The organism is Sorangium sp. So ce321 (genome assembly GCF_051530195.1).
In the GTDB taxonomy this organism is placed as follows: domain Bacteria; phylum Myxococcota_A; class Polyangia; order Polyangiales; family Polyangiaceae; genus Sorangium.
In genome coordinates this window covers 11,584,320-11,815,005 of sequence record NZ_CP150329.1, presented here as the reverse complement: position 1 = coordinate 11,815,005, position 230,686 = coordinate 11,584,320, and the positions used below count along the sequence as shown (strand labels likewise).

The 230,686-nt window shown below is 71.2% G+C and carries 147 protein-coding genes and 5 pseudogenes (2 of these 152 only partly in view); 87 read left to right on the top strand and 65 right to left on the bottom strand.

Going from position 1 to position 230,686, the window contains the following annotated elements; all coding sequences use genetic code 11:
- A protein-coding gene (locus WME89_RS43780) for a serine/threonine-protein kinase (protein WP_438005518.1) crosses the window boundary here: on the top strand, positions 1-290 show its 3' portion. It extends 793 nt beyond the left edge of the window; the window shows 290 of its 1,083 coding nt (coding positions 794-1,083); its start codon lies off the left edge, out of view; its stop codon occupies positions 288-290.
- A gap of 57 nt (positions 291-347) precedes the next feature.
- Here WME89_RS43780 and WME89_RS43775 read toward each other — a convergent pair whose 3' ends face one another.
- Complete coding sequence (locus tag WME89_RS43775; protein WP_438005517.1) at positions 348-2,213, bottom strand: permease; 1,866 nt, start codon at positions 2,211-2,213, stop codon at positions 348-350.
- A gap of 121 nt (positions 2,214-2,334) precedes the next feature.
- The gene (locus WME89_RS43770) at positions 2,335-2,787 is read right to left on the bottom strand and encodes a Fur family transcriptional regulator (RefSeq protein ID WP_438005516.1); all 453 of its coding nucleotides are present in this window, start codon (positions 2,785-2,787) and stop codon (positions 2,335-2,337) included.
- A gap of 759 nt (positions 2,788-3,546) precedes the next feature.
- Here WME89_RS43770 and WME89_RS43765 point away from each other — a divergent pair.
- Positions 3,547-4,461 (top strand): zinc metalloprotease, encoded by a 915-nt coding sequence (locus WME89_RS43765; RefSeq protein ID WP_438005515.1) that lies wholly within the window; start codon positions 3,547-3,549, stop codon positions 4,459-4,461.
- Positions 4,462-4,550: 89 nt separating this feature from the next.
- On the opposite strand, the gene WME89_RS43760 is transcribed toward WME89_RS43765, so the two are convergent.
- The 6 genes from WME89_RS43760 to WME89_RS43735 form a co-directional block, all read right to left on the bottom strand.
- Entirely contained in the window at positions 4,551-5,351 is an 801-nt protein-coding gene (locus WME89_RS43760; protein ID WP_438005514.1) for a hypothetical protein, read from the bottom strand.
- 392 nt (positions 5,352-5,743) lie between these two features.
- Positions 5,744-6,565, bottom strand: a complete 822-nt coding sequence (locus WME89_RS43755) for a CPBP family glutamic-type intramembrane protease (protein ID WP_438005513.1) — start codon at positions 6,563-6,565, stop codon at positions 5,744-5,746.
- Between the two features lie 19 nt (positions 6,566-6,584).
- Positions 6,585-7,736 carry a peptidase MA family metallohydrolase gene (locus tag WME89_RS43750; RefSeq protein ID WP_438005512.1) on the bottom strand — a complete coding sequence of 384 codons (1,152 nt, stop codon included), beginning with the start codon at positions 7,734-7,736 and terminating at the stop codon, positions 6,585-6,587.
- Positions 7,733-8,647, bottom strand: a complete 915-nt coding sequence (locus tag WME89_RS43745; RefSeq protein WP_438005511.1) for a hypothetical protein — start codon at positions 8,645-8,647, stop codon at positions 7,733-7,735. The genes WME89_RS43750 and WME89_RS43745 overlap by 4 nt, the downstream gene beginning before the upstream one ends.
- Positions 8,648-8,705: 58 nt before the next feature.
- Positions 8,706-9,704 (bottom strand): NAD-dependent epimerase/dehydratase family protein, encoded by a 999-nt coding sequence (locus WME89_RS43740; protein WP_438005510.1) that lies wholly within the window; start codon positions 9,702-9,704, stop codon positions 8,706-8,708.
- Positions 9,705-9,765: 61 nt separating this feature from the next.
- Complete coding sequence (locus WME89_RS43735; RefSeq protein WP_438012047.1) at positions 9,766-10,902, bottom strand: hypothetical protein; 1,137 nt, start codon at positions 10,900-10,902, stop codon at positions 9,766-9,768.
- Between the two features lie 170 nt (positions 10,903-11,072).
- Here WME89_RS43735 and WME89_RS43730 point away from each other — a divergent pair, with 170 nt between their 5' ends.
- Complete coding sequence (locus WME89_RS43730) at positions 11,073-13,316, top strand: cyclic nucleotide-binding domain-containing protein (protein WP_438005509.1); 2,244 nt, start codon at positions 11,073-11,075, stop codon at positions 13,314-13,316.
- Between the two features lie 97 nt (positions 13,317-13,413).
- Here the strand turns inward: WME89_RS43730 and WME89_RS43725 are convergent, their stop codons facing one another.
- A complete protein-coding gene (locus tag WME89_RS43725) occupies positions 13,414-15,066 on the bottom strand; it encodes a serine/threonine-protein kinase (protein ID WP_438005508.1) in 1,653 nt (550 codons plus the stop codon).
- A gap of 86 nt (positions 15,067-15,152) precedes the next feature.
- A complete protein-coding gene (locus WME89_RS43720; protein WP_438005507.1) occupies positions 15,153-16,190 on the bottom strand; it encodes a serine/threonine-protein kinase in 1,038 nt (345 codons plus the stop codon).
- Positions 16,191-16,557: 367 nt separating this feature from the next.
- On the opposite strand from WME89_RS43720, the gene WME89_RS43715 reads away from it, so the two are divergent.
- From WME89_RS43715 to WME89_RS43705, 3 genes are all read left to right on the top strand, one after another.
- On the top strand, positions 16,558-17,274 hold the full coding sequence (locus WME89_RS43715) for a helix-turn-helix domain-containing protein (RefSeq protein WP_438005506.1): 717 nt from the start codon (positions 16,558-16,560) through the stop codon (positions 17,272-17,274).
- Between the two features lie 124 nt (positions 17,275-17,398).
- On the top strand, positions 17,399-18,055 hold the full coding sequence (locus WME89_RS43710; protein ID WP_438005505.1) for a hypothetical protein: 657 nt from the start codon (positions 17,399-17,401) through the stop codon (positions 18,053-18,055).
- Positions 18,056-18,530: 475 nt separating this feature from the next.
- Positions 18,531-20,045 carry a hypothetical protein gene (locus WME89_RS43705; protein WP_438005504.1) on the top strand — a complete coding sequence of 505 codons (1,515 nt, stop codon included), beginning with the start codon at positions 18,531-18,533 and terminating at the stop codon, positions 20,043-20,045.
- Between the two features lie 22 nt (positions 20,046-20,067).
- On the opposite strand, the gene WME89_RS43700 is transcribed toward WME89_RS43705, so the two are convergent.
- A complete protein-coding gene (locus tag WME89_RS43700) occupies positions 20,068-21,879 on the bottom strand; it encodes a PE-PGRS family protein (RefSeq protein ID WP_438005503.1) in 1,812 nt (603 codons plus the stop codon).
- A gap of 243 nt (positions 21,880-22,122) precedes the next feature.
- On the opposite strand from WME89_RS43700, the gene WME89_RS43695 reads away from it, so the two are divergent.
- The 9 genes from WME89_RS43695 to WME89_RS43655 all read left to right on the top strand — a co-directional run bounded on the left by WME89_RS43695 (position 22,123) and on the right by WME89_RS43655 (position 35,123).
- Positions 22,123-23,259 (top strand): vWA domain-containing protein, encoded by a 1,137-nt coding sequence (locus tag WME89_RS43695; protein WP_438005502.1) that lies wholly within the window; start codon positions 22,123-22,125, stop codon positions 23,257-23,259.
- A gap of 310 nt (positions 23,260-23,569) precedes the next feature.
- Positions 23,570-25,786 carry a hypothetical protein gene (locus WME89_RS43690; RefSeq protein ID WP_438005501.1) on the top strand — a complete coding sequence of 739 codons (2,217 nt, stop codon included), beginning with the start codon at positions 23,570-23,572 and terminating at the stop codon, positions 25,784-25,786.
- Between the two features lie 686 nt (positions 25,787-26,472).
- A complete protein-coding gene (locus WME89_RS43685) occupies positions 26,473-30,606 on the top strand; it encodes a hypothetical protein (protein WP_438005500.1) in 4,134 nt (1,377 codons plus the stop codon).
- A 92-nt stretch (positions 30,607-30,698) separates the two neighbouring features.
- Entirely contained in the window at positions 30,699-31,439 is a 741-nt protein-coding gene (locus tag WME89_RS43680) for a Crp/Fnr family transcriptional regulator (protein WP_438005499.1), read from the top strand.
- A gap of 251 nt (positions 31,440-31,690) precedes the next feature.
- On the top strand, positions 31,691-31,999 hold the full coding sequence (locus tag WME89_RS43675; protein WP_436620695.1) for a hypothetical protein: 309 nt from the start codon (positions 31,691-31,693) through the stop codon (positions 31,997-31,999).
- A gap of 119 nt (positions 32,000-32,118) precedes the next feature.
- A complete protein-coding gene (locus WME89_RS43670; protein ID WP_438005498.1) occupies positions 32,119-32,499 on the top strand; it encodes a dihydroneopterin aldolase in 381 nt (126 codons plus the stop codon).
- 136 nt (positions 32,500-32,635) lie between these two features.
- The gene (locus WME89_RS43665) at positions 32,636-33,031 is read left to right on the top strand and encodes a YidH family protein (protein WP_438005497.1); all 396 of its coding nucleotides are present in this window, start codon (positions 32,636-32,638) and stop codon (positions 33,029-33,031) included.
- A 273-nt stretch (positions 33,032-33,304) separates the two neighbouring features.
- Positions 33,305-34,576 carry an AAA family ATPase gene (locus tag WME89_RS43660; RefSeq protein ID WP_438005496.1) on the top strand — a complete coding sequence of 424 codons (1,272 nt, stop codon included), beginning with the start codon at positions 33,305-33,307 and terminating at the stop codon, positions 34,574-34,576.
- 1 nt (position 34,577) lies between these two features.
- Positions 34,578-35,123 carry a hypothetical protein gene (locus WME89_RS43655; RefSeq protein ID WP_438005495.1) on the top strand — a complete coding sequence of 182 codons (546 nt, stop codon included), beginning with the start codon at positions 34,578-34,580 and terminating at the stop codon, positions 35,121-35,123.
- A 101-nt stretch (positions 35,124-35,224) separates the two neighbouring features.
- Here WME89_RS43655 and WME89_RS43650 read toward each other — a convergent pair whose 3' ends face one another.
- From WME89_RS43650 to WME89_RS43630, 5 genes are all read right to left on the bottom strand, one after another.
- On the bottom strand, positions 35,225-39,049 hold the full coding sequence (locus tag WME89_RS43650; RefSeq protein ID WP_438005494.1) for an AAA family ATPase: 3,825 nt from the start codon (positions 39,047-39,049) through the stop codon (positions 35,225-35,227).
- A gap of 175 nt (positions 39,050-39,224) precedes the next feature.
- Complete coding sequence (locus WME89_RS43645; protein WP_438005493.1) at positions 39,225-40,244, bottom strand: MvdD family ATP-grasp ribosomal peptide maturase; 1,020 nt, start codon at positions 40,242-40,244, stop codon at positions 39,225-39,227.
- On the bottom strand, positions 40,241-41,239 hold the full coding sequence (locus WME89_RS43640; RefSeq protein WP_438005492.1) for an MvdC family ATP-grasp ribosomal peptide maturase: 999 nt from the start codon (positions 41,237-41,239) through the stop codon (positions 40,241-40,243). Before WME89_RS43640 ends, WME89_RS43645 begins: the two co-directional genes overlap by 4 nt.
- A 45-nt stretch (positions 41,240-41,284) precedes the next feature.
- Positions 41,285-41,521 carry a microviridin/marinostatin family tricyclic proteinase inhibitor gene (locus WME89_RS43635; protein ID WP_438005491.1) on the bottom strand — a complete coding sequence of 79 codons (237 nt, stop codon included), beginning with the start codon at positions 41,519-41,521 and terminating at the stop codon, positions 41,285-41,287.
- A gap of 308 nt (positions 41,522-41,829) precedes the next feature.
- Positions 41,830-42,036 carry a microviridin/marinostatin family tricyclic proteinase inhibitor gene (locus WME89_RS43630; protein ID WP_438005490.1) on the bottom strand — a complete coding sequence of 69 codons (207 nt, stop codon included), beginning with the start codon at positions 42,034-42,036 and terminating at the stop codon, positions 41,830-41,832.
- A 167-nt stretch (positions 42,037-42,203) separates the two neighbouring features.
- On the opposite strand from WME89_RS43630, the gene WME89_RS43625 reads away from it, so the two are divergent.
- From WME89_RS43625 to WME89_RS43605, 5 genes are all read left to right on the top strand, one after another.
- Positions 42,204-43,370: an HlyD family secretion protein gene (locus tag WME89_RS43625; protein WP_438005489.1), complete on the top strand. Its 1,167-nt coding sequence runs from the start codon at positions 42,204-42,206 to the stop codon at positions 43,368-43,370.
- A gap of 110 nt (positions 43,371-43,480) precedes the next feature.
- Positions 43,481-46,177 carry an ATP-binding cassette domain-containing protein gene (locus WME89_RS43620; protein ID WP_438005488.1) on the top strand — a complete coding sequence of 899 codons (2,697 nt, stop codon included), beginning with the start codon at positions 43,481-43,483 and terminating at the stop codon, positions 46,175-46,177.
- Positions 46,174-48,393: an ATP-binding cassette domain-containing protein gene (locus tag WME89_RS43615; RefSeq protein ID WP_438005487.1), complete on the top strand. Its 2,220-nt coding sequence runs from the start codon at positions 46,174-46,176 to the stop codon at positions 48,391-48,393. The genes WME89_RS43620 and WME89_RS43615 overlap by 4 nt, the downstream gene beginning before the upstream one ends.
- 364 nt (positions 48,394-48,757) lie before the next feature.
- On the top strand, positions 48,758-50,710 hold the full coding sequence (gene treZ, locus WME89_RS43610; protein WP_438005486.1) for a malto-oligosyltrehalose trehalohydrolase: 1,953 nt from the start codon (positions 48,758-48,760) through the stop codon (positions 50,708-50,710).
- Positions 50,700-52,772, top strand: coding sequence for an amylo-alpha-1,6-glucosidase (locus WME89_RS43605; protein WP_438005485.1), 2,073 nt, complete (start codon positions 50,700-50,702; stop codon positions 52,770-52,772). The genes treZ and WME89_RS43605 overlap by 11 nt, the downstream gene beginning before the upstream one ends.
- A 119-nt stretch (positions 52,773-52,891) precedes the next feature.
- Here WME89_RS43605 and WME89_RS43600 read toward each other — a convergent pair whose 3' ends face one another.
- Positions 52,892-54,151, bottom strand: coding sequence for a metallophosphoesterase family protein (locus WME89_RS43600; protein ID WP_438005484.1), 1,260 nt, complete (start codon positions 54,149-54,151; stop codon positions 52,892-52,894).
- Between the two features lie 334 nt (positions 54,152-54,485).
- Here WME89_RS43600 and WME89_RS43595 point away from each other — a divergent pair, with 334 nt between their 5' ends.
- Complete coding sequence (locus tag WME89_RS43595) at positions 54,486-55,778, top strand: NTP/NDP exchange transporter (protein WP_438005483.1); 1,293 nt, start codon at positions 54,486-54,488, stop codon at positions 55,776-55,778.
- A gap of 75 nt (positions 55,779-55,853) precedes the next feature.
- Positions 55,854-57,017: a matrixin family metalloprotease gene (locus tag WME89_RS43590; protein ID WP_438005482.1), complete on the top strand. Its 1,164-nt coding sequence runs from the start codon at positions 55,854-55,856 to the stop codon at positions 57,015-57,017.
- Between the two features lie 180 nt (positions 57,018-57,197).
- Here WME89_RS43590 and WME89_RS43585 read toward each other — a convergent pair whose 3' ends face one another.
- Positions 57,198-85,355, bottom strand: coding sequence for a hypothetical protein (locus tag WME89_RS43585; protein ID WP_438005481.1), 28,158 nt, complete (start codon positions 85,353-85,355; stop codon positions 57,198-57,200).
- 1,312 nt (positions 85,356-86,667) lie between these two features.
- Here WME89_RS43585 and WME89_RS43580 point away from each other — a divergent pair.
- Together WME89_RS43580 and WME89_RS43575 are read left to right on the top strand one after the other, a co-directional pair.
- Complete coding sequence (locus WME89_RS43580; protein WP_438005480.1) at positions 86,668-86,997, top strand: hypothetical protein; 330 nt, start codon at positions 86,668-86,670, stop codon at positions 86,995-86,997.
- A 475-nt stretch (positions 86,998-87,472) separates the two neighbouring features.
- The gene (locus tag WME89_RS43575) at positions 87,473-88,594 is read left to right on the top strand and encodes a DUF4419 domain-containing protein (protein WP_438005479.1); all 1,122 of its coding nucleotides are present in this window, start codon (positions 87,473-87,475) and stop codon (positions 88,592-88,594) included.
- Positions 88,595-88,662: 68 nt separating this feature from the next.
- Here WME89_RS43575 and WME89_RS43570 read toward each other — a convergent pair whose 3' ends face one another.
- Positions 88,663-91,065, bottom strand: a complete 2,403-nt coding sequence (locus WME89_RS43570) for an AAA family ATPase (RefSeq protein WP_438005478.1) — start codon at positions 91,063-91,065, stop codon at positions 88,663-88,665.
- A gap of 398 nt (positions 91,066-91,463) precedes the next feature.
- On the opposite strand from WME89_RS43570, the gene WME89_RS43565 reads away from it, so the two are divergent.
- Positions 91,464-93,161, top strand: coding sequence for a hypothetical protein (locus WME89_RS43565; RefSeq protein ID WP_438005477.1), 1,698 nt, complete (start codon positions 91,464-91,466; stop codon positions 93,159-93,161).
- A gap of 74 nt (positions 93,162-93,235) precedes the next feature.
- Here the strand turns inward: WME89_RS43565 and WME89_RS43560 are convergent, their stop codons facing one another.
- Positions 93,236-93,796, bottom strand: coding sequence for a hypothetical protein (locus tag WME89_RS43560; RefSeq protein ID WP_437658383.1), 561 nt, complete (start codon positions 93,794-93,796; stop codon positions 93,236-93,238).
- 248 nt (positions 93,797-94,044) lie between these two features.
- Here WME89_RS43560 and WME89_RS43555 point away from each other — a divergent pair, with 248 nt between their 5' ends.
- Positions 94,045-96,555, top strand: a complete 2,511-nt coding sequence (locus tag WME89_RS43555) for a PAS domain-containing protein (protein ID WP_438005476.1) — start codon at positions 94,045-94,047, stop codon at positions 96,553-96,555.
- 12 nt (positions 96,556-96,567) lie between these two features.
- On the opposite strand, the gene WME89_RS43550 is transcribed toward WME89_RS43555, so the two are convergent.
- A complete protein-coding gene (locus tag WME89_RS43550) occupies positions 96,568-97,782 on the bottom strand; it encodes a BON domain-containing protein (protein WP_438005475.1) in 1,215 nt (404 codons plus the stop codon).
- A gap of 601 nt (positions 97,783-98,383) precedes the next feature.
- Between WME89_RS43550 and WME89_RS43545 the strand changes: the two genes are divergently transcribed.
- Positions 98,384-99,187 (top strand): SRPBCC family protein, encoded by an 804-nt coding sequence (locus tag WME89_RS43545; RefSeq protein ID WP_438005474.1) that lies wholly within the window; start codon positions 98,384-98,386, stop codon positions 99,185-99,187.
- 118 nt (positions 99,188-99,305) lie between these two features.
- Here WME89_RS43545 and argF read toward each other — a convergent pair whose 3' ends face one another.
- The 5 genes from argF to WME89_RS43520 all read right to left on the bottom strand — a co-directional run bounded on the left by argF (position 99,306) and on the right by WME89_RS43520 (position 107,373).
- A complete protein-coding gene (gene argF / locus WME89_RS43540; protein ID WP_438005473.1) occupies positions 99,306-100,241 on the bottom strand; it encodes an ornithine carbamoyltransferase in 936 nt (311 codons plus the stop codon).
- 245 nt (positions 100,242-100,486) lie between these two features.
- On the bottom strand, positions 100,487-102,559 hold the full coding sequence (locus WME89_RS43535; RefSeq protein ID WP_438005472.1) for a right-handed parallel beta-helix repeat-containing protein: 2,073 nt from the start codon (positions 102,557-102,559) through the stop codon (positions 100,487-100,489).
- Between the two features lie 136 nt (positions 102,560-102,695).
- A complete protein-coding gene (locus WME89_RS43530) occupies positions 102,696-104,774 on the bottom strand; it encodes a right-handed parallel beta-helix repeat-containing protein (protein ID WP_438005471.1) in 2,079 nt (692 codons plus the stop codon).
- Between the two features lie 303 nt (positions 104,775-105,077).
- The gene (rtcA, locus tag WME89_RS43525) at positions 105,078-106,097 is read right to left on the bottom strand and encodes an RNA 3'-terminal phosphate cyclase (protein WP_438005470.1); all 1,020 of its coding nucleotides are present in this window, start codon (positions 106,095-106,097) and stop codon (positions 105,078-105,080) included.
- A 49-nt stretch (positions 106,098-106,146) separates the two neighbouring features.
- Complete coding sequence (locus WME89_RS43520; protein ID WP_438005469.1) at positions 106,147-107,373, bottom strand: RtcB family protein; 1,227 nt, start codon at positions 107,371-107,373, stop codon at positions 106,147-106,149.
- Between the two features lie 247 nt (positions 107,374-107,620).
- Here WME89_RS43520 and rtcR point away from each other — a divergent pair, with 247 nt between their 5' ends.
- The 3 genes from rtcR to WME89_RS43505 all read left to right on the top strand — a co-directional run bounded on the left by rtcR (position 107,621) and on the right by WME89_RS43505 (position 114,226).
- Positions 107,621-109,288 carry an RNA repair transcriptional activator RtcR gene (gene rtcR, locus WME89_RS43515; RefSeq protein ID WP_438005468.1) on the top strand — a complete coding sequence of 556 codons (1,668 nt, stop codon included), beginning with the start codon at positions 107,621-107,623 and terminating at the stop codon, positions 109,286-109,288.
- A 2,265-nt stretch (positions 109,289-111,553) separates the two neighbouring features.
- Positions 111,554-111,835, top strand: coding sequence for a hypothetical protein (locus WME89_RS43510; RefSeq protein ID WP_159397614.1), 282 nt, complete (start codon positions 111,554-111,556; stop codon positions 111,833-111,835).
- Positions 111,836-112,636: 801 nt separating this feature from the next.
- Positions 112,637-114,226 carry a tannase/feruloyl esterase family alpha/beta hydrolase gene (locus WME89_RS43505; protein WP_438005467.1) on the top strand — a complete coding sequence of 530 codons (1,590 nt, stop codon included), beginning with the start codon at positions 112,637-112,639 and terminating at the stop codon, positions 114,224-114,226.
- Here WME89_RS43505 and WME89_RS43500 read toward each other — a convergent pair.
- On the bottom strand, positions 114,205-114,456 hold the full coding sequence (locus WME89_RS43500; RefSeq protein WP_438005466.1) for a hypothetical protein: 252 nt from the start codon (positions 114,454-114,456) through the stop codon (positions 114,205-114,207). The two genes, WME89_RS43505 and WME89_RS43500, sit on opposite strands and share 22 nt — an antisense overlap.
- 204 nt (positions 114,457-114,660) lie before the next feature.
- Positions 114,661-114,891, bottom strand: a complete 231-nt coding sequence (gene tnpA / locus WME89_RS43495; protein WP_438005465.1) for an IS66 family insertion sequence element accessory protein TnpA — start codon at positions 114,889-114,891, stop codon at positions 114,661-114,663.
- Between the two features lie 859 nt (positions 114,892-115,750).
- On the opposite strand from tnpA (WME89_RS43495), the pseudogene WME89_RS43490 reads away from it, so the two are divergent.
- The 4 genes and pseudogenes from WME89_RS43490 to WME89_RS43475 form a co-directional block, all read left to right on the top strand.
- A pseudogene (locus tag WME89_RS43490) lies at positions 115,751-116,843 on the top strand (sigma 54-interacting transcriptional regulator); the annotation flags it as partial.
- A 507-nt stretch (positions 116,844-117,350) separates the two neighbouring features.
- Positions 117,351-117,632 carry a hypothetical protein gene (locus WME89_RS43485; RefSeq protein WP_438005464.1) on the top strand — a complete coding sequence of 94 codons (282 nt, stop codon included), beginning with the start codon at positions 117,351-117,353 and terminating at the stop codon, positions 117,630-117,632.
- 187 nt (positions 117,633-117,819) lie between these two features.
- Positions 117,820-118,089 (top strand): hypothetical protein, encoded by a 270-nt coding sequence (locus tag WME89_RS43480; protein ID WP_438005463.1) that lies wholly within the window; start codon positions 117,820-117,822, stop codon positions 118,087-118,089.
- An 11-nt stretch (positions 118,090-118,100) separates the two neighbouring features.
- The gene (locus WME89_RS43475; protein WP_438005462.1) at positions 118,101-118,382 is read left to right on the top strand and encodes a sigma factor-like helix-turn-helix DNA-binding protein; all 282 of its coding nucleotides are present in this window, start codon (positions 118,101-118,103) and stop codon (positions 118,380-118,382) included.
- Between the two features lie 185 nt (positions 118,383-118,567).
- Here the strand turns inward: WME89_RS43475 and WME89_RS43470 are convergent, their stop codons facing one another.
- The 4 genes and pseudogenes from WME89_RS43470 to WME89_RS43455 form a co-directional block, all read right to left on the bottom strand.
- Entirely contained in the window at positions 118,568-119,473 is a 906-nt protein-coding gene (locus tag WME89_RS43470; RefSeq protein ID WP_438005461.1) for a hypothetical protein, read from the bottom strand.
- Positions 119,474-119,871: 398 nt separating this feature from the next.
- A complete protein-coding gene (locus WME89_RS43465) occupies positions 119,872-120,054 on the bottom strand; it encodes a hypothetical protein (RefSeq protein ID WP_438005460.1) in 183 nt (60 codons plus the stop codon).
- A 175-nt stretch (positions 120,055-120,229) separates the two neighbouring features.
- Positions 120,230-120,523 (bottom strand): hypothetical protein, encoded by a 294-nt coding sequence (locus tag WME89_RS43460; protein ID WP_438012095.1) that lies wholly within the window; start codon positions 120,521-120,523, stop codon positions 120,230-120,232.
- Between the two features lie 52 nt (positions 120,524-120,575).
- A pseudogene (locus tag WME89_RS43455) lies at positions 120,576-120,740 on the bottom strand (hypothetical protein); the annotation flags it as partial.
- Positions 120,741-121,107: 367 nt separating this feature from the next.
- On the opposite strand from WME89_RS43455, the gene tnpA (WME89_RS43450) reads away from it, so the two are divergent.
- The 7 genes and pseudogenes from tnpA (WME89_RS43450) to WME89_RS43420 all read left to right on the top strand — a co-directional run bounded on the left by tnpA (WME89_RS43450) (position 121,108) and on the right by WME89_RS43420 (position 129,182).
- Complete coding sequence (gene tnpA, locus WME89_RS43450; protein ID WP_437923758.1) at positions 121,108-121,446, top strand: IS66 family insertion sequence element accessory protein TnpA; 339 nt, start codon at positions 121,108-121,110, stop codon at positions 121,444-121,446.
- Entirely contained in the window at positions 121,440-121,862 is a 423-nt protein-coding gene (tnpB, locus tag WME89_RS43445) for an IS66 family insertion sequence element accessory protein TnpB (protein ID WP_438005459.1), read from the top strand. Before tnpA (WME89_RS43450) ends, tnpB begins: the two co-directional genes overlap by 7 nt.
- The gene (gene tnpC, locus WME89_RS43440) at positions 121,859-123,532 is read left to right on the top strand and encodes an IS66 family transposase (protein ID WP_438005458.1); all 1,674 of its coding nucleotides are present in this window, start codon (positions 121,859-121,861) and stop codon (positions 123,530-123,532) included. The genes tnpB and tnpC overlap by 4 nt, the downstream gene beginning before the upstream one ends.
- Positions 123,533-124,774: 1,242 nt before the next feature.
- Entirely contained in the window at positions 124,775-125,455 is a 681-nt protein-coding gene (locus WME89_RS43435) for a sigma-70 family RNA polymerase sigma factor (protein WP_438005457.1), read from the top strand.
- Between the two features lie 177 nt (positions 125,456-125,632).
- Positions 125,633-126,595, top strand: a pseudogene (locus WME89_RS43430) (hypothetical protein); the annotation flags it as partial.
- Positions 126,596-127,054: 459 nt separating this feature from the next.
- Positions 127,055-128,365, top strand: a complete 1,311-nt coding sequence (locus tag WME89_RS43425; protein ID WP_438005456.1) for a GDSL-type esterase/lipase family protein — start codon at positions 127,055-127,057, stop codon at positions 128,363-128,365.
- A gap of 223 nt (positions 128,366-128,588) precedes the next feature.
- A complete protein-coding gene (locus WME89_RS43420) occupies positions 128,589-129,182 on the top strand; it encodes a TIGR00725 family protein (protein ID WP_438005455.1) in 594 nt (197 codons plus the stop codon).
- A 106-nt stretch (positions 129,183-129,288) separates the two neighbouring features.
- On the opposite strand, the gene WME89_RS43415 is transcribed toward WME89_RS43420, so the two are convergent.
- Positions 129,289-130,566 carry a hypothetical protein gene (locus WME89_RS43415; protein WP_438005454.1) on the bottom strand — a complete coding sequence of 426 codons (1,278 nt, stop codon included), beginning with the start codon at positions 130,564-130,566 and terminating at the stop codon, positions 129,289-129,291.
- Positions 130,567-130,914: 348 nt separating this feature from the next.
- Here WME89_RS43415 and WME89_RS43410 point away from each other — a divergent pair, with 348 nt between their 5' ends.
- Positions 130,915-132,687, top strand: coding sequence for a serine/threonine protein kinase (locus WME89_RS43410; RefSeq protein ID WP_438005453.1), 1,773 nt, complete (start codon positions 130,915-130,917; stop codon positions 132,685-132,687).
- 155 nt (positions 132,688-132,842) lie between these two features.
- On the opposite strand, the gene WME89_RS43405 is transcribed toward WME89_RS43410, so the two are convergent.
- Both WME89_RS43405 and WME89_RS43400 read right to left on the bottom strand, forming a co-directional pair.
- The gene (locus tag WME89_RS43405) at positions 132,843-133,622 is read right to left on the bottom strand and encodes a nucleotidyltransferase domain-containing protein (protein WP_438005452.1); all 780 of its coding nucleotides are present in this window, start codon (positions 133,620-133,622) and stop codon (positions 132,843-132,845) included.
- Positions 133,619-134,947 carry a DNA polymerase beta superfamily protein gene (locus WME89_RS43400; RefSeq protein ID WP_438005451.1) on the bottom strand — a complete coding sequence of 443 codons (1,329 nt, stop codon included), beginning with the start codon at positions 134,945-134,947 and terminating at the stop codon, positions 133,619-133,621. Before WME89_RS43400 ends, WME89_RS43405 begins: the two co-directional genes overlap by 4 nt.
- 185 nt (positions 134,948-135,132) lie before the next feature.
- Between WME89_RS43400 and WME89_RS43395 the strand changes: the two genes are divergently transcribed.
- Positions 135,133-136,290 (top strand): AAA family ATPase, encoded by a 1,158-nt coding sequence (locus WME89_RS43395; RefSeq protein WP_438005450.1) that lies wholly within the window; start codon positions 135,133-135,135, stop codon positions 136,288-136,290.
- A 74-nt stretch (positions 136,291-136,364) separates the two neighbouring features.
- On the top strand, positions 136,365-136,928 hold the full coding sequence (locus WME89_RS43390; protein ID WP_438005449.1) for a hypothetical protein: 564 nt from the start codon (positions 136,365-136,367) through the stop codon (positions 136,926-136,928).
- 13 nt (positions 136,929-136,941) lie between these two features.
- Here the strand turns inward: WME89_RS43390 and WME89_RS43385 are convergent, their stop codons facing one another.
- A complete protein-coding gene (locus tag WME89_RS43385) occupies positions 136,942-137,835 on the bottom strand; it encodes an SDR family oxidoreductase (protein ID WP_438005448.1) in 894 nt (297 codons plus the stop codon).
- Positions 137,836-137,928: 93 nt separating this feature from the next.
- Between WME89_RS43385 and WME89_RS43380 the strand changes: the two genes are divergently transcribed.
- The 7 genes from WME89_RS43380 (at position 137,929) to WME89_RS43350 (ending at position 145,214) form a co-directional block, all read left to right on the top strand.
- Entirely contained in the window at positions 137,929-138,849 is a 921-nt protein-coding gene (locus WME89_RS43380; protein ID WP_438005447.1) for a LysR substrate-binding domain-containing protein, read from the top strand.
- A gap of 240 nt (positions 138,850-139,089) precedes the next feature.
- Positions 139,090-140,229 (top strand): PAS domain-containing protein, encoded by a 1,140-nt coding sequence (locus tag WME89_RS43375; protein WP_438005446.1) that lies wholly within the window; start codon positions 139,090-139,092, stop codon positions 140,227-140,229.
- A 347-nt stretch (positions 140,230-140,576) separates the two neighbouring features.
- A complete protein-coding gene (locus WME89_RS43370) occupies positions 140,577-141,287 on the top strand; it encodes a hypothetical protein (protein WP_438005445.1) in 711 nt (236 codons plus the stop codon).
- 19 nt (positions 141,288-141,306) lie between these two features.
- Positions 141,307-141,816, top strand: a complete 510-nt coding sequence (locus tag WME89_RS43365; protein ID WP_437964465.1) for an RNA polymerase sigma factor — start codon at positions 141,307-141,309, stop codon at positions 141,814-141,816.
- Positions 141,813-142,580, top strand: a complete 768-nt coding sequence (locus WME89_RS43360; RefSeq protein WP_438005444.1) for a DUF4384 domain-containing protein — start codon at positions 141,813-141,815, stop codon at positions 142,578-142,580. The genes WME89_RS43365 and WME89_RS43360 overlap by 4 nt, the downstream gene beginning before the upstream one ends.
- Complete coding sequence (locus tag WME89_RS43355; RefSeq protein WP_438005443.1) at positions 142,577-144,163, top strand: caspase family protein; 1,587 nt, start codon at positions 142,577-142,579, stop codon at positions 144,161-144,163. The genes WME89_RS43360 and WME89_RS43355 overlap by 4 nt, the downstream gene beginning before the upstream one ends.
- Before the next feature lie 349 nt (positions 144,164-144,512).
- Positions 144,513-145,214 carry a phytanoyl-CoA dioxygenase family protein gene (locus WME89_RS43350; RefSeq protein WP_438005442.1) on the top strand — a complete coding sequence of 234 codons (702 nt, stop codon included), beginning with the start codon at positions 144,513-144,515 and terminating at the stop codon, positions 145,212-145,214.
- A gap of 64 nt (positions 145,215-145,278) precedes the next feature.
- Here the strand turns inward: WME89_RS43350 and WME89_RS43345 are convergent.
- A pseudogene (locus tag WME89_RS43345) lies at positions 145,279-145,887 on the bottom strand (pectate lyase); the annotation flags it as partial.
- A 1,462-nt stretch (positions 145,888-147,349) separates the two neighbouring features.
- Here WME89_RS43345 and WME89_RS43340 point away from each other — a divergent pair.
- The 5 genes from WME89_RS43340 to WME89_RS43320 all read left to right on the top strand — a co-directional run bounded on the left by WME89_RS43340 (position 147,350) and on the right by WME89_RS43320 (position 154,639).
- Positions 147,350-148,582, top strand: coding sequence for a pectinesterase family protein (locus WME89_RS43340; RefSeq protein ID WP_438005441.1), 1,233 nt, complete (start codon positions 147,350-147,352; stop codon positions 148,580-148,582).
- 186 nt (positions 148,583-148,768) lie between these two features.
- On the top strand, positions 148,769-149,656 hold the full coding sequence (locus WME89_RS43335) for a UbiA family prenyltransferase (protein ID WP_438005440.1): 888 nt from the start codon (positions 148,769-148,771) through the stop codon (positions 149,654-149,656).
- On the top strand, positions 149,653-150,651 hold the full coding sequence (locus tag WME89_RS43330; RefSeq protein WP_438005439.1) for an alpha/beta hydrolase family protein: 999 nt from the start codon (positions 149,653-149,655) through the stop codon (positions 150,649-150,651). Before WME89_RS43335 ends, WME89_RS43330 begins: the two co-directional genes overlap by 4 nt.
- A gap of 251 nt (positions 150,652-150,902) precedes the next feature.
- Entirely contained in the window at positions 150,903-153,587 is a 2,685-nt protein-coding gene (locus tag WME89_RS43325; protein ID WP_438005438.1) for a hypothetical protein, read from the top strand.
- Between the two features lie 191 nt (positions 153,588-153,778).
- Positions 153,779-154,639, top strand: a complete 861-nt coding sequence (locus tag WME89_RS43320; RefSeq protein WP_438005437.1) for a DNA-formamidopyrimidine glycosylase family protein — start codon at positions 153,779-153,781, stop codon at positions 154,637-154,639.
- A gap of 491 nt (positions 154,640-155,130) precedes the next feature.
- Here WME89_RS43320 and WME89_RS43315 read toward each other — a convergent pair whose 3' ends face one another.
- Complete coding sequence (locus tag WME89_RS43315; RefSeq protein ID WP_438005436.1) at positions 155,131-157,146, bottom strand: hypothetical protein; 2,016 nt, start codon at positions 157,144-157,146, stop codon at positions 155,131-155,133.
- A 968-nt stretch (positions 157,147-158,114) separates the two neighbouring features.
- Between WME89_RS43315 and WME89_RS43310 the strand changes: the two genes are divergently transcribed.
- Positions 158,115-158,528 carry a DUF2147 domain-containing protein gene (locus WME89_RS43310; protein ID WP_438005435.1) on the top strand — a complete coding sequence of 138 codons (414 nt, stop codon included), beginning with the start codon at positions 158,115-158,117 and terminating at the stop codon, positions 158,526-158,528.
- Between the two features lie 679 nt (positions 158,529-159,207).
- Here the strand turns inward: WME89_RS43310 and WME89_RS43305 are convergent.
- The 3 genes from WME89_RS43305 to WME89_RS43295 form a co-directional block, all read right to left on the bottom strand.
- Positions 159,208-159,984 (bottom strand): hypothetical protein, encoded by a 777-nt coding sequence (locus WME89_RS43305; RefSeq protein ID WP_438005434.1) that lies wholly within the window; start codon positions 159,982-159,984, stop codon positions 159,208-159,210.
- 306 nt (positions 159,985-160,290) lie between these two features.
- Positions 160,291-161,043, bottom strand: a complete 753-nt coding sequence (locus WME89_RS43300) for a hypothetical protein (RefSeq protein WP_438005433.1) — start codon at positions 161,041-161,043, stop codon at positions 160,291-160,293.
- Entirely contained in the window at positions 161,040-161,723 is a 684-nt protein-coding gene (locus WME89_RS43295) for a hypothetical protein (RefSeq protein ID WP_438005432.1), read from the bottom strand. Before WME89_RS43295 ends, WME89_RS43300 begins: the two co-directional genes overlap by 4 nt.
- A gap of 586 nt (positions 161,724-162,309) precedes the next feature.
- On the opposite strand from WME89_RS43295, the gene WME89_RS43290 reads away from it, so the two are divergent.
- The 5 genes from WME89_RS43290 (at position 162,310) to WME89_RS43270 (ending at position 169,598) form a co-directional block, all read left to right on the top strand.
- The gene (locus WME89_RS43290) at positions 162,310-163,086 is read left to right on the top strand and encodes a cyanophycinase (RefSeq protein ID WP_438005431.1); all 777 of its coding nucleotides are present in this window, start codon (positions 162,310-162,312) and stop codon (positions 163,084-163,086) included.
- Positions 163,087-163,110: 24 nt separating this feature from the next.
- Positions 163,111-165,795 (top strand): cyanophycin synthetase, encoded by a 2,685-nt coding sequence (cphA, locus tag WME89_RS43285; RefSeq protein WP_438005430.1) that lies wholly within the window; start codon positions 163,111-163,113, stop codon positions 165,793-165,795.
- Positions 165,795-166,949 carry a beta-aspartyl-peptidase gene (gene iadA, locus WME89_RS43280; protein WP_438005429.1) on the top strand — a complete coding sequence of 385 codons (1,155 nt, stop codon included), beginning with the start codon at positions 165,795-165,797 and terminating at the stop codon, positions 166,947-166,949. Before cphA ends, iadA begins: the two co-directional genes overlap by 1 nt.
- Entirely contained in the window at positions 166,924-167,793 is an 870-nt protein-coding gene (locus WME89_RS43275; protein WP_438005428.1) for a cyanophycinase, read from the top strand. The genes iadA and WME89_RS43275 overlap by 26 nt, the downstream gene beginning before the upstream one ends.
- Positions 167,794-168,101: 308 nt before the next feature.
- Complete coding sequence (locus WME89_RS43270) at positions 168,102-169,598, top strand: hypothetical protein (protein ID WP_438005427.1); 1,497 nt, start codon at positions 168,102-168,104, stop codon at positions 169,596-169,598.
- 60 nt (positions 169,599-169,658) lie between these two features.
- Here WME89_RS43270 and WME89_RS43265 read toward each other — a convergent pair whose 3' ends face one another.
- Positions 169,659-172,316 (bottom strand): CHASE domain-containing protein, encoded by a 2,658-nt coding sequence (locus tag WME89_RS43265; protein WP_438005426.1) that lies wholly within the window; start codon positions 172,314-172,316, stop codon positions 169,659-169,661.
- Positions 172,317-172,507: 191 nt separating this feature from the next.
- The gene (locus WME89_RS43260) at positions 172,508-173,779 is read right to left on the bottom strand and encodes an SPRY domain-containing protein (RefSeq protein WP_438005425.1); all 1,272 of its coding nucleotides are present in this window, start codon (positions 173,777-173,779) and stop codon (positions 172,508-172,510) included.
- Between the two features lie 975 nt (positions 173,780-174,754).
- On the opposite strand from WME89_RS43260, the pseudogene WME89_RS43255 reads away from it, so the two are divergent.
- Positions 174,755-175,162 (top strand): annotated as a pseudogene (locus WME89_RS43255) (ATP-binding protein); the annotation flags it as partial.
- Here the strand turns inward: WME89_RS43255 and WME89_RS43250 are convergent.
- From WME89_RS43250 to WME89_RS43225, 6 genes are all read right to left on the bottom strand, one after another.
- Positions 175,076-176,317 carry a hypothetical protein gene (locus WME89_RS43250; protein ID WP_438005424.1) on the bottom strand — a complete coding sequence of 414 codons (1,242 nt, stop codon included), beginning with the start codon at positions 176,315-176,317 and terminating at the stop codon, positions 175,076-175,078. The pseudogene WME89_RS43255 and the gene WME89_RS43250 overlap by 87 nt on opposite strands.
- A gap of 326 nt (positions 176,318-176,643) precedes the next feature.
- A complete protein-coding gene (locus WME89_RS43245; RefSeq protein ID WP_438005423.1) occupies positions 176,644-177,078 on the bottom strand; it encodes an STAS/SEC14 domain-containing protein in 435 nt (144 codons plus the stop codon).
- A gap of 150 nt (positions 177,079-177,228) precedes the next feature.
- The gene (locus WME89_RS43240; RefSeq protein WP_438005422.1) at positions 177,229-177,831 is read right to left on the bottom strand and encodes a hypothetical protein; all 603 of its coding nucleotides are present in this window, start codon (positions 177,829-177,831) and stop codon (positions 177,229-177,231) included.
- A 13-nt stretch (positions 177,832-177,844) separates the two neighbouring features.
- Positions 177,845-179,392, bottom strand: a complete 1,548-nt coding sequence (locus WME89_RS43235) for a hypothetical protein (RefSeq protein ID WP_438005421.1) — start codon at positions 179,390-179,392, stop codon at positions 177,845-177,847.
- The gene (locus WME89_RS43230) at positions 179,389-180,669 is read right to left on the bottom strand and encodes a peptidoglycan-binding protein (protein ID WP_438005420.1); all 1,281 of its coding nucleotides are present in this window, start codon (positions 180,667-180,669) and stop codon (positions 179,389-179,391) included. The genes WME89_RS43235 and WME89_RS43230 overlap by 4 nt, the downstream gene beginning before the upstream one ends.
- 140 nt (positions 180,670-180,809) lie before the next feature.
- On the bottom strand, positions 180,810-181,418 hold the full coding sequence (locus WME89_RS43225; protein ID WP_438005419.1) for an ABC transporter permease: 609 nt from the start codon (positions 181,416-181,418) through the stop codon (positions 180,810-180,812).
- A gap of 214 nt (positions 181,419-181,632) precedes the next feature.
- On the opposite strand from WME89_RS43225, the gene WME89_RS43220 reads away from it, so the two are divergent.
- The 3 genes from WME89_RS43220 to WME89_RS43210 all read left to right on the top strand — a co-directional run bounded on the left by WME89_RS43220 (position 181,633) and on the right by WME89_RS43210 (position 186,707).
- A complete protein-coding gene (locus tag WME89_RS43220) occupies positions 181,633-182,286 on the top strand; it encodes a TetR/AcrR family transcriptional regulator (RefSeq protein ID WP_438005418.1) in 654 nt (217 codons plus the stop codon).
- 121 nt (positions 182,287-182,407) lie between these two features.
- The gene (locus WME89_RS43215) at positions 182,408-185,344 is read left to right on the top strand and encodes a Kelch repeat-containing protein (protein ID WP_438005417.1); all 2,937 of its coding nucleotides are present in this window, start codon (positions 182,408-182,410) and stop codon (positions 185,342-185,344) included.
- Between the two features lie 499 nt (positions 185,345-185,843).
- Entirely contained in the window at positions 185,844-186,707 is an 864-nt protein-coding gene (locus tag WME89_RS43210) for a LamG domain-containing protein (protein WP_438005416.1), read from the top strand.
- Positions 186,708-186,944: 237 nt separating this feature from the next.
- Here the strand turns inward: WME89_RS43210 and WME89_RS43205 are convergent, their stop codons facing one another.
- Positions 186,945-187,346, bottom strand: a complete 402-nt coding sequence (locus tag WME89_RS43205; protein WP_438005415.1) for a hypothetical protein — start codon at positions 187,344-187,346, stop codon at positions 186,945-186,947.
- A 705-nt stretch (positions 187,347-188,051) separates the two neighbouring features.
- On the opposite strand from WME89_RS43205, the gene WME89_RS43200 reads away from it, so the two are divergent.
- The 4 genes from WME89_RS43200 (at position 188,052) to WME89_RS43185 (ending at position 194,919) form a co-directional block, all read left to right on the top strand.
- A complete protein-coding gene (locus WME89_RS43200; protein ID WP_438005414.1) occupies positions 188,052-192,056 on the top strand; it encodes a serine/threonine-protein kinase in 4,005 nt (1,334 codons plus the stop codon).
- Positions 192,057-192,226: 170 nt separating this feature from the next.
- Positions 192,227-193,066, top strand: coding sequence for a hypothetical protein (locus WME89_RS43195; RefSeq protein ID WP_438005413.1), 840 nt, complete (start codon positions 192,227-192,229; stop codon positions 193,064-193,066).
- Positions 193,067-193,578: 512 nt separating this feature from the next.
- Positions 193,579-194,325: a hypothetical protein gene (locus WME89_RS43190; protein ID WP_438005412.1), complete on the top strand. Its 747-nt coding sequence runs from the start codon at positions 193,579-193,581 to the stop codon at positions 194,323-194,325.
- A 75-nt stretch (positions 194,326-194,400) separates the two neighbouring features.
- Positions 194,401-194,919 carry a DUF2127 domain-containing protein gene (locus tag WME89_RS43185; RefSeq protein WP_438005411.1) on the top strand — a complete coding sequence of 173 codons (519 nt, stop codon included), beginning with the start codon at positions 194,401-194,403 and terminating at the stop codon, positions 194,917-194,919.
- A 288-nt stretch (positions 194,920-195,207) separates the two neighbouring features.
- Here the strand turns inward: WME89_RS43185 and WME89_RS43180 are convergent, their stop codons facing one another.
- The 5 genes from WME89_RS43180 to WME89_RS43160 form a co-directional block, all read right to left on the bottom strand.
- Entirely contained in the window at positions 195,208-196,101 is an 894-nt protein-coding gene (locus WME89_RS43180) for a hypothetical protein (RefSeq protein WP_438005410.1), read from the bottom strand.
- 174 nt (positions 196,102-196,275) lie between these two features.
- A complete protein-coding gene (locus WME89_RS43175) occupies positions 196,276-196,455 on the bottom strand; it encodes a DUF1810 family protein (protein WP_438005409.1) in 180 nt (59 codons plus the stop codon).
- 90 nt (positions 196,456-196,545) lie between these two features.
- The gene (locus WME89_RS43170) at positions 196,546-198,198 is read right to left on the bottom strand and encodes an FG-GAP repeat protein (protein WP_438005408.1); all 1,653 of its coding nucleotides are present in this window, start codon (positions 198,196-198,198) and stop codon (positions 196,546-196,548) included.
- Between the two features lie 268 nt (positions 198,199-198,466).
- Complete coding sequence (locus tag WME89_RS43165) at positions 198,467-199,342, bottom strand: MBL fold metallo-hydrolase (protein ID WP_438005407.1); 876 nt, start codon at positions 199,340-199,342, stop codon at positions 198,467-198,469.
- Positions 199,339-200,523 (bottom strand): thiolase family protein, encoded by a 1,185-nt coding sequence (locus tag WME89_RS43160; protein ID WP_438005406.1) that lies wholly within the window; start codon positions 200,521-200,523, stop codon positions 199,339-199,341. The genes WME89_RS43165 and WME89_RS43160 overlap by 4 nt, the downstream gene beginning before the upstream one ends.
- Positions 200,524-200,850: 327 nt before the next feature.
- Here WME89_RS43160 and WME89_RS43155 point away from each other — a divergent pair, with 327 nt between their 5' ends.
- The 4 genes from WME89_RS43155 to WME89_RS43140 all read left to right on the top strand — a co-directional run bounded on the left by WME89_RS43155 (position 200,851) and on the right by WME89_RS43140 (position 205,799).
- A complete protein-coding gene (locus WME89_RS43155; protein ID WP_438005405.1) occupies positions 200,851-201,714 on the top strand; it encodes a DUF2515 family protein in 864 nt (287 codons plus the stop codon).
- 182 nt (positions 201,715-201,896) lie between these two features.
- Positions 201,897-202,514 carry a peroxiredoxin gene (locus tag WME89_RS43150; RefSeq protein WP_438005404.1) on the top strand — a complete coding sequence of 206 codons (618 nt, stop codon included), beginning with the start codon at positions 201,897-201,899 and terminating at the stop codon, positions 202,512-202,514.
- Positions 202,515-202,812: 298 nt separating this feature from the next.
- The gene (locus tag WME89_RS43145; protein WP_438005403.1) at positions 202,813-204,918 is read left to right on the top strand and encodes a glycosyl hydrolase; all 2,106 of its coding nucleotides are present in this window, start codon (positions 202,813-202,815) and stop codon (positions 204,916-204,918) included.
- 494 nt (positions 204,919-205,412) lie between these two features.
- A complete protein-coding gene (locus tag WME89_RS43140; protein ID WP_438005402.1) occupies positions 205,413-205,799 on the top strand; it encodes a glycosyl hydrolase in 387 nt (128 codons plus the stop codon).
- On the opposite strand, the gene WME89_RS43135 is transcribed toward WME89_RS43140, so the two are convergent.
- From WME89_RS43135 to WME89_RS43115, 5 genes are all read right to left on the bottom strand, one after another.
- On the bottom strand, positions 205,706-207,451 hold the full coding sequence (locus tag WME89_RS43135; RefSeq protein WP_438005401.1) for a class II glutamine amidotransferase: 1,746 nt from the start codon (positions 207,449-207,451) through the stop codon (positions 205,706-205,708). The two genes, WME89_RS43140 and WME89_RS43135, sit on opposite strands and share 94 nt — an antisense overlap.
- A 21-nt stretch (positions 207,452-207,472) precedes the next feature.
- Complete coding sequence (locus tag WME89_RS43130; RefSeq protein ID WP_438005400.1) at positions 207,473-208,549, bottom strand: alpha-E domain-containing protein; 1,077 nt, start codon at positions 208,547-208,549, stop codon at positions 207,473-207,475.
- On the bottom strand, positions 208,546-210,129 hold the full coding sequence (locus tag WME89_RS43125) for a circularly permuted type 2 ATP-grasp protein (protein ID WP_438005399.1): 1,584 nt from the start codon (positions 210,127-210,129) through the stop codon (positions 208,546-208,548). The genes WME89_RS43130 and WME89_RS43125 overlap by 4 nt, the downstream gene beginning before the upstream one ends.
- A 97-nt stretch (positions 210,130-210,226) precedes the next feature.
- Positions 210,227-210,694 carry a response regulator gene (locus WME89_RS43120; protein WP_437304736.1) on the bottom strand — a complete coding sequence of 156 codons (468 nt, stop codon included), beginning with the start codon at positions 210,692-210,694 and terminating at the stop codon, positions 210,227-210,229.
- Positions 210,695-211,060: 366 nt separating this feature from the next.
- A complete protein-coding gene (locus WME89_RS43115) occupies positions 211,061-212,908 on the bottom strand; it encodes a chloride channel protein (RefSeq protein ID WP_438005398.1) in 1,848 nt (615 codons plus the stop codon).
- 287 nt (positions 212,909-213,195) lie between these two features.
- Between WME89_RS43115 and WME89_RS43110 the strand changes: the two genes are divergently transcribed.
- Positions 213,196-213,564 carry a hypothetical protein gene (locus WME89_RS43110; RefSeq protein ID WP_438005397.1) on the top strand — a complete coding sequence of 123 codons (369 nt, stop codon included), beginning with the start codon at positions 213,196-213,198 and terminating at the stop codon, positions 213,562-213,564.
- Positions 213,565-213,677: 113 nt separating this feature from the next.
- Positions 213,678-214,064: a hypothetical protein gene (locus tag WME89_RS43105; protein WP_437658573.1), complete on the top strand. Its 387-nt coding sequence runs from the start codon at positions 213,678-213,680 to the stop codon at positions 214,062-214,064.
- A 166-nt stretch (positions 214,065-214,230) separates the two neighbouring features.
- On the opposite strand, the gene WME89_RS43100 is transcribed toward WME89_RS43105, so the two are convergent.
- Complete coding sequence (locus tag WME89_RS43100) at positions 214,231-214,935, bottom strand: hypothetical protein (RefSeq protein WP_438005396.1); 705 nt, start codon at positions 214,933-214,935, stop codon at positions 214,231-214,233.
- A gap of 498 nt (positions 214,936-215,433) precedes the next feature.
- Between WME89_RS43100 and glgC the strand changes: the two genes are divergently transcribed.
- From glgC to WME89_RS43075, 5 genes are all read left to right on the top strand, one after another.
- Entirely contained in the window at positions 215,434-216,702 is a 1,269-nt protein-coding gene (gene glgC, locus WME89_RS43095; RefSeq protein WP_437304731.1) for a glucose-1-phosphate adenylyltransferase, read from the top strand.
- A 263-nt stretch (positions 216,703-216,965) separates the two neighbouring features.
- Positions 216,966-217,661 (top strand): metallophosphoesterase, encoded by a 696-nt coding sequence (locus WME89_RS43090; RefSeq protein ID WP_438005395.1) that lies wholly within the window; start codon positions 216,966-216,968, stop codon positions 217,659-217,661.
- A 123-nt stretch (positions 217,662-217,784) separates the two neighbouring features.
- Positions 217,785-218,750 (top strand): 50S ribosomal protein L11 methyltransferase, encoded by a 966-nt coding sequence (locus WME89_RS43085; RefSeq protein ID WP_438005394.1) that lies wholly within the window; start codon positions 217,785-217,787, stop codon positions 218,748-218,750.
- Positions 218,747-219,505: an RsmE family RNA methyltransferase gene (locus WME89_RS43080; protein ID WP_438005393.1), complete on the top strand. Its 759-nt coding sequence runs from the start codon at positions 218,747-218,749 to the stop codon at positions 219,503-219,505. Before WME89_RS43085 ends, WME89_RS43080 begins: the two co-directional genes overlap by 4 nt.
- Positions 219,506-219,579: 74 nt before the next feature.
- Entirely contained in the window at positions 219,580-220,476 is an 897-nt protein-coding gene (locus WME89_RS43075; protein WP_438005392.1) for a hypothetical protein, read from the top strand.
- Between the two features lie 343 nt (positions 220,477-220,819).
- On the opposite strand, the gene WME89_RS43070 is transcribed toward WME89_RS43075, so the two are convergent.
- The 4 genes from WME89_RS43070 to WME89_RS43055 form a co-directional block, all read right to left on the bottom strand.
- Complete coding sequence (locus WME89_RS43070) at positions 220,820-221,755, bottom strand: hypothetical protein (RefSeq protein ID WP_438005391.1); 936 nt, start codon at positions 221,753-221,755, stop codon at positions 220,820-220,822.
- A 140-nt stretch (positions 221,756-221,895) separates the two neighbouring features.
- Positions 221,896-222,411 carry a hypothetical protein gene (locus tag WME89_RS43065; protein WP_438005390.1) on the bottom strand — a complete coding sequence of 172 codons (516 nt, stop codon included), beginning with the start codon at positions 222,409-222,411 and terminating at the stop codon, positions 221,896-221,898.
- Positions 222,408-223,181, bottom strand: coding sequence for a hypothetical protein (locus WME89_RS43060; protein WP_438005389.1), 774 nt, complete (start codon positions 223,179-223,181; stop codon positions 222,408-222,410). Before WME89_RS43060 ends, WME89_RS43065 begins: the two co-directional genes overlap by 4 nt.
- Positions 223,178-225,904 carry a TonB family protein gene (locus WME89_RS43055; RefSeq protein WP_438005388.1) on the bottom strand — a complete coding sequence of 909 codons (2,727 nt, stop codon included), beginning with the start codon at positions 225,902-225,904 and terminating at the stop codon, positions 223,178-223,180. Before WME89_RS43055 ends, WME89_RS43060 begins: the two co-directional genes overlap by 4 nt.
- A 157-nt stretch (positions 225,905-226,061) precedes the next feature.
- Here WME89_RS43055 and WME89_RS43050 point away from each other — a divergent pair, with 157 nt between their 5' ends.
- The 6 genes from WME89_RS43050 to WME89_RS43025 form a co-directional block, all read left to right on the top strand.
- Complete coding sequence (locus tag WME89_RS43050; RefSeq protein WP_437658592.1) at positions 226,062-226,478, top strand: hypothetical protein; 417 nt, start codon at positions 226,062-226,064, stop codon at positions 226,476-226,478.
- A gap of 65 nt (positions 226,479-226,543) precedes the next feature.
- The gene (locus tag WME89_RS43045) at positions 226,544-227,353 is read left to right on the top strand and encodes a ParA family protein (protein ID WP_438005387.1); all 810 of its coding nucleotides are present in this window, start codon (positions 226,544-226,546) and stop codon (positions 227,351-227,353) included.
- The gene (locus tag WME89_RS43040) at positions 227,328-228,176 is read left to right on the top strand and encodes a hypothetical protein (protein WP_438005386.1); all 849 of its coding nucleotides are present in this window, start codon (positions 227,328-227,330) and stop codon (positions 228,174-228,176) included. Before WME89_RS43045 ends, WME89_RS43040 begins: the two co-directional genes overlap by 26 nt.
- Positions 228,173-229,090: a hypothetical protein gene (locus WME89_RS43035; protein ID WP_438005385.1), complete on the top strand. Its 918-nt coding sequence runs from the start codon at positions 228,173-228,175 to the stop codon at positions 229,088-229,090. The genes WME89_RS43040 and WME89_RS43035 overlap by 4 nt, the downstream gene beginning before the upstream one ends.
- Positions 229,087-230,394 (top strand): hypothetical protein, encoded by a 1,308-nt coding sequence (locus tag WME89_RS43030; RefSeq protein ID WP_438005384.1) that lies wholly within the window; start codon positions 229,087-229,089, stop codon positions 230,392-230,394. Before WME89_RS43035 ends, WME89_RS43030 begins: the two co-directional genes overlap by 4 nt.
- A gap of 270 nt (positions 230,395-230,664) precedes the next feature.
- On the top strand, positions 230,665-230,686 hold the 5' end (the start) of the coding sequence (locus tag WME89_RS43025) for an SDR family NAD(P)-dependent oxidoreductase (protein WP_438005383.1). It continues 761 nt past the right edge of the window; only the first 22 of its 783 coding nucleotides appear in the window; the start codon lies at positions 230,665-230,667; the stop codon falls past the right edge of the window.

The following is a 230,686-nucleotide window of genomic DNA, read 5'->3' as shown; positions in this document are numbered from 1 at the left end:
GGATCTCCTCGGCGGGCATCCTCGCCCGGGAGCTCGAGGCCGTGCTCCGCGAGCTGCGCGCCGCGCGCTTCCGGGGGCAGAAGGGACGGCGCGCCTCGGACATCGGCTTCGGCGACAGGCTGCGCCTCGCGCCGGAGAGCGGCCTCCTGCGCGGCGGCTCCGCCGGAACGCTCGGCCGGCTCATGCAGCACGGCAGGCGGCTGCCGCTGGCCACGCTCGTCGCGGCGGGGGTCGGCGTGGTGTTCTGGGCGATGGTGCTCGTGCTCCTCGGCACGTACTGGATCCGCTGAGCGGCGGGCCGGCGGGCGAGCGACGCCCGCCGCGACGACGTTCCGGGGTCTCCGAGCTCAGACGGGCGGCGCGCCGGCGCGCGCGTGCGCGTGCTCCACGCGAGCGCCCGGCGCGTCGGGCGCGTCGCCGGAGCGCGCGTGCGCGTCGCAGGCGTGCGGCGCCGCCGGGCCGGGCGAGGGCTCGTCGCTCGCGCCGGCCATGCTGCCGAGCCACGCGCGCGGCCCGAGCCTCGCGAAGCCCGAGAGCAGGAGCGCGCCGAGCGCCGCCGCGCAGACCCACTCGACGGGCGCGCGCTCGCGCGCCGCGAGGGCGTGGAGCTCCGGGACCGCGGCGCCGGGGATGAGGACGTTCGCGGCGAGGCCGGCCGCGACGGCGAGCCCGACGCTGGAGAGCGCGATGGCGGCGGCGACGCGCGCGCCGAGCGAGCGCCTCAGCGCGGCGAGCACCGCGAGGTTGGTCGCGGGCCCCGCCATGAGGAACGCGAGCGCCGCGCCGGCCGACAACCCCTTGTGGATCATCACCGCGGCGACCGCCGTGGCGCCCTGCGCGCACACGTGGAGGGGCAGCGCGACGAGCGCGCTCACCACGACGTCGGCCGGCGCGCCGAGCGCGCGCGCCGCGGCCGGCGCGAGCGTCGCCTCGAGGACGGCGGCGACGACGAGGCCCACGAGGTACCAGGCGGCCACCCGATCGAGCGCCGGACCAACGGCCTCCGCGACGGCGGCGCGGAGCCGCGCGCCCGGCGCCGCGCCGGAGCCGGGCGGCTCGCTGCCGCGCGGCGCTGCGCCGGAGCCGGGCGCGCCGGCCGCCCGGGCGACGAGGAGCGCGACCAGCACGGCGAGGAGCGCGCCGCCGGCGACGCGCGCCGCGGTGAGCGGCAGGCCGAGCAGCCGCAGCGAGAGCAGGGCGCTGCCGACGCCGAGCTCCGGCGCGCCGGGGCCGACGGCGACGACCGCGGCGACCGGCGCGCCCGCGAGCAGGAGCCGCCGCAGGAGCGGCGCGACGCCGCGGGAGCCGGCGGGCATCGGCGACGCGAGCACCCCGCGGGCGGCCCGGAGCGGCGCGGCGCCGCCGCGCAGCGTTCCGGCGGCGCGGCGCGGGACCAGCGCGCGCAGGAGCCCCGCCGCGGCGAGCCCGGCGAGCATGGCGGGCGCCGTCGCGACGAACAGCGGGCCGAGCGACTCGGCGATCGTCAGCTCGGGCGGGTGGGCGCGCGTGAAGAAGCTCTCCGGGCTCGGCAGCGCGAGCGCGACGCAGAGGCCCGAGGCGAAGGCGATGGCGCTCGCCGTCCGCGCGGCCCGGCTCCGCGGCGGGGGCTCGTGCGTGTGGACGACGAGCCGCAGGAGGACGCCGAGGCCGAACGTGATGAACACCTCGAGCGACTCGTGGGGCAGGCCCTCCATGAAGCGCTGGCCGAGCAGGGCGCCGAGCAGCGTGAGCAGCGCGAGGAGCCCGAGGCGCGCGGCGAGCTGCCGCCACCCCCAGGCGGGCAGGAAGCGCGCCGCGAGCGACAGCCCCTCCGGCAGGCGGTGCGCGAGGACGGCGACCGCGAAGATCGCCCCGTCCGCGCGCCGGTCGGCCGAGGCCGCGGCCGCGGCCAGCGCGAGCCCGGCGCCGTCGAGCAGGCCGTGCACGGCGAGCGCCGAGAACGCGATCTCCCGCCCCAGCACCTCGCCGGTGCCGCGCCGCCGGTGCTCGGTGAGCCAGAGCGCCGCGTACCCGAGCGCCGCCCAGAGGACCGCCTGCGCCCCGATCTCCTCGACCGCGTGCGGCAGGTGGCGCGAGAGGACCAGGGCGGGGACGAGGCCGAGCGTCAGCCCGTCGAGCGCGGACGTCGGCAGCGCCCGGCGCCGGCCGAGCGCCACGAGGAGCGGCCCCGCGGCGAGGCCAGCGATCGACACGGCGACGACGAGCGCGAGCATGGGCGCCGTGGCCTATGCCCGAGCCACGGACCCCAATCAACATCAAATTGATGTTGCAATCGAGATGCAGGAAACCGCCGCGGCCGCGCCTTCCTGCTGAGCGGCGCCCCTCCCGCGCGGCTCAGGCCTGGACGCACCGGTCGCAGCGGCCCTTGATCTGGATCTGGAGGCCCTTGCGGCGCAGCGCGCGCGGCGCGCCCCGCGCTGCCTTGATCTCGATGCTCTCGTCGGGGAGGCAGAGCACGTCTCCGCACGTGTCGCACATGAAGTGAGGGTGCTCGTCGGCCGCGTGCTCGCCGGTGCCCTGGCGCAGCTCGAACCGCCAGAGGTGGTCGCCCATGTCGGTGCGGCGCACGAGCCCCACGTTGGTGAGGTCGATGAGGTTCCGGTAGATGGTGGCGCGATCCCACCCCTTGGGAGCGAGCTCGGCCGCGAGCTCGGCGTGGCTGACGGGCGTCCGCGAGCGGCCGAGGCTCTGCAGCACGGCGATCCGCGGCGAGGTGGCCCGCAGGCCGGTCGCCCGGATCTGCTCGCGGAGCTGATCCGCGGACTGACCTGCTCTGGAACGCGCCATGCGAGACATCTACCGTCGCCCGGACGGTACTGCAATCAGGATGCACGGAGCTCGCCGGGCGCGCAGCGCCCGGGCCGCCGGCGCGCCGGCGTGAGTGAGATCGCTCGACGGCGGCCGAGATCGCCGCGCTGCCCCGCGCGCGGCGCGATCACCGGCGCCGCGAGCTCGCCGGGCGAGGGCGACGTCATCTCGCTCGGGCCGCGAGCCCCGAAGCGCAGCGCGACGCCGGGCAGGAGACGAGCGGCGGCCCAGGACCGAAGCTGAGAACGTGGCAGATGGCGAGTTGGGCAACCTCGTGCGCCGGTATTCAAGCGCGGCTTGAACTGCACAAGCCAGGCGGATGAGCCGCGATGCGGACTCATCAGGAATACTCCTGGAAACCTGCAGGAGATCCCCGGCGACCCGCGGGGATAGAACGCTGAAACATGGACAGTGGAGCGGCCAACACCGGGTCGCGTACTGATCTCGAGTCGTGCGCCACTCGGTCCGATCGGACGGTCGCCGTGTGCTCCATAATGGAGCGATCGATCCAGGTTGGAGCAGCCGGCGTGTCCGCTCGGCGCACGTCGTTGCGCCGCGTCATGGCGCCGTGCGCGTATCGAGAGTCCAGCCGTCGTTCCATCGAATGGCGTGAGACGACCAAGACGTGGAATCTCACCTTGTCGTCTTGAGCGGATCGGTCTTTTCGAATTGAACTGATTGTCACGTTGGATATATATTCCTGCTTCCTTTGCGGGGCCTGAACCAAGGAGAATGTCCATGCGAGCTCGGACGTGTGCGGGGGTACTTGCTTTATTCGTGACCGCTGCCTTGAGCGCCGCCGCGTGCAGCGTCGACACGTCGATCCCGGAGGAGGAGACTCCGGGCGCCGCGGAGGTCGAGCCCGAGGAGGTGGAGGCGGCCCCGGCCCCCCTCCGGCGCAACTGCGGGACCGTCGATCTGAGCGCGGCGGAGCGGGAGGTGGTCGATCTGGCCGTCCGCAGCCGGCTGGAGGCCGGGTTCACCGCGGGCACGCCGGTCACGATCCCCGTGCACTTCCACGTCATCAACAAGGGCGCGGGCATCTCGAACGGCGACGTGACCGACGCGATGATCACGGAGCAGATCGCGGTGCTCAACGCCGCTTACGCGAGCACCCGCTTCCGCTTCGAGCTGGTCTCGACCGACCGGACGACGAACGCGACCTGGTACACCATGGGGGCGGGCAGCACCGCCGAGCAGAACGCCAAGAGAGCGCTTCGCGTCGGTGAGTCCGATCACCTCAACCTCTACACGGCCAACCTGAGCGGCGGTCTACTCGGCTGGGCCACGTTCCCCTCGGAATACACGGCGCGTCCGCAGAGCGACGGGGTCGTCGTGCTTTTCAGCTCGTTGCCCGGTGGTTCCGCGTCGCCGTACAACCTGGGAGATACGGCGACACACGAGGTGGGACACTGGCTTGGCCTCTACCACACGTTCCAGGGCGGCTGCAGCAAGGACGGGGACGAAATCGCTGACACGGCGGCGGAGAAGAGTGCCGCGTATGGCTGCCCGACCGGCCGGGACAGCTGCAGAAACGTACGTGGTGTCGACCCGATCAGGAACTTCATGGATTACACCGACGACGCCTGCATGGACGCGTTCACTGCGGGGCAGGCCGATCGCATGTCGACGTTCTGGGATATGTATCGTTGACCGGCGGTTGAGGGGAGATCGCAGCTGGCCGGCGGGCGGAGGACGACTGCGTCTTCCGCCCGCCGGACGGCGCGCCGGTCAGGGCTCGCTCACGTCGACTTGACCTGCGCCCGGCGCTCGAAGCTCCGGCTCTCGCCGAGGATGCGGGAGACGGGCCTCGGCTGCGGCGGGGCCGCGCTCGAGTCGCCGTCGCCCTGCGCGAGGCGCTGCTGGCGGCGGGTGCCCGCCTGGACGCCGAAGTACACGCCGAGGAACGTCACGAGCCCCCAGCCGAGCAGACCGAGGGCGACGAGGCCGGTCTGGCGCGAGGCGTCGCTCCCGAGCTGGCTCATCTCCTCCATCGGCGCCGACAGCTTGCTCACCTCCCGCATCGGCTCGCGCAGCGTCGCGACCTGCTCCATCGGCTGCTTCAGCCCGGCGACGTCGCGCATCGGGGCGTTCAGGGCGGCGACGTCGCGCATCGGGGCGTTCAGGGCGGCGACGTCCGTGAGCGGACCCCGGATGCCGGCGAGGCTCTCGTTCATCGCCGCGATCGTGGCCTTCATCTCGCTCAGCCGATCCATCGACTGCTCGAGGCTCGCGGTCTCCCGCAGGCTCTGCTGCATCGCGTCCATCGACCCCTTGAGCTCGGCGAGCCGCTCCATCGCCTCCTGCATCTCGGCGACCTTCTCCATCGGCTGGCGCAGCTCGGCCAGCCCATCGAGGCTCTCCTGCGAGTCCCGCAGCGCCTGAGTCGAACCCTCGATCACCGCGCGCGTGCGCCGCATCTCGTCCGTGGTCGCCTGGATCGAGCGCGTGTTCGTGTCGACCATCGTCGCCATGCCGCACCCCGTCGACGCGAGGACAAGCAGCGCAACCGGCGCGATCCGACCGATCCTTTCCCAGTACATACCCGATCGTTGATTCCTCGAAGGCGTCGCGTCAACGTGGATTTGACGCGGTGCGCTGAAATATGACATAGCCGTGTCCGGGGGGTGCGGCGCTGTGGGACGTTGCGCGTGAGGCCCGCGATCCGCGCCGTGCGGCCCTTACTCGCACGGCGCTGTGAAATGCCGGTGTCGATCCGGCGGACGCTCGTGTGTCGAACGCCGGAATCGAGGGATCGATTGCGCAGCTTCGATGAGAACGGCAGTTCCAGCGTCGCTGTCCGGACCGTCAGCGCGACGCGGCTGCGCCGCGCGAGGCGGCGAGCTTCACCGGAGGCCGGCGCGACGGGCGCGGAGCGCGGGGCGGGGAGCGCGACGGGCGCGGCGCGCGGTGGGGAGCGCGACGGGCGCGGCGCTCACGGCGCAGGCCGGCCGGGGCGGGGCGCGCCGGCGCGGAGGACGAGCGCGGCGAGGAGCGCAAGCACGGCCGCGGCGACCCAGGCAGGCGGGCCGAAGGCGCGCGTCCCCGCGGCGAGCGCGCCGTCGGCCCACGTGACGTCGAGCAGCGAGCCGCGCAGGCCCGCGCCCGCGAGCGCGGTGAAGCTGGCGTGGGCGGCGATCGCGGCGAACGCGCCGCGACCGCGGCGGAAGAGCGCCGCGGCGAGCGCGCCGAGCGCGGCGGCGAGGACGAAGCTCGAGGCGGTCGCGCCCGGCGCGAGGCCGAGGGCGGCGCCGTGCGCGAGGGCGGAGAAGGCGACCGCGTAGCGGCTCGAGAGGCCGGCGCGCGCCGCCGTGGCGAACGGGATGCCCGAGAGCAGGAGCTCGTCGCGGACGGCGAGGGCGATCGCGCGCGCCACGGCGAAGGCGAAGCCCACCGAGGGCTCGCCGGCCTCGGCGGTCGCCCAGCCGAGGGCGAGGGAGATGCCCAGCGTGAGCAGCACGGCGAGCGCGCCGAGCGCCGCGCCGACGCCGACGAGGCGGGCCACGCGCGCGCGGTGGCCAGGGGCCTCCCGCTCCACCGGGTCGGTCCATTGCACGCCGGCCCGCACCGCGCCGAGGTCGGCGACGACAGCGCCGGCGAGGGCGGCCGCGAGCGGGCTCGACGAGAGGAGCACGGAGAGGATCTGCAGGGCCGCGCCGAGGCCGACGAGCCAGGCCGCGCCGAGCGCGAGATCGAGCAGGCGGCGTTGCTGCCGCGCGCGATCGGAGCGAGGTGCGCCGCTCTCTGTCGCGCTCATCCGCCGCCCTCCGCCCTGCTCAGTGCAGCGTGTGCCACTGGCCGTTGTGCTCCACCTTCGGGACGCCCGCGTCGCCGTCCGAGTCGCTGCGGTGACGCGCGCCCAGCGTGGCCACGAGCTGGGCCGTGGAAGCGCGCGCGGGCCGGTGGCGCGCCTCCGGCGCCGCGCGCAGCCGCCGGTGCGGCGCAGGAGGCGCCGGCGACCTCCGGCCGCGGAGCCGCTGCACGCCGAGGGCGCCCGCGACGAGCAGCCCGAGCACCAGCAGCGAGCCCAGGAGCACCGGGACGAAGCCGTAGCGGCGCGCGACGTCGGTGCGCCAGGCGAGCTCGAGCTCGTGGCCTGTCGAGGCATAGGCGGCCTCGAGCGCGCTCGCGAGCGGCGCGCCGGCGCGCACCGCGTCGAGGGCGCGCGTGAAGCCCTGGCGCCGCTCCCCCTCGACGAGGAAACGGAGGACGTCGGCCGACTGCGCGTAGGCCACCGACCCGGGCGCATCGCCGGCGCCCGGCAGGCTCGCCTCGAGCGCGTCGAGCGGGAGGAGGCGCCCGCGGAGCGCGGCGACGGAGAGCCGCTGCGCGCGGCCCGCGGCGTGATCGCCCGCGACGTAGGCGGCGAAGCCCTCGTGGAACCAGCGCGGGAGCGGCGCGCCGCCCGTGGCCTCGTCGAGCGCGAGGTGCGCGAGCTCGTGACGGAAGGCGCTCTCCAGATCGGGCGCGGCGAGGCCGTTCCGGGGAGAAGCGCTCAGCACGGCGAGCCGCAGCGCGCCGAACGAGGCGGCTGTCGCGGTGCTCTCGAGCCCGCCGGGGACGAGGTTGTCGAGCTCCGCGGGGACGGCGGCGATCCGGACCTTCACGGGGGCGACCAGCGCCTCGCGGCCGAGCAGGGCGCTGAGCTCGGCGCGGATCGCGCCGGCGTGGACGATCAACGGGCGGACGCGGTCGCGCGTCGACGGGCGGTAGGCGAACTCGATCCAGCCGAGGTCCTCGGTGTGGTACTCCGGCGGCGGCGGCGGAATGGCCGGAGCGGACTTGCCGTCGAGCGGCGCTGCCGCCGCGTCGTAGATCCGGGGCGCGGCGGCGGCGAGCCCGGGCGCGGAGGCGAGGGCGAGGCACACGAGCGCCGCGAGCCTCAGGCCCAACGCGGCAGCCGGGCTGCGCCGAGAGGAGCACGTCATGGCGCGATCCGACCGCGGAGGTGCACCATGTCGCCGTCACCGCCGGTCTGGGAGAGCACCAGCACCGCGATGCCCGCCGCGGCGACGCCCGCGAGCGGCCCCCAGAACCAGGGCGAGCTCCACACCGAGCGCCGCCCGTCCGGAGCCTTCGACGTCAGGTCGACGCCCGCGCGCGCGTCGGCGCTCAGCGGCCCGCTCCGCGACGGCGCGCGCGCGGGCCCGGGCGGCGTCGCCGGGCCCGGAGGTCGTTCCTCTCCGGCGAGCAGCGCGCGGACGGCCGCGGCCGCGCCCGGCCAGTCGAAGGTCGCCGCGGCGGGGGCGGTCGCGCCCTCCGCGGTCCGCTGGACCGTCGCGCCGAGCTCGATGGGCGCGTAGCTCGCGCCGGCGACCCGGAGCACGCGCGCCACCGGGTGAGCCTGCGGCGTGGTCACCGCCACGACGAGCGCAGCGCCCGCGCCCGCGCCCAGCGACGCGAGCAGGCCGCGCGCGACCGGCTCGGACTCGGCGCGCCCGGCCGAGCGGCGCACCTCCGCGAGCTCCTTCACGGCGGCCGGCGCGTCCGGCCGCGGGGGCTCGCCGGCGAGCGCTTGCGCCGCCGCCTCGTCGATGGGCGGGCGAAGCGCGGGGTCGCGGTAGATCGCGCGCGCGAGCGCTCGCGCCGCGTCGGCGCTCGCGTCGTCCACCGCCACCACGACGGCGCCGCGCAGGGCTGAGCGGGGCGCGGCGGCCGCCGGGGCGGCGCGAGGAGCCGCCGCCGCGCCGTCGCTCGCCCGCGGGGCCTCCGCCGGGGCGGCGCGCGGAGCCTCCGCCGCCTCCGCGCCGCGAGCCGGCCCGTCGGCCTGCACGGGTGCGGCCGTCAGGCCGAGCGCCACCGCGATGAGGGCCGGGGCTGCCGACGTGCTGCGCGACATGCGATCACGGTACGGAGGCCGCGGCCGAGCGTCAAACGGCGCACGGCGCGGCGCCACGTCACAGCCAGCCGTGCTCGCGGTACCAGGCGACGGCGCGGCGCGTCCCCTCGGCCCAGCTCACCTGGGGCTCCCACCCGAGCTCCCTGCGGGCCTCGGCCGAGTCGCATACCCAGTGCGACGCGGCGAGCTCGTTCAGCTTGTCGCGCGTCAGCATCACGGGCTTGCCGGTGAGGCGGCTCATCCCCTCGCTCGCGAGCGCGGCGCCGCGCACGAGCGGGAACGGCACGCCGACCCGGACGAACGCCCGCGCGCCGATCGCCGCCTCCACGTCCGCCAGCATGTCGCGCCACACGTAGACGCGGCCATCGTCGATGAAGTAAGCCCGGCCGCTCGGCACGTCGCTCTCGAGCGCCCGGATGCACGCGGCGGCCGCGTCGGCGGCATAGATGACGCTCAGCGTGTTCTTGCCGTCGCCGAGCATCGGGAGGAAGCGGCGCGCGACGCTCTGGAAGAACGCGAACGACTCCTGATCGCGCGGGCCGTAGATCATCGGGGGGCGCAGGACGACCACGGGCAGCGCGTCCTTCTCGGCGAGGACCAGCCGCTCCGCCTCGAGCTTCGAGCGCCCGTAGCGCGTCACCGGAGCCGGGCGCGCGTCGGCCGCGACGGGGCGACCGTCGTGGCTCGGGCCGACCGCGGCGAGGCTCGAGACGAAGACGAAGCGCTTCATCGTCGTCGGGCGCGCCGCCTTCGCGGCGTCGAGCATGTTCCGCGTGCCGCCGACGTTGACCCGGAAGAACTCCGCCTCGTCGCGCGCCTTGACCAGCCCGGCCGAGTGCACGATCGCGTCGACGCCCGGCGCGTCGACCACCGCGCGGCGGACGCTCTCCGCGTCCTCGATGGCGCCGTACGCGAGCTCGACGCCGCGCAGCGACGAAAGGAACTTCGTGCTCGACGAGCGCCGCACCAGGGCGACGACGCTGTGCCCCTTCTGCACGAGCTGCTCGGTGACATGCGAGCCGAGGAACCCGCTCGCGCCCGTGACCAGCACCCTCATCGATCCGCTCCTTCTCTCCCGCTCCCGCCGCCTCCGCCCGAGGCGCTCTCGACCGCGCAGCTCAGAGCGCCCGCTCGAAGACGCGGTACTTCTTGTGGACCCGGCCGCCCATCAGCCGGATGCCCGCGTTGATGGCGGCGTTGTCCTCCAGCGTCCACCCGAGCTCGCCGCCCGTCATGCCGAGCAGCTGCGCCGCGCGGTTCATCTCGACGTAGAGGAACGCGCTGAGCCCGGCATAGCGCCGCACGTGCCGCCACTTCTTGCGGATGCCGAGCACGACGAGGCGCCCGCGCTTCGGGCCGCGCACGCGCAGCCGCCACAGCAGCTTGAAGACCCCGGTCGGGAGGAGCTTGCCGTGGAAGTCCTTGATCAGCTGGTTGAGGTCGGGCAGCCCGAGCGCCACGGCGGCCGGCTCGCCGTCGATGAACGTGATCTTCGTGAGCTCGGTCAGCAGGATGAGCCGCACGTCCTTCGACCACTTGAGGAGCTCCTTCTCGGTCATCGGGACGAAGCCCCAGTTGTCGCTCCAGGCGTCGTTGTAGACGTCCATGAGGATGCGGATGTCGCGGTTCAGGTTCTTCGGATCGCCGCAGCGCGTGTGCACCTCCGGCATCGCCAGGACCTCGGCGTGGGCCCTCAGCGCCCGGGGGGGGACGTCGCCGACCGTGTAGCCCCACGCATAGAGGTCCTTCACCTTCTCGAGCCCGGCCTCCTCGGCGAGCCGGCGCTGGTGCGGCCGGTGGTAGGGCATCATCATCACCGGCGGGAGCTCGAAGCCCTCGATGAGGCAGCCGATCTCCTCGTTCGTCGAGAGCGAGTAGGGGCCCCGCATGCGCTTCATCCCGCGCGCGCGCAGCCAGCCTGCGGCCTCGGCGAGCAGCGCCTGCGCTGTCTCCGCGTCGTCGATCGTGTCGAAGAAGCCGAACGAGCCTGTCTCGTCCTGGTGGACTCTCAGGTGCTCGTGATCGACCTGCGCGGTGATCCGGCCCGCCGGCCGCCCGTCCTTGTACGCCACCCAGGCCGTTCCCTCGGCGTGCTCGAAGAACGGGTTCTTCTTCTTGTCGAGCCGATCGGAGATGTCCAGGTCGAGCGGGCGGATATAGTTGGGCTCACCCTCGTAGATCGTGTCGACCACGTTCAGGAAGTCTTTGAGGACCTTCCTGTCGCCCTTCCGAAGCTCGCGGAGCTCGATAGCCATAGGGGGCAAGCCCGTACCTTCCGAGACGCGGCGCCGCAAGGGGCTCGCGCGGCCGCGCTGCGGGCGTTGAGCGCGTCGAGCGCGCTGATCGGGAAACGCGGCGCCCGCGGAGCCGGTAAGCTCTCGCGGAGGGCGGCTGTCTGGCCCCCGTCAACTCAGGTGGACGCAGCATGATGACCCCGAAGGAGTTCCAGAGGCAGTTCAAGCGGCTGCTGATGAGCCGCGTCGAAGGCATGGACTGGGAGGACAAGCTAGCCCGGGTCCGCCAGTACCTGCGCCAGCTCGAGGCGCGACAGAGCCCGGAGGAGGAGTCCGCCGAGCTCTCGCCGGCGCTGGAGCTGATCCCGTTCGAGCCCGGCAAGCGGCCCGTCGACGAGGCGCTCTATCCGGGGCACGGGTGCAGCGAGCGCGTCGGCTGCATCAACACCTCGGGCGACCCGGCGGAGCTCGGCGACGAGGTGTGGCTGCTGTACCGGCTGCGCAACCTGTACGCGTTCGTCGCCCCCTTCGAGCGGCCGTTCGAGGTCACCATGTCCGCGTGGTTCCTCCCGGCGAGCCCCGGCGACGGCGAGCCGTGCCCGGTGCCCGGCATCATGGACCTGCCGCTCAGCCCGCAGATCGTCTCGACGTCGTCGTACCCCGTCCCGATGCTCGAGCCCGCCCCGTGGAACTCGTTCCATCAGACGGTCTACGTCGCGACGATCGCGCCGGCGCGGCAGCTCGTGCCGCACCCCCCGGGCGAGGAGACCGGCGGCGGCTACCACTGGGTCGACCTGCCGGCGTCGTTCCGGGAGCGCATCCCGGACGGCGCCGACCCGTTCACGTTCGCGAGCCTGTTCCGGCAGCAGCTCCGGGTCGAGATCCGGCTCAGCGAGGCGGGCAGGACGGTCTGCTCCGAGTCGACGGACATCGAGATCTTCGACACCGGCCGCTTCGGCTCGCTCTACACGCGCCTGCTCGACCGGCTCGTCAAGGCGGACACGGAGATCCAGCAGCGGGCGCTCGGGATCGACGAGCTCCACGTCGGCTATCACCCGTGGTTCCCCGTGCTGACCATCGGCATGGACAAGGCCCTTCTGTACCTCCGGGCCATCCACCAGGACCTCGAGCAGCACCGGCGCAACCTGCCCGATCCCCGCTGGCTGCTCCGGGTGGGGCTCTACCTGGAGCTCCTCACGTGCCTCGGCATCTTCGAGGCCGTGAAGGACGAGTACCCGGACATGCTCTCGCCGGAGGAGCGCGAGGCGTTCGAGAAGAGCCCGGCGTTCGCGCCCGTCCGGGCGGCGATCGACGTGGCGGCGTGGCGGCAGGTCTGGGACATGCGGCACATCGCGCCGCGCGCGGCCGGCTTCTTCGCGGCGGGGCCCGTGAGCCTGACGAACCTGATGCGCAAGCAGAAGGCCACGCTCGCCTTCCTGCACACCCACCACGCGGACCTGCAGAAGGCCATCGAGCTCGCCGGGACCAACCTGTGGAACGCGCAGGAGACGTGGCACCGGGTGTTCCGCGACGCCGAGCGCGCGGTGCTCAAGAACAGCGCGCTCGCGTTCCCGGAGCTCACGCACCTCGACCCGCGCTGGCGCGATTTCGCGCTCTGGCACCAGCGCGGCGACGTGCGGCTGTTCGGGCTCAGCTTCATGCCCGAGGCGCTGACGGCGCTCTTCGGCGACCAGGACGGCATCTTCCCCGCGGCGTGCCGGCAGTACCGGAGGTCGATGAACGACGTCGCGAAGTGGGCCGCCGAGCGGCACCTCATGGACTACACGGGCGACGAGTGCATCCCGCGCAACGCGAGCCTGCTCGAGGCGTACATGGAGAAGAACTCGTCCCTGCTCGCCGCGCTGCAGCGGCGCGACGGCTACGGGGCCGCGCAGCAGGTCGAGCTCGACGAGCCGAGCAACACCCCGCACGAGGCGAGCGCCGAGGACCTCGTGACGCTGCTCCGGCGGACGCCGGTCTTCAAGCCGCTGCTCGATCGCGAGCTCCGCAAGCTCGCGACGAGAGCGCGCCGGGTCGAGTACGGCCCGCTCGACCGGATCGTGCTGCAGGGGCAGCGGGACTCGTCGATGTTCCTGGTCGCCTCCGGCGCGGTCGAGGTCCTGGTGCGGCACCCCGACGGGCAGGACTCGACCGTCGCCGCGCTCGAGAAGGGCGCCGTGTTCGGCGAGTTCGCGCTGCTCACGGGCGAGGAGCGCACCGCGACGGTGCGCGCCGTCGACGAGGTGGTGCTCTACGAGATCACGAAGGAGGCCCTGCAGCCGATCATCGAGGCGCGCCCGCAGCTCGTGATCGAGCTCAGCCTGCTCATGGCCTCGCGCCAGGCCCACCTGCGCGACGCGGCCGAGCGCTACAACGAGGCCGAGGAGAAGGTGCGGAGCCTCGCCGGGCGCATCCGCCGGTTCGTGCTCGGCTGAGCGCGCGTGGCCCTCCTTCTGGTGGCGGCGCGGCCGGGCGGTGCCGCCGGCTCACGTCCGGCTGGGCGCGCTCGGCTCTCGTGCTCGGTCGTCGTGCTCAGCCCTTGAGGAGCCACGCAAGGGCGTCGGCCTCCGAGGTGAAGAACGAGTACTCGGGCAGCCCCATGGCGGCCGACAGGCGGGAGATCTGCATCTTGGAGAGCGCGCTGTTCACGAGGTTCGCCGCCCTGCGCATGCCGTGCTCGACGGCGTAGGCCATGGTCTGCTCGACGTAGGGGCTCACGTCGGGCTTCTGCGGCGGGAAATCCGCGATGTCCGCGAGCACGTACCAGGGCTTGCCCAGGTGGAGCAGCGTCGAGGCCTTCTGGCGGAAATCGTCGAGGTACGCTCTGCCCTCGTCGACGTCCCAGAACCCCCAGACCTTCACGTGGAGCACCCCTGTCGCGGTGTCGGGCCGCACCTGGAACCGGCGCTGCGGGACGCGGTCGCGCCGCGACGTCGGATCGGTCCTCCGCGACGGCTCGCCCCCGGAGGCGCTCGTCCGGCTCGGCGCTTCGAGCGAGGGCGGCAGCGGCGAGGGCATCGACGACGGGATCGACGACGGCCGGGGTCGCGTCTCCGGGGCCTTCACGGTGGGCGGCGCGGGGCTCGGGCCCCGGTACGACGAGGGCGTCCTGGCCAGCTCGGGCACGGTGACGGTCGGCACATCGGCGAAGCCCATCGCCACGCCGGGCCGCGAGGGCTGCGTCGGGTCGGTCGGGCTCGGGGTCGGGCTCGGGGTCGGGGTCGGGGTCGGGATGGCGCCGGGCGGCGGCGGATCCGGCAGGAGCACGGCGCGCGGCGTCCGCGGGAGCGCGACGTTGAGCGCGGCGGCGAGCGCGGTCACCGCCACGGACGCGCGCTCGAAGCGGTCTTCCGCCTTGACCGCCGTCGCCTTGAGGAACCAGCCGTCGAACTCGGCAGGCAACGCCGAGGAGCGCCGGCGCGCTGCGCGGGTGCTGGGCGGCTCCGTCGCGCCGCGCAGGAGCTCTGACGCGAGCAGGTACGGAGACGGGATCACCTCGGCCTCCTGGGCCCAGTACGACTCGCCGACGAGGATCGCGTACGCGACGTGCCCGAGGGCGTAGATGTCGACGCGCGGCCCGATGTTGCGCTCGGCCCGGATCTGCTCCGGCGCCATGTACACGGGCGTGCCGAGCATCTGCCGCGTCAGCGTGGAGGCGTGGTGCTGCTCGATGACCTTGGCGATGCCGAAGTCGAGGATCTTCACGCACGGGGAGCCGTCGTCGCGGACCGTGACGAACAGGTTGTCCGGCTTGAGGTCGCGGTGGACGATGTTCGCGGCGTGCGTCTTGTCGAGCGCGAGCGCGGCCTGGAACAGGTAGAGCGCGACGTCCTCGGCGGGGAGGGGGCCGCGCTTCTTGACGAGGCTGCCGAGCTCCTCGCCGCGCAGCAGCTCCATGACGATGAACGGCGTGCCGGTCTCGTCGTCGACGCCGGCGTCCGAGGTCCTGACGATGTGGTCGCTCTCGATGATGCCGGTGATGCGCGCCTCGAGGGCGAAGCGGGCGCGCAGCTCCTCGCTGTCGAGGAGGCTGGGCAGCATCACCTTGAGCGCGCGGCGCGTCGCGGTGACGTCGTCCATCACCTCGTAGACGGCGCCCATGCCGCCCGCCTTGATGACGCGCAAGACCTGATAGCGGTTGCGGAACCGCGTATTCGGCTGCAAGAGGCCGGGCGAGGAGCTCATCCAGCGGCCCTCGATTCAGACATGGTCTGGAACACGCTATCAGCGCGGCTTCCTGCGTCGCAAGGCGCTCGGGTGGGGGGACATGCTCAGGGACGGGCTGCGACGCCCTCGGCCTGCGCGGCGCGCTCGAGGAGCGGCCCGAGCGCGCTCCAGAGCGCGCGGACGTCCTGGAAGCGCTCCTCGGGGGCGACGGCGAGCGCCCGGGCGACCCAGGCGTCCACCTCGGGCGGTAGGTCGGGCCGTACAGCGTACAGGCTCGGCCGTGGGCCACGGGCGGCGGCGAGCAGGATATCGACCCGGCTGGCGCCGGAGAACGGCACGCGGCCCGCCAGCACGCGGAAGAGCACCGCCCCGAGCGAGTAGATGTCGATGCGGTGGTCGATCTCCTGGGGCCGTCCCTTCCAGACCTCGGGCGCGATGTAGCTGGGCGAGCCCGGGATCGCTCCCTCGCGGGTGAGGGGATCGGCCTGCATGACCTTGACAAGGCCGAAATCGAGCAGGCGCACGCCCCCGCGCGCCGCGGCGGCGGCGCTGCCCTGCGCGCCGCCGCCCGGGGACTGCCCCGGGCCGGCCGCGGGGTGGGCGAGATCGCCGCCGATGTGAGCTGAATCACCTGAAGCGTCTAGCGAGGGCGGCGAGGAAGAAGAAGAGGAAGGACTCGCCGCGTCGCTCTCGAGGACGAAGATGTTCGCGGGCTTCAGGTCGCGGTGGACGATGCCGCGCGCGTGCGCGGCGTCGAGGGTGTCGACGATCGGACGGAAGAACTCCTGGAGCTGGGCCAGCGGGAGCCGCTGGTGCTGTGCCTCCAGCTGGCGCAGCGTCGTCTCGAGATCGCTGCCCTTCAGGAACTCCATGATGATGCAGAGCGTGCCGTCGGGCGCCTCGGTGAAGGCGAAGACGTGCGTGGCGCTGGTGCCGGACAGCGCCCCCATGGCGCTGGCCTCGCGCCGCATGCGGGCTTTCAACGCGGGATCGCTGGCGAATTCCGGGTGGAGGCACTTGACAGCGACGTGCGTGCCGGTTTGCTGGTCCAGGGCGCGGTAGACGACGCCGTGACCTCCCTGACCGACCACCTCGAGCAGCTTGTACCGGCCGTCGATCACGTCGTCGATGTCGTGGTCCATCGTCAGGTCCTCGGTGTCCCGCGCGCACTGCGCTGGCATGCTCGGGCGAGACGGGCCCTCGTTGTAGCCGCTCCAGCGCCCTGGCGGTAGGGACGGTGGAGGGCGACCTGGGCGGCGGCGGTCGAGCACGAGGAAAGGCGAGCGCGGGAGGCCGCGGGGAGAAGGGGGAGCCCTGCCGGGGCGGCGCGTGCGGGAGAGGCGGTGCGGGAGAGGGGAATGCTACAGGAGACGTCGCATGCCGGGCTCGGGCGTAATCCTAGGAGTCCACGTAAAACCCTGACGATTGCTTGCATTCGTTACATTGCGGTGACGAAGCTGGCTGTGTTGCCGGCCCGATGATCCAGTGTAGAGTGCCGCTCACCCGGATATGAGATCGGTCCGACAGAACTCCGACCTTCCCGCGGCGAACGGTGCGTCGCCGATCGCCGTCAACGCGCAGCAGGCCGCGCCCGGCGCGCACGAGCTGGACGAGGACGAGGACGAGGCGTGGACCTACGAGGTCGCTCCTCCGGACGCGCCGTCAGAGCTCACGGCTGTGGTCGGGGAGAACCTCCGGCGGCTCCGGACGCGCCGCGGTCTCTCCCTGGAGCGGCTCTCGAAGGCCTCCGGCGTCAGCCGCGCCATGCTCGGGCAGATCGAGCTCGGCCGTAGCGCGCCCACCATCAACATCGTGTGGAAGATCGCCCGGGCGCTCGGCGTGCCGTTCTCGGCGCTCATCAGCAACCGTTCGGCCGGCGGGCCGATGCTGCTGCGCGGCGACCGCGCGAAGCGGCTGACCTCTCATGACGGCAAGTTCACGTCCCGCGCGCTCTTCCCGTTCGATACGCCGAGAACGGTGGAGTTCTATGAGCTGCACCTGGCCCCGCTCGGTATCGAGAACGCCGACCCCCATCCGCCCGGCACCACCGAGAACATCGTGGTGAGCCAGGGGACGGTCGAGATCAGCGTCGATGGACAGCGGTTCCTGCTCGCGACGGGCGATGCGCTCGTGTTTCAGGCGGATGTCCCGCACGTCTACCGCAATCCGGCGAACGTCGACGCGCTGATGTACCTGGTGATGACCTATTCCCTGTCAGCGCCCTGAGCAGGGGCGCGTCCCCCGTTGGGAACAGGGGAAGAGCGGAGCAGGGGAGGGAAAATGAGAGAACGCCGGCATGGGCCGGCGTTCCGTCGCTCCGAGAAGGCCCGCGGCAGGCTACTTGGTCATCGTGGACATGCCCATCATCATGGGCATCCCGCCGCACATCATCGTCATCGGCATGCCGGCCGACATCATCTTCATCATCGCCTCGCAGCGCTCCTTGAGCATGTCCATCGACATGCCCTCGGGGGGCATCATCTTGCAAGTCATCCCGTCCTTGCCCATCTCACAGGACATCTTGCACATCATCGGCATGCCCATGCCCATCATGTTCTGCATCATGCCCATCATGCTCGGCATCATGCCCATCATGCTCGGCATCATGCCCATCATGCTCGGCATCATGCTCGGCATCATGCCCATCATGCTCGGCATCATGCCGGGCATCATCGGCATGCCCATGCCCATCATGTTCTGCATCATGCTCATCATGTTCGGCATCATCGGCATGCCCATGCCCATCATGCCGGGCATCATGCCCATCATGCCGGGCATCATCGGCATGCCCATGCCCATCATGCCGGGCATCATTGATGCACCAGAGGTCATCTCCGGCATGGACATCATCGGGCTCATCGTCTGCGGCATCATCGGCATCTGGGTCGCGGTGGTCATGGGGGGGCCTTCCTGGTTCAGCGCTCGTTGCTTACGGGAGCGGTTCTACCCGGTCGGCGTGCGCTCGCAACGCGTTCACAGCGGCGCCCATCACTTTGCTCCAGTCTAGCGGAGGCGCGTCCACGGCCACTGGAGGCGCCGGCGTTCCGAGCGGAGGATCGTCCAACATGGCGGCGGGCCGTTCCGCCCGGACAGCGCCGTCGAGCTGCGTCCCGGCCAGATCGGGGGGTACGGTGGGCACGACGGCTCGACGGGCGACTCGTGAAGCACACGGTGCACGAGGCGATCGAAGAGGGACATGGGCGGCGTGAATGGCAGCGCGTCTGGACCACGACGGAGCTGAGCCAGATCACGGAGGCATCGGGGTGACCTGGTCCGCGGAGCCTAACGATGGCCTGACAGGCGCGCCGGGTCGGCCCAGACGGTGAGGTCACGTCCGAGATCCGCTGTTCATCAGCTCGAGCGCACGGGCTGGAGCCAGAAAGAGCGGTATCGACGTCGAGCGAGCAGGGCTCCTGCGCGTCTTGCTTCACCCTTGACGGGCGTGAGCCTTTGGGGCCTCATACGTCACCATGCGCCGCGTTATGCCTTCTCCGCCCCTCGTCCGCGCCACGCGCGTGCTCGCCCTGGGTGCCCTCCTGGGCACTGCGTCGTGCGCTCAGGTCCTGGGTCTCGACGAGTTCGAGGACTGCGACGGAGATTCGTGCTCAGGAGTGCTCTGGGCGAAGAGCTTCGGGAGCCATGAGCTCGTCATTCCAGAGAGCGCCCGGCTCGACTCGAAGGGGAACATCCTCCTCTCAGGAGTCTTTCAAGGTACCACTGATTTCGGGGGGCCGCCGCTGATATCGTCTCATACGGCTTTCTTCCTCGCCAAGCTGAAGCCGGACGGCAGCCATGCCTTCAGTCGATGGCTGTCGGTGACTACCCCCGATGGAGCCATGGATTCGCGTCTTTCGGTGCTGCCTGACGATAGCGTTGTCTGGGCGGGTTCATACGAGGGGAGCATCGACTTCGGCTCCGGTGATGCGCTCACGGCGCCGGATCCCGATCAGCATGGTTGCTTTGTGGCCAGGTTCTCGCCCGACAACAAGTTGATCTGGAGGCGCAACCTGTTCACGGGGACGGGGCACCTCTTCGCCGTGGATTCATCGGCTACGCCCGACGGTGACGTAATCCTGGTCGGCTATTTCGGAGGAGAGGTGAGCCTCGGTTCGTCGACCTTGACGACCGCATCGACGGACGCCTTCATCGTGAAGTTGGACGGCGAGACGGGGGACGTGCGATGGAGCCTTCGGCTGGGAGATCCTGAGGCCACGACGACGAGAATCAAGGCAACGGCGGTGGCCGTGGATCCCGACGGAAATATCATCGTGGGGGGCCGCTTCACGGGATTCACCGAGGTCAGCTTCGACGAGATCTCGGCCCTGAGCCCGTCGGGGACCGGCTCCTTCCTTCTCAAGCTCGCGCCCACCGGGAAGAGGGATTGGTCCGTTGTCATCCAAGGAGAGGGCGATGCCTGGGTGGCTGACATCGACGTCGATGCGCGAGGAGATCTCGTCGCGGCTGCGGCGTTCACAGGAGCGATCGATATCGCCACGCAAGGGGTTCGAGGCGCCCAGCAGACCAGCGGACCGACAGATTCGGACCTCCTGCTCGTGAAGCTGTCTTCCGCGGGAACCCACCTGTGGTCGTTGAAATTCGGGGATGCATTGCCCCAGTTCGATATCGATGCGAGCTTCCCATTCGTGTCACCTTTCGCGATTCACGTCGCCGCCGAAGCCGCCGGAGACATCGTGCTGGGCGCTGGGCTTGCAGGCGCCGTCGACTTCGGGGGCGGGTTGCTCGGCGGAAGACAGGATCGGGACTGGACGATCGCAAAGCTGAGCGCTGGCGGGGAGCACATCTGGAGCAGGCGTTTCGGCGATGCTGCGACAGGGCAAGGGATCGCCGGCATCGACAGCGATCCGGCGACGAATACGCTCGTGGCCGTCGGGCTCAACGACGGGACGCTGGATTTTGGCAAGGAGATGAAGGTCGTGGCTTCGGGTGAGTTCAGCGCTGTCGTGACGAAGATCGACCTGGGACGGGTTGGGAGATAGCTTCCCAACTCGGCAGCGTAGGTCAGTTGATCTGCAGATTCGCGTCCGCCGTGCCATTCTGCCCTGCGCCCGCGGCGCCGCCGCTCGGAGAGGTTCCGCCCGCGCCGCCGAAGCCGCGGCCGCGCGTCGTGCAGCTATTGCCCGTGAACGTGAAGCCGACGCTCCCGGAACGCGCCAGGCAGGCGCTCGGGCCACCGCCGCCGCCGGCGCCCGGGCCGCCGTCGCCGCCATTGCCGCCTTTGCCGCCAATGCCGCCGTTGCGGGCGTCATCAGGACCGGGGCCGCCGCTGCCGCCGTTCCCCCCGAGCTGTTGCGGTCCGCCGTTGCCGCCGCGGCCGCCGTTGCCGCCTACACCGGATGTGATCTCGTTGGCGGTGACGACCACCCGTCCGGCTGCCGCGAAGACGCCAAAGCTCCCGCCTCCACCTCGGCCAGCCTGGCCGCCGCGCCCGCCGAGCCCGCCGCACCCGCCGCTGCCGCCGCCACCGCCGCGATCATCTCTGCCGATGGCGCACGTGCCGCCGCCACCGCCGCCCGCGCCGCCGCCGCCGCCGCCGTTCCTTCCCGGTTGCCCATTGGTGCCGTTCGCAGGCTGGTAGGCGCCCGAGGCGATGCTGCCAAGGCTCGCGCCCCCCGTCCCCGGCGTCCCCTGCGTCCCAGCCATGCCCGGTGTGCCGTTGGGTCCCGGCGGGCCGGGGGCGAAGCAGTCCGATGAAGCGCCGCCCGCGCCGCCCGCCGCGCCCTGGCTGCCCGGATGGCCCGCCGCTCCGGTGTTGGAGCCGTGTCCGCCATACCCGCCTCTCCCGCCAGGCTCGTCGCATACGGGAGCTGGGCCAGCATTCCCGAGGCCGCTGCAATCATTGCAGCCCTGCTCTCCCGCGTTCCCGCCCGTCGCCGTCCCCGCCGGGTGCGCCGTCCCGTTCGCCCCTGCGGCGCCGTCCTGGCCGTCCCCTACGCTGATCTGGTTGAACCGCACGAAGAGCTCCGCCACGCCCCCGCCGAGGCGCACTCCATAGGTGCTCGACCCCGCCGACGGCGGCGTCAGCGCCTCTATCGAGATGCCCTCGATGTGCGTCGGCTGCGCGATCGACGGCGCGTTGAACACCGTGCCTGTCGCGCGCACGGTGGTGGTCACCGCGCGGGTCCTCCGGAACTTGAAGTCAGGGTCCTCGTGATCGAACCCGCCGTAGATGCTGATACCGGACACGACAGTGACCGCCTCGTCGTAGAGCTCGCCGGAGAGGCACACCGCCGGCACCGCGCTGTCCTTCGCCACCTCGATGGCCGCGGCGATCGTCTTCAGCGGCGCCATGCGCGTCCCGCTGTTGGCGTCATCCCCCTCGCTCGCCGAGACGTACACGCACTGCTCCACGAGCCCGTCGCCGCCATCGCAGTTGGCGTCGACGAAGTCCCCGTCGATCGGATCCTCGGTCGTCGAGGTCGGCGTACACGCGTATTCACAGCCGCACTCGCCCGTGAGCGGGTTGCCGTCGACGTCGTGCGTCCCCGGGAGGCACCCCATCGCGCACGGATCGGTGACCTCGCCCCCGCCGCCCCCATCGCCGCCGCCCGCCTCGCCGCCGCTGCCCCCCTCTCCACCCGAGCCGCCGTCGCCCCCGCCCGTGCCGCTCGCTCCGCTCGTGCCAGCCCCGCTACCGCTCGATGACGTCGCGGTGGCGCTGCTTGACGAGGAGGCCGCGCCGCCCGCTCCGGAGCCGCCCCCGGTGCCCGAGACCGGCCCGATGGGGCCGTCGATCGAGCTGCTCTCGGCGCAACCGAGCGCGGAGAGCATCGCTAGCAGAGAGGTCGTTCCGAGGAAGAGTTGCGCGCGCATGCTTAATTCTGCACCTTCACGCGTCGCGCGGAAAGACTTTGTCACGCCTAACGTAATCGCCCTGCACGGCGAGCCGGGCACCGCATACGCCACGATGACGCCGTGCCGCGCTGCGCCGCGCCGGCGCGAGCCAGCTCACGATCCAGCGATTCGCCGCTCGCGCCTGCCGCCGACTCCGGTAGTCTACATCTGCGCTCCTTCCCCGCTGCCCGCTCCCGCATCTCCCGCCCGACAGCACCGCCCATGCGCCTTGAACCGCTCCACCGCCTCTCGCTCGCCTCCCTGCTCGGGCTCGCCGCCGCCGCCGGGCTCCACGGCGCCTGCTCCCCGGACTCGGGGCTCGACTCCGGTTCGTCCTCATCGGACTCATCGGAAGGAGCCGGGTCGGGCGGCGGGGTCGAGCCGGATGGAGGGCTGTTGGGCGACGCGCCCATCGACGTGCGCCCGGACCCCGACGCCGCATGCGGGCTCGTCACCGAGGAGGCGATCGCCGTCCCGCTCAATCTCTACATCATGATGGATAAGTCCTCCTCGATGGTGGGAGACAAGTGGGACAGCGCGAAGGTCGGCCTGACGGCGTTCGTCAACAATGCGCGGTTCGCCGGCGTGCGCGTGGCGCTGCGCTTCTTTCCGCGGGACGCGGACGCGGTGCCGGCGTGTGACCAGAACGCCTACAAGTCGCCGCTCGTCCCGTTCGGCCCGCTCCCGGACAACGCGGGCGCCATCGTCGAGGCCATCGAGGCCGAGGGGCCGGACGGGCTGAGCACGCCCATCTATCCGGCGCTGGGCGGCGCGCTGCTCCAGGGCATCGAGATGGCGCAGAACAACCCCGGCGAGGCGTCCGCGGTGCTGCTCGTCACCGATGGCAAGCCGCAGGGGCCCGCGGCCCAGTGCGGCGGCGCCGACCCGGAGGACCCGGCCGCGCTCGCGGCGCTCGCGGCGGCGGGCGCGCGCTACCGCCCCCCGGTGCGCACCTACGTGATCGGGCTCCCGGGCGTCGATCAGAGCATCGCCAACCAGATCGCGGCCGCGGGCGGCACCGACGCCGCGGTCCTCGTCACAGCGACGAACATCGCCGTCGAGTTCCAGAACGCGCTCGCGAAGGTGACGGGCCAGGCGCTGCCGTGCGAATACGAGGTCCCGGCCCAGGTGGCCGGCGGGCAGGTCGCCTTCAACGACGTCAACGTGCTGTTCGGGCTCGACGGCGCGCCGCAGGACATCCTGCCGCAGCGCCCCGCCTGCGACGGTCCAGGCTGGCGCTACGACGACCCGGACGCCCCGACGGCGCTCGTGCTGTGCCCCGACACGTGCAGCGCGGCGAGGAACGCAGCCGCGGCGCAGATCCAGATCCTGCTCGGCTGCGAGACAGTGATCCGCTGACCCGCCGCGGGCGGCCCAGCCTGCCGCCCGGAACGACGGCCGTGGCGCCGCCGAGCAGGTGTCGCGCGGGGCCCAGCCTGCCGCCCGGAACGACGGCCGTGGCGCAGCCGAGCGAATGTTGTGGAGATGACGTCGAGGGCCACGAAGGGCGCCGGGCGCGGCGAAGACGCGGAGCGTCATCGGCGCGGGGAAAACCGGCCGCGCCGGGCCCGGAGGCGGGGACCGGCGCCCGGCGCGGCGGGCAGATCCTTGCAACTCTGCACTGCGCTTTGTGGACTCCCGGGCTCTCGCGCCGTAAGAGGACGGAACCATGACGACGGAGTCCCCCCTCGCCGCCGCGGGCTCGCCGCGGCACGCCGCCCCCGCTGCGCTCCACCCCGCTCTGGTGCTGAGCGCTTACCTCGAGCCGCTGGTGCGCGGCCGGCGGGTCGCGGTCCTGGGTGACGCCACCATCGGCCTCGCCGACCGGCTGCTCCAGCGCGGAGCCCGCCTCGTCCACGCCTACGATCCGGACGCGGCGCGCGTCGCGGAGATGCTCGCGCGATCGGGGCGCACGAGGCAGTCGCAGCCGAGCTACGCCGTGTTCGATGGCGACCTCGGCGTGCGCGACGGCGCCTTCGACACCCTCGTCATCCCCGACCTCTCGATCTTCAGCGAGCCGGCCGAGATCCTCCGGCGCGCCCGCCGGCTCACGGCCGCGAGCGGCGCCGCCATCGTCGCGTCGCCGAACCCCGACGTCGCGCGCGGCCTGCTCCCCGCCGGCGCGCGGCGCGGCGCGGCGCCCGGCTACTACGCGCTCTACGACCTCGTGGCGCTCCAGTTCAAGCAGGTGCGGATGATCGGCCAGGCGCCGTTCGTCGGCTACACGGTCGCGGAGTTCGCGCCGAAGGGCGAGCCCGAGGTCAGCGTCGACACGTCGATCCTCGACAGCTCCGAGGAGCCGGAGTGGTTCATCGCCGTGGCCGGCGAGCGCCTGCCCCGGCTCGACGCGTTCGCCGTGATCGAGCTGCCGTTCGCCGGCTTCCCTGTCGCGAGCGTCGGGCCCTCTCCCGAGGCGCTCACCGAGGCCGAGGGCCGCGCCGAGCGGCTCGGGGGCGAGCTCGCGGAGCTGCGCACGCGGCACCAGCGCGACCGCGAGGACGCCGGGGCGCGCGCCGAGAGCGCGGTCGCGACGTCCGCGCGCCTCGCCGAGGTCGAGGCCGAGCTCGAGGCGAGGGCGGCGCGCCTGCGGGACGTCGAGGCGAGGGCGGGCGACACGCACGTCCGCGCCGAGCGCCTGGCGCACCAGATCCGCGACATGGAGGAGGAGCTGCGCAGCCAGCGCGACCGCGCGACCCGGCTCACGAAGCAGCTCGACGACGAGAAGCGGGTCCGGACCAAGGTCGAGCTCGAGCTCGGCATGATCCGCAACCGGCCGGAGATCGCCGGCGCCCGGGACCGCCTCGACGCCGCGACGGCCGAGCTCGATGCCGCGCGCGCCAGGATCGCCGAGCTCGAGGCGAGGCCCGCCGTCGCGGCGCCCGACCCGGCGCTCGCGGCGCGCGTGGAGGAGCTCGAGGCCGCCGCCGCGGGGACGCGGCGCGAGCTGTCGAAGGCGGCGGCGGATCGGGACGCCGCGCGGCGGCGGGCCCAGGAGAGCGAGCGCGCGCTGGAGGAGGCGCAGCGCGCGCGGCGCGAGGCGACCGCGAAGCTGGACGAGCTCGCGCGCGAGCGCGACCGCCTGGAGGAGCGGGCGAGCCGGCTCGAGCGGGAGAACCGCGCGCTGGAGGAGCAGCGGAGCGCGCTCGACGCGCGCCGGCTGCTGCTCGAAGCGCGCATCGTCGAGCTGGAGCAGAGCGTGACGACCCTGGAGCAGCGGGCCGCGGAGCTCGAGAAGCGCGACCCGGGCGAGGCGGCGGCCGCGGAGATCGCGAGCCTCGAGGAGGCGCTGCGGGACCGGGGTCACGTGATCTCGTCGCTCAAGGCGCAGCTGCGGGAGAGCGAGCGCGTGGGCAAGGAGCTCGTCGACGAGCTCGGGACGGTGTTCGAGGCGGGCGCGGGCGAGCGCGGCGGGTCGGGCCAGGCGACGGGCGGCGGGCCGGGCGGGGCGCCCCCGGGGTCGGGCGGGCCGGGCGACGCCGCGGAGGCGCTGCGGCAGCAGCTCGACGCGCTGGCGCGGAGCGCCGCCTCGGGCGAGGCCGACCTGCGGGCGGCGAGCTGGAAGATCGCGCAGCTCGAGCGGGAGCTCGGCGAGGCGCGCGACACGGCCACCTCGCCCGCGGCGCTCCACGACGAGCTGGAGCAGGCGCTTGTCGCAGCTCAGGCGGAGATCGCGGCGCTGCGCCGGGCCGCGGAGCGCGAGGAGGCGGGTGGGGCGCGCGAGGATGTGAGCGGGGCGCGTGAGGATGTGGGCGCGCCGCGCGAGGATGCGGGCGCGCCGCGCGAGGATGCGGGCGCGCCGCGCGCGGACCTGGCGGTGCTGCCCGAGGTGATCGAGCAGGCGGTGCTCCTCCAGCAGGTCGCCAGCGCGGTCGAAGCCGGCGTGTGAGCAGCACCGCTGGACCGGGGCGGGCGCCCCGGTCCAGGGGGTGGAGCTTCCGAGACCGGGACGAAGACTTCCGGCGCGTGTCCTGAGCTTCCGTCGCCGGGAGGAAAGCTTCCGGCGTGTGCGCTGAGCTTCTGGCGCGCGCCGGGAGGTCTCGGGCGCGCGCTGAAGGTGTTTATGTGTATTCTGAGGGTGCGCTCTTCGTGCTCGGCATCATGTGTTGAGCGGTGACAGGGCCCTACCGCCACGCAGCGCTCCGCAAAGAGTCCTGAAGCTCCACTTGCCAGCTCAAGGTCTCATCGCTCCGTCATGTCGATTCTTCTCCCGGTTTCGATGGTCTTTTTTGCGCTTGCGGAGAGGCGCTGTGCGACCGGCCATGCCCGGAGCGCTGAGCCGGGATTGCCGCGCCGCCACACCTCGAGACGAACCCCAGCTCACGTCGGCATCCCAGGTGTCCCGGATTCAAGGCTGCGTTCGACATCCAGGAGGAACCTCGAAGCCGGACTTCAGCCCAGTCGGCGGAGCGAGGAGGCCCACGACATCCCCGGGGTAACCAAGGTTGCGAGCTTGAGCCGAGGGCCGGCAGCTCGACCCGGAGGTGGCAGCTCGACCGAGGGCCGGCAGCTCGACCTCGAGGGACGCGCGGGATCCCTGTGCGCACGCAGGCGCTCGCGCTAAGGACCGAGCCGATGCGCGCTCCTCGCCCCACCTCTGCGCTCCTCCGGCTCGCCGGCGCCGCCACCCTGGCCCTCGCGCTCGGCGCCTGCGGCGTGGCCACCACACCCCGGCCGCCCGACCCGATCGCCTCGCTCCGCGACGCCGCCGTCCACTCGACCGACGGCGAGGTGGTCGGCCGATGGCTGCTCGGAGAGCTCCTCGTCCCGGGCGGCACACCCGCAGGGGTCAAGGCGGCGCGCAAGCGCCTCGACGGGCTCGACGCGAAGAAAACGATGTTCGCGTCGCTCGGGCGCGCGATCGACGACGAGGGGCACGGGCGCAATGCGCGCGCAGCAGCGGCCTACCTCGAGGCGCTGGACGCCGCACGCCTGAGCGCGCACCCCGACGCCCCGCTCGTGGGCTGGCTCGCCGCGAACCACCTGCTCGGGCTGCGCTCCAGCGTCGTGGGCCTCTGGAAGAAGTCCCGCGAGGTCGTCCTGCGCGCGATCGACCGCCCCGGCAACCTCGGCTGGCGCGCGCGCGGCGAGCTCGTCGAGTGGTGGAGCCTCGAGGGGCTGCCGGACGAGGCGGCCGCCGCGGCGCGCGCCACCGGAGCCGCCAGGTCAGCCGGAGCCGCGCCCGCCGGAGCCGCCGGGGCCGCGCCCGCCGTGCCGCTCATCGACATCGCGGCGCGCCGCTACGGCTGCATCGAGAACGCCCGCTTCGCCGGCCCGTTCGGTCACGTCGCGGAGAGCGACCACCGCGTCCACTACGAGGCAGAGCGCGCCGGCCCCTGGCCGCCCGTGTTCCCGCGCGACCCCCACCGCGCCGACCCGCCCCGCGTGCTCGGCGCCGAGCGCCGCGGCTGCCAGCTCTCCGCCGTCGCGCCGGACGGGTCGCCCAACGCCGGAGCGCGGGGAGGCATCTTCTACGTCGAGACCTTCGTCGACCTGCCCGCCGAGCGCGAGATGATCGTCGCCGTCCAGGGGGCATTCGCCATCCTCGTCGACGACGTCGAGGTGCTGACGCGCGACACGAAGCAATGGGGCATCTGGCCCAGGTTCGGCGCGCGCCTGCGCCTCGGCGCCGGCCGGCACCGCATCCTCGCCCGCGTCGGCAGCGGCGAGACGTCCATCCGCCTGCTCGCGCCGGACGGGACGCCCCTCGGCGTGGCCACGTCCGCCGACCCGGCGCCGCCGTACGCGCTCGTCCCGCCCGAGGTCCTCCCGGACCCCAACCCGCTCGAGCCGTTCCTCACGGCCCTCGGCGTGCCGCCGCAGCCCGCGCCGAAGGTGGCGCGCGCCCTCGGCCTGCGCCGCGCGCCGCGCCCCGAGCGCGACGTGGACGACCCGATCGCCCGGTACCTCGCCGCGACCGTCGCGCACCTGGAAGGCCAGGACGACGTGAGCGCGGTCCTGCTCGAGCCGCTCGTGGCCGACCCGGCGCGCGCCACCGGCCCCGCCCTCGCGGCGCAGGCGCTCTTCCTCGAGAAAGACCCGATCTTCCCGGCGTCCGACGGCCGCGACCTCGTGAAAGACGTGCGCGCGCGCGCCGCAGAGAAGGACCCGGAGCTCTGGTATCCCCGCTTCTGGCTCGCGCTCGAGGAGGCCGACAAGGTCGGCCTGTCCGAGGTCACCCGCACCATCGAGGCCCTCGCCGACCAGTTCCGGGAAGTGCCCGACATCCTGAAGACGCTCGCGGGCATGTACTCGCGCCTCGGCTGGCGCGTCGAGCAGGTCCGCGCCGTGAAAGAGGCCGCCGCGCGCTTCCCGGACGACGTCGAGGTGCTGGGCGCGCTCCTCCGCGTCCAGGACAGCGACGGGCACGTCGCGGAGGCCGACGCGCTCGCCGCCCGCATCCGGGCGCTCGAGCCCGACGCAGAGATCGAGCTGGAGCGGGCGATCGACCGGCGCGACTACGCGGCGGCCATCAAGGAGCTCACGCGCATCGGCTCGGCCCGCAAGGACCGCAAGGACATCGCGCTGCGCATCGCCGACCTCCTGACCCGCGCCGGCAAGCGCACCGAGTCGTTCGAGCAGCTCGAGCGCGCGCTCGCGAAGTCGCCGGACGACGCGGACGCGCGCCTCGCGCTCGCGGACGCGCGCTTCGCGCGGGGCGAGCGCGACGCCCTCCAGAAGGCGCTCATCGAGGCGATCCGCACCGGCGCCGACACCTCGGAGCTGCGCGACGCGATCGAGCTGCTCGACGGCACGACAGAGCTCAGCCCCTACCGGCTCGACTCGAAGAAGGTGATCGCCGAGCACGAGGCGTCGGGCGAGGTCATGCCCGGCACGGCGGCGCGCGTGCTCGACTACGCGGCCATGTGGGTCCACGAGGACGGCTCGGCGCGGATGCTCCAGCACGAGATCATCCGGATCCAGTCGCGCGAGGCGATCCAGGAGCACGCCGAGCAGCGCGTGCCCGAGGGGCTCGTGCTCAAGCTCCGCACGGTCAAGCGCGACGGGTCGATCCACGAGCCGGAGTTCATCGAGGACAAGCCGACCGTGACGATGCCGCACCTCGAGGTGGGCGACTACATCGAGGTCGAGAACCTGTTCATCCTGCGCGGCGACGGCCAGGGGGGCCTCACGTTCCAGGGCCCGCGCTGGTTCTTCCGCGAGGAGAAGGTCCCCTACTGGCGGAGCGAGTTCATCGTCGTGTCGCCGAAGAGCCGGCCGCTCGACGTGGAGACCTCCGGCCCGGTGCCCACGCCGGAGATCCTCGAGTCCGGCGCGCTCGTCACCCGGCGCTACCGCGTCGACAGGAGCCCCGCGCTCCCGGAGGAGCCGGCGAGCGCGCCCATGGCCGAGTTCCTGCCGAACGTGCGCATCGGCTGGGGCATCCGCCTGGAGAGCACGATCGCGCGCATGGTCGACGCGGCCGCCGACGAGACGCCGCGCGACCCGCGGCTCGTGCGCATCGCCCGGTCGATCGCGCTCACGCCGGCCGCGGGCGGGGCGGCCGCGCCGCCGCGCGCGCGGGACGCGGGGGGCGGCAAGGGGGAGCCGGCCGCGGGGGGCGGCAAGGGGGAGCAGGGCGCGGCCGGCAAGGGCGGGCACGCCGGCGCGCGGCAGGCGTCGAGCGCGCGCGGCGAGGGCGGAGAGGCCGCGCCGTCGAAGGACGAGCAGGCGCGCCGCGTCTACCGGTGGGTGCTCGCCAACGTGGAGGCAGGGCGCGAGAACGACGGCCGCCGCGTGGTCATCGGCAAGAGCGGCAACCGGACCGAGGCGTTCCTCTACCTGTGCCGCCTGCTCGGGATCGGCGCCGGCTACGGCGTCGTGAGCGACCGGCTCACCGCGCCGCCGCGCGGGCCGATGAGCGAGGCCGAGACGTTCAACGCGCTCGCGGTGCGCCTCGACACCGGCGACAAGCCCGGCGCGGGCGGGGTCCGCTGGATGTTCGTGCGCGACAAGTTCGCGCCGTACGGCTACCTGCCGAGCTCGCTGCGCGGGCAGCCGGCCATCGTGCTGCAGCCCGGGACGCCGCGCGAGGTGACGCCGTCGTCCGGCGCGCACGACGGCGTCGTCACCGAGGGCGTCGCCCAGGTGGCCAGGGACGGCTCGGCGTCGCTGACCATCGAGCAGCGCTACGAGGGCAAGCTCGCGATCGCGCTGCGCTCGGCCCTGGAGTCGCTCCCCGACGCGCAGCTCAGGGACGCGGTCGAGTCGCGGCTCTTGCCGCAGATGGTGCCAGGCGCGCGGCTCCAGGAGATACAGGTCACGGAGCTGACCGAGATCGACAGGCCGCTCACCCTGAAGATGAAGATCTCGGTCGCGAGCTTCGCGCGCGCGCAGGGCCCGGAGCTCGTCCTGTCGCCGCCGTTCGGCGTCCGCGTGGCGAGCCTCGCCAGCCTGCCGGCCCGGGAGACGCCGCTCTACCTGTCCGAGCAGATCGCGACCCGCTCGGAGGTGCGGCTCCGCGTCGAGCTCCCGCCGGGCGCGCGCGTGGCGACGAAGCTCGCTCCGTTTGCGGCGGAAAATGAGGGGCGCACGGTGCGCGTGAACGACCGCGTCGACAGGGGCGCGCTGGTCCTCGACCGCTTCCTGGACCTGCCGGCCGGCCGCGTGCAGCCCGACGCCTACCCGCGGTTCCAGCAGTTCGCGCGCGCGGCGGACGGCGCGCTCGACAGGGACATCGTCGTGCAGATCGGCCGCGACGGACGCTGACCGCAGCACCTCGCCCAGCCCTCGCCGGCCGGGGGTCAGGGTGTTCGTGTGTGTCAACCTACGAAAGATGGATTACTCTTCCGCTCCCTACCGTGAGCGATCTGGATTCGCAGTACGCGCCGGATGCCGGGCGCCAGGCAGCTGATCCCGCGAGGGCGCGGGTCGCGCGCGCCTTCCGGCTCTCCTCGCTGTTCGCGCAGGCGGACCGGGCAGTCCGGGAGGCGGTCACGGAGGCGGCCGTGCTCGAGGTGGTGGAGTCCGACACGGCGATCTTCGAGCAGGGCTCGCCTGCCGACTCGCTGGTCGTGCTCGGCCGGGGGCGGGCGCGGGTCGAGCGCGTGAACGCGGCGGGGGCGGCGTTCCCGCTCAGCTACCGCGGCACCGGCGATGTGCTCGGCGAGTCGTGCCTCGGCGGGATGGAGACGCGGACGGAGCGCGCCGTCGCCATGGATGAGGCCGAGGTGGCCCGGGTGCCGCTCGCGCTCATCCGCGAGCTCTGCGCGCAGCACCCGGGGTTCGGGGGCGCGGTGTTCGCGCTGCTGGTCGCGCGGCAGCGGGAGACCGAGGACCGCATCGAGTCGATGCTGTTCAAGAACGTGGGCGGGCGGCTCGCCGAGTTCCTCCTGCACGCGGCGGAGCGGTGGGGCGTGCCGACGCCGCGCGGGACGCTGATCTCGGCGCCGATCACGCACGCGGAGATCGCGCAGGTGATCGGCTCGACCCGGGAGACCGTGACGCTGACGCTCGGGGCGCTCCGCAAGGAGGGCCTGCTCGACGTGGCAGGGCGGCGGCTCATCGTGAAGGACCGCGAGGCGCTCGCCCGCAAGGGGTAACGGCCCGCGGCGGCGAGGGGCGTAGCGGCCTGCGACGGCGAGCGGCGGCGGACTGAGCGGCGAGCCGGCGGCGCGGCGCCGCCATGCGCGGATGGCGGCGGAGGTGGCGCGGGCGGCGCGGACGTCGGCCGCGGCGCGCGGGGCGGCCGGCTGCCACCGCTCGCCGCCGCGACGCGCGCCGTTCCCTGTTGACGTGGCGCACGGAGCGCCGATACGCCTTTCGCGAGTCGACCCGCAGGAAAGGACCGCTCATGCCGAAGCTCAGCTCCGGAACAGCCATTGCCGTCGCGTTTTTCTTCGGTTGCTCCGCGTCGTACGTCGCGCCGCGCTTCCTGGTCCCGCCGGTGCAGGCGGGGACGGATCCGCCCCGCTGGGAGATACGGTGCGTTGACGTCGAGACGGCGCGCGTCGGCGACAGCCAGGTCCTCGAGGTGACCAACGCCAGCGGATGGAACCCGGTCCTCAAGCGGTTCGGACAGGAGGGGTGGGAGCCGGTGCAGTTCCTGCGCAGCGAGATGACCGCGAAGATCGACGCCGTGTGCTTCAAGCGTCCGCTCTGAGAGGCCAGCGCGGGGCCGCCGCGCCGGATCGCCCGCGGGAGGGCCACCCGGGCGGGCGAGCCCACGGACGCCCCCTTGCGGCGGAAGAAGCCGGACGGAAGGCGTGCTAGGGGGCGTCGATGGAGCCTGTGATCCAGACGTACCGGATCCGCCTCGACGGCATCCGCTTTCGCGCCAAGCACGGCGTGTCCCGCGCCGAGCGCGACCTGCCCCAGGATTTCGTCGTGTGCCTGGAGGTGGAGCTCCCGGTCGCCTTGCTGCCCCGGGCCGACACACGGGCGCGGGTGTTCGACTACGACCGGCTCGCGAGCCTCGTCGTCGAGGCGGGCACGAGCGCCTCGTACAAGCTGCTCGAGACGCTCGCCGAGCGGATCATCGGGCGCGTCCTCGAGGACACGCCGGCCCTCGGCGTCACGGTCCAGGTGAAGAAGTTCGGCCCCCCGACCTCGGTCTCCGTGGACTCGGCGTCGGTCGAGCTCTCGGGGCGCAAGAGCGAGTGAGCTCGATCCCGCGGGCGCGGCGCGCCGCCGCCATGGCCACGCCCCGTGGGGCGGCGCGGGCCGGCGGACGAGGTCGCCCGGGGAGCGGCGCGACGCGGGCGCTGCACGACGACACCGGGCGTCGAGGAGCTGCTCCATGACCGGCGTTGGCGAAGAGACGACGAAGCGGACCGAGGCCTACGCGAGAGAGCACCTGGCGAACGAGCGGACGCACCTCGCCTACGTGCGCACGTCGATCGCGCTGCTCAGCTTCGGGATCACCATCAACCGGGTCAGCCTGTACTTCCTGGAGGCGGAGAAGAAGGCCGCGCAGGTCGGACCGCGCTCGCTGTTGCACGACGCGGTCGGGGTCGGCGTGTGGATGGTCCTGCTCGGGATGGCGCTCATGGGCTGGGCCGCGCTGCGCTACCTGCGGGCCTACAGCGATATCGAGCGCGGGGCTTACCGGCCCGACAGGACGGCGATCCTGATCTTCACGGCGGCGATCTTCCTGAGCGGCGCGGCGAGCATCGTCTGGCTGTTCTCGTCGTGAGCTGCTGAAGACGAAGCGCTCCGGCGCGATCCGGAAGCATGGGCGAGGGCGTCAGGCTGGAGAGCGCCGAATCGATGACGTGAGGCCCGCTCCCCGTGCCCCGGGCACCGCGGCGCGTCCGCATCGGCGGGCCCACCGGCGCGCACCTGGGCTGGGCCGGACGGTGCGTCCGTCGAGTGTCCGCTGGATCCGCGTCCTGGCCTGTGAAATAGTCGCCGTAGCACGCGGAGGAGCAGGGTGGCGGACAGGTCAAGCGTTGCGCACCCCTCTGAGTTGGGCGGCATCTCGGCCATCGCTGTCGAGGGGTTCAAGTCGATCCACAAGCGGACGGAGATCGCCGTCCGGCCGCTGACGCTGCTCGCTGGCACCAACAGCTCGGGGAAGTCGAGCATCATGCAGCCCCCGCTGCTCATGAAGCAGACGCTGGAAGCGCTCTACGACCCGGGCGCGCTACTGCTCGACGGGCCGCACGTCCGGTTCACGGAGGTCGAGCAGCTCTTCTCGCGCTTTGGCGGAAGGAGCGTCAATCGCTTTTCCGTCAGCGTCCACCTGCACAAGAAAGAGATGGTCCAGGTCCGCTTTCAAAAACAGCCAAAGGGCGGACTGGAGGTTGTCAAGATGGCCGAGACCAACCCCAACGGCAAGGGGTCAATCCTCCACCGGCACCATGTGGGCGCGAACGACAGCTATCTCATCTACACGAAGCGCCAGCGGTGTTTTCTCAGAATCCAGCCGATAGACAAGCAGACCGGTGAGCCCTGGGAGCCGGGCGCGATAGGCGCGGATCATCCTTTTGACCCGCTCACGGTTCAGCACGCTCGCCGTGAGCTGCGGTCCATCCTCCACGTCGCCGCGCTTCGCGGCAACCCCGAGCGGACCTACAGGACCACCGCCGTGGGAGACGAGTTCCCCGGCCCGTTCGAGCCGTACGTCGCCAGCATCATCCATCACTGGCAATCCACGAAGGACATCCGTCTGAAGCAGCTCGGGGCCGCGCTCGAGAAGCTCGGCCTGAACTGGACGATCAGGGCATCTCGCGTCGACGACACGCGCGTCGAGCTGCGCGTCGGCCGCCTGAAGCAGCCAGCGCGCGGCCGCGCGCTGGATCTCGTGAGCATCGCGGACGTAGGCTTCGGCGTCTCGCAGTGCCTCCCCGTGCTCGTGGCCTTGTTGACCGCTCGACCTGGCCAGCTCGTCTACATCGAGGAGCCGGAGATCCACCTGCACCCGCGGGCGCAGGTGGCGCTGGCGCAGATTCTCGCCGACGCCGCGAGCCGCGGTGTCCGGGTCGTGATCGAGACCCACAGCTCGCTCCTGTTGCTCGGCGTGCAGGCGCTCGTCGCCGAAGGAGCGCTCCGGCCCGAGCTCGTGGCGCTGCACTGGTTCTCTCTCTCCAAGGACGGCGTGACGCAGGTGCGGAGCGCGGACCTCGACGAGGCCGGCGCCTTCGGCGACTGGCCTGAAGACTTCGCCGAGGTGGCGCTCGACGCCCAGGCCCGCTACCTGGACGCTGCCGAAAGGCGGATGGCAAAGGCGAAGCGCTGAGATGCGGACCAAGGTCTCGCGTCGACTCGTCATCGACGCCTCGGTGGCCCGGGCCGCAGGCGGCGAGGACGCGGCCTACCCCCTCCCCAAGCAGTGCCGCGACTTCCTGAAGACGACGCTCGCCGTAGGTCATCACATCGTGCTCACGCCCGCTGTCAGCTCGGAGTGGAAGAAACACGCGTCCGGTTTTGCGATGCAGTGGCGAACCGCGATGGTCGCCCGCAAGCAGTCGCTGTACGTCAACGTTCCAGAGGATGTTGAGCTGCGCGATGCGATCGACGGCGCGTCGGCGACCGATCGCGATCGACGCGCCATGCTGAAGGACGCGCACCTCATCGAGGCCGCGCAGGCGACGGACCACATCGTGGTCTCGCTGGATGAGCAGGTACGAGCGCTCTTCAGCGCAGTTTCAACGCGGGTGCGCGCCTTGAAACGCGTCGTCTGGGCCAACCCCGGCCGGGAGACAGAGGGGTGTTCCAGATGGCTGGAGGACGGGGCTCCCCCCCAGCCTCACCGCCGCCTGGGAGCGCGGCGCGAGGCGAAGTAGGAAGCCATTCGTCCCTCGCCGCTGGGAACTGTCAACGAATCATGAGCGCCTGAACGCGGCGCTGCCTGGCTCCCTGGGCCGGCACATGCGCGATAAGCCTTTCACCGCAGCCGGTGCTCGCGGAGCACGTCGGCCGGCACCGCCTCCCGCGCGAGCTCGCAGAGCCGCGCGTGGTGCGTGAAGAACAGCACCTGCGTGATCCCGGTCAGCTCGCCGAGCACCGCGAGGGCCGCCCGGGCGCGGTCGTCGTCGAAGTGGATGAGGAGATCGTCCAGGATGAGCGGCATCGGCTCGGCCGTCCGGGCGTGGTGCTCCAGGCTCGCGAGCCGCAGCGCGAGGTAGAGCTGGTCGCGCGTGCCGTCGCTGAGGCCGCTCACGTCGACCTCGCGCTGCACGGGCGCCTTCGCGGGCTCCGCCGCTCCCTCCGGCGCCGGCGCCGCCGCGGGCGCGGGCGGGGCCGCGCGGACGCAGCGGAGGATCGCCTGCTCGCTCTCGTCGTAGCCCACCCGCAGGCCCGCGAAGGCGCCCAGCGTCAGGCGGTGGAAGAGCGCGCTCGCGCGCGCCAGGATCGGGCCCTGGTTGCGCTCGCGGTAGCGCTCGATCTCGCGCTCGAGCAGCACCGCGGCGAGGCGCGCCCGCACGTAGCGGCGCACCTCGCCGCGCAGGTGCGAGAGGCAGATCTGCGCCTCGACGGCGGCCTCCGCGGCGCCCACCGTCGCGCGGAGGTGCTCGCGCTCCTGCTCCAGGCTCCCGAGCGCCCTGTCGATCCGGCGCCGCTCGTCCTCCAGCGCGGCGAGGCGCTCCTCCGTCCGGTCGAGCTCGAGCGCGAGCGCGTCCCGCTCCACGCCCGCGGTCTCCTGCTCGAGCGCGGCGATGCCCGCGCCCTCGCCCGCCTCGAGGAGCTTGCCCTCGTTCTCGACGAGCTCGCGGTCGAGGCGGCGCGCCTCGCGCGAGCGCTCCTCGGCCACGGACAGCGCCGCGACGTCGGCGGCGTCGTCGCCCGCGCGCGGGACGCCCGCCGCCTCGAAGAGCTTCGCCAGGCGCGCCTCGGCGGCCGCGCGGCGCGCCTCCTGCTGGTCCCGCTCGCGGCGCTTGTCGGCCAGGCGGTGCTCGATCTCGCCGCGCTCCCGGAGGTCGGCGCGCGCCTTGTGGTGGCGCTTGATCAGCTGATCGGCGGCCTGATCCGCAGGCAGCGCGGCGAGGTCCGGCGCGTGCCGGGACGCGAGCTCCGCGACGTCGGCCGCGAACGCGAGGGCGTCGCGCTCCATCCCGCGCACCCGGCGGCGCTCGTGGGCCGCGCTGTCCGCCTTGCGGAACAGCGCGCCGAGCTCGTCGAGGATCGCCGTGGCCTCGTCCGCGGAGGCGTCGCCAGGGAGGCCGAGCAGCCGCACGCTGGCCTCCCACTCGGCCCGCCACGCCTCGAGCGCGCGCGCGTGCTCCGCCCGCTCGCGCTCGAGGTCCTCGAGCTCGCGCTCGAGCTCCTTGCGCTCCCGCAGGAGCTCGCGCCGCTCCCGGGCCGCGCCCTCGATGGCGGCGAGCTCCTGCTCCGCGGCCTCGACGAGCGCCGGGAGGCGCAGCGCCGCGTCCTCCGGCGTACCGGCTAAGCCCGCGCGCGTGGCGCCGTCCGTAGCGCCGCCGCGCGCGTCGCCCGACGCGACGCGCGCGGCGGCGGCGGCGATGGTCGCGTGGAGCTCGGCCGCGTGCGCCTGCATCCGGGCCCGCAGCGCCTCGGCCTCCGCCTCCGCCGCGCGCAGCCGGTCGACCGTGGCGGTCAGGCCCGCGTAGCGGCCGAGCCAGCCGCGCATCTCCTCGGGCGAGCGCGGCGCGACGCCCGCGGGCCGCCACAGCTCGAGCCACGCGGCCTCGGCCTCCTCGGCGCGGCGCGCGAGCGCGGCCCGCTCCGCGTCGATCTGCGCCAGATCCGCCTCGGCCCGCGCCCTGTCCGCGAGCAGCCGCGCCAGGCGCGCGACCCGGTCGGCCTCGCGGCGCAGCCGGTCGGCGACGGCGTCCGCGACGCGGACCAGCTCGGCGTACTCGTCGGGCTTGCCGCGGGCCGCCGGCGGGTCGTCGTGCGCGGCGAGCGACGGCCGCCGGCGCGCGCCGGGCGAGGCGGGCGCGTCGGCGCCGAGGTCGAACAGCGAGGCGGTGTGGATCGCCGCCGCCGCGGCGCGGCCGCTGCCCTTCGCCTGGAGGGCGCGCAGCAGCGCCTTGAAGGCGGCGTCCCGGCGCTCGCGCGCCTCGGAGAGGTCGGCCTCGGTGGGCACGGCGCCGGCGCGCTGGAGGGCGTCGATCTCGCGCGCGCTCTCGCGCAGGCGCGCCTCGACCTCGGCGGCGCGCTCGCCGAGCCGCTCTCGATCGCGGGCGAGCGCGCCCCACTGCGCGGCCGCCTGATCGACCGTCTCGGGCAGCGGGACGGGGAGGGCGCTCGCCTCGGCGGCGGTGAGCGGCCGCTGCGCCGGGGGCGAGCCGGCCGCGTCCCCGTCGAGGCGCGCCCGCCCCGCCGCGGCGCCGAGGGCGAGCCGGTCGCGCTGCGCGTCGGCCTCGCGGGCGAGCCGCGCGGCCGCGGCGGTGGCCTCGCGGAGGCGCTGCTCGAGGTCGCCCTGCTTCTGCGCGCGCGAGAGCGCGCCCCGCAGCGGGGCGGGGTCCTCGCCCGGCGGCAGCTCGGCCAGCCGGCGCGCGCAGGCGTCGCGCCGCGCCCTGTGCGCCGCGAGCAGCCGCTCGACCTCGCGCGGCTTGGCCTCGACCGCGCCGCGCTCGCGGGCGAGCTTCTTGATGCGCGCCTCGGTCGCGACGTCGACGCGCATCGCCTCGAGCCGCTCGGGGGCGGCGCCCTCCACGAGCGAGGCGTCGCGCCCGAGCCGGCGGAGGATCGCGCGCGCCTCCTCCTCGAGGCCGTGGAGCTCCGCCCGGACCCGCGGCAGGTCGACGGCGGCCTTGCGGTGGCTGCCGAGCCGGGTCACGAGGCCGTCGATCTCGCCCGGATCGAGCTCGGCGAGCGACGCGGGGACGTGCAGCGCGGCGCGCCGGGCCTCGAGCTCCTCGATGTCGGCGCGGAGCCGCTCCGCCTGGGCGCCCGCGTCGGCGGCGCGGTCCTGCGCGTCCTCGCGGTCGCGCTGCGCGGCCTCGGGCAGCAGGACGACGTCGCCGAGCGCGGCGCGCCGGCCGAGGATCGCGCGCCGCGCCTCCAGCAGCGGCAGCACGCGGAGCGCGCGCCGGAGCCGCTTGTCGGCCGCGCGGAGCGCGCGCAGCTCCGCGTCGACGCGCTCCTGCTCGGCCCTGGCCTCGTCGATCTCCTGCCGCTTGCGCGTCCAGTCCGCGGGCGGCCGCGCGGCGCTCTTCGCCTTGCTGCGGGCCTCCTCGAAGGCCTTGATCGCCTCGTTGAGCGGGCGGGTCCTCGCCTGGGGGGTGAAGATCTCGTCCGCGTCGTTGCGCAGCGTGGTGAGGAGCTGCTGCAGCCCCGGCCCGCCGAGCCCCGCGCCGAAGAGGCTCTGGCCGACGTCGCCCTTGCCCTGGAGCAGGGCCTCGGCGCCCTGGCGGAGCGTGTCGTGGTCGAGGCCGAAGGAGGTCCGGAAGAGCTCCTCGGTGACGCCGCCGAGCACCGGCGCGAGCGCGGCGTCGTCGAGGGGGTTGTCCTCCGGGTCGCGGAGCGTCTTCACGCGCCCCTTGCGGCGGACGAACGCGAGCGCGGCGTCGCCCCTGCCCGCGAGCCGGCCGCCGACGCGGAGGTCGGTGTTGTGGTGGACGTGGGCGTCGGGGGTGATGTGCGGGATGCCGTAGAGCAGGCCGCGGATCGCCCGCAGCGCGGTGCTCTTGCCGGCCTCGTTGGGGCCGTAGATGACGTGGAGGCCCGCGGACGGAGAGGAGAAATCGAGCCGGAGATCCGTGAAGGGACCGAACGCGAGGAGGTGGAGCTCTAGGATCTTCACGAGGTCGCCGGCCGGGCGCAGGGAGGGGGCACCCGCCCCTGAACGGATAGCAAGTGCGAAACCCTCGCGCGTTGTCAAGGCGCACTTCGTGAAGCAACCCCAGCCCGCCCGCCGAGATCCGCCCCGCTAGCGGGCGGGCGGGCGGGCGCTGCGCGTCCGGCCCGGCGGCGCTGCGTCAGTGCGAATGCAGGAAGGCGCTCCACGAGCCGCGGCGCGGCGCCTTGCCGAGCAGCACCTCGGCGAGCGCTTCGCTGATCGGGAGCCCGGGGGTCCGCTCCAGCCAGAAGAACTCGCCCGACGGGTTGACCTCGAGAAAGATGTGCCGGCCGTCCGGCGTCCGGAGGATGTCGATGGCGCCGTAGTTGAGGCCGAGCCGGTCCATCAGCCGGAGCACGCCCGTCTCGATGTCGGGCGGGAGCGCGTCCTTGCGCCACGTGTCGATGAGCTCGAGCCCCTGCCGTCGCCAGTCGACCTCGGCGCCGGGCGCCGCCTGGGAGTCGACCGAGGCCGAGAAGACGCGCTCGCCCACGACCGTCACCCGCAGCTCGCGCGCCTTCGGGATCTTCTCCTGGAAGGTCATCGGGCAGAGCGAGAGCCCCCGCATGTCCGCGAGGTCCTCTTCCCGGAGGGCGTTCGTGAAGACCACGTGCTCCTCGCCGTCGCGGTAGACGGCGAACGACGAGAGCATCTTGGCGATCACCCCGCCCGGGCACGCGGCGGCGAAGGCCCGCGCCGCGCCTTCGTCGTTGGTGGTGAGCGTGCGCGGCGTGTCGAGCCCGACCTCGCGCGCGATGTCGAGCTGGAGCTGCTTGTTCGACGCGAAGCGCACCGCCGGCAGGGGGTCGACTTGCGGGACGCGGAGCGCCGCCAGCATGCCCTCGACGGTCTGCTTCGCCTCCTGGACCGACGCGCTCCGGAGCTGCGGGTCCATCGACGAGGGGAGCCCGCCGCCGTGAGCGACCCGGCGGTACCAGACGGCGGTCACGTCGCCGAGATCGAGCTCGCCCCCGCCGGGCCCCGACGTGCGCAGCGTGGAGCGGCCCGCCCCGGGCCCCGCGGCCAGCGAGAGCCGCGCCCCCCCGGGGAAGGCGTCGGTGTCGAAGCGGAACGCCCGGCCGCCGAGCCTGGCGATCGCGGCGGCGACGCGGTCGATGCACTCGTTGTCCTGGCTGTGCGTGATGATGAGGACCGTCACGGGCTCTCCGTCGGAGCGAGCAGCGCCTCTGCCAGCGCATCGGCGATCGGCAGGCCGAGATCCCGCTCCAGCATTCCCCACTCACCGGCGGGGTTCACCTCGAGAAAGACGTGCTCGCCGGCGGGCGTCCGGATGAGATCGACGGCCCCGAAGACGAGCCCGAGGGCGCGCTGGAGCGCGCCGAGCTGCGCCTCGACGTCGCGCGGGAGCGCGTCCTGCTCCCACGCGATGCCGGCCTCGTTGACGGCCGGGTGGCGCCAGTCGACCGCGAGCGACTCGTAGCGGGTGGCGTCGAGCGCGCCGGGGAAGCACCGGCCGTCGACGCAGGCGACGCGCAGCTCGCGCGCCTTGGGGATGCGCTCCTGGAAGACCATGGGGCTCTGGCGCAGGCCGGAGAGGGCGTCGAGATCGGCCGCCGAGACGGCGTGCGTGAAGACGAAGGGCGCGCCGCCCGAGAGGCTCGTCGAGAAGGGCGTGAGCATCTTGGCGACCACGTTCCCGTCGAGGCGCGCGAAGAAGGCGCGGACCTCGGCCGCGTCGTTCGTCACCAGCGTCTCGGGGACGCGCAGGCCGACCGACGCGGCCGCCGCGAGCTGGCGCAGCTTGTCCTGGGCGCGCTCCTCGGCCGCCGGCTCGTTGATCCACCGCCGCGCGGGGAGCCCGCGCAGCCAGCCGGTCAGCGCCGCCATCGACTCGCGCACGCAGGCGGCGCGGTACTCCTCGGGGATGCCGTCGCCGAGGCTGGGCGCCCAGAGGCGCCGGAGCCAGACGGCGGAGATCTCGTCCCCGCCGATCGCGGCGCCGGCGTCCTCCAGGCGGCGGCGCGCGCCGCCGGCCCCGAGCGCCGTCGAGAGGGTGATGCCGCGAGGGAACCGGTCGACGTCCAGGCGGACGGGGCGAGCGCCGCGCCGTCGCAGCGCCTCCGCCACGCGCCCGATCCCGAAGTCGTCCTGCGAATGAGAGACCAGGAGGACGTTTGCGCCCGCGGTCGTCACGTGCGGGGGCCTCTCTCGCAGGGGGGCGGGCGGCTCATGCGACGCTCAGAAGTCCTCGCCGTCCGACGGGTACTTCAGCGTGACGGGGACGGAGGGATCCCCGCCCCCGCCGCCGCCCCCGTCCTCGCCGTCGGAGGGGTACTTCAGCGTCGTGACGGGTCCGCCGGCTTTGACGCCGGTCCGGACGCGCTTCTGATCTTCGAGGAAGCGCGCGAAGAAGGGCACCGCCTCGGCGTCCTTCTGCTCCTGCTGCTCGGGCTCACGGGAATCGATATCAGCCATGGGAAACCTCCAGATGCTGTGGCGGCGACGCCGCCGAGGACAAGAGATCTAACTCAAACAGCAACCAGGCGGTAGGCAAGTCGGCGGACACATCCCGCGAACGATGATGGCGACATGATTCCGCTGTTGCGGTTGTCTTTCACTCTCGCCCCGGTCGCATGGGTCCGGCTCTGTTAAATAGTGTTGGGACTGCTTGCGATGGCTTGCGGTCGTCCGGGAGGGGTCGCGAGGGCTCGCGTGTGGTTGCGTGTCGTCGCGTGGGGGGCGCGCCGGGTTGACTCATCGATCCACCGTGCGCCGCTCGCGGCTCACTTCAACGGCAGGTCGTCGTCGCCGTCCGACGGGTACTTCATCGTGGTGTATTCATCGCTGTCCGAGGGGTACTTCTTCGTCGCGCCGGCTTTGACGCCGGTCCGGATGCGCTTCTGATCTTCCAGGAAGCGAGCGAAGAAGGGCACCTGCTCGGTTTGCTCGCCCTGCTCGGTCTGCTCGGGATCACGATCGATATCGGCCATGGGAACCTCCAGATAAATGTACTGCCTCGCGGCGGAGCCGCCGAGGACATGATTGACCCGGTCGACCCGCATTGCACGTTAAGTTTTGCCATGTTGAACGGCCTCACCCGGGCGTTGGGCGCGGCTTCCTGAGCCTGCTTCGCTCGTGTAACTTTGCGCAACCACCCATGCCCGCCGGGTTCTCACGCTCGATCCACGCGATCGCAACGGACGGCCACCGCGGCTCGATCGCCGGCGTCGCGGTCGGCGCGCTCCTGCTCGCGGCCTGGCTCGCGTGGTTCTTCCTCGCGCGCGTCGGGCGGTACGAGGCGAGCGTGAGCGCGCGCCTGGAGGTGGGGCAGGCGGCGCATCGCGTCGAGGCGCCGCTCGATGGGAGGGTCGCCGCGGTCCACCTGGACCTCGGGGCGGAGATCGCCGCCGGCGACGTCCTGATCGAGCTCGACGTGGAGCCGCTCCGCCGCGACATCGACGACAAGCAGGCCCGGCTCGCGGCGATCGCGGGGCAGGTGGGGCCGCTCCGCGCCGAGATCGCGGCGCGGGCGCGCGCGCTGCGCGACGGCGTCGAGGCGGCGCGCGCGCACGTCGACGAGGCGAGGGCGCGGCTGCGGGAGGCCGAGGCGGGCGCGCGCTTCCAGGAGCTCGAGGCGGAGCGGGCCGTGCGCCTGCGGCAGGACGGGCTCGTGTCGGAGGCCGAGGCGGCGCGGCTCGCGGCCGAGGCGCTGTCGCGGCGCTCGGCGACCGAGGCGCTGGACCGCGCCGCCACGCGGACCGGTATCGAGCGGCGCGCCGGGCAAGGCGAGCAGCAGGCCGAGCTCGCGCGGCTCGACCGCGAGGCGGCCTCGCTCGAGGGGGAGCGCATCGTGCTGGAGGCGGCGATCAAGGGGCTGCTCGCCGAGATCGAGCGGCGCAAGATCCGCTCGCCGATCGCCGGTCGGGTCGGCGAGATCGCGGTGCTGCGGGCCGGCTCCTTCGTGCACGAGGGGGACGTCGTGGCCGCCGTCGTGCCGCCCGGCGAGCTCCGGGTGATCGCGGAGTTCCCGCCCTCGTCCGTCGGGCGGATCCGCGCCGGACAGGAGGGACGCCTGCGCCTCGATGCGTTCCCCTGGACCGAGTACGGCACCCTGTCCACCACCGTCGAGCGCGTCGCCAGCGAGACGCAGGAGGGCCGCATCCGCGTGGAGCTCGGCGTGCGCCCCGATCCGGCGTCGCCGATCCCCGTGCAGCACGGGCTCCCCGGCAGCGTCGTCATCGAGACGGAGCGCGTCTCGCCGGCCTCGCTCGTGCTGCGGGCCGCGGGGCAGATCGTGCGGGTCCGCGGCGGGGCGGGCGGGTGAAGGAGCGGACGACGGACGCCGAGCCCCGAACCGCGCCGGAGCGAGCAGCGAGCGCCGGGCCCCGCCGCGGGACGTCGAGCCCGAGGCGGAGGCTCCTCGCGCCGGAGGTCGTGCAGACCTCGGCGATGGATTGCGGGCCGGCCACGCTCAAGTGCGTGCTCGAGGGCTTCGGCATCGGCGTGAGCTACGGGCGGCTGCGCGAGGCCTGCCAGACCGACGTCGACGGCACCTCGATCGACACCCTGGAGGACCTCGCGGAGCAGCTCGGGCTCGTGGCCCAGCAGATCCTCCTCCCGCCCGAGCACGTGCTGCTCGACGAGGCCAACGCGCTGCCCGCCCTGGCGATCGTGCGGCAATCGACCGGGCCGCTCCACATCGTCGTGATCTGGCGCCGGCACGGCGGCCTCGTGCAGGTCATGGACCCGGGCACGGGGCGGCGCTGGCTCACGCGACGGCAGCTCGAGGGCGAGCTCTACCAGCACGAGCTGCCGCTGCCCGCGGCGGACTTCCGCGCCTGGGCGGCGAGCGAGGGGTTCACGCGGCCGCTCGGGCGCCGGCTCGCCTGGCTCGGCGCGGGGGCGCGGCCGCTCGAGGCGGCGCTGTCGGACCCGGGGTGGCGCGCGATCGCGGCGCTCGACGCCGGGGCGCGGATGGTCGCGTCCCTCGTGCGCTCCGGCGGCATCGCCCGCGGTCGCGAGGCCGCGCGCGTGCTGGACGCGCTGCTCGAGCCGGGCCGCCCCGAGGCCGCGCGCGAGGAGGCGATCCCGCCCCCCTTCTGGACAGCGCGCCCCGGGCCGGTCGGCCCGGCCGGGGAGGAGCTCGTCGTCGCGCGTGGCGCGGTGCTCGTGCGGATCCGCGGGCGGCGTCCGCCCAGCGACGCCCGCGCCTCGCCGGGGAGCGGGCCGCGAGCCGCCGCTGCCGCGCCACCCGGCGAGGCGCCCCCTCACGCCGAGGCGCGGCTCTCCCCCGATCTCGCCGCCGCCCTCGTGGAGCGGAGGGTCCGACCGGGGCGCGAGCTGCTCCGGATGGTCCGCGAGGACGGGCTGCTGACGCCCGCCGTGCTCGCCGGCGCGCTCGCGCTCAGCGTCGGGACGGTGGTGCTGGAGAGCCTCCTCTTCCGTGGGCTGCTCCAGATCTCGAACGATCTCGTGCTGTTCGAGCAGCGCCTCGCCGCCCTCGCCGCCCTCGCCGCCTTCCTCGCGGTGGAGCTCGCCATCGATCTGTCGCTGAGCACGGGGATGATCCGGCTCGGGCGCCACCTCGAGGTCCGGCTGCGGATGTCGTTCCTCGCGAAGATCCCGCGCATCGGCGATCGCTACTTCCAGAGCCGTCCGGCCTCGGACATGGCGCAGCGCGGCCACAGCTTGCACGTGCTCCGCGGCCTGCCGGCGTTCGGCGGCCAGCTCGTTCGCTCGGCGCTGGATCTCGCGGTCACCACGGCCGCCATCCTCTGGGTCGACCCCGCGAGCGCGCGCCTCGCCGTGCCGTGCGCCGCGGTGGCGCTGGCCCTGCCGCTCGCGGGGAGCCGCGTCCTCGTCGAGCGGGACCTGCGCGTCCGCACCCACGCCGGCGCGCTCACGAGCTTCTACCTCGACGCCCTCCTCGGCCTCGTGCCGATCCGGGCGCACGCGGCGGAGCGGGCCGTGCGTCGCCAGCACGCGGGCCTGCTCGGGGAGTGGGCGCTCGCCGGCCGCGCGCTGCTCCGCGCCGCCCTCGCCGTCGACGGGGCGCAGGCGCTGCTCGGCTTCGCGCTCGCCGCGTGGATCCTCGGCGACTTCCTCGCCCGCGGGGGCGCCCTCTCGCGGGCGCTGCTGCTCTTCTACTGGGCGCTCGCGCTGCCGGCGATAGGGCAGGCGCTCGCGAGCACGCTGCTCCAGTACCCGGCGCACCGGAACACGGCCCTGCGCCTGCTCGAGCCGCTCGGCGCGCCGGAGGAGCCGGGCGCCGGCGACGCGGCGCGGGCGAGCGCCGGGGGCGGGGGCTGCGCGATCGCGTTCGAGCGCGTGCGCATCCAGGCCGCCGGTCACGTGATCCTCGACGGGGTGGACCTCGAGATCGCGGCGGGCAGCCACGTGGCGATCGTGGGGGCCTCGGGCGCGGGGAAGTCGAGCCTCGTCGGGGTCCTGCTCGGCTGGCACCGGGCGAGCGAGGGCAGGGTGCTCGTCGACGGCCGCGCGCTCGACGGCGAGCGGCTGCGCGCGCTGCGCGAGGAGACCGCGTGGGTCGACCCGGCGGTCCAGATCTGGAACCGGTCGTTCCTCGACAACCTGCGCTACGGCGCGCCCGACGACGCGGCCGACTTCGGCGCCGTCGTCGACGAGGCCGAGCTGCGCGAGGTGCTGGAGCGCCTGCCGGAGGGGCAGAAGACGCTGCTCGGCGAGGGCGGAGGGCTCGTCTCGGGCGGCGAGGGGCAGCGCGTGCGCCTCGGCCGGGCGATGCTGCGGAGCGAGGCGCGGCTCGCGATCCTCGACGAGCCGTTCCGCGGGCTCGACCGGGAGCGCCGCCGGGCGATGCTCGCCCGCGCGCGGCGGCGCTTTCGTCGCGCGACGCTCCTGTGCGTCACCCACGACGTCGGCGAGACGCGCTCGTTCGAGCGCGTGCTGGTCGTGGACGGCGGGCGCGTGGTCGAGGACGGGGCGCCCTCCGAGCTCGCGGCGCGCCCGGGCTCGCGGTACCGCGCGCTGCTGGAGGCCGAGGCGGAAGTGCAGCGAGGGCTCTGGGCGAGCGGCGGGTGGCGCCGGCTGAAGGTCGTGCGCGGGCGGCTCGCCGAAGGCGCGGCAGCGTCAGCCGAGGACGAGCGGGGGTGACGGCGGCGGCGCAGCCCGGGTGGGGAGCTCGGCCGGACGAGGCGGTCGACGCGCTCGGCGCGATCGAGTGGCCCGCAGAGCGCCTCGGCGACGCGCTCGATGCGCTCGCGCTCGAGGGCGGCCTCGGCCCGCGCGCTGTCGCGGCGCCCATCCCGACCGCCGGAGACCTCCGCAGCGCGGACGCGCTCGGGGCGTGGATCGATCAGGCCGCGGCCTACCTCGGCGTCGAGGCGGAGCCGATCGCGGCGCGCCACGACGAGCTCGACGCCGCGCTCCTGCGCGTCGCGCCCGCGCTCGTGTGGCTGCGCGACGGCGAGGCGCCCCGCTTCCTCGCCATCGCGGGGCGCCGCGGGCGGGAGGTCTCGGTGCTCCGCGCCGACCGCTCCACGGCGCGCGTGCCGGTCGAGGCGATCACCCGGCGCATCTCCCGCCCGCTCGAGGCGCAGGTGCTCCCGGAGATCGACCGCGTCCTCGCGCGCGCGGGCGTGCGGCCGCGGCGGCGCGTGCGCGCGCGGCAGGCGCTGCTCCGCGAGCGCCTCGGGGCCGCGATCGTCGACGGCATCTGGAGCCTGCGCCTGCCGCCGGGCGCGCCGTTCCGGCGGCAGCTCGCGGCCGCGCGGGTCCCGCGCCGCCTCCTCGGCCTGCTCGCCGCCCACGTGTCGGCCTACACGCTCTGGATCCTGGTGTGGATGACCGTGGGGCGCAGCATCCTCGACGACCACCTCGACGAGGGGTGGCTCCTCGCCGGGGCGCTGCTGCTCGCGACGGTGGTCCCGCTGCGCCAGCTCATGGCGTGGCTGTCCGGCGTGGTCGCGATCGACGCGAGCGCGCTCATCAAGCAGCGCCTGCTCTCGGGCGCGCTCGCGCTCGAGCCCGAGGAGGTGCGCAGCGAGGGCGCGGGCCGCTTCCTCGGCCGCGTGATCGAGTCCGAGGCGATCGAGGCGCTCGCGATGGGCGGCGGCATCGCGTCGGTCGCGTCGGCCTTCGAGCTCGTCGCGGCGGCGGTCGTGCTCGCCCAGGGCGCGGCGGGCGCGCTCCACGCGCTCCTGCTCGTCGCCTGGGCGGCCCTCGTCGTCGCGCTGTGCGCGCGGTTCTACCGGCGGCGCGCGCGCTGGACCGCGGCGCGGCTCGCGATGACCCACGACCTCATCGAGCGCATGGTCGGCCACCGGACCCGCCTCGCCCAGGAGCGCCACGGCCGCTGGCACCACGGCGAGGACGAGGCGCTCTCGCAGTACGCGCTCGGGTCGCGCGAGCTCGACCGGAGCCAGATCGAGATCGGCGCGCTGATGCCGCGCGGCTGGCTCATCGCGGGCATCGCCGGCCTCTTGCCGCCGTTCCTCGCGGGCTCCGGCTCCGCCGCGACGTACGCGGTCGCGCTGGGGGGCGTCCTGCTCGCGAGCCGCGCGCTCCAGGGGCTGTCGGCCGGCCTGTCGAGCCTCGCCAGCGCGGCGATCGCATGGGAGCAGGTCTCCACGCTCTTCCAGGCCGCCGCCCGCGGCGCGGCGCCGCCGCCGCCGCTGCCGCCCGACGCGGGGCGGTCGCCCTCCGGCGCGCCGGGGGTCGCGGCCGGCGCGGAGAGCGCGGGGGACGTGGAGGTCCGCCCGCCCGTCCTGGAGGCGCACGAGCTTTCCTTCCGGCACAAGGGCAGGGCTCGCCCCGCCGTGGTGGACGTCTCGCTGCGGATCGCGGCGGGCGACCGCATCCTGCTCGAGGGGCCCTCGGGGGGAGGGAAGTCGACGCTGAGCGCCCTGCTCTCGGGGCTGCGCGCGCCCGACGCAGGGCTGCTCCTGCTGAACGGGCTCGATCGCCACATGCTGGGCGCCGCCGCGTGGCGCCGCCGCGTGGCCGCGGCGCCGCAGTTCCACGAGAACTACGTCCTCGCCGGGACGTTCGCGTACAACCTGCTGATGGGCAGGCGCTGGCCGCCGATGCCCGGCGACCTCGCCGAGGCAGAGGAGATCTGCCGCGAGCTCGGCCTCGGCGAGCTGCTCGGGCGGATGCCGGGAGGGCTGGAGCAGGTGGTGGGCGAGACGGGCTGGCAGCTCTCGCACGGCGAGCGGAGCCGGCTCTACATCGCGCGCGCGCTGCTCCAGGGCGCCGAGGTGGTCGTGCTCGACGAGAGCTTCGCGGCGCTCGACCCCGAGACGCTGGAGCAAGCGCTGCGCTGCGTGCTCCGGCGCGCGCGCACGCTCGTGGTCATCGCCCACCCGTAGCCGGGGAGCCGGCCGCCGGCGCCCTGTCGCCGGGGCCCAGCGGCGGACCGATGTAGCGGCGATCACCGTGTCTTTGCATTCGACTCATATCGGCACTTATATATAGATGAAGCGAGTCGAGCGCTCTTCTCCGCTCGGCGCCCGGCAGCATGGGTGATGACATGCCCGAGATCCAGAGCATCTCTTGAGCCGCGCAAGACTGGCCAACTCACCTGTGCCGTACCTTGCCGTCAGCAGCTCCCCGAGCTCTCTCAGGTGATCCCGTAAGGCGCCATCGCGCTCGCCAGGTGAACAGCGCTCTAAACCGGATCGCCGCCCCCATCGGCGCTGGACGTTACCTTTGTTCTGTCTAGAATTCATTTCAATGCCGGAGACAAAGACGAAACGGCGGTTGCCCGTGGGAGCAGAGGTGCTCGCCGGTCCAGCCAGAGGAGTGCACTTCCGCGTGTGGGCGCCAGCTCGGCGCAAGGTGGAGGTCGTCCTGGAGGCCGGGCCAGGGAGCGGCGAGCTGGCCGCGCTGCGGGCCGAGGAGGGCGGTTACTTCTCGGCGCTCGTCCCGGCCGCCGCGAGCGGCACCCGCTACCGCTTCCGGCTCGACGACGACGAGAAGCTCTATCCCGATCCCGCCTCGCGCGCGCAGCCGGAAGGGCCGCACGGGCCCTCCGAGGTGGTCGATCCCGGCGCGTTCGCGTGGGGCGACGCGGGCTTCCGGGGCGCCCCGCTCAAGGGGCAAGTCGTCTACGAGATGCACGTCGGCACCTTCACGCGGGAGGGCACCTGGGAGGCCGCCGCCCGCGAGCTGCCCGAGCTCGCCCGGATCGGCATCTCCTTGATCGAGGTGCTGCCGGTCAACGAGGTCCCCGGCCGCTTCAACTGGGGGTACGACGGCGTGAACCTCTTCGCGCCGATGCGCAACTACGGCGCTCCCGACGATTTCCGCCGCTTCGTCGACGCGGCGCACCGCGCCGGGATCGCGGTGATCCTCGATGTCGTCTACAACCACCTCGGCCCGGACGGCAATTACCTCAGCCAGTTCTCCAAGGACTATTTCACCGACCGGCACAAGACGGACTGGGGCGCGGCGATCAACTTCGACGGCCCGCGGTCCGAGGCGGTGAGGGAGTACTTCATCGCCAACGCGGGCTACTGGATCGAGGAGTTCCACCTCGACGGGCTCCGGCTCGACGCGACGCAGAACATCTACGACAGCTCGAAGGACCACGTGATCTCCGCGATCTCGCGCCGCGTCCGGGAGGCCGCGGGGGGCAAGGCGACGTTCATCGTGGCCGAGAACGAGTCCCAGGAAGAGTGGCTGATCCGCGCCCAGGAGCGGGGCGGCTACGGGCTCGACGCCGTCTGGAACGACGATTTCCACCACAGCGCCAAGGTGGCGCTCACCGGCCACAACGAGGCTTACTACACCGATCACGAGGGATCGCCCCAGGAGCTCCTCTCCGCGTTGAAATACGGGTTCCTCTTCCAGGGGCAGCGCTACGAATGGCAGAAGCAGCGGCGGGGCACGCCGGTGCTCGGCGCGGATCCGGCCCGCTTCGTCCTCTTCCTGGAGAACCACGATCAGGTCGCCAACACGCCGAAGGGGGAGCGGCTCTATCACCTCACGTGTCCGGGCAAATTCAGGGCAATGTCGGCGCTCCTGCTCCTCGCCCCCGGGACGCCCATGCTCTTTCAAGGGCAGGAGTTCGGGTCCTCGGCGCCGTTCCTCTTCTTCGCGGACCATAACGCCGAGCTCTCCGCGCTCGTGCGCAAGGGAAGGGCGGAGTTCCTGGCGCAGTTCCCCTCGTACGCCACCCCCGAGGTGCGCGCGCGCCTCGACGACCCGTCCGATCCGGCGACGTTCGAGCGCTGCAAGCTCGATTTCTCGGAGCGCGAGAAGAACGCCGGCATCTATGCCCTCCACGAGGACCTGATCGCGCTCCGCCGGCGCGATCCGGTGATCGCGGCCCAGCGCCCGCGCGGCGTCGACGGGTCGGTCCTCTCCGAGCACGCCTTCCTGCTCCGCTACTTCGGCGAGGAGGGCGACGACCGGTTGCTCCTCCTCAACCTCGGGCGAGACATCCATCGAGGATCGTTGCCGGAGCCGCTCTTCGCCCCGCCGCCGGGGCGCCGCTGGGAGACGTTGTGGTCCAGCGAGTCCCCCCGTTACGGGGGGCAAGGCAGTCCACCTGTCATCACCGAGGATGGAGTTCACATCCCGGGCGACGCGGCGATCCTCCTCCACCCCGTGGTCGGAAGGCCGGTTCCCGAGAAGACGAGCGCCAACCCTCGCCCTGAGGAGCCCAAGAAGAATGTACGCTGACGAGATCTGTCGGATGATGGTCTGGTCCCGAGAAACCGCCCCCGCCTCGCACGACGACGCCGAGCACGGCTCGGACCCGCTCACGCGGGAGTGGCTCGTCACGAACGGCCTTGGCGGCTATGCGTCGGGCACCATCTCCGGCGCGGTGACCCGTCGCTTCCATGGATTGCTGATCTCGGCGCTGCCCGCGCCGCTCGGCCGCACCATGATGCTCAGCGATCTGTCCGCCCGCGTGCTCACCCCGGACGGCAAGGGGTATCAGATGGGCGGCCAGGAGCCGTGGCACGACGACAGCTCGGCGGAGGTCATCGATCTCGCCGAGTTCCGCCTCGAGGCCGGGCTCCCCGTGTGGCTCTACAAGGGCGCGGGGATGGTCTTCGAGCGGCGCCTGCTCCTGCCCCACGGGCAGAACACGGTCCACGTCACGTACACGCTCCTCGAGGGCGCGGGGCCGGTCCAGATCGTGCTCCAGCCGTGGGTGAACTTCCGCCCGCACGAGGGCGCGCTCGATCGGCCGGTGGCGGGCCCCTACGCGCTCACCGTGGTCGAGGACCGGTACGAGCTCGCCTCGCCGAGCGCCCTCCCGCCGCTCCGGCTCAAGGTCCAGGGCGCGCGGGCCGAGTTCAGGATCGACAGCGCCCTCCTGCGCAACGTGCGCTACCGGATCGAGCAGAGCCGCGGCTACGACGCTGTCGGCGAGTTCTACAGCCCCGGCCGCTTCAGCCTCGAGCTGCCGGTCTCCGGCAGCGTGACCCTGGTCGCCTCCACCGAGGCGTGGGAGACGATCAACGCCCTCTCCACGGACGAGGTGCAGCGCGCCGAGCGCAAGCGCCGGACCCGGCTCCTGCTCGCCGCGGCGCCCGAGGTCCGCACCGGCCCGTCGGCGGAGCTCATCCTCGGCGCCGACAAGTTCCTCATCACGCCCGCCGGGCGCGTCGAGGACGCCGCCCGCGCGCGCGCGGCCGGGGACGAGGTGCGCACGGTGATCGCGGGCTATCACTGGTTCACCGACTGGGGCCGGGACACGATGATCAGCCTGGAGGGGCTGACGCTCGTCACCGGGCGCCACACCGAGGCGGGCTATATCCTGCGCACGTTCGCCCACTACGTGAAGGACGGGCTCATCCCCAACATGTTCCCGGAGGGCAAGAACGACGGGCTCTATCACACCGCCGACGCGACCCTCTGGTTCTTCCACGCGCTCGATCGGTACCTCACCTACACAGGTGATCGCGAGACGCTCCGGCTCGTCCTCCCCACGTTGATCGATATCGTCGAGCACCACACCCGCGGGACGCGCTTCGGGATCGGCGTCGACCCGAAGGACGGCCTCGTCCGCCAGGGCGAGGAGGGCTACCAGCTGACCTGGATGGACGCCAAGGTCGGCGATCTGGTGGTCACGCCCCGCCGGGGGAAGGCGGTGGAGATCAACGCGCTCTGGTACAACGCCCTCCGCTTGATGGAGCGCTGGGTGCGCGAGTCGGACGGCGAGGGCGCGTCGCGGCGCTACACCCAGGCCGCCGACCAGGCCAAGGTGTCGTTCAACCAGCGCTTCTGGTCCGAGGCGAAGGGCTACCTGTACGACCTGATCGACGGCGAGCAGGGCGACGACGACGCCTTCCGGCCGAACCAGATCTTCTCGATCTCGCTGCCGAACCCGGTGCTCGATCCCGCCCACTGGAAGGGGATCGTCGACCAGGTCAAGGAGCGGCTCTGGACGCCCGTGGGCCTCAGGTCGCTCGCCCCGGGGCACCCGGACTACAAGCCCAAGTACTTCGGCGATCTCCGCGCGCGGGACCTGGCCTATCACCAGGGCACCGTCTGGGGGTGGCTCATGGGCCCGTTCGTGGACGCCTGGCTGAAGGTGTATCCCGCCGATCTCGCCGGGGCGCGCAGCCTGCTCGCCGGCTTCCCGCCGCACCTCGACGAGGCGTGCGCCGGGTCGATCAGCGAGATCTTCGACGCCGAGCCGCCGTTCACGCCCCGCGGGTGCGTCGCCCAGGCCTGGAGCGTGGCCGAGGTGCTGCGCGCCTATGCCAGGACGGCCCGCTCGGCGGGCTGAGCGGGCTCCCCCTCAACAGCCCGCGAGCGCGGCCGAGCGCGCGGCTCGGCGCGCTCCGCGGGCCTTCCCGCCGTCGTGGGGCCCTGTCCCGGCGTCGCCCCGCGCGCCGGCGCGGGCGGTCAGGGCGCCTCGCCCGCGCCGAGCAGCCGGGAGATCAGCGTGTGCTCGACGTCGTCGAGCGCCTCGCGCAGGAACGCCGGGTCGTCGAGGCGGATCGCGTCGTCGCCTTCCCGCGCGTCGGCGGGGAGCTTGTTCTTGAGGCTCGCGAACTCGCGCAGCAGCGACGAGAGGCTCGCCTCGTCCTCGCGCAGCGCGCGCAGCGACCTCGTGAGCTGGCCGATCGCGTCGTCCCGCTCCTCGAGCCCGCCTACCTCGAGCGGGGCCAGCGTCCGGGAGAGCACGCGCTCGATCCAGAGCCCGCCGCCGAGGTCGTTGGCGATCGCGCGGATCTGCCCTGTCCAGCGCTCGAAGTCGGCGCGGAGCGCGGCGTGCGCCGGCGTCGCGCCGCACAGGACCACCCGCGCGGCCAGCGTGCGCCCGTCCGCCTCGGCGACGCGCTGCTCGAGCTGCTCCCGCGTCAGCTCCACGATGTCGTCGGCGCTCGCGGCCAGCGAGAGATCGACCTCGCACACGCACCAGCGCACGACGTCGAGGGCGCGGTGCTCGACCGAGGCGACGCGACCGTCGTCCACCGTGACGAGGAGGGCGCCCTTCTCGCCCGTCTCGCGGGCGTGGCGGCCCTGGAGGTTGCCGGGGAACGCGATGTACGGGTCCTCCGAGAGCACCTCCCGGGTGTGCACGTGGCCGAGCGCCCAGTAGTCGTATCGCTTCCCGACCAGCGTGCCCAGGCTGCAAGGCGCGTAGTTGTCGTGCCCCTCGCGGCCGCCCAGGCAGGTGTGGAGCATGCCTATGTTGAAGAGCCCAGTGTGCGCGTCCGGGTAGCCCGCCGCGAGATCGTCGGTGACGGCCTTTGTCGCGAAGCTCTGGCCGTGGACGGCGACGCCGAGCCGGTCGAACACCACCGACTCGGGGCGGCGGGGGTCGAGCCGCCGGGCGTTCTCGGGGAGCTCCAGGTGACGGGTGATGTTGCTCTCGGCGTCGTGGTTGCCGTAGAGGAGCACGACCTCCACCCGGGCGGCGCGCAGCCGGGAGAGCTGCGCGGCGAAGAAGAGGCCCGTGCTGTAGTCCTTCCAGTCGCCGTCGTAGATGTCCCCGGCGAGGAGCAGGAGGTCGACCTCCTCGGTGAGGCAGAGGCTCACGAGGTTCTCGAGGGCGCGGCGGGTCGCCCCGCGGATCTGCTCGACGGGGGCGCCCGGGTAACGGCCGAGCCCGCGGAGGGGGCTGTCGATGTGGAGGTCGGCGGCGTGGACGAACTTCATGGGCTGGAGCGGCGCGAGCTTAGCTGCTTCTGGCCGGGAGCGCTGCTCATCCGATGAGTGTCGCGCGGCGCCTGCGTGACGCGCCGCGGGCTGCGACCGGGCTCGGCCGCTCGGGAAGGCTCCGGCCGAGCTCGGCCATGCAGACGAGGCGCGCCGGATCGAGCGGGCCGGGCTTCTCCCCGGCCGTCGCTGGCGGTGGTCGCCTTGACGCAGGCGGCGCGCTGTCATGCAGTGCGCTTCCGATGCAGCGCCCGCCGCCGCGCCCCGCGCCGCCTGTCGTCGCACGACGCCCCCCCGTCGCGCGGCGCTCCCCCGAGGGGAGGGCGGCGGCGCGTTGAGCACGGGGGCCGCGCTGCTCCGGCGGGTCTGCGACGTCAAGGACGGCGAGGTCCCGGCGCTGCTCTGGAGCTTCGGGTACTTCTTCTGTGTCCTGTGCGGCTATTACATCCTGCGGCCCGTCCGCGAGGAGATGGGCATCTCTGGCGGCATGGACAGGCTGCCCTGGCTGTTCACGGCGGTCTTCGCGTCGATGCTCGCGGCCGTGCCCGCCTTCTCCGCGCTCGTGTCGCGCGTGCCGCGGCGGCGGTTCATTCCCATCGTCTATCGCTTCTTCGCGTCGAATCTCCTCGTGTTCTTCGGGCTCCTCTCGCTGGGTGTGCCGCGCGCGGAGGTGGGCAAGGTCTTCTATGTCTGGCTGAGCGTCTTCAACCTGTTCGTCGTCTCCGTCTTCTGGGGGGTCATGGCGGATATCTGGCGCAGCGAGCAGGGCAAGCGCCTCTTCGGCTTCATCGCCGCCGGCGGCAGCGCCGGGGCGCTCGCCGGCTCGCTCGTCACCGCGGCGCAGGCCCGGCAGATCGGCACTGCGAACCTCCTCCTCGTCTCGGCGGCGCTGCTCGAGCTCGCCGTGCAGTGCGCCGGCCGGCTGAGCCGGCTCTCCGGCCGGCAGGACGGCGAGGCCGCGCCGCAGGGCAGCGGCGGAGGCGGCGACGAGCGCATCGGCGGGGGCGTCCTCCGCGGCGTGGCGCTCGTGTTCCGGTCGCCGTACCTGCTCGGCATCTGCGCGCAGACGCTCTTTCAGTCCATGACGGCGACGGTGCTGTACTTCGAGCAGGCGCGCATCGTGTCGCTGGCGTCGATGGAGCCCGCGCGGCGGACCGCGCTGTTCGCCACCATCGATCTCACCGTGAACGTGCTGACCATCCTGGTGCAGGCGCTCGTGACGGGGCGGCTCATCACGCGGGTGGGGCTCGGGGTCGCGCTCGCGGTGGTCCCGGTGCTGACGGGGGTCGGGCTCGTCGCGCTCGCGGTGCGGCCCACGCTCTGGATGATCATCGCGATCCAGGGGATACGGCGGTCGGTGCATTATGCGGTGGACAGGCCGGCGCGCGAGGTCCTGTTCACGGTCGTCGCGCGAGAGGAGAAGTACAAGGCGAAGAGCTTCATCGATACGGTCGTGTTCCGCGGCGGGGACGCGGCGAGCGCCTGGGCGCTGACGGGGCTGTCGGCGCTCGGGCTGACGGCGGCGGCGCTGTCGCTGGCGGTCGCGCCTGTCGCGGGCGTGTGGCTCGCGCTGAACCACCGGCTCGCGAAGGCGCAGGCGGAGCGCGCCCGCGGAGAGGCGGAGTGAGCCGGCGCGGCCCCGGGACCGGCGGCATTGGGCTGATCGCTTGCGCGGGGGGCCGTCCCACGCTTTCCTTCGTGCATGAGCTCGCCTTGGCTTCACCGGTCCATCGCAGCCGCGCTCGCGGCCGCCGGGCTCGCGGCGTGGCCGTCGAGCGCGCGGGCCTACTGTGTGGTGGACACGTGCGTCTCGTCCGAGTGCACCGACGAGGAGATCGGGGACAAGAAGCCGGGCTGCGTCACCTCGTACTACCGGTGCGACCCGATCGAGACGTGCCTGAGCACCTGTGAGTGGGGACAGACCTGCCCGGAGCCGCCCAACGACAAGCCGTGCACCCATCCACCGGAGGCGAAGTGGACTTGCTCGACGATCCGCTGGAATCGCACGTGCATGGGGTACGCCATCCAGGAGGACGGCTCGATGTTTTTCGATCTCGACACGATCCGGAGGACCGTGAGCGAGGCGTTCGCCGCCTGGAGCGACGTGGAATGTCCGGGCGGGGGGAAGCCGGGCTTCGCCGTGCAGTACATGGGCGATGTCTCGTGCGGTGACGTGGAGTACAACACCCGGGCAGGGAACGTGAACGTGTTCACGTTCCGCGATTCGTTCTGGCCGCGGGGGCCGAGGCAGATCGCGCTCACGACGCAGAGCTTCAGCAGCTCCGACGGGGAGATCTACAACGCGGACGCCGAGATGAACACCGCTTGCTATCAGCTGAACCCGGAGGTCGCGCTCGACCCGCGCAGCGACGGCGAGGCGGACGGGTGCGGCTCCGACCGCGGGGGCAGCCACGATTTCCTGGCGGTCGTCACCCATGAGATGGGGCATTTTCTCGGGCTCTCTCACACGGCGGCGCCGCAGGCGACGATGGTCACCTCCTTTGGCGGCGAGGAGCTCGAGTTCCGCTCGATCGAGCAGGACGACATCAACGGCATCTGCGCGCTGTTCCCCCCCGCGGACGTCGATCCGGAGACGTGCAACCCGATCCCGAGGCACGGGTTCTCGCCCGAGTGCGGCGCGGAGCAGGTCGTCGGCTGCAGCGCCGGGGCGACGCCCGGCGACGGAGGCGGGCGCGCTGGGTGGATCGCGGCGCTGGGTGGCGCGGCGATCGCGGCGGCGGCGTGGCGGCGGCGGGTGAAGACGGGGGCTGTCGCTCGTGATGGTGCCGGTCGCTGCGGCGTGGGTGCTCCTGAGCCGCTATCTGGCGAGGAGGCGGCGGAGCGCGCCCGCGCGGAGGCGGGCTGACACGGGCCGGGTCCTAGAACACCAATCAATCATGTTGAAACCCGGAGAATTTTCACAGGGAGGCGGGGAGGCGGGGAGGAAGAAAAAAGAATCTCTCCCTCTCGCCGTCTCTCGCTCCCCGCCTCCTCGCCTCCCTGTGAAATTCCTGCTTTTTCTCGGGGTTTTAACCCGTTTGTCGCTCTAGCGGATGCACGTGCAGGCGGAGTGCTCGTCGTCGGGCGCGTCTTTGCCCTGCTCGCCCCTGTCGACGACCTTCGCGTCCATGCCGAGCTGCTGCAAGAGCTCGGTCACGAGCGCGATGGCCTCCCGCTTGTCCGCCTTCGTGCGCGGAGAGGACCACGCGCCGCTCTTCGCGACGAGCGTCCTCACGAGGGCGTCGATCGGCGCGGGGATGGTGCCGTCGCCGTCGAGAGCAGCCGGCGCGCCGCTCGCTTGCGGGGATTGCGCGCCCTGTGTCCCCTCGGAGGCGCCGTTCCAGGGGCTGTACGCGCCGAGCCGGTCGGCCGGAGCCCTGCTTTCGGGCTCGGTAACGACGCTGGTCGCGGCGGCGCTGGACGGGGCGCCCGGGCGAGTGAACGCCGCCGCAGGCGCGGTGCTGCGGCGGTCCTTGACGTAGCTGCTGAGGATGTGCGCCGTGCCGTCGGGCCCGACCCGGGCGATGACCTTTGTCGTGCCGTCCCAGAGCACGACGTTGGTCGCGCCGGTCTCATCGGTCCTCGCCTCGAGGGCGCCGGCCTGGAGGGCCTTGCGGACGGCCTCGCGCGCGCTGTCGAGGTACCGTCGAACGGCGTCCGCCGGCGGCACGCTGGCAGCCCGCTGCTCCGGCGACAGGAACTCGTCGCCGTGCTTGGCGGTGTGGTAGGCGGCGGCGCTCGCCGACTCGAAGCGCAGCTCGCTGGCCGCCTCCGCGAGCCGCTCCGTCAGCTCGCCGCGCGTGGGGAGCGTGACGTCGCCCACGGCGTTGGCCTCCTGCGCCGCCGTCAGCTGCGCTTGCCAGAGAGCCTCGACGTCAGCGCCGCTCAGGTTGCCCTTCATCGAGGCGACATAGAACTCGAAGCGCTCGACGAACTCGCTCACGCTCTCGGCGCGCTCCCGCGCGAACGCGGCCGCCGGGCGGCGCAGATCCGGGCGCTCCTCGCCGCTCACCAGGTCATAGAGCCGCAGCAGCGCGTCGTGCCGCATCTCGCCGTTCTCGGCGAAGATCGCCATCGAGGTGGGGTCCTCGATGCCGCCGTCGCGCAGGAATGGCACGACCAGGTCCAGCTGCGGCTTGAAGCGCAGCCGCTCCTGGCCGCGGTGCGAGCCGGACAGATCGACGGTGGCCTGATCCTTGGAGGACCACGGTAGGCCGTTGTTCAGGTTCTTGACCAGCATGAGCAGCTTGCCGAACTGCCCCCGGTCAACGAGCTCTCGCAGCCGCCGCGAGTGCAGCTTGACCTGCCCGCCAAGGTCGAGGAGGTCGCCCTCGCTCCTGAGCTCGATGCCTGCCTCGCGGATGCGCCTCCTGGCGACGTCGAGGAAGTCGCCGCTACCGCTGTCGAGCCCCTCCTCGAACCGCCACGGCTGGGGGCCGAGGTAGCGGCCGTCAGCGATCTCCGGCAGTCCCGGCTGCCCGGTGTCGGAGAAGCCGTTCTTCTTCTTGTCCCACTTGAGCTGGCCGTCGCGCTTGCGCCAGCGGTAGACGTGGTAGTGCGGCGCGTGGTGGCCTGGCTGGTTGTGGTCGCTCAGGTCCACGTCGATGACGACGCGCTCCCCCGCTTGCCCCTCCTGTTGCGGCGCAATGGCGTGGAAGCGGTATTGATAGATCCGCCCGGTGGCGAGGTCGATCTTCATCTCCGGCGCGGCCAGCGGATACCCAGCGCCGTCGTCCTCGGGGGTCTCGCGCCAGCGCGGCAGGACGTCGTTCTCGTACGCGAGGCTCTCGTCGTCGAAGCGACCGGCCACATCGTCCGGGATGAGCTCGCGGATCGCCTGGGGGGAGAAGCCGAGCACTTGCATGATCTCGGCCAGACCCGTGGGCGAGTCGGCCTGCGTGGCGTGCAGGACCAGCGACTTGGCGTGGAGCGGCGCCTCGCGCTCCTTCATCGACGCGAGGATGCTCTCGGCGTTGTCGAGCACGGCGTGGAGGATCTCGGGCTCGAGCTCGTAGCCGCGCTGATAGAACTTGAGCGCGCGGCCGAGGTTCCACGGCGTGCGGCGCAGGTGCTCGACGACCGCCTGTTGCCGCTCCTCGACGGGCGCGATCGGGCCGGGGTCGGCCACGAAGCGCAGCCTGCCGACGAGCTGATCCTCGATGGCGCCGTCGAGCGGATCGACCACGAAGCCGTTCTCGTCGAGGTAGAGCGCGTTCATGCGGAAGTCGCGCTTCTGCGCGTCGGCCATGACGTCGAACGGGCCCTGCACGCTGGTGTCGTCGCCGGCGGTGATGTCCACCATGGTGTTGACGCCTCCGACCTGGAGGAGGCGCAGCTCGGGGACGACGGTGACGGGGAGGGATTTGAACGCTGGGTCGGTGCGCAGCACCTCCTCGAGCCGCGACATGGGCATGTTCGTCTTGAGATCGACGTCCTTGGGCTTCTTGCCGCTGAGGGCGTCGCGCACCGCGCCGCCGACGATGTAGACGTCGAACCCGAAGGCGCGGATGAGCGAGATGAGGTCATGGACCCGGTGGGTGGCGCCGACGGGGGTGTCGAGGAGCGCAGCGCCGATGGGCTCGCTCTGGGCGGGCTGGGCGTCCCTGGCCGCGGCGATCCCGGCCGTCTCCAGGTTGAGGATCGTATGTGCCTTGAGCTTGCGGCCCTTGAGCTCCGGCTCGAAATAAGGAGCTCCGTTTCGGCTGTTCTCCTTGACGAAGTCGATGAACGCCTTCTCTCCGCGCCTCTTCGCGTCGATGCCGGCGAAGCTCAAGAGCGGCGTCAGGATGCCGTGATCAGCGGTGGCGAAATGAGGCACCGCGGGCGCGCCGTCCTCGTCGCTCTCGCGGTCGGAGAAGAAGGCGTCGGCGACCATGCTGCGGTCGGCGCTGCCCTTCCTCTCGCCGACCGAGCCGCTCGCGAGCTGCTCGAACCCCAGCGCGTAATCGGCCGTGTCGTCGCGCCGGTCGTCGTGGACCTGGATGCCGTACCAGGGGATCTCTCGCCCATCGCTGGTGGTGAACGTGCGTCCGACGATGCTGTCGTGCTGGAACAGCTCTCCGATGTTGATGTTGGCGAGGCGCAGGTCGGTTATCCGGTGCTCGCGGATCAATGCGTCCAGCTGCTCGCGGAGGTGACGCTTGGAGAGCGGCAGCTCTTCGGGCGGCGTCAAGAGCGCCTCGACCAGGTTGGTGTCGACCACCAGCGAGGTGGACGTGAGCGGCGGCGACAGCGCCGGGGACGCCAGGCGCTCGGCCTGGCGGACCAGCTGCTCGATGGTCGCGCGGGTGCCCGAGATCTTGCCCTTGTTCATGGCGCGCGCGAGCATGCCGGCGAACGCGTGCTCGCCGATGGATCGATTGATGATCTCGAGCTCGGCGCGGGTGACCCAGCGTCCCTCCTGGCCCCTCTTGAGGACCGAGCGCGGTGGCTCCGCGTCGCCCGTCGGCGGGGGCGGCGGCGGGTCGCGCAGCGCCTCGATATCGAAGTCCGGCACGCGCCCCGCCCAGTCGAGGGCCCCCAGCGCCTCGGCGGCGTCGTAGACGAGCTTTCGCATCTCGCCGTGGTAGCTGCCGAACAACTTCACGGCCTCCTGCTTCAAGCTCTCGGCGTCGCGGGGCTCCCTGAGCGCGATGGCCACGAACTCCGCGAAGGGCACCGGAGTTTCCGCGCTCTCGGTGGTCGCCAGGAGCTCGGCGAGCGCGCGTTGCACCGCGTCGTCGTCGAAGTGCGCGAGCAGCGCGGTCTGCAATGCTGCGTAGTGCGGCACACCCCAGATCCACTCGGGGATAGCGCGCTCCTGATCGTTGTTGCGAGCGGGCTTCTCGAGCTTCTCCTGGTTCCGCGCCGTGCGCTCCTTCTGCTTGTGCTCCTCGGGGCTGATGAAGTCGGAGTCATCGAGGTCGGCGAACAGGCTCTCATAGCCCTCGGGCTCGGTCGTCGTCCCGGGCGCGCCGGCGTCGCTGCTCGTGTCTGCAGCGCTGCTCGTGCTGGATGAGGATTCTTGCGCTCTGTCCTCGAGCTCCTCCCGGGGGGCAGGTGTCCCCTCGGGGGACTGCGGGGCGCTCGACGCCGCCGAGGCGGCAGGCGCCGCGGCGGAGGAGCCGCCTTTTCGGCCGAGCGTCGAGCGACCCCGGTCGCGCTCGAGCATGCCCAGCACGAGCTCGGCGTGCGCTGCGAGGCGCCCCTTCAGCTCGCCGGCGGGCAGGTCGAGCAGGTCGGGGTTGAACGTCAGCCACTTCGCGACGATCTCCTCGGCCAGCCGCGTGGCGGCGAGCTGCGCGATGGGCAGGGTATTGAGGAGCTGCGGGAGGAGCTCCGAGTCGATGGTGTCGATGACGAGGCGCGTCACCTCGTTCAGGCGGTGCTCTGGGACGCGCTCCAGGAGGGCCCTGTCCAGCCCTGACGGCGTGCGCTGGATCGTTCCGTGATCGAGCGCTCCCGGCGCCACGGCAGGCCCGCCAGCGGTGTTGGTCTCGCGCTGGCTCGCGGGAGCCCCCGCGAGCTGGTCGCGCGGGTCCGCGGCGTCCACCGCGGTCCCGGACCGACCGCGCGACGCGAGGGGCGCCGGCGCTTGCTGCTGGGCGGGGGCGCCGAGGGCCGGGGCGCGCGGCGGGGGGTAGGTCCCGTGGGTGATCACCTCGAAGAGCCGCGGCATGTCGGCCTTCTGCACCCGGATGGGGAACGACTGCCCCCACGACTGGACGGGCACGATGAAGGCGTCGCCGTCGGCCTTGATCTCGCCGTCGATCGCGAAGTGATGCCGGCTCTCGGCTTCGCCCGTGCCGAGCGGCGCGACGGTCGCGGGAGCGCGAGGCGTCGCGTCGCCGTCGCCGTCGCGGTGCTTCTTCGCCGCTTCCCAGAGCGCCTTGCCGTTCGACACGGTCGCCACGGCGAACCCTGCTCGATCCGTGCGCTTGAGCGTGTCGTTGATGCGCGCGACGTCGTCGGCGGAGGGGCCGCCGCTCGTGACCGCGACCTCCGCCCCGAGCGCGTCGCGCATGAGGGTCGCGATCGAGTTCGCCGAGAGCAGCAGGTCGCCTTCCGCCGCCACGACGCCGGGCTGCCTGGCGTCGTCGGTTCGCTTCCCGTGCTGCGCGACGGCGTCCTGTCCGAGGAGCTCGACCAGGCCTCGGGCGAGCAGGTGATCGAGGAGGTGGCGATCCAGCTGTTGCCGGTCCGCCGCTCGGGTCAGGCCGCCGCGCTTTGCCCCGGCCGTCTTGAGCCCGTTGACGAGCGGCCGGGTCGGAGCCGGGCCGAGGGCGCGCGGGATCTCTCCGGTCATCACGCGCCGGAGGACGTCGAGGTCTTCGCTGAGCACCGCCTTGCCCTGGTCTTGCTGCGCGCCGAGCTCGCGGGCCCCGGGCGCCTGCGCGAACCGGCCGAGCAGCCGGCCGGTGAAGAGCGCGGCGACCAGGTGCGAGGTGGTGGCGAGATCGCCCTTCAGCATCGTGTAGAGGGCGCTGTTGATGCCGCAGTTGCTGAAGGCGGATTGCGACAGGGAGGCGGGGTTCTCGATGAGCTCACGCAGCCTGTCCACGATCGCGCGGTCGACGTTTAGCGACTCGAGCAGGCCTGCCAGGCTGTTCGCGGCCTGTTGCCTGGAGCCGTCGTTCGCCGGGCCGGACCACGCGCGGCTCTGCTCGGCGAGCGAGCCGAGGAGATCGTCGAGCGTCTTGCCCTGGCTCCGTGGGGTCGGCTCGACCTGCGCGCTGTCGGTGCGCGGCAGCGGGTCGAGGGCCACGCTCTCGCCGTCCAGCGCGGGGTTATAGCCTGCCAGCACGCTCGCCGGCGCTCCCGTGCGCTGCGCCGCGTCCGCCGGGGCGCCACCACGCTCGTTGTCCCGGGGAGCTTGCTCGGGATCTCCAGAGCGCTGCTGGCTGTCCTGGAGCTCTTGAGGCGGCTGGGTGCGGGGGCCGACGAGCTCGTTGAGGGCGTCTTTGCCCTTTTTCGCCAGCTCTTGCTCGAACCTGTCGGCGCGGTCCTCGAGGGTCTTGCGCCAGTTGCCCCCGAGCTTGGCGAGATCGACGGTGCGCGCGTTCTTTGTGCTCTCGTCGCCGATCTTGTCCTGCTTGAGGCCGCCGACGCTGGAGATGGGGTTGGCGGTCTTCTCGGTGGAGCGCCAGTCGTGGACGTAGCCGACGGTGCTGGGCGCGTGAGGCCCGGTGGTCTCGATGCCGATCTGGAGCGCGCCCTGCCTGCCCGGCCTGGGCGGGCGGTAACCGATGAACATGTGCCCGTGGGCGCCGTCGGGGAGGATGACGTCGCCGTTGAAGTCCTTGAGGCCGAGGCCGCCGACGGCGAGGTTGATGCCGTAGAGCTCTGTGTCGTCCAGCTTGGCCTTGATGGCGGCGAGCTGGCCGCCCTGCTCCTTGAACTTGCCATCGGCGAACGCGGCGTGGTGCGTCCCGAAGGCGCGCTTGAACACGCCGGGCCTTGGATTGCCGTCCTTGTCGGTGATGCCGAGCAGCTCTGTCAGCTCGTACGGAGAGCTGCTGGGGGGGATCTGGACGTTGACGCGGCCGCCGTGCGACAGGAGCTTGGCGACGGGCACGTCCTCGAGCGGAACATGGCTCTTGGCGCTATCGTCGTAGATCTCGGCGCCTTCCTGGAGCAGGTGGAAGACGTTCTTGAGCACCTCGAGCGACTGCCCGTGCCGCTTGACGACCTCGTCCTTGGAGAGCTTCTTTGGCTGCCGCAGGAACTTCTTCTGCGGGTCGAGCACGGCGCCCTTGTCGATGGCCGTGTTCGCATCGTCGTTGGGCTCGGTGTACTCGAGGGTCTTCGACCATTCCTCGATGATGCCCTGGTCGATGAGCCTGTTGAGCTGGTCTCGCCTGGCCAGGTCGGTCGTGTGCCTTGCCTCCATGGACAGGGCCAGGGCCGCCGGCGGGGTGCCCTCGAAGCGCTTGTCGGCCTCGCCGCTGTTCATCTGGCGCGAGACGTAGCTTGCGAGCACGACCTTGCTCGCCTTGTGGAGCTTGTGGAAGCCGCGGAACCGCTCGGGGTTGTCGCTCGGGTCGCGCGACAGGTACTTCTCGATCTGCTCGTGGGTGAGCATGCCGGAGGCGTTGAGCCAGGTCTGCCCCTGGGGGGTCGAGGAGAGCTGCTCGAAGGCGCTCCACTCGGCGTCGCTGAGCAGCTGGCCCTTGGGGAAGCGCCCTCCAAGCCGCGTCTTGGCCGTCGCGGGGTCGGCGGGGAAGCCGCCGGCGGTCAGCTGGCCCTGGATCGCGGGGAGGCCGCGCCTGGCGCTCTCGCGGCTGAGGAGGCCCGTGTCGGGCCGCCAGAGGGTGTTCTTGACGGCCTTGTCGACGATCCAGGTCACCTCCTCGACGGGGGTGGAGGTCTCGGGATCCGGCGCTCTCTCCGACGGCGGCTCCGGCTCTTCCTGGATCTCGTCCAGCTGCGATTGCGGGGCGGCTGTTTCACCCCCGGTGTCCGAAGCCGGGTTGTACCCTGCCAGCATGTCCGACGCGGCATCCCCGGGCGGATCACGCCGCTCGCCGCTCTGTGGGGCTTGCTCGGGGTCTCCAGAGCGCTGTTGGCTGTCCTGGAGCTCTTGCGGTGGCTGGGTGCGCGGGCCGAGGAGCTCGTTGAGGGCGTCTTTGCCCTTTTCCGCCAGCTCTCGCTCGAACCCGTCGGCGCGGTCCTTGAGTGTCTTGCGCCAGTTGCTCCCGAGCTTGGCGAGGTCGACGGTGCGTGCGTTCTTGGTGCTCTCGTCGCCGATCTTGTCCTGCTTGAGACCACCCACGCTGGAGATGGGGTTGGCTGTCTTCTCGGTGGAGCGCCAGTTGTGGGGGTAGGCGACGGTGCTTGGCGCGCCCGGGCCGGTGGTCTCCATGCCGATCTGGAGCGCGCCGGGCCTGCCCGGCTTGGGCGGGCGGTATCCGAGGAACATGTGTCCGTGGGCGCCGTCGGGGAGGATGACGTCGCCGTTGAAGTCCTTGAGGCCGAGGCCGCCGACGGCGAGGTTGATGCCGTAGAGCTCGGTGTCGTCGAACTTGGCCTTGAGGGCGGCGAGCTGGCCGCCCTGCTCCTTGAAGTTACCACCTGCGAACGAGACGTGGTGGGTGCCGACGAAGCGCTTGAACACGCCGGGCATGGGATTGCCCTTGCTGTCGGTGATGCCGAGGTGCTCGGTGAGCTCGTACGGAGAGCTGCTGGCGGGTATCTGGACGTTGACGCGGCCGCCGTGGGACAGGAGCTTGGCGACGGGCACGTCCTGCAGGGGGACATGGCTCTTGGTGGTGCCGTCGTAGATCTCGGCGCCTTCCTGGAGGAGGTGGAAGACGTTCTTGAGCACCACGAGGGACTGGCCGTGCCGCTTGACGACCTCGTCCTTCGAGAGCTTCTTGCCCTTGGTGAAGGTCAGGGTGTTGAGGAGCGACTTTGGAGCGAGCACGGCGCCCTTGTCGATGGCCGTGGTCGCAGCCTCGTTGGGCTCTGTGTACTCGAGGGTCCTGGACCATTCCTCGATGATGCCGTCGTCGATGAGCCTGTTGAGCTGGTCTCGCCTGGCCGTGTCGGTGGTGTGCCTGGCCTCCATGGACAGGGCCATTGCCGCCGGCGGAGTGCCCTCGAAGCGCTTGCCGTCCTCGCCGCCGTTCATCTGGCGCGAGACGTAGCTCGCGAGCACGACCTTGCTGGCCTTGTGGAGCTTGTGGAAGCCGCGGAATTGCTCGGGGTTGTCGCTCGGGTCGCGCGACAGGTACTTCTCGATCTGCTCGTGGGTGAGCATGCCCGAGGCGTTGAGCCAGGTCTGCCCCTGGGGGGTGGAGGAGAGCTGCTCGAAGGCGCTCCACTCGGCGTCGCTGAGCAGCGGTCCCCTGGGGAAGCGCCCTCCGAGCTGCTCCTTGGCGGTCGTGGGATCGGCGGGGAAGCGGCCGGCGCCCAGCGGGCCCTGGATCGCGGAGAGACCCTGCTTGGCGCTGTCGCGGCTGAGGAGGCCCGTGTCGGTGCGCCAGATGGTGTTCTTGACGGCCTTGTCGACGATCCAGGTCACCTCCTCGACGGGGGTGGAGGTCTCCGGATCCGGCGCTCTCTCCGACGGCGGCTCCGGCTCTTCCTGGATCTCGTCGAATTGCGCTTGCGGGTCCGCTGCCCTATCGCCGCTGTTCGAAGCGGGGTTGTACGCGCCCAGCATGTCCGCCGGGTCGCTGGTCTGGCCGTCACCGAGGCTGTTCGGGTCGGCGCTCGCGGCAGGGTTGAATCCGGTGGTGATCGCGCTCGGGCCCGGCCGGTTGCTGGCGCTGCGCGCGATGTTCTCGTTGATGCGCTGCCAGCTCGCCCGCCCCGCGGTGACCATGTCCGGGAGGTCGTTCTTGAAGAAGTCGCGCACCTCCTGGGTCAGCTGGTCCCTCGGCGCGGGGTTGGGGTCGTGATAGGAAGCGTAGGTCTCGGCGAACCACTCCTTGGGCGTGGAGAACTGGTAGTTGGAGACGGCGTTGTTGCGCGCGTCGGCGCGGTAGCTGACCCAGGTGTTGTAAGGGTCGACGTGGTAGATGCGGCCGTCGACCTCCAGCTCGTGGGACCCGCCGTCGGCCAGCGTCCAGGGCTGGGCCATGGCGATCTTGACGGTGCGTATGGCCCGCTCGAGCCTGTCCCTCAGGTCCGGGTCCGTGGCGGCGACCTTCGCGGGGAAGCTCTCCAGGGGAGCCATGTCCTTTCGCCGGAGTTCGGGATCGAGGAGGGAGGCGAAGCGCTCGATCAGGGGGAAGCCGTTGGGATCGCTCTGCCCCTCGTCGTCGAGCTTCTGCTGCGCCTTGTCGTCGGTGATGCCCGCCTTGGCGAAGATGGCGCGAGCGACGGCCTGGAGCTCCCGCGAGTCTTCGTGCTCCTGCCAGCCGCCGAAGCGGTCCTCGTGGGCGAGGCTACTCCAGTCGACCAGCTTGTCGATGGAGTGGGCGACCTCGTGGCGTATCGTCCACTTGAGCAGGTTGCCGTTGGCGAGCACGTCGGACACGCCGCCCATGACCTGGCGGCGTCCGACGATGCCGAGCGCCTCGTCCTGCTCCTTGCTGACGCCGGGGTAGTCCCGGATGGCGCCGCGATCCATCCGCTTTCGCTGCCAGTTCCAGCGCCGGTTGAGCCGGCTGTAGATGAAGGTGGGGACCTTCGGTGGATTGGCGATGTTGATGGTGTCGGTCTCCTCGTCGTACTCGCTCGCCGCTTGCTCCGAGGAGAGGGTGCGGATGATCTTCCGCAGCGTCGGACTGCCGGTGATGTGCGTGGGCGGCAGCTCACCGAGGGCCTTCTCGATATGATCGAGCATCTTGTGCGAGAAGTGCGTGCCGCCGGCGTCCTCGTCCGGTCCAATCTGCAGCTCGTACTGGTCCGCCAGCGCCTGCTCGCGCTCGGCGGCGCCCTTGTTGGCGACCAGCCCGGCGAGCCCATGTCCCCCGGTGCCGAGCGGGTCGCCGCCCCCCGTGGTGAGCTGGGTCAACGCATTGGGTTTCGGCGTCTGGCTCCGGGCGGGGTCGTTCGCGCCCGGCGCTTGCGACGGGAGATAGGTCCCGTAGGTGAAGACAGGGAAGAGGGAGGGCAGCAGGTCCTTCTTCACCTTGATGGAGAAGCTCTTCTGCCAGGTGTGCAGCGGGACGACGTAATGATCGCCATCCTCGGTGATCTCGCCGTCGATGACGACCTGGTGAGCGCTCGACGTGTCGCTCGTGGCCGCCTCGTCGAACGGCTTGACCTTCGTGGGATCCTTGGCGAGCTGCCCCGCGCGCTCGACGAGCCCCTTGCCGTCGAGGAACGTGGCCACGGCGAAGGGCGCCTGCCCGGGCCTCGCGAGCGCGTCGTTGATGCGGCCGACGTCGTAATCGTCGCCTTCGACCATGGTCTGGGCGTCGCCGCCGAGGATGCTGGTGAAGATCGTCACCAGCGAATCGGCCGAGATCCGCAGATCGCCGAGCTTCTTGGACGGGCCGGTCGCGTCCTTGTCCCGCGTGGCCGTCTTGTCGAGGTAACCGGGGATGACGCCGGAGGTATAATCGGCGTCGGCCTTGTACTGCTCGGGGGCGAGCGTGCTCAGCATCTTGCCGAGGCCGCGGGCCAGGAGGTAATCGAGGACGTGCTTGTCGGACCAGGCGCGCCCCTTGCCCTCGCGGTTGGCGATGTCGGCGCGCTTGGCGCCGGCCTTCTTGACGCCGTTCTGGAGCAGCTTGTTGCCGATGGGGGCGTCGTTCAGCGGGAGGTCGCCGCGGATGACGCGCTGGATGGGGTCGTCGGTCGCCTGGGTGCGCGTCGTCGCGCGGTGTTCCCCCTGGTCGTCGAGCGAGAAGTCGGCGAGCTGCTTGCCATCGCGATCGAAGAGCTTGCCGGTGAACTCGGCCGCGACGACGCGCGCGAACCCGGCCAGGTCGGACGTGAGCAGCGTGCGGAGCACGCTTTGCAGCGCGCAGGTGGCGAACTCGTGCTGGGAGAGGGAGTCGGGGGCGTCGATGAGCTCTGCGAGCCTGTCGACGAGCGACCTGTCCACGCCCTGAGAACGCATGATGTCGCCAAGGAGCTTCTTGGCGTCCTTCTTGTCCGCGGCGATGGCCGGATGAGACCATGTCTTGCTGGCGTCGATGAGCGTCTGCAAGGCGGCCTGCGTGTTGCCCAGGCCGTCGCGGGCGCCGTCGGTCGCCAGGACCGCGCTGTCGTCGGGTGCGCGCGTGGTGTCCTGAGGCGCGCCCGCCGCGCGCGGGCCGCTGGACGGTGCTCCGGTCGCGATGGTCGCGAGGAGGCCCGCGGTCACCGCGCTCGGGCTCGCAGCGCTCGATGAGCTCGCTGCGGGCGGCCGGTTGCCGGCGCTGCGGGCGATGTTCTCGTTGATGCGCTGCCAGCTCGCCCGCCCCGCGGTGACCATGTCCGGGAGGTCGTTCTTGAAGAAGTCGCGCACCTCCTGGGTCAGCTGGTCCCTCGGCGCGGGGTTGGGGTCGTGATAGGAAGCGTAGGTCTCGGCGAACCACTCCTTGGGCGTGGAGAACTGGTAGTTGGAGACGGCGTTGTTGCGCGCGTCGGCGCGGTAGCTGACCCAGGTGTTGTAAGGGTCGACGTGGTAGATGCGGCCGTCGACCTCCAGCTCGTGGGACCCGCCGTCGGCCAGCGTCCAGGGCTGGGCCATGGCGATCTTGACGGTGCGTATGGCCCGCTCGAGCCTGTCCCTCAGGTCCGGGTCCGTGGCGGCGACCTTCGCGGGGAAGCTCTCCAGGGGAGCCATGTCCTTTCGCCGGAGCTCCGGATCGAGGAGGGAGGCGAAGCGCTCGATCAGGGGGAAGCCGTTGGGATCGCTCTGCCCCTCGTCGTCGAGCTTCTGCTGCGCCATGTCGTCGGTGATGCCCGCCTTGTCGAAGATGGCGCGAGCGACGGCCTGGAGCCCCCGCGAGTCTTCGTGCTCCTGCCAGCCGCCGAAGCGGTCCTCGTGGGCGAGGCTCCCCCAGTCGACCAGCTTGTCGACGGAGTGGGCGACCTCGTGGCGTATCGTCCACTTGAGCAGGTTGCCGTTGGCGAGCACGTCGGACACGCCGCCCATGACCCGGCGGCGTCCGGTGATGCCGAGCGCCTCGTCCTGCTCCTTGCTGACGCCGGGGTAGTCCGCCAGGGCGCCGCGATCCATCCGCTTTCGCTGCCAGTTCCAGCGCCGGTTGAGCCGGCTGTAGATGAAGGTGGGTACCTCGATGTTCTTCGTCAAGCTGGGATTGACGATGTTGATGGTGTCGGTCTCCTCGTCGTATTCGCTCGCCGACTGCTCCGAGGAGAGGGTGCGGATGATCTTCCGCAGCGTCGGACTGCCGGTGATGTCCGTGGGCGGCAGCTCACTGAGGGCCTTCTCGATATGATCGAGCATCTTGTGAGAGAAGTGCGTGCCGCCGGCGTCTTCGTCCGGTCCGACCTGCAGGTTGTACCGCTCCGCCAGCGCCTGCTCGCGCTGGGCGGCGCCCTCGTTGGAGACCATCCCGGCGAGCCCGTGTCCACCGGTGCCGAACCTCTTACCCAACCACTCCGCTGTTGTGCGCCCTTGCGACGGCTGCCCCGTCCCCTGGTCCGGGGTCGCGGAGGCAGCGGCGGAGTTCTCCGTGCTGGCCGCGAGTGGCATGGCCGGCGGCTGCATCCCCGTGGTGATGGCGGTGGCCGGGCTCCCTGGGCGCCGCGCGGGCGGGGGCGAGGTCGTCTCTGACGGGGGCTGGCCGGCTCGCTCCGGCGCCTTGCCTCGAGCGTCCGGCGTCTCACCGGGCGGCTCTCGGCGCTCGTCGTCACCGGGGGCTTGCTCGGAACCTCCCGACCCGTCCTGGAGCTCCTGGGGCGGCTGGGTGCGGGGGCCGAGGAGCTCGGTGAGGGCGTCCTTGCCTTTTTGCTTCAGGTCCTGCTCGAACCTGTCGGCGCGGTCCTTGAGTGTCTTTTTCCAGTCGCTCCCGAGCTTGGCGAGGTCGACGGTGCGTGCATTCTTGGTGCTCTCGTCGCCGATCTTGTCCTGCTTGAGGCCACCGACGCTGGAGATGGGGTTGGCTGTCTTCTCGGTGGAGCGCCAGTTGTGGGGATAGGCGACGGTGCTTGGCGCGCCCGGGCCGGTGGTCTCCATGCCGATCTGGAGCGCGCCGGGCCTGCCCGGCTTGGGCGGGCGGTATCCGAGGAACATGTGCCCGTGGGCGCCGTCGGGGAGGATGACGTCGCCGTTGAAGTCCTTGAGGCCGAGGCCGCCGACGGCGAGGTTGATGCCGTAGAGCTCTGTATCGTCGAACTTGGTCTTGAGGGCGGCGAGCTGGCCGCCCTGCTCCTTGAAGTTACCACCTGCGAACGAGACGTGGTGGGTGCCGACGAAGCGCTTGAACACGCCGGGCATGGGGTTGCCCTTGCTGTCGGTGATGCCGAGGTGCTCGGTGAGCGCGTAGGGAGCGTTGCCGGCGGGGATCTGGACGTTGACGCGGCCGCCGTGGGACAGGAGCTTGGCGACGGGCACGTCCTGTAGCGGAACATGGCTCTTGGTGGTGCCGTCGTAGATCTCTGCGCCTTCCTGGAGGAGGTGGAAGATGTTCTTGAGCACCTCGAGCGACTGCCCGTGGCGCTTGACGACCTCGTCCTTCGAGAGCTTCTTGCCCTTGGTGAAGGTCAGGGTGTTGAGGAGCGACTTCGGAGCGAGCACGGCGCCCTTGTTGATGGCCGTGGTGGCCGCGTCGTTGGGCTCTGTGTACTCGAGGGTCCTGGACCATTCCTCGATGATGCCGTCGTCGATGAGCCTGTTGAGCTGGTCTCGCCTGGCCGTGTCGGTCGTGTGCCTTGCCTCCATGGACAGGGCCATTGCCGCCGGCGGGGTGCCCTCGAAGCGCTTGCCGTCCTCGCCGCCGTTCATCTGGCGCGAGACGTAGCTTGCGAGCACGACCTTGCTGGCCTTGTGGAGCTTGTGGAAGCCGCGGAATTGCTCGGGGTTGTCGCTCGGGTCGCGCGACAGGTACTTCTCGATCTGCTCCTGGGTGAGCATGCCCGAGGCGTTGAGCCAGGTCTGCCCCTGGGGGGTCGAGGAGAGCTGCTCGAAGGCGCTCCACTCGGCGTCGCTGAGCAGCGGTCCCCTGGGGAAGCGCCCTCCGAGCTGCTCCTTGGCCGTCGTGGGATCGGCGGGGAAGCCGCCGGTGCGCAGCTCACCCTGGATCGCGGAGAGACCGTGCTTGGCCCTGTCGCGGCTGAGTGGGCCCGTGTCGGTGCGCCAGATGGTGTTCTTGACGGCCTTGTCGACGATCCAGGTCACCTCCTCGACGGGGGTGGAGGTCTCCGGATCCGGCGCTCTCTCCGACGGCGGCTCCGGCTCTTCCTGGATCTCGTCGGTCTGCGGCTGCGGGGCGGCTGTTTCACCCCCGGTGTCTGAAGCCGGGTTGTACCCTGCCAGCATGTCCGCCGCGGCATCTCCGGGGGGATCACGTCGCTCGTTGTCCCGGGGAGCTTGTTCTGGATCTCCCGAGCGCTGTTGGCTTTCTTGGAGCTCCTGGGGCGGCTGGGTGCGAGGGCCGAGGAGCTCGGTGAGGGCGTCCTTGCCTTTTTGCTTCAGGTCCTGCTCGAACCTGTCGGCGCGGTCCTTGAGTGTCTTTTTCCAGTCGCTCCCGAGCTTGGCGAGGTCGACGGTGCGTGCATTCTTGGTGCTCTCGTCGCCGATCTTGTCCTGCTTGAGGCCACCGACGCTGGAGATGGGGTTGGCTGTCTTCTCGGTGGAGCGCCAGTTGTGGGGATAGGCGACGGTGCTTGGCGCGCCCGGGCCGGTGGTCTCCATGCCGATCTGGAGCGCGCCGGGCCTGCCCGGCTTGGGCGGGCGGTAGCCGAGGAACATGTGTCCGTGGGCGCCGTCGGGGAGGATGACGTCGCCGTTGAAGTCCTTGAGGCCGAGGCCGCCGACGGCGAGGTTGATGCCGTAGAGCTCGGTGTCGTCGAACTTGGTCTTGAGGGCGGCGAGCTGGCCGCCCTGCTCCTTGAAGTTACCGCCTGCGAACGAGACGTGGTGGGTGCCGACGAAGCGCTTGAACACGCCGGGCATGGGGTTGCCCTTGCTGTCGGTGATGCCGAGGTGCTCGGTGAGCGCGTAGGGAGCGTTGCCGGCGGGGATCTGGACGTTGACGCGGCCGCCGTGGGACAGGAGCTTGGCGACGGGCACGTCCTGTAGCGGAACATGGCTCTTGGCGTCGCCGTCGTAGATCTCTGCGCCTTCCTGGAGGAGGTGGAAGATGTTCTTGAGCACCTCGAGCGACTGCCCGTGGCGCTTGACGACCTCGTCCTTCGAGAGCTTCTTGCCCTTGGTGAAGGTCAGGGTGTTGAGGAGCGACTTTGGAGCGAGCACGGCGCCCTTGTCGATGGCCGTGGTCGCGGCCTCGTTGGGCTCTGTGTACTCGAGGGTCCTGGACCATTCCTCGATGATGCCGTCGTCGATGAGCCTGTTGAGCTGGTCTCGCCTGGCCGTGTCGGTGGTGTGCCTGGCCTCCATGGACAGGGCCATTGCCGCCGGCGGAGTGCCCTCGAAGCGCTTGCCGTCCTCGCCGCCCTTCATCTGGCGCGAGACGTAGCTTGCGAGCACGACCTTGCTGGCCTTGTGGAGCTTGTGGAAGCCGCGGAATTGCTCGGGGTTGTCGCTCGGGTCGCGCGACAGGTACTTCTCGATCTGCTCGTGGGTGAGCATGCCCGAGGCGTTGAGCCAGGTCTGCCCCTGGGGGGTGGAGGAGAGCTGCTCGAAGGCGCTCCACTCGGCGTCGCTGAGCAGCGGTCCCCTGGGGAAGCGCCCTCCGAGCTGCTCCTTGGCCGTCGTGGGGTCGGCGGGGAAGCGGCTGGCGCTCAGCGGGCCCTGGATCGCGGAGAGACCCTGCTTGGCGTTGTCGCGGCTGAAGAGACCGGTGTCGGTGCGCCAGATGGTGTTCTTGACGGCCTTGTCGACGATCCAGGTCACTTCCTCGACGGGGGTGGAGGTCTCCGGATCCGGCGCTCTCTCCGACGGCGGCTCCGGCTCCTCCTCGATCTCGTCCAGCTGCGATTGCGGGTCCACTGCCTTGTCCCCGCTGCCCGAGTCTGGGTTATGCCCTGCCTGCATATCCGCCAGAGCTTGCTCTTGAGCGGAGGCCATCGAGGACGGCGCTTGCGGCGGGAGAGCGGTGCCGTAGGTGATTGCCGCGAAGACCTTCGGCACGTCCTCCTTGTTCACCTGTACGGGGAAGGTGCGCCCCCAGGACTGGAGCGGCACGAGGATGGAGTCGCCCTGGTCCGTGATCGTGCCGTCGATCGTGGCGTGGTGTCCCGCGATCTTGGCGGGCTCGCCGAGCCGCGCGACCTTCCCGGGAGCGTGCGGAGCCGTGGAGCTTGCCTCATGCTCCTTCGCTGCGCTCCAGAGCGCCTCGCCGTCCATCACCGTGGCGATCGCAAACCCGGCCTGGTCCTTCTGCCGAAGGGCCTCATTGACGCGCTCGACGTCGTAGCCCCCGGGGGAGCTGCTGGTCATGACGGTGGCGTTCGCTCCGAGCGCCGAGCTGAGGATGCTCGAGACCGAGTTCGCCGAGGCCAGCAGATCGCCCTGCGCCGCGGCGACGCCGGGCTGATGGGCGCCGTCGGTCTGCTGCTCGAGCTTCGCGAGAGCGTCGGGGCCGAGCACCTCGACGAGGCCGCGGGCGAGCAGATGGTCGAGGAGGTGGCGCTCCACCGCCTCTCGGTCCTTGTCCGCCTTCAGGCTGTCGCTCTTGGCCTTGGCGGTCCGGAGGCCGTTGACGAGCGGCCTGGTGGGAGCCGGGCCGAGCGCTTGCGGGACCTCTCCTGTCATCACGCGCCGGATGAGCTCCAGGCTGTCGCTGAGCGCCCTCTTGCCCGAGCCCTGCGGTCCGGAGGAGTCGGCCCCAGGGGAATTCGCGAACTTGCCGAGCAGCTTGCCGGTGAAGAGCGCCGCGACCAGGTGGGAGGTGGTGGCGAGATCGTCCTTCAGCGTCGGGTAGAGAATGCTGGTGAGCGCGCAATTGGTGAAGGCAGACTGCGAGAGCGAGGCGGGGTTCTCGATGAGCTCGCGCAGCCTGTCGATGATCGAGGGGTTCACGTTCTGCCGCTGGAGCAGCTCGGTCAGGAGCTGTTTGGCATCCCTCTTGTTCTCGGCGGTGGCCGGGTGCGACCAGGCGCGACTCTGCTCCTCGAGTGAGTCGAGCAGCTCGTCGAGCGTTTTCTCTTGGTTATGGGCGCTCTGCTCGACCTGGGCAGTTCCTCCGGCGGTGGTCGGGGTGGGGGAGGTGGTCGCGTCCGGCGCTGCGGCTCCGGCGAGCGTATCGCCCGAGCGGCCCACTCCATCGTCCTGGAGCTCCTGAGGCGGCTGGGTGCGCGGGCCGAGGAGCTCGGTGAGGGCGTCCTTGCCTTTTTGCTTCAGGTCCTGCTCGAACCTGTCGGCGCGGTCCTTGAGTGTCTTCTTCCAGTCGCTCCCGAGTTTGGCGAGGTCGACGGTGCGTGCATTCTTGGTGCTCTCGTCGCCGATCTTGTCCTGCTTGAGGCCACCGACGCTGGAGATGGGGTTGGCTGTCTTCTCGGTGGAGCGCCAGTTGTGGGGATAGGCGACGGTGCTTGGCGCGCCCGGGCCGGTGGTCTCCATGCCGATCTGGAGCGCGCCGGGCCTGCCCGGCTTGGGCGGGCGGTAGCCGAGGAACATGTGCCCGTGGGCGCCGTCGGGGAGGATGACGTCGCCGTTGAAGTCCTTGAGGCCGAGGCCGCCGACGGCGAGGTTGATGCCGTAGAGCTCTGTGTCGTCGAACTTGGTCTTGAGGGCGGCGAGCTGGCCGCCCTGCTCCTTGAAGTTACCGCCTGCGAACGAGACGTGGTGGGTGCCGACGAAGCGCTTGAACACGCCGGGCATGGGGTTGCCCTTGCTGTCGGTGATGCCGAGGTGCTCGGTGAGCGCGTAGGGAGCGTTGCCGGCGGGGATCTGGACGTTGACGCGGCCGCCGTGGGACAGGAGCTTGGCGACGGGCACGTCCTGGAGCGGAACATGGCTCTTGGCGTCGCCGTCGTAGATCTCTGCGCCTTCCTGGAGCAGGTGGAAGACGTTCTTGAGCACCTCGAGCGACTGCCCATGGCGCTTGACGACCTCGTCCTTCGAGAGCTTCTTGCCCTTGGTGAAGGTCAGGGTGTTGAGGAGCGACTTTGGAGCGAGCACGGCGCCCTTGTCGATGGCCGTGGTCGCGGCCTCGTTGGGCTCTGTGTACTCGAGGGTCTTCGACCATTCCTCGATGATGCCGTCGTCGATGAGCTTGTTGAGCTGGTCTCGCCTGGCCGTGTCGGTGGTGTGCCTTGCCTCCATGGACAGGGCCAATGCTGCCGGCGGGGTGCCCTCGAAGCGCTTGCCGGCCTCGCCGTCGTTCATGTGGCGCGAGACGTAGCTCGCGAGCACGACCTTGCTGGCCTTGTGGAGCTTGTGGAAGCCGCGGAATTGCTCGGGGTTGTCGCTCGGGTCGCGCGACAGGTACTTCTCGATCTGCTCGTGGGTGAGCATGCCCGAGGCGTTGAGCCAGGTCTGTCCCTGGGGGGTGGAGGAGAGCTGCTCGAAGGCGCTCCACTCGGCGTCGCTGAGCAGCGGTCCCCTGGGGAAGCGCCCTCCGAGCTGCTCCTTGGCGGTCGTGGGATCGGCGGGGAAGCGGCCGGCGCCCAGCGGGCCCTGGATCGCGGAGAGACCCTGCTTGGCGCTGTCGCGGCTGAGGAGGCCCGTGTCGGTGCGCCAGATGGTGTTCTTGACGGCCTTGTCGACGATCCAGGTCACCTCCTCGACGGGGGTGGAGGTCTCCGGATCCGGCGCTCTCTCCGACGGCGGCTCCGGCTCTTCCTGGATCTCGTCCAGTTGCGTCTGCGGGTCGGCTGCGTCATCCCCGCTGTCCAGAGCAGGGTTGTACCCGGCCAGCATGCCCGCCGCGGCATCCCCGGGCGGATCGCGTCGCTCGTTGTCCCGCGGTTCCTGCGCGGGTTCTCCCGACCGTTGCTGGGCGTCCTGGAGCTCTTGAGGCGGCTGGGTGCGGGGGCCGACGAGCTCGGTGAGGGCGTCTTTGCCCCGCTGCGCCAGGTCTTGCTCGAACCTGTCGGCGCGGTCCCTGAGGGTCTTGGCCCAGTCGCTCCCGAGCTTTCCGAGGTCGACGGTGCGGGCGTTCTTGGTGCTCTCGTCGCCGATCTTGTCCTGTTTGAGGCCGCCGACGCTGGAGATGGGGTTGGCTGTCTTCTCGGTGGAGCGCCAGTTGTGGATGTAGCCGACGGTGCTGGGCGCGCCAGGGCCGGTGGTCTCGATGCCGATCTGGAGCGCGCCCTGCCTCCCCGGCCTGGGCGGGCGATAGCCGATGAACATGTGGCCATGGGCGCCGTCGGGCACGATGACGTCGCCGTTGAAGTCCTTGAGGCCGAGGCCGCCGACGGCGAGGTTGATGCCGTAGAGCTCTGTGTCGTCGAGCTTGGATTTGACGGCGGCAAAGTGCCCGCCCTCCTCCTTGAACTTACCATCGCTGAGCGCGACGTGGTGCGTCCCGAAGGAGCGCTTGAACACGCCTGTCGCGGGGTTGCCGTGCTTGTCGGTGATGCCGAGCAGCTCGGTGAGCGCGTAGGGAGCGCTGCCGGCGGGGATCTGGACGTTGACGCGGCCGCCGTGCGACAGGAGCTTGGCGACGGGCGCGTCCTTCAGCGGAACATGGCTCTTGGCGCTGTCGTCGTAGATCTCGGCGCCTTCCTGGAGCAGGTGGAAGACGTTCTTGAGCACGTCGAGCGACTGCCGGTGCCTGTCGACGACCTGTTCCTTGGAGAGCTTCTTTGGCTGCTGAAGGAACTTCTTGTTCGGGTCGAGCACGGCGCCCTTGTCGATGGCCGTGTTCGCATCGTCGTTGGGCTCGGTATACTCGAGGGTCTTCGACCATTCTTCGACGATGCCCTGGTCGATGAGCCTCTTGAGCTCCGCTCTCCTGGCCTGGTCGGTCGTGTGCTTCGCCTCCATGGAGATGGCGACCGCGGCTGGAGGGGTGCCCTCGAAGCGTCTGCCGTCCTCGCCGCCGTTCATCTGGCGCGAGACGTAGCTCGCGAGCACGACCTTGCTGGCCTTGTGGAGCTGGTGGAAGCCGCGGAACCGCTCGGGGTTGTCGTCGTCTTTACCCGACAGGTACTTCCTGATCTCGTCGAGCGTGAGCATGCCGGAGGCGTTGAGCCAGCTCTGCCCCTGGGGGGTGGAGGAGAGCTGCTCGAAGGCGCTCCACTCGGCGTCGCTGAGCAGCTTTCCCTTGGGGAAGCGCCCTCCGATCTGCTCCTTGGCCGTCCCAGGATCTCCGGGGAAGCTGCCGCCGCTCAGCTCGGCGGCGATCGCGGGGAGACCGCGCTTCGCCTTCTCGCGGCTCAAGAAGCCCGTGTCGGGCCGCCAGATGGTGTTCTTGACGGCCTTGTCGACGATCCAGGTCACCTCCTCGACGGGGGTGGAGGTCTCGGGATCCGGCGCTCTCTCCGACGGCGGCTCCGGCTCTTCCTGGATCCCGTCGGTCTGCGGCTGCGGGTCGGCTGCCTCGTCCCTGCTGTCCAGAGCGGGGTTGTACCCGGCCAGCATGTTCTCCGGCGCGTCCGGCGACGTTCGACCGTCGCCTCTGGAGGAGCCCTCGTCCACGGCGGGAGCGCGGGCACTTCGTACCGTATCCGGCGGGGCATCACCGGGCGGATCACGACGCTCGTCGTCCCGCGACTCCTGCTCGGGCCGATCCGATCGCTGCTCGGAGGCACGCTGCTGGGCGTCCTGGAGCTCTTGAGGCGGCTGGGTGCGGGGGCCGACGAGCTCGGTGAGGGCGTCTTTGCCCCGCTGCGCCAGGTCTTGCTCGAACCTGTCGGCGCGGTTCTTGAGGGTCGTGGCCCAGTTGCTGCCGAGCTTGCTCAGGTCGACGGTGCGTGCGTTCTTGATCTGGTCGTCGCCGATCTTGTCCGCCTTGAGGCCGCCGACGCTGGAGATGGGATTGGCCGTCTTCTCGGTGGAGCGCCAGTTGTGGACGTAGCCGACGGTGCTTGGGGCGTTAGGCCCGGTGGTCTCGATGCCGATCTGGAGCGCGCCGGGCCTGTCGTTCCTGGGCGGCCGGTAGCCGATGAACATGTGGCCATGGGCGCCGTCGGGCACGATGACGTCGCCGTTGAAGTCCTTGAGGCCGAGGCCGCCGACGGCGAGGTTGATGCCGTAGAGCTCGGTGTCGTCGAGCTTGGACTTGACGGCGGCGAGCGCGCCGCCCTGCTCCTTGAACTTGCCATCGCTGAGCGCGACGTGGTGCGTCCCGAAGGAGCGCTTGAACACGCCTGTCGCGGGGTTGCCGTGCTTGTCGGTGATGCCGAGCAGCTCGGTCAGCTCGTAGGGAGCGCTGCCAGGGGGGATCTGGACGTTGACGCGGCCGCCGTGGGACAGGAGCTTGGCGACGGGCACGTCCTTCAGCGGAACATGGCTCTTGGCGCTGTCGTCGTAGATCTCGGCGCCTTCCTGGAGCAGGTGGAAGACGTTCTTGAGCACGTCGAGCGACTGCCGGTGCCTGTCGACGACCTGTTCCTTGGAGAGCTTCTTTGGCTGCTGAAGCAGCTTCTTCTTCGGGTCGAGCACGGCGCCCTTGTCGATGGCGGTGTTCGCATCGTCGTTGGGCTCGGTATACTCGAGGGTCTTCGACCATTCGTTGACGATGCCCTGGTCGATGAGCCTCTTGAGCTCCGCTCTCCTGGTCGAGTCGGTGGTGTGCTCCGCCTCCATGGAGATGGCGACCGCGGCTGGGGGGGTGCCCTCGAAGCGCTGGTCGCCCTCGCCACCGTTCATCTGGCGCGAGACGTAGCTTGCGAGCACGACCTTGCTCGCCTTGTGGAGCTGGTGGAAGCCGCGGAACCGCTCGGGGTTGTCGTCGTCTTTCCCCGACAGGTACTTCTTGACCTCGTCGAGGGTGAGCATGCCGGAGGCGTTGAGCCAGCTCTGCCCCTGGGGGGTGGAGGAGAGCTGCTCGAAGGCGCTCCACTCGGCGTCGCTGAGCAGCTGTCCCTTGGGGAAGCGCCCTCCGATCTGCTCCTTCGCCGTCCCAGGATCTCCGGGGAAGCCGCCCGCGCGCAGGTCGTTGGCGATAGCGGGGAGACCGCGCTTCGCCTTCTCGCGGCTCATGATGCCCGTGTCGGGCCGCCAGATGGTGTTCTTGACGGCCTTGTCGACGATCCAGGTCACCTCCTCGACCGGCGTGGAGGTCGCCGGATCCGGCGCTCTCTCCGACGGCGGCTCCGGCTCTTCCTCGATCTCGTCGGATCGCGATTGCGGAGCGGCTGCCTCGTCCCCGCTGTCCGAGTCTGGGTTATGCCCTGCCTGCATATCCGCCAGAGCTTGCTCTTGAGCGGAGGCCATCGAGGACGGCGCTCGCGGCGGGAGAGCGGAGCCGTAGGTGATTGCCGCGAAGACCTTCGGCATATCCTCCTTGTTCACTCGCACGGGGAAGGTGCGGCCCCAGGACTGGAGCGGCACGAGGAAGGAGTCGCCCTGGTCCGTGATCGAGCCGTCGATCGTCGCATGGTGTGGCGCGGTCGTGGCGGTCCCGCCGAGCCGCGCGACGTTTTCGGAGGCGTCAGGAGTCGTGGAGCTGGCCTCATGCTCCTTCGCTGCGCTCCAGAGCGCCTTGCCGTCCATCACGGTGGCGATCGCAAACCCTGCCTGGTCCGTCTGCTGAAGGGCCTCATTGACGCGCGCGACGTCGTAGCCCCCGGGGGAGCTGCTGGTCACGACGGTGGTGTTCGCTCCGAGCGCCGAGCTGAAGATGCTCGCGACCGAGTTCGCCGAGGCCAGCAGGTCGCCCTGCGCCGCGGCGACGCTGGGCTGATTGGCGTTGTCGGTCTGCTGCTCGAGGTTGGCGAGGGCGTTGGGGCCGAGCAGCTCGACGAGGCCGCGGGCGAGCAGATGGTCGAGGAGGTGGCGATCCAGATCCTCTCGGTCCTTGCTCCGCTTCAGGCTGTCGCTCTTGGCCTTGGCGGTCCGGAGGCCGTTGACGAGCGGCCTGGTAGGAGCCGGGCCGAGCGCTTGCGGGACCTCTCCCGTCATCACGCGCCGGATGAGGTCCAGGCTCTCGTTGAGCGCCCCCTTGCCTGAGCCCTGCGGTCGTGAGGAGTCGGCTCGGGGGGAATCCGCGAACTTGCCGAGCGGCTTGCCGGTGAAGATCGTCGCGACCAGGTGGGCGGTGGTGGCGAGATCGTTCTTCAGCGTCGGGTAGAGGATGCTGGTGAGCGCGCAGTTGATGAAGGCAGACTGCGAGAGCGAGGCCGGGTTGTCGATGAGCTCGCGCAGCCTGTCGATGATAGAGGGGTTCACGTTCTGCCGCTGGAGCAGCCCGGTCAGGAGCCGGTTGGCATCCCTCTTGTTCTCGGCGGTGGCCGGGTGCGACCATGCGCGGCTCTGCTCCTCGAGCGAGTCGAGCAGCTCGTCGAGCGTTTTTTCCTGGTCATGGGCGCTCGGCTCGACCTGGGCAGTTCCTCCGGCGGTGGTCGGGGTGGGGGAGGTGGTCGCGTCCGGCGCTGCGGCTCCGGCGAGCGTATCGCCCGAGCGGTCCACGCCATCGTCCTGGAGCTCCTGAGGCGGCTGGGTGCGCGGGCCGAGGAGCTCGGTGAGGGCGTCCTTGCCTTTTTGCTTCAGGTCCTGCTCGAACCTGTCGGCGCGGTCCTTGAGTGTCTTCTTCCAGTCGCTCCCGAGTTTGGCGAGGTCGACGGTGCGTGCATTCTTGGTGCTCTCGTCGCCGATCTTGTCCTGCTTGAGGCCACCGACGCTGGAGATGGGGTTGGCTGTCTTCTCGGTGGAGCGCCAGTTGTGGGGATAGGCGACGGTGCTTGGCGCGCCCGGGCCGGTGGTCTCCATGCCGATCTGGAGCGCGCCGGGCCTGCCCGGCTTGGGCGGGCGGTATCCGAGGAACATGTGCCCGTGGGCGCCGTCGGGGAGGATGACGTCGCCGTTGAAGTCCTTGAGGCCGAGGCCGCCGACGGCGAGGTTGATGCCGTAGAGCTCTGTATCGTCGAACTTGGTCTTGAGGGCGGCGAGCTGGCCGCCCTGCTCCTTGAAGTTACCACCTGCGAACGAGACGTGGTGGGTGCCGACGAAGCGCTTGAACACGCCGGGCATGGGGTTGCCCTTGCTGTCGGTGATGCCGAGGTGCTCGGTGAGCGCGTAGGGAGCGTTGCCGGCGGGGATCTGGACGTTGACGCGGCCGCCGTGGGACAGGAGCTTGGCGACGGGCATGTCCTGGAGCGGAACATGGCTCTTGGCGTCGCCGTCGTAGATCTCGGCGCCTTCCTGGAGGAGGTGGAAGACGTTCTTGAGCACCTCGAGCGACTGCCCGTGCCGCTTGACGACCTCGTCCTTCGAGAGCTTCTTGCCCTTGGTGAAGGTGAGGGTATTGAGGAGCGACTTCGGAGCGAGCACGGCGCCCTTGTTGATGGCCGTGGTCGCGGCCTCGTTGGGCTCTGTGTACTCGAGGGTCCTGGACCATTCCTCGATGATGCCGTCGTCGATGAGCCTGTTGAGCTGGTCTCGCCTGGCCGTGTCGGTGGTGTGCCTTGCCTCCATGGACAGGGCCAATGCTGCCGGCGGGGTGCCCTCGAAGCGCTTGCCGGCCTCGCCGTCGTTCATGTGGCGCGAGACGTAGCTCGCGAGCACGACCTTGCTGGCCTTGTGGAGCTTGTGGAAGCCGCGGAATTGCTCGGGGTTGTCGCTCGGGTCGCGCGACAGGTACTTCTCGATCTGCTCGTGGGTGAGCATGCCCGAGGCGTTGAGCCAGGTCTGCCCCTGGGGGGTGGAGGAGAGCTGCTCGAAGGCGCTCCACTCGGCGTCGCTGAGCAGCGGTCCCCTGGGGAAGCGCCCTCCGAGCTGCTCCTTGGCGGTCGTGGGATCGGCGGGGAAGCGGCTGGCGCTCAGCGGGCCCTGGATCGCGGAGAGACCCTGCTTGGCGTTGTCGCGGCTGAAGAGACCGGTGTCGGTGCGCCAGATGGTGTTCTTGACGGCCTTGTCGACGATCCAGGTCACTTCCTCGACGGGGGTGGAAGTCTCCGGATCCGGCGCTCTCTCTGACGCCGGCTCCGGCTCTTCCTGGATCTCGTCGGTCTGCGGCTGCGGGGCGGCTGTTTCACCCCCGGTGTCCGAAGCCGGGTTGTACCCTGCCAGCATGTCCGCCGGGTCGCTGGCCTGGCCGTCACCGAGGCTGTTCGGGTCGACGTTCGCGGCAGGGTTCGTGGGCGCGGGCGGACTGACCGGCGCCTGCCTCCCCGTGGTGATGGCCGCGGCCGGGGTCGCGGAGCGCTGCGCGGGCGGCTGCGAGGTCGTCTCCGGCCGGGGCTGGCCAGGTCTCTCCGGCGCCTTCCCCTGAGCTCCCGACGTCTGTCCAGCTCCCGGGCGAGGATCTGATGTCTCCGGCGATTTGTCATCGTCCTCGTCCTCGTCCTCGGAGTCGCCGTCGTCCTCGTCCTCGGAGTCGCCGTCGTCCTCGTCCTTGTCCTTGTCCTTGTCCTTGTCCTTGTCCTTGTCCTTGTCCTCGGAGCCGCCCTCGACCTCTGAGTCGCCGTCGTCCTCAGCTTGGTCCTCGGAGTCGTCGTGGTCTGAGTCGATATCGCTCTGGTCACCGTCGCCGTCGCCAACGCCTCGCGCGGGCGACTGCGATGTCGTCTCCGGCAGGCGCGGGCCGGGGCTCTCCGGCGCCTTTCCTGGAGCGCTCTGCGTCGTCCCAGCTTCCGGGCGAGGACTCGAGGCCTCTGGCGTCTTGGCCGTCATCTGCTCCGGCGCGTCACCGGGCATCTCGCGGGGCTCGTTGCCCTTGGGGGCTTGCTCGTCCCCTCGCGGCCGCTGATCCGAGCTGCCCTGCCCGGGGTCCTCTGCGCCTCGCTTCGGGTCGGACGCGGCGTCACCCGGCTGAGCGCGGCGATCGCCGCCCCGCGAACCTCGCTCGGATCGATCCGACCCATCGGACGACTCGTCGGACGACTCGTCGAGCGACCCCTCGGACGACTCGTCGAGCGACCCCTCGGACGACTCGTCGGCGGCGCGCGGCGCGGTATCCTGGGTGTCCTGCGGCGAAATTTCGCGCGGGCCGACGAGGTTCTTGATCGCCTCTGTCGGGTTTTCCCTTACGTCGTGCGCGAACTGGTCCGCTCGGTCCTTGAGGGTCTTCTCCCAGTCGTCCCCGAACTTGTGCAGGTCCACGGTGCGGGCGTTCTTGCCCTTCTCGTCGCCGATCTTGTCCTGCTTGAGCCCGCCGACGCTGGAGATGGGGTTGGCGGTCTTCTCGGTGGACCGCGCGTTGTGGACGTAGCCAACGGTGCTGGGCGCGCCGGGGCCGGTGGTCTCCATGCCGATCTGGAGCGCCCCCCGCCTGTCCTTCTTGGGCGGGCGGTAGCCGATGAACACGTGGCCGTGAGCGCCGTCGGGCAGGATGATGTCGCCGTTGAAGTCCTTGAGGCCGAGCCCGCCGATGGCGGGGTTCATGCCGTAAAGCTCGGTGTCGTCGAGCGTGGACTTGACGGCGGCGAAGTGCCCGCCCTCCTCCTTGAACTTGCCCCAGCTGAGCGCCACGTGATGCGTCCCGAAGTCGCGCTTGAACACGCCGGTCGTCGGGTTGCCGTTCTTGTCGGTGATGCCGAGGAACTCTGTGAGCGCGTAGGGCGGGCTGCCCTTGGGGACCTGGATGTTGACGCGGCCGCCGTGCGACAGGATCTTGGCGACCGGCACGCCCTGGAGCGGTACATGCTTCTTCGAGCCGGCGTCGTAGATCTCGGCGCCGGCCTGGAGCAGGTGGAAGATGTTCTTGAGCACCTCGATCGACTGCCGGTGCCGGGCGAGGGCCTCGTCCTTCGGGAGCGTCTTGATGTCTGCGCGCATCAAGGTCTCCTTGAGCGTCCTCGGCGCCAGCACGGCGCGCTGGTCCATGGCTTCGATCGTGTCGGCGTTGGGCTCGGTGTGCTCGAACGTCTTGACCCACTCGTTGGCGATGCCCTGGTCGATCTGCCTGGTGAGCTCCTCCTTCCTCGCCGGGTCGGTCGTGTGCCTTGCCTCCATGGACAGGGCGATCGCCGCCGGCGGGGTGCCCTCGAAGCGCTTGCCGTCCTCGCCGCCGTTCATCTGGCGCGAGACGTAGCTCGCCATGACGACCTTGCTCGGCGGGTGGAGCAGGTGGAAGCCACGGAACTTCTCGGGGTTGTCGTTCGACAGGTACTGCTCGATCTCGCCGTGCGTGAGCATGCCCGAGGCGTTGAGCCAGGTCCGTCCCTCCGGGGTCGAGGAGAGCTCCTTGAAGGCGTCCCACTCGGCATCGCTGAACAGCGGTCCCCTGGGAAAGCGCTTCCCGATCTGCTTCTTTGCGCTCACGGGTTGGGCGGGGAAGCCGCCGCTGGTCAGCGGGCCGGCGAGCTTCGGGATGGCTCGCTTCGCCTTTTTGCGCATTCCTCTCCCCGTGGAGGTCCGCCACTTGCTCTTCTTGACGGTATTGGCCGCGATCCACGTCACCTTGTTGTCCTGCGCTGGGGCAGTCGTGGTGGACGAGCTTCCCGGCTGCGGTCCAGGGCGATCACGCCCCGGCTGCTGGGAGCCCTGCCCCGCGGGCGGTGACTTCGAGGCCGAGGGGCTGGTGGTCGTGCCCTGCGCGGCGGAAGCGGGTTGTTGCGTGGTGGTGCTCTTCCCGCCGGTCTCGCCGGTCTTGGGCGAGGTCTGAGCTGACGTGCCTTCCTTGGCGGCGGGCGCCTTCTCGGACATCTCGCCGGCCTGGGGCGACGTGCTTCCCGGCGCGGTCGCGCTGGTGTTCCCCTGGGAAGCATTGCCCGGGACCTGTGGTGATGTGTTTGCGGGCGGCGTGGAGCCCTGGGGAGTGCTGGTGTTGTTGGAGGGAGCGGATTGAGGCCTGACCTGGGGCTGGGTGGCCTGAGACGGAGTGGCGGAGTTGCCGAGGCCCTGGGGCTGCTGGTTTGCGGGCGGCGTGGAGCCCTGGGGAGTGGCTGTGTTGTTGGAGGGAGCGGATTGAGGCCTGACCTGGGGCTGGGTGGCCTGAGACGGAGTGGCCGAGCTGCCGAGGCCCTGGGGCTGCTGGTTGGTGGGCGGCGTGGAGCCCTGGGGAGTGGCTGTGTTGTTGGAGGGAGCGGATTGCGGCCTGACCTGGGGCTGGGTGGCCTGAGACGGAGTGGCCGAGCTGCCGAGGCCCTGGGGCTGCTGGTTTGCGGGCGTCGTGGAGCCCTGGGGAGTGGCTGTGTTGTTGGAGGGAGCGGATTGAGGCCTGACCTGGGGCTGGGTGGCCTGAGACGGAGTGGCGGAGTTGCCGAGGCCCTGGGGCTGCTGGTTTGCGGGCGTCGTGGAGCCCTGGGGAGTGGCTGTGTTGTTGGAGGGAGCGGATTGCGGCCTGACCTGGGGCTGGGTGGCCTGAGACGGAGTGGCGGAGTTGCCGAGACCCTGGGGCTGCTGGTTTGCGGGCGGCGTGGAGCCCTGGGGAGTGGCTGTGTTGTTGGAGGGAGCGGATTGAGGCCTGACCTGGGGCTGGGTGGCCTGAGACGGAGTGGCCGAGCTGCCGAGGCCCTGGGGCTGCTGGTTGGTGGGCGTCGTGGAGCCCTGGGGAGTGGCTGTGTTGTTGGAGGGAGCGGATTGCGGCCTGACCTGGGGCTGGGTGGCCTGAGACGGAGTGGCGGAGTTGCCGAGACCCTGGGGCTGCTGGTTTGCGGGCGGCGTGGAGCCCTGGGGAGTGGCTGTGTTGTTGGAGGGAGCGGATTGAGGCCTGACCTGGGGCTGGGTGGCCTGAGACGGAGTGGCCGAGCTGCCGAGGACCCGAGGCTGCTGATTTGCGGGCGGCGTGGAGCCCTGGGGGATGCCGCTGCCGTTGGAGGGAGCGGATTGAGGCCTGACAGGGACCTGCGGGCTCCCAGCGTTGGAAGGGGGCGTTCTGGAGCCGGAGAGCGCAGGGGAAGGCGACCCGCCGCTGCCTGGCATCACGCTCTGGCTCGGAGGCACGTTGACCGGAGAGGTCGGAGGCCTGGGTGCTGCAGTGGGCGAGCTCGGCGCAGTGGTGGGAGCTTGTCCTACGTTGGCGCTGTTGTTGCCGGTCGTCGCGCTCCCGAGATGGCTTCCCGAAGGCGTGGTCGTCGTGGTCGTCGGGGCGGGCGAGCTCGTGTTGCTGACGCTCTTTCGCGTGACGGGATCCCAGCCGGAGAAGGCGCCCGGCTTCGGGGCCGGGCTCGGGGCCGCGGCCTGGTTCACGGCGTCGGGCACGGCCGTGCTGCTGGACGGGCTGCTGGTGCTGGGTGAGGGGTGGGCGAAACCGCCCGCGCTCTTGACCTGGGCGCGCAGCTCGGACCGGACACTTCTGGCTGGCGACGACGAACGGCTGCGCGAGGACCTCATGAGCCATGATTGACGCGAAATTCGCGCCCTGCCAAGCGCCACCATCCGCGCTTACCAGCGGCATTGCCGGGCCATGCCGACCCGCGCCTTTGACCCGCGACGGCGCGGTGATTGCGGCGCTCCGCCTGGCGAGACACGGCCGCGAATCCGCGCATGCGCCCAGAGCATGTGGCGACATGCGTTGCGATTGCGGTCGGCCCTCCGAGCAGGTAATCTATCTCGCGAATGCACGCGCCGCCGTGCTGATTGCGCTGGAATATTCCGCTGCAAATGAACCGGTGCTGCTTTCTCCCTTCATGCGCCGGGCGCACTGCCTTGTGTCGCGCTCGGGGGAGGTCGCGAGGGGCGACCGGCGCGAATCCGCGGTTGAGGCGGCTCGCTGTGCAGCCGCCAGGGCGAGTTGTCTCGCGCGGCGCTCTTGTGTACGAGGTTGGAGCGGCAGCGCTGGCCCATGAGGCCGTCGCGCAGGGCCAGGAGAGCGAGGATCCATGAGCGTCACGACCATCGCCGTCACCGACCTCGAGCCTGCGACGGCGCCGCTGCCCGCGTTCGACGAGGAATCGACGGTGCAGAGCCTGCTCGTCTCCTCCGTCGAGGCCGCCTACCGCCACCGTCTGCCCCTCGTCGGACGCACGGACGTGCACCCGCTCGTCCAGGCGGCGTACATGGCCTTCACCCAGCGCTACCCCCTCGTGCTCTCGCCCGACGTGATCTGGTTCTGCCTGGCCCGGGGGTTCACCCTCCACGTCGCCGCGAACGAGGAGCAGCGGCGCCAGGTCCTCCTCGAGGACGGCGACTTCGAGCTGAGGATCGATCGGCCGGATTTCACGCTGGGTCAGGTGAACCCGTGGCCCGTCGCGTTCTCGGACTTCTCGACCCAGATCGCCGCGCGGGTCGGCAAGCTGCGGGAGCTCGTGACAGCCAGCTTCTCGACCACGGGACCGGTGGAGCGCGTGGCGTCGGAGCTCACGGTGATGACGCCGTACGCGCCATACCACGAGTGGCAGCCGCCCTTCCCCGCGGACATGAGCTTTCCGAACTCCGGAATCCCGCGCATCTACCTGCTCGGCACGGCGGACGACTGGCGCTGGGTGCGCCACCGCGCGGCGGGGTTCGCCCCGTTCGGCGCGGAGCGCTGGACTCACGTCCTCCTGCCGGTGCTCGACCAGATCGTCGCCTCGGTGGAGGGCAGTCAGGATCCGGCGTTCTGGCGCGCCTTCTTCCGGTACGAGAACGCCGCGGACGAGCTCACCGGGTGGATCCACGTGCTCTTCCCGTACCTGCGCGCCTGGCCTGCCGACCACTTCGTTCCGAACACGTCCCTCGACGGCTGGCTCGAACGGTGGCGGGCCGCGGAGGCCCGGCGCAACCCGCTCGCCGCGCTGGCGAAGCCCGAGGGGCCCGGGTTCGCTCGGCTCCCGCCCGGGCTGACCAGCGCGCCCTTGCGCTTCATCGATGAGCAGCGCCAGGAGCACGCCCTGGAGTTCATCAGCGGCCTCATCGGCGTCACGCAGGACCAGCACTCGCTCGCGCTCATCCCGGAGTTCGTGTGGGCCGTCGTTCACGGAGAGCCCGGGCCCGCGGCCGAGCCGCCCGCCGGAGCGCGCTGAGCGGGGGGGCTGGCCGCTCGGCGAGGGCCGCGCCCGGCGCCGTCGTCGCCGCTACCGCAGCCTCCGCGCTACCCGAACCGCAGCTCGAGCCCCGCGCCCCCGCCCGCGACGACGATCTCCCGGTCCCTGCACCCCGGATCCTCGGCCATGCGCGCCGCGATCGGCGTGATCACCCGCTCCTCGATCACCCGCTTCAGCGGCCGCGCCCCCCGCCTCGGGTCGAACCCCGCCTCGGCCAGCCAGGCCCGCGCCTCGGGCAGCACCCGGAGCCGCAGGTTGCGCCGCACGAGCCCGGTGCGCGCCTCGGCCTTCGCGAGCTCGAGATCCACGATCCTGAGCACGCTGTCGCGCCCGAGGCTCCGGAACTGCACCACGTGGTCGATGCGGTTCACGAACTCCGGCCGGAAGTGCTCGCGCACGCTCGCCGGCGCCGCGCGCCGCGCGCCCGCGCCCGCGGCGGCGAGCGCGACGCCCTCGCCGCCGAAGCCGACGGGCGGCCGGTCGGCGACGCCGAGGTTCGAGGTCATCACGATCAGCACCATCCGGAAATCGACGTGGCGCCCTTCCTCGTCCGTCAGCCGGCCCTCGCCGAGGATCCCGAGCAGCAGGTCGAACACCTCGCGGTGCGCCTTCTCGATCTCGTCGAGGAGCACCAGCGACAGCGGCTCTTGCCGCACGCGCTGCGCGAGCGTCGTCGCGCCCGGCCCCGCCTCGAGCAGCCGCGCCGACGAGCCGGGGAGCCGGTATTCGCTCATGTCGAGCCGGATCATCCGCCCCTCGTCGCCGAACATGAACCGCGTGAGCTCCTTCGCGAGCTCCGTCTTGCCCACGCCGGTCGGGCCGACGAACAGCAGCGTGCCGCACGGGCGCTCGGGGTCGTTCATCCCGGCCTTGAAGCGCGCGAGCACCCGCGCCGCCGTGTCGCACGCCTCGTCCTGCCCGATCACGCGCCGCTTCAGCCCGCGCGCGATCGTCGCCGCGCTCGCCGGGATCTCGTCGGCGATCAGCTCGATCGGCAGCCCCGAGTGGCGCGCGTACGCCTCCGACACGTCCCGCGGATACAGCTCGCGCGCCGCCGCGCCCGCCGTCCCCCCGGCCGCCGCGGCCGCGCTCGCCGCCCCGCGCGCGGGCTCGCCCGGCCGCGCCGCCGCGCCGACCTCCGCGCTGGACCGAGCGCCGGCCTCCTGCGCGAGCCAGTCGAAGAAGCGGAACGCCTTGCCAGGGAAGAGCACGTCGCGCCGGAACATCGCGAGGTGCTGGACCAGCCGCTTCTTGCCGGCCGGGTGCAGCCGGACGCGCGCGTCCTTCCGCGCCTCGTACTCCGCCAGCAGCGCCGGCACCGCGGCCGCCTCGGGCTCGCGCAGCCGGACGATCCGGAAGCACGCCACGAGCGAGGCCGCGCGGCGCTGGCACGCCTCGAGCTCCTGCTCGGTGCACTCGGCCACGAGGCTCACCTCGCCGGTCCGGAGCGCCGGCAGGAACACATCGCCGATCGACGCGCCGTCCGGCTGCGGCCGGAGCAGCGGCAGCAGCGCGCCGACGTGGAGCAGATCCCCCTCGTGCGACAGCTCGCTCACGAGCTTCAGGCACCTCGCCTGCCACATGCCGAGATACATCATCCCCGCGAGGAGCCGGTCGGCCGACGTGCTGAACAGGCCCGGCGAGCCCGCGCGCGCCTTGTCCCGGCGCCACGCCGCGAACCGGCGCGCGAGCCGGTAAACCCACGTCGTCTTGCCGACGCCGGGCCCGCCCACCAGCAAGAGCGACGGCAGCGGCGCGCCCGGCGCGAGCCGCGCCACGTCGAGCAGCGGCAGCGCCTGCTCCAGCTCCTCCGACTCGCCCACCGCGAGCGGGAGCCGCTGGCGCGCCGCCTTCTCGACCAGATCCTCGGCGACGGCGCGCAGCGTGGGGCGCTCGTCCCGCGCGTGCCGAGCGCTCCGCTCGACCCGCGACGCGAGGCGCGGCGACCACGCGCGCACGTGCTCGTCCCCCTCGTGCCGGAAATCGAACAGCGACCGCGGCGACTCGCCGAGCAGCGCGCTCGTGACGAGCTGGCGGAGCACGTCGGGCGCGATCGAGAGATCCTCCAGGATGACCGACCAGCCGAAGCGGGGGACCATCACGCGATATCCGCCCTCGGCGAGCTTGCTCGCGAGGTACGTGAGCCGCAGCGGGATCCGGCGCTGGCCGACCACGGCTGTCCGCTTGACCGTGGTCTGCGGGTGGACGTCCACGCCGAGCGTCCGCACCTCGAACGACTCGTCCCACAGATAGCGGTCGAGATCGTCGTCTTCCGTCGCCATGCGCGCGTGGAGCTCGACCTCGAGCTTGCGCAGCACGTCCTCCTCCGAGGCGCCATAGGCAGATGGCGCCGGCCGGTCGAAGAGGAATGCCCACGTGCGCAGGAGAATTCCGGTGACGCGGCCGTCGTGGTGGGCGATGAGATAGACGCGGAGCGATTTCTTTGTCATACGGCGGCGGCGCCAGGCGCATCCGGAGCGCGCGAGCCTACCACACCCGTGCCGCGCGCCCGCGCGGGCGGCGGCGAGGCGCCGTTCCCCCGCCGCGCGGCTGCCCCCGCCGCGCGGCTGCCCCCGCCGCGCGTCTCAAGCAGGCTTGTCCCGGCGCGCCCAGGCCCGGCGCCAGAACGCCCCTGACGGCGAGCGCAACTCCATGCGCCGTGGTGACAGCTCGCGTCAAATCAGCTGCGCGCTGCGACGCGAGGACAACGGTGCTGCAAGATTTCGGCGCTGCGGAGCTGTGGAATCTTATACACCCTGAGCTCTCCGGGAGGTGTAGAGTGGCGCGCATGCCGCAAACGCCTTCCTTCAAGATGCCTCGACGCCGCTCGATACGAGCCGCGCTCTCGTTGTTTCTCTCGCTCGCTCCGCTCGCGTCGGCCCTGCCCGCCGGCGCTGAGGTGGAGCAGCTGGACGGCACGCAGCTGCCCACACCGGTCAAAGAGGCGGAGCTGGGCCTCGTGAGGGGCCGGGGGTTCCCGGAGGATGCGGTCACGCTCGATGGGCTCTTCATGTACCGGGGGGAGGACATCGATCCGGTGGCCGACGCGAGCACGGAGCCAGGCGTCTTCTCGCCGCTCTGCGGGTTCACGGGAGAGCTCGTGCTGCGCGGGGGCGGGTGCAAGGTCGCGTTCGGCTGGTACAACGCGACCGCGAGCGGCATGCGCCCGCCGGACAACCAGATATACGAGCTGATCCCCGATGACCCCTCCGTGGCGTTCCGGTGCGAGGACAACGATTTCTGCCCGCTGGCCACGATGATGACCACCCAGGCGGGGCAGCACGACTGGACGCCGACCACCTTCTCGGCGGCGGACATCCGCAACGACCCGCGGTACCAGGGCGGCCTGGTCGGCTTCGCGCTGATCGGCAAGGCCGGCACCTACTGCACCCAGACGAAGTTCTCGCAGCGCGAGCTGAACACCGTCTGCACGAACTGCACGCCGAACGCGCCGTGGGTGACCACGCTGATCTACACGTCGACCGCCGCGCCGGACGCGTTCTATGTCGCCTTCGAGGACCTGCCTGTGACCCCGACGAGCTGGAAGGGGAGCCAGGGCGGGTACGAGAACGACGGCGATTTCAACGATTTCGTCTACTACATCACGGGCGTGACCTGTCAGGGCGGCGGCCAGGTCTGCGACACAGGCCTTCAGGGCGCGTGCGCCGTGGGGAGGACGGGATGCGCGACCGACGGCGAGCCCGAGTGCCTGGCCGTCCTCGAGCCCGGCGAGCAGAGCGAGCGCTGTGACAACATCGACAACGACTGCGACGGCGAGGTCGATAATGGCGAGGGCCTCTGCGAGGAGGGCCTCGTGTGCAACCGCGGCGCGTGCGTGCCGTACTGCGGGCGCGGCGAGGTCGTCTGCGACGACGGCCTCGTCTGCGAGGACGGGCTCTGCGTGGAGCAGGCGTGCGTGGGCAAAACGTGCGAGGGCGGCCAGGTCTGCATCGGCGGCACGTGCGTGGGCGGGTGCGACGGCGTCGTCTGCCCCGCGAACCAGGAGTGCCAGCTCGGGCGGTGCGTCGACCTCTGCGCCCAGATCACCTGCGAGGAGGGCGCGGTCTGCGAGCGCGGCATCTGCCAGTCGAACTGCGGCTGTCGCACCTGCCCTGCGGGCAAGACGTGCGCGGCAGACGGCCGCTGCGTCGACGCGGGGTGCGAGGGCAAGACCTGCGGTGCCGGGCAGCTCTGCATCGGCGGGAGCTGCGCCGACGCGTGCGCGGGCGTGATCTGCCCGGGCAACGCCCCGTGCGTCGAGGGGTTCTGCGGCGAGCCGCCGGTCCACGGCGGCGCCACGGCCTCGAGCTCGGGGACGGACGGAGGTGGCCTGTTCCTGGACGAGCCGCCGCCGGATCTGACGAGCACGGTCGGCGCGGGCGGCGCGGGCAGCGGCGGTAGCAACGGCGGCATCGGCAAGCCCGACTCGTCCTGCGCGTGCCGCGCGGGCGCGACGTCGGAGGGCTCTCCGGCCAGGGTCGGCCTGCTCGGCCTCGGCCTGCTGCTGCTCGCCGGCCGCAGGCGCCGCGCGCGCGCCGCGCTGTAGTCTCGCGCGCGGCGCTGCGGTCCTCCGCGCGCCGCGCTGCAGTCCTCGGCAGCCCTCGGCCTGCCGCGCCCGCGTCACCACGCGGAGCGCGCGGCCATCGCGGCCACGAGCCCCGCCACGACAGCCGCCAGGAACCACGCGAGGTGCGCGCCAGGGGGCTCGCGCGCCGCGGCCGCGCCGGGCAGCGGGAACACGACGGATCGCACCCGCCGCGCCTCCGCGTCGACCAGGAGCACCCCGTCGACGTCGAAGGCGAGGCGGTACTCGAGCAGCTGCCGCCGCGTCGCGGGCGTATCGATGCGCGGCGCGAGCCGGCCAGTCTTCACCTCGGCGACATACCGCCTGGGGCCGTGCGCCACGAGGTAGTCGGCGCGCAGGCCGACCGTCATCGGCTCGCCGTCGATCTGGACGCCGTACGAGACCGCGACCTGCCGGCCGAGGATGGTATACCCGAGCTCGCGGAGGAGCGCCTCGGCGCGTACCTCCCCCGCGGCGCCCTGCTCCCGGATGCGCTCGATGCGGCGACGCTGCCGGGCGCTCCGCCACGCCAGCCGGAGCGTCTGGACGAGCCCGAAGAAGAGCGCCGCGCCGGCCACGGCCAGGAGAAGCTCGGGCGGTACGTCGCGGAAATCCACGCAGAGCGGGTTTGCGCAGAAATCTGGAGGCCGGGCCAAGTTTTGTGCGTCGGGCCGACCACGGCCCGGCTGGCGGGCATCTCCGCAAGCACCTAGTACAAGCGGTACAGATTCGAAGCAGGCATACGGCGCGTCCGTGCGCCGCGGCGGCGGCGATGCGCCTCCACGTAGGCGCGGTGTTCCGGGCTAGCAGCATCCCCCGTGCTTCGCGCGCAATCCCTGATTTCCGTGCCGAGGCTCAGCGAGTCGTGTGTGATCCCGAGACAAGACGCTTCCGGCAGGTTCGCGCGCTGACCGAGGTCAGCCGCGAGCTCGCGATGTCCTGGTCCGCGCGCGCGATCCAGGAGATCGTCGTCTCGGCGGCGAGGCGGCTGAGCGGCGCGGAGAGGGCCGTGCTGCTCCTGAACGACGAGGGCGAGCGGCCGGTCGTGCGCGCCGCGCTGGGGCTCGATCCGGCGCTGCTCGCCGGGCTCCGGGACCGCCCTCTCCCGAGCTTCGACGAGGGGATCGCGCGAGCGCTGTCCGGAGCGGCCCATGTCGTCACCGCGCCCTTGATCGTCGGGGACCACGTCTCCGGTGTGCTCGCAATCGAGCGCGCGACGGCGAGCGCGGACGAGGAGAGCTGGCTGCTGTCGGCGCTCGCCGACCAGGCGGCCGTCGCGCTCGCCGCCGCGGGCCAGGGCGCGTCCCCGGAGCTCCCGGCCGCGGCGGCGCGGCGCCCGGCCGGAGAGGCGGCGCGGGATGACGTCGACGAGCAGGCGGCGCGCCTCAAGGCCGACGTGGAGAGCGAGCGCTACCGCCTCCTCGCCCGGGCCACGAAGGAAGCGATCTGGGACTGGGACATGCGGACGGGCCGAGTCGAGCGCAGCGAGATGCTTCGAGAGGCGTTCCTCTACGCTCCCGAGCAGGTCGAGCCCACGGCCTCGTGGTGGATGGGGCGCATCCTCTCCCAGGATCGCGAGCGCGTGCAGCGCAGCATCGAGGAGGTCATCCGCGGCCAGGGCGACAGCTGGTCGGCGCAGTACCGCGTGTACCGCGCGGATGGGTCCGTCGCCCGCGTCCTTGATCGCGGCCACGTGGTCCGCGACGCGGAGGGCACGGCCATCCGCATGGTCGGCTCGACGGTCGACCTGAGCGAGCGGTTCAGGATCGAGAGCGCGCTCCGGGATCGCGAGGATCGGCTCCGGCTCGCGACGTGGGCAGCGGACGTGGGCACGTGGAGCATCGATCTGGAGACGTGGTTCGACACGAGGGACGCGAGCCTGAACCGCATCCTGGGCCTGGAAGAGCGCGAGACGACGCAGCCCGTCGACGACTGGATGAGCCGCGTCCACCCGGAGGACCGCGACGCCGTGCGCGCCCTGACCGATCGGTGCGTCCTCGAGCACTGCGTTTACGACATCATCCATCGGATCCTCCGCGCCGACGGGGCGATCCGGTGGGTGCACGACCGCGGCCGGATCCTCTACGACGAGGAGGGCGGGAGGCCGTTCCTCACGGGCGCGGTCGTCGACATCACCGAGCTGAAGCAGCTCGAGGAGGAGCGCGCGGATCTGCTCCGCCGCGAGCAGCAGGCGCTCGCCCAGTCGGAGCAGGATCGCATCCGGGCCGAGGACGCGAACCGCATGAAGGACGAGTTCCTCGCGACCGTCTCGCACGAGCTGCGGACGCCGCTCACCGCGATCCTGGGCTGGGCGCGGCTGATCAGGGACAAGGACCTCGGCCCGGAGCGCGCCAGGCAGGGCATGGCGGCGATCGAGCGGAACGCTCACGCGCAGGCGCAGATCGTGGACGACATCCTCACGGTCTCGCGGATCATCACCGGCAAGCTGCGGCTGAACACGGTGGCCGTGGACCTCGCCGCCGTCGTCGAGGCCGCCGTCGACACGCTCGCGCCGACGTCGCGGGCCAAGGACATCGAGCTCTGCGTCGAGCTCGGCGAGGGGCTCGGCCGCGTGAGCGGCGACCCGGATCGCCTCCAGCAGGTCATGTGGAATCTGCTCTCGAACGCGGTGAAGTTCACGCCGAGGCGGGGTCGGGTCACGGTCCGGGTGGAGCGGAGCGACTTCCAGGTAGCGATAGTGGTCATGGACGACGGCAAGGGCATCTCCCGGGAGTTCCTGCCGTATGTCTTCGACCGCTTCCGTCAGGGCGACTCGTCGCCGACGAGGGCGCACGGCGGGCTCGGCCTGGGGCTCGCGATCGTCCGCCACCTGGTCGAGCTGCACGGCGGCACGGTGGAGGCGGAGAGCCAGGGCGAGGGGTGCGGCGCCACGTTCACGGTGGCGCTCCCCCTCCAGGCGGCGCCCAGCGGCGCGCGCGAGGGGCAGCCGCCTGCGCCGCAGCACGCCGCGCTCGAGGGCGGCGAGCCGACGCCGCTGAGCGGCCTCCACGTGCTCCTCGTCGAGGACGAGCCCGACGCCCGGGAGATGGTCGCGTTCGTGCTGGAGGAGACGGGCGCGCGGGTCACCCTGGCTGGCTCGATGGGCGAGGCGATGGCCGTCCTCGAGCGGCAGAGACCGGATGTCCTTGTCAGCGACATCGGCATGCCGGGGGAGAGCGGCTACGCGCTGATCAAGCAGGTGCGCGCGGCGGGCCGGGAGGAGATCCGCGGGATCCCCGCGGTGGCCCTGACGGCCTATGCGCGGATCGAGGACCGGAGGAGGGCGCTCATGGCCGGTTTCCAGAAGCACGTGGCGAAGCCGATCGACCCGTCCGGCCTGGTGAGGGTGATCGCGGAGCTTGCTGGCCGATCGTGAGCCGGCGAGGGCTCAGCGGTGGGCGACGTCGTTCGCCATGGGGCGAGGCGCGCTCTGCTGCGGGCCCGTCGAGGCGGTGGAGCCGGAGGTCGCGGTGGAGCCGGAGGTCGCGGTCGTCGTCTCGGTGGGCCGCTTGATGCGGATCTGGTTGTGGACGTCCTCGACGCCGCGGACGTTCTCGGTGATCTGCTCGATGAGGCGCCGGTGGTGGCGCTCGTTCACGGTGCCCTCCAGCGTGACCTCTGCGTTTTGCACGCGGACGCTCACCTCGCTGACATCGATGTCGTCGCGGTCCGAGAGCACCTCGCAGACGTCCTCGCGGATGCGGTCGTCGGAGCGCTTGTAGCCCTTGGGCCCGCGGCCGAGCGCGCTGCGCACGCGCTCTCCGATATTGTTCAGCGCGCCGCTGACGTTCTGCATGGCGGAGCGGCCCGCGTCGCGGACGGTGCGAACGAAGTCATGGCCCTGCTCCTGGCCCTGGTCGCGGCCGGGCTCGTTGCGGTCCTGGTCGCGGCCCCAGCCGCGGCTCTCGTCGCGGCCGTACCCGCCGCCGAAGCTGCGGTTGTAGTCGCCGCCGAAGCTGCGGCCGTACCCGCCGCCGAAGCTGCCTTCGTGCTCGCCGCGGAAATCGCGGCCGTACCCGCCGCCGAGGTTGCGGTTGTAGTCGCCGCCGAAGTTGCGGTTGTAGTCGCCGCCGAAGTTGCGGTTGTAGTCGCCGCCGAAGTTGCGGTTGTAATCGCCGCCGAGGTTGCGGTTGTAATCGCCGCCGAAGCTGCGGTTTTGGTCGCCGCCGAAGTTGCGGTTGTAATCGCCGCTGAAGTTGCGGTTGTAGTCGCCGCCGAAGTTGCGGTTGTAGTCGCCGCCGAGGTTGCGGTTGTAATCGCCGCCGAAGTTGCGGTTGTAGTCGCCGCCGAAGCTGCGGTTGTAGTCGCGATCGAAGCCGCGATCGCGTCCGGCGAAGCGGCCCTGGTCGAAGGTGTGCTCCCCGCCGTAACCGCGCTGCGTCGTGTGCCCGTAGTCGCGATCGTGGTCGTAGCCCGAGGTGCGGTTCTCGTCGCGACCCCAGCTGCGCTCGGGGAGGTTGCTCCGGGACTGCCCGTAGCGCTCGTCCCAGCCGCCGCTCTGTCCGTAGCGCTCGTCCCCGCCGCTGCTGCTCTGTCCGTAGCGCTCGTCCCCACCGCGCTCGTCTCGTCCGTAGTCCGTGTTCCTGTCATATCGATTTCGCATGGGGGTAACTCCTTTGTCTCGTTGTGAAACAACGTCCAACGTCTCTCGACCACGCCTCTCGGAGCTGCGCGCGGCGACCTTACGTCCTGCTCATCGCGCGGGGTGACAACGATGGAGCCCATGCCCTCTATTCGCAATCAGGGAAAACCTGTTCTTGGTCGACGGGATGATCCCGAAGCGAACACAGCGTCTCACGCTCATGAGATCGCTCAGGCGCTGTGCAGCGTCCAGCGGGCAGGTGTGCGCAGGAACGTTGCAAGCCCGAGATTGACGCTGCTTTTCAGCGTACTTTCAGCGTGAACGAACGGCCGACGTATGCCGCCTTGCATTCGACACGCTCATCGCGTCTCTTTGCCGCGCTGCGTGCACGCAGCGCAAGAGCTCGCCTGTCACTTGGCCTGTTACACGGCTGCTGCATACGGCGCGCCCCGACCGCCCATTGCGTGCATGGCCGGATGATGGCCGTGGTGCCAGAGGCTAGGTTCTTGCTTAACGAACGTTCAGGAAATCGTTGAAGCAGCAGGAGAGATGATGAAGGGCGGCCGGGGACCTCGGAGGGCCTGTTCGGCGGCCGCGGCGCGAAGGTACGAAGGAGGTCGCCATGGATGTCTCTGGTAGCTCGTTGCGATCGATGACCCGACCGGCGCGGGTCGACGCTGCCGCCGCGGCCATCATGGCCTCGGTGGGCGTCGGGGCCGGTCTGCTGAGCGCGCTCGGCCCGCGGCGCCGCGCGCTCGGGCGCGGTGGGGCAGGGAGCTGGGCGCCCCTCCTGGGCGCGCTGGCGGGCGCGCTCGGCCTGGGGCTCGCGGGCTGGGCGCTCGGGCGCGGCCACCGGCCATGGCTGGCGCGCAGCGTGGCCAGGCTGCTCCGCGGCGCCGGCGGACGCCCGGTGCAGCGCCTCCTCGGCGTGGGCGCCGGGCGGCGCACCGTGGACTTTCAGAAGACGTTCACGGTGCGCGCGCCGCTCGAGGAGGTCTTCTCGTCCTTCATCGACTTCGAGAGCTTCCCCAGGTTCATGCCGCACCTGCGCGCCGTGGATCTGAGGGGCGACGGCCGCATGCGCTGGACCGCGGTCGGACCCGCGGGCATCTCACTCCGCTGGGACGCCGACATCACCGAGATCGTGCCGAACGAGGCCATCGCCTGGCGGAGCGTGCCCGGTGAGGCGATCGCGAGCGAGGGGATCGTGCGGTTCAAGGAGACCCCCGACGGCGGCACCCGCGTCGAGATCAGCATGGCGTACCACCCGCCCGCGGGCGCGCTCGGCCGCGCCGTGGCGAGGCTCTTCGGCGCCGATCCCCAGCGCGCGATGTCCGAAGATCTCCAGGGCTTCCGGTCGTTCGTGGAAGAGAGCGCGGCGGCCGACGGCAAGGACATGCGCGTCGGCAACCTCGGACAGACGTGACCGAGAGAGGGTGAGGGACCGGGGTGTGGCCGTCACTGGCCCATGGTGAAGCGCGCCGCTCCGCAGAAGGGAGCGCGCTCGGTGATCGGCGCGCTCTCGCGCGGCGCGCCTGGCCGCCTCAGACCAGCTCGACGCCGAGCAGCCACAGCATCAGCGCCTTCTGCACGTGCAGCCGGTTCTCGGCCTGGTCCCACACCCGCGAGCGCGGCCCTTCGATCGTCTCGTCGTCGATCTCCTCGCCCCGGTGCGCCGGCAGGCAGTGGAGCACGATCGCGTGCGACGCCGTCTTCTCCATCACCCCTGCGTTCACCGTCCAGCCGGCGAACGCGGTCCGGCGCCGCTCGGCCTCGCCCTCCTGGCCCATGCTCGCCCACACGTCCGTGTTCACCACGTCCGCGCTCGCCGCGCCCTCGCGCGGGTCGTTCGTGATCGTCACGTGGCCTGTCGCCCGCGCCTGCTCGACCTCGTCCGCGGGCGGCATGTACCCCTCCGGCCCCGCGAGCACGAGGTGGAAGTCGAAGAGCGGCGCCGCCTCGAGCCACGAGCGCGCCATGTTGCTCGAGCAGTCGCCGAGGAACGCGACGCGCCGGCCGGCGATGCCGCTCCTGTCCCCGGCCGCCGCGAGCGCCTCCTGGATGGTGAAGATGTCGCTGAGCACCTGCACCGGGTGGCCGTCGTCCGAGAGCGCGTTGATCACCGGCACGGTCGCCTCGGCCATCTCGAGCAGGCGCGCGGTCGACGACGTCCGGAACGCGATCGCGTCGCAGTACCTGGCGAGCACGCGCGCCGTGTCCCGGATCGGCTCGCCGCGCGCGAGCTGGCTGCCCTGGGTGCTGAGCACGACCGGATGGGCGCCGAACTGCGCGATCCCGACCTCGAACGACACCCGCGTGCGCGTGCTCGCCTTCTCGAGGACGACCGCGATCGAGCGGCCGGCGAGCAGGGTCGCGCGCCGCCCCTTCGGCTCCTCCTTCAGGCGAGCGGCGAGCCGGAGCACGCGGTGCGCCTCGGCCAGGGTCATGTCGGTGATCTTGAGGTAGTCGCGCTTCGCCATGGTCCCGCCTTCCGCGCCGCTTGCATCCGGATGCGCGCTCTCGTGCCGCGGCCGTGGACGGCCCTGCCGGGAGCGAGCGCGCCGTGCGCCGCCGTCATGTGGCACGACCGGCGCGCCCCCGTCAATCGCGTGCGCGAGGGCGCCGCGCCCCGCCGGACGGCCTCGTAGCGCGCCGCCTGCCGGCGCGGCGGCGGGGCGCCGCGGTCCCGGCGTCGCCCCGCCTCGCAGCGCGCGCCTGGCGCTCGCTACACCGTGTGTACGTCGATCTCGGTGCGGATGAGCCAGTTGATGTTCTTCCCGCTCTCCCCCGTGAGCCGGGCCCGGACAGAGTTGTTTTGCACGGCGAGGGTGAAGCCCCAGGCCGCGTTGTTCTCGCCGTCGGTGCCGATCGTCTGGACCGCGCCGACGGCCTCGGCCAGCACGTTCACGCCCGGGTTCCGGCGCGCGCCCACCGCGCGTCGGTAGACCGCGCACTCCCCGTCGTCGCTCCGCGCGATCGCCACGACCCTGGCGTGCACGACCGTGTTTACCTGCACGGGGTAGAGGGTGACCGGGGTCGGCGTGGAGTTCACGAGGCGGAAATGGGTGACGAGCGAGGCCATCCAGTCGTTCTTCTTCCAGCCGTGGACCTTGCGGTATACGTTGCCGGTCGCGCGGTCGAGGTAGCGAGAGCCGGGGGGCGCGTACAGCTTGCCCTCGGGAGACCCGAAGAACGCGAGATCGTAGACGCCGTCCTCGACCGCGTCGGCGTCGCCGCTCTGGGGGATGACCGGCGTGGAGACGCTGAAGCCGCTCCCCTTCCTCGCGTCGTATCCCGAGAAGTCGAGATCGCGCAGCTTCAGGTCCTTCGTCTTCCTCCTGCTCTCATCGATCCTGTCCATGAAGATCGGCATCCCCTGGACCGTGTACCTGGTCCGGTAAAGGCGCGTCCCCTGGACGGTGACGTCTTCCACGGAGCGCAGGTGCACCCCGAAGCGTTCGTTGTCGTAGATCTCGCAGCCGCTGACCATGATCCTGCCCGTCTGGTCGATGGTGGGCAGCGCCCCCGCTTTCGGCGTCCCCACGTCGGTCACCTTGATGCCGACGCCGTTGTCGTGCAGGATGCAGCTCTCGACGATCACGTCCTCGACCGCCGACAGGAGGATGCCGGCGGTCGGGTTGCCTTCGCAGATGAGCCCGGAGATGACGACATCTCTGCCCACCGCTCCGGGCTGGAGCGAGCTCACGCGGACGCCGAAACCCTCGACGAGTTGCTGGTAGGGGTATTCGGCGTTCTGGTAGGTGACGACGTTGTCCTTCGCAGAGCCACCGATGATCCTGACGTTCCGGAACGGGTAATAGTTGACGAAGATCGGTGCGCCCGCCTCGATGGTCGGCGTGTAGCCTGCGGCCAGGGTGATGGCCCAGGTCTGTGTCGTGGGGGCCGGGTCGGGGGGCTCGAAGGTGGAGGACACGAAGGTGGCGGACAGGACCGGCAGCTCCTCGATGCGCTTGGTCGTGGGGTTCCAGATGCCGAGGTGTTGCATGAGCACGTGATGTTCGGTGCCGCGGACCGTCACATTGAAGGACGTCTGCGACGGCGCCGGCGAAGAAGCGACGGTGCCGGAGCCAAACTGTCCCTGGCAGACGACGTTGAACCCGACGCTGCAGCCGGTCGCGTGGCAGTCGATGAGGCTGACCTCTCGACCCTGTCCGATCTGGAACCCGCCGCCCGCGAGCTCGAGGGTCGGCAACGTGCACCGGTTGTTCTTCGACATGCACCCGACCACGGTGACGCGCCTCGCCGTGGCCAGGTAGATGCCGGGCTTGCTCACGCCCTCGACCACGCAGCCGGAGATGATCCCGTCGCTCGACCAGAATCCGGCCGTGATGCCGTTGGTCGCCGATCCCTGCATCCCGGTGCCGTTCCCCCGCACCGTGACCCGCTCGCAGAACCAGTCGACGCACCCGTTCATGACGAGCCCCCCGTCGCTCTCCGGCCCGGCCGCGTCGAACTGGAGGGTGAGGTCGCGGACGCCCACGTTCTTGAGGTTTGGCTCGACCGTGTTGACTGGCTTGCTAAAGAGCAGCGGAATGACGGCGTCCGCAGGCGTGGCGGCGTAGTACTTGAGCACGGACTCCCGGCCTTCCCCTTCCAGGATGACACCATCGTTCTTTACCTTCAGCTGGCCATCGAGCTTGTAGGTGCCCTTCGGGATATAAACCACGCCGCCGTGTGCCGCCTCGGCGGCATTGATCGCGTTCTGGATCGCCTGACGGTCGTCGGCCACATCGTCGCCCACGGCGTTGTAGGGGGCGCTCTTCACGTTGTAGATCATCGTCGCATTCTCCTGATGCAATGAACGTCGCCCCTGCCCGCCGTCTTCCGGCGCGGCATGTGGGCGTCATCGTGTCTGCGTGGCCATCGTCAATCGACCCGACGAGGCGCATGCCGCGGGTCGAGCGTCGCCCTCGCTACACCGTGTATACGTCGATCTCGGTGCGGATGAGCCAGTTGATGTTCTTCCCGCTCTCCCCCGTGAGCTGGGCCTGGACAGAGTTGCTTTCCACGATGAGGTTGAAGTCCCAGCTCGCGTGGTTCTCGCCGTCGGTGCCGATCGTCTGGACCGCGCCGACGGCCTCGGCCCCGACCACCACGCCCGGGTTCCGGCGCGCGCCCACCGCGCGTCGGTAGACCGCGCACTCCCCGTCCTCGCTCCGCGCGATCGCCACGACGCTGGCGTGCACGACCGAGTTCAAGGGCACGGAGTAGAGGCTGACCTGGGTCGGATCCGTGGAGCTCTCGAGGCGGAAATGGGTGACGAGCGAGGCCATCCAGTCGTTCCTCTTCCAGCTGTGGACCTTGCGGTATACGTTGCCGGTCGCGCGGTCGAGGTAGCGAGAGCCGGGGGGCGCGTACAAGTTGCCCTCGGGAGACCCGAAGAACGCGAGATCGTAGACGCCGTCCTCGACCGCGTCGTCGTCGCCGCTCTGGGGGATGACCGGCGTGGAGACGCTGAAGCCGTCCCCCTGGCTCGCGTCGTATCCCGAGAACTCGAGGTCGCGCAGCTTCAGGTCCTTCGTCTTCCTCCTGCTCTCATCGATCCTTTCGATGAGGATCGGCTTCTGCTGGACCGTGTCCCTGGTCCGGTAAAAGCGCGTCCCCTGGAGGGTGACGTCTTCCACGGAGCGCAGGTGCATCCCGGAGCGTTCGTTGTCGTAGATCTCGCCGCCGCTGACCATGATCCTGCCCGTCTGGTCGATGGCGGGCAGCGCCCCCGCTGCCGGCGTCGCCACGTCGGTCACCTTGATGCCGGCGCCGTTGTCGTGCAGGATGCAGCTGTCGACGATCACGTCCTCGACCGCCGACAGGAGGATGCCGGCGCTCGGGTTGCCTTCGCAGATGAGCCCGGAGATGACGACATCTCTGCCCACCGCTCCGGGCTGGGCCGAGCTCACGCGGACGCCGTAACCCTCGGTGAGTTGCTGGTTGGGGGCGCTGGGGTCTTGGTAGGTGACGACGTTGTCCTTCGCAGAGCCACCGATGATCCTGACGTTCCGGAACGGGTGATAGTTGACGAAGATCGGTGCGCCCGCCGCGATGGCCGGCGTGTAGCCTGCGGCCAGGGTGATGGCCCAGGTCTGCGTCGGGGGGGCCGGGTCGGTGGTGGGGGGCACGAGGGTGGCGGACAGGACCGGCAGCTCCTCGATGCGCTTGGTCGTGGGGTTCCAGAAGCCGAGGTTTTCCATGAGCACGGGCTCTGTGGCGCTGGGGAACGTCACATTGAAGGACGTCTGCGACGGCGCCGGCGACGAATCGACGGGGACGGAGCCATACTCTCCCGGGTAGACGAAGTTGAACCCGACGCTGCATTCGGTCGCGTGGCAGTCGATGAAGCTGACCTCTCGAGCCTGTGCGATATGGAATCCGCCGCCCTCGAGCTCGCGGTTCGTCAACGTGCACAGGTTGTTCTTCGACATGCACCCGACCACGGTGACGCGCCTCGCCCCGGCGAGGTAGAAGCCGGGCTTGCTCACGCCCTCGACCACGCAGCCGGAGATGATCCCATCGCTCGACCAGTATTCGATCATGATGCCGCTGGTCCTCGAGCCCAACATCCCGGTGCCGTTCCCCCGCACCGTGACCCGCTCGCAGAACCAGTCGACGCACCCGTTCATGACGAGCCCCGCGGAGTCATCTCGCCCGGCCCCGGCGAACTCGATGGTGAGGTCGCGGACGCCCACGTTCTTGAGGTTTGGTTCCCTGGTGTTGACTTGCTTGCTGAAGAGCAGCGGAATGGCGACTTCCGCAGGCGGGGCGGTGTAGTACTTGAGCACGGACTCCCGGCCTTCCCCTTCCAGGATGACACCATCGTACGGCACCACCAGCCCGGCCTCGAGCTTGTAAATCCCCTTCGGGATATAGACCACGCCGCCGCTGCCGTCGCTTGCCGTCCCGGCGGCGTCGTTGATCGCGGCCTGGATCGCTCCATGGTCGGCGGTGCCATCGTCGCCCACGGCGTTGTAGGGGGCGTTCTTCACATTGAAAATCATCGTCGCTCCTCCGGGTGCAATGAACGTCGCCCCTGCCCGCCATCTTCCGGCGGGGCATGCGGACGTCATCGCGTCTGCGCGACCATCGTCAATCGACCCGACGAGGCGCATGCCGCGGGTCGAGCGTCGCCGGCGCCGCGCGAATGCGCCGGCCAGAGGAGCTTTCAATGGAGTGCTCGTACAGGCAAGCCGCCGCGGGAGTAGAGCAGCTTTATGGCCGCCTCACGGCGCTTTCCAGGCATGCGCCGGGACATCGCGCATCGCGTCGCGTCGACTCACGATCTCTGTCGTACCGCCCCGCGCTCAGCGCTCGATCTCGACGTGCCACGCATCTTCCGAGATCTGCTCGACCGAGGTGCGGATCCCGAGGAGGTCCCGGAGCAGCTGCAGGTGGGTCGTCATGTGCGACGAGGGCCGCACGGTTCGGAAGGCGCCGCGCCCCGCGAGGGCGATCGGCAAGAGCAGCTGATCGGCCAGGTATTCGCCCACCGGCACGCCGGCGGCGAGGTAGTCGCGCGCCTCCTCGGCGACCTTCGTGGCGACCACCTCCGCGCGCACGCCCTTCTCGCCGAACCCGGTGAACACCTCGGTCACGTGCTCGCTCTCCACGGCGATCGTGAGCACGTTGCCCGGGCCGTGCCCGCCGGTCAGCACGCTCGGCTTGAAGCACTCGGGCTCCCACCCGAGCACCGCCGCGGCCGCGGCGAGCTCGCGCATCGCGACGGAGCTCGGCAGGTTTGACACCGTGGCGACGGCCCGCTTCCTGCGGATCTCCCCGCGCGACAGCAGCGTGATCGGCGCGAGCGACGGCGCGGGCGCGACCGAGACCCGGGCCAGCCCGCCGCCTGCGGGGTAGAAGCCTGGCGTCACGAGCGTCGCGGTGATGTCCGGCCCCATCCGCCGCACGAGCGGCAGGTAGGCGAGCTCGAGGAAGTCGAACGGCGGCGCCATCGGGTTGTGCGTGCCGCCCTCGAGCGTGAGCGTCGACGGCGCGGGCGCGCGGAGCAGCGCGGGGAGGACGGTCTGGAGCACGAGCATGGTGCTCCCCGCGCTGCCGACCCGGAACGTGTGCTCGCCGGGCGCGATCGCGGTCGGCCGGAAGACGATCTCCTGCGACCCGATCGCGGCGCCCGACACCTCGGCGCGCCCGATCTGGGCGGCGGCCTGCACCGAGGTGAGGTGTTGCCGCATCAGGCCCGGACGCGCGCGGCCCTTGCGGATCGAGGTGATCCGGACGGGCGTCTGCGTGATCAGCGAGAGGCTGAGCGTCGTGCGGAGGATCTGGCCTCCTCCTTCTCCGACGGATCCATCGATGGTCAGCATGGCAGTCGACTCTCCCTGGATGAGCGATACCACGACCCCGGGCCGCGGCTCACCCCTTCACGCAGACGACCTGTCGCAGGGTGTGGACGACCTCGACGAGGTCCTTCTGCGCCCGCATCACGTCGTCGATCGGCTTGTAGGCCGCGGGCGTCTCGTCGATCACGTCCTCGTCCTTGCGGCACTCGACGCCGGCGGTCGCGGCCTCGTGCTCGGCGACGGTGAAGCGGCGGCGCGCCTCGGTGCGCGACATCACGCGGCCCGCGCCGTGGCTCGAGCTGCAGAAGCTCTCCGGGTTGCCGAGCCCGCGCACGATGAACGAGCGCGCGCCCATGCTGCCCGGGATGATCCCGAGGTCGCCCGCCTGCGCGCGCACGGCGCCCTTGCGCGTCACGAGGACGTTCTTCCCGTAGTGGTGCTCGCGGGCCACGTAGTTGTGGTGGCAGTTCACCGCCTCGACGGTCGCGTCGAAGGGCGGCAGCTCGCCGGACTCGCGGAGCGCGCGCACCACCTGCGCCATCATCAGCTCCCGGTTCACCGCGGCGAAGTCCTGCGCCCACGACACGGCCTGCATGTAGTCGTGGAAGTGCTTCGTCCCGTCCGGCAGGTAGGCGAGGTTCGCGTCGGGCAGGTTGATGAAGAAGCGCCGCATCTCCTGCTTGGCGAGCTCGATGAAGTAGCTCCCGACGCGGTTGCCGACGCCGCGCGACCCGCTGTGCAGCATGACCCAGACGCGGTCTTCCTCGTCGAGGCAGAGCTCGATGAAGTGGTTGCCGGTCCCGAGCGTCCCGAGGTGCTCGATGGCCGAGCCGCGCCCGAGGCGCGGGTGCTTCTCGACGATCTGCTTGTACCGCGGCTCGAGCGCGGCCCACGCGTCGAGCTGGGCCTGGGGCGGCGAGCGCCACGCGCCGCGGTCGTTCTTCCCGCCGTTGTCGGTGCGGCCGTGGGGCACCGCGCCCTCGATGGCGGTGCGGAGCCCGCGCAGCGAGTCCGGCAGCTCTGCCGCGCGGAGGCTCGTGCGCGCGGCCATCATCCCGCAGCCGATATCGACGCCGACGGCCGCCGGGATGACCGCGCCGTGGGTCGCGACGACGCTCCCCACGGTGGCGCCGATGCCCTGGTGGGCGTCGGGCATCACGGCGATCCACTTGTGGACGAACGGCAGCGACGCGAGGTTCTTGAGCTGCGCCTCCGCGGCGGTCTCGAACGGGACGCCGACGGTCCACGCCTTGATGGGCACGCCCGAGTCCGTGGGAATGACGTTGTAGCTTCGCTCCATGGCTGGTTCTCCGGGAGGGGTCGAGCCGTCCGGCTCGCCGCGGTGGTGGGTGGCGTCTCTTGCGTCAGGTCGCGTCTCGCGCGTCGATCGCGTCTCTTGCGTCGCTCGCGCTGTTTCGCGCTCTGTCGCGTCCGGTCACGGCGTATCGCACGGCGCGTGCCACCCGGGATCCGGCGGGAACCCCTGGGTTCGGGGCCCTCTGGTCGGGGCGCTTATCTTCCTGTATAAGGTGCCTAGAGATCCATCTATGACCCGCAAACCCACGGTGGTCCTCGGCATGCTCGGCCCGACGCTGGACACGGGCAAGACGCCGGAGCGCTGGTCGCACTGGCGTCCGAGCGTGGCGCTCTGCCAGCACGAGGACCTGATCGTCGACCGGTTCGAGCTGCTCTACCAGCGCCGCTTCGAGGCGCTGGCCGAGACGGTGATGAAGGACGTGCGGCACGTGTCGCCGGAGACGGAGATCCGCGGTCACGTGGTCGAGGTGGACGACCCGTGGGATTTCGAGGCGGTGTACGGCGCGCTCCACGACTTCGCGAAGGGGTACCCGTTCGCGCCGGACCGGGAGGACTACCTCATCCACATCACGACGGGCACGCACGTCGCGCAGATCTGCCTGTTCCTGCTCACCGAGTCGCGTTACTTCCCCGGCCGTCTCATCCAGACGTCGCCGCCGAAGCGCGACCGTGCGGAGCTCGCGGCCGGGTCGTTCGCGGTCATCGATCTCGACCTCTCGAAGTACGACCGCATCGCGTCGCGCTTCCAGAAGGAGCAGCGCGAGGGGGTGTCGTTCTTGAAGAGCGGTATCGAGACGCGCAACGCGGCGTACAACAAGCTGATCGAGCGGATCGAGCACGTGGCGATCGCGTCGCGCGCGCCGATCTTGCTGATGGGCCCGACGGGCGCGGGGAAGTCGCAGCTCGCGCGGAAGATCTACGACCTCAAGAAGGGGCGCCGGCAGGTGAGCGGGGACTTCGTGGATCTGAACTGCGCGACGATCCGCGGCGATGGGGCGATGTCGTCGCTGTTCGGGCACACGAAGGGCTCGTTCACGGGCGCGCTGAAGGACCGCCCGGGGCTGCTCCGCAAGGCGCACGAGGGGGTGCTGTTCCTCGACGAGATCGGCGAGCTCGGCGCGGACGAGCAGGCGATGCTGCTGCGTGCGATCGAGGAGAAGGCGTTTCTGCCGGTCGGGTCGGATCGGGAGGTACGTAGCGAGTTCCAGCTGCTCGCCGGCACGAACCGGGATCTGTCGCAGGAGGTCGCGGCGGGGCGCTTCCGGGAAGACCTGTTGGCGAGGATCAACCTGTGGACCTTCCGGCTGCCGGGGTTGCGGGAGCGGGTGGAGGACATCGAGCCGAACCTCGACTACGAGCTCGACGCCTCGGCGCGGCTGCTGGGCGTGCGGATCACGATGAGCCGCGACGCGCGCGCGCGGTTCGTCAAGTTCGCGATGTCGCGGGAGGCGGTGTGGCCGGGCAATTTCAGAGACTTCAACGCGGCGGTGACGCGGATGGCGACGCTCGCGCCGGGGGGGCGCATCGGGGTGGAGATCGTCGAGGAGGAGATCGAGCGGCTGAGCGAGGCGTGGCGGCGGGGGCCGGCGGGGGGCGGGGCAGGGAGTGCGGGGGGCGCGGGCGGGGCGGCGGGGGAGGGAAGCGACGGGGATGGGGAGGACCTCGTGGTCGCGGCGCTCGGGGCGCGGAAGGCGGCGGCGCTGGACCAGTTCGACCGGGCGCAGCTCGCCGAGGTGCTGCGGGTGCTGAAGAGCGCACGGTCGCTGTCGGAGGCGGGGCGGGTGCTGTTCGCGGCGTCGCGGGCGAAGAAGAAGAGCGTCAATGACGCGGACCGGCTGCGGAAGTACCTGGCGCGGTTCGACATAGACTGGAGCGCGCTGGTGGGCGAGGGGGGGTAGGCGGGGAAGAGGGGGGCCGCGCTGCCCAGGCCTCGGAGGCGGTGTGGGGGAGCACGATTACTCGATCGTACGGGTTTGCGCAGGCTTCGCCGCCGGGAGATCGCCGTCGCCGAGCCGCTCCACCGCCCGGGTGCCGCCCCCCGCGGTGAGGTCGAGATGCGCGCCCTCTTGGAGCTGCTCTGGCTGGTCGAGCCCCGGAAGCGGAAGGTGCTGGTCCTCGTCGGCGAGGGCGAGCAGGTGAGCGAGTCGCCCGGAGCCTCGGGTTGCCCATCGGGACCGCGTTCTCACGGCTCCGCCGAGGCCGCAGGCGCCTGGCTACCGTGCTCAAGCGGTGGCGTCGGCATGACTAGATTGCGGAGACTTGTTGGCCTGCCCCGAAGTGGCCTTAGCACTATTGAAGAAATGCAGAGATGCAGATGCCAGGCAGGGCATTGATAACCCTGTGAATGTTTAGTCCGGGCACAGAACCGTCATCTACCAACAAGCGCATCGTTCGCGCCCATGACGTTTCTAGCGTAGGCGTATGCTCGAGCATAAATTTCGCAATCGGCAGGTTGTCGCCGGAGTCTGGGTTTCTTCTTAAACCTCGTGGACGAAGTGGCAGCCGTTGGACCAAGGCGCATGTACGATTGCGACCTGCGTTGTGTTCACTAAGATTTGTTGGGATTCAAATCGCGAATCCCATGGAGGAGTTTATGTCGACCATCATTATACATTATACGGAGTTTCTGCAGTTCTCGTGCTTTACCGAAGATCCAGCGGCAATGCCTAGGCCGACTCAGTGTGCAGGCATGGCGTTCTTTGTTGCAATATCAATTCGCGACGTCACTTTGACGGACCATAATAGTCAATTTTTCCTGAATCCAGGCCTGATCTTTCCTGCGTCTCAGGCTTCGCCGGCTGCGTCCTATGTGGGGCAGCCATTAAGTAACTATGGGCGCTCTGTTTCACTTCTTCTTGCTCCCGCCATGGGGTTCACGTTCAGTGGATCGGGCCAGGTCCCCATGTTGATATTTCGACGAGTAGAAGTTCCATCGCCGCCTGGTACGCCAACACAGTTGTCCTACGAAGCAAATCCAGAAGATGTCGTGGTGTTTGCTCCGAGTAATCCTAGGCCAATACCGACCGCCAATTTGGCGGATCCGAGCAGCTTTCAAAATCGATAATATCGATTATGCATTAGTTGGATTTAGCGCATTTGCCGAACGTGCCCCAAGCTGGACTCGACGCGTTTGTGTATGATTGACGACTCACGGTTCTGATAGCCGTCCCTTACCCGGAGCTCCCGCAGGACTGTGGAACGTAGCCGCGAGGCCAGGACCGGCGCGCTGCATCTTTCCCGCGCGCCGCGCATCGGCGGCACTTGGCGCTACCAATTGGGACCTGCGGCTCTGGGATCGCCCCCGCCTGCCGCGAGGTATGCGAGCTCCAGCTCAAGGCCGGGGGCATCAGTTGCCTGGCATCGAGCGAAGATCGCCGTCGCCGATCCGCTGGCCTACATCGCCCGCCGGGAACGGGGCCGTCGCCCCACGGGGAGGTCGAGGCGCGGTAACCGCGCAGCCATCGCCATGGGCGTAGCCCCTTGCGGCTCTCGCTGGGGTCGGCCCCCGCCTTTCGCGAGGCACGCATGCCGCGAGGCATCACGCCTCTCCGAAGACACGGCTCTCGCCGTGTCTTCTTGGTGGAGGCGCCGGGAATCGAACCCAGAGCTGAATCTGCGGGGCGGATGCGCGGGAGACACGGCGGACGCCGCGTCGGACGCGTCGGAGCGGTGTCAGAGGCCATCGACGGCTCGATTCCTCTCGTATACCCGAGTGCCCTCTCGTGGCGCCCCGTGCCCTGGAGTCGGGGCACACGCAGGTCACACGGCGGCGAACGAGCCCAGCCGATGCCCCTAACGGGGCGGAGAGCCGTCGCGCGATCCGCTTCGGACGTAGTGAGCCAGCGGGTGAACGGGACGGTGCCGAACTTGCTGACGCACGCCTTGACGATCCACGTTGCCGATCGCGCTCCGGCCCTCGTTTGCAAGCACCGTTTGGACGTAATGTGGTCCAGGTCACCTGTTGACGCCGCCTTTCGGTAGGAGAAGCATCCCGGATCGGGGGATGGCATGGGGCACGGGCTGAAGGCAAAGACGCGCGTGCTCGTGCTGTGCGGCTGTGCCTGTGCGCTCGTCAGTAGTGTTCCGGCGCCGGCACACGCACTCGAGTTCAGCGGCGGCGTCAGCGTGGGCGGGATCTGTGACCGAAATTGCTAGGAGGACCAATGCTGGAGCTCACCACGACATTTACACCCGCGGACGGGAGCTCGCCTCGAACGATCACGCTCCGGATCAGCGACGTGCGTCCGGACCCGGATGGCTTCACGTGGTCCATTGCCGTTGATGTGCTTGGATTTAAGCACGATGACAGTGTGCGCCTGAAGCAGGTGGACTGGGCGGCTGCGATTGAGGACGCGGGGCGATTCATCAAGAGGATGGTGGCAGACAAGGTGGAACTTGCGGGCGGAGGAACGCTCGATCCGCCCGTTCTTCCTCCGGAAACATAGACCTGCGACGACACGATGCCGCGCGTCGATCGGGGAGCGCGTCCTCGCGAGCACCGACCTCGCCGAGCTGGACCGCTGGAGCTGCCGGGCCGCCGTCGTCAGCGGTGACCGGGAGATCCTCGCCCACGCCGGAATGCACCGAGGAACTTGGGCGATGCCTCAAAGAGTGTGACAAGAGGTGCAAGTGATGATGGATCTGATTTTCAAGGTGACCGGAGAGGGCGGCGAGTCGCGTGACATCCTGGTTCGCATCCACGAGCCGACGCGAAACCCTCCGGAAAAAAGTGGCCTTGGGCTGTCACTGTTGACATCGATGGGCCCCGGAGCGGCTCCTCCTGACGACGATGTCGTTTCAGGACCCGGCTGGCCGGGAGCCGGAGAAGCTGTACCACGGCTTCATCCTGGGCCTCCTGGTGCACCTCGAGGGGTGGCCGGTGCCCTCTTCTAGCATGACTACATCGTCCCCCGAGTTCGTCCCGGGCCGTTGGCGCGACGCTGTGCGAAGAAGCCAGGGGTAGCGACCATCGGGAGCGCAGGGGCCGATAGGCCCCTGATTTAGGGTACGCAGTACTACTGCGACCCAAGGCGTGCGCGTCGAGCGTCGCTCGCTCGGCTCGGTTCTCGACGCATTCTTCACGCATGACCCCGCCGGAGGTCAGAGGGTTCTCCCGGAGACTCGCGCGCAGGTGGTCCAGGTGGAGACGCCGTGATCTCGGCATGGGCCAGCTTGCTCGCGTGGGCAAGAGATGCCATCCCTTCGCCCACCTGGCTCAGCACCCTCGGAGCCACCCAGGAGGATCCATGAGGACTGTTCACCGCGCTGCGCTGGCAGCCACGAAGAAGGGCAAGCATCGCGCTGGGTACCACGCGCTCCTCGGCGCCCTCGCGATGTCGCTCCTCGCCTGCGGGGGTGACGAAGGTGACGGGCAACCTCCGCCCGGCACCGAGCAACCGGCGAAGACTCCCCAGGAGGCCTGCGACGCGCTCTCCGGCGTCACCCTCGGCGACGCCACGCTCAGCAGCGCCACGCTGGTCGCGGCAACCAACGGGGTCGGCGAGCACTGCAAGGTGGCTGGCCTTATCGGCACGAGCCTCCGGTTCGAGGTGGAGTTGCCAACCGAATGGAACAAGAAGCTCCTCTATGTCGGCGGAGGCGGCTGGGACGGAGCCATCTCGCCCATCTTCTTTCGCCCGCCCCGGGACGCCTCGGGGGAGTACGTGATGGTGGCCTCCAACGGCGGGCACGACGATCCGACGGGCGGGGTGTTCCTCAATAACCCGGAGGTGCAGCAGGATTTCGGTTACCTGCAGATCCACAAGGTCCTCGGCGCCGTCCTCGCGACGGTACAGGAGCGCTATGGCGAGCAGCCCGCGCGAAAGTACTTCGAGGGCTGCTCGAACGGCGGGCGCGAGGCGCTGATCCAGGCGACCCGGTGGCCTGAGGATTTCGACGGCGTCGTGGCGCGGGCGCCTGCCTACAGCTTCACCGAGCTCACCCTCGCCTTCAACAACATCATGAAGGACCAGCTGGGCACGCCGGGGGGGCAAATCACCACGGCCAAGGCGGCCACGATGTCCAGCGCCGTGCTCGCGGAGTGCGACGCGCTCGACGGGGTCGACGACGGGGTGGTCAGCCACGTCGAGGCGTGCGCCTTCGATCCGGCGAGCTTGCTCTGCACGGCCGGCGATGCGGACACCTGCTTGACGCAGGGGCAGCTCGAGACCGCGCAGGCGATCTATGGAGAGTTCACGCTGCAGGACGGCACCTCGATCTATCCCGGCTGGGGCCCCGGCGGCGAGGACGAAGGCTTCCCGGCCTGGCTCATCGGCAACACGGCGGACTTCCCAGTGCCACTGCAGATGTTCTTCGCCGAGTCGTTCATCCGGAACTGGATCATGAAGGACCCGGCCTACGACACGCTGCAGTTCGAGCCGGAAGCTCACCTCCCCGAGATCCAGGAGGCGGCCGAGGTCGTCGACGCGTCCTTCGACCTGACGGAGTTCTTCGCCCGCGAGGGGAAGGTCATCCTCGTGCACGGGACGTACGACTGGGCGATCAGCTACAAGGGGTCGATCGAGTACTGGAATGGCGTCGCCGACGCCGTGGGCGGCGAGGCCGCGCGGGACGAGAACATGGAGTTCTTCCTCCAGCCGGGCGTGCAGCACTGCTTCGGCGGCGTCGGCGCGGATACGGTCGATCTGCTGAGCGCCCTCGAGACCTGGGTCGAGGAAGGGAGGCCGCCGTCGACCCAGAACCTCGTCAGCTCGAAGGTCGACACGACGGGCGCGGTGCAATTCGAGCGGCCGCTCTGCAAATACCCGGAGTATCCGCGGTACAACGGCAGCGGCGACGCGAGCGACGCTGCGAGCTATACCTGCACGATGCCCTGAGAGCGCGGCTCCTGGGCGAGCATGGCCTCCGCGACGCCGTGCACGGAGCCAGGCACGCCCGCGTTGCGCTCGATGAAACCGAACCAGCCGTCGTGGCGGAGGCGCCCGGGGCCGCCGGCCCGGGTCCCGATCCACAGCGCGCGGGCGCCATGCGCTTCCGCGCTCGGCACGAGCGTGATGATGTGAGTTACGTCCAGATCAAGGTCGCCCAGGAACGCGTGGTGGAGCAAGGCCCCGTGCCGTGGACGATCGTGCGAGCGACCAGTTTCACGAGTTGCTCGCGGCGACGCTCGGCTCGGCGAGCCGCTGGGGCGTGCTGCCGCTGCCCCGCGTCCCCCTACAGACCGTGGCGAGCGTCGAGGTGGCGCGCGCCATAGCCGATGTCGCCGAGGGCGCGCCACGCCGACGGCGCATCGACGTGGCCGGCCCCGAGGTCACCGACATCCGGAAGCTCGCGCGCGTGTGGCGGTCGCTGACGGGCCGGCGCACGCTCCTCCTCCCGATCCCGCTCCCCGGAGAGATCGGGCGCGCCCAGCCCGCAGTTTCCAGCGCCACCAGTACAGCTGCTCCGGCTTGTACCCCTCGCGCCGCGCGAACTTCTCGGCGCTCAGCCCGCTCCGCTCCCATCGCTCCACCCGCTCGGCCCACTCCACCCTCGTCGCCATCGCTTCCTCCTTCGCGATGGGGACAGGTAACCGGCCCCGCTGGGGTGGTCACGATGGCGTTGGTCGGGCGGTTACCGATGGGCGCCCATCCACTACATACGGGGTAGACCCTCTCGATGCGGTTGAAAACGGAGCCCAGCACGCCGCGATCGTGTTGCGCGGGGTCCATGGCGATGCGCTCGATCCGCCCATCGAGCCGCGGATGAAGGAGGGCGAATAATCGACTCAGGGATGCGCCAAGCCTGCCCATCGCTGGGACCGAGGCGTACTCAGCATCAGCTCCCTGGGTGCTGCTCGAAGACGGACGGCTCGCTCGGCTCTGAGGACCAGCCTGTGGCAGGGAGGCCGGCCTGCGCCGCGTTGCCCGGGGAGCACGGGGTGAGACCTCCGGCCGTAACCGCCCAGCCAAGGGCATCGTGACCGTCCGCGCGGCGCCGGTTACCTGTTCCCATCAGGGGCCTGGCTGCGGCGCGGCCTGGCACGTGCCGGCCACGCACGCGAGCTGCGGCGGTGGCGGGCACGGGCCGCACTGGAGGTTCCGGCACGCGGGGGGTTACGGGCGTTGAGCTCCCGGATGAAGGCTCCGCTGCCGTCGTAGACCATCAGGTTGGACGCACTCGCGACCGCCCTCGACGAGATCATGCCGCAAGAGCAGCAGCGGTCGACCGCGGCCACGATCACGCAGTCCGACGCGGCAGCGCAGGTCGCCGGGCCGGGCGGCAGGGGCGACCACGTCGGCCAGCCGGCGACGGTCGCCGTCGATGCCGCAGTCGGCGTCACGGCGGCAGCGGGCGGCGGCGACGACCGTGAAGATCCAGCTTCTGACTTCGTCCCGCAACGCCTGTGGCGCTGGCAGGCGACGCGCAACGCGGCGTACAACAAGCTGATCGAGCGGATCGAGCACGTGGCGATCGCGTCGCGCGCGCCGATCTTGCTGATGGGCCCGACGGGCGCGGGGAAGTCGCAGCTCGCGCGGAAGATCTACGATCTCAAGAAGGGGCGCCGGCAGGTGAGCGGGGACTTCGTGGATCTGAACTGCGCGACGATCCGCGGCGATGGGGCGATGTCGTCGCTGTTCGGGCACACGAAGGGCTCGTTCACGGGCGCGCTGAAGGACCGCCCGGGGCTGCTCCGCAAGGCGCACGAGGGGGTGCTGTTCCTGGACGAGATCGGCGAGCTCGGCGCGGACGAGCAGGCGATGCTGCTGCGGGCGATCGAGGAGAAGGCGTTTCTGCCGGTCGGGTCGGACCGGGAGGTACGTAGCGAGTTCCAGCTGCTCGCCGGCACGAACCGGGATCTGTCGCTGGAGGTAGCGGCGGGGCGCTTCCGGGAAGACCTGCTGGCGAGGATCAACCTGTGGACCTTCCGGCTGCCGGGGTTGCGGGAGCGGGTGGAGGACATCGAGCCGAACCTCGATTACGAGCTCGACGCCTCGGCGCGGCTGCTCGGCGTGCGGATCACGATGAGCCGCGACGCGCGCGCGGTTCGTCAAGTTCGCCACATCGCGGGAGGCGGTGTGGCCGGGCAGTTTCCGCGACTTCAACGCGGCGGTGACGCGGATGGCGACGCTCGCGCCGGGGGGGCGGATCGGGGTGGAGATCGTGGAGGAGGAGATCGAGCGGCTGAGCGAGGCGTGGCGGCGGGGGCCGGCGGCGGGGGGCGGGGGGAGCGCGGGCGGGGCGGTGGGGGAGGGGAGCGACGGGGAGGGGGAGGACCTCGTGGTCGCGGCGCTCGGGGCGCGGAAGGCGGCGGCGCTGGACCAGCTCGACCGGGCGCAGCTCGCCGAGGTGCTGCGGGTGCTGAAGAGCGCGCGGTCGCTGTCCGAGGCGGGGCGGGTGCTGTTCGCGGCGTCGCGGGCGAAGAAGAAGAGCGTCAACGACGCGGACAGGCTGCGGAAGTACCTGGCGCGGTTCGATGTCGACTGGAGCGCGCTGGTGGGGGAGGGCGGGTAGGCGGGGAGTGCCCTCTCGTGGAGCCCCGTGCCCTGGAGTCGGGGCACACGCAGGTCACACGGCGGCGAACGAGCCCAGCCGATGCCCGTATGGGCGGAGAGCCGTCGCGCGATCCGCTTGGACGTAGCGAGCCAGCGGTTGAACGGGACGGTGCCGAACTGCTGACGCACGCCTTGACGATTCACGTTGCCGGTCGCGCTCCGGCCCTCGTGTGCAAGGACCGTTCGGACGTAATGTGCTCCAGGTCACCTGTTGACGCCGCCTTTGGGTAGGAGAAGCATCCGGGATCGGGGGAGGGCATGGGGCACGGGCTGAAGGCAAAGACGCGCGTGCTCGTGCTGTGCGGCTGTGCCTGTGCGCTCGTCAGTAGTGTTCCGGCGCCGGCACACGCACTCGAGTTCAGCGGCCGCGTCAGCGTGGGCGGGATCCAGGTCGGGATCGAGCCCAGGCTCGCCGTGAGCCCCTTCGCCGGGTGGCTGACTGTGACCGAAATTGCTAGGAGGACCAATGCTGGAGCTCACCACGACATTTACACCCGCGGACGGGAGCTCGCCTCGAACGATCACGCTCCGGATCAGCGACGTGCGTCCGGACCCGGATGGCTTCACGTGGTCCATTGCCGTTGATGTGCTTGGATTTAAGCACGATGACAGTGTGCGCCTGAAACAGGTGGACTGGGCGGCTGCGATTGAGGACGCGGGGCGATTCATCAAGAGGATGGTGGCAGACAAGGTGGAACTTGCGGGCGGAGGAACGCTCGATCCGCCCGCTCTTCCTCCGGAAACATAGACCTGCGACTACACGATGCCGCGCGTCGCTCGGGGAGCGCGTCCTCGCGAGCACCGACCTCGCCGAGCTGGACCGCTGGAGCTGCCGGGCCGCCGTCGTCAGCGGTGACCGGGAGATCCTCGCCCACGCCGGAATGCACCGAGGAACTTGGGCGATGCCTCAAAGAGTGTGACAAGAGGTGCAAGTGATGATGGAGCTAATTTTCAAGGTGACCGGAGAGGGCGGCGAGTCGCGTGACATCCTGGTTCGCATCCACGAGCCGACGCGAAACCGTCCGGAAAAAAAGTGGCCTTGGGCTGTCACTATTGACATCGATGGGCGCCCATCCACTACATACGGGGTAGACCCTCTCGATGCGGTTGAAAACGGAGCCCAGCACGCCGCGATCGTGTTGCGCGGGGTCCATGGCGATGCGCTCGATCCGCCCATCGAGCCGCGGATGAAGGAGGGCCAATAATCGACTCACGGATGCGCCAAGCCTGCCCATCGCTGGGACCGAGGCGTACTCAGCATCAGCTCCCTGGGTGCTGCTCGAAGACGGACGGCTCGCTTGAGGCGCGCGCCTTGCTGGACCTGCTCTGGCTGGTGGAGCCCCGGGAGCGGCGGGTGCTGCTCCTCGTCGGGGAGGGCGAACAGGTGAGCGAAGTCGCCCGGAGCCTCGGGGTGCCCATCGGGACCGCCTTCGGAAGGCTTCGCCGGGGCCGCAGGCGTCTTGCCGCCGTGCTCAAGAGGCGACGTCGCTCACGGTAGACCCCCGCCTCCCCGGCCAGATCGGCGACTGCGAGCAGGTGAGCGAGGTCGCACGAAGCCTCGGGATGCCCATCACAATTGCCTCAGCGCGGTTCCGCCAGACCGCGAGCGCCTCGGTTGCGCGTTCGCGCGCTGGCGGCGCACATTCATCTGCTGATCTGCCGTCGCGGTAGCTCGTTAGGCGGCTATCGACGGCGGTAGGGGGTCAATGTGATATCTGGATCGTATGCAGACTCGACTTCTGATGCTATTATCGGCACAAATTCTTCAAATGGTCCACGGGTCACGTCTCCTAGTCGGCCCGTGATGTTGGCAACGACCTTGCCTCCCAAATCAAACCTAAACGGCTGCCTGCTCAGTGATGCGCGAATTTTTCTGCTTATGTCGTCGGGAAGTGTGGCCAATAGCTGATTAAGCTGGTCGCGACCAAGGTCAAAGCTTGCGAGGTATTCTGTTCCATTGTCGTCGTGGGTTGCCATTGTTGTGTAGAGTCCATCCTCAACCATGGCGATTTCCTGAAGATAGTAGGACACGAATATGATATCTAAATCCTTTCCGATGCCAGCGCGACGGGCGTGGAGTCCGTAATCGGGGGCGAAGTTTCGGAGCTCCGGAGTCTTAAGGTATTGGGGAGCTAGCAACAGCTTGACTTCTTCCCAGGTGGCCGGAAGCGCATTGAGGGTGATGTGACCAATAGGTGCTGACTCTCGAATGTTATAGAGCGCTAGTTCCCGCCCGTTGCAGAGGGCATAGTGTTCGCAGCGGACCTCTGGATGGATCGCATAGCTGTATGCCTGCTCGACATGGTGAGATGCGACGATCGGCTCCCAGGGAGCCTTCGCATCAAGAATCAGGATGGAGGTGTCGTCAGCCCATAAAGTGTAATCCGGTGTGATCTGGACCGGATGCTTCTTTGACCCAATCATCACGTAGGGGTGAGCAAGGCTCTTGCTACGCTGCACTCGCGTAGTCCCGCTTGGTGTGTAACCAAGTGTCCGAAGGATCGGCGCGATAATTTCTTCCCGAACGGCGTCTTCTTTGAAGTCAGGGCTGTCGAGGACTGAGAAGTCAAATTCTTCTAACGGCGTCATGGTGTCTCTTGGTCGCCCAGTCAATGCTTAGATATTTTGAAAGTCAATGTGCCTAGTTACGTTGATGGGCGAACGAGAAGAATTCTCTTGCGCTTCCTTCGATTTGCCGTTCTAGGCTGCTTCAGCAGAGCGCCTGTATGTGCTGTCGCACCGCTCTCTGCAGACCATCGTGGTGGTATCACTCTTGTCCTCGCCGCCGAACCAGCTACCCCCCGGCCACCCCACTCTGTGAGGCCAGCGGAGATACCGTCCCGTGTCAAGAGCAGCCCGCCTCCGATGCTCCCGTAGGTGGAGGGCGGCGTGCTCCCGACGAGCGGCTCCTGGGATGTTCCGCTGTGGCTGTACGTGGGTCTCTCGGATCCAGCCTGCCGCAGGCACGCCTGCCGCGAGGCAAGGCATTACGCCTCCCCGAACTCGACCGCCCTCCACCATGACCCGGCCCGCCAAGTCGCGGCGAACAGCCCGAAGCCGTCGTAGGCGAGCTCCAGCACGAGGCCGGGAGCGACCGACAGGGCGAGGGTCTCGACATCCTCAGCGAGAGCGGCTTCAGCGATGGCGGCGAGGTCGTCAGGGTCGATCATGCCGGAGGTGCCGACGGGGCGGGGGCGCCGGTTGCGTCGCGTCGAGCGGGGCAGGGTTCCGTCGCTGGCCGGGTGCGGTCCCCTCATTGGAAGTTGAGGCGCGCGTCGTCTTAGACCTGCTCGGACTCCCACATCCACGGGCGCGCACGGCGCTTAACTGTGGCTCCCCTACGGCTTATTTTTCTTCGAGGGCAAAGAATTCGATCGGAGACTGGCGTGATCCCCGGCATCGCACATACATATTCAGGGCAAGCGGAGTCGGTGTTAGGGCGGCATCTAGATTGATGGAGTCTGCGTGGAATCCGCCGTCCAGTAGCCCGATTTCGCGAAGGTGATCGAGCTCGTGGTCAAGTTGATGGATGTCGTATGTGCCGGATATTTCTTGAAGCGCCTTGAGGCTGACGCCAAAGTCTTCGGCCAGAACGAGCCCATTTTGGTGATAGTCGCTTTGGTGCTCTCGTGCAGGCATATTGGAGAATGCGAACCTGAGAATGAGTAATACTCGATAGTATATCTATGAATATCTTGTTTGTCTCGTCTCTTCCGGTCTTAGAACATGCGGACACGAGGAGACCTGCCCACATTTGCTGCAATTCGTCAGCATCGGTCCAGGAGGATTCTTCTATGATTGTGTGTACCAGTCGAGGATGAGCGCCAATTGGCTCTGCATCGGGCTGCGCTGGCATAAGCTGCCTAGCGTGTTCAAGTGTATTTGTGGCGTTTCTTGCTCTCCACCATCGGACCTTGTCTTGAAGCAATAGGCCAAATTCTTCAGCAACAGGGAGACAGATACGGCTCAAAAACGCTCCGATGCCTGAGACCGCACCCTCCGTCACGATTTTTACCGCTTCGGCGCCTGGCTTGATCCCCAGTAAGTCCACACTCTTGTCGTCGCTCATGATTCCTCTAATAAAAAGCGTGTCGCCTCGCGCAGGCGTCCGGAGGTATCTCTCCGGTCCGCGCTGCCGCTCCAACGTAAGCGCCCAGCCAAGGGCATCGTGACCATCCGTGGGAGGCCGGCTACCTGTTCCCATCGCGACGAAGGAGGAAGCGATGGCGACGAGAGTGGAGTGGGCCGAGCGGGTGGCGCGATGGGAGCGGAGCGGGCTGAGTGCCGAGAAGTTCGCGCGCCGCGAGGGGTACAAGCCGAAGCAGCTGTACTGGTGGCGCTGGAAGCTGCGGGCTGACGGGCCCCCGCAACCCCCGCCGTCGTCGTCGACGGAGCCGCCGCGCTTCCTGCCGGTGCACGTGGTGGCCGACGTCTCGCCGGTCGTCGTGGAGCCGATCGAGATCGCGCTGCCCAATGGGCGGGTGGTTCGCGTTCGGCCGGGCTTCGACCCGGCCACGCTCGAGCGCGTGCTGGCGCTCGCCGCCGAGGAGATGCCGTGCTGACGCTGCCGCCGTCGGTGCGCGTGTACGTCGCGGCCGAGCCTACCGACCTGCGCAAGAGCTTTGATGGCCTGTCGGCGCTGGTCGCTCAGCGCTTCGGAGCCGACCCGCTCTGCGGGCATCTGTTCGTGTTCAGGAATCGGCGAGGCGACCAGGCTCGTGTGTTGTTCTGGGATCGTACCGGATACTGCATATTTGCCAAAAAACTCGCTCGCGGCCGATTCCACCTCGCCCGCGACCTGCCCAAGGGAGCGACCCACGTCGAGGTCGAGGCGGCGGAGCTGTCGCTGATGCTCGAAGGGCTCGACCTGTCGCAGGCCGTACGGCGCAAGCGCTGGAGGCCCGGCGTGAGAAACCTCGACCCATCGAAGCAACGCTTGATGGATGCGCGCGGGATAGATATCCAGCGCGCCACGTGACCAGTCCCCCTCCGTCCCAAGCACAGCTCCCCGCCGACCTGGCAGATGTGCGACGCAAGCTCGAGCAGCTCGCGGCCGACGGGCAGGTCCCGGCGCTCATCGAGCTGGTGCTCGGGCTCCTGGTCCAGTTGCGCGACAAGAACACCGCGCTGTCGGCGAGGCTCGCCAGCGCGCTGCGCGAGCTGTACGGCCGCAAGAGCCAGAAGGTCTCTACCGAGCAGCTGATGCTGCTGTTCGCCGAGCTCGGCGCCGAGGTGCCGCAGGGGGCCGCTGACTCCGCGCCCTCGTCAGAGCCCGGCGCGGAGGCTCCTGCGCAGCCGGAGCAGGGGCTGGTGCCGCAACCTCCTGAGCCGCCGAAGCCGCCGCGAGGACGGCGTGGGCGCTCGCCGCTTCCCGCACACCTGCCGCGCGAGACGCGCGTTGTGCCGGTCCCGGAAGCCGAGCGGAAGTGCCCGCAGTGCGGCGCGGACAAGAAGTGCATCGGTCATCGTACGAGCGAAGTTCTCGAGTTCGTCCCTGCGCAGTTCCGGGTCATCGAGGAACAGAGGGAGAAGCTCGCCTGTCCGCGCTGCCCCGAGCAGGGGGTTACGACGGCGGACAGCGAGAAGGTGATGGATCGGGGGCGCCCGGGAGCGGGGCTGCTCGCGAGCATCATCGTCGAGAAGTTCGAGGACGCGATGCCGCTCTACCGGCAGGCGCAGCAGTACGCTCGCTTCGGCGTGTCGCTGTCGCCGTCGACGCTGGGAGAGTGGTCGGCGTTCGCGCTCGACGTGCTTGCCCCTGTGGCCAAGAGGATCCAGGAGCGCGTGCTGGGCTCGTGCTACCTGCGCGCCGATGACACCGGGATGCGCGTGCTGGATCAGGATCATCCAGCGGGGGTGAAGAGAGGTCATATCTGGGCCTTCGTCGGAGCCGAGCTCGTCGCGTTCCTGTACGCACCGGACTGGAGAGCGATGCATCCGGCTGCGCTGCTGCAGGGCTTCACGGGCTACCTGCAGGGCGATGGCTACGCAGGGTACGGCGCGATGTTGCGCGGAGACGAGGGTAGCGAGGTGATCGTGCCCGAGGAGCGCCGGCTCGGCTGTGGGATGCACATCCGCGCGAAGTTCGAGAAGGCGGCGAAGGGTGGTGATGCGCGAGCCGCTGTCGCGCTTGCGTACTTCAAGGCCATCTACCGCATCGAAGCGGCATGCAAAGCTGAGGAGCTGTCCGCGGAGGCACGCCTGGCGCGCCGGCAGGAGCTGTCGCTCCCCGTGGTCGAGGAGCTCTACAAGTGGATTCACGAGCTGCACCTGCGGCTCGTGCCAAGTACGCCGCTTTACGTCGCCACGCAGTACGCCATCAACCAGGAGGCAGCGTGGCGGCGCTGCTTCACGGATGGGCGCTTCGAGATCGACAACGGCGAAGTCGAACGGCGGATAAGATGTGTGGCGCTCGGAAGAAAAAACTACTTGTTCGCAGGCTCGGACAAGGGAGCTGAACGCCTCGCCGTCGGCTACACGGTCTTCGGCTCGTGCCGGGTGCACGGAATCAACCCGCTCGCCTGGGCGACGGACGTGATCGGCAAGCTGCAGGCGGGCTGGTCGCGCGAACGGCTCGACGAGCTGCTGCCCGACGCGTGGGCGCAAGCACCGCTCGTGGCTCCGGCTGCGGGCGCCGACGCGCCCTGAAACGACGCGGAGCTCGTCTTCGACACCGAGGGCCGGGGGAGCACCTCGCCGCCCCTCTCGTGTCCGCCCTTGTCCGCCCGAGCCGTGGACGGACGCTGCCCCGCGCCCAGCATCGTCGACCCCGGCAAGAGTCGCAAGGGGTGGCGCCCATGGCGATGGCTGGGCGCTTACGCTCCAACTACCCCCGTGGCCTGCGCGATCCGCAAGGCCAGCGGAGATACCGTCCCGTGTCAAGACGGCGTCCCTCCGGCAGGGGGCCGCGGCCAGGGCAGGGGGCCGCGGCCAGGGCAGGGGCCGGCCCCGCAGGGCAGGGGCCACCACCGCCACCATCCCAGCAAGGCCGCGTCCGTTCGTCTGGCTCTGGGCTGCGCCAGCACGGACCCGGGGTCGCCCCCGCCGGCCTGGTGCCGCTCGTGGAGTTCCGTGGAGCCCCGTACCCTGGCGTCACCTACCGCGCCCGCCCTCGGTGGTCCCGCTCACGCTGGCCCCACCTCAAATCCAGCGTCGCCGAAATTTATCAGGTCACACGCAGGGCACACGCAAAAAAAAGACACGGTTCTCACCGTGTCTTTCTGGTGGAGGCGCCGAGAATCGAACCCGGTGTTGAGTTGAGGACCCGTACTGACGAGAGCTGAGTTCGACCCTTGGTCGCACGGGCGTGTAGCCCGCTAGCCCGCCGCTCGGCTCCGGGATGGCGGACGATGGTAGCCGAGCCAGGACGAGGGGCGCCCACGAGCAGCAGTAAAAAATGATGAATCGCCCTCGAGAGAGCGTTGGCGCGCAGCCCAGGGGCGGCGTCCTCCCTCTCCTCCGAGAATCTAGGCAGCTAGGTTGTGCGAGCACATCAGAGTGTCGGTTTGTCCTCGTCGCTTGCTGGGCTTACGACGAGCGAGAAACTCGTGTGCAAAATGTAAGGACAGCCTGGCTCGCCCAGTGACAAAGTCGCTGCACTGCTGCTTCGGCTTGCAGCGGAAGAGCTGCATACAAATTTGCCAGTGGGCACCGTGGACAAGTTGACTGCGATTTTGGAGTCTTTGGCGACCGGCCTCGTTTTGCCCTCCGGCGTCATTGCCGAGCAGAGCAAGATCCCTGAGGATACCTCAAATGCATCGGCGAGATGGGCGAGACCACCAGCGCTCGGCTTCACGCTGCAGGCCTTCAACGAAACACAGACTATTGTCTGTTAATTCGGCCAGAGCGAGGCGCTAAACGTCGTTGGAACTTCGCGGAACGAGGTCCGACATGGCGAAGCTGCGTCCGCGGCCCGAAAAGGGCCAGCAGATCGATCCGTCCATCGACACCCCAACCCCTCACCCCGATCGCCTTCTTCCCCGCCGATCACGGCGGTCCAGCACCGATCGCCCCCGCAGCACGCGCGCCGATCAGGCCTATCTCCCGGCTCCGCATCCCGCAGCCCACCCGAGCATCCACGCCATCCTGGCCGAGCGCTCGCTCATCCTCGCGGTGCTCATCTCCAGCGGCGTCCCGGCGCGGGACCGCCCCGACGTGGAGCAGCAGGTGCTCCTGGGCGCATGGCGCTCCGTCGAGCGCGGCATGCACCGGCCGGACCCCTCGGACGAGCCTCGGCGGGCGCTCCGCGCGTGGATCCACGGCGTCGCCTGGAGGAAGGTGTCGCACTACGTCAACAGCGCCTACGTGCGTCGCGTGGTCCTCCACGCGCAGCCGCTCGGCGTGCTGCGCGAGCCCGCCGGACCGAGCCTCGAAGCGCAGATCGACGCGCGCGCCGATCTGGAGGCGCTCGCCCAGCTCAAGCCGTGGCAGCGCGAGATGTTGCTCGCCGTCGACCGCCCGGAGTCGCTCGTCGCGTTCGCGAAGGCGCGCGGCATGAACCCGTACACCGCCGCGAGCCGGCTCCGCATCGCCCGGGAAGCGCTCGCGCTGAAGCTCCGGAGGCGCCGATGAACCTCGGAAGGTGCGCTGACGTCGGGGCACACGGAACGCACACGGCGTGACGACTCCACGAGGCGGCCCGGAATTTAAGGGTGGGAGGCGGCTGCGCGGCCCGTGCGAGAGCCACTGCACGCGCCAGGCACGCCGCTCGGAAATCCAGCATGACTGTACCTGCCAGAGAGACACCCGATGCCCTCAGTGACCCATGAAGCCCTGGTGGAGCTGTTCAAGAACCGGCCGAGGCTGGCCGCCGAGATGCTGCACGACGCGCTCGGCCACCCGGTCCCGGCGTTCACGGAGGCGCGCGTCGATGCCTCCGACCTCACCGAGATCGTGCCCTCGAACCGCCGCGCCGATGTGATCGTCGTGCTGCTCGTGGGCGAGCAGGAGCGGCCCGCGATGGCCATCGTGGTCGAGGTCCAGCTCGGCGTGGACCCGGACAAGCGATATGCCTGGCCGGTGTACGTGACCCAGGCGAGGGCCCGGCACCGCTGCCCGACCCGGCTGCTCGTCGTGACGACCGACCCGGCGATGGTGAGGTGGTGCTCGCGCCCGATCGACACGGGCCACCCCGGCTGGACGCTGACGCCGCTCGTGCTTGGGCCCCGGGACGTCCCGGTCGTCACGGACGCCGAGCAGGCGAAGGCCGCGCCCGAGGTGGTCGTGCTCTCGGCCATGGCGCATGGGCGGAGCAAGGCGGCGGAGGCGATCGGCGTGGCGTTCCTGGCGGCGGCTGCCGGGCTCGATGAGGAGCGCCGCGCCCTGTACGGGGACCTGGTCCTATTCTCGATGAACGAAGCGGCGAGACGAACGTTGGAGGCGATGATGAAGAGCGGATATGAGTTCCAGAGTGAGTTCGCGCGCACCTACGTAGCCCATGGCCGGCGGGAAGGCCGGGAGGAAGGGCTGCGGGAAGGCCGGGAGGAAGGGCTGCGGGAGGGCCTGCAGGCGGGCCTACGGGAGGGGCTGCGGGAGGGCATCCTCAAGGCCAAGGCGCACGACGTGCTCGCCTTCCTCGAGGCCCGCGGGCTGGGAGTCCCCGTCGACCTGCGGCAGCGCGTCCTCGCGAGCACCGATATCGACGAGCTCGACCGCTGGGTCCGCCGTGCCGCTGTCGTCAGCGACGCCCGAGAGCTCCTCGCCACGCCCGGCTTGCGGGAGGGCCTCCTGAAGGCGAAGGCGCACGACGTGCTCGCCATCCTCGAGGCCCGCGGGCTGGATGTCCCCACCGAGGTGCGGGAGCGCGTCCTCGCGAGCGCCGATGTCGACGAGCTCGACCGCTGGGTCCGCCGGGCCGCGGTCGTCAGCGACACCAGAGAGTTGCTCGGTACAGCCGGCTCCTGAGCAAACGCTCCAGGCCACCGCAAGGGGTCGCTCTCGGTCGTCCCCTCCCATCCCGGTCCGCGGGCCGGGTACCCTTCTTGTAAAATTGCCATCCCAAGCGACGAACGCACTGCGGTGCGTGGTCCTGCTCCCTTCTCGACCCCGGGTCGCTGCGTACCCAGCTTTACCGGTTCACCTCATTCGCGCTATCTCGATGACGGAGGCCGACTCCGATATGGATCGTGGCGCCACGATGTCCCAGAGTGCCGGCCTCTGGAGGTAACCGAGATGGCTTTGGGCTCACTTCTTCGATCAGGTTCACTCGTCCTCGCGCTGGGGACGCTCGCTCTCCTCTCCGCCTGCTCCGACGACGGCGACTCCGCTGTCAGCGCCAGCGGCACGGGCGGCGGCGCGTCCGCGAGCACCGGGAGCGCCTCTCAGGGCTCCGGCGGCGGCACCACCGGCACGGGCGGCGACGCCACCGGCACCGGCGGCGACGCCACCGGCACGGGCGGCAACGGCGGCAGCGGCGCGGGGGGCAACGGCGGCGGCCCGGACGCGCCGGGGATCACGCCGAACCCCATCATCTCCCGCGGCAAGCCCGCCTTCGCCTCGGCGGGGACGGCGTCGGTGATCAACGACGGCAAGTACAGGTCGGCAGGCACCTGGACCGCGGGCAAACCCACCGCGGCCGCGCCCGCCTGGGTCGCGATCAAGGTCGGCGACGGGTACGAGCGGCTGCTCCTGAGCTGGACGGCCTCGTACAACTACAACTACATCGACGTGCAATACGGCGCGCCGGGCGCCTACCGCGTCGAGACCTCGAGCGACTCGACGGACGGCGAGGACGGCACCTGGAAGAGCGTCGCCGAGGTGACCGACAACCCGGTCCGCACGCGCGCCCACAGCTTCGACTTCAGCGGCCAGAGCTGGGTGCGCCTCGTCGTGACCGCGGCCCCCGCCACGTCCGACGGCGTCCAGCTCGACGAGATCGACGTGCACGACATCTCGAACGGCGCCGAGGACACCTGGTTCTTCCTCGGCGACAGCATCACCGCGTTCGCCTATGACCGCGACACCCCGGCCACGCAGCCGAGCTTCGCGGAGAACGTGCACGCGGCGCACGAGGCGAACTACCCCGCGATGATCAACGGCGGCATCGGCGGCGAGCTCACGAGGAGCACGGACCGCCCCAGCGCGCTCGATCGCATCGATGACGTTCTCGAGATGAACCCCGATTTCCACTTCTTCGCCATCGGCTACGGCACCAACGACTCCTGGGGCCAGACCGACCCGAGCACCTTCAAGTCGAACCTGCAGGAGCTCATCGACACCATCCAGGCCGCGGGGCGCGTCCCGGTGCTCGCGCGCATCCCGTTCTCGCCCGACGGAAACCACGACGCGCTCGACGTCTTCAACCAGGCAATCGACGAGCTCACGCAGGAGAACAGCCTCGTCCCGGGGCCGGACCTGTATGCGTGGTTCGAGGCGCACCCCGAGCAGCTCACCGACGAGGTGCACCCGGATCCCGCCGGGCGCGTCGCCATGAACAAGCTCTGGGCCGACGCCGTGGACGGCCTCTACGCCGGCCAGCAGTAGCGCGCGACGCGGCGGCGCGACGGCCGCCGCGGCGCGCCCCGGCCACCGGGCGCCGTGATGGAGCGGCCGGCGAGCGCGGCGTACCGAGCGCGGCGCCGCCGGCCGGGGCGCGCGCGGTGGTGCGTGGCCTTGCCATGCTGCGCGGGAAGCGAGACGATGCGCCTCGCGACCGGGTCGAGCGCCATGTGACGCGGCGGCACACGGGCGCCGGAGCGGAGCCGCGATGGACGACGATCACGAAGACGAGGACACGCGGAGGGACATCGCCCCCTACGTGCCGCGCCGCCCCGTGATGGCGGTGATCGGCAACGGCCTCGCGCTGGACGCGGCGACCGAGGCGGTGTGCGTCGAGCTCGGGCGGCGCGCCGTCGAGGCGGGGTTCCGGCTCGTCACCGGCGGGCTCGGCGGCGTCATGGCCGCCGTCTCGCGCGGCGGGCGCGAGGCGGCGACGTGGCGCGACGGCGATATCGTCGGGCTCCTGCCGGGGTACGAGGCGTCCGCCGCGAACCCGTACGTGGACATCGTCCTCCCGACCGGCCTGCAGATCGGGCGCAACATCCTCGTCGTCGCGGCGGCGGACGTCGTCGTTGTCGTCGGCGGAGGCGCGGGGACGCTGAGCGAGATCGCCGTCGCCTGGCAGCTCGGCAAGCCGCTGCTCTCCCTCGCGACGAGCGGCGGCTGGGCACGGCAGCTCGCCGGGGGGCGCGTGGACGACCGGCGCTCGGATCGCGTCGTGTCGGTCGCGAGCGCGGAAGAGGCCGTCACGGAGGCGTGGGACATCGTCGGCCGGGGGCGCCCCGGCGGCGGCCGGGGTTGAGCCTGGCGGCGGCGACGGCGAGGTAAAAGCCAACAGTTACAATGGCTTGCCACCTTTCGTCCAGGTGCGCTCCGTCCCGGCCGCCGGGCCCGCTGGCCAGGCGTGGTCAGGGCCCCGTGACGAGGGCGGAGACATGGATCTTCACCAGCGGATCCGTCGCCTCGGTGTAGACGACCTCGCTGGCCCCGTCGATGTGCCGGCGGACGATGACATCCTCGAGCACCCCGAGTCCGCCCCCGAACTGGAGCAAGGCGCCGCATCCGTCGAGCTTTGACGTGTATGCGCTGACCTGCATCGCTCCCGCGGGCAGCGGGGGGAAGGCGCCGAGCCGCGTCGCGATGCCGTCGCCGTCCACCTCCCAGAGCTCCTGGCTGCTGCCATCGTCGGCCGGGTGCTCCGACTCGAGCACCAGCAGGAAGCTGCCCGGCGCCCTGGCGCGCACGGTGTGGAGCAGCCGGCCTTCCGGGAGACCGGCGATGGGCAGCGACGCCGACGTGGCGAGGCGAACCACGCTCCGCGCTGCCAGCGCGAGATCGCCGTGCCCCAGGTGGAGCAGCGGATCCTCCCGGTCGGCGTAGGCGACTCGGCCGCTCTCGTCGTACCACGTGGCGGCGTCCGAGCGGCAGCGGTGCAGGACGGCCCCTGCGGGCGAAACGAGGAATCCGGAGAGCGGGTCGAGACCTTGTGCGCAAGGGGGCGTGCGCAGGACGGTATCGTTGTCGAGCGGCGCGGCCGGATAGTCGTCGCCGCGAAACGGGCAGTCGTCGCAGCGGAACTCGCGGAGCAGGTCCTCGAAGACGTTCGTATAGAGCAGGCGCCCGTCGGTGGGGCGGATCCGCGCGTTTCGCTCGTCGACGCGGCAGTCGAACCCCACGACAGCGGATTCGACAGAGCTCCAGTGCGCCACGGCGTCCCAGCCGCAGCTCCCTTCGGACAGCGTTCCGGCGAGGTAGACCTGAGCGGGGTCGAGCACGTCGCCGGTGACCGCCACGGAAGCTCCGCTGCAGTCCGGCGCGCCGCCACCATCATCGCTCCCGCCGCCGCCGCTGGACGCTCCGCCGCCCGCGCCGCCACCACCGCTCCCGCCACCGCCGCCCGCGCTCGCACCACCGCTCCCGCCACCTGTGTTCCCACCGCTGTTGTCGGCGCCGGTGTTGTCGGCGCCGGTGTTGTCGGCGCCGCCGCCACCTGCGCCCCCGCCGCCGTGGCCTTCCCCTGCGCCGTCAGTGCCGCTCGCCGTCGAGCTCCCCGCGCCGCCGCTGCCCGCGCTGGCGGCATTCACGCCGTCGTCGCGTCCCCAGTCTCCGTCGCCCCCGGGGATTGCTCCTCTCGCGCTGCACGCCGACAGCAGGAAGAGGACGGACGTTCTGGCGATGGTGCGCATAAAGTGACCTTCTCTGGAAGCGCGGCACGCCTCTCATGACATCGGTGCACGGAGCCGTGGTGCACGAGGGTTGAAGAGCGGAGATGGCCAGTGGCCGTGGCCATCATGACGTGAGCCGTCGAACGCGTCGACCTCCACCATCGCTGCGGCCTCTCTCTCGCTCGCGATACGAGCGCGCGAATCTGCCCTGCCCGCAGCGCCGCTGGCGCGCGGCCCTGCGCGCGGGGCGGACCGGCGCGCGCCGGGCGCGTCCTCGATGTGCCGTGTGACGGCGCGGTGTCCAGAGGTGCTCCGCGCGCGCCCGCTCCCGATCCGACCGGCGCGCAGCGCGTGCTAGGCTCGGCGCCGATGTCGGAAGCGGAAGACGAAGAGATGCAGCGGCTGAGGGCCCGTGTCGGGACGACCCTCCGCGGGAAATGGCGGCTCGACGCGCTGATCGGGGCGGGGGGGATGGCGGCCGTCTACGCGGCCACTCACCACGTGGGCCATCGCGTGGCCATCAAGATCCTCCACCCGGAGGGCGCCGTGTCGCGCGAGCTCCGCGCCCGCTTCGAGCAGGAGGCGCTCGCCGCCGCGCGGCTCGGGCACCCGGCCGCGGTGCAGGTCCTCGACATCGACGCGACCGAGCAGGGAGAGCCGTTCCTCGTCATGGAGCTGCTCGACGGCGAGAGCCTCCGCGAGCGGGCGTTGCGGCTCGGCGGCGTCCCGTTGCCCGAGCTCCTCGCCCACGTGGACACGCTCCTCGAGGTGCTCAAGGCCGCGCACGACGCCGGGATCGTCCACCGGGACATCAAGCCGGACAACCTCTTCGTGACGCGCGACGGGCGGCTCAAGGTCCTCGATTTCGGGATCGCGCGCATGAAGGAGGGCGGCGCCGGGCTGAAGACGCGGACGGGCGCGGTGCTCGGCACGACGAGCTACATGGCCCCGGAGCAGGTCCTGGGCAGGCACGTGGACGGGCGGGCCGACCTCTACGCGGTGGGCGCGACGATGTTCACCCTCCTGACGAACCGTCGACTCCACGACGCGGACGCGCTCACCGAAGGAGAGCTCCTCATCAGGATGAGCACGACGCCCGCCCCGTCGCTGGCGACCGTCGCGCCCGGCATGGATCCGCGGGTCGCGCGCGTGGTCGACCGCGCGCTCGCCTTCCAGGTCGAGCGGCGCTATCCGGACGCGCAGACGATGCTCGCCGACGTGCGCGCCGTGCGCCGGGGCGAGGAGCCCCCCTTCGCGACGGTGGCGATGGCGGAGGTCGACGAGCGCACGCGCGTGCACGGCCGGGGCCGGGCCATCCCCGAGGGGCCGCCGATCGGCGCTTCCTTCCCGGGCGCGAGCCCGCCGGCCATGGCGGTGCCGGCCGTGTCGGCCGCCGCGGCGGCCGCCTCGACGGCGGCTCTGCCGGGCCAGCCGCAGGCGGGCGCGGGCGCTGTGCGCGGGCCGCGCGCGCCGGGGTCGCCGCGGCTCGTCATCGTCGGCGCGGCGGCGGTGCTCTTCTTCTGCGTCGGCCTCGGGGCGGTGCTGCTGCTCTGGCCCTCCCGCGACGAGGGCGCCGGAGACAGCGGCGCGCCGGCGTCGGTGTCCCTCAAGGACATCCCCCGCGCCTCGAGCTCCGCGGTGCCGGTGGCCGACGCCGCCGGCTGCCAGCCGGGCGTGCCCTGCACCTGCCCGGGCGGCACCCCGGGCAACGTGCCGAAGGCCTGCCAGCTCACCTGCGGCGAGGCGTCGGGCTGCAAGCCGAGCTGCTCCGATCGCGACGTGTGCGAGAGCCGCTGCGGCGGAGACTGCCAGTCTTCCTGCGCGAGGAGCAAGGCGTGCGACACGCGGTGCGCGGACGGCTGCGATATCGATTGCCGCAACGCCGAGACGTGCCAGGCGACCTGCGGCGCGGGGTGCTCGTACGCGTGCGAGGACGCGGGCAAGTGCGTCCCCGTCGTGGGGGACCGGAGCGTCGTGAAGTGCAACCGCGTCGGAGGGTGCGAGGTGACCTGCACGGGCTCGTGCGCGGTGTCGTGCTCCGGGACTGGCTCGTGCAAGGTGGAGTGCCAGGGGCAGGGGCCGGCGAAGCGGTGCGGCGACGGCCGCCGGGCGTGCGGGGACGGCTGCTCGCTGCCGCGGTGAGGCGGGAGGCGGGGCTTCCGGGAAGCCTCATTTGAAAAGGCGCGGGTCGAAGAGGCGTGAAACGGGCGCCGGTATCCGTGGCGTTCCGATGTCGGGGTGCCTTGGATTCGGGAGGATATTGCCCTCGGCTGGAATCCTCGCTGCCCTCTTCGCGCTCAGAGCCGCGCCTTGCGCAGCGCGAGCAGCCAGTCGTTGAGGTCGCCCTCGTTGCGCGGCTCCTCCGGCAGCACGGCCCGATCGTAGGCCGCCTCGAGGGTCGTGAAGGCCCGCGCGATCTGCTCTGCCCAGCGCCCGGCGGCCTCGGGGGAGAGGGTCGTCTTCTCGCCGGCCCGCTTCGCCTCGATGAGCTCGCGCGCGGCGCTGAAGCCGTAGAGATCGAGGAGCGCGGTCACGTCGGTGACGATCTCGCCTGTCCGGAGCGCGTGGGCGCCGGTCAACGCGGTCCTGAGGACGTAAAGCAGCTTCTTCGCCGACGTGCGGCCGCCCGTCTCCCAGGCGCGGAGCTGGCTCGTGGCGAACCCGACGTAGTGGCGGAAGACCCGGCGCGACAGGGCCTCTGCGACGAGCGGGCGGAGCGAGGCGAGGTCAGGATCGATGTGGAGCTGGAGGGAGCCGAGGATCCGCTCGATGTAGTTGCCATTGCCCTGGAGCACGCCGAGCAGGACGGGGTGGATCTCGTTCGACGTGTAGTCGATCTCGACGCCGTCGATGACCTCCAGCCGCGAGGGGCTCGCGCCGCTGCGCAGCAGGCCGAGCAGCTTCTCGGTCGGCTCGACGTGCACCGCCTTGAGGTCGAGATCGCTGTCCGGGGAGGGGAAGCCGTAGGCGTGCGCGCCGCTCAGGGCGACGACGAGGTGCGGGCGCTTCGCCTCTTCCTGGGCGATGACGCGCGCCGCGACTTCCTGCTGATGTGCCTCGAGCACCTGGGTGTTCATCCCTCGTCCTTTCCTTCATCGCCGCCGCGCGCCGATCCCGCGTCATCGCTGCCGCGCGCCGGGCTCGCGTCCCCGTCGTCCCAGACCGCGACCGGCGCGGGGGGAGCGTCCTTGCCGAGCGGTCCTTCCGCCGCCGCGAGGTGCCGCCGGGCGACCTCCTCGCGGACGCGCCGGAGGAGCGCGTCGGCGCGGGGCACGTCGGGGTGCGGCGGGAGCTTCGTCGCGAGCCGCGCGGCCTCCAGCTCGGGGGTCATCGCCTCGGCGAGCTCGATCGTGCGGTCGAGCGGCCAGGCGCCGGCCTTGATGGCGAGGAGCGTCTCGCGCAGCTCGCCCTGCACGACCAGATCGACCTCGCCGTCGCGCAGCCAGCGGATGGCGGTCGCGATGAGGCGCACGAGGTTGTAGGCGTTCTTGGGGCGGAGGTCGCGGGCGGGGTCGAGCGAGGTCCTGCCCGCGCGCGCGAAGGCCGCGAGCGAGGCGAAGTCGCGCGCGGGCAAGAGGCCCTGGTCGTGGAGCGAGCGGTAGAGCTGCTTGATGTACTCCTTCGCCTGGAGCTCCCTGTCGGCCTCGGTCGGCGCGGCGCGCGGGCTGATGGCGGCGAGCTTCCGGGCGATGTCGTCGAGCGACAGCGAGGGGTCGTCCGCGAGCCAGTCGAGCACCCGCTCCCGGTGCTCGGCGAGCCGGTGCGCCTGCGAGAGCCGCTTCAGCTGCGAGAGCGCGTAGCGGCCGAAGCTGCCGTAGATGGCCGACGAGACGAACGCGCCGCGCGCCTCGAGGAGCCACGCGCCGATCTCGTCGCGCGCCTCGGCGGTGTGGACGAAGAGCAGCTCGAGGGTGTTCGGATCGGCGCGCAGGGCCTGGCGGATCGCCTTCTCGACCTCCCAGTACGAGGCGCTGCCGTCGGTGCTCACGAGGTCGCGGGGCGGCTCGGCGAGGCCCGTGGTCCAGGGGAAGGGGAGCGCGAAGACGCCGCGCCTGTCGGTGTCGGAGCCCTCGTGCGCGAGCCCCCACGCGCGCGACCCCACGACGGCCTCGAGGACCACGGCGGGCCGGAGCGCGTCCCAGGCGGCGCTGCGCCGCTCCGCGTGCCGCACCTGGCCGGCCTTGCGCGGGACGAGCTCGTCGCGGCGGTAGCGGACGACGCCGATGCCGATGAGCATCACGTCGAGCTCCGCGCCGGCCGAGGCGACGACGCGCCCGATGGCGCCCTGGGGGACGCGGCGCTCGCCGAGGACGCGGTCGACCCGGGTGGTCACCTCCGTGCCGTGCGGCAGGGGGACGGCGAGCGGATCGAGGTGGGTGAGGCCGCGCAGGCGGAGCTCCATGAGCGGACGCTACCATGCGGGAGGGCGTGCCGAACGGGCTCGTGCGGGACGTACGGTGAGGCTTTCCGTGCCTTGCGGAGGTCGCCCGAGGGGGCTCGGTCGTGGTGGGGCGAGGCCCTGGCGCGCGGCGGGGCCTGCTGGGGGGCCGGTGCGCCGGGAGGTCGGCTGCGGTACGGTGGCCGACGATGATCACGCGGATCGAGGTCGATGGGTTCAAGTCGCTCCGCGGCTTCGCGCTGGACCTGGAGCCGCTGACGGCGATCGTGGGCGCCAACGGCGCGGGCAAGTCGAACCTGCTCGACGCGCTGCACCTCCTGTCACGGCTCGCTCAGAGCAGCGTCACCGAGGCGCTGAAGGGCGGTCGCGGCGCGATCCGGGATCAGTTCTCGCGCCTGCGGGGCGGAGCGGCGGGGAGGATCAGGATAGGTGTGGACATGCTTCTCGTCGCCGACAGGGATGCTTCACGAGACCAGCACGCGACGCGGTATTGGTACACGGCGGAAATTGAGCGTGTCGCCCTCTCCTCTGGAATCGAGGACATCACGGTCGAGGAACACAGCGACGTCATCGATGACCCGGCCGCGCCGGACACGTGGATGGCGCGGCATCCGGCGCTGGCACGTCATGCCGACCCGGCCGGTAAGGTCGAGGATCGAGCGCTGAAACTCCGCAGGATTGAGCATGAGCTCAGCGCCATCCGTGTCGTTCAATTCGAGCCTTCCAGGCTTCGCCTCCCCAGCGAGCGCGCTGCAGGCGCGGCCCTCGCAGCGGACGGCTCCAACCTGCCGACGGCGCTCGCTGCGCTTGCGCCCGCGGCGCGAGCTCAGATCCGGGCCGATCTCGCGGAGCTCATTCCGGGTTTTCGCTCGTTCGAGGTGGTGCCAATCGATGAAGAGCTCCGGCTGGAAGTGGAGTTCACGGACGGCGCCCGCGTGCCCGCCCGCGTCCTCTCGGACGGCACATTGCGCCTCATCGCATTGCTCACCCTCCTGCGTGGCTCGCCGCCCGGCGCGCTGATAGCCGTTGAGGAGCCAGAGAATGGCATCTATCCCGGCCGGCTACGCGCGCTCGTCGACAAGCTCGTCGACGCCACCACGCCCCGCGGCGACGTCCTCCCGCCGCAGGTGCTGCTCACGAGCCATTCGCCCGCGATCCTCGCCGCGCTCCACGGAAGGCCCGAGTCGCTCGTCTTCGCGGATCTCGTCCGGCGTGGAGACGACCTCCGCTCCACGCGCATGCGCCATGTGCGCGCCGGAGACGGTCCGGAGCGCGATCCGGGCACCGTTTCCCTGCGAGAAATCGAGCGCATCCTGGACGCCGCCCGCCCGGAGGACGAGGCGTGATCTGGCTGTGCGCAGGGGTTTACGCCGAGGGCCCCACCGACGACCGGTTCCTCTGCAACCTGATCAACCGGATCTTGCCGCCGCTCGCCGTCGAGATCTGCAAGGGCGGCTTCTACATGGATGACGCCCGGCGCATCGACGAGCCGCGACGAATGCGGGGAGCGAGCCGGGAAGAGCGGATCGCCGCGGCGATCGAGGAGAGCTGGAGCGAGTGCAACCTGTTCATCGTGCACAGCGACGGCGAGGGCGCGCCCGATGAGGTGCGGCGCGAGCGGATCGAGCCGGGCCTCGCCCGCGCGCGGCGCGCGCGCCCCGACCTGGTCGCGGCCGCCTGCGTGCCCGTGCGGGAGACCGAGGCCTGGATGCTGGCCGATCCAGAGGCGTTTTGCCGGATCTTCGAGACCGACAGAGCGCCGACTCTGCCTCACGATCCAGAAGCGCAGTCCGATCCGAAGAAGGTCCTGGAGACGGTGCTCTGTGAACTGGGCGCACGGATGGGTAGAGGCGTGGAGGAGTACTACGCCGTGCTCGGAGCCGAGGTGCGCCTCGATGCCTTGCGGCGCCTCAGGGCATTTCAGCAGTTCGACGAGGAGTTGCGGAGGGCGATCGCCGTCCTGGCCACGCCTAGCGGCGAATGAGCCGCGCTCCCCATCAACCCTCGACCGGCGTGAGCAAGGCGCCCCGGTGGCGCGCCAGGAAGCTCCGCACGTCCTCGGCGGGCTTGCCGGTGAGCTCCTCCACCGCGTTCGTGGCCACGTCCAGCGCGCCGCGCGCGATCCCCTCGTCGAACGAGGCGAGCAGCGTGGCCACCCAGGCGGGCGTGCCGGCCTTCTGCATGCCCTGCTCCAGCGCCTCGCGCGGGACGGGGACATAGGCGATCGGCTTGCCCAGAATATCCGACGCGATCCGGGCGATCTCGCCCTGTGACACGGCTGCAGGCCCGGTGATATCGAGCACGCGCTTGCCGTTGAAATCAGCCGCCAGCGCCGCGGCCGCGGCCCTGGCGCAGTCCTCGCGCGTGACGTAGCCGGTCCTGCCGTCCCCGGCCGCGGCCACGAGCTGGCCCGTCGCCAGCGCGCGCCGCAGCGAGACCACGAGCAAGTCGGTGTAGAGGTTGTTGCGCAGGACGGTGGCGCCGAGGCCGCTCTCCGTGAGCGCGTCCTCCGTGCCCTGGTGGTCCGGCGCGATCGTGATCGGCGAGCCCGCCCCGGGGTTGATCAACGAGGTGTAGACCACGTGCCGCACGCCCGCCTTCACGGCAGCCTCGATCGCGCTCCGGTGCTGCGCGATGCGCTGCCCCGGGCGGTCCACCGCGTCGGTGCTGATGAGCAGCAGCCGCGCCGCGCCGGCGAACGCCTCCGCCAGCGATGCAGGCGAATCGAAGTCCGCGCGCCGCACCTCGACGCCGCGGGCGCGGAGCTCGCCGAGCCGCTCCGGGTGCCGCGTCGTGGCGATGAGGGGACCCGCGCCCTGCGCGAGCAAGAGATCGACGACGCGCCGCCCGAGCTGGCCGCCGGCGCCGGTGACGAGGAGAGGCTGAGACATGGTGAGAGCTCCTTGTGACGAGGTGGATGAAAAGAACTCTGGGTCTGTCTCGAATCTGGTTCAATGAGCTGATTATGGTTACTGTGTTCCGAAATGGGAACAATGGACCTGAACCACCTCTCCGTGTTCGCGGCGGTCGCCGAGACGGCGAGCTTCACCGCGGCGGCGCGCCGGCTGGGGGTGCCCAAGTCGACGGTCAGCCGGGGCATCGCGTCGCTGGAGGCGTCGCTCGGCGTGCGCCTCTTGCAGCGGACGACGCGCAGCGTGGCGCTCACGACGGCCGGGCAGGCGCTCGTCGATCGCGTGGGCTCACGGCTCAAGGCGCTGACGGAGGCGATCGAGGGCCTCGCGGAGCTCGCGGACGAGCCGTCGGGCGCGCTGCGCCTCACCACGACGGCGGACTTCGGCACCGAGGTGCTGGCAGAGCTCCTCGCCGGCTTCTGCCGCCGCTACCCGCGCGTCACGGTGGAGATGCACCTGTCGCACCGGCCCGTGGACCTGGTGAAGGAGGGGTACGACGCAGCCTTTCGCTTCCTCCGGAAGAAGCCCCGGGACTCGACGCTCGTCGCGCGCAAGGTGGGCGAGCTGAGCTTGAGTTTCTACGCCTCGCCCGCGTACCTGGCCGCGCGGGGGACGCCGCGGACGCTGGACGATCTCGCGGAGCACGACTGCGTGGCGCTCACCGGGACGAGCCCCTTCGCGCCCGACGAGGCGTCGCGCGCCCGCGCGCCGCTCCGCGTCCGTTTGCTCGCGGACGACGGGTTCTTCGCGCGCGAGGCGGTGCGCCACGGCGTCGGGATCGGCCTGCTCCCCGCCTTCCTCGCCCAGCAGGACGTGCTCGCCGGAGCGCTCGTCCGCGTGCTCCCGCGCTGGACAACGCCGATGGGCGGCGTCTACCTCGTGTTCCCGAGCGGCCAGCTCCTGCCCAAGAAGACCGTCGCGCTGCGCGACCACGTGGTGGAGGCGCTTCGCGTGCAGCTCAACGCGCGCGCCGGTCGCGCCGGGGAGAGCTAGCTGGCGGGCGCCGTCAAACCCGCCGACGCATGGCGCTGGCCTCCTCGTCCGGGCCGTCCCCGACAGCTTATTGCGCGCACGCTGTCGAACGACCCGGGGGTGCCGTGATGAGACGCGGTCCTCCTCCCCGCGCCGGCGCCCGTTCGGGGCTTGATCTGCTGACAGGGCGTGAGGCTACGCTGGCGCGCAGCCAAGATCGCCGGCGTCCGGCGAGCGGCGCTCCTGAACATGAGGGAACACGTGGATACGCTCTCGCGCTCGCCGCTCGCCGTGGCCGAGTATGGCCTGGATCTGGTGATCACGGGATGGAACGAGAGCGCCGCGCGACAGCTCGGCATCCCGGCGCAGGAGGCGATCGGCCGGTCGATCGCCGAGCTGCTCCCGACGCCCGAGGACGAGGGGCTGTGGCGGCGGCTGCTCGAGGAGGACAGCGGGGAGCGGCGCTTGCGCCACGCCCGGCGAGACGGGGGACACGTGGCTTGCGCGTGGGTTCACCACCGCGTGCTCGACGCGCGGGGCGAGGCGGTCGGTGTGCTGTGCATCGGTCGCGACGTGACGGCCGAGGTCGAGGCGTCCCTGCGCCACGCGCAGCAGCAGGAGCTCCTCCGCGCCCTGGTCAACAACCTCGATGTCGTCGTCTGGGCCTCCGACCGCCGGGGCGTGTTCACCTACCTGGACGGCAAGGGGCTCGAGGCGGCCGGCGTGAAGCCAGGCCAGTTCGTCGGGCTCAACAACTTCGATCTCTTCAACGAGCACGAGACCGTGGGATTGCGCCGCGCCCTTCGAGGGGAGCCGGTCCACAACGTCTCCGAGGCGCACGGCAAGCCCATCGAGAACTGGTTCGTCCCGATCCGTGACGAGCGCGGCGAGGTGGACGCGGTGATCGGCATCACCCTCGATCTCACGAGGTCGCGGCGCGCGGAGCTGGAGCTGGGGGAGCGGCTGGCGCTCATCGAGCGGCAGCAGCAGGTGATCCGCCAGCTGTCGACGCCCATCCTCCAGGTCTGGAGGGGCGTGCTGGCGCTGCCGATGATCGGCGTGGTCGACAGCGCGAGGACCGCGGAGGTGATGGACAGCCTGCTCCAGGCGGTCGTGCGCACCCAGGCCCGCTACGCGCTCCTGCACCTGACCGGCGTCGAGGCCGTCGACACGAAGACGGCGAGCTATCTCGTCGACCTCGTCCGTGCGATCCGGCTCCTCGGCGCGGAGGGGATCATCACCGGGATCCGGCCGAGCGTCGCCCAGACGGTCGTCTCGCTCGGGCTCGACCTGGCCGAGGTCACGACCCTGTCGGACCTCCAGGCGGGCCTCAAGCACTGCATCGGGCGCTCGCTGGGCGAGGAGCGGGCGCGCGACGCGAGGTCGTCCGGCAAGCGGTGAGCGCGCGGCGCGCTGCGAAGGCCGCGCCGGCCGGACGCTCGCACCCTTCCAGCGGGTACGCTCAGGTGCGGCTGCTGAGCAAATTACAGCAGCGCTAGAAGGATAACAATCGACGCCGGCCCGTGCCCAGACCGGGGCCCCTGCGGTCTATCCAGGTTGAAGGGGCCAGCGACAGCGGGTCGCTTCGGGGCGCCGCGCCACGCGGAGCGGCGAGGCTCCCTGCCATTCATCCACGAGGGTTCCGGCCGCTCCGGCCGGACCACGGCGGCGCTGGCCATGCTGCGCGCGGTGCCCTCGCGCGGGTTCGATGCTTGTTCACTCACCATCATCTTTTCTGGAGGAACGTCATGCAGATTCGTTCGATTCTCGGGCTTGTTATCCCGGCTTTGCTCGCCGCGTGCGGCGACTCCCAGGTGGGCTCCGACTATCCCGGCGAGGCTCTCCTGACGGTGCAGGGCACCATCGTCAATGAGCTCGACGCCGCGCCGACGGGGCCGGTCGACGCCGTGCTGGTCTGGAACAACGAGAGGAGCGACAGCGGCAGCGAGAACCACCCCGTCCGGGCGACGGCGGTCGGGAGCTTCCCTGCGAGCTTCACGCTGTCGCTCCATGAGCCCCCGCCGGAGAGCGGGCTCAACGACATCCGCGAGCTCGGCTTCGAGGACACCAGGGTCGGCATCGGCATCATCGTGGCGGCGCTGAGCGAGGAGCATGCCGCCTCGGAGCCCACCCGGCTCGGCGTCGATGAGCACCACGTGATCGTGTACGTCGAGAGCGAGATGGACGAAGACGGCGTCTGGTCGGCTTTCTTCGGCGGGGCGCTCGCCCCCGGGTACCACGTCATGGATGCGGTCTCCCTCGAAGGGGGCGTGGTGGATGCAGAGATGCAAGCGGCCTTCGACGCCTGCGAGGCCGCGGCGACGACGGAAGCGGAGCACATCGTCTGCGGGGCGTATGACGTGAAGCTCAAGATCCGCCCCGCCGCAGGCGGCGCGAGCGCGGCGCTCACGGTCCGCATGGCGCCGCCGGAAGATTTGGAGTTCCCGGACTGGCACTGATCGTGGTACACGCTCGGACGTGGAGGATCGCGAGGCGCTGGTGTCGCTGATCGAGGCGGCCTACCGGCAGCATGGGCACCTCGTGCTGCGCCGGGCGCGGCGGCTCCTCGGGAGCGAGCAGGAGGCGCGGGAGATCCTCCAGGATGTCTTCGCCTCCCTGCTCGGCGAGCCCGGGCAGCTCGACGGCAAGGGCCCGATGGTGGGCTGGCTCTACGGCGCCACCACACACGCCTGCCTCAACCGCATCCGCGACCGCAAGAACCGGCTGCGGCTCCTCGATACCCACGTTGCACCCCTGCAGCAGGAGAGCGTGGCGGCGTCCGCCGAGCACGCTCTCCTCACGCGGGAGCTCCTCGCGCAGCTCCCGGGCGACCTCGCGCAGGTCGCCGTCCACTATTACTCCGATGAGATGACCCACGAGGAGATCGCGCGCGTGATGGGCTGTTCCCGTCGGCACGTCGGCAATCTGCTGGAGCGGCTCAAGGCCGCGCTCTCCGACCGGATGAGAGAAGGGAGTTCGAGTCCATGACGCCAGCGCGACCCGGAGGGTGCCTCTCGGAGCTGAAGCTCGACGAGCTCATGGCGGGCCAGCTCGACGCGGCCGCGGCGCAGGAGGCGAGCGCGCACGTGGCTGGCTGTTCGCGGTGCTCGGCGCGGCTCTCCGAGATGGAGGCGGCGCGCGCCTCGTTCGCGGCGTCGGCGCCGCCCCTGCGGCTCGATCGAGGCGCCCCGGCGGGCCGCTCCGTGGCCGAAGCGCGCCCGCGGCGCCGATGGCTGGCGCCCGCGGCGGCGAGCGCGCTCGCCGCCGCGGCGGCGGTGCTCCTCTTCTTCCGCTTCAACGCAGCGCCGGGGGGACCAGACGTGGAGATCCCCGGAGAACGCATCAAGGGAGGAGAGCGACTCGGCTTCTACGTGAAGCGCGGTGAGCAGGTCCTGCCCGGCAGCGCGGGAGAGCGGCTCCTGCCCGGCGACGCGCTCCAGTTCACGACCACGAGCGCCGAGGCGCGGTATCTCGCGATCCTGAGCGTCGACGGGGCGTCGCAAGTGAGCGTGTATTACCCGAGCGGCCCGCTCGCCGCGCGGATCGAGCCTGGCCGGGAAGCGCCCCTGCCGCAGAGCACGGTGCTCGACGGCACGCTCGGCACCGAGCGGATTTACGGGGTGTTCTGCTCCGAGGCGATCGCGGTCGAGCCGCTCCGGGCCGCGCTCGCGGCGAACCCCGACGCGCTCGCGGTCCCGCCGGGCTGCGACGTCGACATGCTCACGGCGGAGAAGGTCGCGGGGTCGCCGTGAGCCTCGGTCGCCTCGCGGCGCTCGCCGTCGCAGCGTGCGGTCTCGCCGCCGCCTGGGCGGCCCCCGCCGAGGCCCGTGTCGAGCGCTTCGCGGTGCTCATCGGCAACAACGCCGGGGAGAAGGGCGAGGTGGAGCTCCGCTACGCGGAGGACGACGCGGCGAAGATGTACGATGTCCTCAAGGACCTCGGCGGCTTCCCCCCGGCGAACCTGGTGCTCCTGCGGAGCGAGCGCGCGGACACCGTGCGGCGCACGCTCATCGCGATGAACGACCGCGTCCGCGCGGCCGTGTCGAGCCCGGACACCGATGTCCTCTACCTCGTCTACTACTCCGGACACGCCGACGCGAACGCCCTTCACCTCGGGCCGACGCCGCTCTCGCTGACCGAGTTCGAGCAGCTCGTCCGCGGCTCGGCGGCCTCGGCGCGGCTCCTGATCGTCGACTCGTGCCGCTCGGGGGCGCTGACGCGCGTCAAGGGCGGCACGAGCGCGCCCCCGTTCGTCATCAAGCTGGACCAGCGGCTCGCCGGACAAGGGATGGTGACCCTCACGTCGAGCTCCGGAAACGAGGACGCCCAGGAGTCCGATGAGCTCAAGGGGTCGTTCTTCACCCACGCGCTCGTCTCGGGGCTGCTCGGGACGGCCGACGCGGATCGCGACGGGGCCGTCTCCCTGGAGGAGGCGTACCGCCACGCGTACGAGAGCACCCTGCGCGCCACGAGCCGCACGTGGGCCGGCGCGCAACACCCCACCTTCCGCTACGACTTCCGCGGGCAGGGCAAGCTCATCCTGACGGAGCTGCCGGTCCACGCGTCGCTGCGGAGCGTGCTCCGGTTCCCGCGCGGCAGGTCGTACCTCGTGATGCGAGACGCCAGCGAGGGCTCGGTGGCGGCCGAGGTGGGGGCGAACGACGCGGCGCGGACCATCAGCCTCCGGCCAGGCCGTTACTTCGTGCGGGGTCGAGGCCCCGATTTCCTCCTCGAAGGGGCGATCGAGGCCGAGGCCGGGCAGGCGATCGACGTGGGCGACGAGCGGCTGAGCCGCGTCATGTTCGCCCGGCTCGTGCGCAAGGGCGGCGGGGTCCGCGAGGCCGCGCACGGGCCGGTGGCCGGCTATCAGCTCAGGACGCCCCTCGTCGAGGGCGACTCGCCTTGTCACGGCGGCTTCCTCGGCTACGGGATCGAGCTCCAGCACATCGGCATCGCGTCCCGGCTCAGCGCGTGTCGCAGCGGATTCCAGAACGAGCACCTCACGGCGAGCAACGATGAGCTCGGCCTGGATGTGCGCATGTCCCGCGCGTGGGATCTGCCCGTGATCACCGTTGGCGTCGGCGTGGAGGTCGGCCTCGCGGTCATGAGGCAGCGGTTCGAGACCCTCGGGCGCGCACCGGACCGGCATGGCCTGGCAGGGGCGTTCGGCGCCGGGGCCGGGGTGAACGTCGATCTGGTGAAAGGGGTTTACCTTGGCGTCGAGGGGGCAGCGCAGACGTACGTGTTCAAGCAGCAGCGCGCGGGCAGCGAGGAGGGCGAGGTCGCCCCGTCGCTGGCAGCGCGGCTCCGCGTGGGCCTGGGCATGAACCTCTGACGTGCGCTCGGTCGTTCGGGCAATGCCGTCGCGAGGTGCCCCCTGGCACTCTCGACTCCTCGCTCTCGCGGCGGCAGCTTGACAGCGGCCCCGAGCCAACGAATGCTTCGACGCGCGGGCTGTTACCGAGCCCGGCCCCTCGCGCTGCCGCCGGCACGGCTCGCATCGGGGCGAAGAGGGCGCTGCCCTTCGGCGGTCCTGGATCGCGATGCTGCCCCTCTTCCGTCGGTGCCGGCCGGCAAGGTTCGATCTCGGCAGATCCCATGGCCAGGGCCGATGGCCGGTCCTCGGTGATCTGCGCGAGCTCGAGCGCCGCGAGGTCATGATGAGCAGCTCAGCGAGAGACCGGATGGACGCCTTCCGCGCGCACGGCTTCTTCGTCGTGCGCGCCTTCCTCGATGAAGCCGAGCGCGCAGAGCTACGCCGCGTGTGCGACGTCGCGCTCGTCGCTGCGCGAGCGCGCTCCCTGGAGACGGGCCACTCGACGCCCAGGATCTCGCTCCTCACGGGCGGCGCGACCTGCTTCCAGGACGATCCCCGCGCGCTGGAGCGCATCGCCGGGCTCGTCGGCTCAGGGCGTGTGTGCGAGCTCCTCTCCGGCCTTTCCCGCCCGGGAGAGGAGGATACGCCGCGCCTGAAGGACGCGCACTATTACCACGAGCAGACCCGGCGTGACTGGGATGGTGACTGGCATCGAGACAGCCAGTTCGGCCAGCCCGATCCAGAGGTGGAGCGCGCGGTCGTCGCGACGACCACGGCGGTGCACTTCCGGGTGGCGCTGGAGGACGACGACCGCCTCGAGATCGTCCCCGGATCGCACGCTCGCTGGGACACCCCGGACGAGCTCCGGATCCGCAGGGGCGCCGATCGGGACACGCCGGACATGCAGAGCGCCGCGCGCCTGGCGTTGCGCGCCGGCGATGCGTGCGTTTTCCACGCGTGGTCCATTCACCGCGCGACCTACCGGAGGGCGCCTCTGCGTCGCACGATCGACGCCCTCTACGCCTTCGCCCGCCCGGCCGTACGCCGGTGGCCGTCTCCGGCGGTTTGAGCCAGAGCCGGGCAGGCCGGGAGGTAGCCCCCGGCCGGCTCGACTGGCCGCACGCGCCCGGTCATCAGTACGCGGTGTTGTTCGACGTGGTGATCCTCGACGAGGAGAGGCCGATGAACAGCGAGTCGCCGATGTCGCTGTAACGGGTGTTCGTCATCGAGACGGTGCTGGTGCTGCTGTCCGTCCTGAAGATGGCCTCGTCCATGTGCGAGATGTCGCAGCGGTCGATGAAGACGTCGACCTTGAACGTGGTCCCGCCGTTCTGCCGGATGAACTTGCCGGCGTTGGAGGACCGGAAGTTCGAGACCCGGAAGGTGCTCGCGGCGTTGATCTGGAAGACCTTGTCCTCGCCGTTCACCGCCGAGCCGCCGTTGAGGACGACCGTGCCAGACTCCTTGATCGTCATGGCGTCCTCGCCGATGTCCTCCCAGACGATGTTCTCCAGCGTGACGTTCCCGTAGGTGTGGATGCCGTCCGCGGCCGGGGCGCCGAGGACCACGTTCCTCAGCACCGCGCCGTTCTCGAGCTTGAACACCGGCTTCTGGCCCTCGGCCTGGCTGCCGTCCCCGAGCGAGCGGCCGGCGGTGAACCGCCTGCCGCCGCCGTCATAGACCTGGCCCGATCTCACGACGATCGTCGAGTCGACGACCCCGCCGCTCCCCGTCGTCGTGCTGCCGCCCGAGCCGCCGCTGCCGCCTGAGCCGCCGCTGCCGCCTGAGCCGCCGCTGCCGCCCGAGCCGCTGGAAGAGGAGCTCGACGTCGCGCTGCTGCTGCTCGTCGAGCTGCTGCTGCTGCCCGTCGGCACGAGCTCGATGTAGTCGACCTTGATATCGTAGTCCGTCGCGCCGGAGCTCTTGCCGTTGCAGACCAGCTTGAACTCGACGGTGCCCGAGAGGCTCTTGGTGCCGAGCGTCACCGTCTTCCAGGCGTCGCTCGTGGACGACGAATAGCCGTCGAGGTTCCCCACCGAGGCGCCGTTCACCTGGAGCTGGTAGTTTCCGTAGATGTTCCGCTGCGCATAGCGCACCACGACCCGGTACTCACCCGCGGCGACCGATTTCGAGAACCTGAAGTTGTCCCCGCTGGCGTCGGCCTTGAGCCGCACGCTGGTCGAGCTCGCGTCGAACCCGTCCCCCGACGAATTGGACCAGGACTGCGACTCGGCCTCCAGCCGGGTGGTGCTCACCGCCTCGCTCGCGCCGTCCATCTCCATCATGGCTTCCTCTTCCGAGAGGCAGCCGGTCGCGATGACCCCCACGGCGCCGAGCGCCAGCAGCACATGACGAGCAAAAGTCGAGTGGAGCTTCATTGTTTCAGTCCTTGTTCAAGTAAGTTGTCGCACCGCAAAGCCGCCTCGCGAACGCCTCGCCCGGAGCGCGCAGCGCCGTCTCCAGCCCTGCGTGCCGCGTTCGAGGTGCCCTGCGCTGCGTCGCTGCCCTTGTCAGCAACACGCGGGCCAACCGCCGTATGGCCTTCGAATGCCGCAAGCGTGCGTTACTGTTGGATATTTCCTCGAAGAGCGACGCGAATTCGCCCCTGTCTGGCGGCGCGTTCTGCGTTGTCACGCAGGGCTGTAGACCGTGTCAACCCGGAGTTGACAAGGCGGGCGCTCGGCAGCGCCGGCCGATCATGCCGTTAGGCGACAGCCACGTCGGATGTGGGCGTGGCGTTGTGCCGGTGGTGCACGTCTTGCAACGCTGCCTCGTGCTCACCCGTCATCCCACGATGCAGAGCAGGAATCTCGAAGGAGGGACGCGCAGGATGGCTCAGCGGAAGGCCCGCGCCGCGGGCATCGACGTGAGCCGCGCAGGCCGGACGCGGCGCCGGCGGCGAGCCGCGCCGTCGGCTCGGAATCGCGCTCTCAACCTCTACAGAGGCCAGGTCGAACGGTGGACATGAACAGAAAATTCCGTCGGATTGTCGCGCTTCCTCTCGCGCTCGTCGCGCTCGGTCTCTCCGGGTGCGGCGGCGACGACTCGAGCGGTGGAGGCCCGACCAGCGCGTCTTCCTCGGGTGGAGGATCAGCCACTCCGGATGCCTCCAGCAGCTCGTCCTCCGGGGGAATCTCCGGCTCCGGTTCCGGCGGTTCGTCGTCGGGCGAGGGCGCTGGCCCTGCGAGCAGCTCCACGGGCGACATGGCCGGCACCGGCGGCTCCGGTGGAGCCGGCACCGGCGGCGCCGGTGACGGCGGCTCCGGCGGCGCTGGCGGCACCGGTGACGGCGGCTCCGGCGACGGCGGCTTCGCGGCGGGAACCGAGGCGCGCCCGCAGCTCACGGCCGCGCAGGCGGCTCACCATACCATCCTGGAGCACCTGAAGAAGGCCGGCGACATCGCCTCCGGCCTCGTCGCGGACTCCTGGGATCCGACCGCGGGCGTCGGCGATGTCGGCGGCTTCACGCCCACGTACTCGGTCGCCGCGAGCGGGGGCACGCACCGGACGGTGCAGTCCGCGATCGACGCGGCCGTGGCCTCCGGCGGGACCAGCCGCGTCTACATCCAGGTCGCGTCGGGGACTTACCGCGAGGTGATCTGCGTGCCGTCAACGGCCCCGCCGATCACGCTGTACAGCACCAGCGCCGACGCCAGCCGCACCGTCATCGCCTACAACAACCACAACGGCAAGACCAAGGAGACCGGCGCGCCCGCCAACCCCTGCAACCCGAACCTGAGCGGGACGACCTACGGGACCAGCGGCAGCGCGACGTTCGCCGCCTACGCCGACGATTTCCGGGTCAAGAACCTCACCATCGCGAACGACACGGACGAGAGCGCCGTGTCCAGCGGGAAGCAGGCCGTCGCGCTGATGACCCAGGCCGACAAGCTGATCTTCGAGAACGTGCGCCTGCTCGGCAATCAAGACACGCTCTACGTGAAGACGCCGAACGCAGGGACCGTGTCGCGCGCGTACTTCAAGGGCTGCCACGTGGAGGGCGACGTGGACTTCATCTTCGGCCGCGGCACCTTCGTGCTCGACGGCTGCACGATCAAGTACCTGACCGCGCGGCAAGGCGCGACGGGCGGGTACATCGTCGCTCCCAGCACCGACGCGCGCAACGAGCACGGCATCCTCATCATCGACAGCGACCTCACCGCCGAGGCCGGCACGCCGGACGGGCTCGTCTACCTCGGCCGCGCCTGGGATGAGGGGCAGAGCGATCTCACCACGTACGCCGCGAACGTCGCGAGCGGCGTGTACCCGAACGGCCATGCGGTCATCCGGAACTCCACGCTCGGCGCCCACATCCGAGCGGACGATCCCTGGCACGCCTCGACCGTCAGCCGCCCTTACAGCTCCACGGCGGGCACGTACCCCGCGAACCGCTTCCACGAGCACGCGAACACCGGTCCCGGCAGCGCGCGGCCCTGAGCGGGACCACGTTCACTCCACAGCCTGCGGCCTTCGCCGGCGTCCAGCGCTACGCGGCGGTGTGGACCGGCGATTTCATGAGCAGCCACCCGAGCACCCACGGCATCTTCAACGGCGCATGAATCCGAGCCGGCCCTGCATTCTTGACGCCCGGGACGGGCCGATCTCTGCTGGGGCTCACTTGACATGCTCCTCTTCACGAAGCTTCCGAAGCCTCTCCTCGGCCTCATCAAGCTCTGTCGCGTCGAGGAGTTTTACGGCAACACGATTGCGCTGACCGCCCTGGGGGCGATCTTCGCGCCGCGGCTCTCGGCGCTCGATATCGCCCTCCTGTTCGCGGCCAACTTGCTGCTCACCGTCTTTGCCTTCGCCATCAACGATGTGGAGGACGCCGAGGACGACGCCCGCGACCCGCGCAAGGCGTTGCGGAACCCGGTCAGCGCCCGGCTGCTCGGCCGCCCCGCGGCCGTCGCCGCGAGCTGGCTCGCGGCCCTCGCCGGCCTGGGGCTGCTGCTGCGCTTCGGCCCCTGGGTCGTCCTCCTTGGCTGCCTCAACCTCGCGCTGGGCTTCGCGTACTCGGTGAAGCGCGTCCGCCTCAAGGCGCTGCCCTTCGTCGACCTCATCTCGCATGGCCTGTTCCTGGGCACGCTCCAGTTCCTCACGACCGTGCGTGCGGGGGCGCCCGCGGTGCCCGCCGCCGCCGTGCTGGGCGCCTGCCTCATCTGCGCCGTGTCGATGACCGGCGATCTCTGGAACGAGATCCGCGATTACGACGTCGATCGCCGGACCGGGATACGCAATACGGCGTCGGTGCTCGACGTCCGGCGGATCGAGCCGCTGCTGCCCCATCTGTTCGTGTGGCCCTCGGCGGGCATCTCGCTGCTCGTCGTGGTTTCGCTGTCCGGCACCCAGCGCGTCGTCGCGCTCCTCCTCGCGCTCGCCTGCGGCGTCGTGTTCGCGCTCCTCCCTGCCCGCGCGAAGAAGCGCCTGGTCACCGATCAGGCCCAGCTCGCCGTTGCCCTCGGCGGGCTGCTCCTCCTCGTCCTGCTGCGCGCCGCGCCCCTCGCCGGATGACCGCGGTGGGGCCGGCGACGCGGGTGCACTGGGCGGACGCGCTCTTCGCGCGGCTCGTCCTCTCACGGGAGCCCCGGTATTTCGAGGACGGCTGGGGCCCTTCCGCGCTGCTCGACGAGCTCGCGCGGCCCCCGCGAGGCGCGGCCCCCCCGTCGCTCGGCGATGTCGCGCTGGGGCTGCCTGCGCGGGAGGGGCAGCTCTGCGTGCAAGAGGGCCAGTGCACGAGCCCGGCCATCGGACCGGAGCTGCCCCAGGCGTGCTGGACGATGCGCTTTCAGATCCTCCTGCCCTCCGGCGCCGGGCCCCGGCCGCCCATGTGCGTCCTGCTGGCCGGGTCCGGGGATCAGGCTTATTCCCTGCGGCGGCCGCTCGGAGCGGCGCTCGCCCGGCATGGAGTGGGGACCTTGCTGCTGGAGCAGCCCTATTGCGGCAGGCGCAGGCCGCCCGCGCAGCGAGGGGCCGCGGTGCGCACGGTGGCGGACTTGCTCCTGATGCTGCGCGCGGCGTCGCTGGAGGCGATCGCGCTCTCGCTGTGGCTGCTCGCGCGGGGCCACGACAGGGTGTGTCTCTCCGGATATAGCCTCGGCGGCAGCCTCGCCGCGCACGCCGCCGCGCAGAGCGCGCTGCCGCTGGCCGTCGTGCCGGTCGCCGCGGCGGACGCGCTCGACTCCGTCTTCCGCGAGGGCGTGCTGCAAGAGATGGCCGACTGGGAAGCGCTGAGGAGCGGCGGTGGCCTGCGCGAGACGCGACGGCGGCTCCTCGAGGTGCTCGGCGCGGCGTCCATCACGGCCCTGCCGCCGCTCGCCGACCCGCGCCGCGCCATCCTGCTGCACGCGGCCGAGGACGGCTTCGTGCCGCCGAGCTCCACCCTGCGTCTGGCCGGGCACTGGCGCGGCGCCGAGCTGCGCCCCTTGCGCGGCGGTCACGTCAGCGCCTTCTTCACCGGCCGCCGCGCGACCGCGCGCGCCATCCTCGACGCGCTCGCGCGGCTATAGGCCCGCTGCGGCGCGCCCCGGGTCGGAATGCATGAGCCGTAGAAAGCCATGCGCAAAGCCGCCACAGCGCAGGCAGCGCCGAGCGCTTGCTCACCCCCTCGGGGGCCACCGACAGCCCGAGCAGCCGCCAGGTCCGGCCACCGATGGCCGGGCTCCTGGCGGGCGGAGCTGGCCGCCGCGCCCATCTGCCCGCCCGGGCTGCCCGCAGACGGCCGCGCGCGACGTCGCCTATCCCGCCTATCCTCGCCCGCATGGCGCCCCGCCCGCCCCTGCTCCTCCGCCTCGCCGGCGGGCTCGAGACCCGCCCCGTCAAGCTCGCGCTCTCGCTCCTGATCCTCGTCTCGGTCCTGCCCATCCAGGGCCTCGAGGACGAGCTCCGCCCGTACTTCCTCGGCATCTTCGGCGTGGAGCTCCTCCTCCGGGCCGTCCTCCTCGGCCAGCGCGGGCGCGACAGGTCGCGCCTCGACGTCCTCCTCTTCGTCTTCGACGTCGTCGCCTGGCTCAGCTTCCTCCCGCTCGAGCGGCTCCTCGACGCGCACGCCGCCCACGCGCTCCCCCTGCTGCGGCTGTCGCGGCTCTTCCTGCTCCTGCGCTTCACGCGCGAGATCGCGATCGACCTCTACGCGATCATGACGCGACGCGAGCTGCTCGAGCAGTTCGGCCTCGTCACCCTCGCCGTCTGGGGGCTCGCGTTCGGCGCCTCCGTGCTGCTCAGCCACCTCGCGATCGCGCACGACTACGACGGCCGCGGCCCCGCCCCCGACACGACCTTCCTCGACCGGATCTGGTGGTCCTTCCGGCAGCTCGAGAGCGCCGACAACCTCGTCGCCAACCTCCGCGTCCACCCGATCGTGGCCGTCATCTCGCTCGGCCTCACCATGGTCGGCGTCTTCGTCACCTCGTTCATCATCGGCATCGGCGCCAACGTCGTCGATCAGGTCGTGCGCGCGGCGCGCCGCCGGCCGGTCGGCTACGCGGGCCACGCCCTCGTGATCGGCCCGGTGCACGAGGCGGAGATGCTGGTGCAGGAGTTCGTCCGGCTGTACGAGCGCCACCGCTCGCTCCGCTCCATCCGGCTCTCGGAGCTCTGGCTGTGGCTCGTCCGCCGCGGGCCCGCGCCGACCCGGCACGCGCTCCCGCGCATGGCGCTCCTCGGCACCGAGGACGACCCGCCCGCGTACCTCTACGCCCCGCGGATGCGCTGGGTGAGCTACCGCAAGGGGGACAGCGCGCAGCCGGAGGCGCTCGGCCTCGTGGGCGCCGCCGGGGCGAAGCGGGCGCTCATCCTCACGCGGCCCGACGCGGGCCCCGACGCCGACGCCGTGACGGCCATGGCGGTCTCCTCGTTCCGGATGCAGAACCGGCGAGGCCACGTGTTCGTCGAGGTGCAGGAGAGCAAGAACCGCGACCTCATCCAGGCCGTGGGCGGGCCCGGCACGTACCCGCTCGACATGCAGCGGTTCCTCGGCTTCTTCCTCTGCCAGCACCTGATCACGCCGGGCGTGGAGTCGCTCTACACCGACCTCATGACCGCCGACGGCTCGGAGTTCTACACGCACGTCTTCCTCGGCGACGACGAGGCCCGCGCCGTCGCCGCCCTCGGCGAGGGCCCGGACGGCGAGCTCTCGTTCTCGCGCATGGCGCGCGCGGCCTACCAGGCGAACGTGATCCTCGCGGGGGTCTTCCTCGGCGACGAGGTGCCCGAGCGCAGGGAGGGCGAGCTCGTGCAGGTGGAGGGGCTCGTGCAATGGCTCAACCCGCTGCTCGATCCGCTCGAGGGCTCGCCGGCGTGGGCGCTCGGCGCGCGGGCGGGCCGCGTGCCGGCGCGGCGGCTCCGCGGGCTCATCGGCGTGTCGGCCACCTACGCGCCCCTCCGCCGCTACGGTCGAGAGCTCCTCATGGGCCGCGGCGTCGCGGCCGAGCCGGCGGCGACCGTCGGCGCGGAGGCGGCGCGCGCGTGGGCCGAGGCGTGGGCGGCGACGCTCGCGCGGCGCCGCAGCCACCTCGAGCGCGTGCTGATCGTCGGGTACAGCGCCGCGCTCCCCTCGCTCTTGCGCGCGCTCGCGCAGTTCGTCCCGGGGATCGAGGTGACGCTGGTCCTCGGCGAGCGCGGCGACGAGCGGATGCCGCTCGCCGACCGGCTCGCCTCGCTCGGCGTGACGCTGGCGCCGGACGGCGCGCCGCCGGGCCCGGACGGGGCGGCGCTCCCGCTCCCGCGCGGGGGCCGCGCCACGGTGTACACGCAGCGCGGGCACGACCTCGCCTCGCTCGCGGTGCGCTGCGCCGCGCGCGGGGCGCCGGCGTCGGCGGCGGTGTTCCTGAGCGAGCCCGAGGGGCTCGACCGCGACGCGCGCACGGCGATGCGGCTCATCCGCTTCGCGCGGGCGCTGGAGAGCAGGGAGCTCGCGCACGGCGGGCGGCTGCACGTGCTCGCGGAGTTCTCCTCGGTGGCGAAGGGCGAGCACGTGCGGAGCCTCCTCGACGCCGGCCGGTGCGGCTTCGCCGGGCCGGACCGGCTGCTGCTCAGCCTGGTCAGCACCGAGCGCATCAAGAACTACTTCATGGTCCACAGCGCCTTCGTGCCCGGAGTAACGACGCTTTACGAAGAGCTCCTCGGCGAGGGCGGGCAGGATCTCCTGCGCGTCGAGCCGCGGCCTCACGGCCCGGCGGAGCAGGCGCACGGCGCGATCGGCCTCGACGAGCTCCGGGCGGCGCTCGAGCCCCGGGGCGCGATCCCGATCGCGCTGGAGCTCGACGACGGCACCGTCCTCCTGAACCCCGAGCCCGGCCCGACCCTCGCCGCGGCGCGGGTCCGCGCCGTGTACGCGCTCGCGCGGAGCCAGGACCTCGCGGCCGAGGGCGAGCAGCGGCCGGGGGAGGGCGACGGCGGCGAGCGCGCGCGCGGCGGCGAAGAGGCCCAGCGGATCAGCGCCTGACAGCCCGCCGCGGCCGCGCTCGCGGGGGAGCCGCGAGGCGGGAGGAAAGCTCAATCATCTCCCTGTCTTCCCGCCTTCACGCGAGCTCCCTCCGGTCGCGTGCGATCGCGGCCGCGCCGCGCGCGCTCCTTTTTCTGCCTGGTCCGAGAACCGCACGTCGACCTTCGCGGTGAGATCGGTATTCTGGAGTCGTGCCCGAGCGCCCAGACCTGGAGTACGTCGTCCCGATCCTCGCGCGGGAGCTCGCGGGCGCGACCGTCACGGCGGCCCGGGTCGACAGCCCGGTGGTGCTGCGCGTCCTGCTCCCGGAGCGCATCGACGCGCTCCTGCCGGGCGAGGAGATCCGGCGCGTGACGCGGCGGGCGCACGCCGTCATCTTCGAGCTCGCCGGGGCGCGCTCGCTCGATCTCGTGATCTCCCCGATGCTGGCGGGGCGCTTCTCGATCACCCTGCCTGGCGAGACGCGGATTCCCACCGATCTGGCCTTCTCGCTGGTCCTCGCGGACGGGCGCGAGCTCAGGTATCGCGACGAAGTGCAGATGGGCAAGGCGTACGTGCTCGGGCGGGGCGAGTACGACAAGATCCCCGGGCTCGCGAGCGTGGGCCTCGACGTCCTCGATCCCAAGGTGTTCACGCCCGACGCGTTCCGCGCCGTCGCGCGCGGGCGGCGCGACCTCGCCAAGGACTTCCTGATGGACAAGGCGGCGCTCGACTCCATGGGAAACGCGTACGCCGACGAGGTGCTGTTCGAGGCGCAGATCCACCCGAAGGCGACGGTCAAGGGCCTGTCGGACGAGGAGCTCGACCGCATGCACGCGGCGATCGCCTGCGTCCTCGGCGGCGCGACGCGGACGATCGCGGAGCGGGCGCCGGCGCTCGACGAGAAGCTGCGCGACTTCCTCAAGGTCCGCGGGCGCCCGGGCCAGCCCTGCCCGCGCTGCGGCGACAAGCTCCGTCGCGCGAGCGTCCACGGCTACGACGCGATCTTCTGCCCGAGCTGCCAGCCGGAGGACCGGAAGGGCGCGGCCGTGCCCGCTCGCCGCACGCGGTGAGCGACGGGGTGAGGCGCGACCGGTAGCGACTGCTCAGGTCGCTGCCGGATCGCGCGCTGATTCACACGCTCGACACCCCCTCATCACGCCGCGGTCGCGGCGTGCGGGCGCCTCGACGTCTGGCGGCGGGTGCTTCAGCCTACCCGCACGACGGCGGGGGCTCGGAGCCCAGGGCGCCCGCCGGGAAGCTGGAATGAACAGAGCGTCCCATCGGGACAGCCAAGGAGAAGCGCTCATGAGAGGCATTCGTGCGATCGTCGCGTGCTCGCTGTTGGGATTCGCCGTCGTGGCGTGAGGCGTCACCACGGACGACGTGGACGAGGGACAGGCGGAGGAGCTGGCGCAGGAAGAGCCGACGCAGGAGGCCGATCAGGAGATCGGCAGTCAGCCGTGCGTCGCCTGGAGGATCTGCGAATACGACGCGACGCTCCCCGCTGACTCGCACGTCTGCGCGTCGGCCCCAAACAGCATGCTAGCAGCTCGTGACTGTTTTACTGCAATACGAGGTTGAAGCGCAGGCGCTCTTCATCACAACCGTCGTGAAAAATCAGGTTGGTTCCTTCGGCGGGTGTCGCCGATCCGCCTTCCGGGTGAACGCAGCGGCCGGTTTCGCTGTTTTGCAGGCTCCCACCGGACGTCACGTCGAAAGAGAGGCGTACTTCGGGAGCGCAAGAGGGGTTGAGGATCAGGTCAACGCCGTTGTAGGCGGTGCCTTGATTCGGGTGAATACAAAGTCCGCTCGGAACATGCTTCAGCAGGCCGCTGGACAGAACCCTGAAAGAAGAGGCAAGCGTGCTGCAGTTACTTGACAGCACCAGCGGCGTGTCGTTAGCCGGCATCGTGGCGCCGCCTTCCGGGGCAAAACATTTGCCACTGGTGTGCTGCACGATCTTGTACTCGTCCACCGCGGGGCTCGACGCGTAATCTCTCGGCGTGATTTCGGCGAACGCGCGCGGGCCGAAGCCGCGGTAGGTGTCATCGGAGGCGATGACGGTCCCCAACCAGTAGTCGCGGTACCAGTGCAACCACGAACGGCCCGGAATGCCGGAGCTGGAGTAACGATTCGGGGCAGTTCCTCCATCCAATAGCCCCTCGGGAAGCGGGATCCCCAGCTCTTCGTAAAACCCATCGAAGCCGTGCATGGGTTCATGGATGAACACTTCCACAGGCTCGCTGTTGACGGTGGACAGCCAGTCCGAGGCGACCGTATATTTCCCGTTCACCGTCGTCCACAGGGTGTAGTTCGATTCGTAGCTGCTTCCCGGGCCCCACCCCCAGCCCCCCGGCTTGCTGTCACCGGGCGTGAAAAACACTTGCACGGTGTCGTACTGGCCACGGGGCACGAAGCTCTGCACGTCTTGCTGAAGGTGGATGGCCGCCGGCAAATAATTATCGTTACCCGAGCCCGACAACGACGTGATAGGATCGTTGGATACGACGCTGGAGCCATGCCATGCGACCCGGCCGTCGGTGATCAGATCCATCCAGTAAGCCACCCGATCTTCGAAGGCGATCTGCACCGCGTCGACGACGCTGGTCGACAGCGAACCTTGCGTGACACCAGGGACGTCGGTATGGGGCTTGACGAGAAGAAGCCCATGAAAATCGAACTCTACATTCGCGAGACGCTCACCGAAGCCGACAGGCTCCAGGTACCAGCGTGCGCTGTCGTTGCAGGTTCCCAGGGTGGGCTGTGCGCCGCCGTTGGGGATAGCGCAGCTGTTCCCGTTTGAGCGCAAGCGATACAGCGCAGGGCGCTCCACCGTGCGGGCGCGCAAGGTCTCCACGGTCCACTCCGCTGCGCTGCCGCTGCAGCCGCCGAGCACCGTCGTGCCGCTCGACGCAACCAAGCACTGGCCGGTTTCCTCGTGAAAAAACTGATACTTGCTTGCACCAACGCCGATCAAGCGCCAGTGTTGATGGTCATCGCCCGAGTAATCGGCGCCGACCAGCTGCCCGGTGATGGCATCGCGGTTCAACGTGCCACGGTCGGCGCGGGACATCAGTCGCCAGAGTCCAATTTCAAACTCATCATCGCCGGCATTCGTCGGCTCGACGCGCAGGCTATGCACATCGAACTCCGCAGTGCCTTGTGTATCCCGCAGCTCTACCGTGTTGTTGCCGGCCTGGAGCGTCACCGAGAACGGGCCGAACTCTTTCCCGTTCGGGCGCGGGCTCTCTGTGGCGGTGGACGTGATGACGGTAATCTGGCTGCCGTTCAACCAGAGGCTCATCGCTCTGGTTTGCGACAGCACGGCGATCTTCACATAGAGGTCCGCATCGCCGCCGGCGCCGCCCGCTACGTTCCAGACAAATCCGGTATTGTCATTGAGGTCGACACCCCAGCTTTCATTCGTGCAGTTCGTGCCGCCCGTGCACCCGCTCACACCGGGCCCACCACTGGACGAACTCGCAGGAAAGACAGCCGCGTGAGCCGAGCCCACCGCTCCGAGCAATAGAATCGATGCGATCGCTGTCGAGGTGTACGGAAGATGCTTCAATCTCATGTACAAGTATCCTTCTATACAAACAGGAACGAGATGCGCGAGCGTGACGCCGCCAGCAACGTCACGTCGTCCTGGCCGTGAATTGCTGCTTGAATGTGTTGAGCTATCGCAAAAAAATCACAAAGCAGGCATGAAGCGGGCGAGTAGAGTCGCCAGTGTTGATGGCGCGACGATTATGTCGCCGGCCTGCTCTCTGGCAAGTGCATCTGGGAATTTATGTTGAAGTGGGCGCTCCGCCAGCCATGGTTGTCCGGGCTTCGGGGTACACGGTGTTGCCGTGCGGCGTGGGCTTACCCACGACCACGCCCGCCGACGCCTGAGCGGCGACCAGAACGACACGACCAGCGAGTACGCCAGCGAGGCTTCTAGACTCGATCTTCTTGGAAACCGACATCATGAGCCAAACTTCTTCTTTGAAACGAGGAAAGCACCGGCTCAGGGCTCGAGCACACGGGAAGCGTGCATCGCGGCACCAAGCTGCGTCCGTCCTCTCCGTCACCCCATCCCTCAATCGCCGCGTCGCACCGACGGGGATGAAAATAAACAAGCCCGATCCTGCAAGCCGAAGCCTCCCGAGCGCAGCTCCCTCTCGTGCTGATGACGGAAAAACCACGCCGCCGAGCCCTCAAGCCCCGCGCGCCTTCGCTTCACGCCGGCCATCACGCGCGTTCACCCGCATGCGGAGCCTGGGCCTCCGCCGCTGAGCGGCCGGCGCTTCTAGGGCGAAGCCGACACGAGGAGCCAGACCCCTTCGGCGATCCGTATTAAACAATCGATTGAAACAATTGTTTATCATGCGCGCGCGCGCTGTCAAGGCCCGGGCTTGACGACGGCGCGGGGGGCGAGCAGCGCTCCCCCCGAGCGCCACCGCGAGCCCTGCCGGCTCCGCCGTCCCGTCGATGAGCGCAGATCCGAGCGTGGTGATGCCGAGAACCCGCAGCCGACCGATCGCCTCGTGAACGCCCCGGGTGCTCGTGCTCGCGGCTCCTCTCCCTGTGACCGGCCAGTGGCGGACGATCGATGCGCAGGGGGTCGAGCAGTCGGTGGTGGAGATTTACGAGAAGGGCGGGAAGATCTTCGGCAAGATCGTGAGCCTGAAGCAGCCGCTCGACGAGAAGGGGAAGCCGAAGCTCTGCACCGCCTGTGAGGGTGCCGACAAGAACAAGCCCCTTTTGGGGCTCGTCATCATCAAGAACATGGTCCGCGATGACGACGAGTACGATGACGGTACGATCCTGGATCCGAACAACGGCGAGACCTATAGCTGCAAGCTCGAGGCGATCGAGGGCGGGAAGAAGCTGAAGGTGCGCGGCTTTCTGGGCATCGCCCTCCTCGGCAGGACCCAGACCTGGCTGTGGACGCCGTGGCCGAACCCGAAGTGACGGCCCGGGTTCTCGCGGTGGATGTTGAACTTGTCGGGGCTCTCGAACACCGTCTCATCCCGGTTGGCCGACGCGAACACGAGGTGCAGCTTCGCCCCTTCCGGGAGGGAGACCCCCCCGAGCTGCCCTGCTCGAGGAGCGCCTCCGCCTCCGGCGCGAGCGGGATGATCGGCGTCATGTTGTGCACGGACGAGAAGCGCGCCGGATCCCTCATGATCTCGACGATCTCGCTGGCCCCGGTGACGAGCCAGAAATCGAACAGCGGGCTGTAGCACACGGGCGCCTCGCGCCTCGCCCGGGCATAGAAAGCGAAAGGATCCCTGGCGAACCCTGGCTCGAACGGATTGAACCCTCGGCCGAGCTCGGAGCCTGCGGCAGAATGTGATGACATTGTAAAATGTCCTCCCTATCACGGTCCTATCACGGCGGGAGATCCCGGGGGCCCCGGACGAATCAGGCGCGAGAAAAAAGGGTAGCAGGCGTGGAGCCACGGGGCGGCTCGACGACCACAGCGCTCCTCGCTGGACACCCTGGTGGCGTCGCGACGCGGCCTCGCGGCGCCGGCCGCGGTGCGCGCCGCGCGGCCCGGGACCGCCGCGGCCGCGCTGCTGCTCGGCGCCCTGCGCCTGCTGCGGGGCCCCTCATGACGTGGTGGTCGCGCCCCGGGCTGCGGGGAGGGTCAGAGGCCGCCTTCGTCGGAGAAGGTGAGGACCGTGCGGCCGTTGGGCCTGAGCTCGCCGTCCTCGATGATCGGCGAGGTCATCCCCTGCGCCCTGCCGGCGCCGAACTCGTCGCTCAGCAGATCGCAGGTGAAGACCTCACCCCCGTTGGACAGGGGGATGAGCGGGTCATTGCACTGATAATGGATGACGATCGGCTCGGGATCGCGACCGCGGCCAGGCCGGGTCACCTCGATGCTGTAATCGCCGAAGCTGAAGAACGTGCCGGCGGGCACGTGGACGCCCGCGAGCTCGCCGCCGAGCGTCAGGCCGGCGGGATCGGTGACCAGGGCGATCCAGCCGCCGTCATGGACCTCGTAGCCCTCCGGGGGCACGCGCTCTCCCGAGATGACGTACGCGCGGTAGTTGATCCGGGGATCGGCATAGAAGCCGAAGAAGCCGACGTCCGGGCGCGCGTCGGCGTCCGCGATGCCGAAGCGGGTCTCGAAATAAGCCAGCGCGTCGGCGCGGTTCTGCTCGATCTCGGCCGGCGTGCGCCCCATGACCTGCTCCTGGAAGATCGCGCCGTCCAGGAAGAAGCCGTCTGACAGCGGGATCGAGCCGTTCGCCATGAAGACGAGGAAGCCGTCGTAGCCCGCGGGGGTCGTGTCCTTGCAGCTGCCGTGACCCCGCGCGTCCTCATGCGCCCTGGCCCCGTCGACGTCGACGGCCGGCCGCGATGGATGGACGAGCGCGCCGATCAGCCCGACGAGCGCGAAGAGAGAGTGAGACCTCATCGTATCCTCCTGCATTGTAAGTGGTTCGAGCCCGACAACTTCGCTGGTTGCGAGCGGTCGCAGGGAGCCCGACGATAGGTGACGTTATCGGATCTGTCGCGCTCGCGTCCACCGTAATGCGTCTTTACCAGCGCGTGTCCGCCGCCTGTGTTGTATACGCTGCTCAGGCGGCTCACGTGCGCGTGTGATCACGTGTGCGCACCATCGCGAGCAGAGGATTGCCGCGCCGCGCGTCGTCCGGAGTTGCAAGGCGGCGGAGTTGCAAGGCGGCGCCGCGGCACCGCCCATCGGGTGACGTGATGAGGGTCAGCGCGGGGCGGGCAGGGGCGGCGGCGCGGGCGTGTCGATCGGCTGCTCCGGCGAGGGCGACTCGGCCCCTGGGGTGGCCGCGGGAGCGGGGCCTGGCGCGGCCTCCGGCGAGGTCCCGGGAGTCGGCTGCGGCGCGGCCGCAGGAGCCGGCAGCGGCGCGGCCTCCGGCGAGGTCCCGGGGTCTGGCGGCGGTACGGGCGGCTCGGGCCCGGCCGGCGGCGGGTACGTGAGATCGTCGCACGTGGCGCCAAGGCTCCCGACCGCGTCGTTGTAGTAGTTCATCGCGTCGAGCGCGTGGCCGTGCGCCCTCTCCTTCGCCGGCCTGGAGAGCGCCCCGAGCACGACGGCCGTCGCGGCGACGGCGACGCCCAGGCCGAGGATCGCGCCCATGGCGGCCTCGTTCTCGTCGTGGAAGTAGAGCCCCGAGAGCCCGCCGAGGCTGCCCACCCCGAGCACCACGCCGAGCGTCGAGAGCGTCGTGGCGGAGCGGCCGCTCTGCGACGCCTGACGCGCGTGCTCGCGCGCCTCGGGGACGCAGCGCACGAAGCGCTCCAGGCCGTCGTAACGGTAGCTCTCCGCCACCTTCCGGCCGCCGGCCCACAGCGTGAAGCCGTCGTCGTAGCTCGCCGTGAGCTCGCCCCGGGCCACGACGCGCGGGCTGTACCTGGTGTGTCCGTGGGTGCAGCCGAGGTGCGCGCCGCCGAGGACGCACGCGAGCAGGGCGATCGAGGGCCGCTTCGAAGGCCTCACGGGACCTGCGCTTCCGGCGCCGCGACGGCGCACGGCGAGCCGGGGGTGCGCGCGAGGTCGTTGAAGGCGTTGACGTGGTCGAGCGCGATCGCCGTGTCCTTCTCTCGCTCCGGGCGCCCCACCGAGAGCCCCACCGCGATGGGCGGCAGCGCGACGAGCGCGACGACCGCGAACGTGGCGAGCAGGACCGAGGCCGCCTCGGCACCGTCGCCGCGACCGCCGCTGCCGCCCGACGGCGCGCTGCCGGAGCTGCCGCTGGGCCGGGACGGGACGCCCCGCGAAGGCGACGCGGGGCTCCGCGCGACGCCCGGCCCGGGCCGGTGGAGGTGCGGGGGCGGCGGGGCCACGCCGCGCCCCTCGACGACGATGCGCGGGCCGAAGTAGATCGGCACCCAGAAGCCGCCGCTGAAGCGCACGGGCGCGGCCTGCGCGGGCTCGCGCGAGGCCCGCGCAAGGTACGGCGGGAGCGCTCCGCCCGGCTCGTCCTCGCCCGAGAGGCACGCCGGGGTCGACCCGCCGATCTCCATCACGACCGCCCCGTCGCGGTACACCGGGCGGGCCCGTCCGTCCGGCGGCGGCACGTAATCGGAGATGTACGAGCCGCAGCCGGACAGCGCGGCGAGCGCGAGGGCGCCGAGGGCGGCCCGCGCGACGCAAGAGGGAGATCGATGAGGCTTCACGGCAGCGCACGCGAGACTATCCGCCGGACGCTGCCCTGTATAGGGGCCCGCGCGTCGCGAGCGTGCTGCGATTCAAGGTGAAGACAGATCGAACCACAGAGGCACAGAGGCACAGAGGCACAGAGGGCGGAGAGAGCTGGAGACAGGAGAGAATCTTCATCCCTCTCTCCCTCTGTGCCCTCTGTGCCTCTGTGGTTCAATCTCTCTGCCTCCACCCGCACGCGGGCGACCGCCACGCGTCCCTTCCCTGTGCAGCGCTTCACGACGCTCCTGACGAGCGCGCCCGACCGGCCGGACCGAGCCTTTCCTTCGGCCGAGCCCGCCAGGCCAGGCCGATCGCGTCGCGCACCGGGGCACTGTAAGCTGCCTTTCGAGGCAGAGCGCCAGCCTCGACCGCAGGAGAGAGAGGCAATCAGACACCATGTGGCATTTTGCCATGGTGCAGGTCTGACCGTCTCGCCCGAAACGAACCTGAAACGAAGCAGGGGCGCCGCTTGGCCCGGGGGTTGCGACAGATATGGCGGACAGAGGACGACAGCGGCTGAGCTCCTGAGCAATGGTCCCCGGAACCGTCTTTCCGCGCTTGGTGGCCATCGGCGGTGCCGAGGACAAGGAGGGCGAGCGCACCATCCTGCGCGAGTTCGTGCGGCTCGCGGGCGGTCAGGACGCCTGCCTCGTGGTCATCCCTTCGGCCAGCGAGACGCCCGAGGTGGCCGGCGAGCTCTACCAGCGGCTCTTCCAGGAGCTCGGGGCCGCGGAGGTCGCCGTGCTCACCATCGCGGCCCGCCACGACGCGCTCAACGAGGCCGCCATGCGGCAGATCGAGCGGGCGACTGGCACCTTCTTCACGGGGGGCGACCAGCTCCGGATCATGAACCGCCTCGGCGGCACCGGGGTCGACACGATGCTCCACCGGCGGTGCGAGGAGGGGATGGTCGTCGGGGGCACGAGCGCCGGCGCGGCGGTCATGTCGTCGACCATGATCGTCGAGGGCGAGACGAAGTCCCCGCGGGCAGGCGCGGTGCGCACCGGCCCGGGCCTCGAGCTCCTGCCCGGCGTGATCATCGACCAGCACTTCGCCCAGCGCGGCCGCATCGGCCGGCTCCTCTCCGTCGTGGGCCTGTTCCCCCACTACCTCGGCGTCGGCATCGACGAGGACACCGCCATCGTCGTCCAGGGACACAACGCCACCGTGATCGGGAGCGGCGCGGTCACCATCGTCGACGCCGGCGGCGCCTCCTTCAACGACGCGGTGGATACAGGCCCGGGAGGCTGCATCACGCTCTGCGGGGTCACCCTGCACTCGCTCCCTCACGGCCGGAGCTTCGACCTGCTCGAGAGAAAACCCATCGTCGTAGACTGACATCAACACAGCCGAGCTAGCCCCATGCGCATCCTCACCATCCGTACGCTTCAAGGGCCGAACGTGTTCGCCAGCTGGCCAGTCCTCCGCATGACCGTCGACCTCGAGGACCTCGCCGAGACGAGCAGCGCGGAGGTGCCCCACTTCGTCGATCGCCTGCTGGCCGTCCTGCCCGGCCTCGGCGAGCACCACTGCTCGCGGGGCAAGCCGGGGGGCTTCGTCGAGCGGCTCCGGGAAGGCACGTACTGGGGCCACATCATCGAGCACGTCGCGCTCCAGCTGAGCGAGCCGGCCGGCATCGGCGTGACCTACGGCAAGACGGTCTACGCCGGGGCGCCCGGGGTCTACGACGTCGTCGTCGAGTTCGAGAACGAGGCCGCGATGCGCCTGCTGCTCGAGGCGGCGTTCGAGCTCGTCACGGCCCTGCTCGAGGGCAGGCCCTACGACGTGGCGGCGAAGGTCGCCGAGGCCGCCCAGGTGGCCGAGGAGACGGCGCTCGGGCCGAGCACGCGGGCCGTGGTCAACGCGGCCGAGAAGCGGGGTATCCCCTGGTCGCGCCTCAACGACGAGAGCCTGATCGTGTTCGGCTACGGCAAGCACCGGCGGTTCGTTCAGGCCACCACCTCGTGCACCACGAGCTCCGTCGCCGTCGAGGTCGCCGGCGACAAGCAGCTCACCAAGGAGCTCCTCGAGCGCGCGGGGCTGCCGGCGCCGAAGGGGGTCGTGGTGAGGACGGCCGGCGAGGCGGCGCGGGCGCTCGGCGAGCTGCGCGCGCCCGTCGTGGTGAAGCCCCTCGACGGCAACCAGGGCAAGGGGGTGTCGCTGAACCTCCGGACCGAGGAGCAGGTGCGCGAGGCGTTCGAGATCGCCCGCCAGCACCGCACTCGCGTCCTCGTCGAGGAGATGGTGAGCGGGCGCAACTACCGCGTGCTCGTGGTGAACGGGCGCGTCGTCGCGGCGAGCGAGCGGCTGCCGGCCCACGTGATCGGCGACGGCAAGCGCACCGTGGCCGAGCTCATCGAGCTGGAGAACAGGAACCCGCTGCGGGCCAGCGGGCACAACGGGGTGCTGACGAAGATCGTCGTCGACGACGTGGTGCGCGCCGGCCTCGCCAAGCAGGGGCGCTCGCTCGACGAGGTGCCGGCGCCCGGCGAGCGGTTCTTCCTGCGCGAGAGCGTCAACCTCTCGACCGGGGGCATCGCGCGCGACGTCACCGACGAGATCCACCCCGACACGGCCCGCATGTGCGAGCGCGCGGCGCGGGCCATCGATCTCGACATCTGCGGGATCGACCTCGTGGCCGAGGACATCGCGAAGCCCCTCGGCCGCGGCGCGATCATCGAGCTGAACGCCGCCCCGGGCATCCGCATGCACGAGCACCCGAGCGAGGGGAAGCCGCGGGACGTGGGCGGCGCCATCGTCGAGATGCTGTATCCGCCGGGCGCGCCGTCGCGCGTCCCGATCGTCTCGATCACGGGCACGAACGGCAAGACCACGACCACGCGCATGGTGGGGCACATCCTCGGGGCGACGGGCGCCACGGTGGGGATGACCACGACCGAGGGGATCTACGTCGGCGGGCACTGCGTCGAGGCGGGCGACACGACAGGTCCGGGGTCGGCGCGCACGATCCTGTTCGACCCGACGGTGGACATCGCGGTGCTGGAGACGGCGCGCGGCGGCATCGTCCGGCGGGGGCTCGGCTACGACTGGTCCGACGTCGCGGTCATGACCAATATCGGGCCGGATCACCTGGGCCAGGACGGCATCGAGAGCGTCGAGGACCTCCTCTGGATCAAGATGGTTGTCGCCGAGCGGGTGCGCGAGGGCGGGACGGTCGTGCTCAACGCGGAGGACCCGCTGCTCGCCGCGGTCCCGCAGCACCGCCGCATGGCGAAGCTCTCGCGGAACATCGTGTTCTTCGCGCTCGACCCGTCGAGCCCGGTGCTGCAGGCGCACGTCGCCCAGGGCGGGACGGGCTACACCCTGAAGGACGGCGCCATCGTGGAGCTCCAGGGCGCCGCCGAGCGGCACGTCGTGGAGGCCGCGGAGATCCCGGCGACCTTCGCGGGCGCGGCGCTCTTCCAGGTGGCCAACGCGATGGCGGCGATCGCCGCCTGCCGCGCGCAGGGCGTGCCGGTCGAGGTGATCCAGCGCGCGCTCAGGACCTTCGACGCGTGCGGCAAGAACCGCGGCCGCGTGAACCTCTACCAGCTCGAGGACAGCTACGTGCTGATCGACTACGGCCACAACCCCGGCGCCTTCCGCGCGACGTGCGCGCTCGCGGCGCAGTGGGAGGGGCGGAGGATCACGGCCATCGTGAGCCTGCCCGGCGATCGCTCCAGCGCGCTGCTCGAGGAGTGCGCGTGCGAGATCGCGGAGGGCGGGTTCCACCGCATCATCGTGAAGGACGACGGCGACCGGCGCGGCCGCGCGCCCGGGGAGGTCCCGGCCCTCGTGCAGCGGGTCGTGGCGGAGGTGAAGCCCGGGCAGCCTTGCCAGGTCATCCCGGACGAGCACGAGGCGGTCGAGCACGCGCTGGCCACGGCGGAGCCGGGGGAGGTCATCGTGCTGTTCACCGAGGAGGCGCGGTCGATGGGCGAGCTGCTCACCCGGATGGGGGCGGTCGCGGTGAACGCGGTGCCCGAGCTGCGGTCCGGCACCCGGGTCCGCGCGCGGCGCCGCGAGGAAGCGCTCGCGGCGGTCTGATGTTCTTGCTCGTCGAGGGCGGGGAGGTCTACGCGCCGGAGCCGGCGGGCGCCGCGCCGGTGCTCGTGGCCGGCGACCGGATCGCCAGGGTGGGCCCGGTCGACGGCCGCGCGCTGGCCGCCGCGGGGGTCGAGGTCGAGGTGATCGACGCGCGCGGGTGCGTGGTCATCCCCGGCCTGCTCGACCCCCACGAGCACCTGCTCGGCGGCAGCGGCGAGCGCGGCTTCGCTTCGCAGACGCCCGAGATCGCGCTGCGCGAGGTGGTGACGGCGGGCATCACCACGGTGGTGGGGTGCCTCGGCGTCGACACGACGACCAAGACGATGACCGGCCTCCTGGCGAAGGCCAAGGCGTTCAAGGAAGAGGGGATATCGGCGTACCTGTACTCGGGCGGCTACGACGTGCCGCCCGTCACCCTGACGGGCACGGTGCGCCGCGACATGCTGCTCGTCGACGAGGTCATCGGGGCCGGCGAGGTGGCGATCTCCGATGTCCGCAGCACCGAGCCGTCGCTCGCCGAGCTCGCGCGGCTCGCGAGCGACGCCTACGTGGGCGGCATCCTCACCGGCAAGGCGGGGATCACGCACCTCCACGTGGGCGACGGGCCGAGGCGGCTCGAGCCGGTGCGCCGGCTCATCGCGGAGCACGACGTCGAGCCGGGGTGGCTCTACCCGACGCACGTCGAGCGCAGCGAGGCCCTGATGCGCGAGGCCGTCGCGCTCACGCGGGAGGGGGTGACGGTCGACGTCGACACGGTCGAGGAGGATCTCGGCAGGTGGCTGCGCTTCTTCTGCGACGAGGGCGGCGACCTCGCCCGGCTGACGGTCTCGTCGGACGCGTCGATCCCGAGCCCTCGCACCCTGTTCGAGCAGCTGCGCGAGGTCGTGCGCGAGCACGGCTTTCCGCTGGAGCGCGCGCTGCCGCTCGTCACGTCGAACACGGCGCGGATCCTGAAGCTCCCGCGCAAGGGGGCGTTGCGGCCCGGCCACGACGCGGACGTCATCGTGCTCGAGCGGGGCTCGCTGGAGATCCGCGAGGTCATCGCGCGGGGGCGGCGGATGGTGAAGGCAGGGCAGCTCGCCGTCACGGAGCGGTTCCTCGAGCAGAGCAATCGAAAGGTCGAGTTGAATGGTCGAAAGCAAAGGGGGAGCTGACCGGTCGGACAGGGAGCCTCCGGGGGGCGCGCCGCCCGAGCGCCCCGGCGGCGCGCTGGTGCTGATCGGGGGGCACGAGGACAAGGAGGGCGGGCGGGAGATCCTGCGCGAGGTGGTGAGCCGCGCCGCCGGGCGGCCGGTCGTCGTGGCGACGCTCGCGAGCGAGGTCGCCGGCGAGCTCTGGGACGAGTACGAGCGGGTCTTCCGGGCGCTCGGCGCGGGCGACGTCAGGCACCTCGACATCGTCCAGCGCGAGCAGGCCAGGGAGGCGCGCTGGCTGGAGATCCTCGACGGCGCGGGGTGCGTGTTCTTCACGGGGGGCGATCAGCTCAAGATCACGAGCAAGCTCGGGGGCAGCCGCCTCGCCGACGCGATCTGCGCGGTATACCGGCGCGGCGGCACGATCGCGGGCACCTCGGCCGGCGCCTCGGTGATGAGCGAGACGATGCTCGTGGGCGGGGCGGGCGAGGAGTCCGCGAAGGTGCGCGGCGCCGTCCGCATGGCGCCCGGCCTCGGGCTGGTGCGCGACATCCTCGTCGACCAGCACTTCGCCCAGCGCGGCAGGCTCGGCCGTCTACTCGGGGCCGTCGCCCATAACCCGCGCTTGCTCGGGGTCGGCATCGACGAGGACACGGCCGCCGTGATCGAGCCAGATCGACGTCTATGCGCGCTGGGAACAGGAGCAGTCTACGTCGTAGACGGACGCAAACTCAGCCACACGAACATCGGCGAAGAGGAGGGGGATCGGGTGCTCAGCCTCTTTGACGTGCGGCTCCATGTGCTCAGCGCCGGGGACTCGTTCGATCTGGAGACCGGCCGCCCGATGAGCGGAAAGCCTCACTGACGTCAGGCAGGTTGCGGCGCGTCGTAATTTTGATCTCCGTGGTCCGGGCGCATTGCGTCGCACAGGGCGTTGGGACACTATTCCCACCTGTCCCGATCCGGAAGTGCGGGATCGAGATGCACGGGCCGGGCGACGGTCGGACGTAGCGGCGTTCATTGCAGAGCTCGCCGGGCGCCGTGCTCTTCCTGCCAGCGGCGGTCCTCGCCGGGTGCGTCCTGTGACGCCGTCCCGGCGACTGAGGGGCACGGCGGCCGGCTCGCCGCTGCGGGGCTTTCGACGATGGCGCTCTATCTGGAGAGGCAAGATCCATGAATCAGCAGCTTCGACATGCTCTGGGTGTCCTGATCGCGGCAGCGTCGTTGAGCGCGGCAGGGGTGGCCCGCGCGGACGTGACCGTCGAGGGGTTCGTGTCGCCCGGCAGCCCGAGCGACCCGTGGGAGATCGGGGCGAGCACCCTGCTGGTGAGCACGGAGCAAAACGAGGTGGGCCGGGTGGTCGTCAGCCATCGTGGCAGGCTGATCAGCGGCGGCGCTTACGTGGGGTACGCCTCGTACAGCGTGGGTGTTGTCGACGTCATCGGGTACGGAACGCGGTGGATCAACAACGGGACTCTCGACATGGGCGCCGCGGAAGCCGAGGGGTTCGTCAACATCCGCAGGGGTGCCCAGGTGACCACCGACGACCTGAACGTCGGCGCGCGGATCGACGGTATCGGCAACGTGCTCGTCGAGGGGTATGACGCCACCCTGACGAGCCGGAGCACCACGCTCCTCCCGCGCCGGGGGGTCGGCCGCATCGAGCTCAGGCAAGGCGCGAGCTTCTTCTCGAACAACGTTTATTTCGGCTCCTACCCGAGCTCCCTGGGCATCGCGCGCGTCATGGGCTCGGCGACGCGGTGGATCACCACGGGGGAGTTCGTCATCGGCGGGGGCGGCGTCGGCACGGTGGATGTCTACAGGGGCGAGCTCTTCACCGCGAACGCCCGGATCGAGGGCGACGACGGCTCAGGTCGGAGCTACGTGAGCGTGAGCGGCTGGGGCGGGACCTGGACCAACGACGGGCTCCTGCGCGTGGGGGGAGAGCTCGGGTTCGGCGAGGTCCACGTCGGGACGCTCGGGACCCTGGAGACACAAGAGACCGAGATCCGCTCGGACCGCGGCGGGGGCTTCGTCCAGGTGGGGGACGTGAGCGCGGCATGGCGCAACAGCGGTGACGTGACGGTCCTCGCGTCGAACTCCATCTCTCCCTCGCTCGTCGTCCAGCGCTATGGCACCGTCGGCATCGGCGGTGTCCTCCGGACCGCGCCGCTGTTCGCGGACTCCCCTTACGTCGGGCCCTCGGTGCGCATCGAGGCCTATGGCACGTTGAACGCGGGGACGATCGAGGTGGAGGAGGGCCACTTCGATTTCGCCGGGGGGTACCTGAGCTTCGGCAGCTTCGTGGGCGATCTCGCGAACACGCAGTCGGGCCAGCTGATGATCGGCAGGCCCTCGGTGGTCATCGCCGGCGACTACGCCCAGGGCCCGAGCGCCTCGGCGTTCTACTTCGTCTTCGGCGCGAACGCCCCGCCCATCTTGCAGGTGGACGGGGACGTGAGCCTCGGCGGCCGCCTGGAGGTGGGCACGGCAGGCGACACAGTCCCGCCCTTCCAGCTCGGGGACACCATCGCGCTGCTCGACTGGACCGGCGAGCTCTCGGGGGAGTTCGACGAGGTGATCCTCCACATCGCGCTCGACCCGGGGCTCGCCTGGGACACCTCCGCGCTGTACACGACCGGCGAGATCACGGTGGTGCCCGCGGGCTGAGCCAGGTCGAAGGGATGCCGCGCCGAGGCCTTCGCCGACGGTCCGGGAAGTCGGACCCGATCACGGCGCTCCGTCCACCCCGCGCGCGGCGTCCGCGCAGCTCCGGAGCATCGCCCGCAGCTTCTTGATCTCGAAGTCCGCCCCCAGCCGCCGGATCTGCGCGACGAACGGCTGGAGCCGCGGGTCGGCCTGCGCGAGCCGCGCCGCTTCCTCGAGCAGCGGCTTCACCCGGCCCTTGTTCGCCAGGTCGAGCAGGACCGCGAGCGCCTCCGGCGGCGGCGCGACGAGCCCCGCGTCCACGCCGCCCGCGGGCGGCTCGGCCTCCGGCGCGCCCGCGGGCGGCGCCTCGTTCGCCGCGCCCTTCTCCTGCGCGTAGATCCACGCGATCCCGAGGTGCCGCCGCAGCTTGTCGAGCAGCTCGTCCGCGCGCACCGGCTTGGCGAGGAAGTCGTCGCCGCCCGCGCTCAGGCTCCGGTGCTGGTCCGCCTCGAAGACGCTCGCCGACGAGACGATGATGACGAGCCCGCGCCGCTCCGGCGCCTCGCGCAGGTGCCTCATCAGCTCGATGCCGTCCACCCCCGGCATCAGCAGGTCGGTGATCACGACATCCGGCGCCAACGCCGCCGCCTGGGCCAGGCCGCCCTGCCCGTCCTCGGCCGCCGTCACCTCGAACCCGAGCGGCGCGAGCAGGTCGACCAGCACGGCGCGGTTCTCGGGGTGGTCGTCGATCACCAGGATCTTCTTCCGCGGGCCCTCGTAGCCCGTGACCCGCCCGCGCGCGACCACCGTGGAGGCCTTGGCCCACTCCCCGGCCTCGGGCAGCCGCACGTCGAACCAGAACGAGCTGCCCTTCCCGGGCTCGCTCCGCACCTGGATCGCGCTGCCCATGAGCTCGACGATCCGCGCGCTGATCGCGAGCCCGAGCCCCGTCCCCTCGGTGAGCCGCTTGCCGGTCCCCACCTGCTCGAACGGCAGGAACAGCCGCTCCCGCTGCGCCGCGCTCAGGCCCACCCCGGTGTCCTCGACCTCGAACCGGAGCGCCCGCAGGGCCCCGGGCGAGCGCTGCGCCGGCGCGCGCGCCTCGCCGTCGAGCGCGCGCGCCTCGCCGTCGAGCGCGCGCACCCGGAACACGACCCGCCCTGCCTCGGTGAACTTCACCGCGTTGCCGAGCAGGTTGAGGAGCACCTGCAGCAGCCGCTTCTCGTCCGCCCGGACGCCGGCGGGCAGCTCGCCCGCCTGCTCGTACGTGAACGCGATCCCCTTCTGCTCGGCGCGCACCCGGAAGATCTCGACGAGGCCCTGCACGAACGACTGGACGTGGAGCGCCCTCGGGAAGAGCTCCATCTTGCGCGCCTCGATCTTGGACAGGTCGAGGATGTCGTTGATGAGCGTCAAGAGGTGCGTCCCGCACTGCTGGATGACCGAGATCCCCTGCGCCTCCTTGTCGCTGAGCGACCGCGATCGCGACAGGATCTGCGCGTAGCCGAGGATCCCGTTGAGCGGCGTCCGCAGCTCGTGGCTCATGCTCGCCAGGAACTCGCTCTTGGCGAGGTTGGCGGCGTCCGCGGCCTCCTTGGCGGCGTCCGCGGCCACCTTGGCGACCTTCAGCTCGGCGGTGCGCTCCTCGACGCGGATCTCGAGCAGCTGCGTGTGCTCGCGGAGGCGGTTCTCGCTCTCGCGGAGGTGGGCGGTCATCCTCGTGGCCAGCGCCTCGGCTCGGCCGCGCGACGAGGCCAGCGACCAGGTGATCCAGAAGAGGAGCAGGCTGACCACCGCGCCGAGCGCGAGGACGATCGCGGGCAGGCGCTGCCCCGAGCCCATGTGGACGCCCGGGCGGCTGCGGAAGGCGAGCTTCCATGTCTGTCCGGCGATATCGAGGAAGAAGTCCCGGCGGTACAGCGAGCGCGCCGCGGGCGCGTCCTGGCCGTCCTCGCCCCCGTACATCACCTCGCCGCGGTGGGTGATCGTCAGGTCGAAGGTCTGCCGGACGGCCGCGGAAAGCGTCTCCTCGACGACGCTGATCGCGCGGAACGGCGCGTACACGTACCCGAGCAGCGCCGCGCGCCGCTCCTCCACGGTGCCGTGCGGGAGGTCGCGGTGATAGACGGGCAGCGCCACCATGAGCCCCGGGGTCCTCGCCGCGTCTTGCACGAGGGTGATCCGCCCGCTCGCGGCGGCGCGCCCGGTGTCCCGCGCCGTCTCCAGCGCCTCGCGCCGCGCCTGCTCGAAGCCGAGGTCCAGGCCGATCGCCTGGCGGTTCTTCTCGAGCGGCTCCAGGAACTCGAGGACGAAGTACCCCGGGCGATCGCTGGCCGGCTTGACCTCGAAGCGCGCGTACGTCGCCTCGGCCGCCCCGTGGGTCCGCCGCACCTCCTCCTCGTAGGCGGCCTTCCCGTCCGCGGGGACGTACCGCACGAACCCGACCCCGTTGATGCCGGCGTAGTTGCGCGGCAGGTCGAGCGTCTCGACGTAGCGCTTCCACTGCGCGTAGCTCACGTCGCGCATCGCGACGAAGAGCCCCTGCGAGGCCCGCAGCCCCGCCAGGTACGTCTGGAACCGGTGGGCGAGGGCGTCCGTTGCCTTGTAGGCGTGATCGTCGAAATAGGCCCGGGTCTCGTCCTCGACCTTCTGTCGCATCGTGCGGAACACCAGCGCCGTCGCGGTCAGGCCGAGCAGCAGGACCAGGAACGCGATCCGCGTCCGCCGGAGGGTGCGCATCAGCCTGGGTCGCCGCGGCATTAGCTCCGCGAGCATACCCCGCGCGCGGCCGGGGCAGGGCGCTCCGCCCCCGGGGTCGCGCCGGGCTCAGCGCGCGGCGGACCGCTGCTCGGCGGACGGACCCGTCGCGATCGCGTAGAGGCTGTCGACGAACATCGGCGCCTGCGGAATCTGAACAGGCTGCTCGACGCTCATCGATCGTCCACCACCGTGAACGAGTCCCCGTCGCGGCAGCCGCCGAACGACGTCATCCTCACGCCGGTGATCTCTTCGACAGAGCGGATCAGGTCGGGCGTGTCGATGCCACCCGGCGCGTTCGGCCACGTGTAGGCGGCCTCGATCCGGGAGCCATCCTCGTTGTAGATGACGGTGTTGATGGCGATCCCGGCCGGCGCGCTCACCCGGGAAGGCTCGTGGCCCACGAGCACGATCCCTTGCAGCTGGGCGCCCGGATCGACCGTCACGGTCCATTGCGTGAACGCATACGAGGAGAGCGCCAGCACCATCTTCGAGGTGCGGGAGACGTGCACGCTGGCCTTGGGCCCGCCCTCGCCGCGCTCGTGGATGCCGATGATGTGGAGCTCCGTCGCGTCTTCCGCGGCGGTCTCGTAGCTGGTGAAGTCCTCGCAGGCGGCCTCCACCGGCGCTGGCGGCGCGGGGAGCCCGGCGGGGCCCTCGTCGACGCAGCGCCCGTCGTCGTCCGCCTCGAGCTCCTCGGCGAAGGGCAAGAAGCCTTCGGGCGCGCTGGAGGCGAACTCGCTGGCGCCGAAGTTCGCGGTCATCACGTCACCGTCGGAGAGATAGAGCACGGGGTAGTACGCGCCCGTGCCAGGAAGCACGAGGATCTCCGCGCCGCCGGCGTCCGCCTCGGGATCCATCCCCTCGAGCCACGCGCCGTTCTTGCTGAAGTAGACGCGCCCGGCGTCGAGGTCGAGGGCCACGCCGACGACGTCGCCTGCGGCGAACGGCGCTGCCTGAACGGCGCTGCCCCGGCCGCCGCCGATGCGGGTGCTCCCGTCGCCGCCGCTCGAGATGTTGCCAGTCGTGTTGTACAGGGCGCCCATGTACGCGGTGTCTCCGACCGTGTGGATCACGCCCTCCACGGAGGCCCCGATGTTCTGGGCCCACCAGACGCCGTCGAGCAGGCTTTCGACGGTGACCTCGTAATACCAGCGCCCCCCGACGTGGCTGGCCGCGGCGCGGGCGATCTGGGACATCTCCGACGCGCTCGCCGTGAGGCCGTCGTTCGAGAGCGCGACGGCCCCCTCTCCGCCCTCCTCGTGGGCCGCGAGGCCGAGCTTGCAGCGCACCGAGCCGCTCGGCTCCGGAGGATCCTTGTCCGTCGCTGGCGGCGTCTGCTCGGGGCCACCGCCCGTGTTGCCGTTGCCGTTCGCTCCGCCGGGACAGCCGCTGCCGAGGAGCGCCGCGAGCAGGCCGAGCGAGAAAAGGAAGCGATGGGTCATGAGATCTCCCGGAGTGGAGGTGAACGTCTACGTCGAGAGTGTCCTGAGGAAGGGTGTTGCAGAGCGGTCGTCTCGTCCCCCGTCACGACGATAGGGCCCCTGGAGAGCCGCGCCCTCGACGCGAGACTCGCCCCAGGCCCTCTGAAAAGCAAGAGCTCGGTCCGCGCGCTTGCCGTTGCGATGCTGCTCGTCGGCCGGAAGGTCGCCTTGCAGGCTCGGCACTGGCCTCCTCCGAGCGTGGCTGGGCGTCCACGCCGCTGTCCGCGAGCGCTCCGGCGGGCGCCGCGTCAGCGCAGGTCCTCATCGCGCGCGGCCAGGTCCTCATCGCGCGCGGCGTCCATGGCGACACCCTCGTGAGGAGTGATCTCCCTTCCTCTTGGTTCCCTCTGCATCACCGACGCTCCCGGCGGGCGAGGTCGCTGGCGAGCCAGGGTCGATCTATGCCGTCCCAGGTGGATGAGGTTCAGCTGGGCTGTAACGTAGACTGCTGAAGGGGTCGCCGAGAGCCTCCCGGTGAATTGAAATTCAACCCGGAGGTCGCCGAGCGTCGGCTGGTCAAGACTGACCATTCCTCCGGACAGGCTCTGGTTTGAATTTCAATTCTCCCCCGAGGTTCCGGACAGCCTCCGGCTTGAATTTCAATTCTCCCCGGAGGTTCCGGACAGCCTCCGGCTTGAATTTCAATTCTCCCCGGAGGCTCTCGGCACCCCGGGAGGCCTCGCAGCTGTTCCTCCGGCTCATCCGCCGCGAGGCCCCCCGCGTCGTCCCCTCCGGCTCACGCACCTCGTGAACCTGGACCGGATCTCTTACGGAACTCCTAAGCACCGGCGAACTCGTCGTTCTGGATGTGTGCGGGCTTCGGGTCGTACGCGGAGCTCAGGGCCGCGTCGGGGCCCGGCGTGCGCTTAGGATCGTGCGCGCCCTCGATGCACGGCGGAGCGGCGGAGCGCAGGGAAGGTCGCGCCGGACCGCTTCTCTCTGCGCATGATCGACGACGGCCCGGGCATCGACCCCGCCGCGCTCTCGAAGCTCGTCGCGCGACGCGCTCGCGCCGACGAGGCGCGCACGCGCGCGCCGGAAGGCCAGGGGCTCGGGCTGCACATCGCCTACCGCGCGGCGGAGCTCCACGGCTTCCGCCTGACCTTGCGGCCCTCCGAGCACGGCGGGCTCGAGGTGGAGCTGGAGGGCGCGCACGCGCGGGCCCCGGAAGAACCGCCGGGCCCGGCGCCGGCGTCAGGGCCGGTCAGGGCAGCCCGAGCAGCCCGCTGTCCTGATACAACCACTGTGTTCCTCGTTCTAGTCGGAGGCCGCCGTATCACAGGTGACGTTGATGTAGCCGTCAAGGCCGTTCCGCGCGCCGCCGATGAAGCGGAGCGGCCATAGATGCTCTACCTCCGAGCAGACCTCCCGCGCGACGAGCTCCGGCACCTCGGTCACGCAAAACCCGCTCGCGCATTCCGGGCAATCGAGCGACTGCCGACAGCGCTCGAGATCGTCGCCGCTGAGCTGGGCGACCTCGCAGCGGCGAAGCTTCGTGCCATTGCGCTCCACGAAGGCCGGCTTGCCTTCCGGGTCGAACCAACCACGGGACGCGTCGCACCCCTCGTGATCGGGCTGATCGATCGTGATCTGGCACCTTGCCTGGCCGTCCTCCGCCACCGCGATCGGCTTGCTCATGCAGACGGAACCGCAATCGGCCCAGCCGGGGTGCAGGAGGAGACCCCAGATGTGCTCGTCTTCGCAGGTTGACCTGACGATCTCCGCCGACACCTTGTCGGCCCACGCCTCGAGGCGCGTGGAGCCCGGCGCGGAGACCAAGCAAGCGTCCTCCGACGCGCCGAACGGCCCGGCCACGGCGCTCGTCGTCATGGCCGGCAAGGAGGCCTCGTCGGGGGTGAGCTCGGAGACGTCGGCCTCCTCGTCGTCTCGTGTACTGGCGATGAGGATCTGCACGAAAGCGTCTGTCGGCAACGACGCGACGAGCGCGCTCTCCGCTTCATCGACGGGGAGCCGCGCGAAGGTGACCAGATCCATGGCGCGCTTCGCCGCGCGGAGCGGGCCGTATGCCTCGCCCGGCGCGGCGAGCCGCTGACCGAGCGCGGTCGTCACGCTCTCGGTCAGGGCGTCCGCCTCCGCGGGCGTCGCGGTGTGGCTGATCCAGGCGAGCGAGGGCTCATCGAGGGGCGTGAGGAGCGACTCGCCATCCGGCGCGCTCGGCCGCACGACGACCACGCGGAGGTTCATCGAGTGCCACTCGGCCGGGTCGGCGCTGCCGCACGATCCCCACTCGTAGTCGAGATGCCCATCGAGCCCGGCGCGCAGGCTCCTCGCGGCCTTATCCCGCAGGGCCGCCGCTTCGGCCGTGTCCGCGTCGTCAACCACCAGCAGAATGATACCGTCGTTGGGGTGCGAGAGCGTTTGCTTCACGCTCAGCTGCGCCGTGGATCCGGGGCCCGGCTCCGCCAAAGGATCCTGGCTGCCGCACGCCGCAGCCGTGACCGCTATCCATGCAAAACATAAGGGCATTGCTCGTCGCATCGTGAAAGCTGATCATGGCAAACTCTGTGCCCTCGCACCTGCCGCGTCTTTTCCGCCGATATCCCGGTCTCGACGCGACGTCTCGCCAACGAAGCGGCGCTCGCCGCCAACTCGGTTGCTTCACCCTCGCGCGACCTGGAGCATCGAGCGCTCGCGGGCGCATCTGGGATGGGAGGTGAGCTCCTTCCGCAGAGGCCGCTCAGGTCGTGCGCCCGACGCGCACCATCGAGGTACTCGAGCTCCCGTCCCAGATCTGACGACGGCGCCACCGGAGCGGCGCATCGCCTTCTTCATTGTATCGAAGCGCTGTGTCGAGGCAGAGGGCGTCAGGGGACCGGGCGCCGCCTGGCTCGGAGCGCGTCTCGCTGCGCGAGCAGCCACGCGCGCGCCTCGCCCTCCGTGCCGAAGAACTGCTGGGGGTAGGGCTGCCCCGTGAGCATGTGCACGCCCTTCGCGAGGAGCGCCACGACCACGCGCAGCGAAAAGCCCGCTCCGATGATCGCGACGGCGTCGGGGCGCGCGGTGCGCAGCTCCTCCGCCATCACCTTGCGCGCCGACGCCGGGATGGCGCCCGTGTGACGCGTATCGGCGAGCACCAGGACCTCGCGGCCGCTCTCCGCCACGCGTCGCATCGCGCCGACGACGGCGCGCGCTCGGTCGTCCGTGAGGTCGCCGTGGACCTCCACGCGCAGGATGCCGTCGGGCTCCTCACGAACCTCGGGGCACGCGTTCTCGAGGCCGACATCGCTCACATCGAGCATGCTAGCCGAGTCGCGACGCCGGTTCAGCCCATCACGTCGCGCCCGTGAGCCTCAGCACCTCGGCCGGCTCGACGTCGGTCGGCTGGGTTCATGGACCGCGGAAGGCACACCCGGAGCGGCCTGGGGAGAGGGGCTCGTCGAGCCGCCGGCCTACGGCAAGCACCCCTTGGCGCACGCCTCTTCCTCGAGCTTTCGCGCCGCCTCGATGACCTTCTTCGCCTTCGGGACCTTGTCCCACTGCTTGTCGGGCAGCTCGACCGTGCACGCCACGTCGGGAAACGCCGCCTTGATGACGATGTAGCCCGGCGCGCTCTCCCGCACCTTTGGCGCGAGCCCGCAGAACCCCACGTCGAGGAGGACGTTGTGAAAGCCTTCGAGGCTCCCGGGCGCCACCTGCCCATGCCCCACCACATCCGGCCGGATCCCCAGGCTCCGCCGGCGCGTGGCCGCCCCCGAGGCCGTGATCGAGAACCGCTCACGGATCGCCGAGGTGTGGACCTCCACGACCGGCGGCGGAGGCGGCGTCTCGCTCGCCGATGCGGCGGACGCGCTCGCCGACGCGCCAGGCGCGGGCGCCGACGCGGCGGCGGACACCGGCGCGCCGGGCGCGGACGCCGACGCGGCCGGCGCGGATGGCGGCGCGGACGCCACGGCCGTCGTCGACGCGGGCGCGCGCGGCGGCGCAGCTGGGTCCCCGGAGGAGCAGGCGGCCACCAGCGTCGCGATCGAGCAGAGCCAGCCGCGTGTCTTCATTCCCCTCATTCCCCTAGACTCCGTAGTAGACGAGGCCACGGGCCTTCGCGTCGTGCTGCTGATCGGCCAGGCCGTCGCCGGTCACGTGGACCCGCGGCCACAGGTAGGAGTGGTGACCCTCGAGGCCACTCGCGCGGAGGCCCTTCGTGTCTCTCGCCGTGAAGGTGACCTCGACCTTGCTCGCGGGGGTCGCGAAGTCGGCGACGAGCACCTTGGGGTTCTTGGTGCTCACGGACGCGCCGGCGCCGAGGGCGGAGGAGCTGCTGAAGATGGCCTTGAGATCGAATTGATGGAAGGTCTCGCGGATGTGGATCCACTGCACCTTCACCTGGCTGATCTTGCCGCCGCTCAGGTGGGTGATCTCCACGCGGTACTCGCTCTCGTCGAACAGCCCGGCGTCCGTGCTGTCGAGCACGTCGGGCCTGATCTCGAACGTGCCGCCGCCGTACGCGGCGCTGAGCGTGTGAAAGACCCGCACGCGGTAGGGAGGCGGCGGGTCGACGACCTTGACCTGCTTCGGGGCCCTCGACGCGGAGCCCAGGTAACTCGACAGGTCCTTCTTGCCGAGGGCCTTGCGCGCCGCCCACCCCTCGAGGGTGTCGTCCATGGCGTCCTCGTGGACCAGCGCCGCCCAGTTCTGCCCGGTGTTGGCGGCCTTCCACGCCTCGTAGAACGTCTTCTTGTTCTTCAGGTGCGTGAAGAACGAGGTCGCGATCGAGATCGACGCGACCGCCGCGGGCGAGGCCTCCTCGTACCCGAGGATGCCGCGCACCTGGGGCGCGCTGCGGGCCATGACGCGCGCCCACATCGCCCAGGTCGTGTTGTTGAGCGTCGAGCACTGGGCGAGGATGATCCACTCCGGCCCGCTGAACGCGCGGCCCGCCGCGTCGAACTTTCCGGCGACGAAATACGCGCTGATGGGGATGTACGCCTCGCGCGGGTCGTCGGTGATGCCCGCCGTCGGGTGCGGGAGCGCCGCCGGGTGCTCGGGGTTCATGTCGCCCCGGGCGAAGCCGCCGAGCCAGCCGTGAGAGCTCATGTACAGCAGGCTGGCGCGGAAGAGCGTGCCCTTGGCGCCGGCCGCCGCGCCGCTCGCGATCTGCTTCTTGGCGCCGTCGACCTCGACCACGGGATCGAGCATGAACTCGCTCAGGAACTTCGCGGAGAGCTCGGCGCCGGCGTGGCGCCCGGTGAGGTTCTCCCAGCTCGTGCCCTTGAGCTCCGGGAAATTCACGGCCGCGCCGCCGCGGAAGTTCTGCCACATGCCGTCCTTGCCGAGCCCGTTCAGGCCACCCGGGCAGATGCAGGCGATGCCCTTCGGGTCCTTCGCGGCGAGGGGGCCGGAGCGCTTCAGCTTGTAGATGGGCAGGAAGTCGTGCCTGGGATCGACGAGGCGCCCGGGCTCGGCCGGGTCCTGGTCGAGCAGGTCGAGGAGGTTGCGCCAGCCCGTGGCGCCCCCCTTGGCGTCGAGGAGCTTGCCGAACGCCTCGCTGTCGACGGCCGAGGTGCCGTCGGCCATGGCGTAATAGAAGAAGCGGGGGGCCGCCTTGACGACGCTCATGCCATCTCCTCCCGCAGGCTCTCGTGCATGGAGTCGTCCCCTCCCTCGATGATCCCCCGGATCGCGTCGCGCGTCGGACCGTCGAGCTCCCCCGAGCGCTCGAGGCCCTTCGCCGCCTGGAAGCGCAGGATCGCGCCGCGATCGCTGTCGTCGTCGTGGGTGAAACCGAAGTTGCGCAGGTGGCAGAGCATGGCCTCGTCCGAGCTCGGGTCGGCGTCGGTGACGAGCACGCGCAAGGTGATCTCGTGGTCGCTCCCCTCGGGCGTGTAGGTCACCGCGATCAGCTGCCGGCCCTTGGGCACCGCGTTCTTGATCCAGCCCTTCGCGTCGGTCCTGCCATGAACCCGCGCCTGAGAGGGCAGGGTGAGGCGATACTCGATGTCGCCGGACGGCTGGTACAGCTCGTCATGGATCTGGAGCTCGAACGGCTGGAGCTCGACGCCGGGGCCGCAGGGGCAGCGCTCGGCGATGCCGCGATAGACCTGGCAGCGGAAATGAGGGGTCTTGTCGCCCGGCGGCGGGGGCGCGTCCTTGCCGCGGAGGTTGCCCTTGCATGGCCCCACGTCACCGAGGCGGCACGGGAGGCCGCTCGGCCTGGTCGCGGGGCTGAAGAGGATGACGACCACGCGGCGGCTGGCGTCGTCGGCGACGCCCTGGGTGAAGGGGTTGTACTCGCCGCAGCCCATGAACTTCGAGCCGCCGACGTCGAGGACCTGCGCCGCGTCGATGGGCTCGGGGATCGAGCGCTGGAAATAGGCCTTGAAGAGCGCCTTGCGGGTGTCGGGGCTGGCGTTGCCGTCGACCCCGAGGCCGGAGCGCTCCTGGAAGCGCTCGATCGCGGCCCTGGTCCTGGGGCCGAGCACGCCGTCCTCGACGAGCCGAGGGTTCCTGTCCTCGGGAGGGTGGACGGCGTTGAGCATCACCTGGATCGCCGAGGTGCCCCAGTGCTCGGCTGCATGACGCTCCTCCCATGGCTCCGGGTCGTGGGTGAGCGCCGCGTAGGCCAGGCGGGCGCGCTGCTCGGAGAGCTTCTTGTTGTAGGTCTCGTCGCCGACCGTGTCGGTGTGGCCGAAGATCGCCGCCTGTTTGCCGGGCTTGGCCCTGACCGTCTCGGCGATGGAACCGAGGGCGTCCATCCCGCCGGGGCGAATGAAGGTGCGATCGAAATCGAAGTGCGGGCCCGACAGCTCGCTGCACTCGGTCTTCGGGCTGAAGATGAAGCGATGTGCCTTTCCGGTCGAGACCGCCACGCGCTTTGCCTCGTCGTCTTCGGCCATGACGCGTGTTCAGCACCTCCGAGGCCGCCACTACATCGTGAGCGGACCGGGGTTGTCAAGGCGAGAGCTCCTGTCGCCCGAGGGAGCCCCTCCGGGATGCACCGGGTGGTGGTGTGATCGCGTCGAGGCAGGTGGCATGATCACGGCTGTTCGGCGCGCACGGCGCGCGCGGTAAGGCGACGGGGCTCGAGGACCGTGGCGACGGCGTAGCCGCCGCCGCCGGCGATGGCGAGGACCCAGAAGAGGCCGGGAGTGCCGAGGAAGAGCGCTGCGGTGGAGACCAAGGCGAGCCAGGTGCCGAGGCCGTAGTGCAGCAGGTTGCGGCGGACGGCGCCTTCGCCGAGGTAGATCAGGCCGACGACGAGGCCGGAGCCGGTAGGCCAGAGCATCGACTGCAGGTCGGGCATGTCGAGGGTGTACGCCAGGCCGGTGATGGCGAGGAACAGCGCGGTGAAGGCGCTGACCCAGGAAGCGCCGAGCAACTTGCCGGACAGGGCGTCGGACTCGCTCGCGCCGCGCTGGGCGCGCGTGGCGGCGATGGTGGCGTAGACGGTGCCGACCGCGAGCCCCGCTCCCAGGAGCGTCATGGGAAGCCAGCCGGGCAAGGCGAGCAGGGGGCTGGCTCCCTTGGAGATCGCGGCGGCGCCGTGGCCGAGAACGTAGGCAAGTCCGAAGCTGATGTAGGTCGCGCGGTTATCGACCTCGCCCGAGGGATGCGTGGTGAAAGCGTCGGTGGTGGCGGTGAACATGGGGGAACCTCCGGGTCTAGGGTGCGAGCCGAGATCGATGGGGTGTTGAAAGGGAGTAGGAGACGCCATCGCCGTCACCTTACGAACGTAACCTTATGACCGTCACCTAACGCTTGTCAATTGATGCGGGTAACGAAAATAATGTAATTTTTATTACGTTTTCTTCAGTTTGCGAGGGCTAACGCCGGTAAGTTTCTGGTTGTAAGGTGACACCATGGGAGACAGCGGAACGGCGGCGTCGGCCGCACCGAAACCGGTCCGCGGCCGCAACCGCCGCGGAGAGGGCGCCCGCCTGCGCGCCGACATCGTGGCCGCGGCGGTCGAGCTGCTGGACGAGGCGGGCGACGAACGCGCCATCACGCTGCGATCGGTGGCCCGCCGGGTCGGGATCGCCGCCCCCTCGATCTACCCCCACTTCCCCGACCAGCCGGCCATCATGCTGGCCGTCGTGCAGCAGGCCTTCGCCGAGCTGGAGAGCAGGCTGCGCTGCGCCGTGGAAGAGACGAGCGACGATCCACGGAAGCGGCTGTACGCCGTCTGCAACGCCTATCTGGAGTTCTCCCTGAGCCACCCGGAGCGCTACCGCACCATGTTCGGTGGCCTCTGGAAGCCCACCCTGGGAGACAGTTCCGTGACGGAGCGGGACCTGACCACGCTCGGCAAGGAAGCCATGCAAATCCTCATCGACGCGCTCGGCGGCTGCGTCGCCGCCGGGTGCTCCACCAGCGCCGACCCGGTCGCCGACGCGATCGCGCTGTGGCTCGGCCTGCACGGCTTCGCACACCAACGTGCCGTCAGCCGCGTCTTTCCCTGGCCCGCCGACACCGCCGAACGCATCATCACCGCACTTGCGCGCCTCGACACCTGAGCCGTGCGCCGGCAGACGTGAGCGTCACACCTGGATACGGACGGAAACTCCACGGGTCCCTGTCCGCCGCGGCGGTCGCTTCGTCTTGACAGCCAAGTCGCTGAGGCCGCTATCGTCTAGCGTGCGTTCAGCCTCACTCTTGCACCGCCTCGCCCCCGCCCTGCTCGCCGCGCCGCTCGCCGCGGCGCTCGGATGCAATGGCGCCGATGCCCCACGAAGCCGCGCAAAGGAGCACGGCATCGGGGCGGCTGCCGCCGCGCTCACGGCGCCACGCTGGGACGTGGCGCCGCCGATGAACGTCGCCCGGAGCAGGCACACGGCGACACGTCTGCTCGACGGGAAGGTCCTCGTGGCCGGCGGAGCGAGCGCCACGGCCGAGGTGTACGACCCCGCCACGACGACATGGACGCTCGTCGCGTCGATGAGCACGCCGCACACGGGCCATACAGCGACGCTGCTTCCGGACGGCAGGGTCGTCGTGGCCGGCGGCGCGACCGACGCCGTCGAGATCTACGACCCCGCCACGGAGACATGGACGCTCGCCGCGCCGCTCCTCACGCCGCGCGAGCGCCACACCGCGACGCTCCTGCCCGATGGCCGGATCCTCGTGGCCGCCGGTGAGTTCGAGGAGTGGGTGATGAGCTCGAGCGAGATCTACGATCCCGTCGCGGATACGTGGACCGCCGCGGGGTCGATGGCGCAGGCGCGCTCCTCCCACACGGCCGCGCTGTTGCCGGACGGCAAGGTCCTCGTCGTGGCCGGGGTGGGCCCCTCCGGCGACCCCATCGGCAGCGCGGAGCGCTACGATCCGAGCGCGGGCGCGTGGACCGCCGCGGGCTCGATCCAGAACCGGGAAGGGCACACAGCGACGCTCCTGGGGGATGGCAAGGTGCTCGTCGCCGGCGGCTACACCGATTACGGCGGGGAGGGGTTCACCTCCACGAACCGCGGCGCGGCGCTCTACGATCCGGTGAGCAACACCTGGACGAGCGCGACGCCGATGAACGTCGCCCACTACAGGCACACCGCCACGCCGCTCGCCGATGGCCGGGTGCTTGTCGCCGGCGGCAGCGCGCTCACCGAGGTCTACGATCCGGCGAGCGGGAGGTGGTCGCTCGGCAAGTACCTGAACACGGACCGGAGCGGCCACACCGCCACGGCGCTCGCAGACGGGCGGGTGCTCGTGGCCGGCGGCGGGAGCGCGAGCGTCGAGAGGCTCACCCTCGCGGCGCCGGGCGCTGCTTGCCTCTTCGCGGGCGAATGCGCGAGCGGCTTCTGCGTCGACGGGGTCTGCTGCGATACAGCGTGTGACGCGGGCTCGTGTGACGCGTGCGCGGTGACCGCGGGCGCGTTGGCGAATGGCACCTGCACGCCGCTGAGCGGCGCCGTTTGTGGCAGCCCCGACGGCTGCACGGCGAACGGCGTCTGCCAGGCGGGCGCTTGCGTCGGGGATGCGCCTGTCGGCTGCGGGCCCGCGTGGACGCCGGCCGGGAGCATGCCCGTGCCGCGGCACGAAGGCGCGTGGGCCGAGCTCGCCGATGGCCGCGTGCTCGTGGCCGGCGGGTACGACAACGACTGGAACGATACCCTGTCCGCGAACCTCTACGATCCGGCGACGAACGCCTGGAGCGACGTCGCGCCGCTCTCGCACGCGCGCCGCAAGCCGGCGTCGATCCTGGTCTCGACAGGCGAGATCCTCGTCGTGGGCGGCGATTCTCCGTCGACGGCCGAGGCCTACGATCCGGCGAGCGATACATGGACGCTGACTGGCGCCATGGTCGCGCACCACGACCCGAGCGTCGCTCTCTTGCGGCTCCCCGACGATCGTATCCTCGTCGTGGGCGGCGGGACGGCGGTCGCCGAGCTTTACGATCCGACGACGAGATCCTGGTCTGCGACGGGCTCGCTCGGCGCCTCGCGCTCGCGGCATTCGGCGGTCCTCTTGCACGACGGGAAGGTGCTGGTGAGCGGCGGCGCGGGCAACCCGGCGACGGCGGAGCTCTACGACCCGGCCACGGGGACCTTCTCCCCGGCCGGGACGCTGACCTTCGCGCATTCCGGGCACGAGGCGACGAGGCTGCTCGACGGCAGCGTGCTCGTGGTGAGCGGCGACGGCGCCGATCGGTATGACCCGGCCACGAATACGTGGACGCCCACGCAGGCGTTGCTCGTGCCGCCCGCCGATTTCACGGCGGTGCTGCTCGGCGATGGTCGGGTGCTGGTCACGGGCGCGCCGAACGTCCCGCACGCGCAGGTGTACGAGCCGGCGACGAACGACTGGACCGTGACCGGGCCGCTGGACGTCGCGCGCCGACGTCACACGGCCACGCTGCTCGGGAACGGAATGGTGCTCATCGCGGGCGGCAAGGAATGGACGGGCGGCAGCGAGTGCACCCTCCGCAGCGCCGCGGTGTACAACCCCGTGACGAATGGCTGGTCGACGGTGCCGAACATGAGCAGGCTACGCGACGCGCCGTCGTCCGTGCTGCTCGAAGGCAATCGCGTCCTTGTCTTCGGGGGGTTGCTGGCAGGTTGCTCGTCCGGAGACGGCGACCCCGAGGCGCATGGGAGCGCGGAGATTTACGAGGGCGGCGTCACCCCGGAGGGCAGCGGCGGAAGCGGCGGCGCCGGTGGCTCCGGTGGAATGGGCGGCGCCAGCGGCTCCGGCGGAAGCGGAGGAGGCGGCGACGGTGGAATGGGGGGCGCGGGCGGAGTGGGCGAGGCCGGCGGCGGCACCGGCGGCGTGGCCGGCACCGGCGGTCAGGGCGGTATGGGTGGCGTGAGCGGCACCGGCGGTCAGGGCGGTATGGGTGGCGTGAGCGGCACCGGCGGTCAGGGCGGTATGGGTGGCGTGAGCGGCACCGGCGGTCAGGGCGGTATGGGTGGCGTGAGCGGCACCGGCGGTCAGGGCGGTATGGGTGGCGTGAGCGGCACCGGCGGCGGCGAAGAGCCGGATGGCGGCTGCAGCGCCGCCAGCAGATCCGCGGAGAACAGCGGGCGCGGCTTCGCTGCCCTCGTGGCCCTGGGCGCCCTCTTGGCGCGCCGCCGCAGGCGCTGAAACGCAGAAGACGATACAACCGGGCAGCGCCCTCTCCCAGCCTGGAACCATCGTCGCTGCCGGGCCCGAAGCGCACGTCCCCGCTTACCGATCGCCCGGGCAAGCACAGCGGGCGGCAGGACCGCAGCGCCGAGCGCGGGACACATCCAGCGCGGCACATCCAGCGTGGTGTGGACAGGTTGACGCGAAGGAGTGGACCCGTGCAATCAGAGGTCCTGCACCAGGAGCCAGCGTGGTGTAGACAGTATCACACCGCCGAGTGAGCATCGTTTGGATGCGTCAAACAGGGGAGATCGGCGATAGAAATCTCCACGCCTCCGTGGTTCATTTTTCCTCTCACGGCAGCTGCGCGGGGCCGGCCAGAGGGGGCGCGCCTACACAGATGGCATTCTCTTGCGAGGCGCGGTGACATGGCGCGGCGTTCTGAGTTACCCTGACGGCCCTCAGGAGATTCATGATGCTTTGCTCGTCAAATCTCTTTACGCACGGCCTGGCCGGTATGGCCGTTGTGCTGCTGTCCTCCTCGGGCTGTGTCCTCGAGCGCGGAGGCACAGGCGAGCCACGACGGACCGAACAGCAGCAGCCTGACCCTCAAGAGGAGCGCCCTCAAGAGGAGCGCCCCCAGGAGGAGCGCCCCGGGGACGCGCTCCCCGAACCCGAAGAGGAGCGCCCCGGGGACGAGCTCCCCGAACCCGAAGAGGAGCGCCCGGAGGACGGGCGCCCCGAGGACGAGCTCCCCCAGGAGGAGCGCCCCGCCGCGCTGTGCGAGGCGGCAGATGCGTCGCTCATCGCGTGCTTCGCGTTCGAGGGGAACCCCGGCGACGGCTCGCAGCACCACTTCACGCCCGATCGCGAGCGCGACCTGAGCTACGCGCCCGGAAAGGACGGCCAGGCGCTCAGGATGACGCGGGGGAGCCGCCTCCGCTTCGGCCACGACGCCGCGTGGACCGCCCCGGCGATGACCATCGATGTCTGGATCAATCCAGCTTCGATCCCGTTGAGAGAGCGTTACACCGTGATCGACAGCGGCGGGAAGCCTTCTCTCTTCCTGATGCCGGGCGGACTGGTCCGCTGCACCATGGGCGTCGAGCAGAACGTGCTTTACCCCGTCCTCCCGGGGAAGTGGACGCACATCGCCTGTCTCTCGGATGGCCAGACGCAGAGCCTCTACGTGAACGGCGTCGAGGTGGACCGGAGCCCGTCCGGACCGGTGCTCGCCGAGGGCGAGCAGCCGATCCACATCGGCTCGGACGAGCCGTCGGATCAGGACGAGTTCGACGGGCTGATCGACAGCCTCCGCGTCTTCGGCCGGACGCTCGCGCCCCAGGAGATCTGCGAGGCCGCCGGCCGCGACGGCTGCTGAGCGGCGCGGGCGCCGCGCCTGCCGAGAAAGGCGCGCGGCGCTCGCGGGGCGGGGGTAGCGCGGGGGTGCAGGCTGGCGCGGGCAGCGCGGCGGCGCAGGCCGGCCGGGGGCAGCGGCGGTCGCAGGCCAGCGGGCCCGCCGCGTCGCAGGCGGCCGGAGCCGCCGCGAGGACGTGCGCTCTGAGCGCAGAAATTCGAGGGGAACGTGAGGTAAGGGGGAGGGACGGAGAGAGACGCCTCAGAAGGCGGCGTCGCGGAGGCTGTCTTTGTACTGCGCCTTGTACAGGTCGTGGCAGCTCTTGCAGCTCGCCTTGGCGCCGTCGATGTCGCCCTTCTTGGCCTTCTCCGCGCCCTCCTTCGAGATCGCGACCCACTTGGCCATCCCGGGCGGCGGCTTCGACGCCACGTACTCCAGCGCGGACGCGATCTTCGCGGCGTCCCCGCTCGTGGTCGCCGACTGCATCACCGACTTCATCCAGCCCTGCATCGGACAGGGCTTCTGTCCTTTTGCACCGCAGCCGAAATCCTTCTTCTCGGTGACGGACGCGGGAAGGTCCGTCGGCCCGCCCGCCGCCCATGCAGCCCCAGCAAAGCCAATGCCGACGCCCACCAACACAGCACTCATCAGCTTCATCGACATCCGACGTCTCCTGTAGGAAAGGGCAAGCTCGGCGAGAGACATCGCAGCTCCGCGGGTGGTTGTCAACTGCCACCTTGAGCGTCGCGCGCGCTCGCGACCGCCGCCGGGCCGGGGACGACGTCAGGGCAGAAAAACTTCATTCGAGCCGTCGATTTTTCCGTGTCGCCGACAGCCGCCCCAGGCAGTCGCGGGCGAGAACCTGATCGGGGCTGCGACGAGCCCAGCCCAGGCAGAGACGGATGACGCAGAGCAGCATCCCGATCCCCGGCGCTGCGGGCGAGGGGCACGGCGGGTGCGGCGGCGCGCGCGGTCGCTCATCGGGCGCCTCTGGCATCCCGATCGGCGCCGAGCCCCGTGGGACCGATCTGCCCAGGTCCCGGTCACGTCGCCTCGGCCGGCGGCGCTCTCGTGGGCTCTCTGGACCTCGGCCTGGAAAAGGGGGCCGCCCGAGCGGAATGCCATCTTCTGGATGCGCGCCTCGCGGCGATGGCGTTTCACGACAGAACCCGAGGTCGCCGATACCGTCGCGCTGGAAGGGGGTGAGCTCGGAAGAAATCATGAGCCGTCTCACAAGTTCGAGGCGCCGCTCGCGGAGATCGCGATGACGCTGCGCGCCGGAGAGACGCGCTGAGACGGCATGTCGGTCATGCGCCCACCCCGCGAGCGCGAAAGCAGGAATGCCCCCCAGCGAAACGAGCCGCGTACATGATATCGCTGGGTCCACGGCCGTTGATGCGCGCGGGAGAGATCGTCGACGAGCGGTTCGAGATCGAGGGCCTCGCCGGCTCGGGCGGGATGGGCCACGTGTACCGGGCGCGCGACCGGCGCACCGGCGACACCGTGGCTCTCAAGGTGCTTCGCCGCGCCGGCAAGAGCGAGCTCAGCCGCTTCTCGAACGAGGTGCAGGCGCTCTCGGCGCTGCGCATCCCCGGTGTCGTCCGCTACATCGCTCACGGCGTCACCGCGGGCGGCCAGCCGTACATGGTCATGGAGTGGCTCCCCGGGGAGACGCTCGCCGCGCGCATGGCGCAGCGGGGGCTCACCCCGGCCGAGAGCGTCGATGTCGTCGCGCGGGTCGCGGCGACGCTCGGCGTCCTCCACCAGCAGGGCGTCGTGCACCGCGACCTCAAGCCGAGCAACCTGGTCCTCGTCGACGGGCGGCTCGATCGGGTGATGGTGCTCGACTTCGGGATCGCGCGCCTGCGGATCGATCAGCAGCTCACGATGCCGGGCACCGTCCTCGGGACGCCGGAGTACATGGCGCCCGAGCAGGCGCGCGGCGAGCGGAGCGTCGACGCGCGCGCGGACGTCTTCGCGCTCGGCTGCGTGCTGTTCAAGTGCCTCACCGGGCGCGCGGCGTTCCAGGGCGTCGGGGCGCTCGCCGTGCTGGTCAAGGTGCTCCTCGACGACCCGCCGCGCCTGCGCGAGCTGCGCCCCGAGCTGTCGGAGGCGCTCGACGCGCTCGTCGCCCGGATGCTCGCGAAGCAGCGGGACGAGCGGCCCCGCGACGGCGCGGCCGTCGCCGAGGCGCTCGGCGCGGTCGACCTCTGCTGCGTCGACGCGGCGGTCGGCGGCGAGCCCGCCGCGCCGGTGCGCGTGCTGGAGCTCACGAGCAGCGAGCGGCGCGTCACGTGCCTCGTGCTCGCGCACGAGCGCACGGCGCCCGAGGAGGAGACGCGCTCGCAGGAAGAGGAGCAGGCGCGGGCGCTCGAGCAGGCCGAGGAGCTGCGCGCGCTCGCGGCGCGCTACCAGGGCCAGATCGAGCTCATCGACGCGCGCTCGCCGCTGCTCGTGCTGACGAGCGCCGAGGCGGCGACCGATCTCGCGGCGCAGGCCGCCCGCTGCGCGCTCTCGCTGCGCGCGCTGCTCGGCGGCGCGCCGGTGGCGCTCGTGACCGGGCGGGCGGAGCTCACCTCGCGCATCCCGATGGGCGAGCTGATCGACCGCGCGGTGCAGCTGCTGCCGGCGCGCGGCGAGCCGGCGGCCGCGCCCGCGGTCCGGATCGACGAGGTGACGGCGGGGCTGCTCGGCGGCCGGTTCGAGACGAGCTGCGAGGGGGGCGCGCGCTTCCTGCACGGCGCGCGCGACGACCTCAAGGTGGCGACGGCGCCGGCGCTGCTCGGCAAGCCGATGGCGTGCGTGGGGCGGGAGCGGGAGCTCGCGGTGCTGACCGCGGAGCTCGAGCGGAGCGTCGAGGAGTCGACCTCGGGCGCGCTGCTGGTGGTGGCGGCCGCGGGGATGGGCAAATCGCGGCTGCGGCAGGAGTTCCTCGAGAAGGTGTCGGGGCGCGGCGAGCGGGGCGTGCGGGGCGTGCGGGACGTCGAAGGCGGGCGGGCGGCCCACGGCGGGGGCGTCGAGGTGTGGGTTGGCCAGGGCGACCCGATGAGCTCCGGCTCGGCGTTCGGGATGCTGTCGCGCGCGCTGCGGAGCGCGATGGGCATCGTCGACGGCGAGCCGCTCGAGGAGCGGCGGCGCAAGGTGCGGGCGCGGGTCGAGCGCCACCGGGAGCTCGACGTGGGGCGCGTGAGCGCCTTCCTCGGCGAGCTCGTGGGCGCGCCCTTCCCGGACGACGACATCCAGGTCGGGGCGGCGCGGCGCAACCGCCTGCTGATGGGCGATCAGCTGCGCCTGTCGTGGGAGGAGTTCATCCGGGCCGAGTGCGCGAAGCAGCCGGTGCTGCTGATCCTCGAGGACCTGCAGTGGGGCGACCTGCCCACGGTGACGATGGTGGAGGCGGCGCTCCGGAGCCTGAAGGACCTGCCGTTCCTGGTGCTCGGCCTGGGCCGCCCCGAGGTGCACGACGCCTTCCCGGGGCTGGCGCAGGGCCGCTTCGGCAACCAGATGATGCTGCCGCCGCTCACGCGCCGGGCGAGCGAGCGGCTGGTGCGCGCGGCGCTCGGCGACGAGCCGAGCGCGGAGCTCGTGGCGACGCTGGTGAGCCGCGCCGACGGCAACCCGTTTTACCTGGAGGAGCAGGTGCGGGCGGTGGCGGCCGGCCACGGCGCGGACCTGCCCGAGACGGTGCTGGCGATGGTGCAGGCGCGCATCGAGGCGCTCGACGCGGAGGCGCGGCGCGTGCTGCGCGCGGCGAGCGTGTTCGGCCAGGCGTTCTGGCCGAGCGGGGTGAGCGCGCTGCTCGGCGGGGCGGGGGTGACGCGCTGGCTCGCGGAGCTGGAGCGGCGCGAGGTGATCCACCGGCGCGGCCCGGGGCGGCTGCGGGGCGAGGTCGAGTACCGCTTCCGGCACGCGCTGGTGCGCGAGGCGGCGTACGGGATGCTGACCGAGGCGGACCGGCGGCTGGGCCACGCGCTGGCGGGCGCCTGGCTGGAGGGCGCGGGCGAGCCGGACGCGATGACGCTGGCGGAGCACTTCGAGCGCGGCGTCGTGCCGGCGCGGGCCGCGGCGGCGTACCTGAGCGCGGCGCAGCACGCTCTGGAGGGCAACGACCTCGGCGCCGCGATCGAGCGGGCCGAGCGCGGGCTCGCGTGCGCCCCGGAGGCCGCCGTGGTGGGGGCGCTGCGGCTGGTGCAGGCCGAGGCCCACGTCTGGCGCGGCGACCTCGCGCTCGCCGAGGAGCGCGGGACCGAGGCGGCGCGGCACCTCGCGCCCGGCTCGGCGCCGTGGTTCGCGGCCATCGCGCAGGTCGTCGCCGCGGCGAGCAAGCTCGGCGGCTTCGATCGCGTGGAGCGGTGGATGAGCGAGGCGATCGCCGCGCCCGCGCTGGAGGGCGCCGAGAGCGCGAGGAGCACGTGCCTCTGCGCGGGCGCCGCGACGCTGGCCTTCGCCGGCCGGCCGGCGGTCGTCGACGCGCTGATCGCGGCGGTGGAGCGCGCGCTCTGCGACGGGGCGCCGACGGGCGCTGGCGCCGGCGCCGAGGTGGTCGCGGGCCTGCACCAGGCGCTCGCCTTCCGCGCGATGAGCGGGGGCGACCCTGGCGCCTGCGTCACCGGCCTGGAGGCGGCGCTGGCGGCGTTCGAGCAGGTCGGCGACCGCCGCAACGCGTGCATCACCCGCGCGAACCTGGGCTATTCGTACGGGGAGCTCGGCGACTTCGGCGGCGCCGAGGCGGCGCTCCGCTCCGTGATGGAGGCCGCCGATCGGATGGGCCTGCACGAGGCGGCGGCGGCGGCGCAGGCCAGCCTGGGGCAGGTCCTCGCCTACCGCGGCCGGCTGGCCGAGGCGCGGGCCGTCGAGGAGGCGGCGCTCGCGTCGAGCCAGCGGCTCGGCGACCCGCGCGCCGAGGTGGTGTCGCGCTCCTACCTGGCGAAGATCGCCCTGCTCGCGGGCGATTTCGGCGCGGCGGAGCGCGAGGCGCGCCTCGCCGAGGCGCTGGAGAGCGCGTCGCCGTTCCGCGTCGCGGCCACGGCGATCCGCGCCAGGGCGCTCATCGGGCTCGGGCGCGCGCGCGAGGCGCTCGCCGCCGCCGGCGAGGCCCTGGCCGCGCTCGAGTCGCTCGGCGGGCTGGAAGAGGGCGAGTCGATGATCCGGCTGGTGCACGCCGAGGCGTTCTCCGCGGTCGGCGACGCGAAGCGGGCCGCCGCCGCCATCGCCGCGGCGCGCGACAAGCTGCTCGATCGCGCGGCCAGCGTCCGTGATCCCGAGTGGCGGAGGCGCTTTTTATCCCACGTCCCCGACAACGCGCGCACACTGGAGCTCGCGGCGCAGTGGGTCGGGACGGGTCGGAACACAGCACCGCTGTCCCACGGGTGAATCCGCACGGGACGTGCAATTTAAGGGCTGACAGCCGACGTGATTGGCCGTACGCTGTGCATAGACGTGGAGAGTTCCCGGCTGCAGTCGCCCTGAGCGACGCGCCGGAGGGCGTGCTGTGATCGGGGAGCGGGGGCGCTCCTCTTGGCTCGCTACCGAGGTCTCATCACGTGAAAACCAAGAGTGTGCTTGGATGCGCAGGCATCCTTCTCGTCGCTACTGGCTGCATGGCGCCCGAGCTCGAGCTCGGCGCGGACGGAACAGAGGAGCTCGACTCGAGCGCTGAAGCGATCGAGAGCGGGAATGCGCTGAGCTACAACGCGCTGAGCTACAACGCGCTCAGCTACAATGCGCTCAGCTACAACGCGCTCAGCTACAACGCGTTGAGCCCCCGGGCGGTCTCCGCCCTCCGGGATCCCGGCGCGGGTGGCGATCTCTTCCGGACGCTCGTGAAGTACACGGTCAGCTGCGCGTTGAACGAGTCCCAGTCGTTCCGCTTCTCCTGGACCGACCGCGCGGGCACGGTCCATCGCGAGGTCTACGCTGGACACCTCGGCCTCGCCGACCGGTGGGACAGGCGCCCGCTCGACGCGGACGGCAAGCAGATGGTCTCCGCGTGCCTCGCGGCGCACACGAACCGTTATGGTGTATCGGTCCTCATCTCGATGCGCTCCGCGGAGAACCCGCTGCGCCGCGAGGTCGGCCCCGACGAGCTCGACGAGTACCCGCACATCGAAGGGGCCTTCTGGGGGAACCTCTTCGCGGAGACGCCGTACCTGCGCGCCTGTTACAACGCGGAGAACGTCGATGTCGCGCACGCGGCGCGGCGCGATTGCGCCGCTGGCCACCCCGGCGCGGACGGGGAGCTCGAGGGCTGCGGGATGATCGAGATCGTCGGCGACTGCGCGGACCACTGCAGCAAGCTCCACCGGTCCGGGGAGTATTACAAGAACTGCGATGATCCGGAGTCGGGCAAGACGCGGTATGTCGTCACCACCGCGCTGCGCTGACCGCTGCCTTCACGGGGTCATCGGCTCACGGCGGGCTCCGCGCGGCGCGGACGAGCATCGCTCTCCGCCATCGCAGGTCCGAGTCCGGTGCTCCTGCCAGAGGCCCGGTCGGCGCGCTGGCCAGGGGCCGGGGGGGCGATCGGCACCTGCCAGCTGCGCCCTGGCAGGCAGCGCCCCCGCAACGCTGGCTCGGTCAGGGACCGCGCTGCTGCGGCGGCGCCGCCTGTCCGGGTGAGGTCGAGCCGCTCCGGGCCGGCACGCCGACGGCGGTGACGCCGCGCGGGGGCGCCGGCGTGGCGCGCGCGGCGGGCGGCGGAACGCTGACGGCGCGCCCGGGCGAGGTGTTAGCGTCGTGACGGCGCCGCCGAGGTCGGCCGCTTTTCCGCCATTCCATGGTGGTGTCGCTCTTGCTTCCCTCGCGCTCACGGCGGGCGAGCACCCGCAGGCAGGCGCCCGCTCGCCGGGGACGACATGGGTCGTTCACCCACTCAGCTGGAGAGCGAGGAAGTCCAATGAAAATTTCCGTTGTGGTTTCGACCCTTGTCGGCGCGTCCCTGTGCGCCGGCGTGGCGCTCGCCGAGGGCGCCCGCACCGCGCGGGCGCCGCGGCACATCGAGATCCACCGGTCGCGCGGCGACATGGTGGATCGGCCCTACCGCCACGCGCCGCGGGAGCAGGCCGCCGAACGGTCGTGGCGCGCCGAGCGCGCCGAGCGCGCCGCGCCGATCCCCCTCTCTCGGGGGCAGGAGCGGATCCGCTGCTCGGATACCGGCACCGACTGCGCCTCTCGCGCGGCGGCGGCCCACAGGAGCCGCAGCGAGGCGCGCTCCGCCCCGGGGCGCGCGGCGTCCGCCCAGAGGAGCGCCTCGCCGCTCAAGAGCAAGGCCGAGGCGCGCATGAACTGCAGCGAGGCGGGGGAGTGCACCGCCTCGAGCGCCCGGGCGCGCGGGGCGTGGGCCGCCCGGTCGGCCGGGGCCGCGGCCACCCGGGAGCCGGCGGCCGCCCAGCGCAAGGAGCGCGCGGCCGCGCCGCGGGAGCTCGCGCAGCGGCAGAGCCCCCGCATGGGCTGCAGCGAGGGCGACGAGTGCGCGATGTCCAGCAAGGAGGCCGCGAAGTTCTGGGCGGCGCAGTCCATCAAGGCAGGCACGAAGTCCCCGAGCCAGATCGCCTCGGAGCGGGCCGACCGGGCGCGCCGGGTCGCCGAGCGGCAGCGCGAGCGCGACGCGCGGCGCGAGAAGAGCGACTCCACCTCCAGGTGAGCCTCGGTCTCGACCTGGGACCGAGAGGTCGCTCAGGGCCGCCGCTCGCGGGAGATGCGTGCCAGAATGGAGCGCATGGCCGAGAGGGATCGACTCGCAGACGATCAGGCCCATCCTCCGCGGCAGGCGCTCGGCGTGCGCGTCATCATCGTCTACAAGCTCGCCAAATCGGTGTTGCAGCTCGTGATGGCGATCGCGCTCTTCCGCCTGGCCTCGTCCGGGCTCGCCGCCAGAGCTCACGCGTTCGCGGTCACCCTGGGCAAGGAGAGCGCGAGTGCCTGGAGCGCCGCGCTGATGGACGCGCTCTCGACGGCCACGACGCCGCACGGCGCCCGCGTCGTGAGCGCCGCGCTCGCGGCGGACGCCCTGCTCAGCTTCATCGAGGGCTGGTCGCTCCACCGTGGCTATCGGTGGGCGCCCTGGCTGGTCGTCGGGGCGACAGCCTCGCTCGTCCCCTTCGAGATCATGGCCATCGTCCGGCATGGATGGCGGCCGACGCGCGTCGTCATCCTGGTGATCAATATCGTCATGGCGGTCTACCTGAGCCGACGCGCTCGGCGAGGGCACCGGGGCTTCTCGGCGTACACGGAATAGGCACACACCCGTGTGCGTCCGCACGGGGATGACGACGGGGCGACGCGCTGGAGAAATGCACTGCGAGGGCGACATTGAATCTGTCACCGAGCCAGGTATGCACGTGCGCTTGCTGGGTTGGCGGCTTCGTCGGTAAAGTGGGCCGCATGACGCGCTTGCGCTCGGTGGTCGGCGGAGGCGAGCGGCCGCCGCTCCCCACTCCATGGCACGCCGGCCCAACGGCCTGGCGATGGTCAGCGGACAAAGCCCGTCTGATTCATCGCCTTGTGGGGCCGCATCCATCGACCGTCAGGAGAGCACGTCGGTGACAGTCTTCGCTCCAAGGACGTTATCGATCCAGCGGTCGAGCGTCGCGACATCCGTGCATGCCTCGATGCGCGCGCTCTCGTCGTCGGTGAGCACGAGCCCTGCACGCGCAAGCAGCCTCAGCAGCGTGTCCCTCTTGCCCTTGAGCTCGCCCTCGCGGATGCCCTCGAGCTTGCCGCGATCGATGAGCTTCTGCACGAATGGGGGAAAGGTCGCCTCGCCTTCGATCTGCCGTTCCATGACCAACGCCTCCAGAGACTGCCGCATGGGGTCACGCAACCCGTTCCAGATGAGCTGAAAGTAAACCAGTGCGTGCTCCTGGTCGAGCCGGCCGAGGGCGACGAGCGCCGCCTGGACCACGGTGAGCCCGTTCGGCCCGTTGCCGTGCGCCACCGCCGAGAGCACGGCGAGCTCGGTCTCCTGCTCCGCCTCGGCTGGGTCGGTGATCTCGGGTACGACGGCCGGACCGAGCACCAGCGGCTCGACGTTGCCGAGGCCCAGGCCGAGGTCGATGTTCTCCGCCGCCCAGACAGCGACGCCGGCGTCCGGCGCGACAACGAGGACGACGGTGCCGCAGCGCTTCCTGGCGCGCACGACCGTGACGTACGTCGGCCACGAGAACTTCTTGTCCGGGTCGACGTCGCGCTGGACCTCGAGGACGATCGCCAGCACGAGCGCGCCGCTCGCGTCTCGAAGCTCGAGCACCAGGTCGGCGCGGAACTCCACCGGGATGAGCTGGTCGAGCGACGACTCGACCACCGTGACCGAGGCGTGCGGCGGCACCGCGACGTGGAAGAGCGTCGCGAGCAAGCGGGGCGCGAGCTCCGGGTCCTCACGGAACATCTCGACGAGGGCGTTGTGCTCGAGCGTCGGCATGACGCTCGGCCTTGAGCACACCCCATGCCGACACGAAACGACGGGAAAACGCGAGGAGAGGTCCAGCTCAGGGGTGGCGGCGCCATGGCGGAGGGAACCGATCACCACGCCTACCCCATGGCACGCCGGCGCAACGTCGCAATCCGCTGCGGCGCAAACCCTGGCGACAGGGCGCTACTCGAGTAGCGCGAGCGTCCGCGGATCGGGCTCGGCATCGCAATACTTCTCGAGCCCCCCGAGGAACGCCCCCTCGTCGGGAGCCGCGCGGGCGAACAGGGTCATCGATGAGCAAAACTTCAACTCATCGCGACTACCGAAGATGTCATACGGCGAACGCCCCTCGACCTGGTTCACGAGGCCCTCGATACCAGGGCGCGCGTGGGCAGCCGTGATGACCGCGATGTGCCCCTCACTCGGATAGATCAGGGATGGTCCGCGCCCTTTTCAGTCCCTGAATCGCCGTGCGGATACGGCTACGAGCGCGAAGAGGACGACGGCGATCGCCGGAGCGCGCCGCGCCGGCTGACCCGGGCTGCCGATCTGACATCCGCCACCGCTGTCGACCTCGCCATTGCCGCCGCCGGCGCCCGCCGCGCTGTCGCCGCCGCTGCCGCCAGCGCCGCTGCCGCCAGCGCCCGCGACGTCAGCGCCGCCGCTGCCGGTGTCGCCGCCCGCGCCCGTCGCGCCGCCGCTGCCCGTCGCGCCGCCCGCGCCGCCCGCGCCCGTCGCGCCGCCCGCGCCCGTCGCGCCGCCCGCGCCCGTCGCGCCGCCGCTGCCCGTCGCGCCGCCGCTGCCTGCCGCGCCGCCGCTGCCCGCCGCGCCGCCGCTACCCGCCGCGCCGCCGCTGCCCGCCGCGCCGCCGCTGCCCGCCGCGCCGCTGCCGGCAGGGACGCACTCGCCCGACAGGCACGAGCCGCTCAGGCAGTCCTCATCTGCGGCGCAGCTCCCGCCGTCGAGGGACGGCAGCGCATAGACATACGCCGCGCCGGCGCGGCTGGGCGCCTCGCCCAGGTAGGGGGCCCCGACGATCGCGCTCCCTCCAGCATAACCGGCGCTCCAGCCGAAGAAATCGAAAGGATGACCATCCGACGGGGCCAGCGTGCGCGCCTCCATCCACGTCGCTCCTCCGCCGTAGAACACCGACGCGACACCCTTCTGCTCGTTCGCGCCGACGAACCCCGCCAGCACCACGTTGCGCAGGAGCTGCACCCCGGTCGCCGTGGCCCCCGTCAGCGCGGGAGTGAGCTTCGCTTGCTGCGTCCACCCGCCATCGTGGCGCGCATAGATGTACACGGCGCTCTTGGCCCCGATCGCCGCCGTGTCCCCCTCGACGGCGACCGACGTGCCGAAGGCCAGGTTCACGCCGCTGTCGGGCGGGACGAGCTTCGCCTGCTGCGTCCACGCGCCGCCCTCGCGCACGAACACGTACGCAGATCCAGCGTTGTAGCGCCCATCGGGGTCGTCCTGGGGGGCACCCACGATCGCTGTGTCGCCCGAGAGCGCGACCGACCAGCCGAGCCCGCGAGGGCTGTCGTTCGGCACGAGCTCCACCCGCGGCGACCACACGCCACCCATCCTCGTGAACGCGAAAGCCCGGCCCACGGCGAAATCGATGTCCTCGCACACATTGCTGGCCACGACCGTGTCGCCGTCCACGTCCACGGCCACCGTCGACAGGCCGCCGACGACGACCTCCGGGATCGCCAGAACAGCCTGCTCGGACCAGCCCTCGTCTGCCCGGCCGAACACATAGACGCGCTCCTCGATCGCGCTCGCCTCGTAGTCGGCGCCGGCCATGACCACGGCAGTGTCGCCGTCGATCGCCACCTGACGGCCGAACCGCATGCCGTCCTCGCCGTCGCTCGGCTCGAGGGTCGTCGAGAACGTCGCGACCCCTCCGGCCACGGTGTAGACGTGCGCCGCGCCTCGGCTCAGGCCACCCTCGTCCGGCGCCCCGATCAGCACCGTGCTCCCGCTCCCGGCGACGGCGAAGCCGAAGAGTCGCAGCGCCTCCGGCGCCGGCTCGGCGAGCCGCTGGTCCTCCATGAACGTGAGGGCAGCGCGCGTCGTCGCGGTCGGGCCCTCATCGGGCCTCACGGCGCAGGCCGCAGCCGTGAGCGCAGGCGATAGCAGTGCGAGACAGACGAGTCGACGGTCGTTCATCGGTCACCTCGCGCTGGAGAGTAGCCGAGGCGTCCTTCTCTCGAGAATCGCTCAGCGCGCGATCACGGTCTGCCACCCAGGCGATCGCGGCGCACGGAGACCCATTGAGTCATACTCGCAGGCACGATCGAGGTCGTGGTGGCAGGGACGACGCGGGAACGGGGCAGCTCGCGAAGCGTGGAGCCGGCGCGCAGGCCAGGCGTCACCCACCGTCGCCCGCCGCGCGCCGCCACCCGCCGTCGCTGCGCCGCGCCCGCCCCTCGCGCTCCAGCTTGATCAGGTGCGCCTCGAGGCTCAGCCGCGCGAGCGGCCAGAGCAGGGGCGCCGTGTCCGCGTAGGCGACCGGCAGGAGCCCCTCGAGCGTCGCGCCGCCCTCTCCGCCCTCGCTGGCCGCCTCGAGCGCCGCGACCACCCGCTGCTCGCGCCCGAGCCGATGCGCGATGTAGCGCCGGAACAGCTCCTCCGGCGCGTCGATCGGCCCGCCGTGCGCGGGCAGCACGACCCGGGCGCCGAGCGCCGCGAGCCGCTCGAGCTGCGCCAGGTACACCGCCATGTCGCCCTCCCGGGGGTCGATCAGGATGGTCCCCACGCCCGCCACCATGTCGCCGCAAACCAGGACCCCCTGCGCCTCGTCGAGGAAGCAGAGGTGGTCCGGCGCGTGCCCGGGCGTGTGGAGCACCCGGACCGCCATCGGCTCCAGCCCGCCGAGCCGCACGACGTCCCCGTCGGCCAGATGGCGCGCGATCGAGACGTCCCGCAGCCGCGGTGCCGCCTCGGCGTGGGCCCAGACCGGCACGCCGAGCTCGGACGCGAAGAAGCGCGCGCCCCCCACGTGGTCGGCGTGGTGGTGGGTCACCGCGATCGCCACGACCGTCCGCCCCTGGGCGGCGAGGCCGCGCGCCCACGCGAGCCACTCCCGACGCTCGTCCTCGTACGGCGTGGCCGGCTCGACGAGCAGCACCTCGCTGCCGCCGAGCGCGTAGCTGCTCGTGTGCGTCGCCGGCGGCAGCGTCGGCGTGCGCGCGGCGAAGGCCTCGACGTCGCGCACGCCGCGCGCGACCGCCTGCGGCCGGATCACCGCTCGACGATGACGGCCAGCGCCTCGCCGCCGCCGATGCAGAGCGTCGCCAGGCCGCGCTTCGCGTTCTGGTCCTTCATGGTGAAGAGCAGCGTCGTCAGGATGCGGGCGCCGCTCGCGCCGATCGGGTGGCCGAGCGCGACCGCGCCGCCGCGGACGTTGACCCGCTGGGCGTCGATCCCGGCGAGCTTGTTCACGGCCAGCGCCACCACCGCGAACGCCTCGTTCACCTCGAACAGGTCGATCTGGTCCGTGGTCAGGCCGACCTTCTTCGTCGTGTTCGCGATCGCGGCGGCCGGCGCCGTCGTGAACCACTCGGGCGCCTGCGCGGCGCCGCCATAGCCGACGATCCGCGCGAGCGGCGTCAGCTTGTGCTCCTTGACCGCCCGCTCGCTCGCCAGGACGAGCGCGCTCGCGCCGTCGTTGATCGACGAGGCGTTGGCCGCCGTGATGGTCCCGTCCTTCTGGAAGGCGGGCTTCAGCGACGCGAACTTCTCGGGCTTGCCGGCCGGCGGGCCCTCGTCGTCCTTCACGACCAGGGCGTCGCCCTTCTTCTGCGGGACGGAAACCTGCGCGATCTCCGCGGCGAAGAGCCCCTCGCGCTGCGCCGCGAGCGCCCGGCGGAAGCTCTCCTTCGCGTACTCGTCCTGCGCCTCGCGCGAGAAGCCGTGTTCCCTGGCGCACGCCTCGCCCGCGGTGCCCATGTGGTAGTTGCCGTACGGGTCCCAGAGCCCGTCGTGGATCATGCCGTCCACGAGCTTGCCGTCGCCCATGCGGTAGCCGGAGCGCGCCTGCGGCAGGTAGTAGGGCACGTTCGACATCGACTCCATGCCGCCGGCGACCACGATGTCCGCGTCGCCGAGCGCCACCGTCTTCGCGCCGAAGATGACGGCCTGGAGGCCCGAGCCGCAGACCTTGCTCACCGTGGTGGCCGGGACCTTGCTCGGGATGCCAGCATAGATGGCGGCCTGCCGGGCGGGGGCTTGCCCGATGCCAGCGGACAGGACATTGCCCAGGAACACCTCCTCGATCGCATCCGGAGCGATCTTTGCGCGCTCAAGGGCCGCCCGGATGGCGACCTCGCCCAGGCGGGGGGCGGGCAAGGGCGAGAGTGCACCCTGGAACGCGCCGATCGGCGTCCGGGCCGCTGCGACGATGTACACGGGGACGGGTAGGGTCATGATCTCCTCCAGCGGCGGTGGTGCTGTCTCATTCGATGACGCCGTCCAGTGCGTCTCACGAACAGGCCTCTGGTACCGCGGTTGACCGGTGGCGGCAAGCGAGCCCGGGACGCTCTTCCGCCTGCGCGCTGCCTCACACGGGCCCACAGCGGGGCCGCGAGAACCGGAAAGACGTGAACTCTCGTGGCCGGGCTCGTGCCGTGGCCGGCTCGCGTCGTGGGCGGGCGCATGCCGTGGGGCGGGCGCGTGCGTGGCCGGGGGCGCGCGTGGCCGGGGGCGCGCGTGGCCGGGGGCGTGCGTGGCCGGGGGCGTGCAAAGACGCCCGCCATGGTTGAGATGGTGTGCTCGGAAGCGTCGGGCCGCGCCGACTCGGCGCGCCTCGCGGCGCTGCTCGCCGAGCTCGACGAGCGAAACCTCGACAATGTGACCCGTACGGAGAGCTACCTCGAGCTCTACGCGCTCACCCGCGCCCATCCGCCGGATCTGCCCTGGCTGCTCATGGCGCACCTCGTGTCGCGCAACGCGGGCTCCCTGATGACCGAGATCGCCGTGATCCTCGACCGCGGCGACGGCGCGATCGCCCCGTCCGCGCTGCGAGAGCTCTTTCTCTTCCTCGAGCGCGCCAATCACCTCATCTTCTTCGACGCCTGGTATCATGTGCTCCACCACCTGCTCGGGCGGAGCGCCGAGCTCCGGCCCGGCAGGTGCTCGCGGTTCGTCCGCGAGGCCTGGGCCTGGCACGAGCAGGCGCGGCGCGCCGGCCAGCCGCACCCCGCGCTCGAGCGCGCGCTCGTGAGAGACCTCGTGACCAACGAGCAGAACCTCATCGAGCGCCGCGTCGTGCACCACCCCCGGTTCCCCATCGCGCGGGCGCTCGTCGCGCTCGCCGAGGCGCTCGGGCAGGAGGCGCCGGTCGTGCTGCCGTGCACGCAGGCGTCGATCCAGGTCGGCGGCTTCGCGATCCTCGAGCGGCGCATCGCCGCCGGCATGAGCATCTTCGACGCGATGGCCGACCGCGCGACGCGCGACGCGATGTACGCGTGGGCGCGGCGGCACCCGCACGACGGCTCGCGGTCGCTCTGGGGCGGCCCGGCCCGGCCGAGGCTCCGGGACGCCTGGCCCGCCCACGCCGTGCGGGCGCTCTGGGACGCGATTCATGCTCCCCCCGAGCCGGACCCGGGCTGGCCCTGAGCGCCGGGCCCCCGGCCGGGCGCCGGGGGCGCGGGGGGTCGATCGACTCGCCAGCGTACCACAGGCCGGCGCGCCGGACGCCGGCCTGTGGTACGCCGGCGACGCCGCGTGTATCGTGCTCGCCCCAAGGGGTCGAGGGGGGCAGTCCCCCATGCCCCGATCCGACAAGGAGCGAGCGAGCGATGTTGAATGCAGGCGACCGGGCCCCGGATTTCTCTCTCGAAAGCGATAGCGGCAAGGCGGTGAGCCTCGCTGATTTCCCGGGCAAGACGGTCGTCCTCTACTTCTATCCAAAGGACGACACGCCCGGCTGCACGCGGGAGGCCCAGGCCTTCTCCGCCGCCCTCGAGGCGTTCGCCGACGCCGGCGCCGCGGTGCTCGGCGTCTCCCGCGACTCCGTCGAGCGCCACCGGAAGTTCAGGGACAAATACGATCTCGGGGTGACGCTCCTCAGCGATCCGGAGCTCGCCGCGCACAACGCTTACGGCGCCTACGGCGAGAAGACGATGTACGGCAAGAAGGTGACGGGCACGATCCGGAGCACCTTCATCATCGGCCCCGACCGCAAGGTGAAGCACGCCTTCAGCGGCGTGAAGGTCGACGGCCACGCTGACGCGGTGCTCGCGCTCGTGCGCGGCGGCGGCGCGTCGCCCCCGTCGCCCACGCCGCCCGCGCTCACCAAGGGCGCAGCCTCGAAGAGCGCAGCTTCCAGGAGCCCAGCGGCGAAGAGCGCGGCCGGGGCGCCGGCGAAGAAAGCCGCCGTGAAGGCGCCGGCAAAGCCAGTTACCAGATCCAGATAAGGGACCGCCTGGACTGCCGGACAACGTCACAGCGGACTCGCGGCGTGCGAGGCGACGATCGCCTGTCGGATGCCGTCGCGAGGGCCTCCCGCGCGGCTTGGCTTGGAGCGCGCGCTCTCCGGGCTGGACGGATCGCGCGCTTCATGAAAGAATCTTGGACCTTTGCTTGCAGATGGATGAAATTGCCACGACACCAGGGCTCATCCCTCGACTCGCCTCAGGTCAGGTGGAGCGATGAGCGCTGGAGCGAGGGAGCTGGATCATGATTGTAAGGCATCTGATGGTACGGACTTTTGCTTTGCTGAGTTGCCTCTGCGCGATCGCCGCCTGCGGCGATGACCCGCCGCCGCCGCCGCCGGTCAGCGGCACCGGCGGGGGGGGCGGCGGCGGGGGCGACGGCGGGAGCGGCGGCGAGGTGGTCGAGGTGTGGGAGCTCGACCGCGACAAGCCGCTGTCGGTCGTCGAGCCGGAGTTCGCGCCGGCGCCGCACCCGCTCGAGCCGGGCGCTGCCCTGGGCGAGCTGGAGACCCCGCTCCCCACGAACACCACCTGGATGAACTTCGTGCTCGGCGAGGGCGATCAGCGGATCAACGCCGCGCCGTACGACCTCAAGGCGCTCGGACAGGGGCTGTCGATCTCCCGGCCGGAGGTCGTGGTGGAGAGCGCGTCCGTCACGACGCCCGATGTGGCGCAGCTCGGGCTCAGCGCGCGCCAGGCCTTCACCGGCCATGCGATCCGGTCGTCCGATCTCCTCTCGGTCACCGTGGAGTGGGCGGCGCAGGGCGGCACCATGACGGCGCCCATCGTCTACGGCATGCCGTACGTGACGACCATGTACGACGGGCTCACCCCCTCCGTGCGGGCCGGCGACGGCGTGGCGATCACCTCGGTCAACGGTGAGTCCACGAGCCCCACCGAGGTGACGGGCGATCGATTCGAGATCGAGCTCAACAACGGTCAGACGTGGGTCCTCTACGCGTCTCCCGCCATCAGCTTCGAGTGGGACGCCCTCCTGATGAACGCCGAAGGGCCGTATACGGGCTCGCTCCGCCTCGCGCTCGTGCCCGGGCCGAACGCCGCGGCCGTGCTCGACGAGCACGCCGCCGTCATCCCGGTCGGCGGCGACATCAAGGCGACTGTCACCGAGGACACCGCCTCGGTGCGCTTCGACTGGGAGATCAAGGGCGAGGGCGAGCTCCTGACCATGGCCCTGCCGCACCACGTGGAGCGCCTCGAGAAGGCCGAGACCGTTGACCTCGCGTACCCGACCGTCATCGGCCAGATGAAGGGCGTCTCCGGGTCGAGCTGGGAGCTCGTGTACCCGCTCAGCACGATCACCTGGGACGCGCCGCGCCGCGTCTCGGACCAGTGGGGCGACGCCGTCGTGGCGGCCCTCGAGGACGAGCGGGGGTTCACGCCCGCAGCGGGTGTCGTCGACGAAGACCCGTATTTCGGGGGCAAGCAGCTGGCGAAGCTCGCGCGCCTCGCGCAGATCGCCGAGGCGGTCGGCAAGGCGGATCTCGCCGAGGAGCTCCGGGCGCGGCTCAAGTCGCTCATCAACCCGTGGCTCAACGGCGAGAACGCGAACCCCCTCGTCTATGACACGACCTGGGGCGGGATCGTGACGACGAACGGCCTGGCGAGCAAGGAAGCGGACTTCGGCCAGGGCTATTACAACGATCACCACTTCCATTACGGCTACTTCCTGTACGCGGCGGCCGTGCTGGCGAAGGGCGATGAGACATGGCGCGACAACTACGCGGACAAGGTGCTCTGGCTCGTCCGTGACATCGCGAACCCGAGCGCGAAGGACCCGCATTTCACGCCGTTCCGCAACATGGACTGGTTCCGGGGCCACTCCTGGGCGTCAGGGCTGACGCCGTTCGCGGACGGCCGTAACCAGGAGTCGACGTCCGAGGCCGTCAACGCCTGGTACAGCTTGCAGCTGCTCGGCGACGCGCTCGGCGACGAGGACGTGAAGAACATCGGCCGGGTGCTCCTCGCGGTGGAGACGGCCTCCGCGCAGACGTACTGGCAGATCCCCGCGGACAGCACCATCTACCCGGAGCCGTTCAAGAACAACCACGCTGTCGGCGTCCTCTGGTCCACGAAGGCCGACTTCTCGACGTGGTTCGGCGCCAACCCCGAGTACGTCTACGGGATCCAGCTGCTCCCGATCACGCCCATCTCGGAGTCGCTCGTCTCCAAGCAGTGGATCGAGGACGCGTGGCCCGTGATGCAGCAGGCGATCAAGCCTGAGCCGGATCCCTGGAATGCGTTCCTGATCGCGGCGCAGGCGACCATCGACAAGGAGGCGGCCTGGGAGGCGGCGCAGGAGCAGACCGATCTCGACGACGGCCTCAGCCGGACGGCGCTGCTTTACTGGATCGCCACGCGGCCCTGAAAGCCTACCGGTAAGCGACGTGCGATAGACCACCACCCGGCCGCCGGCGACATCCGCGTTTGTCGCGGCCGGGGTGCGTCCAGGTCGAACAGGACTCGTTCGCCACTCCAGTTAAGCCAGGCGCAGACGAAGGGCGAGGGCGATCTCCTGGTCATGGCTCTTCGCCATCACCTGGAGCGCCTCCAGAAGGCAACCTCGCGGCGATCGAGCACCAGACGGTAATCGGCCATATCAAGGGCGTCACCGGATCGAGCTGGGAGCAGTCGTCTCCGATCCATGTGAATGATCGGGACTCCTGGGCTGAGCCCGGCTTTCCTACTGGCGAAGATGGCGCTGCTGCTGAGGTTGCGGCTAAAGCTCGTGCGGTGGCGGCTGAAGCTCGTGCGGTGGCGATGAATGCGGCGTCTGAGACTGCCGCTGAGACTGCCGCTCGAAGTCGTTCTGCGAGCTGGAGCAGCGGCCATTTTCCAGGTAGCGAGTGGGGCGAGGAGGTTATGGCGACCCTCGAGGAGGACATGACGTTCACGCCCGCAGCGGGTGTCGTCGACGAAGACCCGTATTCCGGGGGCAAGCAGCTGGCGAAGCTCGCGCGCCTCGCGCAGATCGCCGAGGCGGTCGGCAAGGCGAACGATCATCACTTCCACTACGGCTACTTCCTGTATGCGGCGGCCGTCCTGGCGAAGGGCGATGCGGACTGGCGCGACGAGTACGGGGACAAGGCTCTCTGGCTCGTCCGGGACATCGGCCGAGGACCCGAGCGCCGGGCGGCCCCGAGCCGCTCGCTCGCTCAGTCGATCGGCTCGACCCGCACGTCGACCTCGAGGCGCTCCGCCCCGCCCCCCACGAAGATGGTGCCCGAGGTCGGCGTCGCGTCGATGTAGTTCCGCCCGACGGCCACGCGGATGTGCTCGGTCTGCGTCAGGACGCCGTTCGTCGGGTCGAAGCCCTTCCACCCGATCTCCGGCAGGTACACCTGGAGCCAGGCGTGCGACGCCTCGCTCTGCCGCTGGTTCTCGTGCTTCGGCCCCGTGTAGATGTACCCGCACACGTAGCGCGACGGCACGCCGAGCAGCCGCGTCAGGCAGATGAACAGGTTCGCGAAGTCCTGGCACACGCCGCGGCGGTTCGCGTACACGTCGAACGCCGTCGTGGACAGGTTGGTCGACCCCTGCTTGTACTTGTACTCCTCGAAGATCGACGCGTTCAGATCGAGCAGCGTGTCGAGCAGGTCGTAGTCGTTCCGCTCGACGAAGGTCATCGCGTACTCGATGAGCTCCGCGAGCTCGCTCTCCGCCAGCTCCGGCGGCAGGAGGAACGGCTGCAGGATCTGCCGCTGCCACGGCATCCACACGAGCGGGATCGTCGACCGGGCGCGCAGCGGGCGGAAGCTCAGCGGGTCGGTGTCGAGCAGCTCCACCTGCGACCGGGACTCGATGATCAGCTCCTTGAAGGGCGTGTCGAGCAGCACCCGCCGCGCGCGGTTGCCGAAGACGTCGTCGTACTCGCGCTGCTGCCCCTCGACCGACAGCTCGACCTCGTTGTGCAGCAGCGTCTGCAGCCGGTCATGCGCCGGCGTCAGCCGCAGGAGGTGCGTGCTGCGCTCCACCGCGGTCGCGTAGTGGTACGCCGTGCGGTGCACCACCTGGAAGCGGCGGATCGCCGCGTGCGTGGGGCGGCGCACCGGGCGCGACGAGAGCGGCGGCGTGGAGGGCGACGGCCTGCGCCGATCGGTCTGCGGGGACGCCGTGGCCCGGAGCGCGCCCTGGCGCAGCACCACGAGGTGGCCCGGCGGGACGCGCGCCCACGCCGCCGGCTGCGCGCCGGCGTGGACCTTGAGCTCCTCCGACGAGACGATGACGCCCTTGCGGCTCTTGACGCCCCGGCGGGTGAGGTCGACCTCGAGGTCCTCGTCCCCGAACGCCAGGCGCTCGTACGGCGGCAGCACCTCCCACAGGAACGCGTCCCCCTCGCGATCGCGATCCGCGTAGACGACGAGATCGCGCCCGTCGGCCAGGACCGACGTGAGCGGGCCGTGCTCGTTCATCTCGTCGAACCAGTCGCGCAGCACCGCCGGGTCGATCTCGCCGAGGCTCCGGAGGCCCTCCGACGCCATCCAGCGCAGGAGCTCGCACAGGATGAGCTCCGTGTCCGTCGAGCCGACCGGCTGGAAGAGCGACTTCGGATCGACCTCGATCCGGTCGACCAGGCTGCCGCTGTGCGCGAACAGCCAGTCGCGCCCGCCCCAGCTGCGGCTGAACGGCTGGGTGTTGGCGTCGTTGATGCTGCCCCACGTCGCCGTGCGGATGTGCAGCACGAGCAGCGACGACTCGAGGTGCTCCCACGCCTTCACGAGCTCGCTGCGGATGCTCCCCTGCGGCGGCGCCGGCTCCTTCAGCACCGTCGCGCTCGGCTCGCCGCCCGGGTAGTAGCCGATGCCCCAGCCGTCGGGCAGCTTGCCCCCGGGGCGCAGGCAGGTGAGGTCGAAGCACGGGGCGAGCTCGCCCTCGAACGACATCGCGAGGAGGTTCGGCATGGATGATTCTGGCGGGTCTGGCTACTGGCTCGTCGCAGGGGGATTGCTGTCGGGCGGCCCGTAACCGAGCAGCTCGCGGCCAATACCGTCGCAGATCGTGGCTGTCGCGTCGACCACGTGGGTGAGCGCCGCGTGCACGTCGAGCGGATCGAACGCCTCGGTGGCCCTGTCGGTCACCCACTGATGCAAGAGTTGCAGCCGCTCCAGGCTCTCGCCCCCGGGCAGCGTCGCGCTCTCCGGCGGGCGGATCTCGCAGAGCCGCGCGAACGCCGCGTGAACGCAGTGCCGGATCGAGCGCGGGAAGCGGGGCTCGTAGAGGAGGAACTGTGCGACCGCCTGCGGGGTCACCTGACCCTGGTTCAGCTTCATGAACGGCTCGAACCCGGAGCAGGCGCGGAGGAGCGAGAGCCAGAGCGCCGTCTCCACGACCCGGTGCCGCCTGCGCACGCCGCCCTGCGCCTGCGCCTGCGCCTGCACCTGCGCCTGCGCCTGCGTCTGCGTCTGGCCGTTCCGGTTCGACAGCGGCTGCTCCAGGTTGGTGAGGGCGTGGTGGTGGACGTCGAGCGTGCGCGCGGTCTGCCCGACGCGCTCGAGCAGCACGCCGAGCCAGATGAAATCGAGCGGCGTGTCGTGGAGCATCGTGCTCTGGGTGTGCCCGAGGCAGAGCTGCGTGAGCTGGCGGACGCGCCGGTAGAAGGCGTAGCGGCTCGACCTGAACTCCTCCAGCGCCTGCTCGCTGCTCATCCAGAGGTGGAGCTCGTTGACGGTCTCCCACGCCTCGAGGCTCACCACCTCGCGGATCGTCCTCGCGTTGAAGCGCGCCGCGGAGCTCGAGCTGCGGAGGCTCGTCGGGTTCTCGTCGTCGAAGCTCATGTAGCGCTGCACGAGCTCGCCGTCGGCCGCGGCGTCCTCGCCGTGCACGGCGCCGAAGTGCGCCTTCTGCCCGGCCACGATGATGACCGGCAGCCAGCACTGGTGCGCCGGGAGCTCGGCGTCGAGCGCGAGGTTCTGCGTGACGGCGAGGATGCGCGCCGTGCTCTCGGTCCGCTCGAGGTAGCGGCCGAACCAGAAACAGTGATCGGCGACGCGGGATATCAAAGGGCCTCCGGGGGCTCGGACGGCGGCGGCGCGCTGGCAGGGTCGTTGTTCGCGGCCCCGGGGGGCGGGTCCCCGGCGCCGATGGACGGGATCCTCTGCCCGCCGTCCGACGGGGCCTTCAGGACCCATGTGTCCTTCGAACCCCCGCCCTGGCTGGAGTTGACCACGTAGGAGCCGGCCACGAGCGCGACGCGCGTGAGGCCGCCGGGCAGCGCCCACGAGCCGTCGCGTCCCGTCAGCACGTACGGGCGGAGGTCGAGCCGGCGCGGGACAGCGGCCTTGACGGCCGGGTCCCACGTGGGGCTCGTCGAGAGCTCGACCCGGTGCTGCGCGATGTAGCGGCGCGGCGTCGCCTCGATGCGCGCGCGGAACTCGTCGCGCTGCGCGGCGGTCGACTGCGGGCCCATCAGCATGCCGTAGCCGCCGGCCTCGTCGACCGCCTTGACGACCAGCTCCTCGAGGTGCTCGAGCACGTAGCGGCGGTCGTCCTCGCGCATGCAGAGGTAGGTGGGCACCTGCTCGAGGATCGGCTCCTCGCCGAGGTAGTAGCGGATCATCTCCGGCACGAACGGGTACACGGCCTTGTCGTCGGCCACGCCGTTGCCGGGCGCGTTCGCGAGCGCGACGTTGCCGGCGGCGTAGGCGCGCATCAGGCCGCGCACGCCGAGCAGGCTGTCCGGGCGGAAGGCCTCGGGGTCGAGGAACGCCTCGTCGATGCGGCGGTAGATCACGTGGACCCGGCGCGGGCCGCGCGTGGTCCGGACGAAGACCTGGTCCTGATCGACGAAGAGGTCGGGGGCCTGCACGAGCTCGAGCCCCATCGTGCGCGCGAGGAAGCTGTGCTCGAAATACGCCGAGTTGTACGGCCCCGGCGTGAGCACGACGGCGCTCGTGCCGCCCGGGGCCACGGGCGACACGGAGCGCAGCGTCTCGGCGAGCCGGGCCGGGTAGTGGTCGACCCGCTCGACCTGCGCCTTGTCGAGCAGGTGCGGCAGCACGCGCTTGCTGATCAGCCGGTTCTCCAGGACGTAGGAGACGCCGGAGGGCGTGCGGAGGTTGTCCTCGAGGACGCGGAAGGTCCCGGTCGGGTCGCGGATGATGTCGACGCCCGCGATGTGGATGCGCACGCCGCCCGGGGGCCGCAGGCCGTGGACCTGCTTCAGGTACTGCCCCGAGCCGAGGACGAGGTCCCGGGGGATGCGCTCCTCCTGGAGGATGCGCTGCTCTCCGTAGACGTCGTCGAGGAACAGGCCGAGCGCGCGGACGCGCTGCTCGAGGCCCCGCTCCATGTGGGCCCAGTCCGATGCCGACAGCATCCGGGGCACGAGGCAGAGCGGGAAGATCTTCTCCGCGCCCCGCTGGTCGGCATAGACCGAGAAGGTGACGCCCTGGTTGAGCAGGGCGAGCTCCGCGAGCTGCTGCGCGCGCGCGAACTCGTTCGGCGCGAGCGCGCCGAGGAGCGTGGCAGTGCGCAGGAACTCGGGTCGAGGGGCGCCGTCTGGACCAAACAGCTCGTCGTAGGCGCCGGGGAGGGGAGTATAGCCGGCGAAGAGGCCGGCACCCGGGGTCTCTAACAACACTGGAGTGAAGCTACCGCCTCGGGCCCCTCGAGGTCCATGGGCCAGTTGCGGTTTTCGCCGCCATGGAGCTAGTCGGCGACGGGGCGGACTACTCGATCTACTCGGCGTCGAGCGTCTGGCGCTCGCGGCAGCGCGTGAGCTCGTCGACCGCGGCGAGGAACGCGTCGTAGTCGATCGGCTTCGGGAGCACTCGAGCGACACCGAGGCTCGTCGCGTCATGTTTTGAAGACGCGGATGAAACAATGACTGGTATACGCGCGGTCTTCTCGTTGTGCCGGAGGGCCGTGAGCAGACCCCAGCCGTCCATCACCGGCATCATGATGTCGACGACGAGCAGATCCGGCGGCGCGATCTGGTCGAGGAGCGCGAGCGCCTCCTCGCCGTTCGATGCGCAGCGCACCTCGTAGCCGCCCTCGCTCTCCAGGATCATGCTCACGACCTCCTGGATGCTTGGCTCGTCGTCGACGACCACCACCAGCTTGGCGCGGCTGTTCGGCGCGCTCGAGCGTGTTCGTACCTCTGCGTTGCGCCGCACCGTCCGACCTCCGAGCGTATCGACCAGCATGAAGTACCTCTCCCCCCGCGCGCTCTCCGGACCGAATTCCAGGGATGAACCAGAGTATCCCCCACGCTCGCCGTTCCGTCGCTGCGTGGAATCCAAGATTGGTAGCTCAGGAGACTCCCGAAACGGACGGCGGCGACGCACGCCGCAATGCGCCGGTCCTCGCGCTCTGGCGCGCCGCGCGACCGGGACATCCGTGCGCGCGCCGTCGTGAAGCACGGGCGGTCTCGACGCGAGCGCGGTCTCGACGCGGGCGCGGTCTCGACGCGAGCGCACCGAAAATTTGCGTTTTCTGGCGAGCTGCGCCGCGCAAGGCGCGCGGATCAGCGCCCGGCCGCGAGCGCGCGCGGCCGCCGGTCCGCGCCGCTCCTACTGCGCCGCACCTTCGAGCCGCGCCGTGGCGTCGTGGTAAGCGCGGGTGACGTCGGACTCGTCGAGGATGCCGACGATCTTGCCGTCGGCGTCGGTGACCAGGAGCTCGCGCACGCCGTGCTCCAGCAGCACCTGGAGCGCGCCGTGCAGGTCCTCTGTCTCGCTGACCGAGGCGGGGCTCTCCATCATGTCGTGCGCGATCGCGAGCCCCGAGAGCTCCGGGCTCATCGCGGTGGCGCGCAGGATCTCGGCGTCGATGGTGCCGATGACCTTGCCTTCCTCGGAGAGCACCGGGAACGTGTCCTGCCACTCGCAGGCCGCGATGCGCTCGACGACGCTCGCGGCGGGCGTCCGCGCCTCGAACGAGACGAACGGGCGGCTGCGGATGACGATGTCGGCGACGCGGATGCTGCGGAGCACGTCGACGATGAGCTCGTCCCGATGCGCCGGGGACTCGCGCTTCGTCGCGACCTGCGCGCGGTACAGGACGCTGTGCCTGAGCGCCACGAAGGCGATGCCCTCGCAGAGCATGAGCGGCACGAGCAGGTCGTAGCTGCCGGCGAGCTCGCAGACCATGACGAGCGAGGCGATCGGCACGTGCGCGATGCCGCCGTAGAACGTGCCCATCCCGACGAGCGCGAAGGCGCCGGGGTCGATGCGCGGATCGTTGAGCAGGAGCTCCGCCGCGCGCCCGAAGGCGCCGCCCGTGAGGGCGCCGAGCACGAGCGAGGGGCCGAAGTCCCCCGCGCTCCCGCCCGAGCCCACGGTGAACGACGTGGCGACGATCTTCGTGACGAGCAGCACGAGCAGGAGCTGCACGGCGGTCCACCCTTGCGGCAGCCACGAGGCGCCCGTGATCGCGACCTGGGCGGCCCCGTAGCCCGCGCCCAGCAGCCCGAACCCCTGCCCCGGCCGGTCGAAGCGCGACCCGAGGAGCATGATCAGCGGCGTCACCAGCGCGCCGAGCGCGAGGCCGCCGAGGGCGGGCTTCGCCCAGATCGGCAGCTGGATCCGGTGCATCGTGTGCTCCACCGTGTGCATCGTCCGGAGGAACACCGTGGCCACGAGCGAGACGACGAGCGCGAGCGCGGCGTAGAGCGGGAGGTGGCTCGGGATGAACGGGTAGCGGGGCGCGTGCGCGAAGAGGGTCGACTCGCCAAAGAAATAGATGAAGACCGAGTACGACACGACGCTCGCGAGGATGGACGGCACGAGCGCGTCGGCCTCGAAGTCGTCGCGGTGCAGCACCTCGACGGCGAGGAGCGCGGCCCCGAGCGGCGTCCGGAACACGGCCGACATGCCCGCGGCCGCGCCCGCGATGAGCAGGATCCGCCGCTCGCGCGCGCCCACCCGCAGGGCGCGCCCGATGATCGAGCCGAGCGCGCCGCCGATCTGCATGGTCGGCCCCTCGCGCCCGCCGGACCCGCCGCAGCCGAGCGTGAAGATCGAGGCGAACGCCTTCACCAGCGGGACGCGCCTGCGCATGGTGCCGCCCTTGTGGTGGAACGCGTTGATGAACGCGTCGCCGCCGCCGCCCCGGGTCTCGGGCGCGAGCTTCGCGGTGAGCAGCCCGCCGACGAGCGCGCCGAGCGCGGGCAGGACGCACAGGAGCCATGGCCGGAACGCCCCTGTGTGCAGGCCCGTGAACACGGCCTCGCCCTTCGCGCGGAGCGGCTGGTAGCCGGTGAGCGAGACGAGGAGCTCGTGCTCGGCGAGCTCGAGCGCGGCGAAGAACAGCGAGCCGACGATGCCGGCGGTCGCGCCGACGAGCCCCGCGTGGAGCAGCACCCGACCGACGAGCTGGAACGCGATGAGCCCTTGCGGGCGAGGAAGCGGGGTGCGCACCACCCCCAACCGGCTGGGGCGAGAAGGGAAGTCCTCGGGGGACGACATCATGACCTCGGGGACCAGGCCCCCCCGCCGAACGATGGGCCTGGCAGGGCGGGTAGCTTCCCTGATCTCTCCGCGGGTTGCTGCCTGAAATCGAGGCCGGGCGCGACTTCTCCGGCCGGGTCGTCGCCGGGTCGGCTTCCGCCCGGGGCTCCTCCGCTCCATGAGTGTGGAAGGTGGCCCGAGGCGGGCGCGGTCCCCGGGCGCGGAAGCGTGAACGAGAGCGTGGACGAGGTGAAGGCATGGCGATCGATCAGAGCACCGTCGAGTACGGCACCATCATCACGGAGGACGACAGCGTCGCGGTGGGCGACGCGGCAGTCCGCACCACGGACGAGAGCGTCCGCACGACCGACGACGCCGTGTTCACGCCCGTGCTCGCGCTGGACCTGGCCGCGGAGATCCTCGCCGGCACGCTCGGCGCGCTCGTCGACGCCGACTACGTGCAGGGCAAGACGCAGTTCCGGGACGTGCTCTGCAGCCGGATCGACATCTCGCAGCTGGAGGCCGAGGAGCTCGTCGACGACATGGAGCGGTCCGGGCGGATCCGCTTCGTGGGCGCGGAGGAGGGCCGTGGGTGGCACGTCGAGGTGAGCGCCGGCGCTCGTTAGCGTCAGCGTCGAAGGGGCCGGAGGTGCGCGCGAAGCGAGGCCGGGTGCGGTGGTGCTCGACAGAATAATTCGCTTGCCGGCGTACTCAGGTCATGGCCTACGCTGACGCGCGTATGGAGGACGGTACGAAGCCGCGCAAGGCCGTGGTCCCGAGCGCTCCGCCCATCCCGCTCGTGATCGTGGCCGGCTGTCCTGCCGAGTTCGTCGCCGTGTGTCGGGAGGTGGGCGTCCGGCTCGGGGTCGCGGTGCGCGAGTGCGATCTGCGCTCGCTCCGGCCGACCATCATCGCGTCGCAGCCCTACGCCATCCTCGTGACGGAGGAGCTGTACCGGTTCGACCCGGAGTCGTTCGACGTGGTCATCCGGCAGGCGCCGGCCTCGCTCGTGCGCATCGATCGCATGGAGGCGCACGACGATGTGGCGCGGCGGCTGCTCATCGACGCCATCTTCGAGTCAGCGGCGGCCGAGCCGGGCAGCGGGATCCGGTCCATCATGACGTGAAGCGGCCCGCTGCGGCGGCGCGCGGCCTGAGCACGGAGAGGGAGAAAACCGCCGAGAACGCCGAGAACGCCAGGAGAGAAGGAAGAAAATTCTCTCTTCTCGCCTGGCGTCCCTGACGCTCTCGGCGGCTCCATCTTCTGGCGCACGGCCGCCGCGGGCTGCGGCGTCAGGGGCGCCGCTTCATGCCGGGGAGGGTGGCCTTCTCGGGCGGGGGCTCGAGGTACTCGATCTGCTCGGCCGACAGGATGCCGTACTTCGGGTTGGCGGCCGCGCCGCCGGTCGACTTCGTGAACGTCACGCCGTAGGTGCCGGTGACCTTCACCTTCGCGCCGACGGCCGGGATCGGGTTCGGCAGCTCCTGGCCCCAGAACTCGTCGGTGAGCTTCGCCTCGTTCTCCTTGCCGCGCGGCGCTTTGTCGATCGCCTCGATCATGCTGTAGATCTGCGCGAAGTTCGAGGCCCAGCCCATCACCTCGATCACGTCCTTCGTCTCGCCCTTCTCGTCGGCGATCGCGAAGCTCGGGACCGGCGCCTTGCAGTCCGCAGGGTCGCCCTTGCCCGTCTTGTGCACGGCACAGGCGGGGGCCTCCTGGAGGTTCGTCTTGACGATGTAGCCGACGATCGAGAGCTTCTTGCCGTTCACGTCCTCGAAGTGGACGCGGCTCCGCAGGTCGTGCGTGACGCCCCAGACCGTGTAGGCGTCGCCCTGCTTCTTGTTCTTCGCGGGCAGCGTCGGCACCGCGGGCAGGTTCGGCTTCCGGCCGCTGAAAGCGGGCTTGGCCTGGTAGGGCTGCTCGTCCGTTCCGCACCCTGGAGTGCCCGCGACGAGGAGGATGGCGGCGGCGAGGGTTCGACCGAATCGGGCGTTCATGGCATCTCCAAGGTCAGCGTGACGGGCGCACCAGCAGGAAAGATCCAGCGCTGGAGTAGCCCTCGGACGGCGGGGCGCCGCGCGCGGATCAGGCGCCTCTCGCATGCGCGCGCGGCGGCGAAAACGGCTAACACGGCCGCGAGCGGATCGTAAAGAGAAACGAAAACGTCCCTCGCTCTTCATCAAGCGGCGCAAGCGGTGAACGGGCGGGCCGGCCGCGGCCCGTCGCCCTGCGCGGCGAGGGGCCGACCTCCCCGCCGCGGCAGAGGGCGAGAGGGGACGCGGCCGGAAGCGCCCGGCCCCGCGACCGGAGGGGAGCGCCTCCAGCGCGCGCGGAGCCGCCGGCGCGCGGGCCGCGTCGCGCGCTGCGCGGGGCGCGTCGCGCGTTGCGCGGGCGGCCGCGGCGTTCTCCCCGGCCCGGGAAGTTGCCTCGAATACGCGGAGGACGCGTTTCCGCTCTTCGCGCTGGCAACATCGATCGAGTACCCTCTGCGTCCCATGCGCGAGACGACCCTGCGCGCCGCTTTCGAAGCGTCGAAGGTTTTGGTGATGATCCTCGCTGGCGGCGAAGGCCGCCGGCTCGGCCCGCTCACACACGATCGGGCGAAGCCAGCCGTGCCGTTCGGCGGCCGCTACCGGATCATCGACATCGTCCTCTCGAACTTCGTCAACTCCGGCCTGCACCGAATCAAGATCCTCACGCAGTACAAGAGCGCGTCGCTAGACGAGCACATCGCCCGAGCCTGGCGCCTGTCGCCGATGCTCGACAGCTTCATCGAGACCGTCCCGGCGCAGCAGCGCACGGGCAAGAGCTGGTTCAAGGGGTCGGCGGATGCCGTCTACCAGACCCAGCACGTCATCACCGACGAGTCGCCGGAGCACCTCTGCATCTTCGGCGGCGACCACGTCTACAAGATGGACGTCCGGCAGATGCTGCACGATCACCTGGCGCGCGGCGCCGACGTGACCGTGGCCGCCATCCCGGTGACGAAGGAGGAGGCGAGATCCTTCGGCGTCATCGAGTGTGACGAGTCGGGGCGCATCATCGCCTTCCACGAGAAGGTGCAGGATCCGCCGAGCATGCCGGGCAGGCCGGGCATGTGCCTCGCCTCGATGGGCAACTACATCTTCAAGACCCCGGCGCTGCTCGACGTCCTCGAGCAGGACGCCGCGACGGAGGACAGCGCGCACGACTTCGGGCGCGACATCATCCCGAAGATGGTCCAGAGCGGCAGCCGCGTTTACGTCTACGATTTCCACGAGAACCTCGTGCCCGGCGAGGACGAGGGCGCGGGGTACTGGCGCGACATCGGGACGATCGACGCGTACTGGGCGGCCCAGATGGATCTGGTCAGCATCCAGCCGGCGTTCAACTTCTACAACATGCGCTGGCCGATCCGGACGGGCATCAGCCACGACCCGCCGGCCAAGTTCGTGTTCCGCGACGAGGCGAACGCGCGCGTCGGCATCGCGACGGACAGCCTCGTCTCGCTCGGGTGCATCATCTCCGGCGGCAGGATCCACCGGAGCGTGCTCTCGAACCGGGTCCGCGTGAACTCGTTCAGCCACATCGAGGAGTGCGTGCTGTTCGAGGACGTCAAGATCGGGCGCCACGTCAAGCTCCGCCGCTGCATCATCGACAAGGACGTCGAGATCCCCGCGGGCGCCGAGATCGGCTTCAACCTCGAGGAGGACCGCAAGAAGTGGTTCGTCAGCGAGGGCGGGATCGTCGTGATCCCGAAGCGCGCCAAGATCGACTCCCCCTGACCCCCTGACCTGGGCCCCGGCGGCGCCCGGGCGCGGCATGCCCGCGCCCCCCTGCCGGGCGATCGCCGCCGGTTCTGATGAGCCCGCCCGGCGGCGCCTTCCCGGCATCCAAATACCCTGAATTCAAGGGAAAACCTGCCGTTCACGGCGCCTGGTCGAGGCGGCTCGCCCGGTGTCGGGAGGCCGCGCGGTCTCTGCTGCGCGCGGGGGGCAGGGCCTGGGAGCCCCCCTGGACGGGGCGTCCCTGCTACGTTGGGTGTGAGATGCCGCGCACGATCATCATCGGTGACGTTCACGGCTGCCGGGATGAGCTGGCGCGGCTGATCGAGCACGTCGGCTTCGCGTCGGGCGATCGCGTCGTCATGGTCGGCGACCTGATCGTGCGCGGCCCGGATCCGTGCGGAACGCTCGATCTGCTCCGCGAGATCGGCGCGATCTCGGTGCGGGGCAACCACGAGGACCGGCTGCTCCGCTGGCGCGCGGGCCGCAGCGACCCGCGCGGCGAGCCGCTGGGGGAGCTCTCGAAGGAGACCGCGCAGCAGCTGCGCAAGCGCGACTGGGCCTGGCTGGAGACGCTGCCGTACTGGCTGGATCTGCCGGAGCACGAGCTGCGCGTCGTCCACGCGGGGCTGATCCCGGGGCTGCCGATCGAGCGGCAGGACCCGCACACGTTGATGTACGTGCGCTGTCTCGGCCGTTACGGCGAGCCGGTCGAGCGCCGCGGGGGCAAGACGCTGTGGGGCCAGACGTACCAGGGCCCGCCGCACGTCGTGTTCGGGCACAACGCGCGGAGCGAGGCGCAGATGCACGCGTGGGCGACCGGGATCGACACGGGCGCGGTGTACGGAGGGCGCCTCACCGCGATGGTGCTCCACGACGGCGAGCGCGTGCCGCCGCCGGCGTCGCGCGCCGAGGTGCTCGTGTCAGTCCCGTCCCGGCGCCGCTACGTGGGACGTTGAAAATGCTCCGCTTCCTCCAGCAGTTCCGCGCGATGGGCGGGGCGGAGGAGGGCGAATTTCGTTAGGCTGCCGGCCGCGCCGCCGCCGCTCTTCAGGCCGGCGGCCCGTCACGGAGCAAGCCAGGTGGAGCCTCGATACCCGTTCGTTGCAGTCGATGTCCCCGAGCCGGAGGCCGAGGAGCTGGCCGCCGCGCTCTTCGAGCTGGGCGCCACCGGCGTGGAGCAGCGCGACGAGCAGACGCTCGTGCGCGGCGCGCAGTCCGGCCAGGTGACGCTCGTCGCGAGCTTCGACGATCACGACGAGGCGAACGCCGCCATCGCGGCGCTCGCGGAGCTCGACCCGCCGCTCGCCGCGCGGCTCGAGGAGGTGGTGGGCGACGCCTGGCGCGACGCGTGGAAGGAGCACTTCGCGCCGTTCCCGCTGACGCCCACGATCACGGTCGTGCCGCCGTGGGTCGAGTACGCGCCGCAGCGTGAGGGCGAGCGGGTGCTCCTCCTCGAGCCCGGGCGGGCGTTCGGCACGGGCCTGCACGCGACGACCGCGCTGGTGGCGGAGCTGCTCGACGAGCACGCGGCGGAGCTCCGCGGCCGCGAGGTCCTCGACGTGGGCACGGGAAGCGGCATCCTCGCGCTGGTCGCGCTGCTGCTCGGCGCGGCGCGGGCGGTGGCGATCGACAACGACGACGACGTCATCGAGGTGGTGGTCGAGAACGCGGCGCGCAACGGCCTGGAGGGGCGCGTCGCGGCGAGCGCCGGCGTGGTCGAGTCGGTGACGCGGCAGTTCCCGTGGGTCGTCGCGAACATCGAGGCGCGGGTGCTCCGGCCGATCGCGCCGGAGCTCGCGCGCGTGCTCGCGCCGGGCGGCTGGCTGATCCTGTCGGGCATCCTCGAGAGCGAGCGCGAGGAGCTCGTGGCGCTGTACACGTCGCTGGAGCGGCCGCTCGCGCACGTCGCGACCCGGCCGGACCCCGCGTCGCCGCGGGGTGATCGCGGCGCGGCGCGGCCGGCGGGGCGGGGCGACGCGGGCGGCGAGGGCTGGGTGGCGCTCCTGTTCCGCGCGCCGGGCGGCGCGGCGTCCTCGCCGGGATGAGCGGCCCGGGGCTCTTGCGGGTGCCGCTCGGCTCGATCGCGGCCGGCGTGATCGCGCTGCCGCCGGACGCGGCGAGCTACGTGGTGCGGGTGCACCGGCTGCGCGAGGGGGATCGCTTCGTGGTGTTCGATCCGGAGCTCGGGATCGAGGCGGACGCCACGCTCGAGTCGATCGGCCGCCGCGGCGCCGAGGCGCGCATCGACGCGCCGCGCCCGGCGGCGCTGCGGCCTGGCCGGCGCGTGACGTGGATCCAGGCGGTCGGCAAGGGCGACAAGATGGACGCGGTGGTGCGCGACGCGACCGAGCTCGGTGCGACGCGGATCATCCCGGCGATCTCGGCGCGCAGCGTGGCGCGGCCCGCCGAGGAGAGGAGCCAGCGCTGGCGCCGGATCGCGGTGGAGGCGGCGCGCCAGTGCGGCCGCGGGGACGCGCCGCGGGTGGACGCGCCGGTGAGCCTCGCGGCGGCGCTCGCCGCGGCGGCGGCGACGCGGGACACGGAGGGGGGCGCGCTGGGGATGTGCCTGGATCCGTACGCGGAGACGCCGCTCGGCGCGCGGCTCGCCGCGCTCACGCCGGGCATGGAGGCGGCGTTCGCCGTCGGTCCGGAGGGCGGGTTCACGCCGGAGGAGCTCGGCATCTGCGCGGCGCTCGGGTTCGAGCGCGTGCGCCTCGGCGCGCTGACCTTGCGCACGGAGACGGTGTGCGCGGCGGCGCTCGGCGCGCTGATCGCGGTGAGCGACGCGCGGGCGGGGTGATGGGCTGGCCGTCGGCGCGCGGCGCTCCGGGCGGCCTTGGCCGGGGCGCCAACGGACCGTGCTCCGGAATCGACGTGCGATGGATCGCGGGGCTGTTCGCCGCGATCGCGGTCGTACCCTGCGCGTGCAACAGCGCGGCGGACGCGCCGACGAGCAAGCGCGCGCTGGCGCACGACGGCGCCGCGCTCGGTCGAGCGGCGCCCGGCCCGACGCCGTCTCCGACCGCGTCCGTCACCGCGGCGACGAGCGCGCAGCCCGAGCAGGCGCCGTGGCCTCGAGCGCGCCCGCCGCGCGTCGAGGCGGACTGGTGCATCGACGGCGTCGACGCGCTCGACGAGGAGACCTGCTACGCGCTGCCCGACGCGCCGACCCGCGCGCTGCTCATCTACCTCCACGGCATCGTCCCGCCGGGGAAGGACAGCCAGCAGAAGACCAACTTCGAGACGGTCGTGGCGCGCGCCTCGCGGCGCGCGGGCGTCGCCGCCCTGATGCCGCGCGGCAAGGTCGGCCTCGCGCCGAAGGGGTACGCGAGCTGGTGGGGCTGGCCGACAGGCGGGTCCGCGTACGAGAAGCACGCCGCCGCGTTCGTCGCGACGTTCGCCGAGAAGCGGCGCAAGCTCGAGGAGATCGCCGGCGTGTCGTTCTCGCGGGTGTACGTCGCCGGCTCCTCGTCGGGCGCGTTCTTCGCGGCGGCGCTCGCGCTGCGCGGCGGCGTCGACGCCGACGGCTTCGGCGCGATGTCCGGCGGGGGAGGGCAGGCGACGCCCGAGCTCGCGAAGCTCGAGCCCAGGCCGTTCTACATCGGCTTCGGCACTCACGACGCGGTGGGCCGCTCGGCCCGCGGTCTCGCCGGCGTGCTGCGCGGCGCGGGCTGGCCCGTGCGCGTCGCCGAGCACCCCGTCGGCCACGGCGCGAAGGAGATCTATCTGGACGAGGCGTTCGCCTTCTGGCGCGAGCACGACGCGCGGTAGGCGGCACCGAGGAAGAGGGCTGGTGCCCCGCCGACCGCCGGCGCGACGCGATCACCTTCGCGCTGACAGGCTACATCCTCGGCGTGGAACGGACCGGCGGCACGTACGTCGTGCCGCTCGATCTCGGGATCGACATCGGTGATCCCATCTCCCGGCTCCACACCTTCGATCCGGACAGGCCCGATCTGGAAGAGGACCCGGGAACAGGCCTCTGCAGGTGTTCAACTTCCCAGGCGCGTTCGAGCCCGAGGTGCGCCTGGGCAACACGCGATCGCGACGGAGGAGGCAGTGACGGCGCCGCGCCGGCCATCACGATCGGCGCGGCCCGCCGCCCCTCAGCCGCTCACGGCAGCACCGCGCGCGTCGGGCACTCGCCGTCGCCCTGGAAGTCGCCGAGCGTGCGCGCCTGCGCGACGACGTAATCGTACGCCGTCTCGATCTCCCCGAGCGCGCCGGCGAGGTTGTAGTCCTGGCCGAAGACCTCGGCGACCTTCACCTGCTTGAGCTCGTCGATCGTGGTCTCGCCGTCGCCGTCGAGGTCGCAGTCGGCGATGTACTGCGCGTAACGCTTCGTGATCTCCGCGCCCGCGGTGATGTTGTTGAAGAACCAGTGATCGCCGTGGATGGTCGGCTTCACCGCGATCGTGCCGCCGGTCGGCACGCTGAACCCGGTCAGCCCGTCCTCGGTCGCGCAGTCTTCGAACGACGTCCCGGCCGACAGACCCCAGCTGAAGCGCACCCGCTCCGCGGGGACGCACTCCTCCCCGCGCGGGCACGACTCGCCGCCCTGCTTCTCGATGGAGCCCTCGAAGAACACCGAGTAGCCGCCCTCGACCATGAGCGCCACGTCGTCCTGCGTCGTCGGCGGCAGCGCCTTCACCTCGCCCCGCGCGTTCGGGAGGTCGAACCCGAAGCGGTCCCAGCGCACCGCGCTCGCGCCCTCGAACTCCGCGATCACGTACCTCGTCGCCGGCGCGTTCCTGAGGTCGAGCACGAACACCGAGGGATCGCTCAGCGTCTCCTTCGCGTTCGAGCGCGCCGCGCGCACGTTGCCGACCGTCACGAGGAACCGGTCGTACGTGACCCTCCAGCCGTCCGCGATGTTCTCCTCCCCCGTGCCCGGCTCGAGGCCCTCGGGGATGGTGTCCTCCGGCTCGACGAAGACCTGCACGGTGCCGGTCTCGGACGAGGCGCCGCCGTCGTCGTCCCCGCCGCAACCCGCGACCAGCGCGAGCGCGCTCGCCGCGACCGCGATCCCTGTCTCTCTCGCTCTCTTCATGATCCAAGCTCCTCTTTCGTCGAAGACTCCGGACGAGCGCGCACCGGCGCGCCGCCCGCCACGTGCCCCATCACGTGGACCGAGCGCAGGCCCGCGCACCTCGCGCGCCCCGCGCCCGCATCGCTCGCTCGCCTCGCCGCTCAGGCCGCGGGCGGAGAGCTCTTTGGAGCCAGGATCAGCAGCGGAATCGGGCGGACCTCCGGAGAGGGCCGCAGCGCGTCGAGGCAGAGCACCTCGAGCAAGGTGGCCTCTGCCACCCGGTGAAGGGGCGCGCCGAGCTGGGCGCGCAGCGCGAATGCGTCGCAGTGATCGTCGTCGACGTGGCGCCGCGCGTCCTGGGCGGCGACCCGATCGCCGGGGCCGGACGCCTCGTCGTCGGCCAGCTGCGGCGCGGCGGCGGCGGCGAGCGCCGCGGCGTGGGCCGTGTGGCCCGCGTGGGCAGCGCTGACCAGCGCGCCGACGTGGACCAGCTCGCCGTGCTCGCAGCGCGCGTGCCGCACGAGCAGCGCGTGCGCCAGGCCGCAGAGCTGCGCGAGCAGCGCGAGCAGCGCGATCCACCGGGCGCCCGGGGCCCCGCGAGGGCGCGCGGGGCGACGATGCGGTCGCCGCGCCGCCAGCGCGCGCGCGCTCGCGCCTGCGCCGCGGCGGCCTCTCACCGCGCCCCCGACCAGACGAACGCCGGCGGGCTCTGCGCCGTCATGGCGATCACCAGCGCGTTGTGCGCGCGCGACCCCGGCGCGATGACCACCTCGGCCGCCCCGCCCTCGCCCCCGGCGTCCTCCGCCAGCGCGTCGAAATCGACCCGCGCGAGCCACGCGCCCACGTCGAAGCGGATCGCGAGCTCGACCGGCTCGGCGCCGACCGTCGCCGCGACAGCGACGCTCGGGACCGCGCGCTGCCCCTGGAACTGCGGCACCGCGTCGACGTCGGCGACGAAGTCGAGCGCGTCGGCGCCCCGCGTCGCGCGCCCGCGCAGGTGGGCCGAGTGCCCGCCGGGGGCCGCGGGCGACCGCGCCGGGGCCGACTCGGTCAGGAACCAGTGGATGCCGTAATCGAACGACGCGCTCCGGATCTCCCCCTCGAAGCCGCGGACCCGGCCGAGCGGCTGCGGCTCCGGATCGAGCAGATCCACGCGCGCGATCGAGAGCATCTCGGCGACCGCCGTGCTGCAGAGCGTCGCCGAGCCGGACGCGGCGGCGCAGAGCTGGACCGGCCCGAACGCCACCGACGCCTCGTCGAGCGCGACCGTCCAGCCGCCGGCGGCGATCGCTCCGGGCGGCGCGGCCTCGGCGTGCGCGAGGTAGGAGACCTCCGGCTGACCGGTGCCGGCGCAGCCGAGCGCGGGGGCGGCGGCGACCGCGAGGGCCAGGAGCCCACGCGCGGCGGAGCGGTCGTTGCCAGCGCGGCGATCGCGGCGGTCGTTCATAGCGAGAGCGTCACGTTGCCGAGGACCGTGAGCGGCGGCCCCGCGCTGATGTGCCGGGCCGGCAGCGCCGAGGGCACCGGGGTGGTCTGCCAGTTCGAGACGAACGAGTACTCGGTGTCCGCGTGCTCGGCGTCGAGCAGGTTCTGCGCCTCCACGCCGACCTCGATCCAGGGGCCCTCCTGCGCGGGGTCGCCGCCGGCGCGGAGGCTCCGGCGCAGCGACGCGGACGCGTCCATCACCAGCAGCGGCGCGGCGCTCTGCGCGTACGGCAGCGGCCGCGCCGACAGGAACGTCGCGCCGTAGCCGAGCCGCCCCTCGATGGGCCGGCCCGCGATCGTGACGAGCGGCTTCTTCACCGCGAGATCGGCGCGCACCACCACGGGCGGCACGAAAGGCAGCTGCTGCCCCTCGACGTACGGCGGCGTCGGGTTCTCGGGCGTCGGCGGGGGCGGCGCGTCCAGCGTGGCGTGCGCCAGGGTGGCGCTCACGCCCGCGGTCAGCGCCGGGCTCGGCGCCGCCTGCAGGTAGACGACGAGCCCGCGGCGCGTCGTCGGGCCGATGCGCGCGAGCCCGCCCTCCGCCGCGTCGAACGCGAGATCGTACGAGAGGCGCGTCTCGTACGCGGCCGCTGTCGCGCTGAGGCCCCCGCCGGGGCGCACCGTCGCGCCGACCTCGTAGCTCCTCACGGTCGCGAACGGCGCGTTCTCGCCCTCCTCGAGCTGCCGCGCCTGCGGGGAGCGGTAGCCGTGGCCGTACGCGGCGGACAGGCGCAGCGCGGGCAGCGGGTCGACCTCCAGCGTGGCCCGCGGGCCGAAGGCCACGCCCGCGGCCGTGCGCCGGAACCCCTCGATGTGCGTCTCCTTCTGGAACGCCGGGATGAAGTTGCCGAGGCGGTCGTCCACGTCGAAGACGAGCACGTCGGCGCGGGCGCCGCCGCGCAGCCGCGCCCAGCGCGACAGCTCGAGCAGGGCGTCGCCGTGCACGCCGATCCCGGTCAGCTGGATCGACGCGTCGACGCGCCGGTCCCACGTCTCGTTCTGGGGCGGCTGGAGCAGGCTCTGCGCCTGATCGATGCCGTCGGCCTGCACCTCGACCCCCACGGCGACCTGGCCGGTGAGCCACGGCGCGAGCGGGGTCCGCGGCGTGCGGTAGGCGAGGCCGCCGCCGAGCGCGACGTCCTCGTTCGACTGCTCGATGAGGTCGCCGCGCCCGGCCCACGCGGGCCGCACGCGCGAGCGCTGCGTGTAGCCGGTGAAGTTCATCCGGCTCCGGTACCCGGACGTCATCGCCCAGAGCCAGGCGCTCTTCTGCGAGCCGTCGTCGTCCTCCCGCTCCGCCATCAGCGCGAGCTGGAGCCGGGTCGACGCGGCCGACTGCGAGCGGGCCGACGGGTCGCGGTACGTGTCGTAAAAGCCGACGCGCCCCGCCTCGATGTCGTCCCGCCGGAGCACGCCCGCGAGGTTCGCGCGGCTGCCGTGGGCCGCCACGTGGAGCAGCAGCGAGAACTCGTCCGGCAGGGGCATGCGGTACTGGCCGACGGCGGCGCCCGAGATCGCCCCCCGCGTGCCGTCGCCGAAGCCGTCCGTGGCGCGCACCGCGGCGGCCCCGAACGTGTCCTCCGACTGCGCCTCCGGCGCCCAGATCGCGAGCAGCCGCCGCGTGCCGAACGAGCCGAGCGTGCCCTTGAGCAGCAGCCCGCGGTCCTCGACGCCGAGGTCGAAGTACGCGCTGCCCGCGACGGCGAAGTCGCCCTGCTGCGGATCGTAGACCCCCTCGACGACGCGGAGCGACCGCACCACCTCCGGGATGATCACGTTGAGGTCCCCGTACCCCTGGCCGTGCACGTGCGAGCGCTGGTTCAGCGGGATCGGCCCGACCCGGAGCTCGACGTCCTGGCCGTGCTCGGCGTCGAAGCCGCGGAGGAAGATGCGCTGCGCGACCGCCTCGCCCTCGGGGTGCGCCACGTGGACGCCGGGCGCGGCGCGGAGCATGTCGGCGGCGGTCGCGTGCGGCGCGGCGGACAGCGCCGCGCGGCCGATCCGGAAGTCGCTCGCCGCGCGCCGCGGCGGGTTCGGGCGGCCCTGCACGTGGATCTCGATCGGCTTGCCGGGCTCAGCCACCGCGTGCGGGCCCGCGACGCCCCCGGCGAACTCGACCGGCTTCGGCGCCGCGGGCGCGGGCGCGGGCGTCGGGGACGCCGCCGGCTGCTCGGGCGCGGCCGGCGCCGGCTCGGGCGGCGCCTCGTGCGGTCCCGGCGCGAAGTGGAACGGCACCCGGATCCGCGCCCGCACCGGCGCGCCGCCGCGCATGGCCGGCGAGAAGCGCCACCGCCGCGCGGCGCTCATGGCGGCCTCGTCGAACCCCGCGCCGCCGGACTCGGCGACGACTGCGTCGCTGACCGTGCCGTCCTTCTCGACCGTGACGAACAGCGTGACCGTCGTGTCGACGCCCTCGGCGAGCCGCTCGGGCGGGTACACCGGATCGACATGCTCGAGGATCTGCGGCGCCACGGCCGCGTCCGGCTGCGGCTCCGGCTGCGCGAGCGCCGGCGGCGCGCCGAGCGCGCTGGCCGACAGGCAGCAGAAGAGCAGCCAGCGGCGCCTCGACGCGGCGGCTCCCTTCCGCGCACGAGCAGCGCCCTCGCCGGCGCGCCCGGACGCGCACACACGCCGCGCGCCGGCGCGCTGCCTCGCCGTCCCTGCTTCTGGTCCAGACGCGCGCATCGGTGAGAGAGCCCCACGCGACTACCACGGCGCACAGCGGCGCCGCAAGCGCCTGCGCGCCCGCGCGCCGGCGCGCACGACGGCGACGGAAGCGCGCGACGCTGCGACAGCGCCGCGGCGTCTCCCCGACCGGCGCTGGCCCGTGTATCGTCTCGTCATGGCGAATGAGGCGCTCGTCCAGGCGGTCAAGTCCATCGTCACCCTTGCGCGTGGGGGCGACCTCGACGCTGCCTACCGGGGGTACCGCGATCTCTTCCAGAAGCCGGATTTTCTCAAGCAACGTCCAGAGGATCAGCGGCAGGTGCTGCGGCTCATGATCCTCGCGAAGGGCGTCCCGTCGACGCCGACCGAGGCGATGACCGAGGCCCACCGCGCCGCGGTGCCCGCCCTGACGGAGCTCGTGTCGATCCACGGCGACCCCGGCGACCACGAGCTCCTCGGGCTCTGTCACGTGGTGCTCGGCAACCTCGAGAGCGCCGACAAGATCTTCCGGGCCGGCCTCAAGATCGAGCGCGAGCGCAACCCGCAGAGCGATCTGTGCGGCACGCTCATGAAGCGGATCTCGCTGCTGTAGTTTCCAGCGGCGCCCGTCCTGTAGGATGGCCCCCCGGCGCCACGGTGTGCGCTGTCAGGGAGTCCATGTACGTCATCGCGGTCGCGAGCCAGAAGGGCGGCGTGGGAAAGACCACGATTTCCCTCAACCTGGGGCTCGCCCTTGCGCGCGCGGGCCATCGCGTGCTGATCCTCGAGCTCGACGCGCAGGGGAGCCTCGGCCTGTCGCTGGGCCTCGCCGACCGCGCGCGGCCTGGCGTCGCGGAGCTGCTCACGGGCGCCGAGCGCCTCGAGTCGGTGCTGCTCCGGACGCGCGATCCGCAGCTCCAGGTGCTCACGGTCGGCCGGGTCGATCCGACGACCGTCTCGGGCTTCGAGGACGCGCTCGCCCGCGGGCCCGTGCTCCCGAGCGTGCTCGCGCGGCTCGCGCCGGACTTCGACCTCGTGGTCGTCGACTGCCCCGCGGGGCTCGGCAAGGTGACGACGCGGGCGCTCGAGGTGGCCACGCACGCGCTCCTGCCGCTCCAGGCCGAGCCGCTGGCGCTCCGCTCCGTCGGCCAGGTGCTCGCGGTGATCGATCGCGTGCGCGCCGAGACGAACCCGCGCCTCTCGCTCGTCGGCATGGTGCTGTCGATGTTCGATCGGCAGGCGCCCGCGTCGCTCGACGTCGCCGAGACGCTCTGGACCAGGTTCCCCGACGGGATCATCCTCGATACAGTCATCCCGCGCGACGAGGCGTTCCTCGAGGCGTCGCTGCGCGGGGCGCCGCTCCTGCTCATGCAGAAGCGGCCTCCGCCGCTCGCGCGGGTCTTCGATCAGCTCGCGAACGACGTGCTCGTTCGCCTCGATCCCACCTCGCCGGACGATGACGATGGCCCGATCTCGCTCCTCGTTTGACATCGACAGCGCCGTCGTCACCGCCGCGGCGCTCGTGAAGCGGCCGAAGACGCCGAAGGCGCGGGCGCCGTCGGTGGCGCCCGCGGGCGCGCCGCTCGTGTCGTTCGAGTCGCGGCCGCCGCCCTCGCGGGCGGAGCCGGAGCCGATGTCCTCGCCGCCGCTGTCGCCGCTATCGCCGGCGTTCGAGGAGCTCGCGCCGTCGAGCGACCTCCTGCCCATGTCGAGCGCGGGCGCGAGCGGCGAGATCGGGCTCCGGAGCGCGCTGCCCTCGTCGGCCGACGACGTCGACTCGAGGCACGGCATGGCGCTCGACCTGCCGTCGCCCGCCTCCTCATCGGCCTCGTTCGCGGCGGTCCCCGGGCCGCGTGCCGAGCGGCTCGGCGACGCTGTCGCGGCGCTCGCGGCGGGCCGCGAGCGGCCGCGCTTCCCGGATCTCTCCGCGGCGGCCGGCCCCGTCGCGCGCTGCGAGCGGGTGATCGAGTGGATCGCCGAGGCGACGGACGCCACGGACGTGTTCCTCGCGGACGCGGCCGGGCTCCCGTTCGCCGGCGCGATCCGCGACACGGAGGCGCGGCTCGCCGCCTCGGGCCTCATCGCGTCGGCGATCGGCTCGCTCGTGGCGGCGCTGCCTGGCGCCCCGTCGCAGCGCTTCGAGCTCTGCGTCGGCGACGGGCCCTTCTTCCAGCTCATCGGCTTCCAGGCGCGCTCGGCGGCGTACATCGTCGGCCTGATGCGCTCGAGCCCGCTCGTCCCGCGCGAGGCGCACGCCGTCCGGGTCGCGTGCCAGCACGCGCTCGACGCCGCGATCGGGGTCGTCGGGTGAGCGCGGAGCACGGCGAGCCCTCGTTCGGTCGTGGGGTCACGGCCGGCGCGGGCGCGCTGGACGACGACGATCCGCTCGCCCCGATCGCGCTCGACAGCGTCGGCTACGGCGTCGGCGGCCTCGACGCCATCATCGTGTTCCACCTCAGCGACGCGCGCGTCCACGCCGTGTTCGTGCGCGAGGGCGCGGCGCTCTCGCCGGGCGACGTCGCCGCGGGGCTGCGCGACGCGTACCTCGGGAGCCAGCTCGCCGCGCAGCGGCTCGTCCCGGAGCGCGAGGCGTCGGCCCGGCCGAGCCGCGGCCGCGGCGCGCGAGCGTCGAGCAAGCCGCCTGGCTCGCAGGGCCGCGCGGAGGAGCTCCCGGACCCGGTGGTCACCCTGGAGCTGAGCGGCCGGACCGTCCTCCTGCGGCGCGTCCGCGCCTGCGTCGTCGCGAGCCTCTTCGACGGCACGATGCCGCTCGGCATGGCGCGGCTCGTGGCGCAGCGGCTCGCCGCGGCGCTCGCGCCCGAGCTGCCGCTCGAGGAGCCGCCCGAGGAGATGCTGAGCGACCCGCCGGGGCTGTTCGAGGAGCCGCTCAGCGCGGACATGGTGGACGAGCTCGTGCGGGGGGTCGCGCGCTCGGCGCCGCCGCGGGGCGCCTCCATCGTCCCGTCGCGCCGGACGGGCGGGACGCCGCCGCCCTCCGATGCGCCGTCGCCCGAGGCCGCGCGGATCGCGCGGCTGCTCGCGCTGCTCGAGTCCCGCGCGCCGGAGCCGCACGTCGCGCGGCTGCGGCTCGCGCTGCGCGCCGGGCTGACGCCGCTCGCGCTGGAGCACCCGGACGAGCTCGGCGCGGAGGCGATGGTGCTCATCGAGACGGCGGTGGCGGACATCCTCGGCCTGGAGCGCGCCGCGCTGCGGAGGCTCCTGTGACGGTGCTGCGGCAGGGCTTGCGGGGCCGCATCGAGGGACCGCTGGGCGATCTGCTCGGCCCGATCGTCCCGCACAGCCTGCTCCACGTGGCGGACCAGGTGGTGATCGCGCACTCGCACCACTTCGCGCTGTTCCTGGAGCAGACGATCTTCGACGCGCTCGGCGGGGAGAGCCGCGGCGTGCGCCGGCAGGCGGCGTTCGAGGCGGCGCACGCGCTGCTCGGCCCGCTGTACGCGGAGCGCCACGGGGCCTCGCCGCGGGAGAAGCTCGAGCTCGCGGGCGAGCTGTTCGCCGCGATGGGGCAGGGGCGGCTGCGGTTCGAGCTGAGCGCGGAGGGCGGCGCGGTGCAGGCGGAGTCGCTCTTCCACGGGACGAGCTTCCTCGCGAAGTACGGCGGGCGGGTCCAGAACCGGATGGTCGTCGACGCGTTCGCGTCCGGCTACTGCGCGGCGGCGGCGAGCCTCGCGTTCCCGTCCGACTGGGGGCGTCTGGAGGCCGACGAGGTCACGTGCGTCGCGCGGGGCGATGCGGTCTGCACGTTCTTGCTCACGCGGCGGTCCGAGCGGCCGCGCTTCGGCGAGGCGCTGACGCGCAAGCTGGTCGAGTCCGCGCGGGTGAGCTGGGGGCACGAGGGCGGCCTCGCGGCGCGGTCGCGGCGCGTGGGGTTCGCGATGCTCGAGGAGCTCGGGGCGCTCCGGGCCGACGAGCGGGGGCTCATCTCGGCGTACGGCGTGAATCTGGCGCTCGTGCCGGTGGGGTATGTGCACCAGAAGACGTTCGACACGGTGCACCTCATCGAGCGGCGGTCTCCGGAGCTGGTCCCGGTGTTCGAGGCGCTGGTGCGGGAGGCGGCGCAGACGGGCGCGTTCCATCTGCTCGGGGGGATGCTCGCGTCCGCGTCGTTCGAGGCGGCGTGCGGCCCGGTGGGCAGGGACCAGCACGAGCGCCTGGAGCAGCTGCTCGGGCTGGCCCGCGCGCTCGGCTGGGGAGCGCTCTCCGCGCCGGAGTTCCAGGCGGGCCGGCTGCTGGTGCTGCGGGCGCCGATGACGCACGAGAGCGCGTATTACGCGATGAAGCACGGTTCCACGGCGAGGGCCCGGCTCCTCTTCCTGCAGGGGACGGCGCTCGCGATCATGCAGCTCCTGCACCGCGTGGATTTCGGGACGGAGCGGCCGATCGACGCGGAGACGTATGGTGGGCTGTTCAAGATAGGGACTCGGTTCCGGGTGCAAGAGACGAAGTCGCCGCTCCGGGGGGATGACGCGTGCGAGGTGAGGGTGGAGGCGGTCGAGGACAGGTGGTGACCGCTGACGGACTCGCTCGGCGGATGTGAGCCGCGCCGGCTCGACGACCTCCCCGCCGCCCGCCGCCCGGGCGGCGCGAAAGACGATATCGTAGGACTGCCACGCGAGCGCGGGCCGGCCTCTGATGTAAAGCTCATGGACTGACCTCCTCCTGGGGCGCCGCGCGGCCCTGACGACTCCAGCCCGCTGCTCGGACCAGGACGTAACCTCCTCGAGGACCTGTCGTGCCCATCGCTTGACGCCCCGTATCCGGTTCGGCAGAAGCGCGGCATGCAAGACCGCGAGCTCCCCC

Excerpts from the sequence above, each read along its gene's own strand:
- WME89_RS43190 (WP_438005412.1), top strand. The coding sequence starts at position 193,579 with ATGAAAATTTCCGTTGTGGTTTCGACCCTTGTCGGCGCGTCCCTGTGC.
- WME89_RS43740 (WP_438005510.1), bottom strand. The coding sequence starts at position 9,704 with ATGAGGGTGCTGGTCACGGGCGCGAGCGGGTTCCTCGGCTCGCATGTC.
- WME89_RS43090 (WP_438005395.1), top strand. The coding sequence starts at position 216,966 with ATGCCGCGCACGATCATCATCGGTGACGTTCACGGCTGCCGGGATGAG.
- WME89_RS43260 (WP_438005425.1), bottom strand. The coding sequence starts at position 173,779 with ATGACCCATCGCTTCCTTTTCTCGCTCGGCCTGCTCGCGGCGCTCCTC.
- WME89_RS43475 (WP_438005462.1), top strand. The coding sequence starts at position 118,101 with ATGCGCCAAGCCTGCCCATCGCTGGGACCGAGGCGTACTCAGCATCAG.
- WME89_RS43635 (WP_438005491.1), bottom strand. The coding sequence starts at position 41,521 with ATGGCTGATATCGATTCCCGTGAGCCCGAGCAGCAGGAGCAGAAGGAC.
- WME89_RS43235 (WP_438005421.1), bottom strand. The coding sequence starts at position 179,392 with ATGAGCGTCGTCAAGGCGGCCCCCCGCTTCTTCTATTACGCCATGGCC.
- rtcA (WP_438005470.1), bottom strand. The coding sequence starts at position 106,097 with ATGCTGACCATCGATGGATCCGTCGGAGAAGGAGGAGGCCAGATCCTC.
- WME89_RS43335 (WP_438005440.1), top strand. The coding sequence starts at position 148,769 with ATGCTCCTCTTCACGAAGCTTCCGAAGCCTCTCCTCGGCCTCATCAAG.
- WME89_RS43690 (WP_438005501.1), top strand. The coding sequence starts at position 23,570 with ATGACGACGGAGTCCCCCCTCGCCGCCGCGGGCTCGCCGCGGCACGCC.
- WME89_RS43705 (WP_438005504.1), top strand. The coding sequence starts at position 18,531 with ATGCCTTCTCCGCCCCTCGTCCGCGCCACGCGCGTGCTCGCCCTGGGT.
- WME89_RS43425 (WP_438005456.1), top strand. The coding sequence starts at position 127,055 with ATGGCTTTGGGCTCACTTCTTCGATCAGGTTCACTCGTCCTCGCGCTG.
- WME89_RS43370 (WP_438005445.1), top strand. The coding sequence starts at position 140,577 with ATGCAGATTCGTTCGATTCTCGGGCTTGTTATCCCGGCTTTGCTCGCC.
- WME89_RS43350 (WP_438005442.1), top strand. The coding sequence starts at position 144,513 with ATGGACGCCTTCCGCGCGCACGGCTTCTTCGTCGTGCGCGCCTTCCTC.
- tnpA (WP_438005465.1), bottom strand. The coding sequence starts at position 114,891 with ATGGCGACGAGGGTGGAGTGGGCCGAGCGGGTGGAGCGATGGGAGCGG.
- WME89_RS43180 (WP_438005410.1), bottom strand. The coding sequence starts at position 196,101 with ATGCCGACGCTCGAGCACAACGCCCTCGTCGAGATGTTCCGTGAGGAC.
- rtcR (WP_438005468.1), top strand. The coding sequence starts at position 107,621 with ATGACCCGCAAACCCACGGTGGTCCTCGGCATGCTCGGCCCGACGCTG.
- WME89_RS43250 (WP_438005424.1), bottom strand. The coding sequence starts at position 176,317 with ATGCGACGAGCAATGCCCTTATGTTTTGCATGGATAGCGGTCACGGCT.
- WME89_RS43120 (WP_437304736.1), bottom strand. The coding sequence starts at position 210,694 with ATGCTGGTCGATACGCTCGGAGGTCGGACGGTGCGGCGCAACGCAGAG.
- WME89_RS43340 (WP_438005441.1), top strand. The coding sequence starts at position 147,350 with ATGGCCGGCACCGGCGGCTCCGGTGGAGCCGGCACCGGCGGCGCCGGT.
- WME89_RS43695 (WP_438005502.1), top strand. The coding sequence starts at position 22,123 with ATGCGCCTTGAACCGCTCCACCGCCTCTCGCTCGCCTCCCTGCTCGGG.
- WME89_RS43605 (WP_438005485.1), top strand. The coding sequence starts at position 50,700 with ATGTACGCTGACGAGATCTGTCGGATGATGGTCTGGTCCCGAGAAACC.
- WME89_RS43220 (WP_438005418.1), top strand. The coding sequence starts at position 181,633 with ATGGGAGACAGCGGAACGGCGGCGTCGGCCGCACCGAAACCGGTCCGC.
- WME89_RS43080 (WP_438005393.1), top strand. The coding sequence starts at position 218,747 with ATGAGCGGCCCGGGGCTCTTGCGGGTGCCGCTCGGCTCGATCGCGGCC.
- WME89_RS43200 (WP_438005414.1), top strand. The coding sequence starts at position 188,052 with ATGATATCGCTGGGTCCACGGCCGTTGATGCGCGCGGGAGAGATCGTC.
- WME89_RS43720 (WP_438005507.1), bottom strand. The coding sequence starts at position 16,190 with ATGGACCACGACATCGACGACGTGATCGACGGCCGGTACAAGCTGCTC.
- WME89_RS43760 (WP_438005514.1), bottom strand. The coding sequence starts at position 5,351 with ATGTACTGGGAAAGGATCGGTCGGATCGCGCCGGTTGCGCTGCTTGTC.
- WME89_RS43360 (WP_438005444.1), top strand. The coding sequence starts at position 141,813 with ATGACGCCAGCGCGACCCGGAGGGTGCCTCTCGGAGCTGAAGCTCGAC.
- WME89_RS43140 (WP_438005402.1), top strand. The coding sequence starts at position 205,413 with ATGGCGACCCTCGAGGAGGACATGACGTTCACGCCCGCAGCGGGTGTC.
- WME89_RS43570 (WP_438005478.1), bottom strand. The coding sequence starts at position 91,065 with ATGACAAAGAAATCGCTCCGCGTCTATCTCATCGCCCACCACGACGGC.
- WME89_RS43155 (WP_438005405.1), top strand. The coding sequence starts at position 200,851 with ATGGTTGAGATGGTGTGCTCGGAAGCGTCGGGCCGCGCCGACTCGGCG.
- WME89_RS43230 (WP_438005420.1), bottom strand. The coding sequence starts at position 180,669 with ATGGCCGAAGACGACGAGGCAAAGCGCGTGGCGGTCTCGACCGGAAAG.
- WME89_RS43380 (WP_438005447.1), top strand. The coding sequence starts at position 137,929 with ATGGGAACAATGGACCTGAACCACCTCTCCGTGTTCGCGGCGGTCGCC.
- WME89_RS43330 (WP_438005439.1), top strand. The coding sequence starts at position 149,653 with ATGACCGCGGTGGGGCCGGCGACGCGGGTGCACTGGGCGGACGCGCTC.
- WME89_RS43700 (WP_438005503.1), bottom strand. The coding sequence starts at position 21,879 with ATGCGCGCGCAACTCTTCCTCGGAACGACCTCTCTGCTAGCGATGCTC.
- WME89_RS43070 (WP_438005391.1), bottom strand. The coding sequence starts at position 221,755 with ATGAAGAGAGCGAGAGAGACAGGGATCGCGGTCGCGGCGAGCGCGCTC.
- WME89_RS43240 (WP_438005422.1), bottom strand. The coding sequence starts at position 177,831 with ATGAAGACACGCGGCTGGCTCTGCTCGATCGCGACGCTGGTGGCCGCC.
- WME89_RS43725 (WP_438005508.1), bottom strand. The coding sequence starts at position 15,066 with ATGAGCTCCTCGCCCGGCCTCTTGCAGCCGAATACGCGGTTCCGCAAC.
- WME89_RS43545 (WP_438005474.1), top strand. The coding sequence starts at position 98,384 with ATGGATGTCTCTGGTAGCTCGTTGCGATCGATGACCCGACCGGCGCGG.
- WME89_RS43750 (WP_438005512.1), bottom strand. The coding sequence starts at position 7,736 with ATGACGTGCTCCTCTCGGCGCAGCCCGGCTGCCGCGTTGGGCCTGAGG.
- WME89_RS43505 (WP_438005467.1), top strand. The coding sequence starts at position 112,637 with ATGAGGACTGTTCACCGCGCTGCGCTGGCAGCCACGAAGAAGGGCAAG.
- WME89_RS43715 (WP_438005506.1), top strand. The coding sequence starts at position 16,558 with ATGAGATCGGTCCGACAGAACTCCGACCTTCCCGCGGCGAACGGTGCG.
- WME89_RS43675 (WP_436620695.1), top strand. The coding sequence starts at position 31,691 with ATGCCGAAGCTCAGCTCCGGAACAGCCATTGCCGTCGCGTTTTTCTTC.
- WME89_RS43050 (WP_437658592.1), top strand. The coding sequence starts at position 226,062 with ATGGCGAATGAGGCGCTCGTCCAGGCGGTCAAGTCCATCGTCACCCTT.
- WME89_RS43585 (WP_438005481.1), bottom strand. The coding sequence starts at position 85,355 with ATGTCCGAGAAGGCGCCCGCCGCCAAGGAAGGCACGTCAGCTCAGACC.
- WME89_RS43405 (WP_438005452.1), bottom strand. The coding sequence starts at position 133,622 with ATGAACACCCAGGTGCTCGAGGCACATCAGCAGGAAGTCGCGGCGCGC.
- WME89_RS43315 (WP_438005436.1), bottom strand. The coding sequence starts at position 157,146 with ATGAGATTGAAGCATCTTCCGTACACCTCGACAGCGATCGCATCGATT.
- WME89_RS43420 (WP_438005455.1), top strand. The coding sequence starts at position 128,589 with ATGGACGACGATCACGAAGACGAGGACACGCGGAGGGACATCGCCCCC.
- WME89_RS43530 (WP_438005471.1), bottom strand. The coding sequence starts at position 104,774 with ATGATTTTCAATGTGAAGAACGCCCCCTACAACGCCGTGGGCGACGAT.
- WME89_RS43575 (WP_438005479.1), top strand. The coding sequence starts at position 87,473 with ATGAGCGTCACGACCATCGCCGTCACCGACCTCGAGCCTGCGACGGCG.
- WME89_RS43110 (WP_438005397.1), top strand. The coding sequence starts at position 213,196 with ATGGCGATCGATCAGAGCACCGTCGAGTACGGCACCATCATCACGGAG.
- iadA (WP_438005429.1), top strand. The coding sequence starts at position 165,795 with ATGTTCTTGCTCGTCGAGGGCGGGGAGGTCTACGCGCCGGAGCCGGCG.
- WME89_RS43520 (WP_438005469.1), bottom strand. The coding sequence starts at position 107,373 with ATGGAGCGAAGCTACAACGTCATTCCCACGGACTCGGGCGTGCCCATC.
- WME89_RS43485 (WP_438005464.1), top strand. The coding sequence starts at position 117,351 with ATGCTGGAGCTCACCACGACATTTACACCCGCGGACGGGAGCTCGCCT.
- WME89_RS43775 (WP_438005517.1), bottom strand. The coding sequence starts at position 2,213 with ATGCTCGCGCTCGTCGTCGCCGTGTCGATCGCTGGCCTCGCCGCGGGG.
- WME89_RS43685 (WP_438005500.1), top strand. The coding sequence starts at position 26,473 with ATGCGCGCTCCTCGCCCCACCTCTGCGCTCCTCCGGCTCGCCGGCGCC.
- treZ (WP_438005486.1), top strand. The coding sequence starts at position 48,758 with ATGCCGGAGACAAAGACGAAACGGCGGTTGCCCGTGGGAGCAGAGGTG.
- WME89_RS43535 (WP_438005472.1), bottom strand. The coding sequence starts at position 102,559 with ATGATCTACAACGTGAAGAGCGCCCCCTACAACGCCGTGGGCGACGAT.
- WME89_RS43270 (WP_438005427.1), top strand. The coding sequence starts at position 168,102 with ATGAATCAGCAGCTTCGACATGCTCTGGGTGTCCTGATCGCGGCAGCG.
- WME89_RS43765 (WP_438005515.1), top strand. The coding sequence starts at position 3,547 with ATGCGAGCTCGGACGTGTGCGGGGGTACTTGCTTTATTCGTGACCGCT.
- WME89_RS43755 (WP_438005513.1), bottom strand. The coding sequence starts at position 6,565 with ATGAGCGCGACAGAGAGCGGCGCACCTCGCTCCGATCGCGCGCGGCAG.
- WME89_RS43225 (WP_438005419.1), bottom strand. The coding sequence starts at position 181,418 with ATGTTCACCGCCACCACCGACGCTTTCACCACGCATCCCTCGGGCGAG.
- cphA (WP_438005430.1), top strand. The coding sequence starts at position 163,111 with ATGCGCATCCTCACCATCCGTACGCTTCAAGGGCCGAACGTGTTCGCC.
- WME89_RS43150 (WP_438005404.1), top strand. The coding sequence starts at position 201,897 with ATGTTGAATGCAGGCGACCGGGCCCCGGATTTCTCTCTCGAAAGCGAT.
- WME89_RS43160 (WP_438005406.1), bottom strand. The coding sequence starts at position 200,523 with ATGACCCTACCCGTCCCCGTGTACATCGTCGCAGCGGCCCGGACGCCG.
- WME89_RS43395 (WP_438005450.1), top strand. The coding sequence starts at position 135,133 with ATGATCACGCGGATCGAGGTCGATGGGTTCAAGTCGCTCCGCGGCTTC.
- tnpA (WP_437923758.1), top strand. The coding sequence starts at position 121,108 with ATGGCGACGAGAGTGGAGTGGGCCGAGCGGGTGGCGCGATGGGAGCGG.
- WME89_RS43275 (WP_438005428.1), top strand. The coding sequence starts at position 166,924 with ATGGTCGAAAGCAAAGGGGGAGCTGACCGGTCGGACAGGGAGCCTCCG.
- WME89_RS43100 (WP_438005396.1), bottom strand. The coding sequence starts at position 214,935 with ATGAACGCCCGATTCGGTCGAACCCTCGCCGCCGCCATCCTCCTCGTC.
- WME89_RS43205 (WP_438005415.1), bottom strand. The coding sequence starts at position 187,346 with ATGTCGATGAAGCTGATGAGTGCTGTGTTGGTGGGCGTCGGCATTGGC.
- WME89_RS43510 (WP_159397614.1), top strand. The coding sequence starts at position 111,554 with ATGCTGGAGCTCACCACGACATTTACACCCGCGGACGGGAGCTCGCCT.
- WME89_RS43745 (WP_438005511.1), bottom strand. The coding sequence starts at position 8,647 with ATGTCGCGCAGCACGTCGGCAGCCCCGGCCCTCATCGCGGTGGCGCTC.
- WME89_RS43460 (WP_438012095.1), bottom strand. The coding sequence starts at position 120,523 with ATGCCTGCACGAGAGCACCAAAGCGACTATCACCAAAATGGGCTCGTT.
- WME89_RS43550 (WP_438005475.1), bottom strand. The coding sequence starts at position 97,782 with ATGCGAAATCGATATGACAGGAACACGGACTACGGACGAGACGAGCGC.
- WME89_RS43470 (WP_438005461.1), bottom strand. The coding sequence starts at position 119,473 with ATGACGCCGTTAGAAGAATTTGACTTCTCAGTCCTCGACAGCCCTGAC.
- glgC (WP_437304731.1), top strand. The coding sequence starts at position 215,434 with ATGCGCGAGACGACCCTGCGCGCCGCTTTCGAAGCGTCGAAGGTTTTG.
- WME89_RS43210 (WP_438005416.1), top strand. The coding sequence starts at position 185,844 with ATGGCCGTTGTGCTGCTGTCCTCCTCGGGCTGTGTCCTCGAGCGCGGA.
- WME89_RS43665 (WP_438005497.1), top strand. The coding sequence starts at position 32,636 with ATGACCGGCGTTGGCGAAGAGACGACGAAGCGGACCGAGGCCTACGCG.
- WME89_RS43730 (WP_438005509.1), top strand. The coding sequence starts at position 11,073 with ATGATGACCCCGAAGGAGTTCCAGAGGCAGTTCAAGCGGCTGCTGATG.
- WME89_RS43265 (WP_438005426.1), bottom strand. The coding sequence starts at position 172,316 with ATGCGCACCCTCCGGCGGACGCGGATCGCGTTCCTGGTCCTGCTGCTC.
- WME89_RS43655 (WP_438005495.1), top strand. The coding sequence starts at position 34,578 with ATGCGGACCAAGGTCTCGCGTCGACTCGTCATCGACGCCTCGGTGGCC.
- WME89_RS43060 (WP_438005389.1), bottom strand. The coding sequence starts at position 223,181 with ATGAACGACCGCCGCGATCGCCGCGCTGGCAACGACCGCTCCGCCGCG.
- WME89_RS43590 (WP_438005482.1), top strand. The coding sequence starts at position 55,854 with ATGAGCTCGCCTTGGCTTCACCGGTCCATCGCAGCCGCGCTCGCGGCC.
- WME89_RS43435 (WP_438005457.1), top strand. The coding sequence starts at position 124,775 with ATGGCGAAGCTGCGTCCGCGGCCCGAAAAGGGCCAGCAGATCGATCCG.
- WME89_RS43625 (WP_438005489.1), top strand. The coding sequence starts at position 42,204 with ATGCCCGCCGGGTTCTCACGCTCGATCCACGCGATCGCAACGGACGGC.
- WME89_RS43465 (WP_438005460.1), bottom strand. The coding sequence starts at position 120,054 with ATGATCGACCCTGACGACCTCGCCGCCATCGCTGAAGCCGCTCTCGCT.
- WME89_RS43305 (WP_438005434.1), bottom strand. The coding sequence starts at position 159,984 with ATGAGGTCTCACTCTCTCTTCGCGCTCGTCGGGCTGATCGGCGCGCTC.
- WME89_RS43040 (WP_438005386.1), top strand. The coding sequence starts at position 227,328 with ATGGCCCGATCTCGCTCCTCGTTTGACATCGACAGCGCCGTCGTCACC.
- WME89_RS43245 (WP_438005423.1), bottom strand. The coding sequence starts at position 177,078 with ATGCTCGATGTGAGCGATGTCGGCCTCGAGAACGCGTGCCCCGAGGTT.
- WME89_RS43135 (WP_438005401.1), bottom strand. The coding sequence starts at position 207,451 with ATGCCGAACCTCCTCGCGATGTCGTTCGAGGGCGAGCTCGCCCCGTGC.
- WME89_RS43410 (WP_438005453.1), top strand. The coding sequence starts at position 130,915 with ATGTCGGAAGCGGAAGACGAAGAGATGCAGCGGCTGAGGGCCCGTGTC.
- WME89_RS43045 (WP_438005387.1), top strand. The coding sequence starts at position 226,544 with ATGTACGTCATCGCGGTCGCGAGCCAGAAGGGCGGCGTGGGAAAGACC.
- WME89_RS43325 (WP_438005438.1), top strand. The coding sequence starts at position 150,903 with ATGGCGCCCCGCCCGCCCCTGCTCCTCCGCCTCGCCGGCGGGCTCGAG.
- WME89_RS43770 (WP_438005516.1), bottom strand. The coding sequence starts at position 2,787 with ATGGCGCGTTCCAGAGCAGGTCAGTCCGCGGATCAGCTCCGCGAGCAG.
- WME89_RS43630 (WP_438005490.1), bottom strand. The coding sequence starts at position 42,036 with ATGGCCGATATCGATCGTGATCCCGAGCAGACCGAGCAGGGCGAGCAA.
- WME89_RS43480 (WP_438005463.1), top strand. The coding sequence starts at position 117,820 with ATGATGGAGCTAATTTTCAAGGTGACCGGAGAGGGCGGCGAGTCGCGT.
- argF (WP_438005473.1), bottom strand. The coding sequence starts at position 100,241 with ATGGCGAAGCGCGACTACCTCAAGATCACCGACATGACCCTGGCCGAG.
- WME89_RS43185 (WP_438005411.1), top strand. The coding sequence starts at position 194,401 with ATGGCCGAGAGGGATCGACTCGCAGACGATCAGGCCCATCCTCCGCGG.
- WME89_RS43415 (WP_438005454.1), bottom strand. The coding sequence starts at position 130,566 with ATGCGCACCATCGCCAGAACGTCCGTCCTCTTCCTGCTGTCGGCGTGC.
- WME89_RS43735 (WP_438012047.1), bottom strand. The coding sequence starts at position 10,902 with ATGGCTATCGAGCTCCGCGAGCTTCGGAAGGGCGACAGGAAGGTCCTC.
- WME89_RS43055 (WP_438005388.1), bottom strand. The coding sequence starts at position 225,904 with ATGCGCGCGTCTGGACCAGAAGCAGGGACGGCGAGGCAGCGCGCCGGC.
- WME89_RS43400 (WP_438005451.1), bottom strand. The coding sequence starts at position 134,947 with ATGGAGCTCCGCCTGCGCGGCCTCACCCACCTCGATCCGCTCGCCGTC.
- WME89_RS43670 (WP_438005498.1), top strand. The coding sequence starts at position 32,119 with ATGGAGCCTGTGATCCAGACGTACCGGATCCGCCTCGACGGCATCCGC.
- WME89_RS43105 (WP_437658573.1), top strand. The coding sequence starts at position 213,678 with ATGGAGGACGGTACGAAGCCGCGCAAGGCCGTGGTCCCGAGCGCTCCG.
- WME89_RS43600 (WP_438005484.1), bottom strand. The coding sequence starts at position 54,151 with ATGAAGTTCGTCCACGCCGCCGACCTCCACATCGACAGCCCCCTCCGC.
- WME89_RS43385 (WP_438005448.1), bottom strand. The coding sequence starts at position 137,835 with ATGTCTCAGCCTCTCCTCGTCACCGGCGCCGGCGGCCAGCTCGGGCGG.